The organism is Pseudomonas sp. B22(2017) (genome assembly GCF_002113105.1).
GTDB classification, from domain to species: Bacteria; Pseudomonadota; Gammaproteobacteria; order Pseudomonadales; family Pseudomonadaceae; genus Aquipseudomonas; species Aquipseudomonas asiatica.
The window spans coordinates 283,408-511,639 of record NZ_NEJN01000003.1; the positions used below are offsets into that span (position 1 = coordinate 283,408).

A 228,232-nucleotide genomic window follows, 5' to 3' on the forward strand; every position below is an offset into this window, starting at 1 on the left:
CAGGCGCGGCGCGACGATGTACTTGAGCGGGTCGACGCCGATCATTTCAAGGCTCGACAACTGCTCGGTGGACTTCATGTTGCCGATTTCTGCGGTTAGCGCCGAACCGGCACGGCCGGCGAACAGCAACGCCGTCACCACCGGGCCGAGCTCACGCAGCAGGGTCAGGGCGACCATCTGCCCCACCGCCTGCTCCGAGCCGTACTTGGTCAGGATGCTGAAGCCCTGCAGCGCCAGCACCATGCCGATGAACACCCCGGACACAACGATGATCGCCAGCGACAGCACGCCCACCGAGTACAGCTGCTTGGTCAGCAGCTGGAAGCCGCCGCCGATGCCGCCACGGCCGATCAGCGCATGGAACAGGAACAGGCAGGAGCGCCCCAGCACCGCCAATACGTCGATGGCCGAGCGCCCCAGCAGACGGACACGTTCGAGTAAGGATTTTCTGCGCATCAACGCGCTCCCAGCAGGTCGGCGCGGTAGTCAGGCGCAGGAAAATGGAAAGGCACCGGGCCGTCCGGGTCGCCCTTCATGAACTGGCGAATCCGCGGGTTGTCCGAGCCCATCAGCTCGTCAGGCGTCCCCTGGCCCAGCACCTGGCCATCACCTACGACATAGATGTAGTCGGCGATGCTGGCGGTTTCCGCCAGGTCGTGGGAAACGACGATGCTGGTGATACCCAAGGCATCGTTGAGCAGGCGGATCAGACGCACCAATACACCCATGGCGATCGGGTCCTGGCCGACGAACGGTTCGTCGTACATGAGAATCTGCGGGTCCAGGGCAATCGCACGGGCCAACGCCACACGGCGCTTCATGCCACCGGACAGCTCGTCGGGCATCAGGTCGATGGCACCGCGCAGCCCCACGGCCTGCAGCTTCATCAGCACGATATCGCGGATCATCTCGTCCGACAGCTGGGTGTGCACGCGCAGCGGAAACGCGACGTTCTCGAACACATCGAGATCGGTGAACAGCGCGCCGCTCTGGAACAGCACCCCCATTTGCTTGCGGGCGTCGAACAGGTCGCTGCGCGACAACGTCGGCAGGTTCTGCCCGGCAACCCAGACCTCACCGCTGGAGGGGCGCAACTGCGCGCCCATCAGGCGGAGCAACGTGGTCTTGCCGCAACCCGATGGCCCCATGATACCGGTGACCTTGCCGCGCGGGATGCGAATGTCGACGTTGCTGAAAATGCTGCGCGAACCACGTTTGAAGGTAACCCCCTTCAACTCGACCGCGTAGGCGCTATCCACACTCATCTAGACTCCTTGCTGGTGCAGCCTCGTCCTAATGGACGTCGGCCTCCATCTGGAAGGCACAAGCGCCCCTGGCAGGCCGAATAGCGGCGAACTATAGCACCGCTGACAGCGCCGCCCCAAGGTCGGCTAGCGAGTCGTTCAGCCCTGCGACAGGCTGGCGAGACATTCACCACGGCAATCGAAAGCGTGAGGGTTTCTTTCATTGCAGCTATAATCGCCGCCTTTTCATCAGGCATTGCTTTTTCGACATGAGCCAATCCAGCGAGCTGATCCAATCCGCCCAACGCACCCTGCGCCTGGAACTCGAGGCCGTAGAGGCCCTGCTGGCGCGCATCGACGACAATTTCGTCAAGGCCTGCGAACTGATCCTGGCCAGCAAGGGCCGGGTCGTCGTGGTCGGCATGGGCAAGTCCGGGCACATCGGCAACAAGATCGCCGCCACCCTGGCCAGCACCGGCACACCGGCATTTTTCGTGCACCCGGCCGAAGCCAGCCATGGCGACATGGGCATGATCACCCGCGATGATGTCATCCTTGCCCTGTCGAATTCCGGCAGCACCGCCGAAATCGTCACCCTGCTGCCGCTGATCAAGCGCCTGGGCATCAAGCTGATCAGTCTGACCGGTAACCCGGACTCGCCCCTGGCCCAGGCTGCCGAGGTCAACCTCGACGCCCGCGTCGAACAAGAGGCCTGCCCGCTGAACCTGGCCCCCACCTCCTCCACCACCGCATCGCTGGTGCTGGGCGACGCGCTGGCCATTGCCCTGCTCGAAGCCCGCGGCTTCACCGCCGAGGACTTTGCCTTCTCGCACCCGGGTGGTGCACTGGGCCGCCGCCTGCTGCTCAAGGTGGAGAACGTGATGCACGCCGGCGACGAACTGCCCCAGGTGCCCCGCGGCACCCTGCTCAAGGACGCACTCCTTGAAATGTCCCGCAAAGGCCTGGGCATGACCGTGATCGTCGAAGCCGACGGCAAGCTGGCCGGGATCTTCACCGACGGCGACCTGCGCCGCAGCCTGGACCGCAACATCGACGTCCACACCACCCTGATCGATCAGGTCATGACCGTGCACGGCAAGACGGCCCGCGCCGAAATGCTCGCGGCCGAGGCCCTGAAGATCATGGAAGACCACAAGATCGGCGCTCTGGTGGTGGTGGACCGCGAGGACCGCCCCACCGGCGCCCTGAACATGCACGACCTGCTGCGCGCCGGCGTGATGTAAAGGAGCGATGGAATGAACCAGGACCTCATGCAACGCGGCAAGGAAATCAAGCTGGCAGTGTTCGACGTGGACGGCGTGCTCACCGACGGGCGTCTGTACTTCCTCGAGGACGGCAGCGAGTTCAAGACCTTCAACACCCTCGACGGCCAGGGCATCAAGATGCTCATGGCCTCGGGCGTGACCACCGCGATCATCAGCGGGCGCAAGACCCCGGTGGTCGAGCGTCGGGCGAAGAACCTCGGCATCCCGCACCTGTACCAGGGCCGCGAGGACAAACTGGTGGTGCTGGACGGCCTGCTCGCCGAACTGGGCCTGAGCTATGCTCAAGTGGCCTACCTTGGCGACGACCTGCCCGACCTGCCGGTGATCCGCCGGGTCGCACTGGGCATGGCGGTGGCCAACGCCGCGCCGTTCGTTCGCCAGCACGCCCATGGCGTGACCCAGGCACGTGGCGGCGAAGGTGCGGCCCGTGAATTCTGCGAACTGATCATGCAGGCCCAGGGCACCCTGGACGCTGCCAACGCCAACTACCTGTAAGGCTGCCCATGTTCAGCAAGAAAGCCCGCAACATTGCGCTGCTCGCGGTGATCGCCGCCCTGCTGGTGGCGATCGGCTACTGGAATGTCAGCCCGGAAAGCTTCCTCGACAAGCCTGTGGCCCAGGTCGACGAAAGCGCCATCGACTACTACGCAGTCAACGCCCACAGCGTGCAGTTCCTGCCCGACGGCAAGCTGCAGTACGAAATGACCGCTGACAAGGTCGAACACCTGAAAGCCAGCGAAATCACCCTGCTGACCACGCCGGACCTGCACCTGTACCGCGGTACCGAATACCCGTGGCACGTACAGAGCACCCGCGCCGAGGTCAACCCGGACGGCAGCGAAGTCGAACTGATCGACAACGTACGGGTCGCCCGCACCGACGAAAAGCAGCGTGAAATGATCATTACCAGCTCACGCATGACCGTGTTCCCGCAGAAGCAATATGCGCAGACCGAGCAAGCCGTTAGAATCGACGGCGCCGGTGGCACAACTACGGGCAAAGGAATGAAAGCGTATTTGAAAGAAGGCAAGATGGACTTGCTCTCTAACGTAAGAGGACAGTATGAGGCTCGTTAAAACCCTCCCCCTTTTGCTCAGCCTGAGCGCAGCACTGGGAAGCGCGAGCGCCCTCGCCCTGCCGAATGACCGTGACCAGCCTATCCGCATCCAGGCCGATAACGCCCACCTGGACGACAAGCAGGGCGTGGCCACCTACACCGGCGACGTGATCATCACCCAGGGTTCGATGATGATCAAAGGCAACACCGTGACCATCACCCGTTCCGCCTCCGGCGACATCGACGTGGTGACCTCGGTGGGCAACCTGGCCTACTTCGAGCAGCAGCAGAGCGCAGCCAAGCCGGACAAGATGAAAGGCTGGGCGGTGACCATCCAGTACCAGTCGCAGAAGGACATGGTGATACTCACCGACCGCGCCAAGGTCGAGAACGAAGGCAACACCACCGAAGGCGAGAAGATCGTCTACAACACCCAGACCCAGGTGGCGACCGCCGGTCGTGGTGGCAACGTGACCTCGCCGCGTCAGCGTATCGACATGGTGATCCAGCCCAAGAAGAAGGCCGAGTAAATGGCAACCCTCAAAGCCCAGCACCTGGCCAAGAGCTACAAGGGGCGGCAGGTCGTACGTGACGTCAGCCTGTCGATCGACAGCGGCCAGATCGTCGGCCTGCTCGGCCCCAACGGCGCCGGCAAGACCACCTGCTTCTACATGATCGTCGGCCTGGTCCAGGCCGATCAGGGGCGCGTGCTGATCGACAACCTCGATGTCAGCCACCAGCCCATGCACGGTCGCGCCCGCGCCGGCATCGGCTACCTGCCGCAGGAAGCCTCGATCTTCCGCAAGCTGTCGGTGGCCGACAACATCATGGCCATCCTCGAGACCCGCAAGGAACTCGACCGCGACGGCCGGCGCAAAGAGCTGGAAAGCCTGCTGCAGGAGTTCCACATCAGCCACATTCGCGACAACCTCGGCATGAGCCTGTCCGGTGGTGAGCGCCGCCGCGTGGAAATTGCCCGCGCGCTGGCGACCGCACCCAAGTTCATCCTGCTGGACGAACCGTTTGCCGGTGTCGACCCGATTTCGGTCGGCGACATCAAGCAGATCATCCATCACCTCAAGGCCAAGGGTATCGGTGTACTGATCACCGACCACAACGTGCGTGAGACCCTGGATATCTGCGAAACCGCCTATATCGTCAATGATGGCCGGCTGATCGCCGAAGGCGACGCCGAAACCATCCTGGCCAACGACCTGGTCAAAGAAGTTTACCTGGGCCACGAGTTCCGGCTCTGAGCCCGGCACGCGCCTGGAGTACTGGCAAATCGCCCTGGAACCTGGGGTAAAGTGTTACGGTACTCTAGGCAAACGCTACAATTTAAGGCATAAAACTTGCTTGATCTGGCGCCCCGGCGCCCTCGTGTAGTGGATGGCGCATGCGCGCCGGCGAACAAGGTATTAAGCCCCAGCCATGAAACCATCGCTCGTCCTAAAAATGGGCCAGCAACTGACGATGACACCGCAGTTGCAACAGGCCATCCGCCTGCTCCAGCTCTCCACCCTGGACCTCCAACAGGAAATCCAGGAAGCGCTGGAGTCGAACCCGATGCTCGAACGTCAGGAAGACGGCGACGACTTCGACAACAGCGACCCAATGGCGGACAACGCCGAGAACAAGCCGGCCGCCGAAGTCCAGGACAACAGCTTCCAGGAAAGCACCACCAGTGCCGACACCCTGGAAGACGGTGAATGGAGCGAGCGCATCCCCAACGAACTGCCGGTCGACACCGCCTGGGAAGACATCTACCAGACCAGTGCCAGCAGCTTGCCGAGCAACGACGACGACGAGTGGGACTTCACCACCCGCACATCGGCCGGCGAAAGCCTGCAAAGCCACCTGCTGTGGCAACTGAACCTGGCTCCGATGTCCGACACCGACCGCCTGATCGCCGTCACCCTGATCGACAGCATCAACGGCCAGGGCTACCTGGAAGACACCCTCGAGGAGATCTGCGCCGGTTTCGATCCGGAGCTGGATATCGAGCTGGACGAGGTCGAAGCGGTTCTGCACCGCATCCAGCAGTTTGAGCCAGCAGGCGTTGCCGCCCGCACCCTTGGCGAATGCCTGTTGCTGCAATTGCGCCAGCTGCCCGCCAGCACCCCGTGGATGACGGAAGCCAAGCGCCTGGTCACCGACTTCATCGACCTGCTCGGCAGCCGTGATTACAGCCAGCTGATGCGTCGCATGAAAATCAAGGAAGACGAGCTGCGCCAGGTCATCGAGCTGGTACAAAGCCTCAACCCGCGCCCCGGCTCGCAGATCGAGTCCAGCGAACCCGAGTACGTGGTGCCCGACGTCATCGTGCGCAAGGACAGCGACCGCTGGCTGGTGGAGCTGAACCAGGAGGCCATTCCGCGCCTGCGCGTCAACCCGCAGTACGCCGGTTTTGTGCGCCGGGCCGACACCAGCGCCGACAACACCTTCATGCGCAACCAGCTGCAGGAAGCGCGCTGGTTCATCAAGAGCCTGCAAAGCCGCAACGAAACCCTGATGAAGGTGGCCACGCAGATCGTCGAGCACCAGCGCGGCTTCCTCGACCACGGCGACGAAGCGATGAAGCCCTTGGTACTGCATGACATTGCCGAAGCGGTGGGCATGCACGAGTCGACCATTTCGCGGGTAACCACGCAGAAGTACATGCACACCCCGCGTGGCATCTACGAACTGAAATACTTTTTCTCCAGCCACGTCAGCACCTCCGAAGGCGGAGAATGCTCGTCTACGGCGATCCGCGCGATCATCAAGAAACTGGTTGCGGCGGAAAATCAGAAAAAGCCATTGAGTGACAGCAAGATCGCTGGTTTACTGGAGGCACAAGGCATCCAGGTAGCCCGTCGCACCGTCGCCAAGTACCGCGAGTCCCTCGGCATCGCACCGTCGAGCGAGCGCAAGCGACTGATGTAGCCCCTGAGATGTGCCACAGCGTTTGTGGGGCAGGTGCAAGACCTGCCTCTTTATGCACGGGCAACAAAGGAGAAGCTGTATGCAAGTCAATATCAGTGGACAGCATGTAGAAGTCACCCAGCCACTGCGCGATTATGTGCTTGAAAAGCTCGCTCGCGTGGAAAGTCACTTCGACAAGATCACCAACGTGCAGGTCATCATGAAAGTCGAGAAGCTGCAGCAGAAGGTCGAGGCGACCTTGCAGATTCCCGGCGGCGAAGTGGTTGCCAACGCCGAACACGAAGACATGTATGCAGCGATCGACGCCTTGGCCGACAAGCTCGACCGCCAACTGAAAAAACACAAGGAAAAACAGCAAAGCCTGCTGCAAGGTGCAGCTGCCCGCTGATCCCCCTCATCCATGATCCGACTTGAAACCATCCTGACCCCCGGCCGTTCCCTCGTGAACGTGCCGGGCGGCAGCAAGAAGCGCGCCCTGGAAAAGGTCGCCACCGTCATCGCCGAACAAGTGCCCGAACTGGAGATGCAAGACGTCTTCGAAAAACTGGTCGCCCGGGAAAAACTCGGTTCGACCGGTTTCGGCAACGGCATCGCCATCCCGCACTGCCGGCTTGAAGGATGTTCCGCTCCGGTCAGCGCCCTGCTGCACCTGGAAGCGCCTATCGACTACGACGCCATCGATGGCGCGCCGGTGGACCTGCTGTTCGTCCTGCTGGTGCCAGAAGCCGCCACCGATGCCCATCTGGAATTGCTGCGCCAGATTGCCAGCATGCTCGATCGCAAGGAGGTCCGTGATCGCCTGCGTGCGGCCACCAGCAGCGAGGCCCTGTTCCAGGTTGTCCTGGACGTACAGAACGAGCACTGAACATGCGCCTGATCATCGTCAGCGGCCGGTCCGGCTCCGGCAAGAGCACCGCCCTCGATGTCCTGGAAGACAACGGTTTCTACTGCATTGACAACCTGCCCGCCGGGCTGCTGCCGCAACTGGCGGAAAATGCGCTGATCAACACCGAGTTGCAGCAACCCAAGGTCGCCGTGTCGATCGACGCGCGCAACTTGCCCAGCCACCTGACGCGTTTCCCCGAGTTGCTCGAAGAAGCCCGCGCCCGGCATATCCAGTGCGACGTGCTGTACCTGGATGCCGACGAAGACGTACTGCTCAAGCGTTTCTCGGAAACCCGCCGACGCCACCCGCTGACCAACGCCAACCGCTCGCTCGCGGAAGCGATCCGGGTGGAAAGCGAATTGCTGGGGCCGATTGCAGACCTGGCCGACCTGAAGATCGACACCACCAGCCTGAACCTGTACCAGCTGCGTGATTCGATCAAGCTGCGCCTGCTCAACCAGCCCGAGCCTGGCACCGCGTTCCTGGTCGAGTCGTTCGGTTTCAAGCGAGGAATGCCGGTCGATGCCGACCTGGTGTTCGATGTGCGCTGCCTGCCCAACCCTTACTGGAAGCCCGAGCTGCGTGAGCACTCCGGCCTCGACCAACCGGTGATCGACTACCTGGCCGCACAGCCGGATGTCGAAGAGATGTTCAACGACATTTCCAGCTACCTGCTCAAGTGGCTGCCCCGCTTCGCTGCCAGCAACCGTGCCTACGTCACCATTGCCATTGGCTGCACCGGCGGCCACCACCGCTCGGTGTACATCACCGAACGCCTTGGCCAGTTGTTGCAGCAATCCCTGAAAAACGTCCAGGTCCGCCACCGCGACCTCTAGCCCAAGGATACGCCCCACGATGCCCGCCCGTGAAATCACCATCATCAACAAGCTGGGTCTGCATGCCCGGGCGGCAGCCAAGTTCGTCGGCGTTGCCGGCCGCTTCCCCTGCCAGGTCAGGGTTGGCCGTGCGCCGGACAAGCTGGTGGATGGCAAGAGCATCATGGCGGTGATGATGCTGGCGGCCGGCAAAGGCACCCAGGTGCACCTGCATACCGAAGGCGAGCAGGACGACGATGCCATGGCAGCGCTGGTCGAACTGATCAACAATTATTTCGACGAAGGCGAATAAAGTTCGCAGGCCCGCACGGTCCGTGTGGGAACAGCTTTTTTGCACAAAAAAGCCTTTAGGAGATTGCCCAGTCCTTTTGGCTGCGCTGTCGCGTAGAGAACTGAATCCGCAAGCGGTACGCGTACCCTGTGGGAGCGGCGTTAGCCGCGAAGAATCCAACGCGGTGCATGGCACCGGCTGCGCCGATGTTCGCGGCTAAAGCCGCTCCCACAGCGAAGCCGGTGAACACCCCATCATCCGGCGCAAACCGATGCACAGCCCCAAGCGGGCCAGGCCAGGTCCAACCAGGCGAAGCCGCGCGCCAATAGCAACGCAGTGCCTGCCAGAAACAGCAAAGTCCCGAGCGCCAGGCGAAACAGGCGAAACAGGCGCACGCGGCTGACAGACATCATCTGGGAGCGCATACCGGGGAGACTCACTTCAGGGTTTCGAGGTAGCGGCGCTCCACTTCCGCCCAGTCAATGACGTTGTAGAAGGCACCGATGTATTCCGGACGACGGTTCTGGTACTTCAGGTAGTAGGCATGCTCCCACACGTCCAGGCCGAGGATTGGCGTGTTGCCGTGCATCAGCGGGCTGTCCTGGTTGCCGCTGCTTTCCACTACCAGGGTTTTCTGCGGGGTCACGCTGAGCCAGGCCCAGCCACTGCCGAAGCGGGTCAGCGCAGCCTTGGTGAAGGCCTCCTTGAAGGCATCGAAGCCGCCCAGTTGGGCGTCGATGGCCTGCGCCAGAGCGCCCTGCGGCTCTCCCCCGCCGTGCGGCGACATCACGGTCCAGAACAGGCTGTGGTTGGCGTGCCCGCCGCCATGGTTGGTCACCGCACCACGCAGGTCTTCCGGCAGTTGCCCGACCGCGCCGAGCAGTTTTTCCACCGGCCACTCAGCCCACTCGGTGCCTTCGATGGCGGCGTTGAGGCCAGTGACGTAGGTCTGGTGGTGCTTGGTGTGGTGGATTTCCATGGTCTGCGCGTCGATGTGCGGTTCCAGCGCAGCGTAAGCGTAAGGCAGTGCAGGCAAGGTATGGGGCATATCAGTGAATTCCGTAGGCATGGGTTGGGCGATGACCAACGCGGCCACCGCTGACGCTTGGGCCGTGACTCAGTGTCAGATACCACCGGCGGTGAGTTTTTCCGGGTCCAGTAGCGCTTCCAGCTGGTCACGCGACAGGTCGGTGTGTTCCAGCGCCACGTCGATGATCGGACGGCCTTGCTTGTAAGCGGTCTTGGCGATTTCGGCGGCCTTGAGGTAGCCGATGATCGGGTTCAGCGCCGTGACCAGAATCGGGTTGCGTGCCAGGGCTTCCTTGAGCTTGCTTTCGTTGACCTTGAAACTGGCGATGGCCTTGTCGGCCAGCAGGCGGCTAACGTTGGCCATCAGTTCGATGCTCTCCAGCAGGTTGCGGGCGATAACCGGCAGCATCACGTTCAGCTCGAAGTTGCCGGACTGGCCAGCGATGGCGATGGTGGCGTCATTGCCGATCACTTGGGCGGCGACCATGGCGGTGGCCTCTGGAATCACCGGGTTGACCTTGCCAGGCATGATAGAAGAGCCCGGCTGCAGGCCTTGCAGCTCGATTTCGCCCAGCCCGGCCAGCGGGCCAGAGTTCATCCAGCGCAGGTCGTTGGCAATCTTCATCAACGCCACGGCGGCAGTCTTGAGCTGGCCGGACAGGGCCACTGCGGTGTCCTGCGAGCCGATCAGGGCGAACAGGTTCTGCCCGGGGGTGAACTCGACCTGGGTCAGGCCGCTGAGCTGGCGGGCGAAACCAGCAGCGAATTGCGGGTGGGCGTTGATGCCGGTACCCACGGCCGTGCCGCCCTGGGCCAGGGCCTGCAGGCTCGGCAGGGTCGCTTCGATGTGTGCCTTGGCGCCATTGATCTGCGCCGCCCAGCCATCCAGCACCTGGCTCATGCGCACCGGCATGGCGTCCATCAGGTGGGTGCGGCCGGTCTTCACGTACTGATGCACCTGTGCCGACTTGGCCTCGATCACCTGTACCAGGTGCGCCATGGCGGGCAGTAGCTGCTCGTGCAAGGCCAGGGCGGCGCTGACGTGAATCGTGGTCGGGATGATGTCGTTGCTGCTCTGGCCGCAGTTGACGTGGTCGTTGGCGTTGACGGCCTCACCCAGCACGCGACTGGCCAGTGTGGCGATCACCTCGTTGGCGTTCATGTTCGAGCTGGTTCCAGAGCCTGTCTGGAACACATCCACCGGGAAATGCTGGATGAAGTCACCCGCCAGGAGTTGCTCGACTGCTGTTACGATGGCCTGGCCTTGCGCGGTCGACAACTGTTCCAGTTCGACGTTGGCCTTGGCCGCGGCAGCCTTGGCCAGCAGAAGTGCACGAATGAACTGGGCCGGCATGCGCTGGCCGCTGATCGGGAAATTGTCGACCGCGCGTTGGGTCTGGGCACCGTACAGGGCCTGGGCCGGCACCTGCAGTTCGCCCATGCTGTCACGCTCGATACGGGTATCACTCATCATCAAATCCTTGCATCAGTTCATCGGGAGAAATCGACGGCAGCAGGCGGCAATTGGCCAACTGCAGGGCGTAGGGCTGCCAGCGCTGGTTCTGTGCCTCGCGGTCGAGGTTGCGCAGGTCCAGCAATGGGCGCCAGGCCTGGTCCAGGCACAGGCAGCGCCAATGCCAGGGCAGCATGCGGTCGCAGGCGGTATCCAGCAGCAGGCGGAAGGAGGTCAGCGCCACCGTCCATGGCGAAGTCTCGGTGCAGCACACCAGGTAACGGCCTTCAGCCAGGTAATGCTCGATCAGGCGCGGTTCGTCGGGCTCGAGTGCACAGCGGATGCGTCGGCTGAGCCAGCGCCAGTTTTCCAGGTAGGGCAGTTCGCGGAGGACGGGTTTCATGAACATCATCGCCGGGTTACTGGATAATGATATTAATTATTAAATGATAAATAGAATCACTTCAATAGGAAGCTGATGGAACAAAAAACCCGGCGCGGGGGCCGGGTCTTTGGTTTCATTGAAAATTCTGTAGTGCCTGCACCGGCCTCTTCGCGGGTAAAACCGCTCCCACAGGAATCGCATAAGGCTCAGTCTTGTGCAGTACCTGTAGGAGCGGGTTTACCCGCGAAGAGGCCGGTAAAGGCTGTGGATCAGCTACCAGCCACAGTCATCCGCTCGATCAGCACCGAACCGGTGTGAATGTTGCTGCGGGTCTCAAGATCGCTGCCGATCGCGACAATCTGCTGGAACATGTCTTTCATGTTCCCGGCAATGGTCACTTCCTGCACCGCGTGCTGAATCTCGCCATTCTCGACCCAGAAGCCCGCCGCGCCACGGGAATAATCACCCGTCACCATGTTCAGGCCATGCCCCATCAACTCGGTCACCAGCAGCCCTCGGCCCATGCGCCGGATCAGCGCCGCCTGGTCTTCGACCCCATGGCTGACGAACAGGTTGTGCACGCCGCCGGCATTGGCCGTGCTTGGCAAACCCAGCTTGCGCCCGGAATAGGTACCCAGCAGGTACGACACCAGCTCACCCTTGTCGACGAACGGCTTGGCATAGGTAGCCAGGCCATCGCCGTCGAATGCGGCACTGCCCAGTGCCCGCGGAATGTGCGGGCGCTCGTCGAGGGTCAGCCAGGTGGGGAACAGGCGCTGGCCGATGGTCCCCTCCAGGAACGACGACTTGCGGTACAGGTTGCCACCGGAGATGGCCGACAGGAAACTGCCGAACAGGCCACCGGCCAGCTCGGCCGAGAACAGCACCGGCACCTCGCAGGTCGGCACCGGCCGCGCACCCAGACGGCTGGCTGCACGCTGGGCAGCGCGCATGCCGATGCTACGCGGGTCGGCCAGCAGGTTGCCCTGCCGGTTCACGTCGTACCAGTAGTCACGCTGCATCTGGCCGTCGCCTTCGGCGATCATCACACAGCTCAGGCTGTGCCGGGTCGAGGCGTAGCCACCGATGAAACCATGGCTGTTGCCATACACGCGGCAACCCTGGTGTGTATTGAGGGTGGTACCGTCGGCATTGAGGATACGCGGGTCGGCGTCGAACGCCGCCGCTTCGCAGGCCAGGGCCATCTCGATGGCCTTCTCTGGCTCGAGGTTCCAGTCGTGGTACAGGTCCAGGTCCGGGATATCGCGGGCCATCAACGCTGCGTCGGCCAGGCCGGAACATTCGTCCTCGGAGGTATGCCTGGCAATCGCCAAGGCCGCGGCGACGGTTTCGCGGATCGCTTCCGGGCCACTGGCCGAGGTGCTGGCCGAGCCTTTGCGCTGGCCCACATAGAGGGTGATGCCAAAGCCCTGGTCGCGGTTGAACTCGACCGTCTCGACCTCTCGCTGACGTACCGTGGTGGACAGGCCCTGCTCCAGCGACACCGCCACTTCGCAGGCGCTGGCCCCCTGGCGGCGCGCCTCGGCGATGATCGCCTCGACCTGCTCCTGCAATGCTGGCAGGTCCTTCGGACCTACGCTCTGGACTGCACTCATGGTTCTCTCCACTCAAATTCTGCGTTCGGCGAGGGTCATTCTACGACCGGGCCGGACAAGCGGCCCCCGACTGGTTATCATGGCGGCGATTTCTAGCGGACTGCCACCATGGTTGATTCAAACGACGACGCCTTCGACGGCGAAAAAAGCAAAACCCAGATCAAGCGCGAGCTGCATGCGCTGGTCGAACTCGGCGAGCGCCTTACCACGCTCAAGGCCGATACCCTGGCTCGCCTGCCGTTGACCGACGAGCTGCGCAAGGCCCTGGCCGAAGCCAGCAAGCACACCGCTCACGGTGCCCGCAAACGCCACATGTCGTTTGTCGGCAAGCTGATGCGCGTGCAGGACCTGGATGCCATCCACGCTCTGCTCGAACAGATGGACAGCTCGACCCGCCAGTACAATGAGCGCTTCCACAGCCTGGAGCGCTGGCGCGACCGGTTGATCGACGGTAACGACGAAGACCTCGAACGCTTCGTCAACGAATACCCCGACACCGACCGCCAGCAGCTGCGCTCGCTGGTACGCCATGCCCAGCACGAGAAGGCCCGGAACAAGCCGCCTGCCGCCGCGCGCAAGGTGTTCAAGTACATCCGCGATCTCGACGAGCTGCAGCGCGGATTGCGCTGATCGCCATGGGGCCGCTTTGCGGCCCATTCGCAGCACAAGGCGGCTCCTACAGAAATACGCGATCCCTGTAGGAGCAGCCTTGTGCTGCGAATGGACCGCAAAGCGGTCCCTGAAGCCATCACGCCCCTGTACCGCCCACGGTGATCGCATCCAGCTTCAAGGTCGGCTGCCCGACCCCCACCGGCACCGACTGCCCGTCCTTGCCGCAAGTCCCTACCCCGCTGTCCAGCGCCAGGTCGTTACCGACCATCGACACCCGGCTCATCGCCTCCGGCCCGTTGCCGATCAGGGTCGCCCCCTTCACCGGCGCGGTAATCTTGCCGTCTTCGATCAGGTAGGCCTCACTGGTCGAGAACACGAACTTGCCGCTGGTAATGTCCACCTGGCCACCGCCGAGGTTGGCGCAGTAGATACCCTTCTTCACCGAAGCGATGATTTCCTGCGGGTCGCTTTCGCCCGCACGCATGTAGGTGTTGGTCATGCGCGGCATCGGCAGGTGCGCGTAGGATTCGCGGCGGCCGTTGCCGGTCACCGCCATGCCCATCAGGCGCGCGTTCAGCTTGTCCTGCATGTAGCCCTTGAGCACACCGTTCTCGATCAGCGTGGTGCACTCGGTCGGGGTGCCTTCGTCATCCACGCTCAGCGAGCCACGGCGGCCTTCGAGGGTGCCGTCGTCGACAATGGTGCACAGGCTCGACGCCACCTTCTCGCCAATGCGGCCGCTGAACGCCGAACTGCCCTTGCGGTTGAAGTCACCTTCCAGGCCATGGCCGACAGCCTCGTGCAGCAGCACGCCCGACCAGCCCGAACCCAGCACCACCGGCAGGGTACCAGCCGGTGCCGGGATCGCCTCCAGGTTCACCAGGGCCTGGCGCAGCGCTTCGCGGGCATAGCCCATGACCCGTTCTTCGGTGAAGAAGCGGTAGTCGGTACGCCCGCCACCGCCCTGCCCGCCACGCTCGCGGCGGCCGTTCTGCTCGACGATTACGCTGACGTTGAAGCGCACCAGCGGGCGCACGTCGGCGGCCAGGCTGCCATCGGCCGCAGCGATCAGGATGCGTTCCCAGACCCCGGCCATGCTCACACTGACCTGCTGGATACGCGGGTCAAGGGTGCGGGTGGCGGCGTCGACACGCTTGAGCAGTTCGACCTTTTCGGCACGGCTGAGCACATCCAGCGGGTTGTCCGCCGGGTAAAGCGCGGTCACATCCTGGCTGCGGAAGGCCTGCACCTTGCCGTTCTGCCCGGCACGCGAGATCGAACGGGCGGCACGGGCGGCCGAGGTCAGCGCTTCGAGGTTGATTGCGTTGCTGTAGGCAAAGCCGGTCTTTTCACCGGACTGGGCACGCACGCCCACGCCCTGGTCGAGGTTGAAACTGCCCTCTTTGACGATGCCGTCTTCCAGCGCCCAGGTTTCCGAGATCTGGCCCTGGAAATACAGGTCGGCGGCATCGATGCCGGGGCCGGCCAACTCACCCAGCACGCTCTGCAGGCTGTCCAGGGTCAAGCCGCCTGGGGCCAGGAGCTGCTCGCTGACGGTGGATAACATCTGGCTCATAGTCACTCCGAGGTGTGCGCAGGCCGCAACGCGCCCTGCGAGAAAAAGCGCCGGTGCGATACCACCGGCATGCGCGCCCGGATGGACGCTTGTTCGTCAATGTCGCGCTCGGCGAGCAGCACCGCTTCACCTTGCGCCTGTTCCGCGACGATGCGCCCCCAGGGGTCGACGATCGCCGCATGGCCATGGGTTTCCCGTGGCCCCGGGTGGGTGCCGCCCTGTGCCGCAGCCAGCAGGTAGCACTGGGTCTCGATGGCACGGGCGCGCACAAGCACTTCCCAATGTGCCGCGCCCGTTACCGCGGTGAAGGCGGCCGGCGCAGTGATCAGTTCCGCGCCGGCGGCGCGCAGTGCGCTGTACAGTTCGGGGAAGCGCAGGTCGTAGCACACGCTCAGCCCCAGCCGCCCCACCGGCGTATCAGCCACCACTACCTGGGCGCCGTGGGCATAGTCGTCGGACTCGCGGTAACGGCCACGATTGTCGGCAACGTCCACATCGAACAGGTGCAGCTTGTCATAGCGTGCCGCTACCTCACCGTGTTCGTCGATCAGCAGCGAGCAGGCATGGGCCTTGGCTTCAGGTTGGCCGACCGGTGGCAATGGCAAGGTACCGGCGACAATCCATAACTTGAGGTCGCGGGCGGTGCGTTTCAACCATGGCAGGATCGGCCCTTCGCCCAACGCTTCGGCGCGGCCGATGGCAGCGGCGTCCTTGCGGCCCATGGCAGCGAAGTTTTCCGGCAGCACCGCCAGCCGTGCGCCGCCAGAGGCGGCCCGCTCCAACAGGGCACCGGCGCGCTGCAGGTTGGCCAGCACATCGTCCTGGCTGACCATCTGGATTACAGCTGCCTTCATGGGCACTCCTAGCGGGATTTCTCGAAAGGTTTCACAAATGTGATTCTAGGCTCTTTCACCGGACCTTCGACACGGTAGTGCACGCTGGCGAAGCGTGACACCCGGTCACCGATCAGCCGGTCCACCAGGAACAGCGCCCCGCCCACGGCCGGCGCGCCGACAATCAAGGCCGCCAGCGGCAAGTTGTTGGTCACTGGCAGGCTCACCTGCAGGTTGGCATCGACCCGGTCGCGTACCAGGTCCAGTGTGCCGTCCAGCTCGAAGTTGCTCGACGGGCCGGTCACAGCGATTGGCTCGCGGGTCACATAGACACCGTCACTGGCTACCAGCAAACCTTTGACACGGTCGTAGGCCAGGCCCTTGTCGAACAGGTCGGAGAAGTCCAGGCGCAAGCGCCGACCGATGGAGTTGAAGTTCAGCAGGCCGAACACCCGCAGCGCCTGGGCACTGCCTTCGACCTCCACGAACTGGCCGGTGCGCAGTGCTGCGTCCATGCTGCCAGAGAAGCGCTTGAGGCTCACCGAGGCCGGCGAACCCGGCCAGCGGCCATCCACATCCAGGCGGAAGTCGCGGCTGGTCACGGTCGGTGCAAAGCCCCAGGCCTTGAGCACATCCGCCAGGTTCTTGCCGTCCAGGCGCCCTTTGTACCAGCTGCTGGTGCTGCCCGGTTCGCCTTCCCAGCCACCGCCACCATCGATACGCAGGCCTTTGAAGTCGAGGTCTATATCGCTGGCGGTCACGCCACGCGCGGTCGGCCGCAGCTTGAGCGACGCACTGCCGTACAGGTCGTCACCGCGATAGAGCTTGTCAATGCTCAGGTCCAGCGCCGGAACCTTGCGCGGGTCGAACGAAGCCAGCGGGTCCGGGCCCTCCTCGGCCTGTGCCTCTGCCTGCTTTTCCGCCGCGCTGGCGGCGGGCAGGCGCAAGGTCTGCATGCGCACCACCATTGGCGCGCCCTTGGCATCCGGCACCCGGGCGTTGCCGATGACTTCCTTGCTATCGAAGCGCAGATCCCAGGCGGGGCCGCCACGGGCCAGGCGCACCACGGCCTGGTTCAGGTCCAGGCCAAAGGCTTTCAGCTGGCCGATGCTCAGGTCTACGCCTTGCAGGTTCTGCCTCGCGCTACCGCCCGGGTCATCGCCGGCCAGGCGCGCCGCCTGTTCCTGCCAGGGCCCCAGGTCCAGCGTCTCCAGGTGCCCGCGCACTCGCAGGCCCTGGCCGGCAGGTACCTGGGCGTTACCGGTGCCCAGCAGCAACTCGCCACGGCCCTGCCCCAGCTTCTCGGCCGGCGCGGCGTAGGCAAAGCGGGCAAGGTCGGTGTAGGCGACATCGAAGCGCCGCTCCGGCCCCTGGAGGGTCATGCTGAAGCGTGTGTCACGGGTATCGGCCGCTGCCTTGCCGAACGGTGCCGGCAGGTCTATGGCCAAGCCCCTGAGGCTGGAATCGACACTCAGGCGGTTGTCCCGGCTACCCAGGCTGACCTGCAACTGGTAAGGCAGGTCGCCGGACGCCGGCAAGGCCTGCTTGAACTGCAGCCAGTCGGTCAGTGCCTTGAGCGACACCTGGCCGCTGGCGTTGACGCGTGTCTGCATCTGCCCGGGCTGGCCTTCGGCGGTGATTTGCGCCGTCACCGGCTTGCCGAAGGCCTGCAGGCTGATGCCCTTGCCGCTCAGGCCCTTGTCCAAATCAAAGCTGAAGTCACCCTTCAGGCGGCTCAACTCCAGGCTCGGCGGCGCAACCTTCAATCGCGCATCGTCGGTGGCAAAGTCTACCTGCACTTTCGGCCGCTGCCCGCGAGCCAGCGGAATGTCGAGCTTGACCTTGCCCTTGAGCGGCCCCTCGCCCTCCCAGCCGGCAAATATCTCGCCGGTGCCGATTGGAGCCTCCTTGAGGATCTTCAGGCCATCGCCCAAGCTCCCGTCGAAGTCACCATCGAGGTACAGGTGGCTTTGCTGGCCCTCGTCGACATGCGGGATATCGACGCTCACATTACTGACCTTGGTGTCGAGGAGTACGCCACGCTGGGCCTTGACGCGCACACCACTGTCCTCGATGAACACATCGCCATCCACGTGCTGCACCTGCGGCCAGCCCGGCTGGAAGTCCAGGGCTGCATCACGCACCTTGAAGAACAGGCTGATGCTGCGGGCTTCCGGCGCGACACCATGGTTCAGCGAGCCTTGGTACTGGAAGTAGCCTTCGTCCACCGTGCCTTTGACGATCGCACTGCGCAGCCATTCGTCGAGTGCCGGGCTGAGCACCTCGGGCAGGTACTTGGCGGTGTAGCGGCCATCACCTTCGGTCAGGCCGACGCGCAGGTCCATGTAGTCTTCACGGCCTTCTTCGAACAACAGGCGAATGAGGAAGTCACCGGCGATCTTGCCCTCCTCGCCCAGTACCTTGAGGTAAGGCGCGACCAGGGTGAAACCCTCCTTGTCCAGGGCCCAGGTCAGGCGCGCATTGGCCTTCTGGTAATGCCAGGGTTTGGCGAAGATCGGGTACAGGTGCAGCATGAACGCATCGGTATCAAGGCGCAGTTCGCCATGACCAAGGTCTCCGCTGATGCTGCCGCTGACGTTACCGGCTGCCGGGGCATTGTGATAGGCATCGAAACCGACCTTCTCCAGGTTGGCTTCGAACTGCAGGCGCTGGTCACCCTCTGCCTTGGGCCGGGCTACCAGACGCACATTGCGCAACGCGCCGGTCACATTCAGGCCATCGACCACGGCCATGACCTTGTCCGGCAGTGGCGCCAGGGCATCGACGAGCGGTGTCAACGGCGTGAGGTCGAGGCGGTCGGCCTGCACGTTCCAGCTTTCCGCGGCAGCGTCCTCGCCTGGACGCTGCTGCAATTGCAGGTGCGACTCCCAACGGGTCTTGCCGACGTCCATGGCCAGGGAGTCGACTACCACATCGAAGCCTTGTTCCTGGCGCAGGAACCAGGCACCCAGCGCCAGGTTGTTCAGCCTGGCCGCCTTGCGCCCGGCATAGGCACCGTGCAGCTCCGGTGCATTGAGGCGTACAACGGCCTGCTGCAACTGCCCCTTGCTCCAGTCGACCCAGAACTCGCCGCCCGCCCGCAGGGCGTCGGCATGCCACTGGCCCAGCAGGCGTGGCGGCAGCCAACGCGCCCAGTCACTCTGTGGCAGGCTCAGGTAGGCTTCGACCTTGCCGTCGCGCCAGGCGCTGGGCGTGGCACGACTGCGCAGGTTCAGCGAAAGCGGTTGGCCATCGGGAAGGGTCGCGCGCAGATCCAGGGCATGGCGCGAAGCTCCGGCCTGCAGGCCAACGCTCACATAAGTGAGGGTCAACGGGTCGCGCTGCCAGGGGTGCAGGGTGACCTGACTGTCGAACACATCGATGCGGCCCAACTGGCGCAGGCGCTGCAACAACTCGGCGGGGTCGAGCGGCGCATCGTCCTTCTTCGGCAGGCCTTCGAGGTTCCAGGCGCCCTGCTCGTTCTCGCGCAGGATCAACTGCAGGCCGCCCAACTGAATGCGTGCCAGGCGTACTTCTCGGGCAGTGAGGCTGGCCCAGACATCGGGGACTACCTTGACGTCGTCCAGGCGCAGGGCCGTCGCCCCATCGCCCAGTTGCAGGTCGCGCACCCGCAGCACCGGTGCCAGGCCGCTCCAGCGGCCTTCCAGGGCACCAACGTGCACGGGCAGGCCCAAAGCCTGCTCGGCCTTGCTTTCCACATCGGCGCGATACTCGGCCACCAACGGCACCAGTTCGCGGCCGAGGCTGACATACAGTGCCACCAGCACCGCCAGCAGGGCGCAAACGCCCAGCCCCCAGCGGGTCAAGGCGACAAGAACGCGGTTCAGACGTCCCATGGCCATGGCCCTCCAGGTCGTTTATCCATGATGGCCCGTAGCCCCGGATTTTCCAGCCCGGGCCACCTGCGGCGCGTTTCAGAAGGCCTCAGAGCAGCACCACATCGTATTGTTCCTGCGAATACATCGACTCCACCTGGAAACGAATGGTTCGGCCGATAAAGGCTTCCAGCTCCGCGACGTTACCGGATTCTTCATCCAGCAACCGATCGACCACCTTCTGGTTGGCAAGCACGCGGTAGCCTTCGGCCTGATATGCACGGGCCTCGCGCAGGATCTCGCGGAAGATTTCGTAACAGATGGTCTCGGGGGTTTTCAGCTTGCCACGGCCCTGACAGGCCAGGCAGGGCTCGCACAGCACCTGTTCCAGGCTTTCGCGTGTGCGCTTGCGGGTCATCTGCACCAGGCCCAGCTCGGTGATGCCGATGATGTTGGTCTTGGCGTGATCGCGCTCCAGCTGCTTTTCCAGCGTTCGCAGCACCTGGCGCTGGTGCTCCTCGTCTTCCATGTCGATGAAGTCGATGATGATGATGCCGCCGATATTGCGCAGGCGCAGTTGCCGGGCGATGGCGGTGGCGGCCTCGAGGTTGGTCTTGAAGATGGTCTCTTCAAGGTTGCGATGGCCGACGAAGGCGCCGGTGTTCACATCGATGGTGGTCATCGCTTCAGCCGGGTCGACCACCAGGTAGCCACCGGACTTCAGCGGCACCTTGCGCTCCAGTGCACGCTGGATCTCGTCCTCGACGCCGTACAGGTCGAAAATCGGCCGTTCGCCCGGGTAGTGTTCGAGGCGGTCGGCGATTTCCGGCATCAGTTCGCCAACGAACTGCGTGGTCTTCTGGAAGGTTTCCCGCGAGTCGATGCGGATCTTCTCGATCTTGGGGTTGACCAGGTCACGCAAGGTACGCAGGGCCAGGCCCAGGTCCTCGTAGATGACCGTGGGCGCACCGCAGGTCTTGATCTGGGTGCCGATCTGCTCCCACAGGCGGCGCAGGTAGCGAATGTCCTGCAGGATCTCTTCAGCGCGTGCGCCTTCGGCGGCGGTGCGCAGGATGAAGCCACCGGCGTCCTTGATGTTCTCGCTTTCCATGCAGTCGCTGACTACCTGCTTGAGGCGCTCGCGCTCGGCTTCGTCTTCGATCTTCAGGGAAATGCCGACATGGCTGCTGCGCGGCATGTACACCAGGTAGCGTGACGGGATCGACAGCTGGGTGGTCAGGCGCGCGCCCTTGGTGCCGATCGGGTCCTTGGTCACCTGTACCACCAGGGCCTGGCCCTCGTGCACCAGGGCGGTGATGTTCTCTACCGCCGAGCCTTCGCGCTGGGATATTTCCGAGGCATGGATGAATGCCGCGCGCTCAAGGCCGATGTCGACGAAGGCCGCCTGCATGCCCGGCAGCACACGCACCACCTTGCCTTTGTAGATATTGCCGACGATGCCCCGGCGCTGGGTGCGCTCGACATGCACTTCCTGCAGCACCCCGTTTTCCACCACCGCCACGCGCGACTCCATCGGGGTGATGTTGATCAGGATCTCTTCACTCATGGCAGGCTCTCGTCAAAGGTCTTGGGTAATGATGGATGGCGTATGCAGTGCTGGCTACCGCTGGTTTGTTACCTCTGGCGTATGCGCGGGCGATTGCCAGCAGGCAATGCCGAATTGGCCAAGCAGTTCGGCCGTTTCGCTGAGGGGCAAGCCGACCACCGCCGAGTAGCTACCGGAAAGGCCGGTGACGAACACCGCGCCCAACCCCTGGATGGCATAGCCGCCGGCCTTGTCCGCGGGCTCGCCGCTGGCCCAGTAGCGTTGCGCTTCCTCGGCGCTGATTGCACGGAAGCGCACCTTGCTGGTGACGCACAGGCTGTGCACGCGCTGGCCATCGCTCAGGGCGACCGCGGTCAGAACCTGGTGCTCGCGGCCCGACAGACCGGCCAGCATGGCCAGGGCATCTTCGCGGTTTTCCGGTTTGCCGAGAATACGACCATCGAGCACCACGGCAGTGTCTGCACCCAGCACCACAGCCCGATTTTCCAGGGCTGCGGTGTGGCTATTCGCGGGCACGCCCGCTCCCACAGGGACGGCGCTGCCCTCCAGGCCATCATCGGACCTGTGGGAGCGGGCATGCCCGCGAATGGCCTGCACTGGATGTTCCAGGCTAGCCAGGCCAGCGGCAGCCTTGGCCCGGGCCAGGCGCTCGACGTAGGCCGGTGCGCTTTCATCGGGCAGTGGGGTTTCATCGATGGGGGCACTGACGACGCTGAACGGCACACCGATCTGGGTCAGCAGTTCACGACGACGGGGCGAGCCGGAGGCCAGGTATAGCGGGTTCATGCAGACATCTCCCTGTCAGTCGCGGCGGCGCCGTCAGTTGATATGCAAGCGTCGGCGCAGGTCGCGCAGGGCGAAGCTGATCCACGGCCAGAGCAAGGCACTGATCACCGCCGACCAGACCAGCGCCAGGGTGGGCAGACGGTTGCCGGTCAGCGCGCTGAGCCACAGCTGGATCAGCTGGGCAATGCCGAAGATCACCAGGATCACCAGGCTCTGCTGCCACATGGGGAACATGCGCAGGCGCTGCTGCAACGACAGCACCAGGAAGGTGATGAGGGTGAGGATCAGCGCGTTCTGCCCCAGCAGGGTGCCGTACAGCACATCCTCGGCCAGGCCCAGCACGAACGCGGTGGTCATGCCGACCTTGTTCGGGACGGCGAGGGTCCAGAACGACACCAGCAAGGCCAGCCACATGGGCCGGAACACTTCCATGAACTGCGGCATGGGCGAGACGCTGAGCAGCAGGCCGATGGCGAAAGTCAGCCAGATGACCCAGCCGTTGTTGCGGCGTGATGCAGCCATCATTGCCTCCGGGTGTGAGCGGGTGCGGCAGGCGCGGCAGCCGGCGTGGCAGGTGCCGCCGCCGGAGCTGCAGGCTGTGCAGCCGGGGCTGTCGGGGCCGCTGATGTGGCCGGCGCGGCAGGGGCGCTGCCAGCTGGTGCGCCCTGCTCACCCGTCGTGGCCGGCTGGCCTGCGGCCGAGGTGCCCTTGCGGTCAGCCTCTTCCTGCGCAATGGCGGCATCGGTGGCGCGCTGTTCCGGGCTGCGCCGGTCGCTGAACACCAGCAGCATGTAGCGGCTACGGTTGAGCGCGGCGGTGGGGATGGCACGAACGATGGCGAACGGCTGGCCGGAATCGTGGATCACTTCGTTGACCGTGGCCACCGGGTAGCCGGCCGGGAACCGTTGCCCCATGCCGGAACTGACCAGCAGGTCGCCTTCCTTGATGTCGGCGGTATCGGCCACATGGCGCAGTTCCAGGCGCTCCGGGTTGCCGGTGCCGCTGGCGATGGCGCGCAGGCCGTTGCGGTTGACCTGCACCGGGATGCTATGGGTGGTATCGGTCAGCAACAGTACGCGCGAGGTGTACGGCATCAGCTCGACCACCTGGCCCATGAGGCCACGGGCATCGAGCACCGGCTGGCCAAGGAACACGCCATCACGTTCGCCCTTGTTGATCAGGATGCGGTGGGTGAACGGGTTGGGATCGACACCGATCAGCTCTGCCACTTCGACCTTTTCGTTTACCAGCGCCGAAGAGTTGAGCAACTCGCGCAGGCGCACGTTCTGCTCGGTCAGGGCCGCCAGTTTCTGCAGGCGCCCCTGCAGCAGCAGGGCTTCGGTCTTGAGCTTTTCGTTTTCGGCGATCAGTTCGGTGCGGCTGCCGAACTGGCCGGCCACACCTTGCCACGCACGCTGCGGCAGGTCGGTGATCCAGTACGACTCCATGAGTACCAGGCCCATCTGGCTGCGCACTGGTTTGAGCACGTCGAAGCGCGCGTCGACAACCATCAACGCGACCGACATCACCACCAGGACGAGCAGGCGAACGCCCAGCGAAGGGCCCTTGGAGAAAAGCGGTTTAATGGGCCGTTCCTCGTGGACGACTCAGGAGGTCATTGGACATGGGACAACGCACCAGCCTGGTTGCGGGTTGACGGATACGGCGCCCCGAACGGGCGCCAGCCCAGCACATACAGGTAGCACTGTGCGTACTACCTGTAAACCGGGCGCTCGTGAACAGCGAGCGGAATCACTCGCTGGAGAGCAGGTCCATCGCGTGCTTGTCCATCATCTCCAGGGCGCGACCGCCGCCACGGGCGACACAGGTCAGCGGGTCTTCGGCGACGATCACCGGCAGGCCGGTTTCCTGGGCCAGCAGCTTGTCGAGGTCACGCAGCAGCGCGCCACCACCAGTCAGCACCAGGCCACGCTCGGCGATGTCCGAGGCCAGCTCGGGCGGCGATTGCTCCAGGGCACTCTTGACCGCCTGGACGATGGTCGCCAGGGATTCCTGCAGCGCTTCGAGCACTTCGTTGGAGTTCAGGGTGAAGGCACGCGGTACGCCCTCGGCCAGGTTGCGGCCGCGCACGTCGACTTCACGTACTTCGCCGCCCGGGTAGGCAGTACCGATTTCCTGCTTGATGCGCTCGGCGGTGGACTCGCCGATCAGGCTGCCGTAGTTGCGGCGCACGTAGGTGACGATGGCTTCGTCGAAGCGGTCGCCGCCAACGCGGACGGATTCGGCATAGACCACGCCGTTCAGGGAGATCAGCGCGATTTCAGTGGTACCACCACCGATATCGACGACCATCGAACCGCGGGCTTCTTCGACCGGCAGGCCGGCACCGATGGCGGCGGCCATCGGCTCTTCGATCAGGAACACTTCACGGGCACCGGCACCCAGCGCCGATTCGCGAATGGCGCGGCGCTCTACCTGGGTCGACTTGCACGGCACGCAGATCAGCACGCGCGGGCTCGGCTGCAGGAAGCTGTTCTCGTGAACCTTGTTGATAAAATATTGCAACATTTTTTCGCAGACGCTGAAGTCGGCGATGACGCCGTCCTTCATCGGACGAATGGCAGCAATGTTGCCAGGCGTACGGCCCAGCATGCGCTTGGCTTCGGTACCGACGGCGACGACGCTTTTCTGGTTGCCATGGGTACGGATGGCAACAACCGAGGGCTCATTCAGGACGATACCGCGCTCACGCACGTAAATAAGGGTGTTGGCAGTACCCAGGTCGATGGACAGATCGCTGGAAAACATGCCACGCAGTTTCTTGAACATGGGAAAGTGACCCTGGGGAAAGCGTGGGTAAAAAAGTGCGGCAAACTCTAACAATGGCAGGGATTTTGGGCAAGGAGCCAATATGTTAAATTGGCTGTTTTTCCGAGCACGCCAGCAGAATTTCGCGGCCGTTAGACCGCCAGAAAGCTGACATGTTCCTCACTGCGGACCCGAATTCCGGTCTTTGTTTCCCCTGGAGATCCCCATGGCGCTTGAACGCTGCGACGTGGAAAAGATCGCCCATCTGGCCCGTCTGGGCCTGAATGATGGCGAACTGCCACGCATTACTGACGCACTGAACAGCATTCTCGGGCTGGTCGACCAGATGCAAGCGGTCGACACTACTGGCATCGAGCCACTGGCCCACCCCCTGGAGGCCAGCCAGCGCCTGCGTCCCGACCAGGTCACCGAAAGCAACCAGCGCGACGCCTACCAGGCCATCGCGCCGTCGACCGAAAGCGGTCTGTACCTGGTTCCCAAAGTCATCGAGTAAGGGATAGTGCCTGCCATGCATCAATTGACCCTGGCCGAGATCGCCCGCGGACTCGCCGACAAGTCGTTTTCCTCCGAAGAGCTGACCGGCGCCCTGCTGGCGCGCATCAAGCAGCTCGACCCGCAGATCAACAGCTTCATCAGCGTCACCGAAGACCTGGCCCTGGGCCAGGCGCGTGCCGCCGACGCCCGTCGCGCCGCTGGCGAAACCGGCGCGCTGCTGGGTGCCCCGATCGCCCACAAGGACCTGTTCTGCACCAACGGCGTACGCACCAGCTGCGGCTCGAAGATGCTCGACAACTTCAAGGCGCCGTATGACGCCACCGTGGTTGCCAAGCTGGCCGAAGCCGGCATGGTCACCCTGGGCAAGACCAACATGGACGAATTCGCCATGGGTTCGGCCAACGAATCCAGCCACTACGGCGCGGTGAAGAACCCATGGAACCTTGAGCACGTCCCGGGCGGCTCGTCGGGCGGTTCGGCCGCGGCTGTGGCTGCACGCCTGCTGCCAGCCACCACCGGCACCGACACCGGCGGCTCCATCCGCCAACCGGCGGCACTGACCAACCTCACCGGCCTCAAGCCAACCTACGGCCGCGTGTCGCGCTGGGGCATGATCGCCTACGCCTCCAGCCTCGACCAGGGCGGCCCGCTGGCCCGTACCGCCGAAGACTGCGCCCTGTTGCTGCAAGGCATGGCCGGTTTCGACGCCAAGGACTCCACCAGCATCGAAGAGCCGGTGCCGGACTACAGCGCCAACCTGAATGCTTCGCTGCAAGGCCTGCGCATCGGCCTGCCGAAGGAGTACTTCGGTGCCGGCCTCGACCCACGCATCGCCGACCTGGTCCAGGCCAGCGTCAAGGAGCTGGAAAAGCTCGGCGCGGTGGTCAAGGAAATCAGCCTGCCGAACATGCAGCACGCCATCCCGGCCTACTACGTGATCGCCCCCGCTGAAGCCTCGTCCAACCTGTCGCGTTTCGATGGCGTGCGCTTCGGCTACCGCTGCGAGAACCCGAAAGACCTGACCGACCTGTACAAGCGTTCGCGTGGCGAAGGCTTCGGTGTCGAAGTGCAGCGCCGCATCATGGTCGGCACCTACGCCCTGTCGGCCGGCTACTACGATGCCTACTACGTGAAGGCTCAGCAGATCCGCCGCCTGATCAAGAACGACTTCATGGCCGCCTTCAACGACGTCGACCTGATCCTCGGCCCGACCACACCAAACCCGGCCTGGAAGCTCGGCGCCAAGAGCAGCGACCCGGTCGCCGCCTATCTGGAAGACGTCTACACCATCACCGCCAACCTGGCGGGCCTGCCGGGCCTGTCGATGCCGGCCGGCTTCGTCGATGGCCTGCCGGTTGGCGTGCAGCTGCTGGCGCCATACTTCCAGGAAGGCCGCCTGCTCAACGTCGCGCACCGCTACCAGCAAGTGACCGACTGGCACACCCGCGCCCCCAACGGCTTCTGAGGAATTCACACATGCAATGGGAAGTTGTGATCGGGCTGGAAATCCACACTCAGCTCGCCACCCAGTCGAAGATCTTCTCCGGCAGCGCCACCACCTTCGGTTCCGAGCCGAACACCCAGGCCAGCCTGGTTGACCTGGGCATGCCTGGCGTACTGCCGGTGCTGAACCAGGAAGCCGTGCGCATGGCGTGCATGTTCGGCCTGGCCATCGATGCCGAGATCGGCAAGCGCAACGTGTTCGCGCGCAAGAACTACTTCTACCCGGACCTGCCAAAGGGCTACCAGATCAGCCAGATGGACTTGCCGATCGTCGGCAAGGGCCACCTCGACATCGCCCTGGAAGACGGCACCATCAAGCGCATCGGGGTAACCCGCGCGCACCTGGAAGAAGATGCCGGCAAGAGCCTGCACGAAGACTTCAGCGGCTCCACCGGCATCGACCTGAACCGTGCCGGCACCCCGCTGCTGGAAATCGTCTCCGAGCCCGACATGCGCAGCGCCAAGGAAGCCGTGGCCTACGTCAAGGCAATCCACGCGCTGGTGCGTTACCTGGGCATCTGCGACGGCAACATGGCCGAAGGCTCGCTGCGTTGCGACTGCAACGTGTCGATCCGCCCGAAAGGCCAGGCCGAGTTCGGCACCCGCTGCGAGATCAAGAACGTCAACTCGTTCCGCTTCATCGAACGCGCGATCAACAGCGAGATCCAGCGCCAGATCGACCTGATCGAGGACGGCGGCAAGGTGGTACAGGAAACCCGTCTGTACGACCCGAACAAGGACGAGACCCGCTCCATGCGCAGCAAGGAGGAAGCCAACGACTACCGTTACTTCCCCGACCCGGACCTGCTGCCGGTGGTGATCGAGGACAGCTTCCTCGAGACCGTCCGCGCCGGCTTGCCGGAACTGCCGACGCAGAAGGTCGAGCGCTTCCAGAACCAGTACGGCCTGTCGGCCTACGACGCCAACGTGCTGGCTTCCAGCCGCGAGCAGGCGGACTACTTCGAGGAAGTGGTGAAGATCGGTGGCGATGCCAAGCTGGCTGCCAACTGGGTCATGGTCGAACTGGGTAGCCTGCTGAACAAGCTGGGCATCGAGATCGACCAGGCGCCGGTCAGCGCCGCACAGCTGGGCGGCATGCTGCTGCGTATTCGCGACAACACCATCAGCGGCAAGATCGCCAAGACTGTGTTCGAGGCCATGGCCGCCGGTGAAGGCGATGCCGACAGTATCATCGAAAGCAAGGGCCTGAAGCAGGTCACCGATACCGGTGCGATCGACAAGATGCTCGACGAGGTGCTGGCGGCAAACGCCGAGCAGGTCGAACAGTACCGCGCGGCCGACGAGGCCAAGCGTGGCAAGATGTTCGGCTTCTTTGTCGGCCAGGCGATGAAAGCCTCCAAGGGCAAGGCCAACCCGGGGCAAGTGAACCAATTGCTCAAGGCCAAGCTCGAAGGGTGATCTGAATATGCTGCGAGGGCTTTGCCCTCGTTCGCGGGCTTGCCCGCTCCCACAGATACTGCGCCGCTTTCACAGGCGGTGATATACCTGTGGGAGCGGGCAAGCCCGCGAATGGCTGCACTGGAGACCTCCTGACTTGCTAAAGCGATCCCTGAGCACCCTCGCCCTCTTCTCCCTGCTGGCCGGCTGCGCCAGCCAGGACATCGACCCCAACGGTTACGACAAGACCGGCACCGCCTCCTATTACGGCTCTCGCCACCATGGCAAACGCACCGCCAGCGGCGAACCGTTCAACCAGCACGGCCTCACCGCCGCCCACCGCAGCCTGCCTTTCGGCAGCCGGGTACGGGTGACCAACCTGGCCAACCAGCGCAGCGTCGTGGTGCGCATCAACGACCGTGGCCCACACACCCGCGGCCGCCTGATCGATCTTTCACGTGCCGCCGCAGAAAAAATCGGCATGATCCGTAGCGGAACCGCGCGCGTGCGAGTACAAGGGCTTAGCGACTGACGCGACAGGAGTCCGACCATTTTCGACCTGGCTACCCTTCCCACCTCCAGCCTCCTGCAACTGGGCATCGCCCTGCTGTTGCTGATCGGCGGCGCCGAACTGCTGGTACGCGCAGCCCTGCGCCTGGCCCAGCGCCTGCACGTACGCCCGCTGATCATCGGCCTGAGCCTGGTGGCCTTCGGCAGCACTGCCCCACAAATGACCGTGAGCCTGCAGGCCGCCTACCAGGGCGCGCCGGATGTGGCGGTGGGCAGCGTCATCGGCAGCAACATCTTCAACGTATTGGTCATTCTCGGCCTGGCCGCATTGATCATCCCGCTGCGCGTGTCGCGGCAACTGGTGCGCATGGACATTCCACTGATGATCGTCGCCAGCGGCCTGGTCTACGCGTTATCCGCCAACGGCCACTTGGGCCGGGTCGAAGGGGTGTTGCTGTTGATCGGCCTGGTCGGCTACCTGGCAATGCTCTGGCACCAGTCGCGCCACTACGCCCGCACCTACCCCGCACCGGCAACCGTCATCAGCAGTACCGGGCGCTTCTGGTCGGGCACGCTGCTGCAGGTGCTGGCCGGCCTGGGCCTGCTGAGCCTGGCGGGTCACTTGTTGCTGGAAGCCGCCGTGGAGGTGGCCACCGACCTGGGCCTGTCCGAGCGCATCATCGGCCTGACCGTCGTTGCCATTTGCACCTCCCTGCCGGAACTGGCCGCTGCACTGATCGCCGCCCTGCGCGGTGAACGGGAAATCGCCGTGGGCACAGTGATCGGCAGCAACCTGTTCAACCTGCTGGCCGTGCTGGGCCTGACCGCGCTGGTCACTCCCGAGCCGCTGTCGATCTCGCCCAACGCCTTGGCCTTCGATCTGCCGGTAATGCTGGGTGTTGCTGCGCTGAGCCTGCCGGTGTTCTATTCCGGCTACCGCATCACTCGCGCCGAAGGCCTGGTGTTCCTCTGCCTGTACCTGGCCTATGGGCTGCACGTGGCGGCGTTTACCATGGGCATGCCACTGGCCGGCCGCCTGGAGCGGTTGATGCTGTTCTACGTACTGCCGGTGCTCGCCATGGTGTTGCTGTACACCACCGCACGAGCCTGGCGCCGCCAACACTAAGGAAAACAACATGGCTGATAGCAAGAAAACCGGCGAACAGATTCGGCGCCAGGTGATGGGCGATGCATTCGTCGACCGCGCCCTGGGCAATGCCACCGACTTTACCCAGCCGCTGCAGGACTTCGTCAACGAACATGCCTGGGGCAGCGTGTGGGCCCGCGACGGGCTGCCGTTGAAAACCCGCAGCCTGATTACCCTGGCCACGCTCACGGCACTCAAGTGCCCGCAGGAGCTCAAGGGGCATGTGCGCGGGGCGTTGAACAATGGCTGTACGGTGGAGGAGATTCGCGAAGCGCTGCTGCATTGCGCGGTGTATGCGGGGGTGCCGGCGGCGATTGATGCGTTCCGTGCGGCACAGGAAGTGATCGACAGCTATCAAGGCTGACCCAGCCTTTTTCAGGCCCGGCCTCTTCGCGGGTAAACCCGCTCCCACAGGTACTGCACAGGTCTCAGAGCCTGTGGGATCCCTGTGGGGGCGGGTTTACCCGCGAAAAGGCTGGCACTGTGTTACCTACCTGGCCTGGCGAGCCTTCTTCATCTTGAAGGCCACCCACAGCACCAGGATCCACCCCGGAATCAGCATCACCGAGATGCGAATCGGCGGGGTCAGGTACATCACCACCAGGATCAGCACGATGAACGCCAGGCACAGGTAGTTGGTTACCGGGTGCCCCCAGCTTTTGTAGAACGGGGTAATCCCGGCCGCCAGCTTGGCCTTGCGGAACTTCAGGTGGGTGATGCTGATGCTCGCCCAGTTGATCACCAGCGCCGACACCGCCAGGGCCATCAGCAAACCAAAGGCTTCCCCCGGCATCAGGTAGTTGATCAGTACGCACAGCCCGGTGGCAAAAGCCGACACACCCAGCGCGGTCAGCGGCACTCCGCTACGGCTTACCTTCAGCAACTGACGCGGTGCATCGCCCTGGCTGGCCAGGCCGAACAGCATGCGGCTGTTGGCGTACACGCAGCTGTTGTACACCGACAGCGCCGCCGTCAGCACCACGATATTGAGGATGGTCGCCACCAGGTCACTGTCCAGTTCGTGGAAGATCATCACGAACGGGCTGCCACCCTGCACCACCTTCTGCCATGGGTACAGCGACAGCAGCACCGCCAAGGCACCGATATAGAAAATGAGGATACGGTACACCACCTGGTTGGTGGCCTTGGGGATGCTCTGACGCGGGTTGTCAGCCTCAGCGGCGGTGATGCCCACCAGCTCCAGGCCACCGAACGAGAACATGATCACTGCCAGTGCCATCACCAGGCCGGTGACGCCGTTGGGGAAGAAGCCGCCGTACTGCCAGAGGTTGGCCACGCTGGCGTCCGGGCCGCCATGGCCGCTGGTCAGCAGCCAGGCGCCGAAACCGATCATGCTGACGATGGCCACCACCTTGACCAGGGCGAACCAGAACTCCATCTCGCCGTAGACCTTAACCTGGGTGAGGTTGATCAGGTTGATCACCACGAAGAAGATCGCCGCCGTGGCCCAGGTGGGGAAGCCGGGCCACCAGTACTGCACGTAGATGCCCACCGCTGTAAGCTCGGCCATGCCGACCAGTACGTACACCACCCAGTAGTTCCAGCCCGAAACAAACCCGGCAAACTCGCTCCAGTACTGGTGGGCGAAGTGGCTGAAGCTGCCGGCCACGGGCTCTTCAACAACCATTTCACCGAGCTGGCGCATGATCAGGAAGGCCATCAGGCCGGCAATGGCGTAGCCCAGCAGGACGGAGGGGCCAGCCAGCTGGATGGTCTGGGCAATGCCCAGGAACAACCCGGTACCTATGGCCCCGCCCAGCGCGATCAGCTGGATATGGCGATTCTTCAGCCCGCGCTGTAACCGCTCGGGCGTGCTCTGGTCTTGCATGAAGTGTCCTTTAGCTCAGTGAGGCTGTGTTTTTGTGTTGTTTGCAGTCAAGGATCTAGATCCATCCGCCCCACTGCAAGATGAAAATACCAATGTTGGTGGTGATCGCCGCCATTAGCGTGGTAATCACGATGATCGATGCAGCCAGCTCATGGTTGCCGTTCGCCGCCCGCGCCATGACGTAGCTGGCAGCTGCAGTCGGGCTGCCGATGTACAGGAACAGGATGCCCAGCTCGGCGCCGCGGAAGCCGCATAGCCAGGCTCCAAGGGTACCCAGCAGCGGCAGCCAGACCATCTTCACCAGGCTGGCGTCGATGGCCAGCCTGCCACTGTCGCGCAGTGCCGCCATCGACAGCGTGCCACCGATGCAGATCAGCGCCAGCGGCAGGGTCATCTGCGCCAGGTAATCGCCCGAGGTCAGCAGCCAGTTGGGCAGCGGCACCTGGCCGTAGGCCATGGGCGTGGCCACCAGCACACTGATGATCAGCGGGTTGCTGAAGATGCTCTTGCAGATGCTCCACGGGTCGGATTTCAGGTCCGGGCTGTAAACCGCCAGCACCACCGCCGACAACGAGTTGTACATGAGGATGACCAGGCCGGCGAGTACCGCCCCCAGGGAGATGCCGTAGTCGCCGTAGAGACTGGCGGCCAGGGCCAGGCCGATCACGCCGTTGTTCCCACGGAATGCGCCCTGGGTATAGATGCCCCGGTCGGCCAGCGGGCTGCGCCAGATGGCCATGCCCCAGGCAATGGCGAAGCCGGCCAGGGTGGCGACGATGAAATAGAGAAGGACGCCGGGTTTGACCGCCGTGGCCAGGTCGGCGTGATAGATGCCGAGGAACAGCAACGCCGGCATGCACACGTTGAACACCAGTTGCGAGGCTACGCGGTTGAAATTGTCGTCGATCAGGCGGATACGCTTGAGCAGCACGCCCATGAACAGCATGGCGAAGACCGGGGCCGTGATGTTCAACGTCTGGATAAGAAGGGCAAGCATGCGCAAGCGATCCTGGAAGGGTTGCCGTTAGGGGGCTAATGATACGCCAACGGCCGGGACTTGCGGGGATCGCGGGGTGATAAAGAGAAGTTTCTGGCAGTTACGGCCCTTTCGCGGGTAAACCCGCTCCTACAGGTACTGCACAGGTCTGGAGGCTTGTGAACACCTGTAGGAGCGGGTTTACCCGCGAAGAGGCCGGCACTGCCAGTACTGAATCAGCGCCGAACCGGGCGCTTCTGCAGTTTGCGCTGCAAGGTCCGCCGGTGCATGCCCAGCGCCCGCGCGGTGGCCGAGATATTGCCCTCGTGCTCGTTCAGTACGCGCTGGATATGCTCCCACTGCAGGCGGTCGACCGACATCGGGTTTTCCGGCACCAGGCTGTCCAGGTCGGTGTGCTCTGACAGCAACGCAGCCAGCACATCATCGGCATCGGCCGGCTTGCACAGGTAGTTGCAGGCACCACGCTTGACCGCTTCCACCGCAGTGGCAATGCTCGAGTAACCGGTCAGGATCACCACGCGCATTTCCGGGTCCAGCTCCAGCAGCTTGGGCAGCAGCACCAGGCCGGAGTCGCCTTCCATCTTCAGGTCCAGTGTGGCGTAGTCCGGCAGGTCCTGCTGGGCAAGGATCAACCCTTCTTCGGCAGAGCTGGCGGTACTGACGCGGAAACCGCGGCGGCTCATGGCCCGGGCCATGACCCGGGTGAAGGTGGCATCGTCATCCACCAGCAGCAGGTGCGGCAGCTCTTCGCCTTCGACCTGGTTTTCTTCGCTCATCATTCATCTCCTCGCTTGCCATAGGGCAGGCGCAGTTCGGTCAGGGTGCCACCCTGTTCATGACTATAGAGTTTCACCGAACCGCCCGCACGGGTCACGCTGGCCTTGCTCAAGAACAGGCCCAGGCCGAAGCCTTTGCCCTTGGTGGTAATGAAGGGTTTGCCGATGGCCTCGGCGATTGCCGGCGGTACGCCGGGGCCGTGGTCACGGATGCTGATGACGATGTCATGGGTGTCCCAGTCCAGGCGCACTTCAAGGTCATCGGGGCAGGCATCGGCGGCATTGTTCAACAGGTTCAACAACGCCTGGGTCAGGTCCGGCGGCGGGGTCAGGCGCGGCACCTGGCCGTCGCGCAAGCGCTGGAAGCGGTAGCTGGCTTCCGGGCGCATCAGGTGCCAACGGTTGAGCGCCTCGTCCAGCCATGCCGTGACATCCTGCTCCACCACGGCCAGGCGGCGGTTGGCTTCGGCAGCGCGTACCAGCTGTTGCAGGGTTTCCTTACACAGCTTCACCTGGTCCTGAAGGATCTGCAGGTCTTCCTGCAGCAACGGGTCGGCGTGGTCCTGGCGCATTTCGTTCAGCAGCACGCTCATGGTCGCCAACGGTGTGCCCAGCTCATGGGCGGCACCGGCGGCCTGGGTGGCCACGGCCAGCAGCTGCTCGTCGCGCAGGCTTTCTTCACGCCGCTCGGAACGCAGTTGCTCCTGGCGGCGCAGCTCTTCGGCCATGCGTGCGGCAAAGAAGGTGATCACCGCCGCGGCCAGGGCAATACTCAGCCACATGCCATACACCTGCATCTTGTCCCGCGCCATCGGCAGGCCTTCGAGCGGGTAGAACTGCACCAGCAGCAGGCTGTAGGCGGTCAGGGCAATGCCGGACAGGATCAGCGAATACAGCCACGGCAAGGTAACTGCGGCAATCGCCAGCGGCACCAGGTAATACGAAACGAACGGGTTGGTCGAGCCGCCGGAGTAGTACAGCAAGGCACTGTGGATCAGCAGGTCGCAGGCCAGTTGCAGGGCATATTCCAGCTCGGTGACAGGCAACGACAGGCGCAGGCGCAGGGCCGTGAAGGCACACAGCAGCGAAGACAAGGCCAAGGTGCCGGCCAGCGACAGCCAGGGCAAAGGCAGCAGTTCGGTCCAGTAGGCGACGCCCACGGAGCCGGCCTGGGCAGCCAGGACCAGGACCCGAATGACGGTCAGGCGCCAGAGGTTCTGGCGGGTAGCAGACAGCGGTTGTACGGCGGCGAGCATGAGCTCTCCTGATGAGTGCTCCAGAAAAATCGGCTGGAGTATACCGAAGCCAGGCGCCTCGCTGCAGCGATGCGGCAAAGCGCCACACTTTGTCACAGGTTCATGATGGCACTTTTGAACCCACTACACTGTTGCCGGTCTGATGGGCCATGCGTGGAATGGATGGCCACAACCCACGCCTTATATTGCCAAGGAGTATCACATGCAAATCCCACGTCGCGGCACCGCCCTGATCCTGTCCTGCGGCCTGCTCGCCAGCCTGCCGGCGCTGGCTGCCGATGAGCCGCGCTACAATCAGGTCTCGCTGCGTGCCGAGGTCAGCAAGGAAGTGGCGCGCGACCTGATGGTCGTTACCCTGTACAGCGAAGCGCAGAACACCGACCCGGGCAAGCTCGCCAAGCAGATCACCGAAACCATGAACAAGGCCGTACAGCAGTCGCGCCAGGTCAAGGACGTGAAGATCAGCCAGGGTAGCCGCAACAGCTACCCGGTATATGACAGCAAGGGCCAGAAGATCACCGGCTGGCGCGAGCGCGCCGAGTTGCGCCTGGAAAGCGCCAACTTCCCTGCCCTGTCGCAGCTGACCGCCGACTTGCTGCAAGAGCTGAAGATGGGGGGCATGGACTTCTCCATCGCCCCGGCCACGCGCAAGGCCAGCGAGGATGCACTGCTCAAGGATGCGGTGGATGCCTTCAAGGCACGCGCGCAACTGGCTACCGAGGCACTGGGTGGCAAGGGCTACAAGGTGGTCAGCCTGAACCTCAACAGCAGCGGTTACCCGCGCCCTTACCTGCGCAGTGCGCCGATGGCGATGAAGGCAATGGGGGCTGATGAGTCGGCACCGGCGCCGGATATCGAGGCCGGGACCAGTGAAGTGAGCATGAATGCCGATGGCCTGATCGAAGTGCAGATGCCTTGAGTTCGCCGGGGGCGCATTGCGCCCCTATCGCCGGCAAGCCAGCTCCCACAGATACACCACAGGTTTCAGCCCTTGTGTTGTACCTGTGGGAGCTGGCTTGCCGGCGATGAGGTCAGTCGAAAAAGCGCAGATTCAGACATTTCCTACGCACCAATAAGGTGCTTCCTACGCCAACCCCGCCTCGAAATATCCCGCAAAAAGCCATCATTTTGCCTACGCAAACGTTTAACTTCTTCGAAAGTTATATCAATGCGACATCCATGTACGCTCGTACCACTTTTCTGGCGCCAACTATCCCTCCGCATATTGCATTGGGAACACCCCCTGCATAAGTATCCGCAGGTCGGCTCACGAGGCCACCTCAATCGAAAAATGACAACAATGAGGCCACCATGCTCAAACACGCAGTCATTCCGTTCCTGCTAGGCGCAGGCTTGCTCTCCGGCGCACCGTCGGCCCTCGCAGCGTCCAACCTGGTGTTCTGCTCCGAAGGCAGCCCGGCCGGCTTCGACCCGGGCCAATACACCACAGGGACTGACTTTGACGCCTCGGCCGAGACCGTGTTCAACCGCTTGACCCAGTTCGAACGTGGCGGCACGGCAGTCATCCCGGGGCTGGCGACCAAGTGGGAAGTCTCCGACGACGGAAAGACCTACACCTTCCACCTGCGCGAAGGGGTCAAGTTCCACACCACCGACTACTTCAAGCCCACCCGCAACTTCAACGCCGACGACGTGCTGTTCACCTTCAACCGCATGCTCGACAAGGACCACCCGTTCCGCAAGGCCTACCCCACCGAGTTCCCATACTTCACCGACATGGGCATGGACAAGAACATCGCCAAGCTGGAGAAGCTCGACGAACATACCGTCAGGTTCACCCTCAACGAAGTCGACGCCGCATTCATTCAGAACCTGGCCATGAGCTTCGCCTCGATCCAGTCCGCCGAATACGCCGACCAGTTGCTCAAGGACGGCAAGGCCGCCGACATCAACCAGAAGCCGATCGGCACTGGCCCGTTCGTGTTCAGCAAGTACCAGAAGGACGCGCAGATCCGCTTCAAGGGCAACAAGGACTACTGGCAACCTGATGACGTGAAGATCGACAACCTGATCTTCGCCATCACCACCGACGCCTCTGTGCGCATGCAGAAGCTGAAGAAGAACGAGTGCCAGGTCACCCTGTTCCCGCGCCCTGCCGACATCCAGCCGCTGAAACAGGACCCCAAGCTGCAGATGCCGCAGCAAGCCGGTTTCAACCTCGGCTACATCGCCTACAACGTGATGGACAAGGTCAAGGGCAGCAACGAGCCCAACCCGCTGGCCCAGCTGAAAGTCCGCGAGGCGCTGGACATGGCCGTGGACAAGAAAAAGATCATCGAGTCGGTCTACCAGGGCGCCGGCCAACTGGCGGTCAACGCCATGCCCCCGACCCAGTGGTCCTATGACGACAGCATCAAGGACGCGCCATTCGACCCTGAAAAAGCCAAGCAACTGCTCAAGGAAGCCGGCATCAAGGAAGGCACCGAAATCACCCTGTGGGCGATGCCTGTGCAACGCCCGTACAACCCCAATGCCAAGCTGATGGCCGAGATGCTGCAATCCGACTGGGCCAAGGTCGGCATCAAGGCCAAGATCGTCAGCTATGAATGGGGCGAGTACATCAAGCGCTCCAAAGGCGGCGAACAGGGCGCCATGCTGATCGGCTGGAGCGGTGACAACGGTGACCCGGACAACTGGCTGGGCACCCTGTACGGTTGCGACGCCATGAACGGCAACAACTTCTCCAAATGGTGCTACAAGCCCTACGACGACCTGATCAAGCAGGCCAAGGCCACTTCCGACCAGGCCAAGCGCACCGAGTTGTATCAGCAGGCACAGCACATCCTCAAGGAGCAGGTGCCGATCACCCCGATCGCCCACTCCACCGTGTACCAGCCCATGAGCGCCAAGGTGAAGGACTTCAAGATCAGCCCGTTCGCGCTGAACTCCTTCTACGGCGTCAGCGTGGACAAATAGGCTAGCCAAGGCACCCGCCGAGCGGCGGGTGCCCCGCCATCCTCATACCCGTTCATGTCGTCCCGCTGCCATCCGCAGCGGGGTCGGCGACCTGTTGCCGCCATTCGTACCCCGAGGCGGCGCAAACAGACGTAAAAGGACTTGCCATGCGCCATACCACCCGAGTTTCCGCCCTGCTGGCCCTGGGCCTGATCAGCCAATCGCCGGCCCTGCTGGCCAACAACCTGGTGTTCTGTTCCGAAGGCAGCCCCGCCGGCTTCGACACCGCCCAGTACACCAGCGCCACCGACAACGACGCCGCCGAACCGATCTACAACCGCCTGGTCGAGTTCGAACGCGGCGGCACTGCCGTGCACCCTGCCCTGGCGACCCGCTGGGAGGTGTCCAAAGATGGCCTGCGCTACACCTTTCACCTGCGCGAAGGGGTGAAGTTCCACAGCAACAAGGCCTTTGCACCGAGCCGCGACTTCAACGCCGACGACGTGCTGTTCACCTTCAACCGCATGCTCGACAAGAACCACCCGTTCCGCCAGGCCTACCCGACCGAGTTCCCCTATTTCATCAGCATGGGCCTGGACAAGAACATCGCCCGTGTCGAAAAGACCGGTCCACTGACCGTGGTGTTCACCCTGAACAAGGTCGATGCCGCGTTCATCCAGAACCTGGCCATGAGCTTCGCCTCGATCCTCTCTGCCGAATACGCCGAACAGTTGATGACCAGCGGGCGCCCCAGCGACATCAACCAGCAACCGATCGGCACCGGGCCGTTCGTGTTCCAGCGTTATCAGAAGGATTCGCAGATCCGCTACAAGGGCAACAAGGCCTATTGGTCACCGCAGGACGTGAAGATCGACAACCTGGTGTTCTCGATCAACATCGACCCTTCGGTGCGCATCCAGAAGCTGCGCCGCAACGAATGCCAGGTCACCCTGAACCCGCGCCCCGCAGACCTCCCGGCGCTCAAGGCCGACAGCAAACTGCAGGTGCTGCAACAGCCTGGCTTCAACCTCGGCTATATCGCCTACAACACTCAACACCCACCGTTCGACCGGTTGGAAGTGCGCCAGGCAATGGATATGGCAGTGAACAAGCAGGCGATCATCCAGGCTGTGTATCAGGATTCCGGCCAGCTGGCAGTCAACGCCATGCCGCCAACCCAGTGGTCCTATGACGACAGCATCAAGGACGCCCCCTTCGATCCGGAAAAGGCCAAACAGCTACTGCAGCAGGCCGGAGTCAAGCCGGGCACCGAGATCACCCTGTGGGCCATGCCGGTGCAGCGCCCGTACAACCCAAACGCCAAGCTGATGGCGGAAATGCTCCAGGCCGACTGGAGCAAGCTCGGCTTCAAGGTGCGCATTGTCAGCTATGAATGGGGCGAGTACCTCAAGCGCATGAAAAGCGGCGAGCACGATATCGCCCTGATCGGCTGGACCGGGGACAACGGCGACCCGGACAACTGGCTGGGCACCCTCTACAACTGCGATGCCATCGGCAGCAACAACTACTCGCTGTGGTGCGATCCGCAGTACGACAGCCTGGTCAAGCAGGCCAAGCAGGTCACCGACCGCGCGCAGCGCACCGCCCTGTACCAGCAGGCCCAGCAGCGGCTCAAGCAGCAGGTGCCGATTACCCCGGTGGCACATTCAACGGTCAACCAACCGCTGAGCATCAAGGTTTCCGAATTCAAGGTCAGCCCTTTCGGGCGCAACGATTTTTCCGGTGTGAGTGTTGATTGAGCATTAGCCGGTACCGGCCTCTTCGCGGGTACCCGCTCCCACAGGGTTGTCCTCAGGTTCACGAAACCTGTGGGAGCGGGCGCGCCCGCGAAGAGGCCGGCACAGCCAACACAACGCCCCGATTCTGCCCGGTGACCCCGGGCAACCCTGGCAACACCGCAGCAAGAAGCCCGGCCCACAAGGCCAGGCAATAACTAGAAGAACAGAAAGGGAGCTTTAACCTTGAGACTATTCACCTTGACCGCACTGGCTTTATCCATCAGTGCCTTATCCACCGTGACCCAGGCAGACCCGCAAAGCCAGGAATACGTGCCCATCACCCTCAAAGGCAGCAGCGAGCAGGAGCAGGCCAGCGGCTTCGTCGACGGCCAGAGCCTGTCCGGCAGCACCCGCAACTGGTATGCCCGCGAGCGCGCCGCACGCGCCCCGCTGTGGAAGTACTACAAGAGCGACGGCACCCGCCACGACACCCACAGCCGCGAGAACTGGGTGCAGGGCACCATCCTCAACTACAGTTCCGGTTTCACCCAGGGCACCGTCGGCTTCGCCGTCGAAGCCGCCGGTTACAATGCCATCGCCCTGCTGCAGAACCGCGAGGACGTCGCCGGCCCCAACAACCGCACCCTGACCCACAGCGACGGCGACCCGGTCGGCCAGTGGAGCAAGATGGGCCTGGCCAACGTCAAGGCGCGGGTGTCCAACACCACCCTCACCGTCGGCCGCCAATCGGTGGACACGCCGATGATCGCCTACATCGGCAACCGCGCCCTGCCCTCGAGCTTCCAGGGCGCGTTCCTGCACAGTGCCGAATTCGACAACCTGAGCTTCGACCTGGGCACCTTCGACCGCGTCTCGCCACGTACCGAACAGAGCCTCAGCAAGTTCCGCACCGAGTACAGCGCCACTGGCGTGGAGACCGACCGCGCCAGCACCGCCGGCATCAACTACCAGCCGTTCAAGAGCCTGAGCACCAGCCTGTACGCCACCAAGGTCGACGACTTCTGGAACCAGTACTACTTCGGCGCCAACCATGTGCTCGGTGATAGTGCAGTGCTAAGCCTGAGCACCGGCCTGAACTACTACAAGACCGTCGACGCCGGCAGCAAGAAGATGGGCGATATCGACAACGACACCTACAGCCTGTCGTTCGGCCTGACCCATCAGGCCCACACCCTCAGCGCCTCCTGGCAGCAGGTCAACGGCAACGAGTACTTCGACTACCTGCACGAAACCAACGGCATCTACCTGGCCAACTCGCTGCTGTCGGACTTCAACGGCCCCAACGAGAAATCGCTGCAGATTTCCTACGTGCTGAACATGGCGCCGTACGGCGTGCCGGGCCTGAAGTTCAACCTGTACAACGCCCGCGGCTGGGGCATCGATGGTACCCATTACCGCGGTACCGCCTACGACGTGAACGGCCTGGATGGCGAAACCCACTACGAGTGGGGCTTCGGCACCAGCTACGCGGTACAGAGCGGGCCATTGAAAGACACCAGCATCCGTGCCACCTACACCGCGCACCGCGCCAGCAAGGCCCAGGGCGATGGCAGCCTGGATGAGTTCCGGGTGGTTACCACCATTCCATTCAACATTCTCTGACCGCCGGCGCCACGGCCTGCTTCGCTGCGGGCCGTGGCGGCTACGCTGGAATCAATGCAAGCAGGGAGTTTCAACCCATGCAGAGAGCTTTCATGAAATCGCGGCCACTGCGCCTGGCCCTGGCCGCACTGCTTCTGGGCGGTACCACGCAACTGGCGGCCAAACCATTGGTGGTGTGCACCGAAGCCAGCCCGGAAGGGTTCGACATCGTCCAGTACACCACTGCGGTCACCGCCGATGCCTCGGCCGAGACGGTGTTCAATCGCCTGGTCGACTTCAAGCCCGGTACCACCGAAGTCCAGCCGGCCCTGGCCGAGCGTTGGGCCATTTCAGCCGATGGCCTGACCTACACCTTCCATCTGCGCCAGGGCGTGAAGTTCCACACTACCGACTACTTCAAGCCCACCCGCGACTTCAACGCCGATGACGTCCTGTGGAGCCTCAATCGCCAGCTCGATCCGAACCATCCGTGGCATGACAAGACCAGCGTCGGATACCCGTACTTCGAGAGCATGGGCTTCAAGGACCTGCTCAAGTCGGTCAGCAAGGCCGACGAGCACACCGTGGTGATTACCCTTACCCGACCGGAAGCGCCGTTCCTGCGCGACATGGCCATGGGCTTCACCTCGATCTACTCCGCCGAATACGGCGACCAGTTGCTCAAGGCTGGCAAGGCTGCCGAGTTGAACAGCAAGCCGATCGGCACCGGCCCGTTCATCTTCCAGCGTTACAACAAGGATGCCCAGGTTCGCTTCAAGCCCAACCCGGACTATTTCCGCGGCAAACCACCGGCCGATGCGCTGGTCTTCGCCATCGCTACCGACAGCAATGTGCGCCTGCAGAAACTGCGCGCCAACGAGTGCCAGGTAGCGCTCTATCCCAAGCCCGATGACGTGCCGTCGATCAAGCAGGACCCGAAACTCAAGGTCGAGGAGATCGAGGCCTTGGTCACCGGTTACATCTCGATGAACACCGAACACAAATACCTGAGCGACGTTCGCGTGCGCAAAGCCATCAACATGGCCTTCGACCGCCAGACCCATGTCGACCAGTTGTTCGGCAAAGGCAACGCATTGGTCGGCGTGAACCCGTACCCGCCGACCATGATCGGCTACAACAACGAGAACAGAAACCCACCCCGCGACCTGGCCAAGGCGCGCGATCTGCTCAAGCAGGCGGGCGTGCCCGAAGGTACGGTAATCACCCTGTTCACGCGCAACGGCGGCGGCCCGACCAACCCCAACCCGCGCTTGTCTGCCGAGATGCTGCAGGCTGACCTCAAGCAGATCGGACTGAAGCTGGACATCCGCGTGATGGAGTGGGCCGAAATGCTGCGCCGGGCCAAGAAGGGCGAGGCCGACCTGGTGTCCACCGGCTGGGCCGGCGACAACGGCGACCCGGACAATTTCCTCAGCCCGCTGCTCAGTTGCGATGCCGCCAAAAGCGGCGAGAACTATGCACGCTGGTGCAACCCCAAGTTCCAGGAGCTGATCAGCCGCGCCCGCGAAGTGATCGACAACGACGAGCGTGCAAGGCTCTATAACGAGGCATTGAAAGTGTACGATGACGAACAACCCTGGATCAGCATGGCCCATCCGAAGATGTTCACCGCCATGCGTGACAACGTGGAGGGCTACGTGATCAACCCTCTGACCAACAACAACTTCGCCACAACCAAGGTGAAGTAGAACAACAACGACCGCCGGCAACCCACACGGGAACCGGCGGCACCACCGTAGCGGGCTGATCGCCCCACGGCCTGATGAGGTAACCCCGACAATGTTGAGCTTTATTGCCCGGCGCCTTGGCCTGCTGATACCGACCTTTTTCGGCATCACCTTGCTGACCTTCGCGCTCATACGCCTGATCCCCGGCGACCCGGTGGAAGTGATGATGGGCGAGCGCAGGGTCGACCCCGAAATGCATGCCCAGGCCATGGAGCGCCTGGGGTTGAACAAGCCGCTGCCGGTCCAGTACCTGGACTACGTCGGCAAGCTGGCCCAGGGTGACCTCGGTGAATCGCTGCGCACCCGCGAGAGCGTTTGGAGCGAGTTCCTCACCCTGTTCCCGGCCACACTCGAACTGGCCTTCGCCGCCCTGTTGTTCGCCGGCATCGTCGGCCTGCTGGCCGGGGTGATCGCCGCGCTCAAGCGCGGTTCGCTGTTCGACCACGGGGTGATGGGCATTTCGCTGGCGGGTTATTCGATGCCGATCTTCTGGTGGGGCCTGATCCTGATCATGTTCTTCTCGGTAAGCCTGGGCTGGACCCCGGTGTCCGGGCGCATCGACCTGCTCTACGACATCGAGCCGAAGACCGGCTTCATGCTCATCGACACCCTGCTCAGCGACGAGGAAGGTGCGTTCAAGGACGCGGTGATGCACCTGATCCTGCCGGCCATCGTGCTCGGCACCATCCCGCTGGCGGTGATTGCCCGCATGACCCGCTCGTCGATGCTCGAAGTGCTGCGCGAGGACTACATCCGCACCGCCCGCGCCAAAGGCCTGTCGCCGGCCCGCGTGGTGTTCGTGCACGGCCTGCGCAACGCGCTGATCCCGGTACTGACCGTATTCGGCCTGCAGGTCGGTACGTTGCTGGCCGGTGCGGTGCTGACCGAAACCATCTTTTCCTGGCCGGGCATCGGCAAGTGGCTGATCGAAGCCATCGGTGCCCGTGACTACCCCGTGGTCCAGAACGGCATCCTGTTGATCGCCTGCCTGGTGATCCTGGTCAACTTCGTCGTGGATATCCTCTACGGCCTGGCCAACCCACGCATCCGTCATCAGCGCTGAGGCCTTCGCCATGACTAGCCCGATTCCGAAATCCGTCACGCCGGCCAGCCCGGTGGACCAGAGCCTGCTCTACCCCTCGCCATACAAAGAATTCTGGCAAGCCTTCGCCCGCAACAAAGGCGCGGTGATGGGCCTGGCCTTCATGTGCCTGGTAGTGTTCTGCGCGCTGTTCGCGCCGTGGGTTGCCCCGCACGACCCGAGCGAGCAGTACCGCGAATTCCTGCTGACCCCACCGGTGTGGCTCGAAGGTGGCAGCTGGCAGTTCATCCTCGGCACCGACGAACTGGGCCGCGACCTGCTTTCGCGGCTGATCCAGGGCGCGCGGCTTTCGCTGCTGATCGGCCTGTCGTCGGTGGTGATGTCGCTGATCCCTGGCATCCTGCTGGGCCTGCTGGCCGGTTTCTTCCCGCAACTGCTCGGCCCGTCGATCATGCGCCTGATGGACGTGATGCTGGCCCTGCCCTCGCTGCTGCTGGCGGTGGCCATCGTCGCCATCCTCGGCCCAGGCCTGATCAACACCGTGATCGCCATCGCCATCGTGTCGTTGCCATCCTACGTGCGCCTGACCCGCGCCGCCGTGATGGGCGAGCTGAACCGCGACTACGTCACCGCCGCACGCCTGGCTGGTGCCGGGCTGCCACGGCTGATGTTCGTCACCGTGCTGCCCAACTGCATGGCACCGCTGATCGTGCAGGCCACCCTCAGCTTCTCCTCGGCCATCCTCGACGCCGCCGCCCTGGGCTTCCTTGGCCTTGGCGTACAGCCGCCGACCCCGGAGTGGGGCACCATGCTGGCTTCGGCCCGTGACTACATCGAGCGCGCCTGGTGGGTGGTGAGCCTGCCCGGCCTGACCATTCTGCTCAGTGTGCTGGCAATCAACCTGATGGGCGACGGCCTGCGCGATGCGCTGGACCCGAAACTCAAGAACGCCGCCTGAGGAGAACGCCATGTCACTGTTGCAGATCAACAACCTGAACGTGCGCTTCGGCGACGCCAATGCGGTACCGGTAGTCGATGGCCTGGACCTGACGGTGGAGGCCGGCGAGATCCTGGCCATCGTCGGCGAATCCGGCTCGGGCAAGTCCGTGACCATGATGGCCCTGATGGGCCTGATCGACGCCCCCGGGCGCATCACCGCCGACTCGCTCACCTTCGACGGCACCGACATGCTCAAGCTCAGCGGTCGCCAGCGACGCAAGGTAGTGGGCAAGGACATCGCCATGGTTTTCCAGGACCCGATGACCGCGCTCAACCCCAGCTACACCGTGGGTTACCAGATCGAGGAAGTGCTGCGCCAGCACCTGGGCCTGAAGGGCAAGGCCGCGCGCCAGCGTGCCCTGGAGCTGCTGAAGAAGGTCGAGATCCCGGCTGCGGAAAGCCGCCTGGACGCCTACCCGCACCAGCTGTCCGGCGGCATGAGCCAGCGCGTGGCGATTGCCATGGCGATTGCCGGCGAACCCAAGCTGCTGATTGCCGACGAACCCACCACTGCGCTGGACGTGACCATCCAGGCGCAGATCATGGAGCTGCTGGTCAACCTGCAGAAGGAGCGCAACATGGCGCTCATCCTGATCACCCACGACCTCGCCGTGGTCGCCGAAACGGCCAGGCGGGTGTGCGTGATGTACGCCGGCCAGGCCGTGGAAGTGGGCCAGGTGCCGGAGCTGTTCGACGTGCCCGCCCACCCCTACAGCGAAGCGTTGCTGGCGGCGATCCCCGAGCACAGCATTGGTGCCGAACGCCTGGCCACCCTGCCCGGCATCGTCCCCGGCCGCTACGACCGCCCCGTGGGTTGCCTGCTGTCACCGCGCTGCCCGTACGTGCAGGACAACTGCCGGCGCCAGCGCCCGCCCCTCGATCCCCAGGCCCATGGCCTGGTGCGTTGCTTCTACCCGCTGAACCAGGAGGTGGCGTGATGGCCGTCGTTCTATCCGCCCGGGAGCTGACCCGGCATTACGAAGTCTCCCGTGGGCTGTTCAAGGGGCACGCCCTGGTCCGCGCGCTGAATGGCGTGTCGTTCGAACTGGAGGCCGGCAAGACCCTGGCCGTGGTCGGCGAATCCGGCTGCGGCAAGTCGACCCTGGCCCGCGCCCTGACTCTGATCGAAGAGCCGTCGTCCGGCTCGCTGCAAATTGCCGGCACCGAAGTGAAAGGCGCCAGCAAAAGCGAGCGCAAGCAACTGCGCCGCGATGTGCAGATGGTGTTCCAGAGCCCCTACGCCTCGCTCAACCCACGGCAGAAGATTGGTGACCAGCTGGCCGAGCCGCTGCTGATCAACACCTCGCTGAGCAAGGCCGAGCGGCGAGAAAAGGTGCAGAAGATGATGGAACAGGTCGGCCTGCGCCCCGAGCATTACCAGCGTTACCCGCACATGTTCTCCGGTGGCCAGCGCCAACGTATTGCCCTGGCCCGGGCAATGATGCTGCAGCCCAAGGTGCTGGTGGCGGACGAGCCGACCTCGGCACTGGACGTGTCGATCCAGGCCCAGGTGCTGAACCTGTTCATGGACTTGCAGAAGGAGTTCAACACCGCCTACGTGTTCATCTCGCACAACCTTGCGGTGGTACGGCATGTGGCCGATCAGGTGCTGGTGATGTACCTCGGCCGGCCGGCGGAGATGGGACCGAAAGAAGATATCTACGAAAGGCCGTTGCACCCGTATACCCAGGCGCTGCTGTCGGCGACCCCGACGATTCACCCGGACCCTTTGAAGCCGAAGATCCGCATTGCCGGGGAGTTGCCCAACCCGCTGAACCCGCCGGATGGGTGTGCGTTTCACAAGCGCTGCCCGTATGCGACCGAGCGGTGTGCCAAGGAGGTGCCGGCGCTCAGGCAGGTGAGTACCCGGCAGGTGGCTTGTCACTATGCCGAGCAGTTTCTTTAGCCTTTAGATAGCCGGGGCTGCTTTGCAGCCCTTTCGCGACACCAGGCCGCTCCCACAAAGGACCACGATCTCCTGTAGGAGCGGCCTTGTGTCGCGATGGGCCGCAAAGCGGCCCCAATAATTTCAATGCATAAAGAACCAGATCAGGATAATCACCGGAATCGGCACCCCAATCATCCAAAGCAGTATCGAGCGCATGGCCTTTCTCCTTGTTCGATGTTGAACAGACCGGTGCACTCGCCATGCCATCCCTGTCAAAAAAATCACTCTCAACCAAATCAACGGCTTACGCCCCAAGCCGCTTGGCAAAACCGTGCAATATGCCGGATCCGCCCCCTTGCAGCTGGGTGTTCTGCAATGCACTATCAGGCTCATGACCGCCACCACCCTCCCCGACGGCCCCGAGCAGACCCCGCTCACCGCCGACACCGTGCTGCGCTACCACCTGTGCTGGAAGCACCGCGACCTCGACGGCGTCATGTCGCTCTACCACCCCGACATTCAGTACCACGACTTCTTCCAGAACCGCGTGCTCGGCTACCAGGAACTGCGCGACTACGTGCGCGCCTGCCTGCCCCATGAAGCCGGCGAAGATATCGTGCACAGCGACCGCATCCGCGTCGACGGCTGTACCGCGTTCATCCAGTACCAGGTCACGGTCCAGGGCGGCGACGGCCTGGTGGCGTTCCAGTCCAGCGAGGCGATTACCGTCAAGGACGGCCTGATCTGGCAGGTCAACGAATATGCCACGCTGGTCCGCCGCAATGGCAGCGGCCACGCCAGCAGTGGCCCACGCCCGGCCACCAGCCGCCTGGGCCTGTCGCCGAGGCAGTTGTCGACCATGGCCCAGGACCTGGAACACTACTTCCAGCGCCAGCGCCCCTACCTGGACCCGGAGCTGGACCTGCAGCAGGTGGCCGACGCCAGCGGCTACAGCCGCAACCAGATCTCCTACCTGCTCAACCAGGTGCTCGGGCAAAGCTTCTACCGCTACGTCAACCAGGCCCGCCTGCAGCACCTGATGGCCAGCCTTGATAACGACAGCATCGAGGCCACGATCGACGAGCTGGCGTTCAATGCCGGTTTCAACTCGTTGTCGGCGTTCTACAAGTGTTTCCGCGAACACACCGGGCTTACGCCCAAGGCGTACCTGAAGCAAATTTCCCTGCGTGCACGCACGTAGGACAGCCGCCCGCCGACACCACTAGGATCGCCCACAGACCTTGACGGATGTGGAGCCGAACCCGATGCAACCCCTGCGCACGCTCAGCCTGTGGATGGACCAGCTCGACGAGCCGTTGTGCGCCCGCCCGGCCCTGCGTCAGGACCTGGACGCGGATGTGTGCATCATCGGCGCTGGCTACACCGGCCTGTGGACCGCCTACTACCTCAAGCGCCAGGCGCCACAGTTGAACATCGCGGTAATCGACGCCAACATCGCCGGCTTCGGCGCTTCGGGGCGCAACGGCGGCTGGCTGATGGGCAACCTGCTCGGCGAAGACCGGCTGCTGGCCACCCTGTCACCGCAACAGCGCCGCGCCAGCATCGACCTGCTGCATGGCATTCCCGATGAAGTACACCGCGTACTGCATCGCGAGAGCATCGACTGCGACTACCGCAAAGGCGGCGTGCTGTACTGCGCCGCGCGCTACCCGGAACAGGAGCGCAGCCTGCGCGCCTACCTCGACGACCTTTATCGCCAAGGCATGACCGAGGACGACTACCGCTGGCTGCGCCCCGAACAGCTTGACGCTCAGTTGCGGGTCAGCAACGCCTATGGCGCCATCTACAGCCCGCACACCGCAACCATCCAACCCGCCAAGCTGGCGCGTGGCCTGGCCCGGGCGGTAGAAGCGCTGGGCGTAACCATCTACGAAAACACCCCAGCCATCGACTGGCAGCCGGGTGAGGTACGCACCCCGTTGGCGCGCATCCGTTGCCAATGGACGGTACCCGCCGTGGAGGGCTATGCCGTCAGCCTACCGCCACTGGGCAAACATCAGCTGCCGGTACAGAGCCTGTTGGTGGCCACCGAACCACTGCCGGAGGCCACCTGGCAACAGATCGGCCTGAACCAGGGCCAGGCGTTCAGCGAAAGCAGCCGCCAGGTCACCTACGGCCAGCGCACCGCCGACGACCGCCTGGTATTCGGCGCCCGTGGCGGCTACCGCTTCGGTGGCCGCCTGCGCGAAAACTTCAACCTCGACGAACAGGAAATCGAGCTGCGCCGCTACCTGTTCAGCGAGTTGTTCCCACAGTTGAAGCACGCACGCATCACCCATTCCTGGGGCGGCAACCTGGGCATGGCGCGGCGCTTCCGCCCGCACATGCTCTGCGACCGTCAACGCGGCATCGCCCTGGCGGGCGGCTACGGCGGCGAAGGCGTCGGCGCCACCAACCTGGGCGGGCGCACCCTGGCCGCGCTGATCCTCAACCAGCACAACGAACTGACCACGCAACCCTGGGTGCTCGACAACCGCCCGCTTTCAAGCCTGGCCAGCTGGCCACCCGAGCCCTGCCGATGGCTGGGCTACAACGCGATCATCCAGAGCTTCGTCCACGAGGACCGGACCCTCGCCAACCCCGCCAGTGCGCCCTGGAGGCGGCGCCTTGCCAGCAATCTTGCGGACTTCATGGAAGGCTTCATGCGCTGATTTTTCCCCCTCACTGACACAGGATTTACCGGTCATGAGCATCACCCATTTCAAGAACACCGACAGCGCCGTGCTCGACAGCTCCAACCCGGTCACGGTGCCGCTTGGCGACCCCGTTGCAGTGACTTCGGTCACCTGCGTGGAACGCAGCGACGGCGTCGAAACCGGCATCTGGGAGTGCACCCCTGGGCGCTGGCGGCGGCAGATCGTGCAGCAGGAGTTCTGCCATTTCATCAAGGGCCGCTGCACCTTCACTCCCGACGGTGGCGAGCCGCTGCTCATAGAAGCCGGAGACGCACTGATGCTACCGGCCAACAGCACTGGCACCTGGGACATCCAGGAGACCGTGCGCAAAACCTACGTTCTTGTCTTCTGATCCGCTGATCGCCTGCCTTCGATAACAACACACAAAGCAAGGTAACCCCGACATGCGCACGCTCCTTCTCGCCCCCCTGATGCTGGCCGCCAGCGTGGCCGGCGCCGCCGAAACGGTGAAGATCTACAACTGGTCCAGCTACGTTGCCCCCGACACACTGAAGAACTTCCAGCAAGCCAGCGGTATCGTGCCCACCTACGACGTTTACGACAGCAACGAAACCCTCGACGGCAAGCTGATGACCGGCAACTCCGGCTACGACGTGGTGTTTCCGTCCAACCATTTCATGGCCCGGCAAATCCAGGGCAAGGCCCTCAAGCGCCTGGACAAGTCGCAATTGCCCAACTGGCACAACCTCAACCCGGTGCTGCTCAAGGCGCTCGAAGTGAACGACCCGGGTAACCAGTACGGTTTCCCATACCTGTGGGGCAGCACCGGCATCGGCTACAACATCGACAAGGTCAAGGCAGTGCTGGGCGACGATGCCCCGGTGGACTCCTGGGACCTGATCTTCAAGCCCGAGTACATGAGCAAGCTGAAAAGCTGCGGCGTCGCGGTGTTGGACAACGGCCCTGAACTGCTACCGATCGCCCTGCACTACCTGGGCCTGCCGCACCACAGCCAGGACCCGGCGGACTATGACAAGGCCAAGGCGCTGCTGATGCAGGTGCGACCGTATATCAGCTACTTCCACTCCTCGAAGTACACCGGCGACCTGGCCAATGGCGACATCTGCGTGGTGGTGGGCTTCTCGGGGGATGTGCTGCAAGCGAAGAACCGCGCCGAGGAGGCGAAGAACGGGGTGAAGGTGGGCTACTCGATACCCAGGGAAGGCGCACCGATGTGGTTCGACATGGTTGCCATGCCGGCCGATGCACCGGACGAAAAGGCCGGGTATGCCTACATGAACTACCTGCTGCAGCCAGAGGTGATGGCCAACATCAGCAACCATGTGCAATACGCCAACGGCAACCTCAAGGCGGACGGGCTGGTGGAGCCGGCGATAAAGGGTAATACGATGATTTACCCGAGCGAGGAAGTAATGGGCAAGCTGTATGCGCTGGAGGCGATGCCGGCCAAGATCGACCGCATTCGGACGAGGATCTGGACCAGTATCAAGGCAGGAAACTGAGTGCTGCCGTAACGCGGTCACTGTGGGAGCGGGTTTACCCGCGAATGCGATGTTGAATTCACCGACGCATTCGCGGGTAAACCCGCTCCCACAGGGGTCAGATGCAAGCTTTCCGAATCAGTGGTGCTCGCGGGTAGCGCGGAACTTGATGTCCGGCCAACGCTCTTCCATCAGCGACAGGTTGACGCGGGTCGGCGCCAGGTAGGTCAGGTGCCCGCCACCGTCGATGGCCAGGTTCTCCATGGCCTTGTTCTGGAATTCCTCGAGCTTCTTCTTGTCGTCACAGCCGATCCAGCGGGCCGACCACACGGTGATCGGCTCGTAGGCGCACTCGACCTTGTACTCTTCCTTCAGGCGGCTGGCGACCACGTCGAACTGCAGCACACCGACTGCACCGAGGATGATGTCGTTGCTGCGCTCAGGGAAGAACACCTGGGTCGCACCTTCTTCGGCCAGCTGTTGCAGGCCTTGGCGCAGCTGCTTGGATTTCAGCGGGTCCTTCAGGCGCACACGGCGGAACAGCTCCGGAGCGAAGTGCGGAATACCGGTGAAGCCCAGCGCCTCGCCTTCGGTGAAGGTGTCGCCGATCTGGATGGTGCCGTGGTTGTGCAGGCCAATGATATCGCCGGCATAGGCCTCTTCCAGCTGCTCACGCTCGGAGGAGAAGAAGGTCAGCGCGTCGCCGATGCGCAGGTCCTTGTTGATGCGCACGTGGCGCATCTTCATGCCCTTCTCGTACTTGCCCGAGCAGATGCGCATGAAGGCGATGCGGTCGCGGTGTTTCGGGTCCATGTTTGCCTGGATCTTGAACACGAAACCGGTGAACTTCTCTTCCACAGGCTCCACGGTGCGCTCGTGAGCCACACGGCCCAGCGGGCGCGGCGCCCAGTCGACGACGGCGTCAAGCACATGGTCGACACCGAAGTTGCCCAGCGCGGTACCGAAGAACACCGGGGTCAGCTGGCCGTTGATGAACTCTTCCTGGTTGAACTCGTGGCAGGCGCCCTGCACCAGCTCCAGCTGTTCGACGAACGAATCGTACTGGTCGCCCAGGTGGGCACGGGCTTCGTCCGAATCCAGCTTCTGGATGATCTTGGCTTCGGTGCGCTCATGGCCGTGGCCCGGGGTGTACACCACGATGTAGTCACCGGTCAGGTGGTACACGCCTTTGAAGTCGCGGTAGCAACCGATCGGCCAGGTGATCGGCGCGGCCTTGATCTTCAGCACGGCTTCGATCTCGTCGAGCAGTTCGATCGGGTCGCGGATGTCGCGGTCGAGTTTGTTGATGAAGCTGACGATCGGCGTGTCGCGCAGGCGGCACACGTCCATCAGGGCGATGGTACGTGGCTCTACACCTTTACCGCCGTCGAGCACCATCAGCGCCGAGTCCACCGCGGTCAGGGTGCGGTAGGTGTCTTCCGAGAAGTCTTCGTGGCCGGGGGTGTCGAGCAGGTTGATCATGTGCTCGCGGTACGGGAACTGCATCACCGAGGTGGTGATGGAGATGCCGCGCTGCTTCTCCATTTCCATCCAGTCGGAGGTGGCGTGGCGGTCGGACTTGCGCGACTTCACGGTACCGGCGACGGCAATGGCCTTGCCCATCAGCAGCAGCTTCTCGGTGATGGTGGTCTTACCGGCGTCGGGGTGGGAAATGATTGCGAAAGTGCGGCGCTTCGCGACTTCGGCGGCCTGGTTGGTCATGGGAAATCGCCTGACTGGGGGATTAAAAAGGGGCGATATCATACCTGAAGTTGAGCCGGGACCAAAATTTGCTGAACCGGCGGTGCCTGTTCCGGCCCTTTCGCGGGCACGCCCGCTCCCACCGGTACTGCACAGGCCTGCACAGCAGTGGAGATCCCTGTGGGAGCGGGCGTGCCCGCGAAGAGGCCGGCACTGCCATTACAAATTCAACAACCAGCCGCTTTATCACGACAAATGGCCAAAGGGCAGTTATTTCAACGCCTACAGCGCACCAACCCGTTGCTTTCTCTCGTCAATTTTCCAACCAGCCAGTGATTAACGCTGGCCAAATGCCGCCCCAGATGGGAACCTTTACGCCCACGGAGACGTCCACTCCCCTGCAACCCGCTTCGGTTGGGGAGCTTTTTTCATCAGCATTTTCGGGCCCGACGGGGTTCGGCTCATAGCCTGATCGCAGCCTTCGGCGTGCGTCACGCTGCTACTCGCGAACACACCACCCGCCGCCAGGACTGGTCGGCAACCAAGAAGTGTGCTCGCCGACTACACAAGGAGTCCGCCTGTGGCAAAACGCTACGGAAAAGGGCTGTTGGGATGGGCCTCCGTGCTCGTCATCCTGGCCCTGCTGGTCCACTGGATCGGCATCGACACGATCGCGCGGTATCGCGACGATCTTGGGTTCTACCTGCAAGCGCACCTGCTACTGGTGCTGGCTTCGATGGCGGCGGCGCTGGCCGTGGGCATCCCCGCCGGCATTGCGTTAAGTCGACCGCACCGGGTCGACAAAGCCGAGCGCTTCATGCAGTTCTTCAACGTTGGTAACACCATCCCTCCCCTGGCCGTTCTGGCCATCGCCCTGAGTATCCTGGGCATCGGCGCCGGGCCCGCGATCTTCGCGCTGTTCCTCGCCTCCCTCCTGCCTATCGTGCGCAACACCTACGAGGGCCTGAAAAACGTCCCTGCCTCGCTCAAGGAAGCCGCCACCGGCATCGGCATGACTCCGCGCCAGCAACTCTGGCAAGTGGAGCTGCCCAACGCCGTGCCGATCATCGTTGGTGGCGTGCGTGTGGCCCTGGCGCTGAACGTTGGCACCGCACCGCTGTCGTTCCTGATTGGCGCCAACAGCCTGGGCAGCCTGATCTTCCCCGGCATCGCCCTGAACAACCAGCCACAACTGCTGCTGGGGGCTGCCTGCACCGCACTACTGGCGCTGGCGCTGGACGCAGCGGTGAGTTTCTCCAGCAAGCGCTGGCTGGAACGTGGCCTGGCTGGATAACGAGAGGGAACGTATGAACAAGAGAATCGCCTTGTTGTTGGGCGCGACCCTGCTGTTAGCAGGATTTGCCCAGGCAGCGGAAAAACCACTTGTCCGTATCGGCGCGCGGGTGTTCACCGAACAGACCGTACTCGCCGAAATCACCGCGCAATACCTGCGCGCCAACGGCTTTGATGTGCGCGTCACCAGCGGCCTTGGCAGCAACATCGCACGCCAGGCCCAGGAAACCGGCCAGCTCGACCTGATGTGGGAATACACCGGCGTGTCACTGGTGTCGTACAACCATATCGACGAGCGCATGCCCAGTGCCGAGGCCACCTACGCCAAGGTCAAGGCACTGGACGCGAAGAAGGACCTGATCTGGCTGACCCCGTCGAAGTTCAGCAACACCTATGCGCTGGGCCTGCCCAGGCAGGTCGCCGAGGCTTATCCGCAGATCAACTCGATCAGCGACCTCAACCAGGTACTGCGTGACGAAAGCCACCGCAACCACCTGGTGGCGCTGGACACCGAGTTCGCCAACCGCCCGGACGGCCTGGTAGGCCTGAAAGCGATGTACGACCTGCAAGTGGGCCGCGCCAACATCCGCCAGATGGATGCCGGCCTGGTCTACACCGCCATGCACAACAACCAGGTGTTCGCCGGCCTTGTGTACACCACCGATGGTCGCTTGAACGCGTTCAATCTCAAGCTGCTGGAAGACGACAAGCACTACTTCCCCGACTACACCGCCGCCCCGGTGGTGCGCAAACAGGTGCTCGACGCCAACCCGCAACTGGCCGGCCTGCTCAAGCCTCTGGCCGAGCAACTGGATGACGAAACCATGCGCCAGCTCAATGCCAAGGTCGACGTCGAACACCAGAACCCGACCAAGGTGGCCGCCGCCTTCCTGCGTGACCACCCAATGCCTGGCGAGGTACAACCATGAGCCTGCTCGACACGTTCGCCCACCTCGACTGGGCCCAGGTACTGCAGCTGACCTGGCAACACATCATGCTGGTCGGCGTCGCCGTAGGCCTGGCGATCATCGTCGGCGTACCGCTGGGCATCCTCATGACCCGCTTCCCGGCCGTCGCCGGCCCATTGCAGGCCAGTGCCACGGTGTTGCTGACCATTCCCTCGATCGCCCTGTTCGGCCTGCTGCTGCCGTTCTACTCCAGGTTCGGCCAGGGCCTGGGGCCGCTGCCGGCGATCACTGCGGTGTTCCTCTACTCACTGCTGCCGATCATGCGCAACACCTACCTGGCTTTGACCAACGTCGAACCCGGCATCCGTGAAGCCGCGCGTGGCATCGGCATGACCTTCGGCCAGCGCCTGCGCATGGTCGAACTGCCCATCGCAGTGCCGGTGATCCTCGCCGGTGTGCGCACCGCCGTGGTGATGAACATCGGCGTGATGACCATCGCCGCCACCATCGGCGCCGGCGGCCTTGGCGTACTCATCCTCACCTCCATCAGCCGCAGCGACATGTCGATGCTGCTGGTCGGCGCCGTGCTGGTCAGCCTGCTGGCGATCATCGCCGACCTGCTCCTGCAAACCCTGCAACGTGCCCTGACTCCAGAAGGACTGCGCTCATGATCGAACTGAAGAACCTCAGCAAAACCTTCAACGTCAACGGCAAGGACGTCAAAGCCGTCGACTCGGTAAGCCTCACCGTCAACGAAGGGGAAATCTGCGTGTTCCTCGGCCCCTCCGGCTGCGGCAAGAGCACTACCCTGAAAATGATCAACCGCCTGATCACGCCTACTTCCGGCCAGGTGTTCATCAATGGCGAAGACACCACCGGGCTGGACGAAGTCACCCTGCGCCGGCATATCGGCTATGTCATCCAGCAGATCGGCCTGTTCCCCAACATGACCATCGAGGAGAACATCACCGTGGTGCCGCGCCTGCTCGGCTGGGACAAACAGAAGTGCCATGAACGCGCCCGCGAGCTGATGCACATGATCAAGCTGGAGCCCAAGCAGTACCTGCAGCGCTACCCGCGCGAGCTGTCCGGCGGGCAGCAGCAGCGTATCGGCGTGATCCGCGCCTTGGCGGCGGAAGCGCCGGTGCTGCTGATGGACGAGCCGTTCGGCGCGGTCGACCCGATCAACCGCGAGATGATCCAGAACGAGTTCTTCGAGATGCAGCGGGCCTTGAACAAGACCGTGATCATGGTCAGCCACGACATCGACGAAGCGATCAAGCTGGGCGACAAGATCGCCATCTTCCGCGCCGGCAAGCTGTTGCAGCTGGACCACCCGGACACCTTGCTGGCGCACCCGGCGGACGAGTTCGTCAGCAACTTCGTCGGCCAGGACAGCACCCTCAAGCGCCTGCTGCTGGTACGTGCGGAAGATGCGGCAGACAACGCGCCATCGGTGTGCCCGCAAACGCCGGTGAGCGATGCGCTGGAGCTGCTGGACGAGCACGACCGCCGCTACGTGGTGGTGACCGATGCGCAGAACAAGGCGCTGGGCTACGTGCGCCGGCGTGACATGCATCGCCAGCAAGGGACTTGTGGCGACTTTCTGCGGCCGTTCAATGCCACGGCGTCGCATGATGAGCATTTGCGCATCCTGCTGTCGCGGATGTACGAGTTCAACCGGGCGTGGCTGCCGGTGCTGGATGCCGAACAGGTGTTCTTGGGCGAGGTGACGCAGGAGTCGATTGCGGCGTACCTGAGTTCGGGGCGCTCGCGGGGGGCCAAGACCAGCATTGTCTCGCCGGCCGAGGCGGTGGTTTCGTAATCGCCGGGGGCGCACTGCGTCCCCGGCAATCTCGGCTCAAAACCCAAGTAATGGATTGCCTGTGCCGGCCTCTTCGCGGGTAAACCCGCTCCCACAGGGTCGGTGCAAGGCTAAAGACCTGCGCGGTACCTGTGGGAGCGGGTTCACCCGCGAAGCAGGCGACGCGATGTCAGAACCCTACACTGGCCTGCACATAGAAGGTCCGCGGCTCACCCACATAGATGCCGGCATTGTTGTCGCTGGAGCGGGTGAAGTACTGCTTGTCGAACAGGTTCTTCACCCCCGCCGCCAGCTTCAGGTTGGACATCTGAGGCCCGAACTCATACCCGCCACGGGCATGCCAGGTCACATAACCCGGAATATCGCCAAACTGCCCGTCCGCACTCGGCTCGGTGATGTAGTCGCCGTTGAAGCTGCCATCGGCATTGATCCCGGTACCCGGCGCGCGCTGCTTGGATTGGGCGTAGGCATCCAGGTTCCAGGTCCAGTGATTGACCGCGTAACGCACGCCGGCAGTGGCCACCTGGCGTGAATAGAACGGCAGGTCACGGCCCTCGAAGCCAGGAATGTCCCCTTCATAAGTAGCGCGGGTATAGGTATAGCCACCGTTCACCGACAGCCCTTCCAGGCGCGGGTCCAGCCCGTCCAGGTCATAGCGCACCGAGGCCTCGATACCCTGATGCTTGGTCGCACCGAGGTTGGTCCAGCCCACATCGTTGCTGATGTACTGCAGTTCGTCATCGAAGTCGATGTAGAAAGCCGTCAGCTCACCAGCAAAGCCGCCATTGTCATAGCGGGTACCGATTTCGTAGGTCTTGGCCTTTTCCGGCTCCAGGCCATTGGCCGTACTGTTGCCCGTACCACCCTGGCCCAGCTGGAAGTACTGCAGGCTGCCGAACGAGGTCTCGTAGTTGGCGAACACCTTCCACGCATCGGAGATGTGGTACATCACGCTCAGCGCCGGCAGCGGCTCGTTGCTGGTGATGCTGCGTTTCTTCTCCGGCACCGGCTGGCCGTTGGCACCGAGCACCGGGCGGTCGCGCCAGTCGGTGTTGATATGCTCGAAGCGGATACCTGGGGTGATGGTCCAGTTACCCACGTCGATCTTGTCGTCGATGTAGTAGGCACTGGCCTCGGTACCACCGCTGCGGTCCTGGAACACATGGCCGTCGGAGCCCGGGGCGGGCGTCGGCACGTTGTCGATCAGCGCCAGGCGGGTCGACTGCTCACGCATCGCTTCCTTCAGGTAGCGGTAGCCCACGCTGACTTCCTGGGTGGTCGGGCCCGCGAAAAAGATCCGCGACAGCCGTGGTTCGATGGCAAAGGTGTGGTAGTTGCGCGGGTACGACGACAGGGTCTTCATGTCGCGCGAGGCAATGGAGCTGCCGCGGAAGCTGTCGGTGTAGTAGGTCAGCACTTCGAACTGGGTGGCGTCGTCGAGCTGCCGCTGCCACTTGAACGACACGTCCTTGCGCCGGCCGGCGAAGTAGTCGTAGTCGCGCAGCGACTGGTACGGGTTGCTGTCGTACTGCGCCTGGGTCAGGCCGCCAGGCATGTCGGCACGGCCGTCGTAGTAGTGGAAGTTGAGCCAGAACTCGTCAACGTCGGTCGGTGCCCAGTGGGTCTTGAGGATGACGTCGTCGATGTCGTTGCCATTGTTGCTTTCACGGTAGCCGTTGCCATTCACCCCGGTGTACAGCAGCGCCACGCCCATGCCGTTGTCCGCCGTACCGCCGACGAAGGCCGACTCGGTGTGCTTCCAGCCGCCATGCTGGGAGGTTTCCAGGGTGGTGGACAGCTCGGCCGAGGGCTTCTCGGGGATTGCCCGGGTAACGAAGTTGATCACCCCACCGACGTTCTGCGGCCCATAACGCACGGAACCGGCGCCACGCACCACGTCGATGCTGTCGAGGTTGCCCGAGGAAATCGGCGCCATCGACAGCTGCGGCTGGCCATAGGGCGCGAAAGCGGCCGGAATGCCGTCGATCAGCACCGTGGAGCGTGGCGACAGGCGCGAAGTCAGGCCGCGAACGCCCACGTTCAGCGACAGGTCGCTACCGCCGGTACCGTTGGAGTCCTGCACCTGAACGCCGGGGATGCCGCGCAGCACGTCACGCACGTTCATTGCGCCCTTTTCCACCATCGCCTCGCGGCGCACCACGGTGCGCGCGCCGGGGTGGTTCTGCACCACGCTCTGCTGGGCATCGCCCAGCCAGTCACCCACCACCTTGACGTCGGTGGGTGCCAGCTCCAGGCTACCGGTGGTGAGGGTGCCATCGGCCTGGGCCGGCTTGACCACCACGGTGCCCTGGAACATCTCGTAGGTCAGGCCGCTGCCTTGCAACAACTGCTGCAGCGCCTGCTCGGGCGCCAGCTGGCCGGACACCGCCGGGGCCTGCTTGCCGGCCACCAGGTCGGGGCTGAAGAACAGCTGCAGGTTGGTCTGCTGGCCCAGTTGGTTCAGCGCCGATGCCAAGGATTGGGCCTGAATCTGGATAGTGCTGCCGGCGTCTGCGGCCTGGCTGTTGACGGCCACGGCGCTGACCGCCAAGGCCAGCGCCAGGGCGCGGAAGCGTGGGAAGGGCTTGTTGTTGTTCACGTCGTCGAAACTTCCTGGAATACGGAATAAACGCCAACCGCATGCAAATGGAAATGCTTGGCAGTTGCAGCTGGCGGGGAAGACGAACGAGCGGAAAAAAACCTGAATCTATTTCGCGATTATTTCGCGCGAGCCATCTTCGTTGGCCTTGACGACCACCGGCAGGATGCTCGGCAAGGCACGCAGCAGCGCATCGGTGTCGTCGGTGCTGAAGGTGCTGGACAGCCGCAGCTGGGCGACTTTGCCGGGGGCGACCCGCAGCGGCTGGCTGCGGTAGCGCGAGGCTTCGGCCACCACCTCGGCCAGGGTGGCGTTGTCGAACACCAGCCTGCCTTGGCGCCAGGCAGTCAGGGCGCCGGTATTCACCGCATAGGGCGCAGCCACCTGGCCTTGTTCATCTATATGCGAGCCCTGGCCCGCCGTGAGCTGCGCCAGCGAGGCGCCCTTGCCCTGCACACGCACCGAGCCCTGCTCCACCGCCACGCGGGTGCTGGCCGGGTCCAGGCGGACGTCGAAACGGGTACCGGTGACAGTCACGCTGCCCTGGGCGGTGTCGACCACGAACGGCCTGCCACTGTCGTGGGCGACGGTGAACATCACTTCACCCGCCATCAGCCGGACATGCCGCTGGCCGGCGCTGAAAGCGACCTGCACTTGCGTGCTGCCGTTGAGCTCAAGGTGCGAACCATCCGGCAGTTCGACCTGGCGGCGTTCGTTGAAGGCGGTCTGCAAGCTGCCCTGGTGATTCAGTTGCTGGTAGTGCCAGCCGCCCCAGCCCAGGCCCAACGCCAGTGCGGCCACGCTGGCGGCCAAGGCCTGGCGCACGAAGCGCCGACGTGGCAACTGGCGTACCGGTGCCGGCTGGCACAGCGCTTCCAGGCGCTGGCGCGGGATGAACTCGGCGGCCTGCCACAGGCGGGCGAGCTGCTGGTACTCATCACGGTGCCGCGCATCGCCTTCCAGCCAGGCGTGCAGCTGCGCCTGCAGCCCGGCATCGCGAGGTGCATCCTGCACCCGGGCGAACCACGCGGCCGCCTGCTCGCGGACGGTATCGGTACCGTGCTGTTTCATCGAAAAGGTCTCCTGACTCATCATGCCGACACATCCAGGTGCTCGCGCAGATGCCGGAGCGTGCGGATCATATACTTTTCGACCATGTTCTTGCTCAACCCCATGCGCTCGGCGATCTCGGCCTGGGTCAGCCCTTCGAGCTTCTGCCAGATGAACACCTGTCGGCAATTGAGCGGCAGTTCGGCCAGCGCCCGCTCGACACTGTCGGCCAGCTCCAGCGCATGCACGTAGGCCTCGGGGTCGCCACCGACGGCCATGCCTTCGTCGAAGGCTTCCAGCTCCAGTGCCTGGCGGCGGTCCTCGCGACGGAAGCCATCCACAGCAATATTGCGTGCGGTCTGGTGCAGGTAGGCGCGTGGCTGCTCGACCTGCTCGCGCGGGTTTTCCAGTACCCGGACAAAGGCATCGTGGGTGAGGTCCTCGGCCTGCTGTCGACTGCGCAACTTGCGCGTCCAGGTGCCGATCAGCTCATGGTAGTGGTCGAGGAAGCCTTTGGGTCCGGACACGGTCGGGGTCATCAGGGAGGCAGACAAGGGTGCGAATAGTAATGTTTCTCATCAATGGCGGCAATTCCGCCAGTCGGTAACAAAAAATTTATCGTCTTTTTCATGCACGGCAGTGCCAGGGAAATGTGGCCATAAATATGAACACCTGAGGCCCCTTCGCGGGCACGCCCGCTCCCACAGGAACCGCGAGATGCCTGTGGGAGCGGGCGTGCCCGCGAAGGAGCCAGCGCGTTCCATTCCACTATTTTTTACGCTTGAAACACTCCGGGGAACATCAGCCGGTCACATGGGTCGGTTATTCAAATGGCAGGTCGTCGATCCGCGCCGATCACGCCCGGATTGCCTGTTGATTCTGCATTCTTCACGCCCTAAAGTGCGCGCCGAACGTCCATGCTGGAAACGATCCATCCGGCTCAAGTACTGAGTAGGCGAACCAAAGTGGGGATACGGAGGACGTTCAGTTTGCAGCCACTTAAATTTTCAGTTTGCCCATGGAGTCCCTGAGCATGTCGATCCAGGTCGAAGACTATTTCGCGCGTGACACCTTCCAGAAAATGAAGGCGTTTGCCGACAAGCAGGAAACCCCGTTCGTACTCATCGATACCCAGATGATCAGCCAGGCCTACGACGACCTGCGCGCTGGTTTCGAATTCGCCAAGGTGTACTACGCGGTCAAGGCCAACCCGGCCGTGGAAATCATCGACCTGCTCAAAGAGAAAGGTTCGAGCTTCGACATCGCCTCGATCTACGAGCTGGACAAGGTGCTGGGTCGCGGCGTCAGCGCCGACCGTATCAGCTACGGCAACACCATCAAGAAGTCCAAGGACATCCGCTACTTCTACGAGAAGGGCGTGCGCCTGTATGCCACCGACTCGGAAGCCGACCTGCGCAACATCGCCAAGGCCGCACCGGGTTCGAAGGTGTACGTGCGTATTCTCACCGAAGGCTCGACCACCGCCGACTGGCCGCTGTCGCGTAAATTCGGCTGCCAGACCGACATGGCCATGGACCTGCTGATTCTCGCCCGCGACCTGGGCCTGGTGCCTTACGGCATTTCCTTCCATGTCGGCTCGCAACAGCGCGACATCAGCGTGTGGGACGCCGCCATCGCCAAGGTCAAGGTGATCTTCGAGCGCCTGAAGGAAGAAGACGGCATCGAGCTGAAGCTGATCAACATGGGTGGCGGCTTCCCGGCCAACTACATCACCCGGACCAACAGCCTGGAAACCTACGCCGAAGAGATCATCCGCTTCCTGAAGGAAGACTTCGGTGACGACCTGCCGGAAATCATCCTCGAGCCGGGCCGTTCGCTGATTGCCAACGCCGGTATCCTGGTCAGCGAAGTGGTACTGGTTGCACGCAAGTCGCGCACCGCCGTCGAGCGCTGGATCTACACCGACGTGGGCAAGTTCTCCGGCCTGATCGAAACCATGGACGAGTCCATCAAGTTCCCGATCTGGACCGAGAAGAAAGGCGAGACCGAAGAAGTGGTCATCGCCGGCCCGACCTGCGACAGCGCCGACATCATGTACGAGCACTACAAGTACGGCCTGCCGCTGAACCTGGCCATCGGTGACCGCCTGTACTGGCTGTCGACCGGCGCCTACACCACCAGCTACAGCGCAGTGGAATTCAACGGCTTCCCGCCGCTGAAGGCTTACTACCTGTAAAGCAAAACGGGGCCGAAAGGCCCCGTTTTCATTTGTGCTTTCCGCCCTCAGGCCTGTGCAACTCCCTGTAGGAGCAGCCTTGTGCTGCGAAGAGGCCATAACTGCCAAAGGCCATCTTTTGTCTTGCCGGCCTCTTCGCAGCACAAGGCTGCTCCTACAGGCCTTGAGGGAACCTCAAGCTTCGCGCCGTTCGATCTCCTCGGCATACCGCGCCGCAAATGCCATCAACACCGGCCCGGCCTCCTGCAAGGTCACCAGCGCACTGCGCAGAAAATTCATGTTTCCCTCGACCCGCGCCCGTTCCAGCCAAGGCCCGGCTTCCGCCACCTGCCCCCGCTCGACAAGCACCAGCGCCAGGCTGAACATGCCACGGAAATCCCCCGCCTCGGCTGAGCGCCGATACCAGCGCACCGCCCGTGTCGGATTGGGCGCCGTGGCGATGCCTTGTTCCAGGTAACGCCCGTACAGGTTCATCGACTTGGCATGCCCCATGTGCGCGGCCTTCTCGTAACACATCAGCGCCTGTGCCTGGTTGGCCGGTATGCCGCGCCCGGTGGCCAGCAAGTTGCCCAGGTTGTACAGCCCCCAGTCCAGCCCAGCATCGGCCGCACGCGCATAGTGAATGGCCGCCTGCGCCTGGCTTGGCTCACCACCCCAGCCATGCTCCAGGCAACGGCCCAGCATGTTGTGCGCCATGGCACTGCCACCCTGCGCGGCAATGCCGAACCAGCGCCTGGCGACGGCGGCATCCGACTGAATGCCGCGCCCGTCGAGCAGGATCTGCCCCAGCAACAACTGTGCCTCGACCGCGCCCTGCCCTGCCGCCGCCAGGATCGCCTGGGCGGCCTTGCCAGGGCTTTCTTCCAGCATGGCCTGCAAACCGGCCACATCCACCACTTCCTCACGTCGCAACTGATAGGACACGGCTCAGACCTCGGCCCAGCGGCGCAGCAGATTGTGGTAGGTGCCGGTCAACTGCAGCAGTGACGGATGGTCCGGCACATCGGCAGTCAGTTGCTGGATGGCATTGTCCATTTCGAAGAGCAACGCCCGCTGGCTGTCCTCGCGCACCAGGCTCTGGGTCCAGAAGAACGCGGCGTAACGCTGGCCACGGGTAACCGGGTTGACCTTGTGCAGGCTGGTGCCGGGGTACAGCACCAGGTCACCGGCAGCCAGCTTGACCTGCTGCTCGCCGTAGGTGTCCTGGATCACCAGCTCGCCGCCGTCGTAGCTGTCCGGATCGCTGAGGAACAGCGTGGAAGACAGGTCGGTACGCACCCGCTCCGGGCTGCCCTTGGGCTGGCGCAGGGCGTTGTCGATGTGAAAGCCGAAACTGCCGCCTTCGCGGTAGCAGTTGATCAGCGGCGGGAACACCTTGTGCGGCAAGGCTGCAGACATGAAGCGCGGGGTCTGCCACAGGCGGTCGATCAGCGCGCTACCGATTTCCTTGGTCAGCGGGTGGCCTTCCGGCAGTTGCAGGTTGTGCTTGGCCTTGGCCGACTGGTAGCCGGCCGTGATCTTGCCGTCGGCCCAATCGGCCTGCTCCAGCGCCTCGCGGATACGGGCCAGTTCATCGGCGTCGAACAGGCCGGGGATATGAAGCAGCATGGCGACAGCACCGTTTGGAAAATGTAAGGCGCCAATGATATTGATTCACTTTTGCGCTTCACAAGCCCAAATGGCCGCTTAAGACGTTTCAGCTTGATGAAACCGTAAAGGCAAATTGTAAAGATTGTAAATTCTTCACGAATGGTAACGACTCTCAATTGTGACTAACAATTGCTTACATTAAGATCCGCGGCCTTACCACCTTGGGGAAGGTCCTTAGCAATGCGCCAGTACGTACCATCTGCAGTGAGTTCACCACGCCTGATCGTGTCTGCCATCGGCGTAGCCCTCAGCGCTTCGTCGGCCTACGCCGCCGACCCGGTCGCCAGCAGTGCTATCACCCTCGACGCCACCAGCGTCAACGGCAAGGCTGAACAGGCCAGCACCGATTACAAGGTCGACCAGGCATCCTCGCAGAAGTACACCGCGCCGCTGGTGGATACCCCCCGCTCGGTAACCGTGATCCCGCAGCAAGTGATCAAGGACACCAACGCCCTGACCCTGCAGGATGCACTGCGCACTGTGCCGGGCATCACCTTTGGTGCCGGCGAAGGCGGCAACCCACAAGGCGACCGCCCGTTCATCCGCGGCTTCGACGCCCAAGGCGACACCTACCTGGACGGCGTGCGTGACACTGGCGCGCAAACCCGTGAAATCTTCGCCATCGAATCGGTGGAAGTGGCCAAGGGCCCGAACTCGGCCATCGGCGGCCGTGGTGCCGCCGGCGGCACCATCAACCTGGTGAGCAAGCGCGCCCACCTGGGCAACTCGCTCGATGGCGCCTGGACCTGGGGCAGCGACCAGACCCAGCGCTATACCTTCGATGGCAACTACCAGTTCAGCGACTCCGTTGCCGGGCGCCTGAACCTGATGACCCACGAAAGCAACGTCGCCGGCCGCGACAAGGTCAACTACGACCGTTGGGGTATCGCCCCATCGCTGGCCTTCGGCCTGGGTACTCCGACCCGCGTGAACCTCGACTACTACCATCTGGAAAGCGACGACCTGCCGGATTCGGGCATCCCGTACACCATCCCGACCGCTGGTAGTACTGCCCGCACCTCGGCACATCCGAGCAAGCCGTACGACGGCGGTGACAGCGACAACTTCTATGGCCTGACCGGTCGTGACTTCCGCAAAAGCCGCGTGGATATTGCCACCTTTGCCATCGAGCACGACTTGACCGACTCGCTGACCATCAAGAACACCCTGCGCCATGGCAACAGCATGCAGGACTACATCCTGACCCAGCCTGACGACAGCAAGGGTAACGTCAACAACGGCAGTGTCTGGCGCCGCGCCAACACCCGTGTGGGCAACACTGCCACCACCACCAACCAGACCGACCTGTTCGGTGAGTTCTACCTGGGTGGCATGAAGAACAGTTTCTCGACCGGTATCGAGCTGAGCCGAGAAGAGAGCAAGCGCTCGAGCTACACCGTCGATACCGACACCGTCCCAGGCGGCACCGCCAACACCAACTGCACCCCAGGCATGATCGGCGCCACCAGCGGTTACAACTGCACCTCACTGAGCAACCCGAACCCGGACGATCCTTGGAACGGCAGCATCGCACGCAACTACGCGGGCACCGATACCAAGAGCAACACCCGCGCAATTTATGTTTTTGACACACTCGAACTGACGCCCGAGTGGCTGTTGAACATGGGCCTGCGCTACGACCACTTCGACACCCAGTACCGCACCTACGACGCCACAGGCGCCACCGTGGTGAACAGCAAGGGCGTTGTCTCCAAAGGCAAGGATACAAGCGAGTTCGTTACCGGCCAGCTGGGCCTTGTATGGAAGCCGGCCGAGAATGGCAGTATCTACGTTTCCTACGCCACCTCCGCAACGCCACCCGGAGCAATGCTGGGCGAAGGTACTGAAGGCAACCCGCTGGGCAACACCACCGACCGCGCCGGCAACTTGCTGAGCAGCGATCTGGAGCCGGAGGAAACCACCAACTACGAAATCGGCACCAAGTGGGACCTGCTCGACCAGCGCCTGTCCCTGGCCGCTGCGCTGTTCCGCACCGAGAAGGAAAACGCCCGCGTCCAGGTTGACACCACTACCTACGAGAACGTCGGCGAAACTCGCGTACAGGGCATCGAACTGTCTGCCAGCGGCAAGATCACCGAAAAATGGCAGGTATTTGCCGGCTACACCTACATGGAAGCTCGCCAGATAGACGGTGGTGCCGTGAACAAGGCCAACGACGGCAACCAGCTGCCAAACACGCCGAACAACAGCGCCAGCCTGTGGACCACCTACTCCATTACGCCGAAGCTGACCGTGGGTGGCGGTGCCTTCTACGTGGATGACGTGTATGGCAGCGTGGCCAACACCACCATGGTCGACAGCTATGTACGCTACGACGCTATGGCCGCCTACAAGCTGACCAAGAACATCGACCTGCAGCTGAACGTGCAGAACCTGACCAACGAGGTGTACTACGACAAGGCCTTCTCTACCCACTTCGCCAACCAGGCGGCGGGGCGGACGGCTCTGTTGACCACCAGCGTCCACTTCTGATGCCGGGATGGGGTTGATCTGTTGAATGGGCTGCGCCTGTACCGGCCCTTTCGCGGGTGAACCCGCTCCCACAGAAATATCACTGGACCTGAGGTCAGTGCAGTACCTGTGGGAGCGGGTTCACCCGCGAAGAGGCCGGTACAGACAACACAAGCCTGACTGACTAGCCCACCCTGCCCCGTTCATTCCCGTGAGCGGGGCTTTTGCGTATCAAGGCATAATGCACGCCGCGTAGTGTGCGGCAGAAACACAAGGTGATCATGTGGTGAAGAAGACGCTGTTCCAATTGCACTGGTTCTTTGGCATCACCGCTGGCCTGGTGCTGGCCTTGATGGGTATCACCGGGGCCTTGTACTCGTTTCAGGAAGAACTGCTGCGCGCGCTGAATGCCGATGTCCTGAAGGTCCAGGTGCGCCCGGAGGGCGTGCTGCCCCCGGCCGAACTGGTCCAGCGGGTCGAGGCCCAGCAGCACGACAAGGTGGCGATGCTGTGGGTCGATGTACGCGAAGGCAACGCCGCACGCGTCTTCTTTACCCCACCGCCAGGCGAGCGCCGTGGCCAGTTGCGCTATGCCGACCCGTATACCGGCGAACTCAAGGGAGAAGTGGCCGGGCAAGGCTTCTTCAACCTCATGCTCAACCTGCACCGCTTCCTGGCCATGGGAGACAGCGGCCGGCAGATCACCGGTGCCTGCACCCTGATGCTGGTGTTCTTCTGCCTCTCCGGCCTGTACCTGCGCTGGCCGCGCAAGGCGCTGGACTGGCGCACCTGGCTGACCTTCGACTGGGCCAAGAAAGGCCGCGCCTTCAACTGGGACCTGCATGCGGTGGCCGGCACCTGGTGCCTGCTGTTCTACCTGCTGTTCGCCCTGACCGGGTTGTTCTGGTCCTACGAGTGGTACCGCGAGGGCCTGAACAAGCTGCTGGCCGACGCGCCGGCCGCCGGCCAGCAGCAAAAGCGCGGCGAAGGCCGGGGCCGCCACGGGCCGCAGAAAATCGACAAGAACGCCCCGCCGCTGGTGGTCGACTACGACGCAATCTGGGCCAACCTCAAGGACGCTGCCGGCCCGGGCCTGGCCATGTACAACCTGCGCCTGCCACCGGTAGGCGGCCAGCCGGCCAACCTGTTCTACCTGCTGGACAACGCCGACCACCCACGTGCCTTCAACACCCTGGTACTGGACCCGGCCAGCGGCCAGGTGAAAAGACATGACCGCTACACCGACAAGTCCTTCAAGGCCCAGCTGCTCCAGAGCATCTACGCCCTGCACGTGGGTGAATACTTCGGCCTGCCGGGGCGCATCATCGTCACCATCGCCAGCCTGACCATGCCGCTATTCTTCGTCACCGGCTGGCTGCTGTACCTCGACCGCCGTCGCAAGAAGCGCCAGGTACGTGCCGCCCGTGGCAACGTCACCAGCAACACTGCCAGCGGCGACAGCTGGCTGATCGGCTTTGCCAGCCAGAGCGGGCTTGCCGAACAACTGGCCTGGCAGAGCGCCGGGCAGCTTCAGGCCGCCGGCCTGCCAGTGCAGGTACGCGCCCTGGCAGAACTGGGTGAAAGCGACCTGCGCCAGGCCCGACGTGCGCTGTTCGTGGTCAGCACCTTCGGCGACGGCGAAGCCCCCGACAGCGCCCGCGCCTTCGAGCGCAAGGTGCTCGGCCAGCCTTGGGCGCTGGACAACCTCAGCTATGCCCTGCTCGCCCTCGGTGACCGCCAGTATCCGCACTTTTGCGGCTTCGCCCGCCGCCTGCAGGCATGGCTGGGCGAACGCGGGGCCTGCAGCGCATTCAGCCCGGTGGAAGTGGACAACGCCGACCAAGCCGCGCTGCAGCAGTGGCAGCAGGAACTGGCGCAACTGACCGGCGCCCAGCCAGTGGCCGCCTGGCAACCGCCGAGTTTCGGCAACTGGTCGCTGGTGCGCCGCGAACTGCTCAACCCGGGCAGCCAGGGCCAGCCGGTGTACCTGCTGGGCCTGCGACCGGAGCAGCCCGCCAGCTGGGAAGCCGGCGACCTGGTGGAGATCCTGCCGCTCAACGGCCAGCCGAGGATCGACGCCTTCCTCGATGGAATGACGCTGGACGGCGGCGCCAAGGTGCAAGTGAATGGCTTGGCCGAAACCCTCGCCCAGGCCCTGTCCGGTCGGCAGTTGCCGACCCGTCGCGATCACCTGGTCGGTTTGCAGCCGCAGGCGCTGGTCGACGCACTGGTGCCGATCGGCAGCCGCGAATACTCGATTGCCTCGATCGCCAGCGATGGCGTGCTGGAGCTGATCGTGCGCCAGGAGCGCCATGCCGATGGCAACCTGGGCCTGGGTTCCGGCTGGCTGACCGAATACCTGCCGCTTGACGGTACGCTGAGCCTGCGTTTGCGGCGCAACAGCAGCTTCCACCTGCCGGAAACGGCGGCACCGCTGGTGTTGATTGGCAACGGCACCGGCCTGGCCGGCCTGCGCAGCCTGCTCCGCGCGCGGGTGAATGCTGGCGAGCAGCGCAACTGGCTGCTGTTCGGCGAGCGTAACCGGGCGCATGACCTGCTGTGCGGCAACGAGCTGCAAGGCTGGCTGGACAACGGCGACCTGGCACGCCTGGACCTCGCATTTTCGCGGGATCAGGCCGAAAAGGTGTATGTGCAGGATGTGTTGCTGCAACAGGCTGAAGAGCTCAAGCGCTGGGTCGCGGATGGTGCCTGTGTGTATGTCTGCGGCAGCCTTCAAGGCATGGCTGCCGGGGTGGATGCGGCGCTCAACGGCATCCTCGGGGAAGCGGTAGTGCAGCAGCTGATCGATGATGGGCGGTATCGGCGGGATGTGTACTGATCTTGCATTGATATAGCCAGCACTGGCCTCTTCGCGGGCCTGCCCGCTCCCACAGGATACTCACAGATCTCGAAAGCTGTGCAATACCTGTGGGAGCGGGCAAGCCCGCGAAGAGTCCGGTACAGCTTCAGTGCAACTCGAAGGTATCGGCATCCAGGTTGGCCGGGAACTTGGCCCGGTAGGCCGCCAGTTCCGCCGCACTCAACACCGCGGTGAACACCCCGTCGGCCTCCCCGGCACTGAGCAGGCTCTCGCCCTGGAAGTCCAGCACCTGGCTGTCGCCGGAATAGGCAAAGCCCTTGCCGTCGGTACCCACCCGGTTCACCGCCGCCACATAGCACAGGTTCTCGATACCCCGCGCCGGCAACAGGCGGTTCCAGTGCTGGCGGCGCGCAGCAGGCCAGTTGGCGGTGTACAGCAACAGGTCGGTGTCCTGGGCATCGCGGCTCCACACCGGGAAGCGCAGGTCGTAGCAGATCAGCGGGCGAATCCGCCAGCCCTTGAGCTCGAACTGCACCTGGCGCTCACCCGGGGTGTAATGCTTGTGCTCACCGGCCATGCGGAACAGGTGACGCTTGTCGTAATGCAGGATCTCGCCATCAGGCCGAGCCCACAGCAGACGGTTGCGGTGGCTGCCATCGGCGGCCTGGATGATCACGCTGCCGGTAATCACCGTGTTGTACTTCTTCGCCTGGGCCTTCAGCCATTTGTAGGTCGGGCCGTTTTCCGGCTCGCACAGGCTTTCCGATTGCATGGAAAAACCGGTAGTGAACATTTCCGGCAGGATCACCAGGTCCACTTCGCCCACCTGCTCCAGCAGCACCTCGAAGTGCGCATAGTTGGCCTCGCGGTCGTGCCAGGCCAGGGTGGTCTGCACCAGGGCGACTTTCAGGTTCGGCAGTGTACTCAGATCGCGCATAGTTTTTCCGCTGCCTGACGCAGCGTCTCCTCTCGTTTGGCAAAGCACAGGCGGACCAGGCGTTGCTCGGGGATGGGTTGCTGGTAGAACACCGACACCGGGATGGTCGCCACGCCGTGCTCACGGGTCAGCCACAGCGACATGTCGACATCGTTCAGGTCCGGGCGGATCTGCGAATAGTCCACCAGCTGGAAATAGGTACCCGCCGTGCGGGTGAAGCGGAACCGCGAGCCCTCCAGCAAGCCGCAGAACAGGTCTCGCTTGGCCTGGTAAAAGGCCGGCAGTTCATCGATATGCTCGGGGTGCTCGGCCATGAAATCGGCCAAGGCGCACTGCAGCGGGGTCACACCGCAGAAGTTGACGTACTGGTGCACCTTGCGCAGCTCGGCACTCAGCGCCGGCGGGGCGACCACGTAGCCGGTCTTCCAGCCGGTGACGTGATAAGTCTTGCCGAACGAGCTGACCACGAAGGCGCGCTGGTACAGTTGCTCGTGGGCCAACACGCTGGCATGGCCTACACCGTCATAGACCAGGTGCTCGTAGACCTCGTCGCTGACCAGGTAGATATCGCGGTCAGCGATAAGCCGGGCCAGTTGGCCCAGGTCTTCTTGGGTAATCAGCGCACCGCTGGGGTTGTGCGGCGAATTGAGAATGACCATGCGCGTGCGCGGGCTGAGGGCATCGCTGAACTTCTGCCAGTCGATGCGGAAATCGCCATCGCTCAGCTGTACATGCACGCAGCGCCCACCAGCCAGTTCCACGGACGGCTCGTAGCTGTCGTAGCAAGGGTCGAAGACGATTACCTCGTCACCGGCATGCACTACTGCCTGGATGGCGCAGAAGATCGCCTCGGTGGCGCCAGGGGTGATGGTCACTTCCTGGTCGGCATCCACCTGCGCGCCATACAGCCGCGCGACCTTGGCCGCCACCTGCTGGCGCAGGGCCGGCAGGCCGGTCATCGGCGAATACTGGTTATGCCCGGCGGCCACATGCCGGCCGACTGCATCGAGCAGCGCCTGCGGGCCATTGAAGTCGGGGAAGCCTTGCGACAGGTTGAGCGCGCCCGTCTGCACGGCGAGCTGGGACATGGTGGTGAAGATGGTCGTGCCGACATTCGGCAGTTTGCTGCGGATCATGGAGCCCTCTTTCCTGGGGTGTATCCGGCACGGGGTGGAGTCCGAGCATAGCGGATCGAGCGGTCAGGAAAAAGGTTGAAACAATAGGGGGATTTGCGCTGGATCAAAGGGCCTCTTCGCGGGTAAACCCGCTCCCACAGGTCCTGCACAGATTTCGAAAACTGTGGGTCCTGTAGGAGCGGGTTTACCCGCGAAGAAGTCGACGCGGAATCAGCGCTTGTCGCGGCGCTTCTTCTCGGCCTTCTTGTGGTGCGACATCAGGCGGCGCTTCTTGTTGACCTGGCGGTCGGTGAGGGTGTTCTTCTTGCCCTCGTACGGGTTCTCACCGCCCTTGTACTCGATGCGGATCGGCGTACCGACCAGCTTCAGCACACGCCGGTAGGTGTTCTCCAGGTAACGCGAGTACGACTTCGGAATCTTGTCGGTCTGGTTGCCGTGGATCACGATCAGCGGCGGGTTGGCACCACCAAGGTGGGCATAGCGCAGCTTGATGCGGCGGCCGTTGACCAGCGGCGGCTGGTGCTCGCTCACGGCATCTTCGAGGATCTGCGTCAGGCGGCTGGTCGGCCAACGGGTTACCGCCGACTTGAACGCGGCCTGCACCGACTTGTACAGGTGGCCCACGCCGGTGCCGTGCAGGGCGGAGATGAAGTGGATGTCGGCGAAATCGACGAAGAACAGCCGGCGCTCCAGCTCGGTCTTCACGTAGTCACGCTCGCCCGGCTCCATGCCATCCCACTTGTTCAGGGCGATGACGATGGCGCGGCCAGCTTCCAGGGCGAAGCCCAGCAGGTTCAGGTCGTGATCCACCACGCCTTCGCGGGCGTCCATGACGAAAATCACCACGTTGGCGTCCTTGATCGCCTGCAGCGTCTTCACCACCGAGAACTTCTCGACTTCCTCGTGGATCTTGCCGCGCTTGCGCACGCCGGCCGTGTCGATGAAGGTGTACTTCTCGTCATCGCGCTCGAACGGGATGTAGATACTGTCGCGGGTGGTGCCCGGCTGGTCGTACACCACCACGCGCTCTTCGCCGAGCATGCGGTTGACCAGCGTCGACTTGCCGACGTTGGGGCGGCCGATGATGGCGATCTTGATGCCATCCTTTTCGCTCGGGCCCGGGATGCGCACCGCTTCCTCGCCTTCGGCGACTTCGGCGTCCAGCGCTTCCTCGACCTGGTCGCGTGGCAGGTGGCCGAGCACGGCCTCCATCAGCGCATTGATGCCGCGGCCTTGGGAGCCGGCCACCGGGATGGCGTTGCCCATGCCCAGCGGCGAGAACTCGGCGCGAGCCACATCGGCGTCGATGTTGTCGATCTTGTTGGCAACCAGGATCGCTTCCTTGTTCCGCTTGCGCAGGTGCTCGGCGATCATCTGGTCGGCAGCGGTCATGCCGGCACGGGCATCGACCAGGAACAGCACATAGTCAGCTTCTTCGATGGCCATGAGCGACTGCTCGGCCATTTTCTCATCCATGCCCACTTCGTCACCGGTGATACCGCCGGTGTCGATCAGGATGAAGGAACGACCCTGCCAGGTGGCATCACCATACTGGCGGTCACGGGTCAGGCCCGACAGGTCACCGACGATGGCATCGCGGGTCTTGGTCAGGCGGTTGAACATGGTGGATTTGCCGACGTTCGGGCGGCCCACCAGGGCGATTACGGGAACCATTCGGCTCTCCACTCTTGAATTCTTGAAAATGCAAAGGCCGCTGCAAGGCAGCGGCCGGAGTTCGGGCGGCGTGTCCTACGCCGCGGCTTGAAGCCCGCCAAGGCTTCAAGCATAGCTTCAGCGGATGGTCAGTGCCTCGAGCTTGCCGCTGTTGCCGAAGACGTAGATGGTGTCGCCGACCACAAGTGGGCGGGCGCGCAGGCCATCACTGTCGATACGCTCACGGCCGACGAAGCGGCCATCGACCTGGCTCAGCAGGTGCAGGTAACCCTCGAAGTCGCCCACCGCCACGTAGCTGGAGAACACTTCAGGCGCGGTCAGCTGGCGGCGAGCCATGGTGTCGTTGGTCCACAGGGCGCTGGACGAGCGCTCGTCGACGCTTTCGACAGTACCGGAAGCTTCGCTGACATAGACGTTACCGTAGCCCTGGGCGACACCCACGTAGCTGGAGGCATCACGCTGCCACAGCACGCGGCCGCTTTCCAGGTCCAGGCCCGCGACGCGGCCCTGGTAGGTGCTGACGTACAGGGTACCACCCGACAGCAGCAGGCCGCCGTCGATATCGACCACGCGGTCCAGCTCGGAACGGCCCTGCGGAATCGCCACACGGCTTTCCCACACCGGTACGCCGTTGTTGATGTCCACCGCCACCACCTTGCCGGTGGACAGGCCGGCGACGGCCAGGCGGTTGGTGGCGATCGGCGCGCCGGTGCCACGCAGGGTCAGCACGGCCGGGGTGTTTTCGTAGATCCAGCGACGGTCGCCAGTGGCGGCATCCAGGCCGATCAGGCGATCGTCCTGGGTCTGCACCACCACCACGTCACCGTTGTTGGCAGGTGGGGCCAGTACTTCGCTGGTCACGCGGGAGCGCCAGCGCTCCTCACCGGTGCTGGAGTCCAGGGCGATGACTTCACCCTTGAGGGTACCGATCATGACCAGGCCGTAGCCCACGCCGACAGCGCCGGAAACCGGCAGCTCGAGGTCCTTCTTCCACACCACGTCGCCGGTGATGCGGTCGAGGGCGAAGACTTCGCCGTTGACGTCGGAGGCGTAGATACGGTCGTTCTCGATGGCAGGTACGAGGGTGTTGTAGGTCTCGCCCTGGCCGTCACCGATCGAACGGCTCCACTGCTTTTTCAGCACCACTTCCTCGGTGAACTTGGTCAGCTCGGCCGGAGGCAGTTCCTTCTTGCTGTTGCTGCTGCAACCTGCGGCCAGTACGGCCAGGGTCAGCACTGCTGCATGTTTCCAACCGATCACTTACGCGTCCCCTTTGGCCAAGTCATCCAGCTTCAATTGCAGGCCACCGACCGCCGCCTCATCGGACAACGCAGCCTTGGCTTTCTCGTAAGCGCTGTGCGCGTCGTCGGCGCGACCCAGTTGCACCAGCAGGTCACCTTTCAACTCTTCGCGGCTGGCCAGGAAGGCTTTGTCGGCGTCGCCGTCGAGCAACTTGAGGGCATCCTCGGCCTTGTTCTGGGCGGCCAGCACACGAGCCAGGCGCTGACGCGAAATCTCGCCCAGGGTGGCATCGGCCGGCTTGTCCAGCACGCTCTTCAACTCGGCAGCAGCGTCGTCGAGCTTGCCGGTCTCGACCGCGACCTTGGCCACGAACAGGCTGCCGTACTGGGCGTAGGCGGTACCGCCGAACTCGCTCTTGAGCTTGCCGGCCAGTTCCGCGACCTTGGTCGCGTCAGGCTGGCCAGTCGGCGTCAGGCTGGTCTCCAGCAAGGCCTGGTACAGCTGCGAGGCACCTTGCGACTGATTGTTCTGGTACTTGTGCCAGGTATTCCAGCCCAACACCACCACGCCAGCCAGCAGGGCACCGGTCAGCAGCGGCTTGCCGTTGCGGTTCCACCAGTCCTTGACCCCTGCCAGTTCATCATCGGTACTCGACACCCCAATACTCCTTTTCGCCTATTCGCTTGTTGAACCGCGTTACGCCTGCGCGATCGCGGTTTCCAGGTGCTCAGCCAGAGCATCCCAGGCAATGTTCTGTTGTTCGCCCTGACCACGCAGGGGCTTGAAGCCGATCTCTTGCTTGACCAGTTCGTCGTCACCGAGGATCAGGGCGAACAGCGCGCCGCTCTTGTCGGCTTTCTTGAACTGGCTCTTGAAGCTGCCACCGCCGGCGTTGACTGCCAGGCGCAGGCCCGGCAAGCGGTCGCGCAAGTTTTCGGACAGGCGCAGGCCGGCAAGCTCCGCCTGTTCGCCAAAGGCGCACAGGTAGACGTCGATCTGGCGGCTGATTGACTCGGGCACCTTGCCCAGGGTTTCCAGCAGCAGGATCAGGCGCTCGATGCCCATGGCGAAACCGACGCCCGGGGTCGGCTTGCCGCCCATCTGTTCGACCAGGCCGTCATAACGGCCGCCCGCGCAGACAGTGCCCTGGGCGCCGAGCTTGTCGGTGACCCACTCGAACACGGTCTTGCTGTAGTAGTCCAGGCCACGCACCAGCTTGGTGTTGATCACGAACGGGATGCCGGCAGCGTCCAGGCGGGCCTTGAGGCCCTCGAAGTGCACGCGCGACTCTTCGTCCAGGTAGTCTTCCAGCTTCGGCGCGCCGACCAGCACCGCCTGGGTGTTCTGGTCCTTGCTGTCGAGAATGCGCAGCGGGTTGCTCTTCAGGCGGCGCTGGCTGTCTTCGTCCAGTTGCTCCAGGCGCGCCGAGAGGAACTCGACCAGCGCATCACGGTAGCGTGCACGTGCTTCGCTGGTGCCCAGGCTGTTGAGCTCCAGCTTGACCGCGTCCTGGATGCCCAGCAGGCCCCACAGGCGCCAGGTCAGCATGATCAGCTCGGCATCGATGTCCGGGCCATCCAGGTTGAACACTTCCACGCCAATCTGGTGGAACTGGCGGTAGCGGCCCTTCTGCGGGCGCTCGTGGCGGAACATCTGGCCGATGTACCACAGTTTCTGCACCTGGCCGTTGCCGGTGATGCCATGCTCGAGTACGGCACGCACGCAGGCGGCAGTGCCTTCGGGGCGCAGGGTCAGCGAGTCGCCGTTGCGGTCCTCGAAGGTGTACATCTCTTTTTCGACGATGTCGGTCACTTCACCGATGGAGCGCTTGAACAGCTCGGTGAACTCGACGATCGGCGTGCGGATCTGGCTGTACCCGTAGGTATCCAGCAGGCCGGCGACGGTGCCTTCGAAGTAGCGCCACAGTGGCGACTGTTCTGGCAGGATGTCGTTCATGCCACGGATGGCTTGCAGCGATTTGCTCACGAAAAGTCCTTACGAATTCTGTGTGTCAGCCACGGACGATCAGCGCCGCGTCGGCTTCGGCCTTTTCGGCCGCTTTCTGGCGGATGAGCTTTTCCAGTTCATCGACCAGGTTGTCGTTGGTCAGCTTCTGCGCCGGCTTGCCGTCGATGTAGACCAGGTTCGGCGTGCCGCCGGTCAGCCCCACATGGGACTCCTTGGCTTCGCCCGGGCCGTTGACCACGCAACCGATCACCGCCACGTCCAGCGGCACCAGCAGGTCTTCCAGGCGCCCTTCCAGCTCGTTCATGGTCTTGACCACATCGAAGTTCTGCCGCGAGCAGCTCGGGCAGGCGATGAAGTTGATGCCACGCGAGCGCAGGTGCAGCGACTTGAGAATGTCGTAGCCGACTTTCACTTCTTCGACCGGGTCGGCCGCCAGCGAGATACGGATGGTATCGCCAATGCCTTCGGCCAGCAGCATACCGAGGCCGACAGCGGATTTCACCGTCCCCGAACGCAGGCCACCGGCTTCGGTGATGCCCAGGTGCAGCGGCTGCACGATCTGCTTGGCCAGCAGGCGGTAGGCTTCGACGGCCATGAACACATCGGAGGCCTTGACGCTGACCTTGAAGTCCTGGAAGTCCAGGCGGTCGAGGTGCTCGACATGGCGCAGGGCCGACTCGACCAGCGCCGCCGGGGTCGGTTCGCCGTACTTCTTCTGCAGGTCCTTTTCCAGGGAGCCGGCGTTGACGCCGATACGGATCGGGATGCCCCGATCGCGGGCGGCATCGACTACCGCGCGTACACGGTCTTCACGGCCGATGTTGCCCGGGTTGATACGCAGGCAGTCGACGCCCAGTTCGGCCACGCGCAGGGCGATCTTGTAGTCGAAGTGGATGTCGGCAACCAGCGGCACGCTGACCTGCTGCTTGATGCGGCCGAACGCCTCTGCAGCGTCCATGTCCGGCACCGAGACGCGCACGATGTCCACGCCGGCATCGACCAGGCGCTGGATTTGCGCCACGGTGGCGGCCACATCGTTGGTGTCGGTGTTGGTCATGCTCTGCACCGCGATGGGGGCATCACCACCCACCGGTACATTGCCGACCCAGATTTTGCGGGATTCGCGACGTTTGATCGGAGATTCGCCGTGCATGATTACTGTCCCAACTTCAGGCGAGCGGTCTCGCCACTGGTGAACGGGGCAACATCGACGGCCTGGCCGTTGTAGCTGACCTGGGCGCCACGGGCAAAGCCCAGGCGTACCGAGAACGGCGGCTTGCCGGTCAGCTCGAGGTTGTCCCCCTTGCGCTTGATGGCGCTGAACAGCACCTTGCCGTTGCCGTCGGTGACCTGGGTCCAGCAATCGGCGACGAACTGGATGGCGACCTTGGCACTGCCAGCCGGCACTGCGGCGGCGGCAGGCTCGGCAGCGGCCACGGCCGCTACAGATGTAGCAGGTGCAACAGCCGCCGGGGCCGGGGCAACAGGTGCAACCGGCGCAGGCGCGGCAGCAGGTGCGCTGGCGATCGCTGGCACAGGCGCCTGCTGGGCCGGTGTCGGTACTACGGCAGAGGTATCGGCAGGTGCCGGGCTTGCCGGTGCCGGTACGGCGGCAGGCTGATCGGCTGCGCCCTGCTCAAGCGGCAGCGGCGCACTCTCAGGCTGCTGGCCAGCGGAAACAGCCTGGTCTTCCGGCTCATCGAGCGGGTGAATCTGGGTGGTGCCGTCGGCGCTTTCGACTTCGACGTGCTCCAGGGCAATCTTGGCCAGCTCCTTGCCACGCAGGCTGCCCTGGTCCTGCCACCAGACGAAGCCGCCGCCGACCACTGCCACCAGCAGCAGCAGGCTGACGCCACGCAGAATGTTGTGCGACAGGCGCACGGGCTCTTCGATACGGCCCAGCGAGTGCACGTCGCTGCCTTTGGCGTGGGTGCCGGTGTAACGGTCGAAGGCGTCCACCAGGGCAGCCTGGTCCAGGTCCATCAGCTTGGCATAGGCGCGGATATAACCACGGGCGAAGGTATGCCCCGGCAGCTTGTCGAAGGCGCCGGTTTCCACGTGGTTCAACGAACTGACAGTGAGGTTGAGCTTGCGGGCCACCTCGGCTTGTGACCAGTCCCGGTTCTCACGGGCCTGACGCAAAAGCTCACCGGGGTTCTGGCCAGGCGCTACTGCTACTTCGGGATGCGCGGCTTTCATCGTTGCTCCGACAGGTATTGCTGATATTCCGGCGTACCGGGATAAAGTCGTTGTAATTGCTGGCCCAGCTCGGCCAGTGTGCCTTGCTCGTCGAATACCCTGGCAAGGCGGCTGCCCAGCAGCAGGCTACGGGCATCGTGGTCGCTCAACTGGCTGAAACGATCGTAGTAGTCCCGGGCCGGCACATAATGCCTGTTTTCGTAGGACAACTCAGCCATTTCCAGCAAGGCTTTCGGCTGCCGCTGGTTGAGTTGCAGAGCTTTCTGCAGATACGCATGGGCCTGGTCGCGGCGCTCGAGCTTCAGGGCGGTCAGGCCCAGGTTCTCGTAAACGCGTGAGCGCTCAGGATACAGGGTATCGGCGCTGGCAAGGCGAAACATCTGCTCGGCCTCGGCAAATCGGCCTTGAGCATAAAGGAAACTGCCGTAATTGTTGCGAATTCGCGTGTCGCCGGTACGTGCCTTCAGCGCCTTGCGGAAGTGCGTTTCGGTCAGCGCAGGCTCGCCTTCGGCCTGAAAGACCAGCGCCAGGGCGGCGTGCGCATCGGCATCACCACCATCCAGGGCCAGGGCCTTGCCCAGCGGCGCCTTGGCCTGCTCGGTCAAACCCTGTTGCAAATAACCCAGCCCAAGCTGCACATAGGCCCGCCCCGCCTCTGCCCTGCCCTGGCGGCTGGCCAGGGGGTCGCCCGCGCCGCCCGACACGCAGCCGGCCAGCAGCGAAAGCGCAAGGATCGACAGCGCGGCGCGCAGGCTCATGGGCAAGGTCCCGGTCAGTGGCTGGCGGGGCTGTCTTGCAGCTCGGCGTCCGCGGACAGCTGGCGCACAGCGATGTAGCGCTCGCTGCGGCGGGTGCGGTCGTTGACCTGGCCGACCAGCTGACCACAGGCAGCGTCGATGTCATCACCACGGGTGGTGCGGGTGGTGACGTTGAAGCCACCATGGTGCAACAGATCCTGGAAGCGGCGAATGGCGTTGTTGCTCGGCCGCTCGTAGCCCGAGTGCGGGAACGGGTTGAACGGGATCAGGTTGATCTTGCAGGGTACGTCGCGCAGCAGCTCGATCATTTGCGCAGCATGCTCAGGCTGGTCGTTGACGTCCTTGAGCAGGGTGTACTCGATGGTCAGCACGCGCTTGCCACCCAGGGTGGACATGTAGCCCATGCACGATTCCAGCAGCATCTTCAGCGGGTACTTCTTGTTGATCGGTACCAGCTTGTTGCGCAGTTCGTCGTTCGGTGCGTGCAGCGACAGGGCCAGCGACACGTCGATGTGCTTGGCCAGCTCGTCGATCATCGGCACCACGCCCGAGGTGGACAGGGTGACGCGACGCTTGGAAATGCCATAGCCCAGATCTTCCATCATGATCTTCATGGCGGCGATGACATTGTCGAAATTCAGCAGGGGTTCGCCCATGCCCATCATGACCACGTTGGTAATGGCGCGGTCGATCTTGGCCGGAACGGTCCCGAAGGATTTGTTGGCAAGCCACACCTGGCCGATCACTTCGGCGGCGGTGAGGTTGCTGTTGAAGCCTTGCTTGCCGGTGGAGCAGAAGCTGCAGTCCAGGGCACAGCCGGCTTGCGACGACACGCACAGGGTGCCGCGATCGTCGGTGGGGATGTAGACGGTCTCGACGCAGCTGCCGGAGGCAACGCGGACCACCCACTTGCGGGTACCGTCGGCGGAAATGTCTTCACTGACCACTTCCGGGCCCCGAATCTCGGCAACGGCCTCGAGCTTTTCGCGCAAGGCCTTGCCGACATTGGTCATGGCGGCGAAATCGTCGACGCCATAGTGGTGAATCCATTTCATGACCTGACCGGCACGAAAACGCTTCTCTCCGATCGACTCGAAGAATTTTTCCATTTCCTGCAGGGTCAGGCCCAACAGGTTGATCTTGCCAGTCATGTCACTCATGGAATCACCCAAGACCTGCTTCGCTTAGCGAATGCGGTCGCACAGCTCGGTAGCGGAGAAGAAGTAAGCGATTTCGCGGGCAGCCGAAGCTTCCGAGTCGGAACCGTGAACAGCGTTTTCGTCGATGGAAACGGCGAAGTCAGCACGGATGGTGCCGGCAGCAGCTTCTTTCGGGTTGGTGGCGCCCATCAGCTCGCGGTTGGCCAGAACGGCGTTTTCGCCTTCCAGAACCTGAACGATGACCGGGCCGGAGGTCATGAAGGCAACCAGGTCACCGAAGAAGCCGCGCTCTTTGTGTTCGGCGTAGAAGCCTTCGGCTTCGGCTTTGGACAGTTGCTTCATTTTCGAAGCGACGACGCGCAGGCCGGCTTTCTCGAAACGAGTGGTGATCTCGCCGATGACGTTCTTGGCAACGGCGTCAGGCTTGATGATGGAGAAAGTACGTTGAACAGCCATGGAAAACTCCAGAAAAATGAGTGTTGCGAAAAATTAAACCCGCGAATTATACGCGGGTTCCAGGGGATTGCCTAACCTGCAGGACGCGTTCAGTCGGCTTCTTCGATCCAGGCCGCCTGGATGGCCTCGAGCACTTTCTCACCGCCGCGTGACGGATCGTCGCTGAATTCTGGCAAGGCCAGCACCCAGCGGTGCAGATCGACGAAATTCACATAACGAGGATCGACTTCCGGCTTGCTTTCTGCAAGCTGGATGGCGATCTCAAGTACATCAATCCATTTCAGGCTCATGGGGTAAACCTCAGTGCGGCGCTTCGGCGGCGTGGTTGAGCGAATACTTGGGGATCTCGATGACCAGGTCCTGGTCAGCGACAACCACCTGGCAGCCGAGGCGCGATTGAGCCTCCAAGCCCCAGGCCTTGTCCAGCATGTCCTCTTCCAGTTCGTCGGCTTCTTCGAGCGAGTCGAAGCCCTTGCGCACGATGCAGTGGCAAGTGGTGCAGGCCTTGACGCCGCCGCAGGCGCTTTCCATCTCGATGTGATGGTCGTGGGCCAGCTCCAGGATGTTGGTCCCGGTCGGCGCCTCCACGGTCAGCCCTTCGGGGCAGAACTTCTCGTGCGGCAGGAATGTCACCAGCGGCATCGGTTACTCCTCGATCTCATTCAGGTTGCGCCCGGCCAGTGCGGCTTTGACCGTCGAATCAAGGCGACGGGCGGCAAATGCGTCGGTCACCTGCGACAGACGTTTGGTCTGTTGCTCGATGGCTGCGCCATCGGTGCCGGCCAGCAAATCACGTAGTTCTTGCATCTGGAATTCGATGGCGTCGCGCTCGTCACTGCTGAGCAGGCGTTCGCCGTCGGCGTCCAGGGCGCCCTGTACCGCTTCGAGCAGGCGCTCGCCGTCCACCTGGTGCTCGCGCAGCTGGCGGGCCTGCTTGTCGGAACCTGCGTGTTCGAAGGAATCCTTGAGCATGCGGGCGATTTCGCCGTCGGTCAGGCCGTAGGACGGCTTGACCTGAATGCTGGCTTCCACGCCCGAGCCCAGCTCGCGGGCGGCGACGCTGAGCAGGCCGTCGGCGTCGACCTGGAAGGTGACGCGGATCTTTGCCGCACCGGCGACCATGGCCGGGATGCCACGCAACTCGAAGCGCGCCAGCGAGCGGCAATCGCTGATCAGCTCACGTTCGCCCTGCAGCACGTGGATCATCATGGCCGACTGGCCATCTTTATAGGTGGTGAACTCCTGGGCACGCGCCACCGGGATGGTGGTGTTGCGCGGGATCACCTTCTCCATCAGCCCGCCCATGGTCTCAAGGCCAAGCGACAGCGGGATGACATCCAACAGCAGCAGTTCGCCACCTTCGCGGCGGTTGCCGGCCAAGGTATCGGCCTGGATGGCGGCACCGATGGCCACCACCTGGTCGGGGTCGATCGAGGTCAGCGGGGTGCGGCCGAACAGTGCTCCGACGGCTTCACGCACACGCGGTACGCGGGTCGAACCACCGACCATGACCACGGCGCTGACTTCTTCCAGCTCGATACCGCTGTCACGCACGGCGCGGCGGCAGGCCTTGAGGCTGCGGGCGACCATGGGCTCGATCATGGCTTCGAAACCGGCGCGGCTCAACTCGCCCTGCCAGGTGCCATGGCTGACGCTGACCACGTCGGCGTCGGTCAGGGCTTCCTTGGCGGCGCAGGCGGTCTGCAACAGTGCGCGCTGGGTGGCCGGGTCCAGGTCGGATGACAGCCCGGCCTGCTCGATGATCCAGCCAGCGATGGCGTGGTCGAAGTCGTCACCGCCCAAGGCGGTATCGCCACCGGTGGCCAGCACTTCGAATACGCCGGCAGTCAGGCGCAGGATGGAAATGTCGAAGGTACCGCCGCCCAGGTCATAGATGGCCACCACGCCTTCGGCGTTCTGGTCCAGGCCATAGGCCACGGCAGCGGCGGTCGGCTCGTTGAGCAGGCGCAGCACGTTCAGGCCGGCCAGGCGCGCAGCGTCCTTGGTGGCCTGGCGCTGGGCATCGTCGAAATAGGCCGGCACGGTGATAACCGCGCCCACCAGCTCACCACCGAGGGTGGCTTCGGCACGCTCGCGCAGCACCTTGAGGATATCGGCGGACACTTCCACCGGGCTTTTCGGCCCCTGCACGGTGTCGATGAACGGCATGTGCGACTCACCGCCAACGAAGCGGTACGGCAGCTGCTCGCCCAGTTGCTTGACGTCGGCCAGGCCGCGCCCCATCAAGCGCTTGACCGACAGCACGGTGTTCAGCGGGTCGCTGGAAGCGGCATCGCGTGCAGCCTGCCCCACTTCGTTGCGCCCTTCGAGGTAGCGCACCGCGGACGGCAGAATGACATTGCCCTGCGCGTCGGGCAGGGGCTCGCTACGGCCGCTGCGCAGTGCGGCGACCAGGGAGTTGGTGGTACCCAGGTCGATCCCCACCGCCAGGCGGCGCTGATGCGGCTGAGGGCTTTGACCGGGTTCGGCAATCTGCAGTAGGGCCATGCTTATCTGAATACCTTAGGTGCTATCACGGGCAGCACCGGGTTAATCGTCGAGGCGCTCTTCCAGTTGGCGCACTTCTTGGGCGAGCTTGTCGAGGAACTGCATGCGGCGCATCAGGCGTTCGGCCTTGTCGCGCTCGCCCGGGGCGTCCCAGCAGGCGGCAAAGTCCTCGTTCAGCGTGTCCTGGGCGACCTTCAGGCGCTTCTTGAACACGGCCACGCCATCGAGGTCGGCTTCGTCCTGCAGTTCTTCGAGCTCTTCACGCCACTGCATCTGCTGCAACAGGAAGTCGGGGTCGTGGACCGTGACCTCCTGAGGCACTTCGTGGCCGCCGATGGCCAGCAGGTAGCGGGCGCGACGCGGCGCACTGCGCAGTGTCTGGTAGGCGTCGTTGAGGGCCGCGGACTTTTCCAGCGCCACGCGCTGCTCGCGCTCGGAGGCGTCGGCAAAGCGGTCGGGATGGACTTCGCGGGCCAGCTCGCGATAGCGAGTGGCCAGCTTGTCGAGATCCAGGCGGAAGCTTGGCTGGAGGTCAAACAATGCGAAATGACAAGGAGTACCCACAGCCAGCCTCAAACGTTGAAGCTTTCGCCGCAGCCACACTCACCGCGCACGTTGGGGTTGTTGAACTTGAAGCCTTCGTTCAACCCTTCCTTGACGAAGTCCAGTTCGGTGCCATCGAGGTAGACCAGGCTCTTGGGATCGATGATCACCTTGACGCCATGGTTCTCGAACACCTGGTCCTCGTCCGCCAGCTCGTCGACGAACTCCAGCACGTAGGCCAGGCCCGAGCAACCGGTGGTGCGCACGCCCAGGCGAATACCTTCGCCCTTGCCGCGCCCTTCCAGGGAACGCCGCACGTGGTTGGCGGCGGCTTCTGTCATGCTGATAGCCATCAGGACTCCTTACCTCGCAACAGGCGACTTAGATCAAGCCTTTCTTCTGCTTGTAATCGCGAACGGCTGCCTTGATGGCATCTTCGGCGAGTACCGAGCAGTGGATCTTGACCGGCGGCAACGCCAGTTCTTCGGCCAGCTGAGTGTTCTTGATGGTTTCGGCTTCGTCCAGGGTCTTGCCCTTCATCCACTCGGTGGCGAGGGAGCTGGAAGCGATGGCCGAACCGCAGCCGTAGGTCTTGAACTTGGCGTCTTCGATCACGCCCTGCTCGTTGACCTTGATCTGCAGGCGCATCACGTCACCGCAGGCCGGGGCGCCGACCATGCCGGTACCGACGTCCGGGTCTTCGGCATTCATCTTGCCGACGTTGCGCGGGTTTTCGTAGTGGTCGATGACCTTTTCACTGTATGCCATGGTGCAATTCCTTCCTCATCAGGGAGCCGCTCTTGCCGGCGACTGCTTAGTGGGCGGCCCACTCGATCTTGGAGATGTCAACGCCGTCTTTGTACATGTCCCACAGCGGCGACAGCTCACGCAGTTTGTTCACGGCCTCGCAGACTTTCTGCGCGGCGTAGTCGACTTCTTCTTCGGTGGTGAAGCGGCCGAAGGAGAAGCGGATCGAGCTGTGCGCCAGCTCGTCATTGCGGCCCAGGGCGCGCAATACGTAGGACGGCTCGAGCGACGCGGAGGTGCAGGCCGAACCGGACGATACGGCGATATCCTTCAGCGACATCAGCAGCGATTCGCCTTCGACGTAGTTGAAGCTCAGGTTCAGGTTGTGCGGTACGCGGGCAGTCTTGCTGCCGTTGACGTACAGCTCTTCGAGGTCCGAGACCTGCTTGAAGAAGCGGTCGCTCAGGGCCTTGATGCGTACGTTTTCCGCGGCCATTTCCTGTTTGGCGATGGCGAAGGCTTCGCCCATGCCGACAATCTGGTGGGTCGGCAGGGTGCCCGAACGCATGCCGCGCTCATGGCCACCGCCGTGAATGATGGCTTCCAGGCGTACACGAGGCTTGCGGCTGACGTACAGTGCGCCGATGCCTTTCGGGCCGTAGACCTTGTGCGCCGAGAACGACATCAGGTCGACCTTCAGCTTTTGCAGGTCGATTTCGACCTTGCCGGCCGATTGCGCGGCGTCAACGTGGAACAGCACGCCGCGCGAGCGGGTCAGTTCACCGATGGCGGCGATATCGTTGATCGAGCCAACTTCGTTGTTCACGTGCATCAGCGAAACCAGGATGGTGTCGTCGCGCAGCGCCGCCTCGACCATGGCCGGGGTGACGATGCCGTCTTCGCCTGGCTCGAGGTAGGTGACTTCGAAACCTTCACGCTCCAGCTGGCGAGCGGTATCCAGGACCGCCTTGTGCTCGATCTTGGAGGTGATGATGTGCTTGCCCTTGGTCTGATAGAAGTGCGCGACGCCCTTGAGTGCGAGGTTGTCGGACTCGGTGGCACCGCTGGTCCAGACGATTTCGCGCGGATCGGCGTTGATCAGTTCGGCAACCTGGCGGCGACCGTTCTCGACCGCTTCCTCGGCTTTCCAGCCAAAGACGTGGGAGCGCGAAGCCGGGTTACCGAAGTTCCCGTCGACCAGCAGGCAGTCGGCCATCTTCTGGGCCACGCGTGGGTCGACCGGGGTGGTCGCGGAGTAATCGAGGTAGATCGGCAACTTCATTTGTCTCTCCTATCAGGCGGTGGCGTCGCTCGTCGTCCCGGTGGGATCAATCGACGGCGGACGTCTCAATCTTGTCCAGCTGGGCGGTTCGGCCTGCGACACGACGCAGGTCCTGGCGCTGGGCGACTTCCTGCACCTCACGGCGCATGACGAGGTCGGCCAGGCTTATACCGCTGAGGAATTCATGGATCTGCTGGCTGAGGTCGCACCACAGGTGGTGGGTCAGGCAGGTATCACCGGCATGGCAGTCCCCGAGGCCCTGACAACGGGTGGCATCGACCGATTCGTTGACCGCATCGATGACCTGGGCCACCTGGATGGTTTCCATGCCCCGCGACAGCTGGTAGCCACCGCCTGGACCACGCACGCTGGAGACCAGGCTGCTGCGGCGCAGCTTGGCGAACAGCTGTTCCAGATAAGAGAGGGAAATGCCCTGGCGCTCGGAAATGTCGGCCAAAGACACCGGCCCATGCTGCGCGTGCAACGCCAGGTCGAGCATGGCGGTCACGGCGTATCGGCCTTTGGTAGTCAGTCGCATGGCTATTGGGTACCACGGGAGTTACAGGATGTGAGCGAGTATGCGATTCCCGAGCATTTAAGTCAACTATTAGACCTAGTGCTTTAGTCGGGTTTGCATCGGGGAGGCGGGCGCGATTGTAGCAGACAGGGGGCGTGAGCACACGCCCCGTATGTCACCATGATTTCAGCGCGGCGCAATCAATGTGACTGAGTGTCGCGCTGAGCCACCTGGGCAACTTCCTTGAAGTCATCTTCCGGCAGGGCTGGCAGTTCCTTGGCGCAGTAATCACTGCCCATCTTGGTCAGGGCGCCGCACATGCCCTCCAGCCGTTCGTCGACTGCCTGCAGGTGGTCGAGCATCTGGCCGATGGCACGGGCCACCGGGTCGGGCATGTCGCCACTGACGCCATAGGCATCGAAGCCGATCTTCTCAGCCATGGCCTTACGCTTGGCCTCGACCTCGTTGTCTTCGCTCTTGACGATGATTCGCCCGGGGATACCAACCGCCGTAGCCCCTGCCGGCACGGCTTTGGTCACCACCGCATTGGAACCGATCTTGGCCCCGGCGCCGACGGTGAACGGGCCCAGCACCTTGGCCCCCGCCCCTACCACCACACCGTTTTCCAGGGTGGGGTGTCGCTTGCCTTTGTTCCAGCTGGTGCCGCCCAGGGTTACGCCCTGGTAAAGGGTGACATCGTCGCCGATCTCGGCGGTTTCGCCGATGACGATGCCCATGCCGTGGTCGATGAAGAAGCGCCGTCCGATGGTGGCGCCGGGGTGGATCTCGATGCCGGTCAGCCAGCGGCCGAAGTTCGATACCAGGCGGGCCAGCCACTTGAAATCACGCTTCCACAGGGCATTGCCCAGGCGGTGCAGCCAGATGGCGTGCATGCCCGGGTAGCAGGTCAGCACCTCAAAGGCGTTGCGCGCAGCCGGGTCACGGTGGAATACGCTTTGAATATCTTCACGCAGGCGTTCGAACATCTGTCAGTCCTTCCGTTTATGCGGCTCGCCCCGGACCACTTTCTGGGTCTCGGTGAGGATGCCGCGCAAAATGCTCATTTCCGAACGCTCGACCGCCACCCGCCCATACAGCCGGCGCAGGCGCGGCATCAGGTGCTTGGGCTTTTCGGGGTCGAGAAAGCCGATACCGACCAGGGTCTTCTCCAGGTGGTCGTAGAACAGCTCCATTTCGTCCATCGTCGCCAGCTCGCTGGCGTCAACCTTCTCGACTTTGCCCGGCGCTGCACCGGCGGCAAGCCAGGCCATGCGCACCTCGTAGGAGAGCACCTGGACAGCGGCGGCCAGGTTCAGCGAGCTGAAGTCGGGGTTGGAGGGAATGTGCACGTGGAAGTGACATCGCTGCAGTTCTTCGTTGGTCAGGCCGGCATGTTCACGCCCGAAAACCAGGGCGATTTCCTCGCCACCGTTGGCATGCTCCACCGCCTTGGCCCCGCACTCGCGCGGGCCGATCAGCGGCCAGGGGATGCTCCGCTCGCGGGCGCTGGTGCCCATTACCAGGTTGCAGCCGACCAACGCCTGCTCGAGGCTGTCGACCACCTGGGCATTGTCCAGCACATCGTCGGCACCCGAGGCTCGGGCACTGGCATCCACGGCGGGGAACTCTTTCGGCTGCACCAGCACCAGACGCGACAAGCCCATGTTTTTCATGGCACGTGCAGCGCCGCCGATGTTGCCGGGGTGGCTGGTATTGACCAGAACAACACGAATATTTTGCAGCAAGGTGTTGTGCTCACAGATGCAGGAATCAGGGCCTTCGATCTTACAGAACCGACAGACGTAACGCCATGAAAGCAAATGTGACACTTCTGCCGCCAAAGTTTTCTGCTAGAATGATCGGCTTTCTTCTTTAACATCTCCAGGTGACCCGCCCATGCAGCCTATGCTGAATATCGCCCTGCGCGCCGCTCGCAGCGCCAGTGAACTGATTTTCCGCTCCATCGAACGCCTGGATAGCATCAAGGTCGATGAGAAAGAGGCCAAGGACTACGTCTCCGAAGTCGATCGCGCCGCCGAGCAGAGCATCGTCAACGCCCTGCGCAAGGCCTACCCGAACCACTCCATCCAGGGCGAGGAAACCGGCCTGCACGCGGGTAGCGGCGAAGAAGGCAAGGATTACCTGTGGATCATCGACCCGCTGGACGGCACCACCAACTTCCTGCGTGGCATCCCGCACTTCGCGGTCAGCATCGCCTGCAAATACCGTGGCCGCCTTGAGCACGCCGTGATCGTCGACCCGGTTCGCCAGGAAGAATTCACTGCCAGCCGCGGCCGTGGCGCCCAGCTCAATGGTCGCCGCCTGCGTGTCAGCTCGCGCACCAGCCTGGAAGGCGCCCTGCTGGGTACCGGCTTCCCGTTCCGTGACAGCCAGATGGCCGACTTGGACAACTACCTGGGCATGTTCCGCGCCCTGACTGGCCAGACCGCCGGTATCCGCCGCGCCGGCTCCGCCAGCCTGGACCTGGCCTACGTGGCCGCCGGCCGTTTCGACGCTTTCTGGGAGTCGGGCCTGTCCGAATGGGACATGGCGGCCGGCGTGCTGCTGATCCAGGAAGCGGGCGGCCTGGTGAGCGACTTCAACGGCGGCCATGACTTCCTCGAGAAGGGCCATATCGTTGCGGGCAACATCAAATGCTTCAAGGCCGTGCTGACCGCTATCCAGCCGCACCTGCCAGAGAACATGAAGCGCTAAGCGCGGATTGCTGGCAAAAAAAGCACCCTTCGGGGTGCTTTTTTTATGCCTGTCGAAGCCATGCGGCCTTACTGGCCGGCTTCGCTCAGGATCAGCTTGCCATTCTTGTCCAGTGGAATGGTCGAACCGGGCTCGTGATCCATCTTCACCTGCCCGACCTTGTCGCCGATGGTGTACTTCACGTTGTAGCCCACCACCTTCTCACTGATATCGTTGACCGTATTGCAGCGGGTTTGCGTGGTGGTGTAGGTGTCACGCTCCTGCATGCCCTCCTGCACCTTGTTACCGGCATAACCACCACCGACCGCACCGGCAACGGTGGCGATCTTCTTGCCGCTACCACCACCGATCTGGTTACCCAGCAGGCCACCGGCAATGGCGCCCACCACGGTACCGGCGATCTGGTGCTGGTCCTTGACCGGCGCCTGACGCGTCACGGCGACGTCCTTGCAGACCTCACGGGGGGTTTTTACCTGTTGTTTGATCGGTTGCACGTCGGTGACCTGTGCATATTCAGGCCCCTTGTTGACCAAGCTGTAGGTCGCGACAGCACCTCCGGCAGTCACACCGACAGCACCCAGTACCGCACCCACAAGCATTGATTTGTTCACATGAACCTCCTGATCATCACCCGCGGGTCCGACCCGCCTTCTCCCAGCCTTGGAGTAAAAAAAAAGGCGCGAGTTCAACACTCGCGCCTTTTTGGCCGCCAAACGGCGTGAAGCACGCCTTATGGACGGTCGTCCACACCATCGGTCTTGGCTGGCGGGATCAGGTCTTCGCTGCTCAGGTTCAGCCAGATCAGTACCACGTTGGCGATATAGATCGACGAATAGGTACCGGCCATGACGCCGATGAACAGTGCCAGCGAGAAGCCGAACAGGTTGTCACCACCAAAGAACAGCAGCGCAGCAATGGCCAGCAAGGTCGAAACCGAGGTGGCGATGGTGCGCAGCAGGGTCTGGGTGGTGGAAACGTTGATGTTCTCGATCAGCGAGGCCTTGCGCATGACGCGGAAGTTCTCGCGCACCCGGTCGAACACGACGATGGTGTCGTTCAGCGAGTAGCCGATGATCGCCAGCACCGCTGCCAGCACCGTCAGGTCGAAGGTGATCTGGAAGAACGACAGGATACCCAGGGTCACCACCACGTCGTGGATCAGCGAGACGATCGCGCCCACGGCGAACTTCCACTGGAAGCGGAAGGCCAGGTAGATGAGGATGCCGCCCAGGGCCAGAAGCATGCCCATGCCACCCTGGTCGCGCAGCTCTTCACCCACCTGCGGACCAACGAACTCGACACGCTTGACCTTGGCCGGATTGTCGCCGCCAGCCTTCTGCAGGGCTTCAGCTACCTTGTTGCCCAGCTGCGGGTCATCACCCGGCATGCGCACCAGCAGGTCGGTGGTGGCACCGAAGCTCTGCACTACTGCTTCGTGGAAGCCGGAATTGACCAGCTCGGCACGCACCGCCTTGAGGTCGGCCGGGCGCTCGTAGGTCAGCTCGATCAGCGTACCGCCGGTGAAGTCCAGGCCGAAGTTCAGGCCCTTCTGCCACCAGCTGAACAGAGCCAGCACGGTGAGGAGCACGGTAACGGCGAACGCGACATTGCGCACGCCCATGAAGTTGATGGTTTTCATCGCAGCTCCCTCAAACCCACAGCTTCTTGATGTCACGCCCGCCGCAGGTCAGGTTGACCATTGCACGGGTCACCATGACGGCGGTGAACATCGAGGTGAAAATCCCGAGGGACATGGTGACCGCAAAGCCCTTGACCGGGCCGGTACCCATGGCGAACAGGATGCCGCCGACCAGCAGGCTGGTCAGGTTGGCGTCGATGATCGCGGTGTAGGCGCGGTTGAAGCCTTCATGAATGGCGCGTTGCACCGACATGCCGGCGTTCAGCTCTTCGCGGATACGCGAGAAGATCAGCACGTTGGCGTCCACCGCCATACCCATGGTCAACACGATACCGGCAATACCCGGCAGGGTCAGGGTGGCGCCCAACAGCGACATCAGTGCCAGCAGCAGGACCATGTTGCCTGCCAGGGCGATGGTGGCGATCACACCGAAGGCGCGGTAGATGGCGATGATGAACAGCGAGACGAACAGCATGCCCCACAGCGACGCATCGATACCCTTGGTGATGTTGTCGGCACCCAGGCTTGGGCCGATGGTACGCTCTTCTGCAAAGTACATCGGCGCAGCCAGGCCACCGGCACGCAGCAGCAGGGCCAGTTCGGACGATTCGCCCTGGCCGTTCAGGCCGGTGATGCGGAACTGGCTGCCCAGCGGCGACTGGATGGTCGCCAGGCTGATGATCTTCTTCTCTTCCTGGAAGCTCTGTACGGCAACGTCCTTCTCGACGCCGTCGACGGTCTGCTTGACGTAGCGGGTGACCGGCTTCTGCTCGATGAAGATCACCGCCATGCTGCGGCCGACGTTGCTGCGGGTAGCGCGGGTCATCAGCTCGCCACCGTGGCCATCCAGGCGGATGTTCACCTGCGGGCGACCTTGTTCGTCGAAGCTGGCCTGGGCGTCGGTTACCTGGTCACCAGTGATGATCAGGCCGCGCTCGACCGCGGCGGAACGGCCGCCTTCACGGAACTCGAACACCTCGGTGGTGGCCTTGGATGCGCCTGGCTCGGCACCGAAGCGGAACTCCAGGTTGGCGGTTTTACCCAGGATACGCTTGGCTTCGGCAGTGTCCTGCACGCCTGGCAGCTCGACCACGATGCGGTTGGCGCCCTGGCGCTGTACCAGCGGCTCGGCCACACCCAGCTCGTTGACCCGGTTGCGGACGGTGGTGAGGTTCTGCTTGATCGAGTATTCGCGGATCTCGGCGACTTTCGCCTGGGTCAGCGCCAGACGCAGCACGGCGAGCTCGTTGCGCTCGGTGGTGGTCAGGTCGAAGTCATTGAAATTCTTGCGGATCAGGGCACGCGCCTGTTCGCGGGTAGCATCGTCAGCGAAGCCCAGCATGATGCCGCCATCCTGCTGAGGCAGGCTGCGGTAGCGGACGCGCTCTTTGCGCAGCAAGGTCTTGACCTCGCCTTCGTAGACTTTCATGCGGGCGTTCATGGCCTTGTCCATGTCCACTTCCAGCAGGAAGTGCACACCACCGGACAGGTCCAGGCCCAGCTTCATCGGGCTTGCGCCCAGGTTGCGCAGCCATTGCGGGGTAGTCTGGGCCAGGTTCAGGGCCACGACGTAATCATCGCCCAGTGCCTTGCGCACTACATCCTTGGCTGGTAGCTGGTCTTCCTGATTGGTCAGGCGGATCAGCCCGCTGCCCTTCTCACCCAGGCTCACGCCCTTGACGGCGATCTTGGCATCGCCCAGCGCCTTGCTGACGCGGTCGAGGTCGGCCTGGTTCACCTGCAGCGCCGAACTGGCACCACTGATCTGTACCGCCGGATCATCCGGGTAGAGGTTGGGAGCGGAATAAATAAAACCGATCGCCAGTACCAGCACGATCAGTGCGTATTTCCACAGAGGGTATTTGTTCAGCATCACGCCGCCCGTTCAAGACGCGGGGCGCTTTGCGCGCCCCGACTGGAAAAATGAAACCGGTAACTCAGATAGCCTTGAGCGTACCTTTTGGCAGGGTGGCCGCGATGGCACCCTTCTGGAACTTCAGCTCGACGTTGTCGGAAACTTCCAGGACCACGAAATCATCGGAAACCTTGACGATCTTGCCAGCGATGCCGCCGTTGGTGACAACTTCGTCACCCTTCTGCAAGTTGCTCAGCAGGTTCTTCTGCTCTTTTGCACGCTTGGCCTGCGGGCGCCAGATCATCAGGTAGAAGATGACCAGGAAACCGACCAGGAAAATCCATTCGAAGCCGGTACCGGCTGGGCCGGCGGCAGGTGCAGCGGCGTCCGCGTAAGCGGCGGGGATCAAGAAGCTCATTGGGCACTCCTAATGTAATTTTCTAATAATGGATGCAGACAGTCAGTCCAAAGGCGGCACAGGAAGCCCGCGCTTGGCGTAGAAGGCGTCGACAAAGGCGGCCAATTTACCTTGTTGAATAGCCTCGCGTAAACCGGCCATCAAGCGCTGGTAATGGCGCAAGTTGTGGATGGTATTCAGCATGCTGCTCAGCATTTCGCCGCACTTGTCCAGGTGATGGAGATAGGCGCGGGAGAAGTTGGTGCAGGTGTAGCAGTCACAGGTCGGATCCAGCGGCGAATCATCGTGGCGATGGAACGCATTGCGAATCTTGATCACCCCCGTATCGACGAACAGATGACCGTTGCGCGCGTTACGCGTCGGCATCACGCAGTCGAACATGTCGACGCCGCGGCGCACACCCTCAACGAGATCTTCCGGTTTGCCTACCCCCATAAGGTAACGAGGTTTGTCAGCAGGCATCTGGCCCGGCAGGTAATCCAGCACCTTGATCATTTCGTGCTTGGGCTCGCCCACCGACAGGCCACCGATGGCCAGGCCGTCGAAGCCGATGTTTTCCAGGCCTTCCAGCGAGCGCATGCGCAGGTCCTGGTACATGCCGCCCTGGACGATACCGAACAGCGCCGCAGTGTTGTCGGCGTGGGCGTTCTTCGAGCGCTGGGCCCAGCGCAGCGACAGCTCCATGGACGCGCGCGCCACATCGTGCTCGGCCGGGTACGGGGTGCACTCGTCGAAAATCATCACCACGTCCGAGCCCAGGTCACGCTGCACCTGCATCGACTCTTCCGGGCCCATGAACACCTTGGCGCCATCGACCGGCGAGGCGAAGGTCACGCCCTCTTCCTTGATCTTGCGCATGGCGCCCAGGCTGAACACCTGGAAGCCACCGGAGTCGGTGAGGATCGGGCCTTTCCACTGCATGAAGTCGTGCAGGCCGTTGTGCTTCTTGATCACCTCGGTGCCCGGGCGCAGCCACAGGTGGAAGGTGTTGCCCAGGATCATCTCGGCGCCGATGGCTTCGATGTCGCGCGGCAGCATGCCCTTGACCGTGCCATAGGTGCCCACCGGCATGAACGCCGGCGTTTCCACGGTGCCCCGTGGGAAGGTGATGCGGCCACGACGGGCCTTGCCGTCGGTGGCCAGCAGTTCGAAGGACATTCGACAGGTGCGACTCATGCTTGATCCTCGGGCCCGCGTGGCGCCGGATTGCGGGTGATGAACATGGCATCACCGTAACTGAAGAAGCGGTACCCCTGCTCGACCGCTGCCGCGTAGGCGGCCATGGTCTCGGGGTAGCCGGCGAAGGCCGAGACCAGCATCAGCAGCGTGGACTCCGGCAGGTGGAAATTGGTGACCAAGGCGTCGACCACATGGAACGGCCGGCCCGGGTAGATGAAGATGTCGGTATCGCCGCTGAAGGCCTTGAGCACGCCATCGCGCGCTGCGCTCTCCAGCGAACGCACGCTGGTGGTGCCGACTGCGATTACCCGGCCGCCACGGGCGCGGCAAGCCTCGATGGCATCGACCACCTCCTGGCTCACTTCAAGCCACTCTTTATGCATGTGGTGGTCTTCGATCTTGTCGACCCGCACCGGCTGGAAGGTGCCCGCGCCCACGTGCAAGGTGACGAAGGCACGCTCTACACCCTTGGCGGCAATCTTCTCCAGCAACGCCTCATCGAAGTGCAAGCCTGCGGTCGGTGCGGCGACTGCACCGGCTCGTTCGGCGTACACAGTCTGGTAGCGCTCACGGTCGGCGCCCTCGTCGGGGCGGTCGATGTACGGCGGCAGCGGCATGTGGCCGACACGGTCGAGTAGCGGCAGCACCTCTTCGGTGAAGCGCAGCTCGAACAGCGTGTCATGGCGTGCGACCATTTCGGCCTCGCCGCCGCCATCGATGAGGATGACCGCGCCTACCTTGGGCGCCTTGCTGGCGCGCACATGGGCCAGCACCCGATGGCTGTCGAGCACGCGCTCGACCAGCACTTCCAGCTTGCCGCCGGAAGCCTTCTGGCCGAACAACCGCGCCGGGATCACCCGGGTGTTGTTGAACACCATCAGGTCGCCGGGGCGCAGGTACTCGAGCAGATCGGGGAATTGCCGGTGCGCCAGCGCGCCGGTTGGCCCATCGAGCACCAGCAGACGGCTGCCATGGCGCTCGGCCAGCGGGTGGCGGGCGATCAGGGAATCGGGGAGTTCGAAGGAAAAATCGGCGACGCGCATGATGATGTTCGGTTCGGCAGGGCCGGGAAGTTTAGCCCAATGTGTGAAAATTGACCATGAAAGCCGATTGACCGACCAGCGGTGGCTCTCTATACTGCGCGCCACAAGCCCTGATGGCGGAATTGGTAGACGCGGCGGATTCAAAATCCGTTTTCGAAAGGAGTGGGAGTTCGAGTCTCCCTCGGGGCACCAAGATCCGGAAAAAACCGACCTTATGGTCGGTTTTTTTTTGCCCGTCCGGTCAGCGCCAGCGATCCAGCTGCCCCTGGGCACGGCTGCTGAAAATCGTCAGCAGCTCGCTCAATGTATGCGGTGACGGTTCGGCAGTGCGGGTGACCGCATACAAGGTAATCGGCAGCGCCGGGGCCAGCGGCCTGATCGCGGTCGCCCCAGGCGCCGCGCCAAGTGCGGTGAAGGGATCGATCACCGCCAGCCCAGCACCGGATTCGACCATCGCCCTGGCCAGTGAATAGGTTTGCACCGCAATGCTCACCCGTGGCGGCGGCTCCACCGCCTTGAGGTAGCTTTCGAGGCGCACCGACAGCGGGTCGGCGCTGGACAGCCCGATCATGGGCGCACCGGCCAGTGCCGCCAACGGCAGCGGCTTGCCTTCATCTTCCAGCGGCCAATAACCTGCCGGTGCCAATGCCACCAAAACCCCGCTGGCCAGCGCCTGAGCCTTGAGCGCAGGGTGATCTGGCTGTTGCAAGGTCAGGGCGACATCGATCTCCCGCATCAAAAGGTTCTGCACCAGTTCGCGACTGTGGGCGCTGGACAACTCGCAGGCGATATCCGGATAACGCTGGGTCCATTCATGAATGGCCGGCGGCAGCAGCGACAGGGCCAGTGCCGGGGTCGCACCGATCCGCAGGCTGTGGCCTGGCGCGCGACGCAGGCTTTGCGCCAGGCGTCGCACTCCTTGCAGACTCTCCGTTACCTTGTCGACCTCACGCTCCAGCTCCAGCGCTTCGGGCGTGGGCTGCAGCTTGCCGCGCACCCGCAGGAACAACGGGAAGCCCAGTTGCTGCTCGGCGTGCTGCAGAACCTTGGTCACGGCAGGTTGGGAAACGTGCAGCAACTGTGCGGCACCGCTGACCGAGCCGGTCTGGCGGATGGCCTGGAAAATCTCGATATGGCGAAGGCGCATGGCAAGTCCATAACCTTTGTTTATGGCTCAGCGATCTTTATTCATTTTTCGCCACCTGTCACCTGGCCCTAACCTCAGCCTCGTTCCAACAAAGAACAAGGACTGACATGGCTCAGCATGTATGCATCATCGGCGGTGGCGTCATTGGGCTGTCAACCGCTTATGCACTGGTACGCGACGGCTTTGACGTGACGCTGATCGAGGCTCGCGATTCGTTGGGCAGTGAAACCAGCTTCGCCAACGGCGGCCAGCTGTCCTATCGGTACGTGGCGCCCCTGGCCGACGCAGGTGTGCCATTGCAGGCCCTTGGCTGGATGCTGCGCGGTGAATCGCCGCTGCGATTGCGCCCGCGCTTCGATCGTGCCCAATGGCGCTGGATGGCAGCATTCCTTGGTGCTTGCCGCTCCTCGGTCAACCGTGCCAACGCAGGCCACCTGTTGCGCCTAGCGCTGTTGAGCCAATCGACCTTGCAAACCTGGCGAGAAGAGGATGGCCTGGACGGTTTCAACTGGCGGCGCAACGGCAAGCTGGTCACCTTCCGCCAGGCCAGCAGCTTCGAACATGCGCGCAAGAACCTTGCCGCGCCCCAGCAACAACAGGTGCTGTCGCACGCCGACTGCACCCGTCTGGACCCGGCACTGGCAGAGGCGCCCTTTGTCGGCGCCATCTATACCCCGGATGAAGAAGTCGGCGACTGCCACAGCTTTTGCCAGCAACTGGCGGCGCACCTGCAGGCGTCGGGACGCTGCAAATTCCGCCTGGGCCAAGCGGTGTCCGCAATTCGCCATGCGCATGGCGTAGTGAATGCAATTGAACTGGACGACGAAGTGCTGCCGGTGGAGCAATTGGTCGTTGCAGCCGGCCATCGCAGTGCGTTGCTGGCACTGCCGGGCATCGACCTGCCGCTGTATCCACTCAAGGGCTATAGCCTGACATTACCGATCGGTGCACAGCACAAGGCGCCGGACCTGAGCATCACCGACTACGATCGCAAGATCGTCTACGCCCGGATTGGTGAACAGTTGCGGGTGGCGGCGATGGTAGACATTGTCGGTTTCGATCCGTCGCTGGACCCCAAGCGCCTGGCCCTGCTAAAACGCCAGGCCCGCGAAACCTTCGCCAATGCTGGTGACTACGACTACGCCATCGAATGGGCCGGCATGCGGCCGGCGACCCCCAGCGGCGTACCGCTGCTGGGCGCAACGGCGTACCGCAATCTGTGGCTGAACCTTGGCCATGGAGCGCTGGGCTTTACCCTGGCCTGCGCCAGCGCACGTCTGCTGAGTGAACTGATCGGCCAGCGCCGCCCCTCCATCGACCTGCAGGGTTTCACCGCCCGTGCGGCTGGTGGAAATAACCGTACTGCAGCACGTCTCTGATCCCCTCACCTACAACGGAGAATAACAATGCGAAAAATCACGTTGATCGGCTGCACCCTTGGCCTGTTGCTAGGCACCCAGGCCCATGCTGACGAAGCAGCGCTGGGGCCTACCCTGAGCAAGATTGCCAGAGCCAACAGCATTACCCTGGGCTATCGCGATGCTTCAGTGCCGTTCTCCTACGTGGGAGATCATTCGGGACAACCCATGGGCTACTCAGTAGACCTGGCGAACAAGATCGTCGAGCGGGTACAGCAGAAGCTGGCATTGCCCCAGCTCAAGGTGAAGTACAACCTGGTGACATCGCAAACCCGCATTCCGCTGGTACAGAACGGTACCGTTGACCTGGAGTGCGGCTCGACCGGCGTCACCGCAGAGCGCCAGAAGCAGGTGGCGTTTTCCTATGGGTTCATCTATGTCAAAGGTCAATTACTGACGGCCAAAGACAGCGGGATCAAGAGTTTCGCCGACCTGCGCGGCAAGAATGTGGTGACCACCGCCGGCACCACCAACGAACGCTATCTGAAAAGCTACAACGTCGATAACAAGATGGACATGTACGTGATCAGCGCCAAGGACCATGGTGAAGCCTTCCAGATGTTGCAGTCCGGCCGGGCAGCGGCGTTCTACATGGACGATGCGCTGCTCTACGGAGAACGCGCCAAGGCCCGTGATCCGCACAACTGGGTGGTGGTCGGGGAAGAGCAGTCGCGGGAAATCTACAGCTGCATGGTGCGCAAGGATGACCCGCAGTTCCTCGCGCTGGTGAACGCGGCGCTGGGCGAGCTGTACAGTTCCGGGGAAATCAACGGGATCTACCAGCGCTGGTTCGAACAACCGATTCCGCCCAAAGGCTTGAACCTGGAATTCCCGATGACCAGCGAACTCAAGGCCATCTTTGCCAAGCCGGTGAGTGACCCGGTGGAGTAGCATCCAGACGACCAGCCCCTCTGGCTCACGGCCTAGCCGAGTACTGGAGGCAATGGCCTCGGCCGCTCCGGCCGCGCCCCGTTGCCAGCGCAGGAATGACCTGCCATGAAGCTGACCAACCGCCCCGTTCAGCCCTCCGAAATCCCTGTTCTGCTAGCGGGGAACCACATGGGGCTGAACGAGGAGGTCGACACCCAAGGCACGAATGACTTTCAGCACAGTGTCAAAGCGTGGTTTTGCGCCTGGACTGAGTGCCTTGTACAGACTTTCCCTTCCCAACCCACTCTCGGTGGCGATACGCGTCATTCCCCGTGCGCGAGCGATATGGCCAAGTGCCCGAATTATTTCCTCGGTATCGCCATCTGCGAGGACCTGACTAAGGTACTCAGTGATGGCCTCATCACTACTCAACAAGGCCGCCATATCAAACGGGATCAACTTTTCGCTCATTTCATCTCCTTCAGCAGTTTTCTGGCTTTGAGGATATCGGTGGCCTGGGTGGACTTGTCTCCACCGACCAACAGCAGAACCAGCCTCTGGCCCTTTTGCGCAAAATAGACACGATATCCAGCAGCTACATCGATGCGAAGCTCACCGATACCGCCTCCAAGCCATTTGACATCTCCAAGATTCCCCATTGCTGCTCGCTCCAATCTACGACCTATCGCAAGCTGGGCCCTCAAATCTCTCAAGCTGGATAGCCAAACTGCAAAGCTCTCCGTCTGTTCAACGAGATACATCAAGTGGTCACCCAATCGTATCCGTACGGATACACCCATTCAAGTGTTGAAGCGGCCCACTCTGTCGCCTTACCCCTTATATGGGAACTCAGGCATTTCCCATATAAGGGGTCAGACCTTTCTCTTCACGGTCATAAAAAACCTTGCAACATTCAACACCCGAACCTTCGCCGCGCCTCGACGTCCGATCCTGCATCACCCGCGTTTCGAGGTACCCCGCGTGAAAGACATCATCACCCGCAAGTACCGCCTGGTCGTGAAGACCGTCGGCTACATCGGCTGGTCGCTATTCTGGCTGCTGATCTGGGATGTGCTGGTCACCATCGATTTCATGCTGTTCTTCAACAGCAAGTTCACCCTGCCGTTGATCCCGCTGACCTTGCTTGGCTCGGCGCTGGTGGTGCTGGTGAGCTTTCGCAACAGCAGCGCCTACAACCGCTGGTGGGAGGCGCGCACATTGTGGGGGGCGTTGGTGAACAGTTCACGCAGCTTCGCGCGGCAGGCACTGACGCTGATCGATGACCCGGATGATGGCCTGAACCCGGTCAAGGCTACCCTGCTGCGTCGGCATATCGCCTATGTGAACTGCCTGGCGGCGCACCTGAAGGGCGAGCGCTGCCCGGATGAACTGATGGCGTTCATTCCGCCAGCGGAATTCGAGCGGCGCAACCGTTCGAACAATTTCGCCAACGACATTCTGAGTGGTTCGGCGGCGTTGCTGGCGCGGGAGTACCAGGCCGGGCGGCTGGACAGCATTCGCCTGGCAAGGCTGGAATCGACGCTGGTGGACCTGTCCAATGCCCAAGGTGGCATGGAACGGATCGCCAATACGCCACTGCCCTACCCTTACGTGTATTTTCCGCGGCTGTTCATCACCCTGTTCTGCCTGATCGTACCGGTGGGGCTGGTGGAGTCGCTGGGCTGGTTCACGCCGCTGGCTTCGACGGTGGTGGGCTTCATGCTGCTGGCCATCGAGCGGATCGGGACGGATTTGCAGAGCCCGTTCAGATTCAGTGAACACCAGATCCAGATGGACAGCATTTGCGAGACGATTGAGCGGAACCTGGAGTCGATGCAGCGGGAGGCGCAGTGTGGGGAGCTGGCTTAGTGCCAGACCTCAACGGCCCTATCGCCGGCAAGCCAGCTCCCACAGGGGCCGTGGAATCCTGTGACCTTGCACCGTACCTGTGGCTTGCCGGCGAAAGGCTATCTGTCAGGCCCGCACATAGCGCTGGCGCAACACATCACTCAACGCGTCCACCAGCAACACCAGCACCAGCATCCCCATGATCACCGTGCTGGCCTGGGCCTCCTGGAACAGGCTCAAGGTGGTGTACAGCATCTGCCCCAACCCACCCGCACCGACAAACCCCAGAACGCTGGCCATGCGGATATTGTTCTCCCACCGATACAGGCTATAAGCCAGCAACTGCGGCCACAGATTGGGCAAGGTGCCAAAGCAGAATGCCGCCACCTGGCTACCGCCCTGCAAGCGGATGGCCGCCGCCGGCTCCGGCGGTGCGTTCTCCAGCGCCTCGGCAAACAGCCGCCCCAGCACGCCAGCGGTGTGCAGCGCCAACGCCAGGGTACCGGCATTCGGCCCAAGCCCGGCAGCCAGCACCGTCAGCGCGGCCCACACCAGTTCCGGGATGGCCCGCAGGGCATTCAGCAACAACCGCGCACAGGCCTGCAGTGGCCAACCGAACCGGCCAGCGGCCGGCAGCGCCAACAGCATGCCCAGCAGCATGGCCAACAAGGTGCCCAGGCCGGACATGGCCAAGGTTTCCAGCGCCCCATGCGCTACCGCGCGCAGGTGCCCGGCAGACAGGTCCGGGTGCAGAAAACGCCCGGCATACTCGCCCATCTGCCCCAGCCCGCCGTTGCCGACCAGCGCCTGCAAGTCCAGCTCCAGGTATGCGAACGAGGCCATCACTGCAGCCACGATGGCGCCGAGCACCAGCCAGTTGATGACCCGGTTCATGCAAGCCTCCAGCGCAGGAAGCGGCTGAGCAGGTCGGCCAGCATCACCAGGACCAGGAAGGTCAGCAGCATGCTTGCCACTTCCGCTCCCGCGAACATTCGCATCGACAGGTCAATCTGCTGCCCCAGCCCGCCAGCACCGACAAAGCCCATCACCACCGAGGCGCGCACCGCGCACTCCCAGCGGTACACGGTGTAGGACACCACTTCGGAGACCGCACTGGGCAGGATGCCGTAGAAAAACGCAGCCAGGCGGCCACTACCCGCCTGCAGCAAGGCATGCGCCGGGCGCTGGTCGACCGATTCGAAGATCTCGGCATAGACCTTGCCGAGCATACCGCTGTAGGTAATGGCGATAGCCAGCACGCCCGCCGTCGGCCCCAGCCCCACGGCCCGCACGAACAGCAACGCCCAGACGATTTCCGGCACACTGCGCAGGAAAATCAGCAACCAGCGCACTGGCAGGCGTAGCAGACGCGACCACAACCCGGCGCGACCGCCATGTGAGGCGGCACGCAGCGACAAGGCACGGCTGGCCAGCAACCCGGCAGGGACCGCCAGCAGCAACGCCAACGCCATGCCGGCCGTGGCCACGGCCAGGGTCTGCAAGGTGGCCTCATAAAGCAGGGAAAGGAAGTCGGCATCGTGTGCTGGTGGCCAGAAGGCACTGGTGAAACTGGCGATCTGCTGGCGATTCTCCGCTTGCAGCAGGACCGCCGGGTTCAATTCGCTCAGCTGCACGCCAGGCCACAGCACCGCCACAGCCAGCAGGGTCAGCAGCAACCGCGGCAACAGCGCCGGGTCGCGGGCATCAAGTTTCAGCATCGCGGTATCTGCACGGTCAGGGTCGGCCCCTGGCTCGGTGGTGAAGCCAGTTGTTCATTCGCATACAACGCATCCAGCAACTGCTCGGTCACCGCTTGCGCCGGGCAGTCGAACACCACCTGCCCTTCGCGGATACCAATCACCCGCGGGAAGTGCGCCAGCGCCAGGTCCACGGCATGCAGGCTCGCCACCAGAGTGACGCCATTGGCCTGTGCGTGGCGGTTGAGCAAGGCCAGACTGTGGTCAGCCAGCACCGGGTCCATGGCCGACACCGGCTCGTCGGTCAACAACACCTGCGGCCGCTGGTACAGCGCCCGGGCAATGCCCACACGCTGCAACTGGCCACCGGACAATTGCCCGCACTGTACGAAGAGTTTGTCGGCCAACCCCAGCTCGGCCAGTGCCTGGCGCGCCCCCGGCACATCGCAGGGGTACAGCAGGTTGAACAGGCCACGCAGCATGCCCCACTGCCCCAGGCGGCCGGCCAGCACTGCCGTCACCACCCGCTGGCGCGGCGGCAAGGGCGGTGCCTGATGCACCAGGCCTACCCGCGCACGCAGGCGCTGGCGGGCTCTGGAGGACAACGCCCATGGCTGCTCGCCGAGCAGTTCCAGGCGCCCGCTGCTGGGCTGGACGGCGGTCGCCATCAGGTGCAACAAGCTGGACTTGCCCGCCCCCGACGGGCCTATGATGGCGACGCGCTCGCCCTGGCCGATGCTCAGGCACACGGCATCGAGCGCACGCACCTGGCCATGGCGCAGCCCGGCCTCGTGCAGATGGATCGCCACATTGGAAGCCACTGTCGATATCACTTGAGCAGGCCGGCCTCGCGCGCAGCCTGCTCGGTGCCCACGTAGTTCTCAGGTTTGGTCTCGATGAAGCGGCTGGCCGCCTGCAGGTCGAGGATCGCCTTGTGCTCCGGGTTGGCCGGGTCGAGGCCGAGGAAGGCTTTCTTGATCTTCTCTTTCAGCGCCGGGTCCATGTTGCCGCGCACGGTCCAGTTGTAGTCGAAGTAGGTCGGGGTGGTGGCGAACACCTTCACCTTGGCGGTATCGACCTTGCCGGCATCCACCAGCTTCTGCCAAACGCTGGCATTGAGCACGCCGCCATCGACCTTGCCGGCCTGCACCCAGGCCACGGTGGCATCGTGGGCGCCGGAGTAGGCAACGCGACCGAAGTAGTCTTCAGGCTTGATGTTGTCCTGCTTGAGCATGAAGTAACGCGGCATCAGGCTGCCCGAAGTGGAGGAAATGGAACCGAAGGCAAACGACTTGCCTTTGAGGTCGGCCAGGCTCTTCACATCAGGGTTGGCGGTGATGAATTTGGAGGTGAACTGCGCATCCTGTTCACGCTGCACCAGCGGCGTGGCGGCAGGGTCCTTCAAGTGCACCTGTACGAAGGTGAAGCCCCCCAGCCAGGCCAGGTCCAGGCGGCCGGAGGCCAGCGATTCGACTACCGCGGGGTAATCGGCCACAGGCACGAACTTCACCTCCATGCCCAACTGCTTGGCCAGGTACTCGCCCAACGGTTTGAACTTGCGCTGCAGTTCGGTCGGTGCTTCGTCAGGGATGGCGCTGACCCGCAGAGTGTCGGCGGCCTGGGCGACAACGGCACAGCAAGACAGCACAAGGCCGGCGGCGAGCGCCAGAGGGCGTTTGAGCATGAGGTGTTCTCCGGTTCAATAGCGGGGAAATGTCGGCCTATAGGCCGACGACGGGAATTATAAGAGGCGCAGGCGCAAAGGCCAGCTTTGCTACAATCGCGCATCAAATTGACCTCCTGAGGTGCACATGAGCGAGCCGATTCGCCTGACCCAGTACAGCCATGGTGCCGGCTGTGGCTGCAAGATATCCCCCAAGGTGCTGGATGTGATCCTCGCAGAAAGCGGCACCCAGGCTCTGGACCCGAAACTGTGGGTAGGCAACGCCTCGCGCGACGACGCTGCCGTGTACGCGCTGGATGACGAGCGCGGCGTGGTCTCGACCACCGACTTCTTCATGCCGATCGTCGATGACCCGTACGACTTCGGCCGTATCGCCGCCACCAACGCCATCAGCGACATCTACGCCATGGGCGGCGACCCGCTGATGGCCATTGCCATTCTCGGCTGGCCGGTCAACGTGCTGCCACCGGAAGTGGCCCGCGAAGTGATCCGCGGCGGCCGTGCGGTATGCGCCGAAGCCGGTATCCCGCTGGCCGGCGGCCACTCCATCGACGCCCCCGAGCCGATCTTCGGCCTGGCCGTCACCGGCGTGGTCAGCAAGCGTCACCTCAAGCGCAACGACACCGCCAGCGCAGGCTGCCGCTTGTACCTGACCAAGCCACTGGGTATCGGCATCCTCACCACCGCCGAGAAAAAGGCCAAGCTGCGCCCCCAGGACCAGGGCCTTGCCCGCGACTGGATGTGCACCCTCAACACGCCAGGTAGCCGCTTCGGCAAGCTTGACGGGGTCAAGGCCATGACCGACGTCACCGGTTTCGGCCTGCTCGGCCACCTGGTGGAACTGGCCGAGGGCAGTGGCCTTACCGCTCATTTGGACTATGCCGCCGTCCCGCGCCTGCCCAGCGTCGACCACTACCTGGCCGAGGGCTGCATCCCCGGCGGCACCCTGCGCAACTTCGACAGCTATGGCCACAAGATCGGCGCCCTGAGCGACGACCAGAAGCATCTGCTGTGCGACCCGCAGACCAGCGGTGGCCTGCTGGTGGCGGTTATCCCGGAGGGTGAAGCCGAGTTCCTGGCGGTGGCCGCCGAACTGGGCCTGCAACTGGCGCCGATCGGCAAGCTGGTCGAGCGACAGAGCCACGCGGTCGAGGTGATCTGATGCGCCCCGACTGCACCGACTTCCGCCAGTTGTTCCTCGACGACGTGCCGATGATGGACATGCGTGCACCTGTCGAATTTGCCAAGGGCGCCTTCCCCGGTGCCGTAAACCTGCCGCTGATGAATGACCAGGAGCGGCAAAAGGTCGGCACCTGCTACAAGCAGAAAGGCCAGGCTGAAGCCATCGTTCTGGGCCACAAGCTGGTCAGCGGCAAGATCAAGCAGGCACGTCTGGAGGCTTGGGCAAAGTTCGCCGAGGATCACCCGGAAGGCTACCTGTACTGCTTCCGTGGCGGCCTGCGCTCCCATCTTGTGCAGAAAGTGCTGCGCGATGAGAAGGGCATCCACTACCCCCTCGTCGAGGGCGGCTACAAGGCTATGCGCCACTTCCTGCTGGAGACTACCCAACAGGCGGTCGCGCAATGTGATTTCGTGCTCGTGGGCGGCCTGACCGGCACCGGCAAGACCGATGTGCTGCACCTGCTGGACAACGCGCTGGACCTGGAGGGCTACGCCAACCATCGCGGTTCCAGCTTTGGCAAGCGCGCCACTGCTCAGCCAGCGCAGATCGACTTCGAGAACAGGCTGGCCATAGAAGTGTTGAAAAAACGCGCCCGGGGCATCGAGCAGTTCGTGCTGGAAGACGAAGGCCGAATCGTGGGCAGCTGCACCGTACCGCTGGAGTTGTACCAGGGCATGCAGCAATACCCGCTGGTGTGGCTGGAAGACAGTTTGGCCAACCGCGTGGAGCGTATCCTGCGCGACTACGTGATCGACCTGAGCGCCGAGTTCGTCACCCTGCATGGTGAAGAAGATGGCCGGCGGCTATTTGCCGAGACACTTCTGCAGAGCATGGGCAGGATTCAAAAGCGCCTCGGCGGCGAGCGCCATCAGCGGCTGTCGGAAATCCTGCGCCAGGCGCTGGACGAGCAGCAGCGCAGTGGTTCGGTGGAATTGCACCGGGTCTTCATCGAAAGCTTGCTGAGCGAGTATTACGACCCGATGTATGCCTACCAGCGTGCAGCGAAAGCAGAGCGTATCGAGTTTGCCGGGGATGCGGTGGAAGTGCGCGAGTACCTCAAGGCCCGAGCGCTGCGCGAACCGCGCAAGTAAAAACGGGGCCGCTTCGCGCCCCATCGCCGGCAAGCCAGCTCCCACAGGTATTGCACTGCCTGACAGGGTATGCGCTCCCTGTGGGAGCTGGCTTGCCGGCGATAGGGCCAGTACTGGCAGCCTCACTGCCCAGGGCTGAGCACGCGCTCCAGCTCCGCCGCCCGGTCGCGGGTCATGTCCATCACACAGGTCCCACCTTCCAGCTGTGCCATTGTCCCGCCACTGGCCTGCACATGGAACCCGCAATTGCCATCGCGGTAGGCAAGCCACTTGCGCTGCACATCACGCAGGCTCTTCTGCTGCCCGGCATCCAGCTTGCCCATCAATTGCTTGTACACCCGGTTCAAACGCTGGTCCTGCAACTGCGTCTCGGCCCGAATGCACTCGCTCATGGCCACGGTACTGGACGCCTTGTCCATGCACTGCCCGTATCCCGGCGTGTAGTCATCCGCCTGGGCCAGCGGCAGCACACAGGCCACTGCCAGGCCCGTCAGGTAATGCTTGGCCATCAACCCCTCCTTGTGGGTATCACAGCGTCTGTGGCTGTTCCGGCGGCATCAGCACCTTGCCCGGCTCGAAGCGCAGCGATGGCATCTGCGTGGCCGCATACAACGCCACGCCAAGCGCCGCGATCAACACCACATCCAGCCAGCTCCAGCCCGGCATGTCGTCGGCGCTGCGTGCCCTCCAGCAATGCCAGGCCTGGCCCATGCAAAACACCACCATTGCCGCCAGCCACAGGTAGAAACCGGCACCAAAACCGGTCAGGTCATGGAACTCATAGCTCTGATTGTCCGGCAGGCGGTCAATTCCAAAGCTGCTGGCCGCCAGATACACAGCCACCAGCCCGACCAGCAATGCCAGCCGGCGAAAGCGTCGATGGGCAAGGACCGCCAGGGCCAGCAGCGGGTTGGCAAACCACTGGTACAACCCGAAGGGCATACCCCAAGGCCCGTACAACAGCATCTGCAGGGCCGGCATGTGGCGGTCACCACTCATCAGCGCGCCGTCGAAGAACAGTGCGAGCAGGTAAAGCAGCAGGCTGGCGCTCAGGTAGAAAACTGGCAAGAGATTTACTTCCTATGCAACCGGGGGCTCTAGCAGAAGGCCATAAATACCCGAATCGGACAACTCGCCGGCAACGCACCAACGCGCACGCAATGTGCCTTCCAGCACAAAGCCCTGGCGCTCCAGAGTGCGTGCCGAACCTTGGTTGCGCGGGTCGATCTCGCCTTCCAGGCGGCGCATGTGCAGGGTGTGGGCGAGGTAATCGATGAAGCAGGTCAGTGCTTCGTCCATGTAACCCCTGCCCTGCACCGCGCTGGCCAGGCAGTAGCCGATTTCACCACGGCGAGAGACATCGTCGATATTGAACAGCTGGACCATACCGATCAGTTCGCCGTTGTCACGGCGGTACATGCCAAGCTTGAGCTGGTCACCATTGGCATAGGCTTCGCGGTCGGCGGCCAGGGCGCTTTCGGCTTCGGCCAGGTCTTGCCAAGGTGCATGGTGCCAATAGCGCATGACCTCGGGGTCGGCCATGATCGCCAGCCATTGCGCGGCATCGGCATGGCGCATGGGGCGCAATTGCAGACGCGGGCTGTCGAGGCAGAGGTCACTGGGGAAACTGCGGGGTGGGGTCACGCCGGATCTCCTGTCCATTGCTGGGGAGATGACAGTTTAACGTCAAGCGATCGGTTCAAGCATCCCGGGGCTGCTGCGCAGCCCTATCGCCGGCAAGCCAGGCTCCCACAGGTACACCACAGGCCAGGAGCCTTGCACTATACCTGTGGGAGCCTGGCTTGTCGTGGCGACGAACCGCGTCGATGGGCCGCAAAGCGGCCCCAAAAATCGTTCAGGCGCCCCGATTCAAGCCCATTTCCATGTCATTGATCAGCGCCTTGGCCATGGCACTGAGAATGCGCGCCGCGCTGCCAGCGATCTTGTCGCCCTCCATCTCGGCCTCTTCGTTCAAATGCTTGATACAGCCGATCAGCACCGACAATTCATCGAATGCCAGATCAAGCGGTACACCCGGCTCTATCCGGTACAGCTCAAGGAATTTCTCCGCACCTACGGTGGTGCGGGATTTGAGGTGGTCGCTCATGCCTGGGCCTCCTGCGCCTTTATGTGGGCTAACAAGGCGTGCAACAGGGCAGTTTGCGTCGACATGTTTTCGAGAAGGGTGGAACGCAGGTCCGGGGCTTCTGCGTCGAGGTATTGGAGGATGGTGTTGGAGAGAATGTCCATGACCTGGGTAGCCTGGGACTTCGCGGCTTGGTAAGTAAGGTCTGTAACGGGTGGATCAGGTACAAGTTTTTTCATAGTCATCTCGGAAATATTTTCAGAGGCAACCACTCGCATCCTTCTCACAGATAAGGTGGCAGCCGTACGCGAGGTGAGAAGACCAGTGTCCGAGGCACCGGCCAGACCGAAGTCTGCACGCGCACGGCTGCCATAACTGGCAAGCCATCTCGAAACACCGGGCTTCTCACACCCGATCGCCAATTGTGACGACGCCGAAACGTTATCTCTGAGGTAGCTACTTGCCTATCAGACGGCATCCGACTTAGGCCGTAGGATAATTCCTAATCCCTGGCAACCTGAAGCATTTGGTTGCAGGTTCAGAATCTTCTTACAGCTGATGGCCCTTTCGCGGGTAAACCCGCTCCTACAGGGTACGGTGATACCTGTAGGAGCGGGTTTACCCGCGAAAGGGCCGGTACAGGCTAACGAAATACGATCAGGCCACCTCAGCCCCATCATCCGGCCAATGCGGCTCGTTGGCCCCGGGCGGGGTCAGTGGTGGCAGGCCATACGCCGCCCGCGCATCGTCGCAGCTGGGGTTATGCACCCCACCCTCCCACGACGCCTCGAACTCGCGGCAGGGGCTGGAACGGTTGGCGTAGATGGTGCAAGCCACTTCCTGGCCGATCTCGCCCTGCAGGCTGATGCAGCGGCAGGGTTTGGCATCGGTGCCGATCATGGCAACACGGGTGGGGTTGATCTGTACCACCAGGTCGTCCGGCACAAGGCCCCCGGCGGACTGGCATTCGCCCCAGAAAAAGGACACACGGAAGTACCCGCAGCAGGCGCCGCAGTCAAGGCAAGGGTTGTATTCGGACATGATGGCACGGAGGGAAGGTTGTTGTTATCGGGGCTGGCCCGCGGCGCCATTTTCAATCCAAGCCGGGGCGGCTGGATAGAGGGGAATGCAAAAAATATTTGCCGCTGATCCGGCAATTGAACACGGGCGACCAACGACTTCCCCGGCCGCCCGTTCAAGTCAGCGTAATGCCTTGTAGGTGCTGACATCCCAGCGCTGCAGGCCAAGGCCCTCGGTCGGCTCATAGCCATCACCACACACCTTGCTGAAGTGAATGCAGGTCTCGCCGCAATACACCAAGCGGTCGTCATCTTCGCCCTCGGTAAGTACGGTATACGACTCGCTACGCATGGCCTTGTAACGCCCTTCGGCAGCGGCCATGACCATGTGATATCGCATCAAATGCTCGTCGCTCAGGAACAGGCGCCTGTCCAGTTGCACACCCCAGCGGGTCAGGCAGACCTCGGCAAAATGACGAACGATCAATCCCGGCTCCGCCAGTACCTTGCCATCACTCGCACCGTCGATGGAGGCGTTGCCCACCAGCGTGGCGTGGCGGCCTGGTATCGGGTAGATGCATATCCGTGTACTCGGTTCGACCGAAGGGATCACGCAGGCAAAGCCTTTGGATCGCTCGTCCCGCGAATAGAAACCCACATACTCGCGGACATTGCCCGCCAAGGTTACCCGCTGGCTTTGCAGGTTACCGATGCCCGGCACCGGGTCGATGGCGAAGATATTCACAGGTATGTCCCGCAATACAGGGTTCTGAGCCATGGCGTTGGCCAGCATGTGACAACTGATCCCTCCCCTGCTCCAACCCACCAGGTTCACCCGGGTCGGCAAGCGCGGCTTGCGGAACAGGTTGATGATGCGCTCTTGCAGCTCCTGTGGCGTCGGGTGCCGTTCGCCGTAGTCATAGGTGCGCCAGAACCAGGAAGCTGTAGAGGTGGCATCCGGGATCGGAACCCCGGCCTCCTTCAGCCGCTCGTATTCTTCCTCGCTCAGCTTGGTGCGCTGCCAGCTGCTTTCGCCCTTGATCACCTTCAGCACATGGTTGACGTTCTCTTCCCAGCCGCTGCCGAACAACTGGCCGCTCCAGTTGAAATAACCACCGGGCTCGACGAACAGATTGTCATCCTGGAGGTTGCCGCTGCCGGGGCCGTCAACGGCAATCCAGTGAGCGAACTCGCGGCCCTGGTCATTGCTGGCCAGGGTCGAGACCAGCTCACCATTCCAGAAGTTGGGGTTGGCATCGTCGAAGCGGTGGGAGCCGGTGCCGCAGAAATAGGCGGTGAAGACACTCATCTTTCGGGTCTCTGAAGTGAGAAATGAGTGCAGAAAAATAGTTATCTGGGTAGCTGTAGAGCAGCAGGAAAGTGCTCCTACAGGTACGGCGCAGGCCGTGCGGCATGTGCCGTACCTGTAGACATGGGGGCTTACTTACGAGTCAGGCCATCAGCCCGGAACATCTGCCGGATCCCGCGAATCGCCTGGCGAATACGATCCTGGTTCTCGATCAGGGCAAAACGCACATGGTCATCACCATAATCACCAAAACCGATCCCCGGCGACACACACACCTTGGCCTCGGCCAGCAGTTTCTTGGAAAACTCCAGCGAGCCCAGGTGCGCATACTCCGGCGGGATCTTCGCCCATACGTACATCGAAGCCTTGGGGTTCTCGACCATCCAGCCCAGCTCGTGCAGCCCTTTCACCAGCAGGTTACGGCGCTGGCGGTACTGCTCGGCAATGTCTCGTACGCACTGCTGGTCGCCTTCCAGTGCTGCAATGGCAGCCACCTGCAGCGGGGTGAAGGTGCCGTAGTCGTGGTAGCTCTTGATCCGCGCCAAGGCACTGACCAACTCGGGGTTGCCGACCATGAAGCCGATCCGCCAGCCAGCCATGTTGTAGCTCTTGGACAGGGTGAAGAACTCCACCGCGATGTCCTTGGCCCCCGGCACCTGCATGATCGACGGGGCCTTCCAGCCATCGTAGACGATGTCGGCATAGGCCAGGTCATGGACCACCAGCACGCCATACTGCTTGGCCAGGGCCACCACGCGCTCGAAGAAGTCCAGCTCCACGCACTGAGCGGTGGGGTTGGACGGGAAGCCGAGGATCATCATCTTCGGCTTGGGGATCGACTCGCGGATGGCCCGCTCGAGTTCGTTGAAAAAGTCCACGCCCGGCACCAGCGGTACCGAACGCACCTGGGCACCGGCGATCACCGCCCCGTAGATATGGATCGGGTAGCTGGGGTTGGGCACCAGCACCGTGTCGCCCTGGTCGAGGGTAGCCAGCATCAAGTGCGCCAGGCCTTCCTTCGAGCCGATGGTGACGATGGCTTCGCTTTCAGGGTCGATGTCGACCTCGTAGCGTTCCTTGTACCAGTTGGAGATGGCCCGACGCAGGCGCGGGATGCCGCGAGAGGTGGAGTAGCCGTGGGTATCTTCACGCTGGGCGACCTGCACCAGCTTCTCGACGATGTGCGGCGGGGTGGCGCCATCGGGGTTGCCCATGCTCAGGTCGATGATGTCCTCGCCACGGCGGCGGGCGGCCATCTTGAGCTCGGCAGTGATGTTGAAGACGTAAGGGGGCAGACGATCGATGCGCGCAAAGCGGCGCGGCGAACCTGGGTTGGCCATGGCTTCCTCTGAGTACGTAAGCGCCCGGAACCGTCCGAGCGACGCTGGCCGATGTGGCGGCCTGAATCAGAAGATAGTGCCGATACAGGATACCTGTAAAGGACAATTTCCTGTTTTCATAGATCTTTTCAGATGTATTTTTTGAAAATAAGAAATTTATATTCTGCTGTGCCGTCCTTGTTCGCGGGCGAGCCCGCGAACAAGGACGGCACAGAAAAACGCCCATAAAAAACCCCGGCACAGTGGCCGGGGTTTTTCGTGAAACAGGCAGCAGTATCAGCGTGCGTATGTCATCAGCACGTCCGCAGCGGTCTGGCTGTCCACACCCATCATCACGCTCAGGGCAGTGACGGTGAGGATGGAGAAGCCGAACACCTTGCGCGCCCACTTGCTGTCGTCCTCGGCCTTGTAGCCAGCCCAGGCCATGTACAGCCAGTACAGGCCCATGGCTGCTGCCACGGCCAGATAGCCGAGGCCGGCGTAACCGCCGAGGGTAAGCATCAGGGTTGCGAGCACGAAAGCCAGCACGTACAGCACGATCTGCTTCTTCGCCGCGAGGATGCCACGTGCCACCGGCAGGACCGGAATGTTGGCAGCGCTGTAATCCTTGAAGCGGAAGATCGCGATGGCGAAGCTGTGCGGCATCTGCCACAGGCTGAACATCACCAGCAGGGTAAATGCAGCCAGGTCGAAGCTGTTGCTCACGGCGCAATAGCCGATCACCGGAGGCATGGCACCAGACAGGCTGCCGACCAAGGTGCCGTGCACCGATTTACGCTTCAGCCACAGGCTGTAGAAACCGACGTAGACGATGAAGCCGATCAGCGCACAGAACGCCGACAGCGGGTTGGCCTGGACATACAGCAGGCTGAAACCCGCCACCCCGAGCAGGGTGGCGTAGATCAGCGCGAGGGGCAGCGACATGCCGCCCTGGACCATGACGCGGTTCTTGGTGCGCTCCATCTTGTGGTCGATGTCACGGTCGATGCAGTTGTTGAACACGCATCCGGACGCAACCACCAGCGAAGTACCGATCACCACCGCCAGGAACAGGGCGAAATCCACATGGCCCTTCGAGGCAAGGAAGAAACCGCCTGCCACGGAAAGCACGTTACCGAAAATGATCCCCGGTTTGGTGATTTGGATAAAGTGCTTAACGGACATGCAGTCTTACCTCACTTGGCCAACATTTCGAAGTGGATGCTGAACATGATCCACAGCGACAGGCCGACAAGCAGAGCGATCACCAGGGTGGTGAACAGGAACGTCGAAACGTTGTTGCGTTGCTCTTTCGAGCGGTCCATGTGCAGGAAGTACACGAGGTGCACTACTACCTGGATCACGGCCATGGCAACAATGATCAGAACGGTCAGGTTCTTCGGCAGGCTTGGCGACATGGCCAGGCCGAACGGGATCGCAGTCAGGATGATCGACAGGATGAAGCCGATCATGTACGACTTGACGCTGCCGTGGTTACCTTCGTGATGAGTGTCGTGTGCGTTAGCCATTACAGAACTCCCAGCAGGTAGACGACGGTGAATACGCAGATCCAGACCACGTCCAGGAAGTGCCAGAACAGGCTCAGGCAGCTCATGCGGGTCTTGGCGGTCGGCGTGATGCCGTGCTTGTTGATCTGGTACATCATGATTGCCATCCAGATCAGGCCGGCGGTCACGTGCAGACCGTGGGTACCTACCAGGGCGAAGAAGCCCGACAGGAAACCACTGCGGTTCGGGCCGTAGCCCTCGGCGATCAGGTGATGGAATTCGTAGATTTCCATCGCGATGAAGCCTGCACCGAACAGGAAGGTCACAGCCAACCAGCCCAGTACGCCAGCTTTCTTGCCGTCGAACATCTTCAGCATGGCGAAGCCGAAGGTGATCGAGGACAGCAGCAGGAACAGCGTTTCAACAGCTACGAAATCGAGCTGGAAGATGTCATGACCCGACGGGCCGCCGGCAAAACTGCCGGACAGCACCGCGTAGGTGGCGAAGAGCGACGCAAACAGGATGCAGTCGGTCATCAGGTACAGCCAGAAACCGAGTACGGTCATCTGGCCCGAGTCGTGGTGGTGGTCGTCATGCCCATGGTCGTGACCATGAGCAGCACCGTGCATTACTTGACTGGACATTGATTACACCCGCTCAAACGATTCGACACGTGCGCCGGCAGGCAGAGCACCTGCTTTGGCCAGCGCTTTCATGCGCTCGCCTTCGATGCGCGCCACTTCTTCGGCCGGAACCATGTAGCCCTGGTCGTCACGCGCAGCGTGGCGAACGAAGACAGCGATGGTTGCAACCAGGCTCGCGCCAACCAGCCACCAGATGTGCCAGATGAAGGCGAAGCCGAAGACGGTCAGGAACAGGCCCATGAACAAACCGGTGGAGGTGTTGCTCGGCATGTGGATCGCTTCGTACTTGGCCGCAGGCTTGTAGGCAACACCGGCTTCCTTGGCTTCGTGCCAGGCGTCCAGGCCAACCTTCTCAGGCATGTGGGCGAAGTTGTAGAACGGAGGTGGCGACGAAGTCGACCATTCCAGGGTACGGCCGCCCCATGGGTCGCCGGTCACGTCCAGGTTCTGGTTGCGGTCGCGAACCGATACGTACAGCTGGATCAGCTGGCAGGCGATACCGAACAGGATCAGCACGGCGCCGACAACGGCTACGTACAGGTAGGGTTCCCACAGTGGGTTGTCGGAGTGGTTCAGACGACGAGTCATGCCCATGAAGCCCAGGGCGTACAGCGGCATGAACGCTACGTAGAAGCCCGAGATCCAGAACCAGAAGGCAGCCTTGCCCCACTTCTCGTTCAGGGTGAAACCAAAGGCTTTCGGGAACCAGTAGGCGAAGCCGGCGATGTAGCCGAATACCGCACCACCGATGATCACGTTGTGGAAGTGAGCAATTACGAACAGGCTGTTGTGCAGCACGAAGTCAGCACCTGGAACAGCCAGCAGAACACCAGTCATGCCACCGATGGAGAAGGTGATCATGAAGCCCAGGGTCCACATGATCGGCGCGGTGAAGCGCAGACGGCCCTGGTAGATGGTGAACAGCCAGTTGAACAGCTTCACACCGGTCGGAATGGAGATCAGCATCGTCGCCAGGCCGAAGAAGGTGTTGACGCTGGCGCCGGCACCCATGGTGAAGAAGTGGTGCAGCCATACAGCGAAGCCCAGCACGGCGATGGCGCCCGATGCGTAGATCATCGAGTGGTGGCCGAACAGACGCTTGCCTGCGAAGGTGGAGGTAACTTCCGAGAACACACCGAAGGCCGGCAGGATCAGGATGTAAACCTCAGGGTGACCCCACGCCCAGAACAGGTTGACGTACATCATCGGGTTCCCACCAAGCTCGTTGGTGAAGATGTGGAAGTCCAGATAACGGTCAACAGTCAGCAGAGCGAGTGCAGCGGTCAGGATCGGGAAGGAAGCCACGATCAGCACGTTGGCCCAGGTGCAGGTCCAGGTGAAGATCGGCATGTCCATCAGTTTCATGCCAGGTGCGCGCATCTTCATCACGGTGACGAGGAAGTTCACGCCGGTAAGCGTCGTACCCAGGCCTGAGAGCTGTAGCGCCCAGATGTAGTAGTCGACACCCACCCCAGGGCTGTACTGAATGCCCGCGAGCGGCGGATAGGCAACCCAGCCGGTCTTGGCGAATTCACCAACGCCCAGCGAGATGTTGACCAGCAGCACGCCTGCCAGCAGCAGGTAGAAGCTCAGGGAGTTCAGGAACGGGAAGGCAACGTCACGTGCACCGATCTGCAGAGGAACCGCCAGGTTCATCAGGCCGGTGAAGAACGGCATCGCCATGAAGATGATCATGATCACACCGTGAGCGGTGAAGATCTGGTCATAGTGTTCAGGCGGCAGGTAGCCTTCGGAGCCACCGGTAGCGGCAGCCAGCTGGGTACGCATCATGATGGCGTCGGCAAAGCCGCGCAGCAGCATGACCATCGCGACGATGATGTACATCACCCCGATTTTCTTGTGGTCGACAGTCGTCAACCACTCGCTCCACAAGTAGGTCCACTTGCGGAAGTAGGTGATAGCACCGACGACAGCGATACCACCGAGCGCGATCATGGCAAGCGTCACCATGACTATCGGCTCGTGATAGGGTATCGCCTCCAGGCTTAGTTTACCGAACATCTCTTACTCCTCTGCACCGGCAGCTGGTTGCATACTCGATTCCACACCCTTGGTAGTGGCCAGATCTTTGCTGCCTGCTTCTTCGTGGCTCGGACGACCGCGGTTCATGCCTTCGTACTTGTCGACGATCAGCTGGAACTGGTCAGGCGAAGCCTCGCTATACAGCGCGACTGGGTTGTTTTCGCTTGGTTTGGCCAAGGCGTCGTATTCGGCCTTGTCCAGCTTCTTCGGCGACTGCTTGACCTCGGCGACCCACTTGTCGAAGTCTTCCTGAGAGGTGGCAGTAGCCTTGAATTTCATGCCGGTGAAGCCAGCACCGCTGTAGTTGGCGCTGATACCGTCGAACTCGCCGTTTTCGTTGGCGATCAGGTGCAGCTTGGTGGTCATGCCGGCCATGGCGTAGATCTGGCCGCCCAGACCCGGGATGAAGAACGAGTTCATCACGGCGTCGGAAGTGACGCGGAAGTTGACCGGAGTGTTAGCCGGGAAGACGATCTTGTTGACCGTGGCAATGCCCTGCTCCGGGTAGATGAACAGCCACTTCCAGTCCAGTGCGACCACGTCGATCTGCACCGGCTTCACATCGGAATCCAGCGGACGGTACGGGTCCAGCTTGTGGGTGGAGTGGTATGTGAAGTAGCCCAGGGCGATGATGATCAGGATCGGGATGATCCACACCGCGGCTTCGATCTTGGTCGAGTGCGACCAGTCGGGGGTGTAGGTGGCAGCCTTGTTGGAAGCACGGTACTTCCAGGCGAAAACCACGGTCATGATAATGACAGGAATCACCACCAGCAGCATCAGGCCGGTAGCGATCAGGATCAGGTTCTTTTGCTCAATGCCGACCTGACCTTTCGGGTCGAGCAGGGTCCAGTTGCACCCACTGAGTAAAAGCATGCCTAAAAAGGGCAATATGCCAAACAGTCTGGGGTAACGCTTTTTACTCATCTCACGACCTCTAGATCAGCTTGCTTCAATGCAATTTGTGTTTTGGTAGCCAGCACTTCGTCCTGCCAAGTGAGGCATTTCGCGCCCGTACTCGCTCCTGCCCGGGGTCCGACTGCAGGACCTTGGCGTCAAGCGGGTTAGCGGTGCTTATGGTTTCGTAGGCAACAGGCCTGTACTTCAGACCAAGTCCATTTGGTGCGGGAAAACGCGGAGGGGGGTCCGCCCGGTATCGCCGTTGGGCGAAACTTGACGAAGTCAGCAAAAAGGAGCGCTGGGGCTTCCTTCAATCCTGCGACTTGCAAGCAGTGCCGAACGGAAATTGGGGGCGATTGTAGATAGGTCGCCAACCCTTGACTATGACTTATTGAGCAACAGTCCTTTACAGAATCTGCAACAATACTGCTCAAAAATTCAACTTCGCGACAGTTTGTCGCACCCCGCTTGATAGGCCCCAAAGCCGCATTCTGCAAGGCCTCTGGGTTGATCTGGATCAAGCGGTGAGCGAATTTTCCCTCTTCTCATGCGGCGTAAAAGACCCCATGCCATTCGGGACTTTTGTCTAAGCCTGGCGTCGGTTGCGGTAGATCCCGAGCGGAACCAGGACGGCCGTCAGGACGAACGCCACCAGCGCCCATTGCGCCAGCGACAGACCGAGGATCGGCGGGTACGGCGTGCTGCAGAAGCCGTCGACCTGGAACACCAGCGGCCAGAGCTTGGCCAGCGGCAGGTCGTCCACGATCGGCTGCAGGGTGTCGATACCGCAACTGACCATGGGGTTGGCGAGTATATACACATGGTTGCCGGCCGCAACGATTCCGCCAATGGCGCTGAGTACCACCAGTGCCTCGAAGAAGGTCAGGCTGCGGCGCCCGGGCATCGCCGCGGCGATGAAGGCGAACACGGCGATGAACAACAGTGCATAACGTTGCAGGATGCACAGCGGGCATGGTGCCTCGCCCAGGACTATCTGCATGTAGAGGGCGCCACCGATCAGCGAAAGGCAGATCAGGCCCAACAGTACCAGAAAGCGCCGTTCCCGATTCAGGCGCGATGTTTGTTCGTTCATTGCCGGTTCCTTCGATGGATAGTGACAGCGTGATCCGCCTGCCTGGCGCAAGTCTACACGCTGGGCCGGGCCTTTGAGCGTGCCGAGGAAGCGGCGTGATAGCGCTGCGCAGGGCTATCCGGTGTGGCTGAGACCGGCCGCAACGACGTCGGTTCAACGCCGGGCGGCAAAAAAACGGCTACCCGGGTGCCGCGCAGGGGCAAGCCCCTCGACACCCGGGAGTGAAGGATACCGTGATTAAAGGAGGATTAAAGATGAAAGCTGCACAGCCGCTTTCATCTCTCCTTTATATAGGCAGGAAGGTGAGGTGCGGCCCAGCCGCTGGCAAGCCAGCCCCCAGGCGGCGAATGCGATCGACCGTTTCGTTCTCGATTACCCACGGGCGGGAGCAGTGCTGCAAAGGAGCTGGCTTGCCAGCGGCTGGGATGAATACGCTGCAAGCCTGTACCGGCCTCTTCGCGGGTAAACCCGCGAAGAGGCCAGTGCAGGCGCTACATCACTCCAGCGCAGCCGCCGGCCCGAAGAACTCGTAGCGGCTCTGCTGCTCTGGCACACCCAGGCCCTTCAACTGGCGCTTGACCGCCGCCATGAAGCCCTTGGGCCCGAGGAAGTAGGCATCCACATCTCGCTCTTGCGGCAGCCACTCGGCCAGCAGGTCCTCGTTCAGCAGGCCTACGGCATCAGCCGCGGCACCACCCTGCGGTTCTGCATAGCAGTAGAAGCGCTTGAGCTGCGGGTGACGCTCGGCCAGCTCGTCGATCCAGTCGCGGAAGGCATGCACGGCGCCGTTACGGGCACAGTGAATGAAATGCACCTCACGCTGGGTTTGCAGTGCCGCCTGCAGCATTGGCAAGGTCGGGGTAATACCCACGCCACCGCTGATCAGCACCAGCGGCTTGTCGCTCGCTGCCAGGGTGAAATCGCCAGCCGGCGGGAACAGCTGCAGGGTGTCGCCCACCGCCAGCACATCGTGCAGGTAGTTGGAGACCTTGCCACCCGCCTCGCGCTTGACGCTGATGCGGTATTCCTTGCCGTCGCACAGTGCCGACAGGGAGTAGTTGCGGCGCTGCTCGGCGCCGTCGATGTCCAGCTTCAGGCCGATGTACTGGCCAGGCTCGGCCTTGAGCACCGGTTTGCCATCCACCGGGGCAAAGTAGAACGAAACGATTTCGCTGCTTTCCTGCTCACGGCGCACCAGGCGGAATTCGCGGGTGCCGCGCCAGCCGCCTTCGGCTTCTTCCTTCTGTTTATAGAGGTTCTCTTCCGCGCCGATCAGGATGTCGGCCAACTGGCCATAGGCCGCGCCCCAGGCGTCGATCACGGCGGGGGTGGCGATTTCCTTGCCCAGCACTTCTTCGATGGCGCGCAGCAGGCAGCTGCCGACGATCGGGTAGTGCTCCGGCAGAATCTGCAGGGCAACGTGCTTGTTGATGATCTGGCCGACAAGGCCGCCAAGCTGCTCCAGCTGGTCGATGTGGCGGGCATACATCAATACCCCGTTGGCCAGGGCGCGCGGTTGGTCACCGCTGGCCTGGTGGGCCTGGTTGAACAGCGGGCGCACTTGCGGGTACTCGCTGAGCATCATCTTGTAGAAGTGGGTGGTCAGCGCTTCGCCGCCGCTTTCCAGCAGGGGGACAGTGGCCTTGATGATTGCACGTTGTTCGGCATTGAGCATTGCAACAACTCCTGAGCCTGTGGCTTCAAATGACTGCCCGAGCTATTACATCAATCATGCCAACTCTTATCTCCAGCAAAATCAGGGGCTTGACGCAGGTCATGTCAAAACGACCCACCTCGACGTATAGTCATATCGACCCACAGGAGTCCATATGACCACGAAGCCCCTGCTCACCACCCTGCTGCCCTTGGTCAGCGACCTTTCCCGCGACCTGCCCGACCAGGAACGCTATCGCCGCCTGCTGCAGGCCATGCGGGGGTTGCTGCCCTGTGATGCCGCCGCGCTGCTGCGCCTGGACGGCGAGTGGCTGGTGCCGCTGGCAGTGGACGGCCTGAGCCCCGATACCTTGGGCCGGCGCTTCCGAGTCAGCGAGCACCCACGCTTCCAGATCCTGCTCAGCAGCCGGGAACCCACCCGCTTCGCCAGCGACTCCGAGCTACCCGACCCTTACGACGGCCTGGTCAACGCCCCTGATGCCAACCTGGAAGTACATGACTGCATGGGTTGCCCGTTGATGGTCGACGAGCGCCCTTGGGGCCTAGTTACCCTCGATGCCCTCACCCCCGGGCAGTTCCAGAGCCTGGAGCTGGGCGCCCTGCAGGCCTTCGCCAGCCTTGCCGCCGCCACGGTCACCGTGGCCGAGCGCATCGAGCACCTGGCCCTGCGCGCGGAAGACGAACACCATCGCGCGGAGATCTACCGCCAGGCCAGCGGCCAGGACAAAGAGCTGATTGGCCAGAGCCCCGCGCACAAGCGCCTGGTCGAGGAAATCCGCCTGGTCGGTGGCAGTGACCTGACCGTACTGATAACCGGTGAGACCGGCGTCGGCAAAGAGTTGGTGGCCCAGGCCCTGCACCAGGCCAGCAACCGCGCCGACAAGCCGTTGGTCAGCCTCAACTGCGCCGCCCTGCCTGACACCCTGGTGGAAAGCGAACTGTTCGGCCATGTACGCGGAGCCTTCACCGGCGCCCATGGCGAGCGCCGCGGCAAGTTCGAGCTCGCCAACGGCGGCACACTGTTCCTCGACGAAGTCGGTGAACTGCCACTTACGGTGCAGGCCAAGTTGTTGCGCGTACTGCAGAGCGGCCAGTTGCAACGCCTGGGCTCGGATCGCGAACACCGGGTGGATGTGCGCCTGATCGCAGCCACCAATCGCGACCTGGCAGCAGAGGTGCGTATTGGCAACTTCCGCGCCGACTTCTACCACCGCCTCAGCGTATACCCGCTGCACGTTCCGCCGTTGCGCGAACGTGGGCGTGATGTGCTGCTATTGGCTGGCTACTTCCTCGAACAGAACCGTTCGCGCCTGGGCCTGAACAGCCTGCGCCTGAGCAGCGAAGCCCAGGCCGCGCTGCAGGCCTACGACTGGCCAGGCAACGTACGTGAACTGGAACATCTGATCGGCCGCTCGGCGCTCAAGGCGCTGGGCCAACATTCCGACAGGCCACGCATCCTCACCCTGGAAGCCATCGACCTGGACCTGCGCGCAACCGCAACGCCCGGCACCCCGCCCTCCCCTGCTGTGCCCTTGCCGGCGGCACCGCTACCCGAAGGGGGCTTGCGCGAAGCCGTCGACGACTACCAGCGCCAGCTGATCGAGGCCTGCCTGCAGCGGCACCAGGAAAACTGGGCAGCGGCTGCCCGGGAACTCGGCCTGGACCGCGCCAACCTTAGTCGTCTGGCCCGTCGGCTGGGGCTGCGCTGAGTTGGAATCCTGGGGGCGCTTTGCGCCCCATCGCGACACAAGGCCGCTCCTACAAGGGACCGCGCCCCCCCTGTAGGAGCGGCCTTGTGTCGCGATGGGCTGCAAAGCAGCCCCACAATCCCCACACCCGCTAAAGCCCGACCAAACCAGGCCGATAACCGGTTATCCCCTGTTCCCCACGAAGGTCACCATGGCCACGCAAAATGCCCGCGCGGACTCGCTGTCCCTGCTGCTGTTCACCCTGCGCAGCGGCAAGTTGATGGCAATCAACCTGCTCAAGGTCAGCGAGATAATCCCCTGCCCACCGTTGACCAAGCTGCCCGAATCGCACCCCCACGTGAAGGGCGTGGCAACCCTGCGCGGCAATTCGCTGTCGGTCATCGACCTGTCCCGCGCCATTGGCGAACGGCCGCTGGCCGACCCTGACGGCGGCTGCCTGATCGTCACCGAGATCAGCCGCTCGCGCCAGGGCCTGCATGTGCAGGCGGTCAGCCGCATCGTGCATTGCCTGAGCACCGACATCAAACCACCCCCTTATGGCTCGGGCAGCCGCTCGTTCATCACCGGCGTGACCAGGGTCGACAACACTCTGGTGCAGGTGCTGGACATCGAAAAAGTCATCCACGCCATCGCCCCGCCGGTGCCCGAACCGCATCACGCCACCCTGAGCGAGGAAGACGCCAGCCTGCTGGCCGCCGCCAATATCCTGGTGGTGGACGACAGCCAGGTAGCCCTGCAACAGTCGGTGCACACCCTGCGCAACCTCGGCGTCGAATGCCATACCGCGCGCAGCGCCAAGGACGCCATCAACGTGTTGCTGGAGCTGCAGGGCACCGCGCAGGAAATCAACGTGATCGTCTCCGACATCGAAATGAGCGAAATGGACGGCTACGCGTTCACACGCACCCTGCGCGAAACCCCCGACTTCCAGCACCTGTACATACTGCTGCACACCTCGCTGGACAGCGCGATGAGCAGTGAAAAGGCGACCCAGGCCGGGGCCAATGCCATCCTCACCAAGTTTTCCTCGCCAGAGCTGACCGATTGTCTGGTGGTGGCGGCGCGCGCCGTGGTGTTCGCCGAGCGCTGATATATTCGGAGACAAACTCCCCGGCTTGCCGTCGGGGTCGAGTCGGGCATAATTCGCCCCCCTCGCAAGTAACTTGCCGGAATCCGTATGAAGTTTTTCAGCTCTATCCTGATCAGTTTCGCCCTCTTCAGCGGTATCGCCCAGGCCTCCAGCAGCCAGGCCTGGAACGAGCAGCGCCAGCAGATGCTCAAGTCTTGCCTGGCCGCCAGCCAGTTCAAGGATGCTCACGCCCGCAGCAAGCCCGCCGAGTTCGATGACCAGGTCGGCATGAGTGCCCTGCTGATCGAAGGCGTCTACCCCCAGAAGCACATGCAGCAGCGTACCGGCACCGAGCTGTGCCTGTACGACCGCCAGCACCAGCGCGCCTTCGTCAGCGAGTGGAGCCCGGAGGTCAAGTGACCGACAGCCTGCGTTTCGCCTGTACCGGCTGCGGCAAGTGCTGTACCGGCCACCACGTGCCCTTGACCCTGGCCGAAGCGCGCCGCTGGGCGGACAACGACGGCCAGGTGGTGGTGCTGATCGAAGCCTTCGTTGCGGACGGCCCTGGGATGCCAGTAGAACAGCGTGATCATGTGCTGCGTCGCTCCCATCCCGTACCCTGCGGCGACAGCGACGTACGCGTCTCGGTGACCTTTGCCGCCTTCAACCCCGGGCGCTGCCGCAACCTCGACGACAACGACCTGTGCACCATCTATGACCAGCGGCCGCTGGTCTGTCGCATCTACCCGGTGGAAATAAACCCGCATATCCCGCTGCGGCCAGGCAGCAAGGACTGCCCGCCGGAAGCCTGGCAACAGGGGCCGGAGCTGATTCACGGCAGGCAACTGGTCGATGCCGGGCTGGAGGCGCTGGTGCAGGCCTCGCGCCAGGCCGACCGCGATGACATCGCCGCCAAGGTGGCGGTGTGCCAGGCGCTGGGCATGACTACCAGTGCGCTCAAGGGCAACGGATTTACTGCCTACCTGCCTGACATGGGGGCCTTCCGCGCGTGTCTGGCGCAGGTACCGGAGGCTGGCCTGGCACAGTGGACCCTGCACGTGGAGGACGCGGCGCTGGTGGCGAGCTTGCAGGAACATGGTTTGCGCACCACCAATGAGCCCCCGGTGTATTACGCTTTCATCAGCTTCTAGCTATGCCTCGGCGGGGGCAACCGCCTTGCACAGGAACCAAAGCCTGCCGCGGTCCCTGTGGGAGATTACCCAGCCCTTTTGGGCTGCGCTGTCGCGCAGAGAACAAATATCGCTCGTCTGACGCGTCCTTTGTAGGAGCAGCCTTGTGCTGCGAAGAGGCCGGTACAAGCAACAGACAGGCTTTGTCAGTACCGGCCTCTTCGCAGCACAAGGCTGCTCCTACAGAACCTCGCCGAACCAATGAGTCATGTGTTGTTCTATGAGAGCGGGCATGCCCGCGAACACCGGCACAGCCGTTGCCATCCACCGCGTTGCATTCTTCGCGGGCATGCCCGCTCCCACAGGGGTCGCAGTTCGCATGCCAGATGTGTGATGGAGGCGCAGGCAATTCTGACAGCGCTGTCAGCCAGCGGTCACGCTGCCGACCCGGTTCGGGGGCTATAAGATTGAATACAGCCACTTCCCTCCCCTATGGCCAAGGTGCCCGCACCGATGCGACGTCCGTCCCGCCCTGTCATCCTCGCCGCCCTGGCGCTCATGGTCCTGGCGGTAGCGGGCCTCTGGTTCGGCCAGCGCCAGCCAGCACCTGCCACCCGCGCGCAAACCGCCATCCCGGTGCGCGTGGTCAGCGTCGTCCAGCAGAACGTGCCGCGCTATGCCAGCGCCATCGGCTCGGTGCTGTCGCTGCACAGCGTCGAGGTGCGCCCGCAAGTGGAGGGGGTACTGACCCAGGTGCTGGTCAAGGAAGGCCAGTGGGTGAAGGAAGGTGACCTGCTGGCCACCCTCGACGATCGCGCCATCCGCGCCAACCTCGACCAGGCCCGTGCCGAACTTGGCCAGAGCCAGGCGCAGATCCAGGTAGCCAACGTCGACCTGCAGCGCTACCGCCTGCTGAGTACCGACAACGGCGTTTCGAAGCAGACTCTCGACCAGCAGCAGGCCCTGGTCAACCGCCTGCAAGCCACGGTCAAGGGCAACCAGGCGGCCATCGCCAATGCCGAGGTGCAGCTGTCGTACACGCAGATCCGCTCGCCAGTGACCGGCCGGGTGGGCATTCGCAACGTCGACCCCGGCAACCTGGTGCGCACCAGCGATACCCGCAGCCTGTTCAGCGTCACCCAGATCGACCCGATCGCCGTCGAATTCGCCCTGCCGCAGCAAATGCTGCCAACCCTCCAAAGCCTGCTGAAGGCGCCCACCCCGGCACAGGTGCAGGCCTACATGGATGCCGACGGCGAACGCAGCCTGCTGGGTGAAGGCCACCTGGCACTGATCGACAACCAGATCTCCGCCACCACCGGTACCGTGCGGGTAAAGGCCGAGTTCGACAACAAGGACGGTCACCTGTGGCCCGGCCAGTTGGTCACCATCCGCCTACGCACCGCAGTGGAAGAAAACGCCCTGGTAGTGCCGCCCCCGGTGGTACAGAGCGGCGTCGACGGGCACTTCGTCTACCGCCTGGACGGTGACAAGGTCACCAGCGTGCCGGTCAAGGTGCTGTACCAGGACAGTGGGCTGAACATAATTGCCGGGGTCAAGCCGGGCGAGCGCCTGGTGCTCGATGGCCAGTCGCGGCTCAAGCCAGGTTCGCGGGTCGAGGTGGCCCCCGATGCCCCCGCGCCGTCGGAAATGGCCGACCGGCGGAGCCAGCCATGAACACGCGCAACGGTGTTTCGGCCTGGTGCATCGACCACCCTATCGCCACCCTGCTGCTGACCTTCGCCCTGGTGCTGCTGGGGGCCATCGCCTTCCCGCGCCTGCCGGTGGCACCACTGCCGGAAGCCGACTTCCCGACCATCCAGGTCACCGCCCAGCTGCCCGGCGCCAGCCCGGAAACCATGGCCTCGTCAGTGGCCACGCCGCTGGAAGTGCAGTTCAGCGCCATCCCCGGCATGACCCAGATGACCAGCAGCAGCGCACTGGGCTCGACCAACCTGATCCTGCAGTTCACGCTCGACAAGAACATCGACACCGCCGCCCAGGAAGTGCAGGCGGCCATCAACACCGCCACCGCGCGCCTGCCGCAAGACCTGCCCAACCCGCCGACCTGGCGCAAGGTCAACCCGGCCGACAGCCCGGTGCTGGTGCTGACGGTCAGCTCCAGCCAGATGCCTGGCAACGACCTCAGCGACTACGCCGAAACCCTGCTCGCGCGCCAGCTGAGCCAGATCGACGGGGTCGGCCTGATCAATATCACCGGGCAACTGCGCCCGGCGATCCGCGTGCAGGCGCAACCCGAGAAACTGGCCGCCATCGGCCTGACCCTGGCCGACTTGCGCCAAGCCATCCAGCAGACCAGCCTGAACCTGGCCAAGGGCGCGCTGTACGGCGAACACAGCGTTTCGACCATCGCCGCCAACGACCAGTTGTTCCATCCCGACGACTACGCCCAGCTGATCGTCTCCTACCGTGACGGTGCACCAGTGCACCTGAGGGACGTGGCAAAGGTGATCAATGGCGCCGAGAACGCCTACGTCAAAGCCTGGTCCGGCGACCAGCCCGGGTTGAACCTGGTGATTTTCCGCCAGCCTGGCGCCAACATCGTCGATACCGTGGACCGGGTACTGGCTGCCCTGCCCAAGCTGCAGGAGATGCTGCCAGCCTCGGTCGAAGTGTCGGTGCTGCAGGACCGCACCCAGACCATCCGTGCCTCGCTGCATGAAGTGGAGCTGACCCTGATGATCGCAGTGGCCCTGGTGATCGGGGTGATGGCGCTGTTCCTGCGCCAGTGGTCGGCGACCATGGTGGTGTCCAGCGTGCTTGGCGTATCGCTGATAGCCAGTTGCGCGCTGATGTACATCTTCGGCTTCAGCCTGAACAACCTGACCCTGGTGGCCATCGTCATCTCGGTGGGCTTCGTGGTCGACGATGCCATCGTCGTGGTGGAAAACATCCACCGTCACCTGGAGGCCGGCGACGACAGCCGCACGGCAGCGCTCAAGGGCGCCGGGGAAATCGGCTTCACCGTGGTGTCGATCAGTTTCTCGCTGATCGCCGCGTTCATCCCGCTGCTGTTCATGGGCGGCGTGGTCGGCCGGCTGTTCAAGGAGTTCGCCCTTACCGCCACTGCCACCATCCTGATTTCGGTGGTGGTCTCGCTGACCCTGGCGCCAACCCTGTGCGCACTGTTCATGCGCCGCCCGCCCGGAGAGCACAAGGGCGGCTTCGGCGAGCGGCTGGTCAGGTGGTACGAAAAGGGCCTGGACCGCGCCCTCGCCCACCAGCGTCTGACGCTCGGCGTGTTTGGCCTGACCCTGGCCCTGGCGGTGGCCGGTTACGTGGGTATTCCAAAGGGCTTTTTCCCGCTGCAGGACACCGGCTTCATCCTTGGCACCAGCGAGGCGGCGGCGGATGTGTCGTACCCGTCGATGATCGAGAAGCACAAGGCGCTGGCCAAAATCATCGAGGCCGACCCGGCGGTGCGCGCGTTCTCCCACTCGGTGGGTGTCACCGGCAGCAACCAGACCATCGCCAACGGCCGCTTCTGGATCGCCCTCAAGCCCCGTGGCGAACGCGATGTGTCGGCCAGCGAACTGATCGATCGGCTGCGGCCCAAGCTGGCCCAGGTGCCAGGCATCGTCCTGTACATGCGTGCAGGCCAGGACATCAACCTAAGCTCCGGCCCGTCGCGCACCCAGTACCAGTACGTGCTCAAGAGCAACGACGGCATGGCACTGAACCTGTGGACCCAGCGCCTGACCGAGCGCCTGCGGGAAAACCCGGCGTTCCGCGACCTGTCCAACGACCTGCAACTGGGCGCCAGCGTCACCCGCATCGATATCGACCGCCAGGCCGCGGCACGTTTCGGCCTGACCACCACCGACGTCGACCAGGCGTTGTACGACGCCTTCGGCCAGCGGCAGATCAGTGAATTCCAGACCGAGACCAACCAGTACAAGGTGATCCTCGAACTGGATGCCCGCCAGCGCGGCAAGGCCGAAAGCCTCAACTACTTCTACCTGCGCTCGCCGCTGACCAACGAGATGGTGCCGCTGTCGGCAGTAGCCCATGTAGCGCCGCCCAGCACCGGGCCGCTGTCGATCAGCCACGATGGCCTGTTCCCGGCGGCCAACCTGTCGTTCAACCTGGCCCCGGGCGTGGCCCTGGGCGATGCGGTGACCATCCTCGAGCGCACCCAGCGCGAGCTCGGCATGCCCGACTCCATCAGCGGCAACTTCCAGGGCGCGGCCCAGGCCTTCCAGAGTTCGCTGTCGAGCCAGCCGTGGCTGATCCTGGCAGCGCTGGTGGCGGTGTACATCATCCTCGGCGTGCTGTACGAAAGCTTCGTCCACCCGCTGACGATCATCTCCACCCTGCCCTCGGCCGGCCTCGGCGCGCTGATCCTGTTGTGGGCCTTGGGCCAGGACTTCAGCATCATGGGGCTGATCGGCGTGGTGCTTCTGATCGGTATCGTCAAGAAAAACGGCATCCTGCTGATCGACTTCGCCCTGGAGGCCCAACGCCGCCAGGGCTTGACCCCGGAGCAGGCGATCCACCAGGCCTGCCTGACGCGCTTCCGGCCGATCATCATGACCACCCTGGCCGCCTTGCTCGGCGCGGTGCCGCTGATGTTCGGCTTCGGCACCGGTTCCGAACTGCGCCAGCCACTGGGCATCGCCGTGGTTGGAGGCCTGCTGGTGAGCCAGGCGCTGACGCTGTTCACCACCCCGGTCATATACTTGGCCCTGGAGCGCCTGTTCCACCGCCGCCAGGCCGCCCGTGCGGCGGCGCCCAGTGCCAGTTAGGACAAGACCATGCGTGTGCTGATCATCGAAGACGAAGAAAAAACCGCCGACTACCTGCATCGCGGCCTCAGCGAGCAGGGGTTTACCGTGGACCTGGCGCGGGACGGCATCGAGGGCCTGCACCTGGCCCTGGAAGGTGACTACGCGGTGATCGTGCTGGACGTGATGCTGCCGGGCATGGACGGCTATGGCGTGCTGCGCGCCCTGCGCGCACGCAAGCAGACGCCGGTCATCATGCTGACCGCCCGTGAAAGGGTCGAAGACCGTATCCATGGCCTGCGCGAGGGCGCCGACGACTACTTGGGCAAGCCGTTTTCCTTCCTCGAACTGGTCGCCCGCCTGCAAGCCCTGACACGCCGTAGCAGCAATCATGAACCGCTGCAGGTGCAGGTAGGTGACCTGTGGATCGACCTGATGGCGCGCAAGGCCACCCGCGCCGGCCAACGCCTTGAGCTGACGGCCAAGGAGTTCTCGCTGCTCAGCGTGCTGGCCCGCCGGCAGGGCGAAATTCTGTCAAAGACAGCGATTGCAGAGCTGGTCTGGGACATCAATTTCGACAGCGATGCCAACGTCGTCGAAGTGGCGATCAAGCGCCTGCGCGCCAAGCTCGACGGGCCTTTCGACAACAAGTTGCTGCACACCATCCGAGGCATGGGCTATGTCCTGGAAAGCCGTGCGGGGTAATTCCATCGCGCTGCGCCTGTCGGCGCTGTTCATCCTGGTGGCGCTGGGCGTGTTCCTGCTGATCGGTTCGGCGCTGTACCGCCAGGTAGACCGCAGCCTCGACCTGCTGCCGCAAGCCGAGCTGGACGCGCGCTTCAGTGTGCTCGAGTCCACCCTCAACCGCTTCGGCACACCGGAGCACTGGGTCAAGATCAACAACAAGCTCAACCTGCTCAGTGAAGAGGACAAGCGCATTCGCTTCTGGGTGGTCAGCAGCAACCCGGCCTACGAATACGGCCACCCTAGCGAGCTGGTCCGCGCCTTCGCCGAAGGCGTGCAGGGCATGCGCGACCTGCGCCTGCCCGACCGGCCCTACCCTTACAAGGTGCTGGTCAGCGAACTGCCGGCCCTGGGCGAGCGGCCGCCGCTGCGCTTTCTGATCGGCATCGACACCGAAACATTCTGGCAGGCACAGCACAGCCTGCTGGTGGCGATTGTCGGGCTGGCGGTGCTCGGCGTGCTGCTGGCCTCGCTGCTGGGCTACTGGGTGGCGCGCATCGGCCTGCGCCCACTGTTGGCGTTGTCCGTTGAGGCCCAGGCCCTGGCCCCACCGCGCCTGGACGGGCGCCTGCAGACCCACGCCCTGGCCCCGGAGCTTGCACAGTTTGCAGGTGCCTTCAATGCCGCACTGGACCGGGTAAGCCAGGCCTACTCGCGGCTGGAGGCGTTCAATGCCGACGTCGCCCACGAACTGCGCTCGCCGCTGACCAACCTGATCGGCCAGACCCAGGTTGCACTGACCCGAGGGCGCAGCGCCGAGCATTATTTCGAAGTGCTGCAATCGAACCTTGAGGAGCTGGAGCGCCTGCGCAGCATCATCAACGACATGCTGTTCCTGGCCAGTGCCGACCAGGGCAGCAAGGCCACTGCCCTGACCCAGGCCTCGCTGGCCCAGGAAGTGGCGACCACCCTGGACTACCTGGACTACATTCTCGAAGATGCGCAAGTCAGCGTGAGTGTGAGCGGTGACGCCCAGGCGCCCATCGAAAAGGCCCAGCTGCGCCGGGCGCTGATCAACCTGCTGAACAACGCCGTGCAGCACACCGCACCGCACCAGGTGATCGAGGTGCAGATCGCTGCCGGGCCGGAGCAGGTCAGTATCGCCGTGAGCAACCCGGGGCCGGCGATCGACGATGAGCACCTGCCGTTGTTGTTCGAACGCTTCTACCGGGTGGATGCGGCACGTAGCAACAGTGGTGGGGGTAACCATGGGTTGGGGTTGGCGATCGTCAAGGCGATTGCGCTGATGCATGGTGGGGAGGTGTTCGTGCGAAGTGCCGCGGGGGCCAATACCTTTGGTATCCAGTTACCAACCTCAAGGCCTACCCCGCCCGTGTAGGAGCAGCCTTGCGCTGCGAAAGGGCCGGTAGATCCCAATATCCTCTAATGCCTTCACTGGCCCTTTCGCAGCACAAGGCTGCTCCTACAAAGAAGCGCGGAAGTGCTCTAGGCTGCGGGTTTGCGGCGAAAGTCCAATTGCTTTTCCTGCGATAATTACCTTTTACGCAACAGTGCTTATCGCGCTTCGCTCTGTTTCAAGTGCATTGAAAGGACTAACTTTACCCCCGTCCTCATTAGCACTTGCACCGCAAGAAGGTAGTTTCAAATGTCCAACAGTATGGGTATTGCCAGCGTCTTCGTCCTGTCTTCCCTGTTGTTGTCGCCCCTGGCCATGGCTGAAGAATCCAAGGCTTTCGTCACCCGTAATGCTGAGTTCGCCGCAGTCCACCAAGAGGCCCGCGAAGCCGTAGCCGCACAGCAGGTAGACACCGTAAAAGACGCTAACCAGACAGCTTCCAAGGTCTCTGTCGATGCCAATGCCGACAGCTGATCAAGTGCTGTCGCTGCTCCCGTTTTCCCTTGGCTACGCCATGGGCACTACCAGTGCCGATATGTTAGCCTTTTAAAGCCGCTGCCGATCAGCGGCTTTTTTTATGTGCTTCAACTATCAGCCAAGCTGTAACGTCCACCTATAAAAAAGACGCACATTCGAAAATAAAAAACTGCCCCACCGCCAGACCCAAGGAGCTAGTACCGGTGCCTTCCGCGTTTCGTTTTACCCCGCTGTTCATTGCGTTGACTGCAACGATCCCTTTCGCCGCCCAGGCAGATGAAGACAAGGCTGATGGCTTCATCGAAGGCTCGTCCTTCAACCTGCATTTCCGTAATGCCTACTTCAACCGCGATAACCACAACGCCGGAGTGCGCGACACCCGCGAGTGGGGCCAAGGTGCGGTTGCACGTTTCGAGTCGGGCTACACCCCGGGTGTGGTCGGCTTTGGCCTGGACGCCCATGCCATGCTGGGTCTGAAGCTCGATGGGGGCGGCGGCCATGCTGGCACCAGCATCCTGCCGACCCACCAGAAGAACGAAGACGAACTGGGTGCTGCCCCGCACTCGTTCTCCACCGCCGGTGCCGCGGTCAAGCTCAAGGCGTTCGACACCGAGCTGAAAGCAGGTGACCTGTTCCTCACCAACCCGGTGATTGCTGGCGGCGAAACCCGCATGCTGCCGCAGACCTTCCGTGGTGTGAGCCTGACCAACACCAGCATCGACGGCCTGCTGCTCGAAGGCGGCCAGGTGAGCTTCACCAAGCCGTACAACCAGAGCGGCCACCGCCGCATCGACACCTACTACGGTTCGTTGGGCGAGCATGACAAAAGCAAGCACCTGAACTGGGCCGGCGCGTCGTGGAGTGGCACCCCGAACATCACTGCCAACCTGTATGCAGCCGAACTGAAGGACATCTGGAACCAGTACTACGCCGATTTCGACTACACCTATGTGGTCAACGATCTCGTCAGCCTGAACCCGGGCGTGCACTTCTATCACACTCAGGACACCGGCCAGGCACTGCTGGGCAAGATCGACAACAACACCTACAGCGTGCATTTCACCGTCAACGCCGGGTTCCACAGCGTCACCGCCGCCTATCAGCGGGTCAATGGCAACACGCCGTTCGACTACATCAACCTGGGCGACAGCGTCTACCTGGACAACTCGCGCATGTACTCGGACTTCAACGCACCGAACGAGCGCTCGTGGAAGCTGCAGTACAACTATGACTTCGCTGGTGTGGGCATCCCTGGCCTGAGTACGGTGCTGTCGTACTCGCGCGGTGAAGCCGACCTGACCAAGGCCACCCAGGACACTACCCACTACGACTACTACCGTGCCGATGGCAAGAACGCCATGCACTGGGAACGCGACGTGGACGTGAAGTACGTGTTCCAGGAAGGAGACCTCAAGGACCTGTCGGTGCTGGTGCGCTATGCCACCCACCGTGGCAGCCAGGGTTATGCGTCGATCGACAGCAACAGCGACAACGATGAACTGCGGGTGATCGTGGATTACCCATTGAACGTGTTCTGATCCAGACCCGGGTGCGAGGACTTCGCCCTCGTTTCGCCGGCAAGCCAGCTCCCACCTTGACCGCATTGACCTCAAGCTTGTGCGGTACTTGTGGGAGCTGGCTTGCCGGCGATGGGCTGCGCAGCAGTCCCTGCGTGATTCCGTCGGACAAATCTTGTCCGACAATCCCCGCTTCCCTAGAATGTCGCCGCCGCGAATGGCCCTGCCCACGCAGTAGCGAGCATGACCTCCCGATCACCGCGTTTCGCACTCTACAGGTCACACCCCGAGCTGCTCCTCAACCTGGGCAGTTGCCTTGCCGTGCTCGCCATCGTGGCCATCGTCAGCTACCTGCTGGCGCGGGAGCGCGACAATATCGAGCTGTCGGCGATCCGCTCGTCCAACAATATTGTCCAGCTGATCGAAAGCGACATCCTGCGCAACGTCGAACTCTACGACCAGTCGCTGCAGGGCCTGATCTGGGCGGTCGGGCGCAAGGAGCTGCCGGAAATACCCGGCCCGGTGCGCCAACGCCTGCTATTCAATGAAGCCTTCGTCGACCGCAAGCGCGGTGACGTGCTGTGGCTGGACAAGCAAGGCAACGTGGTGGGCGATTCCACCAGCAGCGTGCCACGCAAGGCCAACTTCAGCGGTACAGGGGTATTCCAGGCCCATCTGCACAACGCCAACCTCGGCCTGCTGGTCGGCCCGCCGTTCAAGGCCAGGCTCGGCGACCTGGACTGGTGCATCAGTTTCAGCCGGCGCATTTCCGGGCCCAATGGCGAGTTCGTCGGCCTGGCCGCGGGGGCACTGCGCCTGTCGTACTTCAGTGACCTGTTCCAGCGCCTGGACATCGGCGACGATAGCAGCATCAACCTGCTCAACACAGACGGCCAACTGTTGGCCCGCCAGCCCAGCCGCGCGCAAGACCCGGCAATTGGCAGCAATTATGCCGAACGGCCCAATTTCAAACGCATTCTCAGCGAGCAGAACGGCAGCTTTACCGCACGCTCCAGCCGCAACGGCACCCCGCGCATGTACACCTTTGCCCGGGTCGCTCAGTTGCCGCTGATCGTGCTGGTCGTGCGTTCGGCCGATGAAGTTTTCGAGTCGTGGCGCCGCACTGCGATCGTGGTCGGCGTCGCCACAGGGGTACTGTGTGTGGGTATCCTCTGGCTGACCCTGCTGCTGGGCCGCGAGTTGCGCCGCCGGCAAGAGGCCGAACAGGGTCTGGCCAACCTGGCCGCCACCGACAGCCTGACCGGCTTGCCCAACCGCCGCCACCTGGACCAGGTACTCCGTCAGGAATGGGCCCGCGCCCAGCGCAATCGCAAGTCATTGGCAGTGCTGATGGTGGATGTGGATCACTTCAAGGCTTTCAACCAGCGCCACGGCCACGCCGGTGGCGACCATGCCTTGCGCGAAGTGGCCAGGACCATCGAGGCGTGCATCCGGCGCCCGGCCGATCTGGCGGCGCGCTATGGGGGTGAAGAATTCCAGGTGGTGTTGCCGGAAACTGACCTGGCCGGTGCGCAACTGCTGGCGGAGCGCATCCGCGCCAGCGTCGAGGCGCTGGCACCGTTTGCCGACGATGCCCACTCTGTCACGGTGAGCATCGGCATTGGCCTGTCAGGCACCCAGCACGACCTGGCGAGGGTGCTGGGTGCTGCTGATGAAGCGCTCTACCGAGCCAAGGCCAAAGGCCGCAACCGGGTAGAGGGGCCAGCGGACTAGCTGCGGGCGCGCGCGGCGTTGCGCAAGGCCCTGACCTGGTCATGGTTACGCTGCACACCTTGCAGCTGTTTTTCCACCAAGGTGTAGGTCTGGTCGCTGGCGGTGCGGCCCAGCTTGACCAGTTTCTCGCGAGCTTCCTTGTAGGCCTTGAGGGCATGGTCCTCGCCCCGCTCCACCTCGTTCAGCACCGCTTCCTCATCCTTGCCGGTGACCATCGCCTTGAGGTTTACCCAACCCCGATGCAGGTCACCGCTGATGCTGGTGGAGGTTTCCGGGTCGCCCCCCAGGCGACGCACTTCGCTCTGCAGTTCGCCGGCGGCATTGGCGCACTCACCGGCACGTTGAACGAAGAACGCTTTAAGTTCGGGGTTCTTCACATCATCGGCCGAGGCCTTGAAACCTTTCTCACCATCCTTGCTGTACTCGATCAGGTCGTTGAGCACGTCGATCACGTCTTTGTTGGGATTGCTCATGGCACAAACTCCTTGGCAGGTGATAGTCATCTGTAAAGGAGCAGCGTTCGTGCCAAGCGAGGACTATCTATAAATTCCTTGAAAATCAACAATATAAAAGCAGAAGGTCTGAGCTTGATCACGGCGTTCTGCATGATTGCCGCTTGGGCCTTCGTGCAGATTGCAGTATGGTCGGCGCTTTTCAACAGCCAGGTGCGCCGATGATGAAGCCGGAAACCCTCGAACTGCTGGTCACCCGCACCATGCCGTTTGGCAAGTACCAGGGACGAATCATTGCCGACCTGCCAGGGGATTACCTGGCCTGGTTTGCGCGCAAGGGTTTCCCGGCGGGGGAATTGGGTGGGTTGCTGGCGCTGATGCACGAGATCGATCACAACGGGCTGGGCGATCTGCTTGTGCCGTTGCGGCAGAAGCACGGGCGTTGACCTGTTCCGGCCTCTTCGCGGGCACGCCCGCTCCCACAGTTACTGCATGATCCTGAAGCTTGCAGTGACCCTGTGGGAGCGGGCGTGCCCGCGAAGAGGCCAGTAAGGCCCGCTGAAATCTCTAACCCTTCACCGGCGCTACCGCCAACTCCACCCGCTCGCTCTTCTTGATCACCGCATACACCACCGCCGTCAGCAGGCTGCCCGCCACGATCGCCAACAAGTACAGCAGCGCATGGTTGATCGCATTGGGTATCAGCAACACGAACAGGCCGCCGTGCGGCGCCATCAGCTTGCAGCCGAAGTACATCGACAATGCCCCGGTCAATGCCCCGCCGGCCACGCTGGCCGGGATCACCCGCAGCGGGTCCTTGGCGGCAAACGGGATCGCCCCTTCGGAGATGAAGCACAGCCCCAGCGCCAGGGCCGCCTTGCCCGCTTCACGCTCGCTCTGGGCAAACTTGCGTCGGGCCAGGAAGCTGGCGATACCCAGGCCAATCGGCGGCACCATGCCGGCGGCCATGGTCGCCGCCATCGGTGCATAGCTCGACGAGGCCAACAGCCCCACCGAGAAGGCATAGGCGGCCTTGTTGATCGGCCCTCCCAGATCGACGCACATCATGCCGCCCAGCAACAGGCCCAAGAGGATGGCATTGGTGGTGCCCATGCTGTCGAGAAAATGCGTGAGCCCTTCCAGCATCGCCGCCACCGGCTGGCCGACCACGTAGATCATCACCAGGCCGGTGAACAGGCTGGCCAGCAGCGGAATGATCAGGATCGGCTTGAGTGCCTCCAGGCTGCTGGGCAGGCGCGCCCAGCGGGCAATGGCCTTGGCGCTGTAGCCGGCGAGGAAGCCGGCGACGATACCACCGATGAAACCGGCGCCCAGGGTGCTGGCCAGCAGGCCGCCGATCATGCCGGGCGCCAACCCCGGGCGGTCGGCGATGGACCAGGCGATGTAGCCCGCCAGCAGCGGCACCATCAACTTGAACGCAGCCTCGCCACCGATCTGCATCAACGCCGCCGGCAAGGTGCCCGCTTCTTTGTAAGCCTCGATACCGAATACGAACGACAGGGCAATCAGCAGGCCGCCAGCCACCACCATCGGCAGCATGAACGACACGCCAGTGAGCAGGTGCTTGTATACCCCGCTCTTCTCGCCCTTGGCTGGCGTGCTCGCCGCTGCGGCATCGCCGCTGTTTTCCACCTTGGCATCAGCCAGGGCCTTGTCGAGGGTCGCGCGGGCCTGCTTGAGGGCGATACCGGTGCCACAACGGTAAATGCGCTTGCCAGCGAAACGCGCGGTGGGCACTTCGATGTCGGCGGCCAGCAGCACTACATCCGCTGCAGCGATGGCTTCGGCAGACAAGGGGTTGCGCGCACCGACCGAGCCCTGGGTCTCGACGGTGAGCTCGTAGCCCAGTTGCTGCGCAGCCTGCTGCAAGGCTTCCGCGGCCATGAATGTATGCGCGACGCCAGTCGGGCAAGCCGTGACGGCGACGATGCGTGCGCCAGCGCTGCCAGTTTCAGCCGGAAGTCCTGGCACCGTGGCCAGCAGACGGGCGTTGGAAGCCGCCTCATCGAGGAAGCCTTCGCGGTCGGCCAAAGCCTGGGATGGCGTGCTCTGGTACACGCGCTTGCCGACGAAACGCTCCAGGTCCACCGGGCCGGTGCTGACCACCAGCACCCAGTCGGCCTCGGCGATCTGCGTGGCGCTCAGTTGCCGCTCGGGGTGGCCGGCATCCTGCACTTCGACGCTGGTACTCCAGCCTCGCCGCTGGGCTGCGGCGGACAGCAAGCGCGCGCTCAGCACGCTTGATACCTGGCCGTTGGGGCAGGCAGTGACAATGGCAATGTTCATCGGCAACCCTCTTTTTGTTCTTTCAGTTGCACGGCAGCTTCCAGACGCGCCAGTTGCTCGCGGTCAAGGATGCCGAAACCAACCTGGGTAACAGCCTGTGCAGCGATGGCGGTTGCACGGGTCAAGGTCTGCGCCGGGGCTTCGCCCTGCAGCAGGCCGTGGACCATGCCGGCCACCAGCGAATCGCCTGCACCCACTGTGCTGGCAACCTGCACCTTGGGCGGGCAAGCATGTACGGCATGGCCGTGGGTGAACCAGCTGACGCCCTGCTCTCCCGCCGACACCACCACGTGTTCGACGCCACTGGCCAGCAGGCGCTCGGCAGCAGCGCGCTGCTGCGCCGGGTTATCCACAGCCAGGCCGAGCACCTCGCCCAACTCTTCGGTATTGGGCTTGACCAGCCAGGGCGAGCTCTGCAGGCCGGCACGCAGGGCTTCGCCGCTGCTGTCCAGGGCCACCTTCAGGCCTTGCGCCTTGAGCTGTTCGAGCAACTGTCGGAACCAGTCGGCGCTGATCCCACGCGGCAGGCTACCAGCCACCACCACCGCATCGTGGCCCGGGGCAACCTGCGCCAGGCAGCGCAGTAATCCACTGCGCGCCGCTTCGTCGACTTCCGGGCCTTGGCCGTTGATGTCGGTGACACGGCCATCGGCTTCGACCAGCTTGATATTACTGCGGGTTTCGCCCGGCACGCGGACAAAGCAGTCGACGAAGCCGCGCCAGTCGATCAGCGCCTCGAAAGGCTGCAGGTTGTCACGCCCGAGGAAGCCGCCAACAGTGACGGTGTGGCCCAGGTCGGCCAGTACCTGGGCAACGTTCAGCCCCTTGCCTGCGGCGTGGCTGTGCTGCTCCTGGCTGCGATTGACCTGCCCTGGGCGCAGGGTACCCAGGCCGATGGTGATATCCAGCGCAGGGTTCAGGGTGAGGGTGAGGATCTTGGCCATTCAGTAACGCTCCACCAGCGCGCGAACCGCTGCGGCGCTGTCCTGTTGCAGGGCCTCGCGCGCCAGGGCGCGGGCCGTCTGGTGATCGGCCTGGCGAACCAGGGCCTTGACTTCGGCAATGCTGCGCGCGGCGACGCTGAGTTCGTCCACGTCCAGTCCCAGCAGCACGGCCACTGCCTGCGGGTCGGCCGCCAGCTCGCCGCACACGCCCACCCACTTGCCATGGGCATGGGCGGCGCGCACGGTCATGTCGATCAGGCTGAGCACCGCCGGGTGCAGGCCGTCGGCCTGGGCCGAGAGGCTGGGGTGACCCCGGTCGATGGCCAAGGTGTACTGGGTCAGGTCGTTGGTGCCTATGCTGAAAAAGTCCACTTCGCGCGCCAATTGTGGTGCCAACAGCGCTGCCGAGGGCACTTCGACCATGATACCCAGTTGCAGGTCGGCTACCGGGATCTCGGCGCGCAGGCGCTCGACCATGGCGCGCGCCTCGCGCCATTCATGCACCTGCCCGACCATCGGGAACATGATGCGCAGCGGGCGCTGGTCGGCAGCGCGCAGCAAGGCGCGCAACTGGTCTTCCATCACCTGCGGGCGCTGCAGGGTAAGGCGTACGCCGCGCACACCGAGGAACGGGTTTTCCTCGGCAGCGATCGGCCAGTACGGCAGCGGCTTGTCGCCACCAACATCGAGGGTGCGCACCACCAGCGGGCGCCCGTCGAGGCCATCGAGCACGCGGCGGTACTCGGCTTCCTGGGTCGCCACGTCCGGGGCCTGGGTGTGGGCCATGAAAATCAACTCGGTGCGCAGCAGGCCCACGCCTTCGGCGCCCTGCTCCACTACCTTGGCGATGCCGTTGCTCTCGCCGATGTTGGCAAACACCTCGACAGCGTGACCATCGCGAGTGACCGCCGGCTCGAAGCGGTTGGCCCAGGCGGCCTGCAAGCGTTGCTCGCGCAGGTCGCGCTCGGCCAGGGCCTTTTGCAGTTCATCCGCCGGCGGCGCCACGCTGACCACGCCACGCTGGCCATCGAGCAGCAACGGCGTGCCGCTGTCCAACAGCAGTATCGACGCCCCCGCGCCCACCACCGCCGGAATACCCAAGGCACGGGCGACGATGGCACTGTGGGCGGTGGCGCCACCCTGGGCGGTGACGATACCGGCGACGCGGCTCGGGTCCAGCCGGGCGACATCGGACGGGCCGACTTCGGTCATTACCAGGACGTAGGGCTGCTCGGGTTCAGCCTGGGCCTGCACGCCACACAACTGCGCCAGCACGCGGCGGCCGATGTCACGCAGGTCGGCAGCACGTTCGGCGAGCAAGGCATCGTGCAGCGACTCCTGTTGACGCGCCGCCGCCTCGATCACTGCCATCCATGCTGCCGCGGCGCTTTCGCCCTGGCCCAGGCGCTGCTCGACATCGTCGCTCAGGGCCGGGTCTGCGAGCATTTCCTGATGGGTGACGAAGATTTCGCCAATGGCCTTGTCGCTGCGCTGGACCAAGGCCTGCAGCTCGCCATTCACGGTCGCCACAGCTTCACGCAGCTTCTGCCGCTCCTGGGCGCAGGACTCACCGCGCAGGGGGTAGTCGAACTCACGCTCGACACACACATGGGCCGGGCCACTGGCAATGCCGGGCGCAGCACCCACGCCGTGGATACGGCTACCGGCCGCGGGCGCTTGCAGCACTTCGGCCGCTGCGCCAGCTACAACCTCAGCACTCTGCGGCAGTGGCTCCACCTCTTCACCCAGGCCTTGTTCGATGGCGGCCAACAGCACCGGCAAGGCATCGGGGGCGATGCCGGGCTCAGCCACCAGTTCCAGTGTCTGGCCACGTCGGGCGCCGAGACTGAGCAGCTTGCTCAGGCTCTTCACCGACACCGCCGGCTGCGCGCTATCCGCCAGCCGCACACGGATTTCCCCATCGAAACCTTTGGCCAGTTGCGCCAATACCTTTGCCGGGCGGGCATGCAAACCGTGCGGGTTGGCCAGCACCACGCGCGCACTGGGCCAGCCTGCCGGCGCCTCACCGCCTAGCACCTCCAGCACCGCGCGGCTGCTGGTGGCCTGGTAGAGCATCTGCCCGCGGCCTTCGATCAGCACTTCGCACAGGCGTTCGAGCAAGGCCTGGTGGGCTGCACCGAGGCTGGCCAGGCAGAACAAGCCGTTGAGCGGTTGGTCGCGGTAACGCAGCGGCTGCTGCGGGGTGATGAAGGCCAGCCCCGGCTGGCGCACCTGGCGCTCGCTGTGCAGCCACCACAGGCCCTCGCCCAGCGGCAGCGGTTCGGCCTGCTGCAGGACGGCGGCAAAACCGCTATCGACGCAGTCGGCGCGCTGTAACAGGCGGGCGCCGCGCCAGGCCAGTTCATCGAAGTCTTCGGCCGGCAGGTTCAGGCCGACCAACTGCGCATCCAGCGCCAGTTCCTGCGGCGCGCCCTGCAACAGTTTCAGCAACGCTTCGGCGGAACCAGCGCGGCGCAATGCCTCCGCGAGGTCGGTCTCGCCCAGGGCACGGGTCAGCAGTTGCAACAGGCGCAGGTGCTCATCGGAACGGGCAGCGATGCCGATAGCCAGATAGACCATCTGGCCATCGCCCCAGTCCACGCCCTCGGGAAACTGCAACAGGCGCACGCCGGTGGCGTACACCAGGTCACGGGTCTGCGGCGTGCCATGGGGGATGGCAATGCCCTGCCCAAGGAAGGTGGAGCCTTGTGCCTCTCGGGCCTGCAGCCCTTGCAGGTATCCCTCGGCGACCAGGCCGTCAGCGACCAGCCGGTCGGCCAGCAGGCGCAATGCCTCGGCCTTGTCGGCGGCCTTCTGGCCCATGGCTATCTGCTCCTTGGCGAGCTCGAGCATGACCTTCTCCTTTTGCAGTTCCCGGTCGGGTACTGGAGTATTGTTGTGGAATTCACATGAACGGCCAGTTCAACAGCCTTGCACCGATGGCAGCCGAGGCAGAAAATTCGGCAGCTGAAACGATTAACCTGACCAGACGGCCACGTTACTCGATAATCTGCCGATGAAAAAGCCCCATCCTGTCGGACAATTGCGACAATGGTCGTCTGCGCGTGGCGCCCTCGCCGGGTCAAACTACCCGGTCAGGGCTCACAGCCAGCCCCGGTAATAACAAGGAAAATTCGGTGAAACTCAGCGATATCGCCCGTCTGGCCGGTGTGTCCGTGACCACTGCCAGCTACGTCATCAATGGCAAGGCCGAACAGCAGCGCATCAGCAACAGCACTGTCGAGCGGGTACGCGCGGTGGTCGAGGCCCACGGCTTCACCCCCAACCCGCAGGCCGCTGGCCTGCGCAGCCGGCATACCCGCACTCTGGGCTTCATTCTCCCGGATCTGGAGAACCCCAGCTACGCCCGCATTGCCAAGCAGCTCGAACAAGGTGCCCGCGCCCGTGGCTACCAATTGCTGATTGCCAGCAGCGACGACCAGCCCGACAGCGAGCGCCAGTTGCAACAGCTGTTCCGCGCCCGCCGTTGCGATGCACTGTTCGTCGCCAGCTGCCTGCCGCCAGAAGACGACAGCTACCGCGAGCTGCAGGACAAAGGCCTGCCGGTAATCGCCATCGACCGCCGCCTGGACCCTGCGCACTTCTGCTCGGTGATCAGCGACGACCGCGACGCCAGCCGCCAGCTGGCCGCCAGCTTGCTGAGCGCCGCCCCGCGCAGTATCGCCTTGATCGGCGCCCGCCCCGAGCTGTCGGTCAGCCAGGCACGTGCCGGTGGCTTCGACGAAGCCCTGCAAGGCTATGCCGGCGAGGTTCGCCGCTATCAGGGCGAAGCGTTCAGCCGAGAGTGCGGCCAGCGCCTGATGCAGCAACTGATCGATGACCTTGGCGGCCTGCCGGATGCCCTGGTGACAACCTCCTACGTGCTGCTGCAAGGGGTGTTCGACACCCTGCAGGCGCGCACTGCCGACTCACGCCAGCTGCAGCTGGGTACCTTTGGCGACAACCAGTTGCTCGACTTCCTGCCGCTGCCAGTCAATGCCATGGCCCAGCAGCATGGCCTGATTGCCGCCACAGCGCTGGAACTGGCACTGGCCGCGATCGAGGACAAACGCTACGAACCTGGCGTGCATGCCGTCGGTCGAACGTTCAAGCAACGTATTACAGCGGCCTGAACATGCGCCTGATCGACACCCACACCCACCTGGACTTCCCCGACTTCGACGCCGACCGCCCACAACTGTTGGCCAACGCGGCGTCGCGCGGGGTGGAGAGGATGGTGGTGCTGGGGGTGTACCAGGCAAATTTCCAGCGGGTATGGGACCTGGCCTGTGCCGATCAGCGCCTGTTCGCCGCACTCGGCCTGCATCCGGTCTACCTCGACCAGCATCATCCCGAGCACCTGGCGCAGTTGCGCGAGTGGCTGCAGCGCCTGCGCGGCGACCCACGGCTATGTGCCGTGGGCGAGTTTGGCCTGGACTATTACCTCGAAGACCTGGACAAGGCCCGCCAGCAGGCGCTGTTCGAAGCGCAACTGCAGATGGCCTGCGACTTTGAACTGCCCGCCCTGCTCCACGTGCGCCGCAGCCATGCGCAGGTGATCGCCACGCTCAAGCGCTACAAGCCGGCGCGGGCGGGGGTGATACATGCGTTTGCCGGCAGTTACGAAGAGGCCCGCGAGTACATCAAGCTGGGCTTCCGGCTTGGGCTTGGCGGTGCGGGTACCTGGCCGCAGGCCCTACGGCTGCGCAAGACCCTGGCGCGGTTGCCGCTGGACAGCGTGGTGCTGGAGACCGATGCGCCGGACATGGCGCCGGTCATGTTCCCCGGGGTAAGGAACAGCCCGGAACACCTGCCGGAGATTGCCGGGGCGCTGGCGCAGGTGATGGGTGTGGAAGTTGGCGAACTGGCTGAGGCCAGTAGTCGCAACGCTTGCGAGTTGTTTCGCTGGTAGCAGCTGTGTGCCCGTGCCGGACTCTTCGCGGGTAAACCCGCTCCCACAGGTACAGCGCTACCCTCAGGATTTGCACAGCCCCTGTAGGAGCGGCCTTGTGTCGCGAAAGGGCCGCAACGCGGCCCCGGCAATCTAAGCGGCGAAGCTGAAAACCTGGGGCTGCTACGCTCCTGCAAGGAGCCGCGCCTAGCTTCAGATCAGACTAGAACCGTCCACAGCGCAAACCCGGCATACCACAGCACCGCACAGCGCAGCAGCAGTTCCCACAGGCTGTCCAGCCGCCCCAGCCCGCGCTGGCTGTCTTCTTCGGGAATGTCATCGGCAATGCGCCCGACCCTGGCAACCAGGTGGGCGGCGCTGATGTGCCAGTTGAGCACCTCGTGCAGCATCACCCGGGTGACCGCGAGAAAGTTGCCGACCAGGGCGAAACTCAAGGCCAGCACCCGTACCGGCAGCCAGTCCATGATATGCCTGAGCTGCTCGGCACGGGCCTTCAACGTCGGTTGCTTGCTGTGTTCGCCACACAGAGCCAGCAAGCGATAGGCCAGGGCTGCACCCGGGCCCAGCACGAAGTACCAGAAGATCACCGCGAAAAAGCCCTGGTACACCTGCCACAGCAGGTTGCCCTGCACCTGCACCAACAGGCTTTGCGGCTCGTCGGCCGCCAGACCTAGGTCGCGCTCGGCCACGTGCAGCGCGGCCTGGTCATCACCGCGCCGCCAGGCATCACGGAACGGCCCCATCGATGCCTTGGCATCGCCGCGGCCCAGGCTGTAGATCAGCACCAGCAGGTGCACCGGCAACGCCAGCAAGCCATACGCCACCGGGTCCAGAACATGCAGCAGCAAAACCAGCAGCGCTACCGGTGCCAACACCAGAATGGCCAGCGTCCACCATGGGTGCACCTTGCCGCTGCGCTCCAGGCGCACCAGTTCGCCAAGGAAGAACCCATCGCGCTGCACCTGATGGCGCAGGGCCGAGAACTTCTCGACCCAAAGCGCCAGCAACAACACCAGAAAACTCATGCCTTTTCCTCGTTTTGCTGCAGCGCCTTTCGGTAGCGCGGCCAGTCGAAGGCCGGGCCGGGGTCGGTCTTGCGCAGCGGGGCAATGTCGCTATGGCCCTGGATGCGGTCCAGCCCGATGGCCGGCCAGGCACCGCGGATGTGCCGGGTAAGTTGCTCCAGCACCGCGTACTGGGCATCGGTATAGGGCAGGTCGTCGGTGCCTTCCAGTTCTATACCGATGGAGAAATCGTTACAGCCTTCACGCCCGTCGAAGCACGACACACCAGCATGCCAGGCGCGGTCGAGCAACGACACGAACTGGGTCACCGCACCGTCACGCTCGACGAACAGGTGCGCCGATACGGTCAGGTGGTTGATGCTGGCGAAGTACGAGTGCTCATTGGGGTCCAGGCGGTTCTGGAAGAATTGCTGGACCTTGCCGGTACCGAAGCAGGCCGGCGGCAGGCTGATGTTGTGAATAACCAGCAGGGAAATCGATTCGCCTTCGGGGCGAGCATTGAAGTTCGGCGAGGGGCAGTGGGTGATTCCGATTCCGTGGAACCAGCCAGTGGCACGGTCCAATTGCATGGGGCAGATCCTGAGAGCGCCGTGAACAGGTAGACAGTATGCCCTTTGGCCAACAGCGTTTGCATGTGAATGATTGTAATACCCGCTCCCACAGGGATCGCGCAAACCTGCAGATCTTGCGCTAGACAGGTACCCCTACGCGAAGCGTTTCGAGTACTGCTTCCAGCGCGCGCTCGAACAAAAGCCCGTCATCCAGCACCCGCACCTCACCTCGATGCAGTGCCCGGGCCAGGCTGGCCCCGTTCCATTCGCGTACTTTCATGCCGGTGCGGTTGGCGAACACCAGCCGGTCGCTACTGTCGACGCGCGCCACCAGTTTGCAGCGCAGCGGTTCGTCCTCGTCCAGCACTTCTACCCAGGTACCGATACGCAGGCGCTGCACCTGACGCACGGCCACAGCCTGCCCGTCGGCAAACTGCGACGGAGCACAAGCGGGTTCCTCGGCAATCGCCAGGACGATGTCCTCGGCCACCAGCACTTCGCTCAAGGGCTGGCCCTCAGTGCCGGGCTGCATCGCGGTACCCGCGCAGGCACGCAGGTGCAGCTGTTCCAGTTGCAGGAAGAATTCGCGGGTCGCTGCCGAGTCCAGGGCCACGCTGGCCAGGCCATCGCGCAGTGCCTTGAGCAGGCCCGGTACCTGCTGCAGCAAGGCATGCGGCTCATGCGGCGGAGTGATGCTGGTCAGCAGCGTGTCCATCGTCTGCAAGGCATCCCGCCAGGCCTGGGATGCTTCACCTTGCTTGAGCCAGGCCAGCAGCAGTACCTGGCTCCAGGCTTGCACCAGCATCTGTACCACCACCTGCGGCAATAACCTGCCGCGCAGCCGTTGGTTGAGAGCATGCTGCACCTGCTGCCTGGCCTGCAGTGTTCGGGCACGCCCTTCTTCGGCGTCGCGGGTGCGTTGTTCGAGCAGTTCGTTGCGCCGCCGCTCGTCCTGGTTAAAAGCGAGGAAGTCTTCGAGCAGTTCGGAGAACAGGCTGGTATCTTCGGCAAAATCATTGAGAAGGCGCTGGACGATACGCTCCACCCGCAGGTGCAGGCTGTCACGCATACCGTCGCCGCCACATTCCCAGCCGATTGCCGCGCCAGCGATCTCGTTGAGCAGCCGGCGGGCCGGGTGGCTGGCACGACTGAGCAGCCCCTTGTCCAACAGGGCCACTTTAAGCAGCGGAATGTGCAAACGCCCGATCAGCGCACGCAGGCTGGCCGGCAAGTTGTCGTCGTCCTGGATGAAGGCGAACAGCAGGCCAACCAGGTTGATCATGTCCTCGTCGGCAACATCGATACGCCGGCGTGTGCCGCTGCGCACGCTGACCCGCAACAGCAATTGTTCAAGCTGTTGGCCAAGTTCGAAATCGTCGGCCTCGTGGGTAGCGGGCACATAGTGCTGCAAATGCGAAAGCAGGCGCAGCAGGTCGGCGGTGCTGATTGGCTGGGCGGCGGCCACCGCCTGCAAACGAGGCGCGAACTTTCCACGCACCGGGGCCAGCAGTGTTTGCAACGAGGCAAAGAAAGCCTGCCCTGCCGCGTCCGAGCCCACCTCGTGACCCAGGTTCGCCGGCCCACGACCTGCGCTCATGCGCCGATCTTCGGCACGCCGACGTGGTGCCGACGGCAATTCAGGCAGTACACCGGCGGCGGCCAGCAACTGGTTGGCTTCGCCATAGATCACGTCGGCATCGCGCAACACATAGCGCTCGAACAGTTTGAGCAGGACCAGCTTGACCCGCAGGCCAACCCCCAGGTTGCGGCCAGCGTCGAGGAAGTAGCCGCACAGCGCTGCGGGCCCCAGCGGGTTGTGCTGCTCGTGCAGGGGGCGGTCGAGCAGTACCTGCAAGCGCAGGCCCAGTTGCTGCAGGGCAATACCGTCGCGTGACAGCACACGCGCGACCATGCCTTCTATCGCGCCAGCCCGTTCCACGTGGGCCTTGCTGCGCAGGTTGCCCGGCTCGACCATGTGCGCCAGCAGGTCAACCTGGCCGATACGGGCAAAGGCATCATAGAACGTGTCGAGAAAACCGCGCTCGATGCTCTTGCGCTTCAGGCGCAGGTCGCGCATGGCCTCGAAGTACAGGTTCTGGTCACCGCGGTCCAAGGCCTTGTCGGCCATCTCGAAGAGGGTGTCGTCAGCATTGTCGAACAAGCCCTGCAGGCCCTGACGCAACTGCAAGGCGGCCTTGTCGCGCACCTGCAGGAGCAATACCGGAAGGCAAGGCAGAGGCGTACGCCCGCCTCGATCGATGGCTGCCGCCAAGGGCACCACCTTGCCTTCTTTTTGCATCCTGTACTCCTTGCAGGGTGTCTCGCCCGAAGGGGCTGAAGATCGTCAAAGTCATGACGCCAAATACTGGTCACCATTATCGGTAAAAATCCACACAGCTGCCAGCGCCGTTTCACTAGCTGGCTAATGACCCTGATTTACCCCGCCTGCTCACACCGGCCGACCAAAGGTCATCGCCGAGGCGACTGTACACACCGGCCCCCTGCCCTATAATCGCCGGCATCTAGCTTGTGGAGCCGACCATGCCGAACCTACGCCTTGCCGACCTGACCGCTGAAATCGAAGCCAATGTGCGCCGTGCGCTGTTGGAGGACATCGGCAGTGGCGATATCACCGCGCAGTTGATCCCGGCCGAGCGCCTGGCCAAGGCGACCATCATTACCCGCGAAGACTGCGTGATCGCCGGCACCGCCTGGGTCGATGCCGTGTTCCGCCAACTCGACCCACGCGTGGCCGTGCACTGGCAGGTGGCCGATGGCGAGCGCGCCACGGCTAACCAGCCGCTGTTCCATCTGGAGGGCCCCGCGCGTTCGCTGCTCAGTGGTGAGCGCAGTGCATTGAACTTCCTGCAGATGCTGTCGGGTGTCGCCACTCGTGCGCGCTTCCTTGCCGACCTGGTGGAAGGCACCCAGGTACGCCTGCTGGACACCCGCAAGACCCTGCCGGGCCTGCGCCTGGCGCAGAAGTATGCAGTGACCTGCGGCGGTTGCGACAACCACCGCATCGGCCTGTACGACGCCTTCCTGATCAAGGAAAACCACATCGCAGCCAGCGGCGGCGTGGCCGCGGCCGTGGCGGCGGCGCACCGCATTGCGCCGGGCAAGCCGGTGGAAATCGAAGTGGAAAGCCTGGATGAGCTGCGCCAGGCACTGGCCGCTGGTGCCGACATCATCATGCTCGACGAGCTGACCCTGGAAGAGATGCGCGAAGCAGTGCGCATTACTGCGGGCAAGGCCAAGCTGGAAGCCAGTGGCGGGGTCAACGAGACGACCTTGCGGGTGATTGCCGAGACTGGGGTGGACTACATCTCGATTGGTGCCATGACCAAGGATGTGAAGGCGGTGGACCTGTCGATGCGTTTGAGCCTGTAAGCTGATTGCAGGCATGAAAAAACCGGCCTCAGGGCCGGTTTTTTCATTGGGGGCGCTCTCGGATCAGAACGAAGCGTTGGCCAGCCCATCCAGGTAACGCTCGACATCCAGCGCCGCCATGCAGCCGGCACCGGCCGAGGTAATGGCCTGGCGATAAACGTGGTCGGCCACGTCACCGGCGGCGAACACGCCCTCGATGTTGGTGGCGGTGGCATTGCCCTCACGGCCGCCGTTGACCACCAGGTAGCCGTCCTTGAGGGTCAGCTGGCCTTCGAACAGCGAGGTGTTCGGGGTGTGGCCAATGGCGATGAACACGCCGTCGACCTTGATTTCGTCGCTGCTGCCATCGTTGTTCTTCAGGCGCGCACCAGTCACGCCCATGTTGTCACCCAGCACTTCGTCCAGGGTGGCGTTGAGCTTGAGCTCGATCTTGCCTTCGGCCACACGGGCGTGCAGCTTGTCGACCAGGATCTTCTCGGCGCGGAAGGTATCGCGACGGTGTACCAGAGTCACCTTGCTGGCGATGTTGGCCAGGTACAGCGCCTCTTCCACGGCAGTGTTGCCGCCACCCACCACGGCGACCGGCTTGTTGCGGTAGAAGAAGCCGTCGCAGGTGGCACAGGCCGAAACACCCTTGCCCATGAAGGTTTCTTCCGACGGCAGGCCCAGGTAGCGGGCGCTGGCGCCAGTGGCGATGATCAACGCGTCACAGGTGTACTTGCCGCTGTCACCCTGCAGGGTGAAGGGTTTGTTGGCCAGGTCGACGGCGTTGATGTGGTCGAAGACGATTTCGGTTTCGAAACGCTCGGCGTGTTCCTGCATGCGCTGCATCAGCGCAGGCCCGGTCAGGCCGTGGGGGTCGCCCGGCCAGTTGTCGACTTCGGTGGTAGTGGTCAGCTGGCCACCGGCCTGCATGCCGGTGATCAGCAGCGGGTTGAGGTTGGCACGGGCGGCATACACCGCGGCGCTGTAACCGGCAGGGCCGGAACCGAGAATGATGACGCGCGAATGACGTACTTCAGACATGTCGAACTCCTGTCGAGCGGGCCGCAGGGCCGGCATCGGTGTACCGGCTGCGCCTGCCTGGAAATTAAAAAGGACCCACGCAGCACTTGGGGAAGGCTACAACGCGCAGGCCCATAAAGCGGAAAGTGAGCGCACTGTAGCGAGGTCGCAAAGATTAAGGAAATATCCTTCGACAATCCACCTCATAGCCATCGTCTATTCAGCGATTTGATCGATAGCCAAGCCCTGCTGCTTTTGTTACAGCCCGTTTCCCGCCCGCTGCCCGCCTTTCGTCGGCGCGGCAAACTCGGTAAGGTCAGCGCGTTTTCCTTCTCTGCGGAGTCTCTCGATGCAAGCCCCTGTACTCTCTGGCCCCCAGTACCTGCGCGAAGGCCTGAAACTGGTGCTGAGCCCCAATCTGCGGTTGTTCGTGCTGCTGCCGCTGGCGGTCAACCTGCTGCTGTTTGGCGGTCTGATCTACTTCGCCGGCCACCAATTCAGCCTGTGGGTGGACGCCCTGATGCCGAGCTTGCCGAGCTGGCTGAGCTTTCTCACCTACATCCTCTGGCCGCTGTTCGTCGCCCTGGTGGTGCTGATGGTGTTCTTCACCTTCACCCTGGTGGCCAACATCATCGCCGCGCCGTTCAATGGCTTTCTGGCGGAAAAGGTCGAGGTTGTGGTGCGTGGCGAGGACAATTTCCCCGCGTTCAGCTGGGGCGAACTGGTGGCCATGGTGCCACGTACCTTCGGCCGTGAAATGCGCAAGCTGGGCTACTTCCTGCCGCGGGCCATCGGCCTGTTCATCCTGTCGCTGATCCCGGTGGTCAACGTGGTGGCGGCGCCGCTTTGGCTGATCTTCGGGGTGTGGATGATGGCTATCCAGTACATCGACTACCCGGCGGACAACAACAAAATGAGCTGGCAGGACATGCTCGCCTGGCTGCGCCAGAAACGCTGGCAGAGTCTGGGCTTTGGCGGCATTACCTACCTGGCGTTGATGATCCCGCTGGTGAACGTGCTGATGATGCCGGCGGCGGTGGCCGGGGCTACGTTGTTCTGGGTGCGGGAGCGGAACTGAAGGGGCGAGGGGCTGCAGGGCAGCCCCTTTTTGTGGATTGCATTTTCAAAAGTCGGAGAAACTGTAGGGCTCGAGGGTGGCAATCTGAGAAAGCAGTATTAGATGCTCCACTGCCTTAACCTTCTCAAGGTTAGCAAGGTCGCTTGAGCCGCCGAACGCCAGGGCTGGAACGAACCCATACATTTCATCATGCTTTAGCATGCCCAGTTTTTTCTTTGCTGGCTCGAACATGCCATCAAAGTCAACAGACGCCTTCTCTTTCCCAAGGAAGAAACCTTGCACTTCCCTGTCCATATCCGCCGCCGTCAACTCATATTCACTTCCCCTATATCGTGAAATATGAGCCAAAATCTTTACTGAGAAACCCGTTTGCTCCCCAAAGAGATACAGGTCACCAAATGCACCGCGAGCGATCAGGTGGTATCTATCCCGCCTCTCCAATATTGTGCCTTCGATAAGCGAGGCAGTTACCTCTTCATATTCCTGGGGATTGACAGTCCAAAATATCCCGTCACCATATCCGCACCAACCGTGCTCACACCAATACTCTAACAATTTGTTCGGCAAGATCCCTCTGTATCGATCCAGACTTGAGAGAGGAACCTCCTGTCGAAAAAACGGCTCACCAACTTGCTCTACAAACAGGGAAAAAATCTCATCCACGGCGAAACCCTCAAGCAACTAGCATTTATGCAGTTTTACATTTAACAGGCCTGACCCCACACCCGATCTTGAAGCTTTCTCGGCAGCAGCTTTCAAACCATAAACTCTGCTTTTCCATTGTGGGCCTATGCTCGAGTTAACTTGCCTGTCGCCAAAGTCAGAAATAGTATCCCGTCCACCGGCGATCAAGTCAGGATTATGCAAAGCTGCGAGAGATGACATGGTTTCCTTTGCTTGCTTCACCGAGAGCTTTCTAGCTTCAATGGCACTCATAGTTTTCATCAGATCCCTCTGAATCCTCTCCTGCAACTTATCATAAAGTTCCTTTCTCGCTATTTTTGCAATGTGCGGATCTCGCTTGGCCGGATTAGCGATATTTTCGAGAAACTCTTCAACCGTCAGCCGATTCAACCCATCCTGCTGCCCCTTCAGCTGCCGTTCAAACTCGCCATGCTTGGCGGGTGGCAATTTGTCTGCCTTGAAGCACGCCACGGTATGCAGCGGGATGCTACCGGGCTTCCCTGTCGAGGGCTCCTTGTCTTTCCCTGCCGGCCGATCAGGCTGCATCGGCTGCGGCTCACCCACCGCCCCCTTGCGCCGCTCCGGTACCTGCAGGTCTGGCCGTTTCTTCAAGCCCTCTTCATGCTTGAGCATCCATTGCCCCAGCCGCGCACCTTTGCGGCTGGCCGCCATTTCCTGGGCCAGCACCCGGGCATCGCCGCGGCCGCGGGTGAGGTACGACACGATCGCCCCCAACAACAGCAGCACGACTTCCACATGGCCTTGGGCAATTTGATGCGTGGCCCGGGATATCGCATAGGGGTCGTCCCGGCAGAACGGGCCCGTGCCTTCATTGCCGCAGGAGCCTTCCCAGGCGAAGCGAATGCCATCGACGTAGTACTCGCCGATACGCGGCAAGCCCTCGATGAAGAACTCGGCGATGGAGGCCAGCCCCAGCGCGCCGAGGATCCAGCCACTGACCTTGAGGCCCATGGCCGCGCCCGCGCCGGCGAACGGAATGGTTCCGGCGCCGCCGGCGAATGCGCCAACCCCCGCGCCAAGCAGGCCACCGGTAATGGTGCTGCCGGCGACGATCATCGCCATCTGCCGCACGACCATCAGCAGTTCGTCGACGATGCTGTTGATGTCGAGGTCGGCGAAGCGCTGGCGCAGCATGTGCGCCGCCTGCCATTCGGCGTGGTAGAAGGCGGTGCGGACAGCTTCGATCCGGCGCAGGTTGAGGCCTAGCGAGGCGACCTCTTCATTGAGGCTGGTGCGGAACTGGCCACCGCTTTGGTAGCCCACCAGGGCGATGACACGTGACTCGATCTCGTGCCAGGAGGGCACGAGGTAATCCAGGTACATGAGGTGTCTCCCTGACAGCGTGGGCAGGGGGAAATCCCATCATGGATTCGGATCGGAGGTTTCTGAGTCAGTTGTAGGAAAATGCGACTTCTTTTACAGCAGGTTCAGCGAAGTTGAGCTGTTCAGCCGGCACCATGGACAAGGTTGGGGATCTTTGTCGTGCCTGAGATCGAGCCCCATCTGGGCGGGGGCTCGACTGCATAGGCGCTACAAACCTCAGGCCATATCAAAGACTCAACTGGCTGGAAAACTGCCCCACCACATCCACCACCCGCTTCGCACCATCCTGAATCTCGACGATCACGCTCCCTGTCTCGTCCGCCAGTGCCAGGCCCTGCTCGGCCTGGCGCTTGCTGGTGTCGATGATCGCCACTGCCGCTTGGGCCAGTTGCTCGTTCTGCTGTACCACGCGGGCGATTTCCTCGGTGGCGGTGCTGGTGCGCGAGGCCAGTTGGCGCACTTCATCGGCAACCACGGCAAACCCACGCCCTTGTTCGCCAGCGCGGGCCGCTTCGATGGCCGCGTTCAGCGCCAGCAGGTTGGTCTGCCCGGCAATGTCGCTGATGGTCTTGATGATCGAGCCGATCACCCGCGACTGGGTATCCAGTGCCTGGATACCCTCTGCCGCCTCTTGCATCGATGCTTCCAGCCCGCGCATCACGCTGACGCTCTGGGTGACCACATCGGTGGCCTTGCGGGCACTGGAATCGGTACCCAGCGAGGTGTTGTAGGCGACATCCGCCGCCTCGGCCACCGCCTGCTCCTGGTTGACCTGATCGGTGATGACGGTGGCGAACTTCACCACCTTGTACAGCACGTCATGGGCATCGAAAATCGGGTTGTATGAAGCTTCCAGCCAGACCACCCGGCCGTGGGCATCGATACGCTTGAAGCGGTCGGCAACGTACTCGCCACGGCGCAGCTTGTCCCAGAACGCCTGGTAGCCGGCCGAGTTGGCCTCCTCCGGCTCGCAGAAGATGCGGTGATGCTTGCCCCGGATCTGCTCCAGGCGGTAACCGACAGCGCCCAGGAACCGGTCGTTGGCAGTGAGGATGGTGCCATCGAGATCGAACTCGATCACCGCGGTGGAGCGCATCAGGGCCTTGATCAGGCTTTCGTGCTCGCGGGAGGTCTCGATGGTGCGGGTAAGGTCGCTGGAATGCAGCGTGAAATACTTGATGCGCCCCTCGCTGTTCTTGACCGGCTGCAGGATGGACCGTAACCAGGCTTCCTGGCCATTGCCACGCAGCAGGCGGAATGCACCGTTCAGGTGTTCACCGCGGCTGATTGCGCCCTTCATGCGCTGGTAGAAATCCAGCGTCTTCACATGGGCGGGGACGATGTCCTCGATGTTGCGCCCAAGCAATTGTTCGGCACGGTAGAGCATCTCGCTCTCGAAGTTGCCGTTGACCATCTCGATCCGCCCCTGTGGGTCGAGTTGCAGTACCAGCATCTCGCTGTCGAGGCTACTCTTGACCTGTTCGATGGACATCAGGTCTTCGCGCAGCTGCCGTATTTCTTGCTTGAGCTTGTTGTTGAACATCACCGCTCTCCTGGAGCGCATTGTCGAATGCATCTTCATCGGCTGCCGATGCCCCCTCTTGAGCACCCATGCAAGGAAAAATTCACAAGGCGAAAAGCGTCGGCGATCAGGCGTCATCTGTACGTCACATGACAGTCACATTGGCGCAATCCAGCAGGCGGACACTTTTTGTCATGAATACACCCGCCCTACGCATTTCCCTGGTCAGCGAAACCTTCCCACCCGAGATCAACGGCGTGGCCAACACCCTTGGCCGCCTCAGCGAGGGGTTGCGCCAACGCGGCCATGAGATCGAAGTGGTGCGCCCACGCCAGGCCGGAGAAGCACCGCGGCACAGCGACCCGAACCTGATGCTGTGCCGTGGCTGGCCACTGCCTGGCTACCCGGGCTTGCAGTGGGGCGAGGTATCGATGCACAAGCTGTTGCGCCGCTGGCGTCGACAGCGCCCGGATGTGCTGTACATCGCCACCGAGGGGCCGCTTGGGCTCAGTGCACTGCGCGCGGCCCGGCGCCTCGGGGTTGCGGTGGTCAGTGGCTTCCACACCAACTTCCCGCAGTATTCCGGCCAGTACGGGCTGGGCCTGCTGACGCGCCTGCTCACCAACTACCTGCGCTGGTTCCATCGGCGCACGGCGATCACCCTGGTACCCAGCCTCAGCCAGCGCCTGGAGCTCGAACGCCGTGGCTTCGAACGCCTGGAGCTACTGGCCCGGGGGGTCGATGCCTGCCTGTTCAACCCGGCCCGGCGCAACCCCGCATTACGGGAAAGCTGGGGGCTCGGCCCGGATGATATCGCCGTGCTGCATGTGGGGCGGCTGGCGGCAGAAAAGAACCTGGGCTTGCTGCGCCCAAGCCTGGAGGCCCTGCAGAAAGCTTATCCACACAAACGTCTGCGCCTGATCATGGTCGGTGACGGCCCGCAGCGTGCCGCCCTCGAACAGCAGGTACCGGATGCCATGTTCTGCGGCGCCCAGCGTGGCGAGGTGCTGGCCGAACACTATGCCAGCGGTGACCTGTTCCTGTTTCCGAGCCTGACCGAAACCTTTGGCAATGTGGTGCTCGAAGCCATGGCCTCCGGGTTGGCGGTGGTCGCCTATGACGAGGCGGCCGCCGCGCAGCATATTCGCCATGGCCATAGCGGTGCGCTGGCCATGCCGGGGGATCAGGCGGCGTTCATCGATGCAGCCTGCTGGCTGCTGGAGGAAGAAGAGACGTTACGGCGGGTGCGCCTGAATGCGCGAAAGCATGCCAGCCACCAAGGATGGCCAGGGATTGTCGAGCAGTTTGAGGGGTATCTGCATGCAGCCCGGAACCAGGCTGCGACCTCGCCAGCTTCGAGGCTGGGTGCTACGCGATCTGTGTAGGAGCGGCCTTGTGCCGCGAATGGGCCGCGAAGCGGCCCCAGGCATTCGGCATCATGGCAGCCATCGTGGGCCGCGCTGCGGCCCATTCGCGGCACTAGGCCGCTCCTACAGGGACCGCGTCAGGCGCTTCAGGCCAAGGCTTTCTCGATAGCCTGCACCACCGCAGGATCATCCGGCGCAGTGCGCGGCGAAAAACGCGCCAGCACCCGCCCGTCCTTGCCCACCAGGAACTTCTCGAAGTTCCAGGTAATGTCGCCCGGGAACTCTGCCCCCTCACCCGCCAGCAGGCGGTACAGCGAATGGCGCTGCGGCCCGTTGACCTCCAGCTTGGCACCCAGCGGGAAGCTCACCCCGTAGTTGAGGCTGCAGAACTCCTGGATTTCCTTTTCGCTGCCAGGCTCCTGCCCGGCAAACTGGTTGCACGGCAGGCCAAGCACGTTGAAGCCCTTGTCCTTGTAATTCTGGTAGAGGTTCTCCAGGGCCTTGTATTGCGGCGTGAGACCACACTTGGAGGCAACGTTGACCACCAGCACCACTTGGCCCTTGAACGGTGCGAGGGGCAGCTCCCCGCCGTTCAACGCGTCCAGTTTCAGGTCGTGAAATGCACTCATGATGAATCCCCTCTCAGGTTCCCGGTTGCCGCGCAGGCGAATTACGCCCACTAAAAAGGCGCTCGTCCAAACCGTCCACCTCCCGTAGGAAGGCAAATCGACTTGCCCGAGCGCCTGGCGACTTTCTGAGCTTAGCGCAGAAAATCAGTGGTGATGGCCACCTTCACCGTGGATGTGGCGGTGAGCGATTTCTTCGTCGCTGGCATCACGAACGTTGACCACCTTGACCTGGAAGGTCAGACGCTGGCCGGCCAGCGGGTGGTTGCCGTCGACAGTTACGTCGTCGCCGTCGATGTCGCGGATGGTGACGATCTGCATCTGGCCATCCGGCGCCGAAGCGTGGAACTGCATGCCCACTTCCAGTTCGTCGACACCTTCGAACAGGCTGCGGTTCAGGGTGCTGACCAGCTCGGCCAGGTATTCGCCGTAGGCATCTTCCGGCTCGATGGAAACGTTCAGCTCGTCACCGGCCTGCTTGCCTTCCAGGGCTTTTTCCAGGCCCGGGATGATGTTGCCGGCACCGTGCAGGTAAACCAGCGGTGCACCGCCGGCGGAGCTGTCGATGGTCTCCCCGGCGTCGTTGGTCAGGGTATAGTCGATGGAGACAGCCTTGTTGGCGGCGATCAGCATGGGGCAAGACCTTTTGCAAAAGTATGTAGAGCGGACAAGTGTAACCAAGCCATCGCCCGATTGCGAACGCACCGCGGACGAGCAACGGCCCATCAGTCGGATCACCGGCTTCCACCAGGACGAAGAGGGCCACTGGGTGGCCGAGCTGTCCTGCGGCCACACCCAGCACCTGCGCCACCAGCCGCCGTGGCAGGCGCGCCCCTGGGTGCTCGACCCGGCCCAACGCGCGCAGCGCATCGGCCAGCCTTTCGCTTGCGGCTGGTGCGCACAAGGGGCCGATAGCGCTACCCTTGGCCGTTAATTTCTTGCACCGCTTATTTCGAGAAGCACGCATGCAGACATTTTTCATTGCGCCGACCGATTTCGGTGTCGGCCTGACTTCCATCAGCCTGGGTCTGGTGCGCACCCTGGAGCGGGCCGGCCTGAAGGTCGGCTTCTTCAAGCCGATCGCCCAGCCTCACCCGGGTGACACCGGCCCCGAGCGCTCCACCGAGCTGGTTGCCCGTACCCACGGCATCAAGCCCCCTGTGCCGCTGAGCCTGTCCCATGTCGAGCGCATGCTGGGCGATGGCCAGCTGGACGAGTTGCTCGAAGAAATCATCCGCCTTTACCAGCAAGCCTGCATCGGCAACGACGTGGTGGTGGTCGAAGGCATGGTGCCCACGCGCCACGCCAGCTATGCGGCGCGGGTCAACCTGCACCTGGCCAAGAGCCTGGATGCCGAGGTGATACTGGTATCGGCGCCGGAAAACGAAGTGCTCAGCGAGTTGTCCGGCCGGGTCGAACTGCAGGCCCAGCTGTTCGGCGGCCCGCGCGACCCGAAGGTGCTCGGGGTAATCCTCAACAAGGTGCGCACCGACGAAAGCATGGCGGACTTTTCCACCCGCCTGCGCGAGCACTCGCCACTACTGCGCGGTAACGACTTCCGCCTGCTGGGCTGCATCCCCTACCAGCCTGAACTGAACGCCCCGCGCACCCGCGATGTGGCCGACCTGCTCGGTGCCCAGGTGCTCAATGCCGGCGACTATGAACAGCGGCGCATGAGCAAGATCATCATCTGCGCGCGTACCGTTGCCAACACGGTGCCACTGCTCACCTCGGGTACCCTGGTGGTGACCCCGGGCGACCGCGACGACATCATCCTCGCCGTCAGCCTGGCGGCGATCAACGGCGTCCCGCTGGCCGGCCTGCTGCTGACCAGCGACAGCAAACCTGACGCGCGTATCCTTGGTCTGTGCCGTGGTGCCCTGCAGGCCGGCCTGCCGATCCTCTCGGTCAGTACCGGCTCGTACGACACTGCCAACCAGCTCAACTCGCTGAACCGCGAAATCCCGGTGGACGACCGCGAGCGCGCCGAATTCATCACCGACTTCGTCGCCAGCCATCTCGACGCCGCTTGGCTGCACCAGCGTTGCGGCACCCCGCGTGAATTGCGCCTGTCGCCAGCCGTGTTCCGCTACCAGTTGATCCAGCGGGCACAGCAGGCGAACAAGCGCATCGTCCTGCCGGAGGGTGCCGAGCCTCTGCTCGTTCAGGCAGCAGCCATCTGTCAGGCTCGCGGCATTGCCCGCTGCGTGCTGCTGGCCAAGCCTGAGGATGTCGACGCGGTGGCCCGAGCCCAGGGCATCACCTTGCCACCGGGCCTGGAGATTCTCGACCCAGAGCTGATTCGCGGGCGCTATGTGGAACCGATGGTCGAGCTGCGCAAGAGCAAGAACCTCAATGCACCAATGGCCGAGCAGCAACTGGAGGATCCGGTGGTGATCGGTACCATGATGCTGGCTCTGGACGAAGTGGACGGCCTGGTCTCGGGCCTGGTGCACTCCACCGCCAACACCATCCGCCCGGCACTGCAACTGATCAAGACCGCACCGGGCTCGAGCCTGGTGTCGTCGGTGTTCTTCATGCTGTTCCCCGAGCAGGTGCTGGTGTACGGCGACTGCGTGATGAACCCACACCCGAGTGCTGTCGAACTGGCCGAGATCGCCCGGCAGAGTGCCGAATCGGCGCAGGCCTTCGGCATCGCGCCACGGGTGGCGATGATCAGTTATTCAAGCGATTCGGCCAGCGACGAGGAAGTCGAGAAAGTACGCGAAGCGACCCGCCTGGCACAAGGCGCGGCGCAAGAGCTGCTGATCGACGGGCCGTTGCAGTATGACGCGGCGGCCAACCCGGCGATTGCACGGGACCTGGCGCCGGGCAGCCCGGTAGCCGGGCGGGCGACGGTATTCGTGTTCCCTGACCTGAATACCGGCAACACGACCCACAAGGCGGTGCAACGCAGCACCGACGGGGTCAGCCTGGGACCGATGCTGCAAGGGTTGCGCAAACCGGTGAACGACTTGCCGCGCGGGGCTCAGGTTGACGATATCGTGCATACCATTGCCCTGACGGCGATCCAGGCCAGCGTGGGGGGTTAAAAGCTGGGGCTGCTTTGCAGCCCATCGCCGGCAAGCCAGCTCCCACAGGTACTGCACAAGGCTCAAGGGCTATGCAAATCCTGTGGGAGCTGGCTTGCCGGCGATGGGCCGCAAAGCGGCCCCAGGATTGATGCCTTACTGCTGAACCTGCCCCTGGTCATACTGCTGACCCGGAATCGGCTTCAGGTTCACTTCCACACGGCGGTTCTGCGCACGGCCATTGGCGTCGGCGTTGCTGGCGATCGGCTGGTCCGGGCCCATGCCACGTACAGTGATACGCGAGGCATCCACACCCTGCGAGGTCAGGTAGGTGCTGACCGCCTGCGCACGGCGCTGGGACAGGTCCATGTTGTGCTGGCGGCTGCCAGTGCTGTCGGTGAAGCCGACCACTTCGATGGTGTTCTGGTTGAACTGCTTGAACGAACCAGCCAGGTTGTTCAGCGGCGAGTAGAAGCTTGGCGCGATGTTGGCCGAGTCGGTTGCGAAGGTGATGTTGCCCGGCATGATCAGCTTGATCTGGTCACCCTGGCGCTGCACTTCCACACCGGTATTGGCCATTTGCGCGCGCAATTCGGCTTCCTGCTTGTCGGCGTAGTAGCCATAACCGGCTGCAGCGGCACCCACGGCAGCAGCGCCGATCAGTGCGCCCTTGCCACGGTTGTTGTGGTCGATGGCGGCACCGGCGATAGCACCGGCCAGCGCGCCCAGGCCGCCGTATTTGGCAGTTTTGCTCATCCCGGTGGAGCCCTGCGCCTGCCCTTGGCTGTCATAAGGGTTCTGGCCGGCACAGCCGGTCATCAGGGCAGCGGCGGTTGCGACGATAATCAGACGACGCATGGTGAACATGGACAAGCTCCTACTGAATTCATGAATGCGACAGATCATAAAGGGATCTATGCCAGCCTTGGATTGCATCGGCGCCGAAAAATTCCGTGAAAGTGCCTTCATGTGCCATCAGGCACGCACAAAGGGGTTCTCGCGCATTTCGTCGCCCAGGCGGGTATCAGGCCCGTGGCCGGTCACCACGATGGCCTCTTCGTCCAGCCGGTACAGCCGCTCCCTGATGGAACGGACGATGGCCCGCTGGTCGCCACCCCACAAATCGGTACGGCCAATGCCCCGGCGGAACAGGGTATCGCCGGCGATCAGCAGCTTGGCGTCGGCAAACCAGAAGCTCATCGAGCCTGGCGTGTGGCCTGGCGTATGCAAGGCCACTCCACATCCACAGGCCAGCTCCTCGTCATCCCCCAGCCAGCGGTCTGGCGCGGGTACCGGAGTGTAGGGCACGCCGAACATCTGGCACTGCATTTCCAGGTTGTCCCACAGCGACTGGTCGTCCTTGTGCAGGTGCAGCGTGGCGCCGGTCAGCTCCTTGAGCTTGCCCGAGGCGAGGAAGTGATCGAAGTGCGCGTGGGTGTGGATGATGCTCACCAGCGTCAGCCCGTGGGTCTGCAGGCGGGCCAGGATCTTGTCCGGGTCACCGCCCGGGTCGACGACGATGGCCTTTTTGGTCAGCGGGTCGCCGATCAGGGTGCAGTTGCACTGCAGGGGGCCTACGGGGAAGGTTTCGCGGATGAGCGCTGACGATGGATTCTGCATAGGGAATACGGGAACCGGTTAATCGAAGAGGGTCTGTACGCGAGCCAGTGCATCAAGGATGACGACCTCGGGTACCGACTCTATGCGTTTGGCAAATCTGGCTTCAAGGTCGACTGTGCGCACCTGATTGCAGAGCATCACGCCCTGAGTCTTCGTACCCGCACCGCTGAGCGTGACGGCGAAACCCGCATGCCTGGCAAAATCGCCACCTTGGGTGATCGGCACTACCACAGCCAGGCCTGACGCATTGAACGCAGCGGGAGTGAGCACCAGCGCAGGTCGCCCAGCACCCTGCTGCTCCCGTCCAACAGTCGGATCGAGATTGATGCGGACGATATCGCCCCTGGCGAACTTCACCCGTTTCACACTTCACGCCCTACTGGTGGCATCGCGTTCCAGTCGGCCATGTCCTCTGGCTCCGGTGCATCCAGGTCGCACTGAGCCATCAGCTCTTCAAGGGTGTATTTGGGTTTCGACCTGACGGGTTTGAGCACCATGGTCTCACCCGCGGTGTCCAGGCTCAAGGTAGAGCCGACTCCGAGACGCATCTGCTTGAGCACTGCAGCCGGCAAGCGAATCGCGGCGCTGTTACCCCACTGTTGAATCTTGATCTGCATGAGTATCTCCCAAGGTAGATACATAGTAGAAACCCTCCAAATGATTGCAAGCGAAATGTAGAGACGTCGTATCTACACTGTCATTTGCCCGGTATGGACAAAAGCCCTGCAACCTCAAGAAGGAAATGCCCTACATCACCTTGGGAACCTACTTTCCAGCTGCAAAAATTTGAAACGCAATCCTTGTCAGTTTCAAGGCAAAAACAACCTGAACAACCCACCCCCAAGCGCGCCGCCATTGGAGATCTCGATCCGCCCGCGCACCCCGCCGCTTTCATGCAGTGCCGCGATCCGCGCCGCAAAATACAGGCCAAGGCCGGTACTACCGCTGGTCGAGTCGATACCCTGGATGAATTCTTCCTGGCGTTCGAGCATCCGCTGTGGATAACCCGGGCCGTCATCGTTGACGCAGATGACCAGCTGGTTGTCTGCCTCTTCGATGGTGATCAGCAAGGCATGCGCGGCAAAGCGGGTGGCGTTGGTGATCACGTTGGCGATCACCGAGGCCACCAGCTCGCGGTCGAAGAAGCCCAGCGGGTTGTCGGTGTCGATGCGCCAGGTGGCTAGGATGTCCTTGTGCTTGAGCACTTCCTCGTGTGCCGCCAGCTGGGCTTCGATGAAATCGTCCAGTTCGTGGTAGTCCGGGCACACCGGCAACTGGTTCACGCCCAGTTTGTACAACCCCAGCAACTGCACCAGCATGCCGTTGAGGTGACGAAACTCATGCTCCATCACCCCTTGCTCGGCACCACCGCGCAGCTCCTCGGGCAAGCGCTGCATCCACTGGTTGTGGGACTGGATCAGCGCCGACAGGGAGTTCTTCAGGTCGTGCACGGTGGAGGCGATCACCGTGGAAAAATCCAGCCCCTGGTTGTCTTGATTCATGCGCCGAACACTCGGATGTGCAGTTTGCGGTAGCGGTCGTAGCGGTTGTCGCTGGCGGGGATGCCGGCCACGCTGGTCAGGGCGTCGCGGCACTCCTGCATGATCGCGGGCTGAGGGTTGTCTCCGCCGATGCGCAGCAGCGCCTGGGCAGTGTTGAGGGCGATGCTGATGTTCTTCGGCTGCAAACCCAGCGCCTTGCGGAACAGCTGCAACGCCTCGCCGAGCTGCCCTCCCTGGTAACTGCGCACACCCTGGCGATTGAGGGTGACAGCTTCGGTAATGGCGTTGAGCACGCTGGGGTCGTCCGTCAGCTTGCCGACCCTCTCCATGACCTTGGGGTCGTCGCCATAACTTTCCACACAGCTCTTCAGCACGCCGATGGCAGCAGCTTCCTGCCCCATGGCCTGCAACTGCACGGCAACGGTCAGAGCCGAATCGACCGAGAAGAACTGGTTCATCTTGTCCAGACGCTGGATCGCCTGTTCGGTCAGCTTTGCAGCCGTTTCAGGGTCGCCGGCCTGCTGCAGGCTGGCGGCCTTCATCATGCGGGCACGCACCTGCAGGCCTTGGTCCTCGGGGTTTTCCTTGGCCACTTCGCTGAGTGTGCTGTTGATCTCGACCCGTGTGCGCGCATCCAGGCCAAAACCGGCATTCCTGCTCATCAGCGCCTGCACCAGGCCCAGGTTGTTCTCGGCGTCCTTGTAGCGCGAGCTCTGGCCCTGATTCACCGCATGGCGAAATGCCTTCGAGGCACTCTCGAAGTCTTCGTTTTCCAATGCCAGCTTGCCCAGCGTCGACTGCCGGCGCACCGATAGCGGCGACAGGCGCACGGCTTCTTCAAGCATGTTCTGCGCACGCCTGGTTTCGCCTTGGGCCACCAGCACCTCGGCCATGCCATCGTACAGGCCCGGCATGATCGGGAAGGCCTTGAGCGCCTGCTCGTACACGCCCTGGGCCTGGGCATTCTGGCCACGCTTGTGCATCAGGCTGCCCAACGCCGAGTAGGCCCATGGCTGCGGGCGGCTGGCCAGGATGGCCTTGAGGAACTTCTCCAGTTCCTCGAAGCGGTTGAGGTTGCGCAAGGCATCTGCCCGATAGCGCAGGCACAGCGGGGCCAGGCGTGGGTCGCGCTTGCACAGCTCGGCGCAGGCAGCCAGCACTTCGGCCGGGCGATTGCGGTCCAGGGCCTGCAGGATCGGCTTGAGCAGGGTCTTGCGCTGGTACAATTTCTCGACACGCTGGGCCAGGCCAACTCGGTTGAACGGCTTGGTCAGATAGGCATCAGGCTCGTGCTCGATGGCGCTGAGGACAATGGCCTGGCTGCTCTCGGCCGTGACCATGATGAATATGCACTCATGGCTGATGTGCTTGTCGAGGATCAGGTCTTCGAGCACCTGCTGGCCGTTCTTCTTGCCGTCGCCCAGGTGGAAGTCCTGCAGGATGACGTCATAGCGCTTTTGCGCGCACATGCGCAGCGCCTGCTCGCCGCTGTCGGCGGTGTCCACATCACGCACGCCCAGTTCGCGCAGCATGGAACGGGTCGACGTACGAAAGTCGGTAAAGTCGTCGACGATCAGAAAGCTCTTTTGCCCGTACTGCAGCATCAACACGACCTGCCTTGGAATGATTGAAAAATCGCGCGAGGCGATGCCACCGATAGCTGTATCGGCAGCTGGTCGGGAAAGATGAGGGTAGAGCACTGGCGGCCACGAGCCACGGCCTCGAGCCATCACTTCAACGAGCAAGACCTTGCTGGGCCAATATCACACCAGCAGCCCCAGGGACTTGGCCTTCGCCACCGCCTGGGTACGCCGTTCCACCCCCAGCTTGCTGTTGATATGGCTGGCGTGGGTTTTCACCGTGTGCAGGGAAATGAACAACCGCTCGCTGATCTGCTGGTTGGAACAACCCTGGGCAATCAGCTCGAGCACGGCCAACTCGCGGCTACTCAGGGCTTCGCCGCTGCCGATGCTGGCGCTTGGTATCTGCGGCAGGCGCTTGAGCAACTCGGCCTGCACCGGGCAGGCAGCAACTGCCTGGAGCTGTTCGAGAAGCCACTGCGGGTGCTGCTCCAGCAAAGGCTGGAACGGTTGCAACACGCCGCCCTGGGCTGCCACCAGCAACCGTGGCAACAACTGGGCGGCCTGCTCTTCCCGACCTTCGCCCAGCAACAAGCCAAGCCACTGGCACATGGCACTGACGCTGAGCATCATGCCGCCACTGGCCTGGCCGCGCTCGACCAGGCTGGCCAGGCGTTGCGCCGCGTCGTCGCTACGCGACTGGATACGCTCGAGCGATGCCTGCTGCAAGGCGATGTGCAACGGCAGCAACGGGTGGAACTCCGGGGCCGCCGCCGGTTGCTCGCCGCCATAGGTCTGACCCAGGCGCAGCAGCCAGGACTCGGCCAGGTCGATGCGCCCCTGGGCCAGCCACAACTCGCATTTGACCAGGGTGATCATGGCCAGGTAGTAGACCGGCGGCACATCCCAGATGTGCATCAGCCGCTCGGCCTCGGCCAGTTCGGCAAAAGCCTCGGCAAAGTGCCCTTCCCGGCCATCGAGCGTAGCGATCACGCAATGGCCGATGAGCACACTGATATCACGGCAGGCCCGCGCCTCGCCCAGCCCCGCACGCAAGCGGGCACGGCCCTGGGACGGCTGCAGGCGCGATACCAGCAGGTAGCCTTCGTAAAGCGTCAAGCGGGCGCGCACGGCATACAGCCGCTGTGCCGACAGCCCTTGCAGGCGTTGCAGCCCCTCGCGCACTTCGTCCAGTGCGCGCAACACCTCGCCACGGGCATGCAGCACCCGCGCCCGGTCGTAATGGGCCAGGGCCTCGAACAACGGGTTGCCGACACGCTGGGCCAACTCCAGCGCCTCGCGGTTCCAGCCGCGGGCCCGCCAGAAATCGCCATCGGCTATCGCCAGGTTGGACAGCGTCGACAGGCATACCAGGCGTTGGCCATAACGCTTGCTCGGCAAGCTCTGCAGCGCTTCACCGCAATAGGCCAGGGTGCGCTCGCGATCACCACGGCCACGGGCGATCACACCACTCAGCGCCAGCCACTGGGCCAGCATGGACTTTTGCGCGGTTGCCGAAGGCGCGGGCAGGAAGCGGCTGAGATACCCCGCCAGGTCCTCGGCCGCGTCCAACTGGCACGCCAGGCCCAACGCCCAGCTGTACAGCACGATCAGCCGCGGCGTGCTGATCAGCAGGCTGTCGGGCAGGTCCATCTTCCAGCGCAGCAACATGCCGACGTTCTGTTCGGCCAGCAGTTGCTCCTCGGACAGGCTCTGCACCAGGTCGGCGGCGACATCGAGGTAACCGGCGCGCAGGGCCTGTTCTACCGCTTCGTCCAGCAGTCCCTGGCTTTCGAACCAGCGGCAGGCACGCAACTGCAGGTCGGCCAGCGGCTCGCTGGCCTGGCGGCTGCGCAACAGGTCGGAGAACAGGTGGTGATAGCGGAACCAGTGGCCATGCTCGTCCAGCGGCACCAGGAACACCTGGTGCGCCTGCAAGAAACGCAGGATCGCGGCACTGTCGTGGCGGCCGCGTACGGCATCGCACAGCGGGGCGCAGAAACGTTCCTGGCAGGCCGTTTCGTACAGGAAGGCCTGTACATCGGCGGGCAGCATGTCGATGACTTCTTCCAGCAGATAGTCACGGATCAGGCCCTCGCCGCCATGCAAGGCCTGGGGCAAGGCCTGCTCGTCAGCGGACTCGCTTGCCGCCAGCTGCCAGAAACGCAACCCGGCCACCCAACCGTCGCTGCGCTGGATCAGGTTGTCCAGGGCCTGGCCACGCAGGCCGGTGGGTTGACGGCCGATCACCGCCAGTGATTCTTCGGTAGTCAGGCGCAAGTCCTGCTCGTTGAGTTCGACCAGTTGCCGCGACAGGCGCAGGCGCGCCAGGTGCCAATCCGGGCGTTGGCGGCTGGTGACCAGCAGCACCAGGCCGGGGGGCAGGTGATTGAGGAAGAACTGCAGGCAGCGGTCGAGCACCGGCCCCTGGGCCAGGTGATAGTCGTCCAGCACCAGCAACAAGGGAGTATCGGCTTGCAGGTACAGCGCCAACTCGTCTAGCAGGCCGTCGAGCCATTCCTCGAAGGCGAACGGCTGGTGGCGCTGGCGCATTTTCAGCAGGCCCATGGCCTGGCCGCCCAGCGCCGGGCAGTACTGCTGCAGGCCTTCGAGCAGGCGTTCGAGGAATCGGCCAGGGTCGGCATCCCGTTGGCTCAGGCCCAGCCACAGGCTACGCCAGTGCTCGGGCAGCGCTTCGCAAAATTCGATGGCAAGGGAGCTTTTGCCGAACCCCGCCGGGGCGTTGACCAGTAACAACCGCCCGCCGAGACCGGCTTGCAGCCGCTGACACAGGCGCAGGCGCGGCACATGGCCGTCCGGCAAGGGCGGCCGGAAGAAACGCCCGTCCAGCAGGCCCAGGGCCTGGCTGGTGAATCCATGCGTACGGGACAGATCTGTCATGGCCGGCTCGTTCTGGTTGGAAGACTACGGCGGTATGGATGCTTGCGAGACTAGCGGGTAACGCTACGCATTTGAAGATGATGGGCGCAATTCCACTGGAAAAGACTGCGACAAAAAGCAACATGACTAATGGACAGCGGCTGGGGCGGGGGTTTGGGGAGGTATTCACCAGCTTTATTGCCTGTTCCGGCCTCTTCGCGGGTGAACCCGCTCCTACAGGGATTGCGCAGGCTTCAAGCCCAGTGCAGTACCTGCGGGAGCGGGCGCGCCCGCGAAGGGGCCGGTACAGGAAATAAAAACGCCCCGGGCTAGCCGGGGCGCTCTGAGATGACACGGCGTGACGCGTTTTCAGATCAGCGAATACCCGACTGGCGCAGTGCCGCTGGCTGGAAGTCAGCCTTGCTGGCACTGAAGCCGAAGTCGTAGGCGCGCTTCTCTTCGTTCTTCATGCCCAAGGCCAGGTAACGGCCCGACTGCAGGTCATAGATGGCTTCCAGGGTGTACCACGGGACTTCCACGTTGTAGTACGGCTGGGCATGTGCCTCGGACACGCGCCACAGTTGGCCACGGCCGTCGTACTGGTCAATCACCGCCGCCTGCCAGGTGTCCTCGTCGATGTAGAAGTCACGCTTGGCATAGATGTGCCGCTGGCCCGGCTTGAGGGTGGCGACCACGTGCCATACACGGCGCAGCTCGTAACGGGCCAGGTCCTGATTGATGTGCCCGGCCTTGATGATGTCGGTGTACTTGAGCTTGGGGTCGTCGAGTTTGAAGGCGTTGGACGCGATGTACATCTCCTTCTTGCCTTCCAGCTTCCAGTCATAGCGGTCTGGCGCACCGTTGAACATGTCCAGGTTGTCGGAGGTGCGCAAACCGTCGGCGGCGGTACCCGGGCCGTCGTACGACACTTGTGGTGCCTGGCGTACGCGGCGCTGACCGGCGTTGTAGATCCACGCCTTGCGTGGTTCCTTCACCTGGTCGAGGGTTTCGTGCACCAGCAGCACGGTACCGGCCAGGCGCGCAGGCGCGGTCACTTCCTGCTTGAAGTAGAACAGGATGTTGCCCGGGTTGTTCGGGTCGTAATCCTTCATTCTTTCGCGGAAGACGAACTGGTCGGAGAAGTATACCGGGTTGAAAGAGCCGTTCTGCTGCGGCGTTGCCTGGGTCACCAGACGGCTGACGCTACCGCCCCGGTAGCGGGTGATGTGGTTCCAGATCACCTCCAGGCCGCTTTTCGGGATCGGGAACGGTACAGCCGTGCGGAAGTTGTTCAGACCGTTGCCGCCTTCGACAAGCGTGGTCTTGGTAGCGTTTTCCTTGATGGCAGCGAACACATCGGCCGGCACCGTGGAACCGCGATGGGTCTTGAATACCGGGATCTTGAAGGTGTCCGGATAGCGCTTGAGCATGGCCAGCTGGCCCGGCGAGAGCTTGTCCTTGTACTGGTCGGCGTTCTGCGCGGTGATGGTGAACAGCGGCTTGTCACTGCCGTACGGGTCGGACAGGAAGCCCTTGCCGTCGACGCTGCCCGCGCTCTTGGACAGCGGTTCCCACGGGCCGATCGAGCCATCGGCGTTGCCAGCCTTTTCGGCACCCATCGGAGTCAAGGTACTGCCCAGCTTGGCCGCCTCGTCGGCGGATACTGCTGCCATGACGCTGGTCGCCAGCAGGGACAGGCCCAGCACACCGGCTTGCAGCAGACTTCTGGTCTTGTTCATGTCGTGTCGTCCTGGATCTGAATGCTTAGAAGTTCACGCCGAAGCTGAGCGCGACGAAGTCGCGGTCATCCACGGTGGTGTACTTGCCATCGAAGAAGTTGGTGTACGACAGGCTTGCCGTGTAGGTGTTCTGGTACTCGGCGTCGAGGCCCAGGCTGACGGCCTTGCGGCCTTCCTCGAAGTTGGCGCCAGGGCCCGGCGAATAGCCGGAGACGTCATGCGACCAGGCCACGCTGGGTTTCAGGTTGACCCCGGCAAAGACATCGTTGTAGTCCCAGATGACTCGGGCGCGGTAACCCCAGGAAGTGCTGGTGGTAAAGCCATCGTTCTCGCAGTTGCGGCTCAGGTTGGCGGTGGAGGCACCGGCACCAGCGCCTGCGATGGTGCTGGCATTCAGGGCCTGACAGGTGTTTGCCCCACCGGTGGATGGCAGCGGGCCTGGACCAAACACCGGATCGCGACCGTAGCGGGTATCGTGGGCGCTCTCCAGGCCGCCCACATGGGTGACACCCAGCTCGCCCACCACGGTCATGCGGCTGGCGCCCATTACCTGGTCGAAGAAATGCGTGAGGGTGGTCTGGAACTGAGTGATCTCCTTGCGGCGATACCCGTGCAAGTCCTGCCCCGGCGTACCGGTCAGCAGCGAAGCGTTGCTCAAGGCACCGCCAATGGGGCGGACCCCGGCGAACAGGATATCCGTGGTATTCAGTTGCACCGGTGCGTTGGGGCGGTAGCTGAGTTCGCCGCTCCAGGCGGTCCCGGTGGGCAACGTGGTAGAGAAGCTCAAGCCATAAAGGCGGATGTCCTCGGGGTATTCGACGAAGTACTCGGAGTTACCTGCCACGATCAGCGGTGCCAATGCGCGCAGCTGTGCAGGCAATGCGCTCAGGCCGGCGAACACTGAAGGCGCGGCCCCGGTAGCACTGAAGATTGGCGCACGGCTGTGGTAGTTCATGAAGTAGGCGCCAAACTCGGTGTCCAGCGGCTCGAACATGTAGCGCATTGCCACGCCAAACTGGCCGCTGTCACGCGCATCGCGGTCGGCGCCGCGGCGCACCATTACCCCTTCCTCATTGATGTCCACGCCACGGGTGGCAAGGAATTGCTGCGCCGCCCCCGGCACTGTGCGACTGCTGTTGAGCACGCGCAGGTTGTCGGTACAGCCGTCGGCAATGATGTCTGGCTGGGAGAAGAAGGTGCCGCAGTTGTCGACGACCGTCTGGTCCCATTCGATCTGGTAGAAAGCCTCCGCCGACAGGTTGTCGGTCAGGCTCTGCGAAATGTAGAACATGTTGACCGGAATCAGGCCTTCCTTGATCTCGGCCCCCGGGCGGCGGAACGCCGACACGTCGATCGGGTTGATCGAGTTGATGCCGCCACCGATGAAGGTACTTTCACCCCAGCTCACCACCTGCTTGCCCAAGCGCACCGAGCCTGGCTGATCGCCGATGGAGTAGTTGTGGTAGACGAATGCGTCGAGCAGTTCGGCACCGGACGATTTGGCGCCTTCCTTGCGGTTGGAGTCGCTGATGTCCTTGAACTCGCGGCCTTCGTCCTTCAGTTCGAAGTCGTACCAGTACTTGCCGCGGACGAACACACCGGTGTCGCCGTACTTGAGCTCCAGGTCATGGATACCCTTGAAGATCTTGGAGAAGGTTTCGCCCTTCTTGAAGTTCAGGTGGCCATCGTCGGATGTCTGCGACAGGCCCTTGCCGCCGTTGTTCACCCCGATCAGGTTCTTGTTCGGGTTGGCCGTCGACCAGCTGGCGCCGATGGAGAGCGACGAGTCGAACTGGCCTTCGATTTCACCAATGTTGAAACTGACAGCGAAAGCAGGACTTGCGAGCGTGGAAGCAAGGCTGACGGCCAGGGGCAACTTGGCCCGGCGCCAGAACAGGTTTGCAGATTTCATCGACGCTACTCCATGTACTTTTTTTGTTATGGCAGTGAGTCCTTTCAAGAACGGCCCGAGCGACCGGCTTGCAGGCTTGCGCCCGCGGCGACACGGCTTGCGCATGTCGCCTCCCCCATTCCTGAAAATCCCCTGGCCCCGACTATAGCCAGCAAGGCACAGGCGCTTGATCCCTCTAAAGTGTGATTTGCGCTCCGTGCGACCAACTCGCTGCCATGTTGCCCCGGCTGCGCGCTGGCAGTGCTAAAGGATGGCGTATTTCTGCCGTTTGGCAAGGTTCCACCTCTCTAGCATGCGGGTCGCGCGCTGCACTGCGCGACCCGCATGGCGGTTACAGCGTGGAGAGGAACGCGCTGTTGCTGGCCTGCCACTGGACGATGTCCTGGCGGATGCGTTTCTTGTCGAGCTTGCCGACACTGGTCTTGGGAATTTCGGTAACAACGGCGATCTGGCTTGGAATCGCCCACTTGTTGATGTGCCCTTGTTCGACGAACGGCTTGAGGTGTTCCTTCAGCGCCTTGGCGTCGATGACCTGGTCTTCGCGCACCACCAGCAGGGCAAACGGGCGTTCACCCCACTGCGGGTCGGCCACCCCTACCACCGCCACTTCGCGCACGGCCGGGTGACGGCTGATCAGGTCTTCGAGGTCGAGCGAGGAAATCCACTCGCCACCGGTCTTGATCACATCCTTGATACGGTCGCGGATGTCGATATAGCCCATGCCGTCGAGCGTGGCGACATCACCGGTGTGCAACCACCCGCCCTGCCACAGCTCTTCGCTCTTTTCCGGTTCCTTGAAGTAGCCCATGGTCAGCCATGGCGCACGCAGTACCAGCTCGCCCTGGGTTTCACCGTCGGCGGGCAGGAAGTTGCCGTCGCCGTCGACGATGGCCGCCTCCACCAGCGGCACCGGCACGCCGGCCTTGATGCGGTAAGTGACGCGCTCATCCTCGCTGCCGGCCTGCAGTTCGTCGTTAAGGTGGGCGGCGGAAATCAGCGGGCAGGTCTCGGACATGCCATATGCGGCGGTCAGCTGGATGCCGCGTGCCAGGGCGACCTGGTACAACGAGCGGTTGAGTGCGCTGCCGCCGATGATGATCTTCCAGCCGCCGAAGTCCTGACCTTGGGAGGTCGGGCAGTTGAGCAGCATCTGCAGGATGGTCGGCACGCAATGGGAGAAGGTGACCTTCTCTTCGCGCCACAGTTTGACCAGCATGTCCGGCTCGTAGCGCCCCGGATACACCTGCTTCATGCCGAGCATGGTGGCGGCGTAGGGAATGCCCCAGGCGTGCACGTGGAACATCGGCGTGATGGGCATGTACACGTCGTTGCTACCCAGCAGGCGCACGCTGTCGATGCTGCCAGTCACTGAAGCTTCGGCCAGGGTGTGCAGCACCAGTTGCCGATGAGTGAAGTACACACCCTTGGGGTTGCCGGTGGTGCCAGTGGTGTAGAAGGTGGTGGCCACCGAGTTCTCGTCGAAGTCCGGGAAATCGTAGCGCGGGCTGGCAGCGGCCAGCAGTTGCTCGTACTCGCCCACCAGGTTGGGCAGCTCGGCTGACTTGTCCGGGCCGTCGGTCAGCAGCACGGTCTTGTCGACGGTGGTCAGTTGCCCGGCGATGGCCTGGTACAGGCCGACGAAGTCACTGTTGACCAGCACCACGCGGTCTTCGGCGTGGTTCATGGTGTATAGAATCTGCTCGGGCGACAGGCGCACGTTGATGGTGTGCACCACCGCACCGATCATCGGGATGGCGAACATGCATTCCAGGTAGCGGTGGCTGTCCCAGTCCATCACCGCCACGGTGTCACCGGCCTTTACCCCGGCTTCGGTCAGCACGTTGGCCAGGCGCGCGATGCGCTCGTTGAGCTGGGGGTAGGTCAGCCGCATCTGGTCTCGGTAGACGATTTCGCGGGTCTTTTCATAGCGGCTGCCAGACATCAGCAGTCGCTTGATCAGCAGGGGGTAGGCGTAGGCGCCCTCGGCGGGCTTGATGATGCGGGTCTGCAACATGGGTATCCCTTTTCTGGAAAGCGGGCCGGACAAGTCTGAGAACTACTGTAGTTCGCCAATGTGACGGCTAAATCAGCCGAAGGAATGATTTGCGTGATGAAGGTATGAGTGGCGGGCGTTGACGGGCGGCAAGGTTGAACTAGACACTGCGGCGGCAGCTTCAGGTTATGTGGTGAAGCTGATGGCCTATTCGCGGGTCAACCCGCGAATGGCCGCGACACCGAAATCCCGCCCAGCCTCGGAGAACTTCATGCCCAGCCCGCGTCGCGCCGTGTTTCTCGATCACCAGTCCCTGGACCTGGGCGATCTCGACCTCTCGCCCCTGAAGCAGCAGTTCGACGAGTTCGAACTGTTCGCCGCCACCCGTCCTGAGCAAGTCGCCGAACGCCTTCAGGGCGCGGTAGCGGTGGTCAGCAACAAGGTCATGCTCGACGCCGCGACCCTGGCCGCCAGCCCGCAACTGAAGCTGATCCTGGTGGCCGCCACCGGCACCAACAACGTCGACCTGGCGGCCGCCCGCGCCCAGGGCATCACCGTGTGCAACTGCCAGGGCTACGGCACACCGTCCGTCGCCCAGCACACCCTCGCCCTGCTACTGGCACTGGCCACCCGCCTGTGCGACTACAACCAGGCGGTAGCCGACGGCCAGTGGGCCAAGGCCAGCCAGTTCTGCCTGCTGGACTTCCCCATCGTCGAGCTGGAGGGCAAGACCCTTGGCTTGCTCGGCCACGGTGAACTGGGCGGCGCGGTGGCGCGACTGGCCGAAGCCTTCGGCATGCGCGTGCTCAGCGGGCAGATCCCCGGCCGCCCGGAACGCGCCGACCGGTTGCCGCTGGACGAGTTGCTGCCGCAAGTCGACGCCCTGACCCTGCACTGCCCGCTGAACGAACACACCCGACACATGCTCGGGGCCCGCGAACTGGCGCTGCTCAAGCCAAACGCGCTGGTGGTCAACACCGCCCGCGGCGGCCTTATCGACGAGCAGGCGCTGGCCGACGCCCTGCGCAGTGGCCACCTGGGCGGTGCCGCTACCGACGTGCTGAGCGTGGAGCCACCGATCAACGGCAACCCGCTGCTCGAGCCCGGCATCCCGCGCCTGATCATCACCCCGCACAGCGCCTGGGGCGCGGTAGAGTCGCGCCAGCGCATCGTCGGCCAGCTCAGCGAGAACGCCCAGGCTTTCTTCGCCGGGCAGCCACGCCGCGTGGTTAGCTGAGCCCGACGCCCGCCTCTGCTAAACTGCGCCACTTTTTTCCAGGAGGCGTCGTCCATGGACCCGCGCAGTGAAGTGTTGCTCCGCCAGGCAGAGCTTTTCCAGAGCCCGCTGCTGCTCGCCGGCGCCCCCGCCGACAGCCTGCTAGGCCAGTTGCCCAATGCCCAGGCCTGGACCTGGCATGCGGGCGACCAGGCCATGCTCGAAAGCCGCTTCGCCGGGCGCAGCCACTATGCGGTGGAGCCCCCTGAAGTGACTTTCGACAGCGCCGTGCTGTTCCTGCCCAAGTCCCGCGAACTGGCCGCCTACCTGCTCAACGCCCTGGCCTCGCGCCTGGCGGGCCGCGAGCTGTACCTGGTCGGCGAGAAACGTGGTGGCATCGAGGGTGCGGCCAAGCAGCTGCAGGCCTTTGGCAAGCCGCGCAAGCTCGACAGCGCCCGCCATTGCCAGCTGTGGCAGGTGACCATCGAGCACGCGCCAGAGGCCAAGCCCCTGGAAAGCCTGGCCGAACGCTTCGAGCTCAGCCTGGAAGACGGCCCGCTGCAAGTGGTCAGTCTGCCCGGTGTGTTCAGCCATGGCCGCCTCGATCGCGGTACCGCCCTGCTGCTCAAGCACCTCGACGGCCTGCCGAGCGGGCATGTGCTGGACTTCGGCTGCGGTGCCGGGGTGCTGGGCGCCACGGTCAAACGCCGTTATCCACAAAACCGGGTGACCCTGCTGGATGTGGATGCCTTCGCCGTGGCCGCCAGCCGCCTGACCTTGGCCGCCAATGGTCTGGAGGGCGAAGTCATCAGCGGCGACGGCATCGACGCGGCGCCGACCGAGCTGAGCCTGATCCTGAGCAACCCGCCGTTCCACACCGGGGTGCACACCAACTACCAGGCATCGGAAAACTTGCTGAAAAAATCAGCCGTTCATCTGCGAAAAGGTGGCGAAATGCGCCTGGTTGCCAACAGCTTCCTGCGCTACCAGCCACTGATCGAAGGGGCGCTGGGCAACTGCCAGGTACGCGACGAGGCGGACGGTTTCCGCATCTACCAGGCAACACACGGATAAAAACAGCGCTTGCCGAAAGCGTTTAGTCTAGGCAGAATCCGCACCGTCCTAGGGGAGTAGTCTCCCGCGAGCGCCCAGCTCGCCCGGTACGCGTCAACATACTTGGTCCACAGACCATGGCGCGTGCGACCCACCATGCCAGCCTGCATGGCGAGATCCGCATAGACGGATCCAGGGTTTGACAAGACCTATGACACGCACACCTTACCCGGGGCGGGGAGGCTGTACGTGTCATAGCCGTGTCGACCCGCCCCCGTAGGAATCCTGATGCTGGAATCTTTGCTGGTCCCCACCGCCATCGTTGCCCTAGCCGAAATCGGCGACAAGACGCAATTGCTCGCGCTCATACTCGCTGCCCGCTTCCGCAAGCCCTGGCCGATCATCGCCGGCATCATCGCCGCCACCCTGGCCAACCATGCCGCGGCTGGTGCCGTGGGCGCCTGGGTAGGCAGCTTCTTCAGCGACTCGGCACTGCACTGGATCCTGGCTGCGAGCTTCACCGCCACTGCCCTGTGGACCCTGGTTCCGGACAAGATGGATGACGACGAGAACCCGGCGCGCCGCTTCGGGCCGTTCCTGACCACGCTGATCGCGTTCTTCCTGGCTGAAATCGGTGACAAGACCCAGGTCGCCACGGTAATGCTGGCAGCACAGTACCCGTACCTGATCATGGTCATTATCGGTACCACCCTGGGCATGCTGATTGCCAACGTGCCGGTGGTTTTGGCGGGTAACTTCGCGGCGGACAAACTGCCGCTGACGCTGATCCGTCGCCTGGCGGCTACGGCGTTCTTCGTGCTGGCGATCGTGGCCGTGTACTCGGCGATGCAAGCCAGTGGCTGGGTGAGCTAACCCGAAAGGCGACAGGCTGACGCCAAACCTGTAGGAGCAGCCTTGCGCTGCGAAGAGGCCGGTACAGGCACCAGGAAATGTGGTGCTCTTACCGGCCCTTTCGCAGCACAAGGCTGCTCCTACAAGGGGTAAGCATCTGGAAGTCGGGGCTTACTTCTTGGCCGCCTGATACAGCGGCATCACCTTCGGAATCGCCGCCTGCAACGAAGCAATGCGGCTCTGGGAAGCCGGGTGAGTGCTCATGAACTCAGGCGGCGCGCCCTCGGAAGCCTGGCTCATCTTGTTCCACAAGGTGATCGCGGCATTCGGGTCGTAACCGGCACGCGCCGAGAGCTCCAGGCCGATCAGGTCGGCTTCGTTCTCGTTGGCCCGGCTGTTGGGCAGGGTCATGGCATAGTTCACCACGGTATCGGCCATGGCCATGCTGCCCTGGCCGAGGCCAAACAGGGCACCGGCGCCCTGGCGCGCCATTTCCACGCCATACGCCTTGGACATCGCCTCGCGGCTGTGCTCACGCAAAGCGTGGGCGATCTCGTGGCCCACCACCGCAGCAATTTCCGCATCGGTGAGCTTGAGCTGATCGATCAGGCCGGTGTAGACGATGATCTTGCCGCCCGGGCCGCAGTTGGCGTTGAGCTCGTCGCTCTTGATCACGTTGACTTCCCAGTTCCATTGCGCGGCATCCGGTCGGAACTTGGGGGTCTGGGCGATCAGTCGGTTGGCAATTACCTGCACACGCTTGGCATCTGCGCTGGACTTGTCGAGCACGCCTTTGTTCGATGCTTCACCCAGGGTCTGCTGGTACGACTGGGCGTACATCTGGTTGACCTCATCGGTCGAGAGCATGCTGAACATGTACTGCTGGCGCTCGACGCCGACAGCACCGCCGCTGGTGGTATTAACCGCCTGGCAGCCGGCCAGCAGGATGCCAGCACTCAACAGGCTGACGACAAAAGACTTACGCATGAAAACACTCCCTTTTTACATGCGCCGTATCGTAGGCCGAGTCGCTTGGGGCCGCCATAGCCGCAGGGAAGATTTTCGTCGCCTGTGCCGGCCCCTTCGCGGGTGAACCCGCTCCTAAAGGGGTAATGCGATCGTTGTAGGAGCAGCTTCAGCCGCGAAGAGGCCGACACAGCCATACATCAGGCCGGGGTCAGGCACTCCGGCGCATCCAGCTTCGGATCATTGACGAAATGCGCCAGGGCCCGTTCGCGCAACGTCGCCGGCGGGCTGGCCAGCAATTCATGCAGGCGGGCCAGCGGCGTGTCCGGGTCAAGCCAGGCGGCCTGCCCTGCCTCGTCGAGTATCAGCGGCCGACGCTGGTTCATCGCCGCCTGGGTCACCACCGCACAACTCAGCCAAACCTGGTCCTGCACCGGGTAGGCCTCCCACACGGCGGCGAAGTACAGTGATGCACCCTCCCCCGGGGTCAGCCAGTACGGGCGCTTGCGCACGCTGCCGCGCCATTCGTAAAAGCCGTTGGCCGGCATCAGGCAGCGGCGCAGGCGAAACGCGTCGCGAAACATCGGCTGCTCGGCCAGGGTTTCGGCGCGGGCATGGGCGGGGGTGCGGGACAGGTCGGTGAGCCAGGCCGGGGTCAGCCCCCAGCGCGCCTTGGCCAGTTGCAACTGGCCGTCAAGCTGGCGCTGGATCAGCACCGAAGCCCCAGGCGAGATGTTCCATTGGGCTGGCTGGCCAACGGGAAAGTCCGGCAGACTGGCAAGAGCCTGGGGCCAGCGAAACAGGGCGTAACGTCCACACATGGGCGAATTCAGAACCTAGCAGATCAAGGTACCGGGGAAACTCTCCGGTTCGTCGCCAACCAGTGGCTGGGCATCATTGTACGCATCGATCAGCTGCCGTGCGTACTCGGCCTGTTCATCAGCCACGGCAAGCCCAAGCAAGCCCTGCATCGGCAGTTCACCGGCAGCACCGATCAGGTCACGACCAACCAGATGCGCATCGATCCCCTCGCTGGCGAGCATGCCCGCCAGCATTTCAGCCTCGAGCAGGTTTTCCGGTTCGTAAATACGCTGCATCAGTCATTCTCACCGAATACATCCAGCATCCACTCCTCGCCATGAACTTGCAGCACGAAGCGGATAGGTTTGCAGCATACCTGACAGTCCTCGATGTACTCCTGATCGCCACCGGACAGGTCCACCGTGGTTTCGACTTCTTCGCCACAATAAGGGCAATCGTAGATAGCAGTTTGCAGCATCGCGGCCTCCGGGGTGACTTATGCGTATAATTGCCGGTCTGTTTACAGGGCCTGTGTGTGTCCGAGCCGTTTTTCGGAGCCCGCCCCTACCTAATTACCCTAGCCGTTTCCAACAAGAGAGCATGATGGGCGAATTCGATGCCATCCGACCGTACGACGACGCTGAGGTCCCTGCCGTTCTGGCACGCCTGCTCAGCGACCCGGCATTCCTCGATATCCTCACCCACTTCCGCTTCCCGCGTGCGGCCGGTGCTCTCGGCTGGTTGCTCAAACCGCTGATCGCCCGCCGCCTGCGCAAGGAATTCGCCGGTGTCACCTGTGTCTCGACCTTGCAGGACAAAGTCGAGTACTACGTCGACCAGACCATCGACCGCGCCACCGACGGCGTCACCTATTCGGGTGTGGAGCAGCTCAAGGCCGGCACCGCCTACCTGTTTCTGGCCAACCACCGTGACATCGTCATGGACCCGGCCTTCGTCAACTACGCGGTGTACCACGCCGGCCTGCCCACGCCGCGTATCGCCATTGGCGACAACCTGCTGCAAAAGCCGTTTGTCAGCGACATGATGCGCCTGAACAAGAGCTTCATCGTGCACCGCTCGATCAGTGGGCGCCGCGAGAAGCTGGCGGCCTACCAGTTGCTCTCAGCCTACATCAACCACTCGATCCGCAACGACGCCACGTCGATCTGGATCGCCCAGGCAGAAGGCCGGGCCAAGGATGGTGACGACCGCACCGATTCGGCGATCCTCAAGATGTTCCACATGAGCCGCAAGGACGAGCCGTTCGGCGCGGTGATCCAGAGCCTGAACCTGACACCGGTTTCGATCAGCTACGAATATGACCCGTGCGACCAGGCCAAGGCCCGCGAGTTGTACATCCGCGCCACCACCGGCACCTACAAGAAGGCGCCGGGCGAGGACGACAACAGCATCGCCAAGGGCATTACCGGCTACAAAGGCCGGGTGCACATCAACTTCGCCCCGCCGGTGACCGAGTATCACGAGGATACCAAGCAACTGGCAGCGGAAATCGACCGGCAGATCCTCGGTGGCTACCGACTGTTCCCGGTGCACTACCTGGCCTATGCGATGTGGGATGGCAAGGATGAGGCGCTGCAGGTGCCGAGCGCCGAGAAGGTGTTCCCGGCTGATGAGCTGGCCCGGGCCAAGGAAGAATGGCAACGCCGCCTGGATGCCTGCCCTGAGGAGCAGCGGCCGTACCTTGTGCTGCAGTATGCGACGCCGGTGCGCAACCAGTACCAGGTCAGGCAGCAGGCACCTGTTGCCTGATCGATCCTAGGGCTGCTTTGCAGCCCATCGCGACACAAGGCCGCTCCTACAGGGGATCGCACATACCTGTAGGAGCGGCCTTGTGTCGCGATGGGCCGCAAAGCGGCCCTAAAATCTCAAATCCAGGTACTGAACCAGGACAGCAGCAACGCCATCGCCAGGCACGAAAAACCGAGAATGTAGAAGTACCGCGGCACCCGAAGGTCGAACGCGTCCACCACCCCCTCGTCCACCGCCATGTATTCGCGGGTCTCGGCCTCGCGCCGCCGCGCACTGTGCAGTAGCAACCCGCCCGGGCAGGTCAGCAGCAGCGCCAGCAGATTGATCAGCTTGGTCGGGTGGGCGGCCAGGAACCCCCAGAGCACTTGCAAGGACATCACGCAACCTCGGTATGAGCGACGGCAAAGGCCGGCATTCTACCCAAGTCATGCCCAGACGCCCGGTTCAGGCGACAAAGTGTCATCAAATTTCATCTGGCATGGCATGAAGATTTGCCGGCCTCTTCGCGGGCACAGACAACAAAAAACCCGCTGCCTGGAACACAGGCAGCGGGTTTTGTTTTATAGCTGAAGGCTTACTGCCCCAGCACCTGACCGATGGTCGGGTCCTTGAACATGCGGGTCAGGGCATCGCTCAGCACATCGCCCACCAGCTGGGTGTTGGTTTCCTGGTTCGGCGCCATGCCGAAACGCTGGTCCAGCGAAGCGCCGTAACGGCCACTGTAGCGGCGGCCGCCATTGGACACGTCGGCACGGAAGGTGGCGCCGATGGTAGCCTCGGTCACGTACAGGTTGTCTTTCGGCGACTGGTACTTCAGTTCGGCCAGGGTCACGGTCAGCTGCGGCGCGTTGTAGGCGTTCGGCGTCGGGGTGAAGCCGAGCAGGCGTACGGCGGCTTCGGCCTGGGCCTGCAGCTTGGGCACGATGTCGTTGCCACTCACGCTGATGGTGCTGGTCTCGGGATACATGCCACCGCGAGTGCCCAGGGACTGCGAGGCCCGGCCGTCAACAACCCGGACCACTACCGGCTGGCCATGGCCGACCGGCGCGAGCTGGGCCTTGAGCGTGGGTTGCGGATTGAGTTGTTGCGGGCTGTGGGCACAACCGACCAGGCTGAGGCTGGCCACGGCGATCAAACCGAACAACAGACGTTGCAACATGCGCGTTACTCCAGAAAAAGCGGCGAAGGCCCACAGTATACCTAGCCACGCATCGACCAGTCATCGGTCCGGCCCGCTTGTCACAATCGTTTCATCGCCGCGCCCTTATCCTTGCGCCAAGCCCTAACGCACAGGACTCGCTGCCATGGCCTCGCTCTGGACCCTGCTCTTCCAACGCCCGCGCCACAACACCTATGCCCGCCTCGATGCCGACGGCAAATGCCTGGCCTTCAAGCAATGCAGCCAGGCGCCCAGCGGCAGCGGCTGGGTCCAGATCGGCGAAATCCGGCTCGCCTGGCTGGGCCGCGAGCTGCCCACCAGTGCCCGGGTTTGCGCCCGCGCAAGCCGCCGCTGGCACCAGCGCATCCTCGCGGCCTGACAAACGCTGCAATAAAAACCACGAATGGCGACATTTCTGCCCGCGACATCGCTATAATCTCCCCCCGATTATAAGGACGTCTCCTGATCGGGCCCCGCACTCGCCGATTGACCCCGGCAACTTCAATGCTTCGCCCACAGAGAGCCTTCCACTCAGGTCTTGCATCGGCTGTCGTGCCTGCTTTTCCGGCCCTTCACACTGCATGAACCTGCGGGTTGCCATCGCGCAGACCCCTTTTGAGGTTCACGTCTCCAAAAGAGCGTGAAAAAACGGTTTTCACAACTTCACAAGAGTGTGGCGAGCAAATGAACAGTCTGGCATGTGCAAAAGCGGCAGATGTGTCCCGAACAGCCCTGAACAGGCGGCAAGTGCGCTCATCCCGTATGAGTGTCTGAGCCGTTCCATAACGCACGCACGACACCTTGACCATAAGTCGAATTGCCGCACCCGTGGCAAACCGCGTTCAATACGCGAACCCGAAGACTGATTGGCGGTGTCCGCGGAAGTTGCAAGAACTGCGAAAAGTCGGACATGGCGACCCTGGCGAACCCAGGTCCTATGCTGTCAATTAGGTAGCTGTAGATTGTGGAGACGCGTTAAATGGCGCAGAACGAATCGGTTGATGTGGTACTGGTAGGCGCAGGCATCATGAGTGCCACCCTGGCCGTACTGCTCAAGGAGCTCGACCCGACCCTGAAGCTTGAGGTCGTGGAGGCGATGGACTCCGGAGCCGCGGAAAGCTCCAACCCCTGGAACAACGCAGGCACCGGCCACGCCGGCCTGTGCGAGCTTAACTACACGCCCCAGGCCGCCGATGGCAGCATCGACATCAAGAAGGCCGTGCACATCAACACCCAGTTCGAGGTTTCGCGCCAGTTCTGGGCCTACCTGAGCAAGAAGGGCAACTTCGGCTCGGCACGTGCCTTCATCAACCCTGTCCCGCACCTGAGCTACGTCGAGGGTGACAAGGGTGTTTCCTTCCTCAAGAAGCGCTATGAGCTACTCAAGCAGCACCATGCCTTTGCGGACATGGAATACACCGAAGACAAGGCCGTGATGAAGGACTGGATGCCGCTGATGATGCCAGGCCGCCCAGCCGACCAGCACATCGCCGCCACCCGCGTGCTCAAGGGCACCGACGTCAACTTCGGCGCCCTGACCAACAAGCTGCTGAAGCTGCTGGGCGACTCGCAGGACGCCCAGGTCAAGTACAGCAAGAAGGTCGTTGGCCTGCGCCGTAACGGCAAGGGCTGGACCGTGAGCATAAAGGACGTCAACAGCGGCGGTAGCCGTGAAGTGGACGCCCGCTTCGTCTTCCTCGGCGCCGGTGGCGCGGCCCTGCCGCTGCTGCAGCTGTCGGGCATTCCGGAAAGCAAAGGCTTCGGCGGCTTCCCGGTCAGCGGCCAGTGGCTGCGTTGCGACAACCCGGAAATCGTCAAGCAGCACCAGGCCAAGGTCTACAGCCAGGCTGCGGTCGGCGCCCCGCCGATGTCGGTACCGCACCTGGATACCCGTGTGGTCGATGGCAAGAAATCGCTGCTGTTCGGTCCATATGCCGGCTTCACTACCAAGTTCCTGAAGCACGGTTCGCTGATGGACCTGCCGCTGTCGGTGCGCATGGGCAACATCGGCCCGATGCTCGCCGTGGCCCGTGACAACATGGACCTGACCAAGTACCTGGTCAGCGAAGTGATGCAGTCGATGGAGCAGCGCCTGGAAGCCCTGCGTCGCTTCTACCCGCAGGCCAAGGCCGAAGACTGGCGCCTGGAAGTGGCCGGTCAGCGCGTGCAGATCATCAAGAAAGACCCGAAGAAAGGCGGCGTGCTGCAGTTCGGTACCGAGCTGGTCTCGGCCCAGGACGGCAGCCTGGCTGCACTGCTCGGCGCATCGCCGGGTGCTTCGGTGACCGTTTCGATCATGCTGGAACTGATCGAGCGCTGCTTCCCCGAGCAGGCCAAAGGTGCCTGGGCTGCCAAGCTCAGGGAAATCTTCCCGGCTCGCGAGAAGACCCTGGCGACCGATGCTGCGCTGTACCACAAGATCAGTGCCGACAACGACGTGGCGCTGGACCTGGTGGAAAGCAGCCCGGCGGCCAAGCATTACGCCTGATTCGGCCGGTAACGAAAAAACGCCCCTCGGGGCGTTTTTTCGTTCCTGGTTACTCATTGACCTGTGCCGGCCTCTTCGCGGGCATGCCCGCTCCCACAGGTTTCGGCGTCGCCCTCAGGCTCTGCACCATCCCTGTGGGAGCGGGCGTGCCCGCGAAAGGGCCGGAGCAGGTTCACAAATCAGCCACGGGCCTTGGCGATGATCTCGATGTAATCCGACGCATTGCGCTGGTCGGCAATCTGCTCGACAAAGGTCTTGCCGTGCTCGTCTTTGCCATCCAGGTCCAGCCCAGCCTCGACGAAGAAGCCGACAAAACGCTCGAAATCGTCGATGCGCAGGCCGCGGTAGGCCTTGACCAGCTTGTGCAGCGACGGCGAGGTCACGCCATCGGCCGGCTCGAACTGAAGGAACGACTTGATGTAGTCGTCGCTGATCTCGTCACCGATTACCTGTTTCTTGTCTTTACGCATTGCCGACTCCAACTGGACCATCACGAAATTTCGAAGGCCGGCAGTGTACCCCCCGCAGGCCGGGCGCCTCAACGCGTACGTACGGTACCGGTGTGCAGGTCGGCCCAGACGTGGCCGTTGCCGTAGGTGAGGAACTGCACATACAGCGTCTCGTTGCGCAGCAGGTCCATGATCACGCGGTAGTCGCTGAGCGGATAATTCAGGCTCAGGGTGCGGGTTTTCTCATCGTATACGGGCTTCTTCAGGCTCTTGGCCGCTTCACCGTCAAAGGTCAGCAGCACCTGGGCGATGGTCGCGCCCTTGCTCAGCGGCTTGCCCTTGAGGCGCACCTGCAACGACGAGGTGATCGGGATCGGCTGCTGGTCGGATTGGCGCTGGGTACCCACTACCACCGAGTAGTCGGTCACTTGCAGCAATTGCTGGCCAGTCGGCGCTTCCTGGCGCAGGGACTGGTCGTCAGGTGGCAGGAACTGGCTGTGCAGCGGTGCGGCGGCGAGTGGCAGGCTGACCGCCAGCAGGAGGGGAAGAAACGCACGCATGTGAGGCTCCTTGAATGAAGGAGCACTCTAGCACGGCCTGCACAGGCTCTTGTAGGAGCGGCCTTGTGTCGCGATGGGCCGCAAAGCGGCCCCGGCCATGTTGGTGGCGAAGCTTCAATCGAGGGGCTGCTGCGCAGCCCGATCGCGACACAAGGCCGCTCCTACAGTTGAGTGCGCCGGCCCGACATCAATCGAACTGCGCGCGCATCCAGGCCTGGTACTCGTCCACGCCCTCTTCTCCTTCGCGCGGCGCCCAGTGCGCATGTTCGCCTTCACCCACCGGCCGATACGGTCCGGCCTTGCACTCGAACAGGATGCTGTCCGGCTCCAGCACCACAAGCCCATGGTAAATACCAGGCGCCAGGTCCACACCCAGGCAATCGCCGCCCGCCTGCAGCACTCGCTTGTCGGTCACCGCCCCCTGCTCGTTGAAGAGCAGCAGGCCAAGGCAACCCTTGAGCACGACCAGCGTTTCGGCTTTGTCATCGCTCAGGTGCCGATGCGGCGGGATATAGGTGCTCGGTTGCAGCCCGACTGCCATGCGGTGGCAAGGCTCTTCCATCTCATGGAAATTGTGATGTTGCCGCCCGCGCGGGTTGGCTGCAGCCTTTGCGGCCAGCCCGGCGAACAGCGATTGGTCGATGAACGCAGGCTGGCGCATGATCACAGCCCCTTTACGGCGAAGATGCCGTTGGCGTTGCGCCAGTAGCCTTTGTAGTCCATGCCGTAACCGAAGATATAGCGGTCGACGCAGGGCAAGCCCACGTAGTTGGCCTTGAGTTCCGGGCTGGCCTTGCGGTCATGGTCCTTGTCGATCAGTACTGCGGTGTGCACCGAGCGCGCACCGGCGTGCTTGCAGAACTCGATGATGGCGCTGAGGGTGTGCCCTTCGTCGAGGATGTCATCGACGATCAGTACGTCACGGTCGATGAACGATACTTCGGGCTTGGCCTTCCAGAACAGCTCGCCGCCGCTGGTCTGGTTGCGGTAGCGGGTAGCGTGCAGGTAGCTGGCTTCCAGTGGGAACTGCAGGTGGGTCAGCAGTTTGCCCGAGAAGATCAGGCCGCCGTTCATCACACAGAACACCACCGGGTTCTTGTCGTGCAGGTCCTTGCAGATCTGCTCGCCGACTTTGGCGATGGCCGCTTCGACTTCGGCTTCGGTGTACAGGCAGTCAGCTTCACGCATGACTTGACGGATATGCTCGAGATCGGCGGACATGGCGCTCTCCGGGGGTGCATTTTGGAAAAGCGGGCAAAGGTACGCATCCGCTCGTCACAGATCAAGCATTTATGGACTAACGTCCAGAATGACCAGACGACAGCACAGGCTGAATAGATTAATCTAGCGCGGTTTTTTTGCCCGCCTTTCGGAGCCCCCCTATGCCCACTCGTGAGATCCGCCATCCGCTGATCCGCCACAAGCTCGGCCTGATGCGCCGTGCCGATATCAGCACCAAGAATTTTCGCGAACTTGCCCAGGAAGTCGGCGCGCTCCTGACCTACGAAGCCACCCAGGACCTGCCGCTCGAAACCTACGAGATCGATGGCTGGTGCGGCAAGGTGCAAGTTGAAAAAATCGCCGGCAAGAAGATTACCGTGGTACCGATCCTGCGAGCCGGCATCGGCATGCTCGACGGCGTGCTCAGCCTGATCCCGGGCGCCAAGGTCAGCGCCGTCGGCGTTGCCCGCAACGAGGAAACCCTCGAAGCCCACACCTACCTGGAAAAGCTCGCGCCGGACATCAACCAGCGCCTGGCCCTGATCATCGACCCGATGCTGGCCACCGGCGGTTCGATGGTCGCCACCATCGACCTGCTGAAAAAGGCCGGCTGCAAAGAGATCCGAGCCATGGTCCTGGTCGCTGCGCCAGAAGGCATCGAAGTGGTTGAAAAAGCCCACCCGGACGTGCAGATCTACACCGCCTCGATCGACCAGCGCCTGAACGAACACGGCTACATCGTGCCGGGCCTGGGCGATGCCGGTGACAAGATCTTCGGCACCAAGCAAAAGGACGCCTGACCATGCAGGACGGCTTCAACGACCCGCTCTGGCGCCAGGTCGTTTCGGGCGCGCAGATGCTCTTCGTGGCATTTGGCGCGCTGGTGCTGATGCCACTGATCACCGGCCTCGATCCGAACGTAGCGCTGTTCACTGCCGGCATCGGCACCCTGCTGTTCCAGCTGGTCACCGGCCGCCAGGTACCCGTGTTCCTGGCCTCGAGCTTTGCTTTCATCACCCCGATCATCCTCGCCAAGGGCCAGTTCGGCCTGGCCGAGACCATGGGTGGTGTGATGGCCGCAGGTTTCGTGTACACCTTCATGGGCCTGATGGTAAAAATCAAAGGCACTGGCTTCATCGACCGCATGCTGCCGCCGGTGGTGATCGGCCCGGTGATCATCTCCATCGGCCTGGCCATGGCGCCGATCGCCGCCAACATGGCGATGGGCAAGGCCGGTGACGGCAGCGTGCTGCTGCCGTACAAGACCGCCATGATGATCTCGATGCCGGCCCTGCTGACAACGCTGATCGTTGCCGTGTTCGGCAAGGGCATCTTCCGTCTGGTGCCGATCATTGCCGGCGTGTTCGTAGGCTTTGCCCTGTCGTTCGCCTTTGGCGTGGTCGACACTGCCAAGATCGCCGCCGCGCCGTGGCTGGAGCTGCCCAACTTCACCGCGCCAGCATTCAACTGGCAGGCCATCCTGTTCATCGTCCCGGTTGCCCTGGCACCGGCGATCGAGCACATCGGCGGGGTGATCGCAGTCGGCAGCGTGACCGGCCGCGACTACCTGAAGAAGCCCGGCCTGCACCGCACCCTGCTGGGCGACGGCCTGGCCACCACCGCAGCCGGCCTGTTCGGCGGCCCGCCCAACACCACCTATGCCGAAGTCACCGGCGCGGTGATGCTGACCAAGAACTACAACCCGAAGATCATGACCTGGGCGGCGATTTTCGCTATCACCCTCGCCTTCATCGGCAAGTTCGGCGCACTACTGCAAAGCATCCCGGTACCGGTGATGGGTGGCATCCTGTGCCTGCTGTTCGGCTCGATCGCGGCGGTGGGCATGAACACCATGATCCGCCACAAGATCGACTTGGCTGAAGCGCGCAACCTGGTGATCGTGTCGGTGACACTGGTGTTCGGTATCGGCGGCGTACTGATCGGCAGTGGTGATGGCCCGGATGACTGGGGCCTGAAGGGCATCGCCCTGTGCGCGATCGTGGCTATCGCCCTGAACCTGATCTTGCCGGGCAATGATGGCTGGAAGCACAAGAAGCTGGATGATCAGTTGCCTTGATTCGGCTTTAGCCTGACCTGGCCCTATCGCCGGCAAGCCAGCTCCCACAGGTATCCCACAGATTTCGAGAACTGTGGAATACCTGTGGGAGCTGGCTTGCCGGCGATAGGGCCAGTACAGGCAACCTGAAAGTCAGGCCTTTTCGCACATCCCCGCCAGCGCCTTCACCCACTCCGGGTGATCATTCAGGCAAGGCACCAGCACCAGCTCCTGCCCGCCGGCCTCGACAAACTGCTCGCTCCCGCGCATGCCGATCTCTTCCAGGGTCTCGATGCAATCGGCCACGAACGCCGGGCACATTACCAGCAGCTTCTTCACCCCAGCCTTGGCCAGCTCGTCCAGCCGCGCCTCGGTATAGGGTTCGATCCACTTGGCCCGCCCCAGTCGTGACTGGAACGACACCGACCATTTGCCATCGGGTATGCCCATCTTCTGAGCAAAGGCCCTGGCCGTTGCCAGGCACTGCCCGCGGTAGCAGACCGCGCGCATGTCGGCACTGGCATCCTTGCAGCAATCGGCCGCCTGGAAGTCATGCTTGCCGGTAGGGTCCAGCTTCTTCAAGTGGCGCTCCGGCAAGCCATGGAAGCTCAGCAACAGGTGATCGTAATCCTGCTCCAGGTAAGGCCGGGCGCTGGCGACCAGTGCCTCGATGTAGTCCGGGTGCTCGTAGAATGGCTGCAGCACGCGAAGTTGCAACGGCAACTGGCGTTCACTGACCGTCTGCCTGGCCAGTTCCACCACAGTGGTCACCGTGCTGTCAGCGAACTGTGGATACAGCGGCGCCAGGGTCACCTTGCGCACACCCTGGGCCACCAGGCGCTCCAGCACCTCAGGCAAGGCCGGCTGGCCATAGCGCATGGCAATCTCCACCGGGCCATGGGGCCAGTGCTCGACCATCGCCGCCTGCAGGCGACGGGTCAGCACTACCAGCGGCGAGCCCTCCTCCCACCAGATCGAGCCATAGGCATGCGCCGACTGCTCCGGGCGCTTGATCAGGATCAGCGACACCAGCAGGCGCCGTACCGGCCAGGGCAGGTCGATCACATACGGGTCCATGAGGAACTGGTTGAGGTAGCGGCGCACATCGGCCACCGAGGTGGAAGCCGGGGAGCCCAGGTTGACCAGCAGCAGGGCGTGATCGGTCATGCAGCGTCCTATGTCAGAGGCGGCTGGACAGGTTGTCCAGAGCCGATTGCAAATCGTTGAAGCGGAAGGTGAAGCCTGCCGCCAGCAAGCGTGCCGGGCGGGCGCGCTGGCCGCCGAGTAGCAGGGTCGACAGCTCACCCAGCCCCGCCTTGAGCAGCAGTGCCGGCACTGGCAGCAGCGCCGGCCGGTGCAAGGTGCGGCCCAGGCGCCTGGCGAACTCGCGGTTGCGCACCGGCTCCGGGGCGCAGGCATTATAAGGACCGCTGGCATCCTTGTGCTGCAAGAGAAAATCAATCAGGGCGACCTGGTCGTCTATATGGACCCAAGGCATCCACTGCCGCCCGTCGCCCAAAGGCCCGCCCAGCCCCAGTTTGAAGGGCAGGCGCAGGCGCGACAAAAAGCCGCCATCACTGGCCAGAACCAACCCGGTACGCACCAGCACCACGCGAATGCCCTGGGCCTGGGAACGCAGCGCCGTCTCTTCCCAGGCGATGCACAGCTGGCTGGCGAAATCTTCGCGCACCGGCGGTGAAGCCTCGGTCAGCTCGCGTTCGCCACCGTCTCCATACCAGCCCACCGCCGAGCCGGAAATCAACACTTCCGGGCGCTGTTCGCGGCTGCCCAGCCAGGCCAGCAACTGCTCGGTGAGGGTGACGCGGCTGGCCCACAGCAGGTTGCGCCGGGTCGCCGTCCAGGGCCGGTCGGCAATCGGGGCGCCGGCGAGGTTGATCACCGCGTCCAGCTGATCGTCCGCCTCCAGTTGCTCCAGGCGGGCGATGCCACGCACGCCGGTCCCACAAATTTTCGGCACCTGTTCAGGCCGCCGACTCCACACCGTCAGGCGATGACCCTGGCCGAGCCAGTACTGGCACAGGTGCTTGCCAATCAACCCGGTGCCGCCTGTCAGCAATATATGCATGGCTGTGTCCTCGCAGAATGCGGCGGTGGTCTATTTTTAACATCAAGGCACTTTTTTGACCCGACGCTCTCGGATAAACATAGGCCAACCTGCCTGCCAACACGGAATAACCTTATACAACATTTGAGCATTGTACAGGTTTGCCTGACAGCGTAGTCTGCTTACAGCAAGGTTTGAAGAGGCCATCATGACAGTACCTATCGCCATCATCGGGGCCGGTATCGCCGGTCTGTCAGCCGCCCAGGCCTTGCAGAAGGCCGGGCAATCCGTGCATTTGTTCGACAAGGGCCACGGCAGTGGCGGGCGCATGGCCAGCAAGCGCAGCGAAGCTGGCGCGCTGGACCTCGGCGCCCAATACTTCACGGCCCGTGACCGCCGCTTCGTCGAGCAGGTACAGCAATGGGTTGCCGCCGGTTGGGCCGCGCAATGGAAGCCACAGCTGTACAACTACCGGGATGGTGAACTCAGCCCCTCCCCCGACGAGCAGACGCGCTGGGTGGGCGTGCCGCGCATGAGTGCAATCACCCGCGGCCTGCTCAAGGACGTGACGGTCAACTTCGGCTGCCGCATCGCCGAAGTGTTCCGCGGCAAGCAGTACTGGCACCTGCAGGACACCGAAGGCTGCAGCCACGGCCCCTACAGCCGCGTGGTGATCGCCGTGCCGGCACCGCAGGCCACGCCGCTGCTTGCCGCTACCCCGAAGCTCGCGGCCGTGGCCGCCGGTGTGCAGATGGAGCCCACCTGGGCCGTCGCCCTGGCCTTCCAGACCCCGCTGGACACCCCGATGCAAGGCTGCTTCGTGCAGGACAACCCGCTCGACTGGCTGGCGCGCAACCGCAGCAAGCCCGAGCGTGACGAGCAGCTCGACACCTGGGTACTGCACGCCACCTCGGACTGGAGCCGGCAACACATCGACCTGCCCAAGGAGGAAGTGATCGAACAGCTGTGGGGCGAATTCGCCGAGCTGGTTGGCTGTGTGGTGCCCGCACCTACTTTTGCCTTGGCCCACCGCTGGCTGTATGCCCGTCCGAGCAGCAACCATGAATGGGGCGCGCTGGCCGATGCTGACCAAGGCTTGTATGCCTGCGGCGACTGGTGCCTGTCCGGCCGTGTCGAAGGCGCCTGGCTCAGTGGCCAGGAAGCGGCGCGTCGGCTGCTCGAACATCTCGAGTGATGTAGGGTTATACAAAAAAAACTGTTTGCATAACTTCCGGGCTGTGCTGGAATGAACCTGTACAACTATTTTGTCTCGTACAGGTTTTTGGAGGCAGCCCATGCACGACTCATCCGCCCACAGCAAGCCGCGTATCGCCATCAGCGCCTGCCTGACCGGGCACAGCGTGCGCTATAACGGCGGCCACAAGGCCTCCGACCTGTGCCGTATGCAACTCGAGGAACATTTCGACTGGTTGCCGGTATGCCCGGAGGTGGCCATCGGCCTGGGCGTGCCGCGCGACCCGATCCGCCTGGTCGGCGACCCCGAGCAGCCGGAAGTGGTAGGCACCCGCAACCCCGGAATGGACCTGACCGGGCCGCTGCGCAGCTATGGCGAGCAAATGGCGGCGGAACTCGATGATATCTGCGGCTACATCTTCATGCAGAAATCGCCTTCCTGTGGCCTGGAGCGGGTCAAGGTATACCAGGACAATGGCCACCCTGCCTTTCACGGTGGGCGGGGAGTGTATGCCCAGGCGTTCTGCGCACGGCGGCCGGACCTGCCGGTAGAAGAAGAAGGCCGCCTGCACGACCCCGTACTGCGCGAGAACTTCATCAGCCGCGTGTACGCCTACGCCGACTGGCAGCGCCTGCTGGCCGAAGGCCTGAGCCGTGGCGCTCTGGTGCGATTCCACTCACGCTACAAGTACCTGTTGATGGCCAACAACCCGCAGGCCTATCGCAGCCTCGGGCGCCTGCTCGGCAGCATGAGCAAGGACGATGACCCGCAAAGCATCGGCCCGCGCTACTTCAGCCAGCTGATGCAGGCTCTGCGCCGCTGTGCCAGCCGCGGCACTCATTGCAACGTGCTGCAGCATCTGAGCGGCTACTTCAAGGACATCCTCACACGGCAGGACAAAGCCGAGCTGCAGGCCATCATCGGCCAATACCAGCAAGGCGTGGTGCCGCTGGTAGTGCCGCTGACCCTGCTCAAGCACCATTTGCGCAAGCATCCCGATCCGTATCTGCAGCAACAGGCCTACCTTCAGCCGCACCCCGAGAGCCTGGGCCTGCGCAATGCCGTCTGAGATCCTGTTGCCCATCGGCGAACTGGCTCGCCGCACGGGCGTCAATCCCGTCACCCTGCGAGCCTGGGAGCGCCGCTACGGCCTGCTCAAGCCCCAACGTACCGCCAAGGGCCATCGCCTGTATCGGCTGGAGCAGGTCAAACGAGTAGAAGCGATCCTTGCCTGGCTGCAGCGCGGCGCCTCCGTCGGCCAGGTACGAGAGCTGCTCGACAAACCGGCCAGCACGCCGCCGAAAGGCGACTGGCAAGCCCGGCAGTTCCAACTGATCGAGGCCATCGCCACGCTGTCGCAGCGCGCCCTCGACCAGCAGCTCAACCAGGCGATGGCCCTGTACCCGGCCGTCACTCTGTGCGAGCAATTGCTGTTGCCGCTGCTCGACCTCCTCGACCTGCGCTGGCGCAACTATTTCAACGCACGGCTGGAACAGGTGTTTTTCCACAGCTGGTTGCGCAGCAAGCTGGGCGCCAGGGTCTACCACGACAACCAGTTACTGCATGGGCCTGCCATCTTGCTGGCCGAAGACAGCGAACACACTTTCAGCCCCGGTTTGTGGTTGTGCGCCTGGCTGTTCACCAGCAACGGCCTGCCGGTTGAAGTGCTGGAGCACACCATTGCTGGCGCGCACCTGCAACGCGCAGCCACCATGCTCAAGCCACGCGCCGTGCTCCTGCACCTGGGGCCACGTATCGATGACAAGGCGTTGCACCGTACCCTGTCCAACCTGCCCGTGCCGACCCTAGCTGGCGGGCCGACGCTGGCGCTGCATGAAACCCGGCTGCGCGCCCTGGGGCTGCCCAATCTTGCTCTGTTCGATACCCCGCAGGCGGCATTGCGTTTGCTGCAAGCCCATGACCGCCAGCCTGGAGAGATGACCGCACCATGCACCTGACCTGGCTGCGCAGCGACCTGCGCATCGATGACAACACCGCGCTAGCCGCCGCCAGCGAACGCGGCCCGACCCTCGCACTGTGGCTGGTCAGCCCCGGGCAATGGCTGGCCCACGACGACGCCGCCTGCAAAGTCGACTTCTGGCTGCGCAACCTGCGCGACCTGCGCCAGTCGCTGGAGCGCTTGAACATCCCCCTGCTGATCCGCAGGATCGACACCTGGGACCAGGCGCCACAGGCCGTACTCGATGTCTGCCGCCAACATCAGGTGCAAAGCGTGCACTGGAACGAGGAGTACGGCATCAACGAGCAATGTCGCGACGACGCCACCCGCGCGCTGCTGGAAAAGTCGGCCATCCAGGCCCACAGCCACCTCGACCAGCTGTTGTTCCGCCCGGGCACCATCCTTACCCGCGGCGGCGACTACTTCCAGGTGTTCAGCCAGTTCAAGAAGAGCTGCCTGGAGCACCTGCACCGCAGCCTCCCTGCCCTGGCCCGCCAGATAAAACGCCAGGCACCGCTGCAGGTCAGCAGCGACCCGATCCCACAGCACGTGGACGGCTTCGAAAAACCCGCGCAGGCGCTGCGCGACCACTGGCCGGCCGGCGAAGCCGAAGCGCAGGCGCGGCTGACCCGTTTTCTCGATGAAACCATCGACGATTACCAACAGCTGCGTGACTTGCCTGCAAAGCCCGGTACCAGCCAGCTCTCCGCCTATCTGGCCGCCGGCGTGATCTCGCCACGCCAGTGCCTGCACGGTGCCCTGGCCAGCAACCGCGGCGAGTTCGACAGCGGCAGCAGCGGCGTGCAAACCTGGATCAACGAGCTGCTCTGGCGCGAATTCTACAAACACATCCTGACCGGTTATCCACAGGTCTCGCGTCACCGCGCCTTCCGCGCCCAGACCGAAGCCCTGCCCTGGCGCGATGCACCGGCCGACCTCGAAGCATGGGAACAGGGCCGAACCGGCTTCCCGATCATCGACGCCGCCATGCGCCAACTGCTGCACACCGGGTGGATGCACAACCGCCTGCGCATGATCGTGGCCATGTTCCTCAGCAAGAACCTGCTGATCGACTGGCGCAAGGGCGAGCGGCATTTCATGCGCCACTTGATAGACGGCGACCTGGCCGCCAACAACGGCGGTTGGCAGTGGAGCGCGTCCACTGGCACCGACGCAGTGCCCTATTTCCGCATCTTCAACCCGGTTTCACAGTCGCAGCGATTCGACCCGCAAGGGCGTTTCATTCGGCACTGGCTGCCGGAATTGCAGGGGGTGGATGAAAAAGCCATTCATTTCCCCGTGAAGTCGGCCGATCTTTTTGCTAGATATTCCTACCACAGTCCAATTGTCGATCTCGACAGCAGTCGTCAGCGCGCACTGGAGGCATTCAAGAACCTCCCGCGCCGGCAGGATCAGAGGGCAGCATCTTGAACAACGCACGCAGTATCTGGGTGACGGGAGCAGGCAATGGACTTGGCCTGGCTTTAGTGGAGGGGCTGCTCGGGCAAGGACACCGGGTAGCTGCAAGCGCGAAGCATGGCGAGGCACTGGATGCCTTGGGTGCACGCTATGGCAGCCAGCTGTTGCGCTTGCCGTGGCAGTTGCACGAAGAACATCAGGCGGCCCAGGCCAGCCAGCAGATCTGCCATGCCTGGTGCGCGCTGGATGGCTTGATCATCAACGCCGGTACCAGCGATTACCTGGCGGACGATGTGGCTGACAGCGAGTTGTTCGAGGCGATCGTCACGGACAACCAGTTGGCCGGCGAGCATTGCCTGGCCAGTGCGCTGCCGTTGTTGGCGAAGGGTGACTCGCCGCAGGTGATGGCGGTGTTCAACCGTTATTCAGCGCTGCAGTTGCATGCACCGACGCAGGTGCCTGCGGGCTGGAACAACATGCCGCAATGGATGCGCGAGCAGCGTCAGGCGTTGAAGGCGCAGGGGGTTGAGCTGACCGTGGTGGGGCCGCAGTCGCTGAAGACACCCGTGACACCGGCGCAGGCGATACCGGAGGCGTGGACGCCGCAGAATGCGGCGGAAGAGTTGCTGCGGCGGTGGCCGCAGAGGGAGCCCGAGCTTGTGCTGGAGGCTTTGGATCTCAATGGCCTGTGGCCTTTGTCACACAAGCAATCGATGTAGTGACCGTACCGGCTTCCACCTAGACCACATCGACTTGAAGCCATGCGCAGGGCCTGTAGGAGCAGCCTTGTGCTGCGAAGAGACCATTACTGCAGAAGAACATCTGCTGCCCTACCGCCCCCTTCGCAGCACAAGGCTGCTCCTACAGGGTAATGAGGTAGCCTGAGTAATGGGGCAAGACAGTTGCTCCTCAGGTACCTCAGGCAATGCGAGCCCTCGTGGAAGGAGAGCTCAGAGCGTCATGCGGTAATGCAGGCTATAGCTCTCCACCCCATCGTTGGGCTGCTTGATGCCCGCGTTGGAATAGTGAATCGCCCGCACGCCAATCTCATGCCCACCGGCAAAGCGCAATCCAAAGCCGATGCGATCCTCGAACTGGAATGCCGAGCCCAGCTCGTTGTCTTCCAGCTCGGTGCTGGAGAATGCCGCCACGCCAATCCCAGCCTCTATATAAGGCTTCACCGACTCCCCGGCAAACTCGTAGACGAACACCGGCGCGAACGACAGGCTATGGTTGCTCGCGGTCTCGTCACCATCCCAATAGCTGTAGGCCCCATCCCAATACCCCGTCAGGCGCCCGACGCTGGTCTGCCACCAACTCGCTTCCCAATTCGATTGCAGCCCCAACCGGTAGACCATGGTCGAGTCACCGGTCTGCCCCACCGAAAACGAAACGTCGGCAGCCTGCGCCGACAGTGAGTGCCCCAGGGTGAAGACGGCAGCCGCCGCCAAGCCGAGCAGCTTCTTCATGAGCAACATCCTTCTTTGCTGTTATTGGTATCCGCCTCATTTCAGGCAAGGCGGTAGAAAACGGCAGCGGTACAATAGTTCAGCTTCTTTTCACGTTTTTTTCACAATGAAAAGCTTTGCACACTGTCCGACTTATGCCACAGCAAAGGCAGGATCTTCCTGAGAGATTGCGGATCGGCACTGGTCCAGAAGCGGGTATCCCTGGCCGGCCCATCGGCCAACAGGTCATCCGCGCCCAGCAGCCGCTGCAGTTGGCGCGCCACTGCAGCACCGGTATCGATGATGGCGACGTCGGCTGGCACCATGCCGGCCAGCAACGGGCGCAGGAAGGGGTAATGGGTGCAACCGAGAATCAACGTGTCACAGCCAGCGGCCAGCAACGGCTGCACATAACCTTGCAGCAACTGGCGCAGCGCCGGGCTGGCCAGGTCACCGGTCTCGATCAGATCGACCAGGCCCGGGCAAGGTTGGGTGATGACCTGTACGTCATTGGCAAAACGATCGAGCAAGGCAGCGAACTTGGCACTCTGCAGGGTACCGGTAGTGGCCAGCACACCGACCACGCCAGAGCGCGTAGCGGCGGCAGCGGGCTTCACCGCCGGCTCCATGCCCACCAGCGGCCAGTTCGGGTACAACTCGCGCAGGTCGGCCACCGCCGCCACCGTGGCGGTATTGCAGGCCAGTACCATGGCCTTGGCGCCCTGTTCATGGAAGAACGCAGCAATGCGCCGGAGACGCTCACGGATATAGTCCGGCGACTTCTCTCCGTAGGGTATGTGGCCGCAATCGCCCACGTACAGCAGCGTCTCGTTGGGCAGCAGGCGCTGGATCTCGGCGAGTACCGACAAGCCGCCAACCCCGGAGTCCATCACGCCGACCGGCGCCGATCGCTCAGCCATCGCGCTTACCACAGACCGCACAAGCCGGGTCGCGCTTGACCCGCAATTCGCGGATACGAGTGCCGAGAGCATCGATCAACAGCAGGCGGCCGACCAGCGGCTCGCCGAACCCGGCCAGCAGCTTCATCGCCTCCAGCGCCTGCAGGCTGCCTACCAGGCCCACCAATGGGCCGATCACGCCGGCTTCGCTGCAGGTCAGTTCGGCTTCGCTGCCATGGCCGTACAGGCAATGGTAGCAAGGGCTGTAGTCACGCCGTGGGTCGAACACCGACAACTGCCCTTCCAGGCGGATCGCCGCACCGCTGACCAGCGGCTTGCCAGCCGCGACGCAGGCAGCGTTGACCGCCTCGCGGGTACCGAAATTGTCAGAGCAGTCCAGCACCAGGTCGACCGCTGCCACAGCGGCCGCCAGCGAGTCCTCGTCCAGAGCCTGGCGATGGGCAACCAGGCTGATTTCCGGGTTGATTGCCTGCAGGCGCTGCAGGGCCGAATCGACCTTGCTCATGCCCACGCTCGCACTGTCGTGGATCACCTGGCGTTGCAGGTTGGTCAGGTCGACGGTGTCAAAGTCCGCCAGGTGCAGCTCACCGACCCCGGCGGCGGCCAGGTACAAGGCGACGGGCGAGCCAAGGCCGCCAAGCCCGACGATCAGCGCCTTGCTCTGCTTGAGCCGCAACTGGCCGTCGATGTCGATCTGGGCCAGCAAAACCTGCCGGCTGTAACGCAGCAGTTCCTGATCACTCAGCATGGCAGGCGCCCCAGGGTAATGCGTTCATGGCCGCCCAGGTCCGTGCGGCTGGCGACCTCGATGAAGCCTTGTTCAGCCAGCAAGGCGCGCACCGCCGCTGCCTGATCGTAGCCGTGTTCCAGCAGTAACCAGCCACCCGGCACCAGGTGCGCGGGCGCCTGGGCAACTATCACGCGCAGATCGTCCAGGCCATCAGCACCGGCCACCAGCGCACTGCTGGGCTCGAAGCGTACATCACCGGCGACCAAATGCGGGTCTGCGGCAGCGATGTAGGGCGGGTTGCTGACAATCAGGTCGAAACGCTCGGCGGCCAGACTGTCGAACCAGTGGCTGAGCCGTACCTGGGCGTTTGCCAGGCCCAGCCGCTGGCGGTTGCGCTCAGCCAGGGCTGCAGCCTCCTCCACGCGGTCCACTGCGGTCACCTGCCAGGCCGGGCGATCGCTGGCCAGGGCCAAGGCAATCGCGCCGGTGCCGGTGCCCAGGTCAAGGACCTTGGCCGGCGTGGCGGGTTGCAGTTCAAGGGCAGCTTCGACCAGCAGCTCGGTATCCGGCCGCGGGATCAGGGTATGCGGTGCCACTTCCAGGTCGATCTTCCAGAAGCCCTGCAGCCCGAGAATGTAGGCGACCGGTTCGCCGCCACGGCGGCGCTGCAGGTAGCCAGCATAGGTCTCGGCATCTTCGCTGCTGACGATTCGCTCGGGCCAGGTGTGCAGGTAGCTGCGCGATTTGCCGATGGCCGCGGCCAACAGCAACTCGGCATCCAGCCGCTCGGTAGGCGACTCTGGCAACTGCGCGTTGCGCAGCAGGCTGGCGATGATGGTCATCAGTCCCCCAGAGCGGCCAGTTGATCGGCCTGGTATTCGGCCAGCAGCGGTTCGATCACCGCCTCCACCCCGCCGGCGAGGATATCGTCCAGCGAGTACAGGGTCAGGTTGATACGGTGGTCGGTCACCCGCCCCTGTGGATAATTGTACGTACGGATGCGCTCGGAACGGTCGCCAGAGCCGACCAGCAGCTTGCGCTCGGTGGCGATGGCGTTCTGCGCGGCGCTGGTCTGCATGTCGTTGAGCTTGGCCGACAGCCAGGACATGGCGCGGGCACGGTTCTTGTGCTGCGAGCGCTCTTCCTGGCACTCGACCACGATACCGGTGGGCAAGTGGGTGATCCGGATCGCCGAGTCGGTCTTGTTGACGTGCTGGCCGCCGGCACCGGATGCGCGATAGGTATCCACCCGCAGGTCGGCCGGGTTGATCTCGATAGCCGCCTGCTCGTCCGGCTCGGGCAGTACCGCCACGGTGCACGCGGAGGTGTGGATACGGCCCTGGGATTCGGTCTCGGGCACGCGCTGCACGCGGTGCGCGCCAGACTCGAACTTGAGCTTGCCGTACACGCTCTCGCCTTCGACGCGGGCGATGATTTCCTTGTAGCCGCCGTGCTCGCCTTCGTTCTCGGAGAGGATTTCCAGGCGCCAGCCACGCTTTTCGGCGTAGCGCGAATACATGCGGAACAGGTCGCCGGAGAAGATCGCCGCCTCGTCGCCACCGGTGCCGGCGCGGATTTCGAGGAACACGTTACGGCCATCGTTGGGGTCCTTGGGCAACAGCATGCGTTGCAGCTGCGACTCCAGCGTCAGCAGTTGTTCCTTGGCTTCACGCACTTCTTCCACGGCCATTTCGCGCAGGTCCGGGTCACTGTCCTTGAGCAGCGCCTGGGCACCTTCGAGGTCGTCCTGGACTTTGCGCCACTCTTTATAAGCAGCGTAGACCGGCTCGACTTCGGCGTATTCACGGGAATAGGCGCGAAAGCGCGTCTGGTCGGAAATGACCTCGGCATCACCAAGCAGAGCGGTGAGTTCTTCGAAGCGGTCCTGGAGGATTTCCAGTTTGTTCAGCAGCGACGCTTTCATTGCGGGGATTTGTCCGTCGAGCCCTCGTTGAGGGCAAAGAGTTCCTGGGCCATGGCCAGCGCATCGAGGCGGCCCTCGGCCGAGAGCCTTTTCAATTGCACGCTGGGCGCGTGCAGGAGTTTGTTGGTCAGCCCCCGGGCCAGTTGGGCCAGTACGTCTTCGGGGTTGCCGCCGTTGGCCAGCAGCCGCTGGGCCTTTTGCAGTTCTTCGTCGCGCAGGCGCTCGCATTGCTGGCGATAGGCCTTGAGCACATCCACCGCGGCCAGCTCGCGCAGGCGCAGCATGAAGTCCTCTGCCCCCACCGACACCAGCTCTTCGGCGGCCTGGGCCGCGCCCTGGCGACTTTTGAGGTTTTCTGCCACAACGTCGTGCAGGTCATCGACAGTGTACAGGTAGACGTCATCCAGTTCGCCGACTTCGGTTTCGATATCGCGCGGTACGGCAATGTCGACCATGAAAATCGGCTTGTGCCGGCGCTGCTTCAGCGCGCTCTCGACAGCACCCTTGCCAAGGATCGGCAACTGGCTGGCAGTGGAACTGATGACGATATCGCTGTTGGCCAGTTCCTGTGGGATGTCGGCCAGCAGAACCGCGTGCGCACCGAACTGCTCGGCCAGGATGCTGGCCCGCTCGAGGGTACGGTTGGCCACGACGATACGGCGCACGCCCTGCTCATGCAGGTGGCGGGCGACCAGGGTGATGGTTTCGCCAGCACCGATCAGCAGGGCCTGGCTGCGGCCCAGGTCGCTGAAGATCTGCTTGGCCAGGCTGACCGCGGCAAACGCCACCGACACCGGGTTTTCGCCGATGGCAGTGTCGGTGCGCACCTGCTTGGCGGCACTGAAGGTGGCCTGGAACAGGCGCCCGAGCAACGGGCCGACGGTGCCAGCCTCACGCGCCACGGCGTAGGCGGACTTCATCTGGCCGAGGATCTGCGGTTCGCCGAGCACCAGCGAGTCCAGGCCGGAGGCCACCCGCATCATGTGCTTTACCGCCTCGTGCTCTTCGTGCACGTAGGCGCTGGCGCGCAGCTCGTCCAGGCTGAGGCGGTGGTAGTCGGCGAGCCATTGCAGCACGGCATCGGCGGACAGGTGGTCCTGCTCGATATAGAGCTCGCTACGGTTGCAGGTCGACAGAATCGCCGCTTCGCGGCTGGATGTCAGTCGGCAGAGCTGCTGCAGGGCGTCTACCAGCTGCTCTGGGGTAAACGCCACGCGCTCGCGTACGTCTACCGAGGCAGTCTTATGGTTGATACCAAGTGCAAGAAAGGCCATGCAAGGTCGCTGGTTGTGACGGGAAGCCGATAATTGTCCTCTTTCGCAGGTTTCAGGACAACCACCGTTCGCTATTGCGCTGATAGCGCTGCGGCTATCGCCGGCTCCAGGCCAGCATCAGCGGCAACTTCAGCTCACACCCCCGCTTTTGATCTGGCTTTTGATCTGGCTTTTGATCTGGCTTTTGATCTGGCTTTTGATCTGGCTTTTGATCTTGATCTTCGCGACTTCAGGAGGCCGAACGCAGGCCTTGCGGAGGGAGGTGACGGGCATGGATGCCCGTCAAGCGCTGAGGCCCCATGGATGGGGCCTGCAGCGCGTACTCCCGGGAGCAAGGCCGGAGTGAGGGAACCCCGGAGCGCAGCGTAGGGGCCGGATGATGGGGCGCAGCGTTTTTTGGTTACTTTTTGCCGCGTTTGGCAAAAAGTGACTCGCCGTAAGGGCGAAAAGGTGAGTCAGCGTCGCCATCGCAAACGGACTGTTCGACATATCAAAACCGTCGCTTAAGCTTTTTGGCTTTTTGGCTTTTTGGCTTTTTGGCTTTTTGGCTTTTTGAAGGTGGGCATTCACATCGAGCAGGCATTCATTCGCGACGGCGGCGCAAAGTCACCTTTCCGCCCTTACGGCGGGTCCCTTTTTGTCGTGGCAAAAAGGAACCAAAAACCGTCGGCTCCCATCATCCGGCCCCTACGCTTCGCTCCGGGGTCCCCTCGCTACGGGCCTGCTCCCGGGAGTACGCGCTGCAGGCCCCATCCATGGGGCCTCAGCGCTTGACGGGCATCCATGCCCGTCACCTCCCTCCGCAGTCCCTTCGCTCGGCCTCCTGAAGTCGCAATCGGCGGCGCCTGAACTATCGCGCGCTTAGAAGCAAGAGCAAGAGCAAGAATTCTGTGTTCTGAGCGCCGTGGCAGGCTCTGCGGCGAACCCCGCAGGCACAGCGCGGTCTGCATAAGCGAAGCGCAGCTTCATACCTTCGCAGGTGGGTTTGCCACCGCGCTTGTGTCATCATGCTCCGACCGCCGGTGAGTCCTTTTTAAAGCCTTCTATGAACAAACCATACGCATTGCTGCTTGCCTTCGCCCTGCTCCAGGGCTGCCAGAGCCTGGCCCCGCAAAAGGCCGAGCCTCCCGTCGCCGAGGCCGACAAGAGCGAGGCGGAAAAACCCGTGGTGTATGGCTCGTTCAAGCAGGACACGCTCTACAGCCTGCTGGTGGCCGAACTGGCCGGCCAGCGCAACCGCTTCGACATCGCCCTGGCCAACTACACCGACCAGGCCGCGAAAACCCAGGACCCGGGGGTTTCCGAGCGCGCCTACCGCATTGCCGAATACCTCGGCGCCGACGAACCGGCACTGGACAACGCCCTGGTCTGGGCCCGCAACGACCCGCAGAACCTCGACGCCCAGCGCGCCGCCGCCATCCAGCTGGCCCGCGCCGGCCGCTATGACGACTCCATGACTTACATGGAAAAGGTCCTGCAGGGCCAAGGCGACACCCATTTCGATTTCCTCGCCCTGTCCGCCGCCGAAACCGACCAGAGCACCCGCGACGGCTTGCTGCAAAGCTTCGAACGCCTGCTGGTGAAGTACCCGGACAACAGCCAGCTGGTGTTCGGCAAGGCCCTGCTGCTGAACCAGGACGGCAAGGCCGAAGAAGCCTTGGAGTTGCTCGAGTCGCACCCGCCGCAAAACGGCGAAGTCGCCCCGGTCCTGCTGCGCGCTCGCCTGCTGCAAGCCCTGGACCGCGGCCCGGAGGCTCTGCCACTGCTGCGCGGGGCGATTCGCGACAACCCGGACGACAAGCGCCTGCGCCTGACCTACGCGCGCACCCTGGTCGAACAGGACCGCATCGCCGATGCCAAGGGCGAGTTCCTCAGCCTGGTCCAGCAATACCCCGAGGACGACGAGCTGCGCTATTCGCTGGCGCTGGTGTGCCTGGAAAACAAGGACTGGGATGAAGCCGAGGGCTACCTGCAGGAGCTGATCGAACGCGACAGCAACGTCGACGCCGCGCACCTGAACCTGGGCCGCATCCGCGAAGAGCGCCACGACCCTGCAGGCGCCCTGCGTGAATACGCCCTGGTCGGCCCGGGCCCCGACTACCTGCCGGCGCAGCTGCGCCAGGCCGACATCCTGATTGCCAACGGCCGTGGTACCGAAGCCTCGCGCCTGCTCGCCGATGCCCGCGAATCCCAGCCGGACTACGCCATACAGCTGTTCCTGATCGAATCGGAAAGCTACAGCAACAACAACAAGGACGCCCAGGCCAGCCAGGTGCTGCAGCAAGCCATCCAGCGCTACCCGGACGACCTCAACCTGCTGTACACCCGTGCCATGCTGGCGGAAAAGCGTGACGACCTGCCGCAGATGGAAAAAGACCTGCGCGCCATCATCGCCCGCGAGCCGGAAAACGCCATGGCCCTGAACGCCCTCGGCTACACCCTGGCCGACCGCACCACCCGCTACAGCGAAGCCAAGGCGCTGATCGACAAGGCCCATCAGCTGACCCCGGATGACCCGGCGGTGCTCGACAGCCTGGGTTGGGTCAATTACCGCCTGGGCAACCTCGACGAGGCTGAAACCTACCTGCGCAAGGCTTTTGCCAGCTTCCCAGACCACGAAGTGGCCGCCCACCTGGGCGAAGTGCTATGGGCCAACGGCAAGCGCCGCGAAGCCCGCCAGGTCTGGGCCAAGGGCTTCGAAGCCCAGGCCGACAGCCCCATCCTGCGCAAGACCATCCTGCGCCTGACCGGATCCGAGACTCTCTAACGCCATGTTCCTGCGCCATTGCATTACCTTCACCCTGATCGCCCTGCTGGCCGGCTGTGCCGGCTTCGGTAGTCGCGAGGCCCTGCAGGGCCGCGGCGACCCGCAGCAGTGGCGCGCCCATAAAGAGCAACTGAGCAGCCTCGATGGCTGGCAGATCAACGGCAAGGTCGGCATCCGTGCCCCGCGCGACTCCGGCAGCGGCACGCTGTTCTGGCTGCAACGCCAGGACTACTACGACATTCGCCTGGCCGGCCCGCTGGGCCGTGGCGCCGCTCGCCTGACCGGCCGCCCCGGCGGCGTGGTACTGGAAGTGGCCAACCAGGGCCGCTACGAGGCTCTCAGCCCCGAAGCCCTGCTGGAAGAACAACTGGGCTGGCAGTTGCCGGTCTCACACCTGGTCTGGTGGGTCCGCGGCCTGCCGGCCCCCGACAGCAAGAGCAAGCTGACCCTGGACGGCGACAGCCGCCTGGCCAGCCTCGACCAGGACGGCTGGCAGGTGCAATACCTGAGCTACACGGAACAGAACGGCTACTGGCTGCCCGAGCGTATGAAGCTGCACGGCAAGGACCTCGACGTGACACTGGTGGTCAAGGACTGGCAACCCCGCCAGCTGGGGCACTGATACATGCAGACCCTCACCCTGCCCGCTCCGGCCAAGCTCAACCTGTGGCTGCACATCATCGGCCGCCGTGCGGACGGCTATCACGAGCTGGAAACCGTGTTCCAGTTTCTCGATCACGGCGACGAACTGAGCTTTGCCGTGCGTGACGACGGCGTGATCCGCCTGCACACCGAGATCGAAGCAGTGCCGCATGACAGCAACCTGATCGTGCGTGCTGCGCGCAAGCTGCAGGAACAATCCGGCACGACGTTGGGCGCCGATATCTGGCTGACCAAGGTGCTGCCCATGGGCGGCGGCATCGGCGGCGGCAGCTCGGATGCCGCCACTACCCTGTTGGCCCTCGCCCACCTGTGGCAACTGGACTGGGACGAAGACCGCCTGGCCGCACTGGGCCTGAGCCTGGGCGCCGACGTACCGGTATTCGTGCGCGGCCACGCGGCATTCGCCCAGGGCGTGGGTGAACAATTGACCCCGGTTGACCCGGAAGAGCCCTGGTATGTCGTGCTTGTGCCGCAAGTGTCTGTCAGCACAGTAGAAATTTTTTCACATCCACAGTTGACACGTGATTCGCTCCCCCTTAAGATGCGCCCCGTTCCCGAGGGAAACAGTCGAAATGACTGCCAACCGGTGGTAGAGCAGAGTTACCCGGAAGTTCGCAATGCGTTGAATTCACTGGGTAAATTCACTGAGGCTCGACTGACCGGTACTGGAAGTTGTGTGTTTGGGGCCTTCCCAAGCAAAGCCGAAGCTGATAAAGTTCTGGCCCTTCTTTCAGCGACCCAAACAGGGTTTGTGGCGAAAGGAAGCAACGTTTCGATGTTGCATCGCAAGCTGCAAAGTCTGGTCAAGAAGTCGAGCGCATAAGCGTTCGCAGCAACAGATACAGGGGCGTCGCCAAGCGGTAAGGCAGCAGGTTTTGATCCTGCCATGCGTTGGTTCGAATCCAGCCGCCCCTGCCATTTTCCTTATACTCATCCAGGTTACCCTCAGCCTTCAGGTACTGCGCGTGTCCAAGATGATGGTCTTTACGGGGAACGCCAACCCCGATCTGGCTCGGCGTGTCGTACGTCAGCTGCATATCCCTCTCGGTGACGTTTCTGTCGGTAAGTTCTCCGACGGCGAGATCAGCACTGAGATCAATGAGAATGTCCGCGGTAAAGACGTCTTCATTATTCAGCCGACCTGTGCCCCGACCAACGATAACCTGATGGAACTGGTAGTGATGGCCGACGCCTTCCGCCGCTCCTCAGCATCCCGAATCACCGCCGTGATTCCTTACTTCGGATACGCCCGCCAGGACCGCCGTCCGCGTTCGGCACGTGTAGCCATCAGCGCCAAAGTCGTCGCTGACATGCTCACTGTCGTAGGTATCGACCGTGTACTCACCGTCGACCTGCACGCTGACCAGATCCAGGGTTTCTTCGATATCCCGGTCGACAACATCTACGGCTCGCCCGTACTGGTCGACGATATCGAGGACCAGCGTTTCGAGAACCTGATGATCGTCTCCCCGGACATCGGTGGTGTCGTGCGCGCACGTGCCGTCGCCAAGTCCCTGGGCGTCGACCTGGGTATCATCGACAAACGCCGCGAGAAGGCTAACCACTCCGAGGTCATGCACATCATCGGCGACGTCGAAGGGCGCACCTGCATCCTGGTAGACGACATGGTCGACACCGCCGGCACCCTGTGCCACGCGGCCAAAGCCCTGAAAGAACACGGCGCTGCCAAGGTTTACGCCTACTGCACGCACCCTGTCCTGTCGGGCCGCGCGATCGAGAACATCGAGAAGTCGGTACTGGACGAGCTGGTGGTGACCAACACCGTTCCGCTGTCCGCCGCTGCTCAAGCCTGTGACCGTATCCGCCAACTGGATATCGCACCGGTTGTCGCTGAAGCGGTCCGCCGCATCAGCAACGAAGAATCGATCAGCGCGATGTTCCGCTAAGCGGAACACACGCTGACGAAAAGCGCCCCGCCCCAACACTGGTTGTTGGGGCGGGGCTTTTTTGCCATCCCCGTTGGCGCTGGTCGCAAACGCCCTCGGGGGGCTACTTTGGAGAAACAAAATGACCGAATTCACTCTGAACGCCCAAGCGCGTACTGACCTGGGGAAAGGTGCGAGCCGCCGCCTGCGTCACTCCGCGAACATCCCAGCCGTTGTCTACGGTGGTAACCAGGACGCTCAGTCCCTGACCATCCTGGCCAAGGAAATCACCAAGCTGTTCGAAAACGAGGCTGCCTTCAGCCACGTTCTGGAACTGAACGTCGACGGCGCCAAGCAAAACGTCGTGGTCAAGGCTCTGCAGCGCCACCCGGCCAAAGGCTTCATCATGCACGCCGACTTCGTTCGCGTCGTTGCTGGCCAGAAACTGACCGCCAAGGTACCGGTTCACTTCATCAATGAAGAAGCCCCGGTCAAGAAAGGCGGCGAGATCTCCCACGTAGAAGCCGAGATCGAAGTTTCCTGCGAAGCCAAAGACCTGCCTGAGTTCATCGAAGTCGACCTGGCCAACGCTGAAATCGGCACCATCATCCACCTGTCGGACCTGAAAGCTCCGAAAGGCGTAGAGTTCGTAGCTCTGGCCCACGGTGATGACAAAGCTGTTGCCAACGTTCACGCTCCACGCGTTGCTCCAGAAGCAGAAGGCGCTGCCGAGTAATCCACTCGCGCGCCGGCGTTGATCGGGTTACAGTGCCGCGCGCCCTGTAACCCACCAACTCCAAGGAAGAGCCCCTGACGTGACCGCCATCCAGTTGATCGTCGGCCTGGGTAACCCCGGCCCCGAATACGAACAGACCCGGCATAACGCAGGGGCTCTTTTCGTTGAACGCATTGCCAGCGCCCAGCGCGTCTCGTTGACCGCTGACCGCAAATATTTCGGCCTGACGGCTAAGTTCAGCCATCAGGGCAACGACGTTCGTCTGCTCATCCCCACCACCTACATGAACCGTAGCGGCCAGTCCGTGGCGGCCTTGGCCAATTTCTTCCGCATCAAGCCGGAAGCGATCCTGGTGGCGCATGACGAACTCGACCTGCCCCCGGGCGTCGCCAAGCTCAAGCGCGGCGGTGGCCATGGTGGGCACAACGGCCTGCGCGACATCATCGCGCAGCTCGGCAACCAGAACGACTTCCACCGCCTGCGGCTTGGCATCGGCCACCCGGGCGACGCCAAACTGGTCTCCAACTTCGTCCTGGGCCGCGCGCCGCGCGCCGAGCAGGAGAAGCTCGACGCCAGCATCGATTTTGCCCTCGGCGTGCTGCCGGACGTGCTTGCCGGCGACTTCGCCAAGGCGATGCGCGAGCTGCACAGCCAGAAGGCCTGATTTCCTTTAGAGAGGGGAATACCCATGGGTTTCAATTGCGGCATCGTCGGCCTGCCCAACGTCGGCAAGTCCACCCTGTTCAACGCCCTGACCAAGTCTGGCATCGCGGCGGAGAACTTCCCCTTCTGCACCATCGAGCCTAACAGCGGCATCGTGCCGATGCCCGATGCGCGCTTGAATGCACTGGCTGAAATCGTCAAGCCAAACCGCATCCTGCCGACCACCATGGAGTTCGTCGACATCGCCGGCCTGGTGGCTGGTGCCTCGAAAGGCGAAGGCCTGGGCAACAAGTTCCTCGCCAACATCCGCGAGACCGACGCCATTGCCCACGTGGTGCGCTGCTTCGAAGACGAGAACGTGATCCACGTTTCCAACAGCGTCGACCCCAAGCGTGACATCGAGATCATCGACCTCGAGCTGATCTTCGCCGACCTCGACAGCTGCGAGAAGCAGCTGCAGAAGGTTGCCCGCAACGCCAAGGGCGGCGACAAGGAAGCCCTGGCGCAGAAGGCCATCCTCGAACAGCTGATCCCGCACTTCACCGAAGGCAAGCCAGCGCGCAGCCTGATGAAGAACATGAGCGCCGAAGACAAGGCGGTCATCCGCGGCTTCCACCTGCTGACCAGCAAGCCGGTCATGTACATCGCCAACGTGGCCGAAGACGGCTTCGACAACAACCCGCACCTGGACGTGGTCAAGGCCATCGCCGAGGAAGAAGGCGCGGTAGTGGTGCCGGTGTGCAACAAGATCGAAGCGGAAATCGCCGAACTGGAAGACGGTGAAGAGAAGGATATGTTCCTCGAGGCCCTGGGCCTGGAAGAGCCTGGCCTGAACCGCGTTATCCGCGCCGGTTATGAGCTGCTGAACCTGCAGACCTACTTCACTGCCGGCGTGCAGGAAGTACGCGCCTGGACCGTACGCGTCGGTGCTACCGCACCACAGGCCGCTGGCGTGATCCACACCGACTTCGAAAAAGGTTTCATCCGCGCTGAAGTGGTGGCCTATGACGACTTCATCCAGTTCAAGGGTGAGAGCGGTGCCAAGGAAGCCGGCAAATGGCGTTTGGAAGGCAAGGACTACATCGTCAAGGACGGTGACGTGATGCACTTCCGCTTCAACGTCTAAGCGCCAGACCGCAGTACCCACGAACCCCTTGAGGCCAACGCCTCAAGGGGTTTTGTTTTTTCTGATCATGCACACGCCCTTCAGGAGCAGCCCCAACAGTATTTGCAACGCCGCTGAAATCAGGGGCTGCTTTGCAGCCCTTTCGCGACACAAGGCCGCTCCTACAACGGAACGCGTCGCCTGAACCAACGCATTCCCCTGTGGGAGATTAGCCAGCCCTTTTGGGCTGCGCTGTCGCGCAGAGAACAAATATCGCTCGTCTGACGCGGCCTTTGTAGGAGCAGCCTTGTGCTGCGAAGAGGCCAATACAAGCAACAGACAGGCTTTGTCAGTACCGGCCTCTTCGCAGCACAAGGCTGCTCCTACAGAACCTCGCCGAACCAATGAGTCATGTGTTGTTCTATGAGAGCGGCCTTGTGTCGCGAAAGGGCCGCAGAGCGGCCCCGGAATTCAGCATCTAAGCTGTGATTCAGCACCCTCCCCTGGACGCACGCACCATGCCCGAAAAAACCCGCCTCGACTGGCAACGCTGGTTACCCGGCCTGGTCACCCTGCTCCACTACCAACCCGCCTGGCTGCCCAAAGACATCGCCGCAGGCCTGGTGCTCACCACCATGCTGGTGCCGGTGGGTATCGCTTATGCCGAAGCTTCCGGCGTACCTGGCATCTACGGCCTGTACGCCACCATCATCCCGCTGCTGGCCTACGCCCTGTTCGGCCCCAGCCGCATCCTGGTGCTGGGCCCGGACTCGGCGCTGGCCGCGCCGATACTGGCAGTGGTGGTGCAATACGCCGCCAGCGACCCGCAACGGGCAATCGCCATCGCCAGCATGATGGCCCTGGTCGCCGGGGCGTTCTGTGTGATCGCCGGTTTGCTGCGCCTGGGCTTCATCACCGAACTGCTGTCCAAGCCGATCCGCTATGGCTACATGAACGGCATCGCCCTCACGGTGCTGATCAGCCAGTTGCCCAAACTGTTCGGCCTGTCGGTCGACAGCCAGGGCCCGCTGCGGGATACCTGGAACCTGATCCAGGCATTGCTCGCCGGCCATGGCCATTGGCCAAGCTTCGTGGTCGGTGGCGGTAGCCTGGCGCTGATCCTGCTGCTCAAGCCGTTCAAGCGTTTGCCGGGCATTCTCATTGCTGTGGTGCTGGCCACGCTGGCGGTGAGCCTGCTGGGGCTCGACCAGCAAGGCGTGAAAGTGCTCGGCGAACTGCCCCAGGGGCTACCCAGCTTCGTGTTCCCCTGGGTCAGCGGTATCGACCTGGTGGAGGTGCTGCTCGGCGGCATCGCAGTAGCGTTGGTGTCGTTCGCCGATACCAGTGTGCTGTCACGTTCATACGCCGCGCGCATGAAGGCCCCGGTCAACCCCAACCAGGAAATGTTCGGCCTGGGTGTGGCCAACCTGGCCTCGGGGCTGTTCCAGGGCATCCCCATCAGCAGCAGCTCGTCACGCACCCCCGTGGCCGAAGCGGCCGGCTCGCAGACCCAGCTCACCGGCATCATCGGCGCGCTGGCGGTGACCCTGTTGCTGCTGGTGGCGCCCAACCTGATGCAACACCTGCCCAACAGCGCCCTGGCGGCAGTGGTGATTGCCGCAGCATTGGGCCTGTTCGAGTTCGCCGACCTCAAGCGCATCTTCCGCATGCAGCAATGGGAATTCTGGCTGTCGTTCACCTGTTTCGTCGGTGTGGCGGTGTTCGGGGCGATTCCCGGTATCGGCATTGCCGTGGCGATATCAGTGATCGAATTCCTGTGGGACGGCTGGCGGCCGCATCATGCGGTGCTGGGACGGGTGGATGGCACCCGCGGTTACCATGATGTGCAGCGTTATCCACAGGCCCGACGCATTCCGGGGCTGGTGCTGCTGCGTTGGGATGCCCCGCTGTTCTTTGCCAATGCCGAACAGTTCCAGAGCACAGTGATGGCGGCGGTGGATGCATCACCTACCTCGGTACAACGGCTGGTGATCGCGGCAGAGCCGGTGACCAGCATAGATATCACCTCGGCGGACATGCTGGCCGAACTGGACCGGGCGCTGGAGGCGCGGGGGGTGGAGTTGCAGTTTGCCGAGATGAAGGACCCGGTAAAGGACAAGATGCGGCAGTTCGAGTTGTTCGAGCATATGGGGGAGTCGGCATTTCATCCCACTGTTGGGGCAGCGGTGGATGCCTACCTGGAAGAGAGTGGGGTTGACTGGAAGCCCTAGGTTTTCCTGGGCTGGCCTCTTCGCGGGTAAACCCGCTCCCACAAGAATTGCGTGATCCCATGGGCAACGCGATTCCTGTGGGAGCGGGTTCACCCGCGAAGAAGCCCACGCCGCATCCGAAGCCGGTCGATCCAGATCAGCATGGCACTGGCATACACCGACACCGCCAGAAACAGCGCCATGCGTACGGCAAAGGCGCGGTACACATCCTGCCCGCCCGCGCTGTCCTGCACCGACTGCCCCAGCAAGATCAGCATGGTCGTCAGGCAACTCACCCAGTACGCCGGGCTTTGCCTGGTATCCACCGCACGGTAGAGCCTGCGCCCCTGCCAGAGAACGAACAGCAGCACCCACAGGAAAAACATCCACAGGTGCACGAACAGGCTCAACGCGCCCCACATCAATATCGCCAGCAACCCGGCCAGCAAGGTCGAGCCGATCAGTTCGCGGCTGGCATGCCGTGCGCGGGTCTCACCAGCCTGCTGCCCCAGGCTCACTGCCTTCATGATCAGCGGCATGTACTGGTCCGGGGCGATCAGCGCCAGCAAGAAGGCCGGCATGACGATCAACGTAGCACGCAAGGCAACCCAGCTCACCTGGTCACTGTCGAGCAGAGGCGGTGCCGGTTGCGCCGGCGCATCGGCCGGCTCGGGAAACAGCACATGCGCCGCTGCCGTGCCCAGCACCGCCAGCAGCATGCCTTTGGCCAGCGCTTCGACCACCGACAGCGCCAGGCTGAAGTCGCTGGTGCCGGCGGCAGCGATCATGGTCAGGCCGATAACCAGCAAATTGGCCAACAGGCCATTGCCGCCTTTCAGTGCATAACGCAAGGTAAGGAAAACCCCCACACTCACCAGCAACACCCCGCTTACCGGGGCATGGCGCAGCAGCGGAATCAGCAGCAGCCCGCTGCCGCAGGCAAGCAGCACCAGCACCGCCAAGGCCGGTGCCGCACGCAGGGGCAAGGGCTGGCTGCGCATGGCCAGCAACAACACCGCGAACACCGGCGCCAGGATCGGTACCGGCAAGCCGACGCCGAAACTCACCGCCAGGCAAAGCGCCACGCCCCAGGCCAGGCGCAGGGCACGCAGGCGGCGTAGTTCAATAGGCATACGACAGCCAGCTCATCAGCCACATGAACAGCCGGCCCAGCAGGTTCAATGGGTTGCCCTCGCTTGGCAGGGCCATGACTTCGGCCTGGCCACCGACCCGCAATACGGTCTTGTCCTGCAACTGGTCACGCTCCAGTTCGACGATAACCGGGAAGCGCTGTGCGGAGCGCAGCCACTCGCGGCTGTTCTGTACGGTCGGCAACGTACCTGGCGGGGCACTCTGGCCTACGCTCACACCGTAGCCGATGCTGCGAATGCGCCCCTTCAACACCGTGCCGGGCAGCGCATCGAGCACTACCAGCACCGGGGTTTCAGGGCGCAGCCGACCTAGGTTGTTCTCGGTCATGTCGGCACTTATCCACACGTCATGGATAGCGATCAGGGTCATCATCGGGCTGCCGGCGCCAACATAGTGGCCAACGTCGGTGCGCAGGTCGGTGATCAACCCGTCTGCATCGGCGCGTACCATGGTGCGCGCCAGGTCCAGCCGGGCTTTTTCCACATTGGCCGCCGCGCTGCGCAGTTGGGCGTTGTCGTCCTGCGCTCCGCCCTGCTGCTCACGGGCCCGCTCAACTTCGGCACGGGCTGCCGCCACCTGGCTGATGGCCTGGTCGCGGCTGGCCTGGGCGCCCTCCAGGCGGCGCACCGACACCGTGCCCGGGTCTTCATCGATCAGGCGCTTGAGCCGCTCGGCGTCCTGCCGGGCCTTGCGCTCGTTGGCCTGGGCTGCCACCAGCGCCGCCTGGGCCGAGTCGATGCCAGCGGTGTGGGCGCCGATCTGCCGGCGTACCGTGTCCAGGTCGGCTTCGGCGCGAGCCAGGGCAATGCGATATTGCTCCTGGTCCAGTTCGAACAACACATCGCCCTTGCGCACTTCCTGGTTGTTGCCCACCGCCACACGCTTCACCTGCCCAGCCACCTCGGCACTCACCGGCACCACGTAGGCCTGGAGGCGGGCTTGCTGGGTATAGGGCGTGAAGCGATCGGCCAGCAGGTACCACAGCAGGCTCACGACAATCAGCAGCAGCACCCAGCGCATGCCGCGATCGGGGGCTGGCGGGGATGGCGTCGGCGTGGTGTCGCTCATTTCGTTTCACCTTGTGCATGTGCCCTGGGGCCTGGCTCGTCAAGCAGTTCACCCCAGTCGGTGCGTTGCTGCATCTGCTGGCGGGTCGCCGGGTCGATCGGTGCGCGGCTGGCGTCCCAGCCACCGCCCAGGGCCTTGTACAGTGTCACCAGGCTGCTGACCGCATTGCCGCGACTGACCAGATAGCCGTCCTGTTGCTGCAGCAGCAGTTGCTGGGCGTCGAGCACGCGCTGGAAGTCGGCAAAGCCTTCGCGGTACTGCGAGCTGGCCAGGTTCAGGGAGCGCTGCGCGGCCTGCGAGGCCTGGTCGCGGATACTTGCGCTCTGCAGCGAGCGCACCAGCCCGCTGGCGGCATCGTCGGCCTCACGGGCGGCTTCGCGCACATCCTGGTGATACAGCTCGATCAGTTGCTGCAAGCGGGCATCTTCCACGCGCACAGCGTTCTTGCGTCGGCCGTAGTCGAACGGGTTCCAGATCAGGCTGGGCCCGGCGGCGATGTCGAAGGTATCGGGCAAATGATTGGCCGTGACGAAACTCCAGCCGATGCTGCCCAACAGGCTCAGTTGTGGATAAAGGTCGGCCTCGGCCACCCCGACCAGCGCCGACTGCGCCGCTACCGCCTGCTCGGCGGCACGGATGTCCGGGCGGCGCTGCAGCAGGCGGGCGGGCACATCCTGCAGCACGGCACGGTTCGGCAACGGCAACTGGCCGTGACCGGCATCCAGCTGTGGCAGCGGCCCGGGCGCGCGGCCCAGCAGCGAGCACAGCACGTTGCGCAGGGCATTGAGCTGGTTCTGGAACTCGGGGATGGTGGCCTGGGTAGCCAGATACTGGGTGCGCGCCTGTTGCCAGTCGAGTTCGTCGTTTTCGCCATGACGGAACAGCCGCTCGGTTATCTCCAGGCTGCGCTCCTGGCGGCGGGCGTTTTCTTCGGCGATATCCAGCCGCGCCTCGGCGGTGCGCAGGGCAAAGTAGGTGTCGGCCACCTGCGCACGCAACAGCAGCATGGCATCGGCATAATTGGCCTGGGAGGCGAAGTAGACGGCGTCGGCGCTTTCGATTGCGCGACTGAAGCGCCCCCAGAAGTCGATTTCCCAGCCGATGTCGAAGCCCGCGCTGGATTGCCAGAACACCGAATCGCGAGCGGTGGCGGTACCGGACTGATCCTGTTTCAGGTAAAGGCTCTGTGCGCGCAGTTGCTGCAGCTGTGGATAACGCCCGGTCTGCACGATGGCCAACTGGGCGCGGGCTTCGGCAACGCGCAAACCAGCCATGCGCAGGTTGCTGTTATTGGCATCGGCCTCGGCGATCAAGGCATCCAGGGCAGGGTCGGCGAACACGGCCCACCACTGGCGCAGGTCGGGCGCCGCGGCCTGCTGCCCGGCCTGCTCCAGCAGCGGGGTGTTCCAGGTGCCCAGCCACGGGTCCTGCGGCGGCTGGAAATCCGGGCCGACCTGGGTACAGCCCACCAACGCGGCAGCCAGGCTCAGTGCACAACCACAGAAGCGTCCGGGCATGGCAGGCCTTGGCTTACGCCGACGGTTCGACGGGATTTTCCGGCACCTGCAGCGCCACCCACTGCCAGAACAGTACATAAGTGACGCCCAGGATCACCGGCCCGATGAACAGGCCGATGATGCCTTTGACCACCATGCCGCCCAGTGCCCCGATCAGCACCACCGGCATCGGCACGTCCACCCCGCGCCCCAGCAGCAGCGGCTTGAGCACGTTGTCGGCAAGCCCGGCGACGAAGGTGTAGATGGCGAAAATAATGGTCGCCACGGTAAAGCCTTCGACGTTGAAGATGTAGATGATCACCGGCACCGTTATCAACGTGGCCGGTGCCTGGGCAATCCCCAGCATGAGGATGACGATTGCCAGCATCCCCGCCCCCGGTACCCCTTTGATGACGAAGCCGACACCGATCAGCAGCATCTGGATGAAGGCAATGCCGATCACGCCCTGGGCCACCGCGCGAATGGTGGCGGTGCACAGCTTGGCCAATGGCTTGCCGCGCTCCTCCCCCGACACCCGCATGGCGATGCGCTGCGCCGCGATTTCGCCGCGTTCACCGAACGCCATGATGATGCCCGAGACGATGATCGCCGCGATGAACAGCAGGAACGCGCCGCCTGCGCTGGCTGCTGCCCCCAGCACCGTGCGCCCGGCACCCTTGAGCTGGGGCATCCACTGGTTCAGCACACCGGCCATGTTTTCCGAGGCGGCCAGCCACAAGGCATGCACCTTCGGCCCGATCAGCGGCCAGGCCGCCACCGAGTCGGGAGGGGCCGGCACGCTCCAGGTACCGCTCTTGAGCAGCGTCACCAGGCTGTCCACCGACTCGCCGATGGACATCACCACCAGGTAGATCGGCACCAGCAGCACGACCAGTACCAGCAGAACGACCAGCGTCGCCGAAAGCCCGTCCTTGAGCCCTGTGCGGCGCTGGATGCGGCAATACAACGGGTACAAGGTCACCGCCAGGATCACCGACCACAGCATCAGCTCCAGGAACGGCTGGAACGTCTGGAAGGCGAATATCACCAGCGCAGCCACCAGGCCGGCCTTGATGAGCACATCGAGCAAGCCCCGCGACAGGCGGCTGTCCATCTTGATACCCGGTTGCATGCTTCACCTCCAAACTCCAGGTGCGCCATGTGGCGCGATTCAGTGGCCCGCTTCAGGGGCTGCCGGTGTGGGGTTGTCGTCACGCAACTGCCGCGCCAGGGCCATCATTACCAACGGCACTACCGCCATCGACAAGGTGATGGCCAGCACCAGCAGGTCATGCACCTGCTGCCCCAGCACCTGATGATCCAACGCCAGCTTGAACACCACGAAGGCAAACTCGCCGCCAGACGCCAGCACCACGCCCAGGCACAGCGCCTGGGCCTGGGTGAGCCCACCTGCGGTGCGGCCCAGGCCATAAAGCAGCGGCAATTTGATCATCACCAGCAGCAGGGTCAGCCCCAGCACCATTAACGGCATGCCGAACAGCAGGCGCAGGTCGGCGCTCATCCCCACGCCAACGAAGAACAGCCCCAGCAGCAAACCCTTGATGGGCTCGATCTGGGTTTCCAGTTCGTGACGGAAAGGCGACTCGGCCATCAATACGCCCGCCAGAAATGCCCCCAGCGCCATCGACACGCCCACGTGCTCCATCACCCAGGCGGTGCCCAGCACCACCAGCAAGGCGGTAGCGGTAGACAGCTCGGGCAGGCCCGAACCGACTGTCCACTTGAAAACAGGGGTCAACAGGTAGCGGCCAAAGATGATCAGCACACCTATGCCAACCACCACCGCCAACACCGGCCAGGCGCCTTCGTCGGCGGTACTGACATCACCACCGAGCAGCGGCACCACGGCAATCAGCGGGATCGCGGCAATGTCCTGGAACAGCAGGATCGCCACGGCCAGGCGGCCGTGCGGCTTGCCCAGGTCCTTGCGCTCGGCCAGTACCTGCAGGCCAAACGCGGTGGACGACAGCGCCAGGCCCAGGCCCAGCACGATGGCAGCCGGCTTCGACTGGCCGAACAGCCAGTACGCCAGCAGGCCAAGCACTACAGCACTCAGGCCCACTTGTAGCGAGCCGACGCCAAACAGCGCCCGGCGCATGCTCCACAAACGTCGCGGCGACAGCTCCAGGCCGATGACGAACAGCAGCATCACCACACCCATCTCCGACAGGCGTGCCACGTTATCCGGGTTGTTCAGCAAGCCAAATACCGATGGCCCTATGAGGATGCCCGCCAGCAGATAGCCGGGCACCGCCCCCATTTTCAAACGCTGCGCCAGCGGTACCAGAAGCACCACGGCCAGCAGGAACACCACCGTCGCCTGCAACAGGCTGCCATCATGTGGCATAGGCTCGCACCCTCGCTGCTCCCCGTGGGGAGAGATCAGAAACGCTCTTCGACGACCTTGAACGGGTAGTTGACGGCCTTGTATTTGCCGATCTTGCCGCGCTTGGGCAATTTCACCAGCCCGTCGCGGGTGATGTCCTTGTAGGGAATGCGCGTCAGCAGATGGCTGATGATGTTCAGCCGGGCACGGCGCTTGTCGTTGGAATGGGCCATGAACCACGGTGCCCAGGACGAATCAGAGGCGGCGAACATGTCGTCGCGGGCCCGGGTGTATTCATCCCAGCGTGTGTATGACTTGAGGTCCATCGGCGACAGCTTCCACAGCTTGCGGCCATCGTTGATACGGTCCTGCAGGCGGCGGGTCTGCTCTTCGGCGCTGACCTCCAGCCAGTACTTGATGAGGATGATCCCCGACTCGACCATCATCTTTTCGAACAGCGGCACCACGGTGAGAAACTTGCTGCTCTGCTCTTCACTGCAGAAGCCCATCACTCGCTCGACACCGGCGCGGTTGTACCAGCTGCGGTCGAAGATCACTACCTCGCCCGCGGCAGGCAGGTGGCCCAGGTAGCGTTGCACATACATCTGGCTCTTTTCCCGCTCGGTTGGCGCCGGCAGCGCCACCACGCGGAATACTCGCGGGCTGACGCGCTCGGTAATGGCCTTGATGGTACCGCCCTTGCCGGCGCCATCGCGGCCCTCGAAGACAATGCACACCTTCAGGCCCTTGGCCACCACCCATTCCTGCAGCTTCACCAGCTCCACATGCAGCTGCTTGAGTTCCTTCTCGTACGCCTTGCCGCCCAGTTTCTCTGGATGGTCCTTGGGGTCTCTCTTCCTGGACGACTTCGACATGGCGCTCTCCTGAGGGCGAATGAAGAGTCAGTATGGTCGATCCATGGCAGTTTGCCGCTTCGCTTGTGGTGAGTGTTCCGGGGAGGGTGTGGGAGCGGGTTTACCCGCGAATGCGTCATTGAAGCTACCGACGCATTCGCGGGTGAACCCGCTCCCACAGGGTACTCGGTGCCTCCAAGGCCGGACTACTTGGCCATCTTGTTATAGCTGGTCATCAGGTTGCGGTAGTCCGGAATATGGTTGGAGAACAGGGTCCCCAGCCCTTCAATGTCATTGCGCCAGTCACGGTGCAGCTCGCAGGCCACGCCGAACCAGGTCATCAGTTGCGCCCCGGCGGCCTCCATGCGCCGCCAGGCCGAGTCACGGGTCAGTTCGTTGAAGGTGCCGGAGGCATCGGTGACGACAAATACCTCGAAGCCCTCCTCCAGCGCCGACAGAGCCGGGAAGGCCACGCACACTTCGGTCACCACGCCGGCGATCAGCAGCTGCTTCTTGCCGGTAGCCTTGACGGCCTTGACGAAGTCCTCGTTGTCCCAGGCGTTGATGTTGCCAGGCCGGGCGATGTACGGGGCGTCGGGGAACTGCTCTTTCAGTTCGGGCACCAGCGGGCCGTTGGGGCCGGTCTCGAAACTGGTGGTGAGAATGGTCGGCAGCTTGAAGTACTTGGCCAGGTCCGACAGGGCCAGGACGTTGTTCTTGAAGCGGTCGGGGTCGATGTCCCTTACCAGCGAGAGCAGGCCGGTCTGGTGGTCGACCAGCAGCACGGCGGCGTTGTTCTTGTCCAGACGCTTGTATTGGAAGGCCATGACGGGTTTCCTTGCGTTAGCGGGTTGGGAATATCAGCGTAGGCAAGGATGAAAGGTGGATGGAACCGTCAGTCGGTTCGCCTGCCAAGGCCGGCGATGGGGCCGCATGGCGGCCCCTGCAATGCTCAGCCGAGCACCTTGCCAGCTACCTCATCGACCGCCACCTTGGTGATGGCGACGATCTTTTCGGCATCCTCCTGGTTCAGCACCAACGGCGGTGCGAAACCGAGAATGTCACCATGCGGCATGGCCCGGGCGATCATCCCGCGCTCAAGGCACGCTGCCGACACCTGTGGCCCGACTTTCAACGCCGGGTCGAACGCCGTACGCGCCTCGCGATCGGCCATGAACTCGATTGCGCAAAGCATGCCGTCACCCCGTACTTCACCTACCAGCGGGTGGCCTTCGAAGGTTTCGCGCATGCGCCGGTTCAGGTATGCCCCCACCACTTCGGCATTCTCGGTCAGGTTCTCGCGCTCGAGAATATCCAGGTTGGCCAGCGCCGCCGCCGCGCAGATCGGGTGCCCGGAGTAGGTCCAGCCGTGGCCCATCGGGCCGGCCTTCTGCGAGCCTTCTTCGATCACGTTCCACACCTTCTCACCAACGATCACTGCCGACAGAGGCGCATAGGCGCTGGTCAGGCCCTTGGCCGTGGTGATCAGGTCCGGGCGGATGTCGTAGCGCTGGCTGCCCATCTTCGAGCCCAGGCGGCCGAAGGCGCACACCACTTCGTCGGCGATCAGCAGCACGTCGTAGCGATCGAGCACGGCCTGGATCGCCTTCCAGTAGCCCTTGGGCGGCACGATGATGCCACCGGTGCCCATCAGCGGCTCGCCAATGAACGCGGCGACGGTATCGGGGCCTTCGGCCAGGATCAGCTGCTCCAGCTCGTCGGCGCAATAGCGCACGAAGGCCTGCTCGTCCATGTCGGCCGGTGCCTTGCGGTACCAGTGCGGGCAGACCGTATGCTTGACGCCCTCCACCGGCAGGTCGAAATGCTGGTGGAAGCTGGGCAGGCCGGTAAGGCTGCCAGTCATGATGCCCGAGCCGTGATAGCCGCGGTCGCGAGAGATGATCTTTTTCTTGAGTGGACGACCGAGGATGTTGTTGTAGTAGCGCACCAGCTTGACCTGGGTCTCGTTGGCATCGGAACCCGACAGGCCGTAATAGACCTTTTTCATCCCGGCCGGCGCCCAGTCGATGATGCGGCTGGAAAGCTCGATGATCGCTTCGGTCGAGTGGCCGACGTAGGTGTGGTAATACGCCAGCTCCTTGGCCTGGCGATGGATGGCGTCAGCGACCTCGGTACGCCCGTAACCGATGTTCACGCAGTACAGGCCGGCGAAGGCGTCTATCAGTTCGCGGCCTTCATGGTCACGCAGGCGGATGCCCTCGGCACCGGTGATGATCCGGCCCTTGAGCGCGCCGCTGGCGTGGTCATGGGCGTGGGTCGAAGGGTGCATGAAGTGGGCGCGGTCCTGTTCGAACAGCTGGCTGAAATCTTGGCTCATGGCAAACACTCCTTAGAACTGACCGTGGTGGTGCAAGCAAACGTATTTGGTTTCGACGAAGGGTTCGAAGCCCTCGCTGCCGCCTTCGCGGCCCAGGCCCGAGGCCTTCATGCCGCCGAACGGGATGGGGTGGCCGGTGAACTTGACGCCGTTGATCGCCACCATCGCGTGGTCGAGCCGGCGCACCAGCGGGTGCACGACATCGAGGCGGTTGCCGACGATGTAGGCAGCCAGGCCGTACTCGGTGTCATTGGCCATGGTGATGGCCTGCTCCAGCGTGTCGAACGGCATGACCCCGGCAATAGGCGCGAAGTTTTCTTCCTGGTAGATGCGCATCGCCGGCGTGACATCGGCGAGCACCGTCGGCTGGAAGAACCAGCCACCCAGCGCATGGCCCTCGCCTCCGACCAGGCGCCGGGCGCCACGCTGCAGGGCGTCCTCGACCCGGGCCTGGGTGGCATCGAAGGCGGCCTGGTGCATCAACGGGCCGACCTCTGCCGCCGTCTCCTCGCCATCGACCATCGCCGGGCCAACTTTCAGCGCCCGCACCGCTTCGGCGAAACGCATCAGGAATGCTTCGTACAACGGCCGCTGCACCATGATCCGGTTGGCCGCGCAGCAGTCCTGGCCAGACGTCTGGAACTTGGCGGCCACGGCCACCCGCACGGCCAGCTCCAGGTCGGCATCGGCGCAGACGATGAACGGCGCGTTGCCGCCCAGCTCCAGCGCCACTTTCTTCACATCCTGAGCCGCGGCTTGCAGCACCAGCTTGCCGACACGGGTCGAGCCGGTGAAGCTGACCGCCCGCACGCGGCTGTCGCGCACCAGGGTTTCCATGGCCATCTGCGGCTCGCCGATTACCACGTTGAACACCCCCGGCGGGAAGCCGGCGTCCTCTGCCAGCTGGGCCAGGGCCAGCGCCGAAAACGGTGTTTCGTGGGCCGGCTTGACCACCACCGTGCAGCCGGCCGCCAACGCCGCAGCCGCCTTGCGGGTGATCATGGCACTGGGGAAGTTCCACGGGGTGAGCAGCGCGCAGACCCCGACGGGCTCCTTCAGCGTACTCAGCTGGGCACCCGGAATATGGCTGGGGATAGTCTGCCCGTTGAGGCGCCGGGCCTCCTCGGCAAACCAGGGGATGAAGCTTGCCGCATAGGCTATTTCACCGCGTGCTTCGGCCAGCGGCTTACCCTGTTCCTCGCTGAGAATGCGCGCCAGAGCCTCCTGGTGCTCGAGCATCAATTCAGCCCAGCGCCGCAACAGCGCGGCGCGGCTGTCCAGACTCTGCTGGCGCCAGGCCGGGAAAGCCCGCTGGGCGGCATCCACCGCGGCGACGATCTGCTCGTGGTCGAGCAGCGGCACATGGCCGATGACCTGGCGGTTGGCCGGGTCATGCACGGCGATGCTGTTGCCGCTGTGGCTGTGCAGCCATTGGCCATCGACGTGGCACAGGCTGTTGAATGGGTAGTGGTGTGACATGACTGTTCTCCATACCTCGTTGTCGTGGCGCCAGGTTCAGGCCAGTACGTCGGCGATCACCGCCAGGGTGTCGCCGCACTGCACCAGGCCGGGAAAGTGCCGGGCTGCGAGCAAGCCATTGCGTCGGGCGCGGTACTCGACCGGGGCGCTGCCGGTGCGGCGGATGTCATGGATACGGGCGATCACCTCACCCTGGCTGACCGTTCCGCCCAGGTCGCGGCACATCTCCAGCAAGCCGTCGTGCTCGCTGGCGATGAAGCAATCGCCATCGGGCATGTCCAGCAGGGTTGTCTCGCCCTGCTCCACTTCGCCGGCGAGGATGCCGGCGTGAATCAGCACATTGCGCACGCCGCGCTCCGCCAGGGCCACGCTTTTCGCCGTGGAGGTGCCACCACCGCCCAGTTCGGTGGTGATGAACACCTTGCCCTGCTCTTCTGCCGCGGTGTCGTACATCGCCTGCGCATCCAGCTCGAGCATGCGCATGCTGTAGGGCGCGGCGAAGGCCTGCATGCCGGCTTCACAACGGGCCTGCTGGGCCTTGTCGGGCAGCACATGGCATGCAGCGAACGGCAGGAAATCGAGGGTGCGACCACCGGAGTGGATGTCCAGGACGATATCGGCCAACGGCAGCAAGGTGCGCCGGAAATAATCGGCGATCTTTTCCGTCACGCTGCCATCAGGCCGGCCAGGGAAGCTGCGGTTGAGGTTGCCCCGGTCGATCGGCGAAGTACGGGTGCCCGCCTGGAACGCCGGTGTGTTCATGAACGGCACGATGATCACCCGCCCGTTTACCTGCTCGGGCTGCAGCTGCTGAGCCAGCTTGCTCAGCGCCACCGGTCCTTCGTATTCATCACCGTGATTGCCACCAGTGAGCAAGGCAGTAGGGCCATTGCCATTCCTGACCACCGTCAGCGGAATCATCACTGCCCCCCAGGCCGAGTCGTCACGCGAGTACGGCAGCTTGAGGAAGCCGTGCTGCAAACCGTCCTGCTCGAAATCCAAGGTACAGGTGATCGGGTTGGCCACCGTGGCGGCGGCCTGTGCGATTGCATTCATGGGTCAGTCCTTCACGAACAGCTGGCGCGGCACGTTGCACAGGGTCTCGACCCCGGTCTCGGTGATGAGGATGCTTTCGGTGATCTCCAGGCCCCAGTCGTCCATCCACAGCCCCGGCATGAAGTGGAAGGTCATGCCCGGTTGCAGCACGCTGGTGTCGCTCGGGCGCAGGCTCATGGTGCGCTCGCCCCAATCTGGCGGGTAACTGATACCGATCGGGTAACCACAGCGGCTGTCCTTGTGTATGCCGAACTTCTCCAGCACACGGAAGAACGCCCTGGCGATGTCACCGGTGGTGTTGCCTGGCCGCGCGGCATCGAGGCCGGCCGCGATACCTTCGACCACCGCCTTTTCGCCATCAAGAAAGTGTTGCGGCGGCTTGCCCAGGTACACGGTACGCGACAGCGGGCAGTGGTAGCGCTTGTAGCAGCCGGCAATCTCGAAGAACGTGCCGGCGCCGCGGGTGAACGGGGAATCGTCCCAGGTAAGGTGCGGCGCGCTGGCATCTGCGCCAGTCGGCAGCAACGGCACGATGGCCGGGTAGTCGCCGCCATGGCCATCGACACCGAGAATGCCGCTGCGGTAGATCTCGGCCACCAGCTCGTTCTTGCGCATGCCGGGCTCGATGCGTTCGAGGATGCACCCGTGCATCTGTTCGACGATGCGCGCGGCGATACGCATGTATTCGATTTCCTGCGGCGACTTGACCGCCCGCTGCCAGTTGACCAGCCCGGCGGCATCGCTGAAGCGCGCCTGCGGCAAGTGCTTGCACAGGGCCTGGTAGGCCGCCGCGCTGAAGTAGTAGTTGTCCATCTCCACGCCGATGCTCAGGCCGCCCCAGCCCTTGGCCAGAATCACCTCCTGGCACAGGTAGTCCATCGGGTGGCGCTCGCGTGACTGCACATAGATATCCGGGTAGCCGACGATGTTGTCGTGCCGCATGAACACCGTGCGCCTTGCGCCATTGGCGTCCTGGCCGCGGCCAAACCAGATCGGCTCGCCATCGAGCGCCAGCAGCACGCACTGGTGCACGTAGAACGACCAGCCGTCATAGCCGGTGAGCCAGGCCATGTTCGATGGATCGGTAACCAGCAAAAGCTCCAGGCCCTGTGCCTGCATGGCAGCGCGGGTCTTGGCCAGGCGCTGGGCGTACTCCTGCCGGCTGAACGGCAGGTTGACCACTGTCTGTGACATACGGATGCCCTTCTTGTGAGTGGGTTGCGAAAACTGTCAGCTGTGAAACGCCAGGCCTTTGTGGGCGGCGATTGCGCGTTCGAAGGCAAGGTTGGCGATGGCGGTGTCCTGGGCCCCGGTGCCTGTCAGGTCGCACAGGGTGACCTCTTCGGCCTGCGCACGGCCCGGGTGCAGGCCGGCGATGATCTGGCCCAGCTCGGAATGAACGGCCTGTTCGCTGACCGCGCCAGTGCGCAAGGCGTGGTGCAGTTCGCCCAGCACGCGGGTCTGGCTCAGGCGGTCGGCCACATAACGGTCGAGCCGGGCCAGGGCCGTGGGCGCGATCTCGTTCTTGTGCTCGGCATCCGAGCCCATGGCAGTGATGTGCAGCCCCGGTTGCAGGTGATGCGGCAGGATCAGCGGCTCGCGGCTGGGGGTGCAGGTGATGGCGATATCGACCGCCTGCATGGCCTGGTCGACACTGTCGCAGGCCTGTACCTGCAGTTGCCCATCGCGCCCCAGGTCATCACATAACGCTGCGGTTCTCTGCGCATCGCGCCCCCACACCTTGACCTTCTCGATCGGCCGCACCAGGCGCAGTGCCTGCAGCTGCAGGCGTGCCTGTTCGCCACTGCCGATCAAGGCCACGCTGCGGCTGTCCTGCCGCGACAGCCAGCGGGCAGCCACCGCACCGGCTGCAGCGGTGCGCACGGCGGTGAGGTAGCCATTGTCGAGGAGCAAGGCATCGAGCAGGCCAGTGCGGGCCGACAGCAGCATCATCATGCCGTTGAGGCTGGGCAGGCCAAGCTTGGGGTTGTCGAAAAAGCCTGGGCTGACCTTGATCGCGAAACGCTCCAGACCAGGCAGGTAGGCGGTTTTCACGTCCACCTCGCCGTTGTGCTCGGGCACATCCAGGCGCAGGATCGGCGGCATCGCCACATTGGCCGTGGCAAGCAGGGCAAAGGCCTGCTCGATGGCATTGATCGCGTCGCGGTCGAGGGTAATGCAGCTACGCAGGTCGGCTTCGCTGAGCAAGGTGATGGCCGGCATTCGAATACCTCCAGTGAAGGAACGTGAATTTCAGGCGTCGCCGCCATTGATGACGCGCTGATGTTGTGCGCTGTCGACGTTGCGCCCGCTGACCACCACCACCACCGGGCCGCGGGCCGTCACCAAGCCGTCGAGCAGCGCTGCGATGCCGACTGCACCGGCACCTTCGAGTACCAACCGTTCGTGCTGGTAGGCGTGGCGCATGCCATTGGCGATCGACGCTTCCGGCAGCAGGTGGAGTTGGTCGAGCAGACGCTGGGTCATGTTCAGGGTGTGCTGGTTGCCCAGGCCGATGCCGCCGCCGAGCGAGTCAGCGAGTGTCGGCAGCTCCTCAACCTCGACCGGCCTGCCGGCCTGCAGGCTGGCGTACATCGCCGCGCCGCGCTGCATGCTGATGCCATGGGTGGTGATCGCCGGCTTGATGCTTTTCATGGCCAACGCCACACCTGCGAACAGGCCACCACCGGAGAGCGGAATCAGCACCTGCTCCACCTCGGGCAACTGCTCGATGATTTCCAGGCCCAACGTGCCCTGGCCGGCGATGACCTGAGGGTGATCGAAAGGTGGGATCAGGGTTGCGCCCTGTTGGTCGGCATGTTGTTGCGCGGCCTGCTGGGCATCGTCCTGGGAGTGGCCGACGATGCACACTTCGGCGCCCAGATCGCGGATGGCCTGGACTTTGTTGGCTGGCACCAGTTGCGAAAGAAACACGGTTGCCTTCACGCCCAGTTGCGCAGCAGCGTGGGCCACCGCCCGGCCGTGATTACCGGTGGAGGCGGTAACCACGCCGCATGTGCGTTGGTCAGCGCCAAGTGCGGCGATGGCATTGCTGGCGCCGCGCAGCTTGAAGCTGCCGGTAGTCTGCAGGGCCTCGAGCTTCAGGTAGACCGGCGTGCCCAGGTGCCGTGACAGGCTGGGGGAAAGTTCCAGCGGCGTGCTGCGCACCAGGCCGTGGATAAGCTGGCGGGCGAGGTAGAGATCGTGAAGCGAGAGCGCTGACATGACCGGGACCCAACAAGTGAGCTGATGTTGGGCGGAGTGTATGAGGCGAAAATTGTCGTGATGAATGTACTAGGGCAATTTGCCGGGGAATTTGTTTTTGCCTGTACCGGCCTCTTCGCGGGTAAACCCGCTCCCACAGGAATCGCGCATTTCCTGAACCTCGCACGGAACCTGTGGGAGCGGGTTTACCCGCGAAGAGGCCGGTACAGGCCGCTCAAAGCTCGTGGATCTGCGGATACTGCCCGAACAACTCCCGCATATCGCCAAAGGCCTGGCGCAGCTTTGCCTCGGAACACTCGGCGCCCACGCACAAGCGCACGGCCCGTGGCCGCGGTGTACCGCGCACCAGGAACGGCTCCGGCGGCGTCACCGCAATCTGCCGGCGGCGCAAGGCACGCACCAGGCTGTCCACTTCCCAGCGCTCGGGAATGTTCAGCCACGCCCCTAGGGCATGGGCGTGCTGACCACGCACATAATCCCCCAGATACTCACGCAACAACGCCTGACGCTCGCCCAGCAAGGTGCGCTGCAGCGCCACCAGCTGCGCCGCGCGCCCATCGTTGATCCAGCGCGATGCAATTTCCGCCACCAAGGGCGTGGCCATCCAGCTGTTGACCCGCAAGATGCTCTCGGTGCGCAGCGCCAGGCGCTTGGGCATGGCCAGGTAGCCCACGCGCAGGCCGGTAAGCACCGACTTGGTCATGCTGGTGCAGTAGAACGACAGCTCCGGCGCATAGGAACTGAGTGGCCTGGCATGGCTGCCACCCAGTAGCGGCCCGTAAACGTCATCTTCGATGATATGCACACCAAAGCGCCGGGCAATTTCGGCAATCTCCTGGCGGCGGCTGTCGGGCATCAGGCTGACGGTCGGGTTGTTGAGGTTGGGTGTGCACACCAGCGCGGTCACCCGCTCGTTGCTGCAGATGTCCTCGAAATGTTCCGGGTTGATGCCCTCGCGGTCCATCTCCAGGCCTTTGAGGGTAAAACCGAGCACCTGTGAATTGCCGATCACGCCATGGTCGGTCAACCCCTCGCACAGCACCACATCATCCGGCCCGGCCAGCGAGGCCAGGGCCAGGAAGATGGCGTGGGCGGCGCCGTTGGTGACCAGCACATCGTCACGCTCGACCTGCATGCCCAGGCCGGCAAGCCAGCGCACCGCCGCCTCGCGGTGGCTCTCGAAACCGGCGATGGGCCGGTAGGCATGGATCCACGGCTGCTCCTCTTCCACGGCCAGCTCGGCGCAGGTGTCGCGCCAGATGCGCTCATGCACCTGGGTGTGCAGGATGCGGGTGATGGAGAAGTCGACCAGGGTACGCTCGGGCAGGTCGATGATGTCATCCGACACACGGTCGCTCATGCGCCGGCTGACGAAACTGCCACGGCCGATCTCGCAACGCACCAGGCCTTGCCGCTCCAGTTCCTTGTAGGCATTGGTCACGGTCTGCACGCTGATGCCCAGGGCATCGGCTACCTGGCGCTGCGGTGGCAGGCGCTGGTCATGTACCAATACGCCGCGCTCGATCTCGCCGGTGACGGCCTGGACCAGGATCTTGTATTTGGACTCGCCGATGCGGGCGGCGTCCAGGGCTGCCTTCCAACTGTGCATCATGATGTTCGCTTCACTTGCCAGGGCCAGGGCCACAGCATCCCCCGTACAAGTGCTTCGGGCAATTGTCCTAGTGCAATGCAATGGCCGTTTCAGCTTTTGTATGCTCGGCCCAAGGTCGAACTCCCGCTGCCCGGCAGCTTCGAACAAAAGACCGACCTGCTTTCGCTGTTTTGCTCCACTGCCTCCTAACACAGAGCCGTCGACGACGGTTTTTATAACAAACAGGAGCTTCATTGATGAGCCAGCCTTTCAACGTTCCACGCCCCTTCCAGCGCCTGCTGATGGCCTGTGCCACCTTCGGTGTGCTTGCCAGCGCCCAGGCCGCCAGCCTGGACGAAATCAAGGAAACCAGCCACATCCGCATCGGCTACGCCAACGAAACTCCGTTCGCCTTCACCGAGACCGATGGCCGGGTAACCGGGGAGTCACCGGAAATCGCCAAGATCATCTTCGAGAAGATGGGCATCAAACAGGTCGATGGCGTGCTCACCGAGTGGGGTTCGTTGATCCCGGGCTTGCGCGCCGGGCGCTTCGATGTGATTGCCGCCGGCATGTACATCACCCCGGCACGCTGCAAGCAGGTGATCTTCACCGACCCGCAGTACGCCCTGCCCGACACCCTGCTGGTGGCACAGGGCAATCCGAAGAACCTGCACAGCTACGCCGACATCGCCAGGAACCCGGACGTGAAGCTGGCGATCATGGCCGGCACGGTCAACCTCGCCTATGCCCGCGACTCCGGCATCACGGATGCGCAGATCCTTCAGGTGCCGGACACCACCGCCCAGTTGCAGGCCGTGCGCGCCGGCCGCGCCGATGCTGCCGTGGGCACCCAGCTGACCATGAAGGGCCTGGCGAAAAAGGGTGGCGACAAGGTCGAGGCGATCAGCGACTTCACCGATGACCCGGCCCACACCGGCTACGGTGCCCTGGCCTTCCGCCCCGAGGACAAAGCCCTGCGCGACGCGGTCAACGCCGAGATGAAGAAGTGGCTGGGCAGCGAGGAGCATCTGAAGACCGTCGCGCCGTTCGGCTTCGACCGCAGCAACGTGACTGACAAGACCGCCGCCGAGCTCTGTGCCCAGCAGTGAATCGAGGTGGCATGGCGCTTGCCGTGCCATTCCCTGTGTAATCCGATTATTCAGGTCGAACCATGGGTGAATTGATACCGTTGTTACTGCAAGGCGCCTGGATCACCATCCAGGTCACCTTCTTCGGCTCGCTGCTGGCCATCGTCGCCGCGATCCTCGCCGCCCTTGGCCGGCGTTCGTCATGGCGGCCATTGAGCTGGTTGTGCGTGGCCTACATCGAGCTGTTCCGCGGCACCTCGTTGCTGGTGCAGTTGTTCTGGCTGTTCTTCGTATTGCCGCTGCCACCGTTCAACCTCGAACTCAGCGCCTACACCGTGGCCATCGTCGGCCTCGGGCTGCATATCGGTGCCTACGGTGCCGAAGTGATGCGCGGGGCGATCAGCTCGGTGGCCAAGGGGCAGTACGAAGCCTGCACCGCGCTGAACATGCCCGCCACCACCCGCTTCCGGCGGATCATCCTGCCGCAGGCATTGCTGGCGGCCATCGCACCTGGCACCAACCTGCTGATCGAACTGCTGAAGAACACCTCGCTGGTGTCGCTGATCACCCTGTCGGACCTTAGCTTCCGCGCCCGTCAACTGGACCAGGCGACCTTCCAGACCCTGGAAATCTTCAGCCTCACCCTGCTGCTCTACTTCGTCCTGGCGCAGGTCATCAACTTCCTCATGCGTCGGGTCGAACGGCGCCTGAGCCGCGGTCGCCTGCGGGGGAGCCTGTCATGAATTTCTGGGACTGGAACTACGTCGCGCAAATCCTGCCCGACTTGCTGCAGGCGTCGCTGAAAACCCTGGGCATCACCTTGGTTGGCTTCCTGATCGCAGTGGTGCTGGGCCTGTTCCTGGCCATCGCCCGACGCAGCCGCCAGGCCTGGCTGTCGTGGCCGGTGGCATTGCTGATCGAGTTCATCCGCAGTACGCCGCTGCTGATCCAGGTGTATTTCCTCTACTACGTGCTGCCCAACTACGGGGTCAACA

Annotated in this window: 215 protein-coding genes, 2 tRNA genes, 1 pseudogene and 1 riboswitch (2 of these 219 running past the window's edge); of the genes and pseudogenes, 88 read left to right on the forward strand and 130 right to left on the reverse strand. The window is 63.2% G+C overall.

Annotated features, from left to right (window positions below):
* Together mlaE and CAG18_RS08880 are read right to left on the reverse strand one after the other, a co-directional pair.
* Window positions 1–456 carry the 5' portion of a lipid asymmetry maintenance ABC transporter permease subunit MlaE gene (gene mlaE, locus CAG18_RS08875; protein WP_013971083.1) on the reverse strand. The gene continues 342 nt to the left of window position 1, outside the view, so 456 of the gene's 798 nt are visible here — the first part of the coding sequence; its start codon is at window positions 454–456; its stop codon lies off the left edge, out of view.
* Window positions 456–1,265 carry an ATP-binding cassette domain-containing protein gene (locus CAG18_RS08880; RefSeq protein WP_012270662.1) on the reverse strand — a complete coding sequence of 270 codons (810 nt, stop codon included), beginning with the start codon at window positions 1,263–1,265 and terminating at the stop codon, window positions 456–458. The genes mlaE and CAG18_RS08880 overlap by 1 nt, the downstream gene beginning before the upstream one ends.
* 248 nt (window positions 1,266–1,513) lie before the next feature.
* On the opposite strand from CAG18_RS08880, the gene CAG18_RS08885 reads away from it, so the two are divergent.
* The 10 genes from CAG18_RS08885 (at window position 1,514) to CAG18_RS08930 (ending at window position 8,526) form a co-directional block, all read left to right on the forward strand.
* Complete coding sequence (locus CAG18_RS08885) at window positions 1,514–2,488, forward strand: SIS domain-containing protein (RefSeq protein ID WP_003257920.1); 975 nt, start codon at window positions 1,514–1,516, stop codon at window positions 2,486–2,488.
* 12 nt (window positions 2,489–2,500) lie between these two features.
* Entirely contained in the window at window positions 2,501–3,025 is a 525-nt protein-coding gene (locus tag CAG18_RS08890; protein WP_015269064.1) for an HAD family hydrolase, read from the forward strand.
* A gap of 8 nt (window positions 3,026–3,033) precedes the next feature.
* Window positions 3,034–3,606 (forward strand): LPS export ABC transporter periplasmic protein LptC, encoded by a 573-nt coding sequence (gene lptC, locus CAG18_RS08895; RefSeq protein ID WP_003257918.1) that lies wholly within the window; start codon window positions 3,034–3,036, stop codon window positions 3,604–3,606.
* The gene (gene lptA, locus CAG18_RS08900) at window positions 3,593–4,117 is read left to right on the forward strand and encodes a lipopolysaccharide transport periplasmic protein LptA (protein ID WP_015269063.1); all 525 of its coding nucleotides are present in this window, start codon (window positions 3,593–3,595) and stop codon (window positions 4,115–4,117) included. Before lptC ends, lptA begins: the two co-directional genes overlap by 14 nt.
* Window positions 4,118–4,843, forward strand: a complete 726-nt coding sequence (lptB, locus tag CAG18_RS08905) for an LPS export ABC transporter ATP-binding protein (protein ID WP_015269062.1) — start codon at window positions 4,118–4,120, stop codon at window positions 4,841–4,843.
* 175 nt (window positions 4,844–5,018) lie between these two features.
* Window positions 5,019–6,512 (forward strand): RNA polymerase factor sigma-54, encoded by a 1,494-nt coding sequence (locus CAG18_RS08910; protein ID WP_054573146.1) that lies wholly within the window; start codon window positions 5,019–5,021, stop codon window positions 6,510–6,512.
* Between the two features lie 79 nt (window positions 6,513–6,591).
* Window positions 6,592–6,900 (forward strand): ribosome hibernation-promoting factor, HPF/YfiA family, encoded by a 309-nt coding sequence (gene hpf / locus CAG18_RS08915; RefSeq protein ID WP_003255135.1) that lies wholly within the window; start codon window positions 6,592–6,594, stop codon window positions 6,898–6,900.
* A 12-nt stretch (window positions 6,901–6,912) separates the two neighbouring features.
* Window positions 6,913–7,377: a PTS IIA-like nitrogen regulatory protein PtsN gene (gene ptsN / locus CAG18_RS08920; protein ID WP_015269060.1), complete on the forward strand. Its 465-nt coding sequence runs from the start codon at window positions 6,913–6,915 to the stop codon at window positions 7,375–7,377.
* 2 nt (window positions 7,378–7,379) lie between these two features.
* Entirely contained in the window at window positions 7,380–8,234 is an 855-nt protein-coding gene (gene rapZ, locus CAG18_RS08925) for an RNase adapter RapZ (protein ID WP_013971076.1), read from the forward strand.
* A 19-nt stretch (window positions 8,235–8,253) separates the two neighbouring features.
* Complete coding sequence (locus CAG18_RS08930) at window positions 8,254–8,526, forward strand: HPr family phosphocarrier protein (RefSeq protein WP_013971075.1); 273 nt, start codon at window positions 8,254–8,256, stop codon at window positions 8,524–8,526.
* Window positions 8,527–8,941: 415 nt separating this feature from the next.
* On the opposite strand, the gene CAG18_RS08935 is transcribed toward CAG18_RS08930, so the two are convergent.
* The 4 genes from CAG18_RS08935 to pmbA form a co-directional block, all read right to left on the reverse strand.
* Complete coding sequence (locus tag CAG18_RS08935; RefSeq protein ID WP_054573147.1) at window positions 8,942–9,553, reverse strand: superoxide dismutase; 612 nt, start codon at window positions 9,551–9,553, stop codon at window positions 8,942–8,944.
* Between the two features lie 75 nt (window positions 9,554–9,628).
* Window positions 9,629–11,005 carry a lyase family protein gene (locus CAG18_RS08940; protein WP_085720760.1) on the reverse strand — a complete coding sequence of 459 codons (1,377 nt, stop codon included), beginning with the start codon at window positions 11,003–11,005 and terminating at the stop codon, window positions 9,629–9,631.
* On the reverse strand, window positions 10,998–11,399 hold the full coding sequence (locus tag CAG18_RS08945; RefSeq protein ID WP_025337819.1) for a hypothetical protein: 402 nt from the start codon (window positions 11,397–11,399) through the stop codon (window positions 10,998–11,000). Before CAG18_RS08945 ends, CAG18_RS08940 begins: the two co-directional genes overlap by 8 nt.
* 242 nt (window positions 11,400–11,641) lie before the next feature.
* On the reverse strand, window positions 11,642–12,988 hold the full coding sequence (gene pmbA, locus CAG18_RS08950) for a metalloprotease PmbA (protein ID WP_085720761.1): 1,347 nt from the start codon (window positions 12,986–12,988) through the stop codon (window positions 11,642–11,644).
* Window positions 12,989–13,096: 108 nt separating this feature from the next.
* On the opposite strand from pmbA, the gene yjgA reads away from it, so the two are divergent.
* Window positions 13,097–13,618 carry a ribosome biogenesis factor YjgA gene (yjgA, locus tag CAG18_RS08955; protein WP_003255152.1) on the forward strand — a complete coding sequence of 174 codons (522 nt, stop codon included), beginning with the start codon at window positions 13,097–13,099 and terminating at the stop codon, window positions 13,616–13,618.
* 118 nt (window positions 13,619–13,736) lie between these two features.
* On the opposite strand, the gene tldD is transcribed toward yjgA, so the two are convergent.
* The 8 genes from tldD to mreB form a co-directional block, all read right to left on the reverse strand.
* Window positions 13,737–15,176 carry a metalloprotease TldD gene (gene tldD, locus CAG18_RS08960; protein ID WP_054573148.1) on the reverse strand — a complete coding sequence of 480 codons (1,440 nt, stop codon included), beginning with the start codon at window positions 15,174–15,176 and terminating at the stop codon, window positions 13,737–13,739.
* A gap of 2 nt (window positions 15,177–15,178) precedes the next feature.
* A complete protein-coding gene (locus tag CAG18_RS08965; protein WP_085720762.1) occupies window positions 15,179–16,030 on the reverse strand; it encodes a carbon-nitrogen hydrolase family protein in 852 nt (283 codons plus the stop codon).
* Between the two features lie 8 nt (window positions 16,031–16,038).
* The gene (locus tag CAG18_RS08970) at window positions 16,039–19,872 is read right to left on the reverse strand and encodes a YhdP family protein (RefSeq protein WP_054573149.1); all 3,834 of its coding nucleotides are present in this window, start codon (window positions 19,870–19,872) and stop codon (window positions 16,039–16,041) included.
* A gap of 82 nt (window positions 19,873–19,954) precedes the next feature.
* Window positions 19,955–21,412, reverse strand: coding sequence for a ribonuclease G (gene rng / locus CAG18_RS08975; protein WP_013971067.1), 1,458 nt, complete (start codon window positions 21,410–21,412; stop codon window positions 19,955–19,957).
* 54 nt (window positions 21,413–21,466) lie between these two features.
* Window positions 21,467–22,198 carry a nucleoside triphosphate pyrophosphatase gene (locus CAG18_RS08980; RefSeq protein ID WP_085720763.1) on the reverse strand — a complete coding sequence of 244 codons (732 nt, stop codon included), beginning with the start codon at window positions 22,196–22,198 and terminating at the stop codon, window positions 21,467–21,469.
* Window positions 22,199–22,231: 33 nt separating this feature from the next.
* On the reverse strand, window positions 22,232–22,720 hold the full coding sequence (gene mreD / locus CAG18_RS08985; RefSeq protein ID WP_015269051.1) for a rod shape-determining protein MreD: 489 nt from the start codon (window positions 22,718–22,720) through the stop codon (window positions 22,232–22,234).
* Window positions 22,720–23,724, reverse strand: coding sequence for a rod shape-determining protein MreC (gene mreC, locus CAG18_RS08990; protein WP_371807311.1), 1,005 nt, complete (start codon window positions 23,722–23,724; stop codon window positions 22,720–22,722). The genes mreD and mreC overlap by 1 nt, the downstream gene beginning before the upstream one ends.
* Before the next feature lie 226 nt (window positions 23,725–23,950).
* A complete protein-coding gene (mreB, locus tag CAG18_RS08995; protein ID WP_003255163.1) occupies window positions 23,951–24,988 on the reverse strand; it encodes a rod shape-determining protein MreB in 1,038 nt (345 codons plus the stop codon).
* 205 nt (window positions 24,989–25,193) lie between these two features.
* On the opposite strand from mreB, the gene gatC reads away from it, so the two are divergent.
* The 6 genes from gatC (at window position 25,194) to CAG18_RS09025 (ending at window position 30,405) form a co-directional block, all read left to right on the forward strand.
* Window positions 25,194–25,481, forward strand: coding sequence for an Asp-tRNA(Asn)/Glu-tRNA(Gln) amidotransferase subunit GatC (gene gatC, locus CAG18_RS09000; RefSeq protein ID WP_003255165.1), 288 nt, complete (start codon window positions 25,194–25,196; stop codon window positions 25,479–25,481).
* Window positions 25,482–25,496: 15 nt separating this feature from the next.
* Complete coding sequence (gatA, locus tag CAG18_RS09005) at window positions 25,497–26,948, forward strand: Asp-tRNA(Asn)/Glu-tRNA(Gln) amidotransferase subunit GatA (RefSeq protein ID WP_024086328.1); 1,452 nt, start codon at window positions 25,497–25,499, stop codon at window positions 26,946–26,948.
* An 11-nt stretch (window positions 26,949–26,959) separates the two neighbouring features.
* Window positions 26,960–28,405: an Asp-tRNA(Asn)/Glu-tRNA(Gln) amidotransferase subunit GatB gene (gatB, locus tag CAG18_RS09010; protein WP_013971062.1), complete on the forward strand. Its 1,446-nt coding sequence runs from the start codon at window positions 26,960–26,962 to the stop codon at window positions 28,403–28,405.
* A gap of 136 nt (window positions 28,406–28,541) precedes the next feature.
* The gene (locus tag CAG18_RS09015; protein ID WP_015269048.1) at window positions 28,542–28,916 is read left to right on the forward strand and encodes a septal ring lytic transglycosylase RlpA family protein; all 375 of its coding nucleotides are present in this window, start codon (window positions 28,542–28,544) and stop codon (window positions 28,914–28,916) included.
* A gap of 60 nt (window positions 28,917–28,976) precedes the next feature.
* Window positions 28,977–30,020, forward strand: coding sequence for a calcium/sodium antiporter (locus CAG18_RS09020; protein ID WP_085720765.1), 1,044 nt, complete (start codon window positions 28,977–28,979; stop codon window positions 30,018–30,020).
* Window positions 30,021–30,030: 10 nt separating this feature from the next.
* Window positions 30,031–30,405: a carboxymuconolactone decarboxylase family protein gene (locus CAG18_RS09025; RefSeq protein ID WP_013971059.1), complete on the forward strand. Its 375-nt coding sequence runs from the start codon at window positions 30,031–30,033 to the stop codon at window positions 30,403–30,405.
* Window positions 30,406–30,531: 126 nt separating this feature from the next.
* Here the strand turns inward: CAG18_RS09025 and CAG18_RS09030 are convergent, their stop codons facing one another.
* The 4 genes from CAG18_RS09030 to CAG18_RS09045 all read right to left on the reverse strand — a co-directional run bounded on the left by CAG18_RS09030 (window position 30,532) and on the right by CAG18_RS09045 (window position 34,919).
* On the reverse strand, window positions 30,532–31,890 hold the full coding sequence (locus CAG18_RS09030; RefSeq protein WP_013971058.1) for an amino acid permease: 1,359 nt from the start codon (window positions 31,888–31,890) through the stop codon (window positions 30,532–30,534).
* A 55-nt stretch (window positions 31,891–31,945) separates the two neighbouring features.
* Window positions 31,946–32,887 (reverse strand): AEC family transporter, encoded by a 942-nt coding sequence (locus tag CAG18_RS09035; RefSeq protein ID WP_015269046.1) that lies wholly within the window; start codon window positions 32,885–32,887, stop codon window positions 31,946–31,948.
* A 215-nt stretch (window positions 32,888–33,102) separates the two neighbouring features.
* Complete coding sequence (locus CAG18_RS09040; protein ID WP_015269045.1) at window positions 33,103–33,663, reverse strand: response regulator transcription factor; 561 nt, start codon at window positions 33,661–33,663, stop codon at window positions 33,103–33,105.
* The gene (locus CAG18_RS09045) at window positions 33,663–34,919 is read right to left on the reverse strand and encodes an ATP-binding protein (RefSeq protein ID WP_003257889.1); all 1,257 of its coding nucleotides are present in this window, start codon (window positions 34,917–34,919) and stop codon (window positions 33,663–33,665) included. Before CAG18_RS09045 ends, CAG18_RS09040 begins: the two co-directional genes overlap by 1 nt.
* Window positions 34,920–35,121: 202 nt before the next feature.
* Here CAG18_RS09045 and CAG18_RS09050 point away from each other — a divergent pair, with 202 nt between their 5' ends.
* The 13 genes from CAG18_RS09050 to CAG18_RS09115 all read left to right on the forward strand — a co-directional run bounded on the left by CAG18_RS09050 (window position 35,122) and on the right by CAG18_RS09115 (window position 51,033).
* Window positions 35,122–35,838, forward strand: a complete 717-nt coding sequence (locus CAG18_RS09050) for an SIMPL domain-containing protein (protein ID WP_015269044.1) — start codon at window positions 35,122–35,124, stop codon at window positions 35,836–35,838.
* Between the two features lie 392 nt (window positions 35,839–36,230).
* Window positions 36,231–37,856 carry an ABC transporter substrate-binding protein gene (locus CAG18_RS09055; RefSeq protein WP_013971054.1) on the forward strand — a complete coding sequence of 542 codons (1,626 nt, stop codon included), beginning with the start codon at window positions 36,231–36,233 and terminating at the stop codon, window positions 37,854–37,856.
* 146 nt (window positions 37,857–38,002) lie between these two features.
* Complete coding sequence (locus CAG18_RS09060; protein ID WP_085720766.1) at window positions 38,003–39,595, forward strand: ABC transporter substrate-binding protein; 1,593 nt, start codon at window positions 38,003–38,005, stop codon at window positions 39,593–39,595.
* Window positions 39,596–39,817: 222 nt separating this feature from the next.
* Window positions 39,818–41,197 carry an OprD family porin gene (locus tag CAG18_RS09065; RefSeq protein WP_041506249.1) on the forward strand — a complete coding sequence of 460 codons (1,380 nt, stop codon included), beginning with the start codon at window positions 39,818–39,820 and terminating at the stop codon, window positions 41,195–41,197.
* 77 nt (window positions 41,198–41,274) lie between these two features.
* A complete protein-coding gene (locus tag CAG18_RS09070) occupies window positions 41,275–42,885 on the forward strand; it encodes an ABC transporter substrate-binding protein (protein WP_178075701.1) in 1,611 nt (536 codons plus the stop codon).
* A gap of 91 nt (window positions 42,886–42,976) precedes the next feature.
* On the forward strand, window positions 42,977–43,987 hold the full coding sequence (locus CAG18_RS09075; protein WP_012316108.1) for an ABC transporter permease subunit: 1,011 nt from the start codon (window positions 42,977–42,979) through the stop codon (window positions 43,985–43,987).
* A 10-nt stretch (window positions 43,988–43,997) separates the two neighbouring features.
* Window positions 43,998–44,924, forward strand: a complete 927-nt coding sequence (locus tag CAG18_RS09080) for an ABC transporter permease subunit (RefSeq protein WP_015269040.1) — start codon at window positions 43,998–44,000, stop codon at window positions 44,922–44,924.
* Between the two features lie 10 nt (window positions 44,925–44,934).
* A complete protein-coding gene (locus CAG18_RS09085; protein ID WP_003257886.1) occupies window positions 44,935–45,903 on the forward strand; it encodes an ABC transporter ATP-binding protein in 969 nt (322 codons plus the stop codon).
* Entirely contained in the window at window positions 45,903–46,871 is a 969-nt protein-coding gene (locus CAG18_RS09090; protein ID WP_085720768.1) for a peptide ABC transporter ATP-binding protein, read from the forward strand. The genes CAG18_RS09085 and CAG18_RS09090 overlap by 1 nt, the downstream gene beginning before the upstream one ends.
* A 373-nt stretch (window positions 46,872–47,244) precedes the next feature.
* Window positions 47,245–48,054 carry a nuclear transport factor 2 family protein gene (locus tag CAG18_RS09100; protein WP_085720770.1) on the forward strand — a complete coding sequence of 270 codons (810 nt, stop codon included), beginning with the start codon at window positions 47,245–47,247 and terminating at the stop codon, window positions 48,052–48,054.
* A gap of 64 nt (window positions 48,055–48,118) precedes the next feature.
* The gene (locus CAG18_RS09105; protein WP_085720771.1) at window positions 48,119–49,525 is read left to right on the forward strand and encodes an FAD-binding oxidoreductase; all 1,407 of its coding nucleotides are present in this window, start codon (window positions 48,119–48,121) and stop codon (window positions 49,523–49,525) included.
* Between the two features lie 34 nt (window positions 49,526–49,559).
* Complete coding sequence (locus CAG18_RS09110) at window positions 49,560–49,901, forward strand: cupin domain-containing protein (protein WP_015269035.1); 342 nt, start codon at window positions 49,560–49,562, stop codon at window positions 49,899–49,901.
* Between the two features lie 52 nt (window positions 49,902–49,953).
* Window positions 49,954–51,033: a polyamine ABC transporter substrate-binding protein gene (locus CAG18_RS09115; protein WP_085720772.1), complete on the forward strand. Its 1,080-nt coding sequence runs from the start codon at window positions 49,954–49,956 to the stop codon at window positions 51,031–51,033.
* Between the two features lie 117 nt (window positions 51,034–51,150).
* Here CAG18_RS09115 and CAG18_RS09120 read toward each other — a convergent pair whose 3' ends face one another.
* Window positions 51,151–52,734, reverse strand: coding sequence for a peptide chain release factor 3 (locus CAG18_RS09120; protein WP_003257876.1), 1,584 nt, complete (start codon window positions 52,732–52,734; stop codon window positions 51,151–51,153).
* A gap of 559 nt (window positions 52,735–53,293) precedes the next feature.
* Here CAG18_RS09120 and CAG18_RS09125 point away from each other — a divergent pair.
* From CAG18_RS09125 to CAG18_RS09140, 4 genes are read left to right on the forward strand one after another with little or no spacing between them, the layout of a single operon-like run.
* On the forward strand, window positions 53,294–54,007 hold the full coding sequence (locus CAG18_RS09125; RefSeq protein WP_085720773.1) for an ABC transporter permease: 714 nt from the start codon (window positions 53,294–53,296) through the stop codon (window positions 54,005–54,007).
* 13 nt (window positions 54,008–54,020) lie between these two features.
* Window positions 54,021–54,935: a glycine betaine ABC transporter substrate-binding protein gene (locus CAG18_RS09130; RefSeq protein ID WP_085720774.1), complete on the forward strand. Its 915-nt coding sequence runs from the start codon at window positions 54,021–54,023 to the stop codon at window positions 54,933–54,935.
* A complete protein-coding gene (locus CAG18_RS09135; RefSeq protein WP_013971042.1) occupies window positions 54,932–55,585 on the forward strand; it encodes an ABC transporter permease in 654 nt (217 codons plus the stop codon). Before CAG18_RS09130 ends, CAG18_RS09135 begins: the two co-directional genes overlap by 4 nt.
* Entirely contained in the window at window positions 55,582–56,739 is a 1,158-nt protein-coding gene (locus CAG18_RS09140) for a betaine/proline/choline family ABC transporter ATP-binding protein (protein ID WP_085720775.1), read from the forward strand. The genes CAG18_RS09135 and CAG18_RS09140 overlap by 4 nt, the downstream gene beginning before the upstream one ends.
* A 169-nt stretch (window positions 56,740–56,908) precedes the next feature.
* Here the strand turns inward: CAG18_RS09140 and CAG18_RS09145 are convergent, their stop codons facing one another.
* The 3 genes from CAG18_RS09145 to CAG18_RS09155 all read right to left on the reverse strand — a co-directional run bounded on the left by CAG18_RS09145 (window position 56,909) and on the right by CAG18_RS09155 (window position 60,927).
* Window positions 56,909–59,338 carry a TonB-dependent receptor gene (locus CAG18_RS09145; protein ID WP_015269030.1) on the reverse strand — a complete coding sequence of 810 codons (2,430 nt, stop codon included), beginning with the start codon at window positions 59,336–59,338 and terminating at the stop codon, window positions 56,909–56,911.
* 108 nt (window positions 59,339–59,446) lie between these two features.
* The gene (locus CAG18_RS09150; protein WP_061303280.1) at window positions 59,447–60,409 is read right to left on the reverse strand and encodes a FecR family protein; all 963 of its coding nucleotides are present in this window, start codon (window positions 60,407–60,409) and stop codon (window positions 59,447–59,449) included.
* Between the two features lie 20 nt (window positions 60,410–60,429).
* Window positions 60,430–60,927, reverse strand: coding sequence for a sigma-70 family RNA polymerase sigma factor (locus tag CAG18_RS09155; RefSeq protein WP_015269028.1), 498 nt, complete (start codon window positions 60,925–60,927; stop codon window positions 60,430–60,432).
* 494 nt (window positions 60,928–61,421) lie between these two features.
* Here CAG18_RS09155 and CAG18_RS09160 point away from each other — a divergent pair, with 494 nt between their 5' ends.
* Complete coding sequence (locus CAG18_RS09160) at window positions 61,422–62,585, forward strand: type III PLP-dependent enzyme (protein ID WP_015269027.1); 1,164 nt, start codon at window positions 61,422–61,424, stop codon at window positions 62,583–62,585.
* A gap of 174 nt (window positions 62,586–62,759) precedes the next feature.
* Here CAG18_RS09160 and CAG18_RS09165 read toward each other — a convergent pair whose 3' ends face one another.
* Together CAG18_RS09165 and CAG18_RS09170 are read right to left on the reverse strand one after the other, a co-directional pair.
* Complete coding sequence (locus tag CAG18_RS09165) at window positions 62,760–63,509, reverse strand: tetratricopeptide repeat protein (protein ID WP_085720776.1); 750 nt, start codon at window positions 63,507–63,509, stop codon at window positions 62,760–62,762.
* A 3-nt stretch (window positions 63,510–63,512) separates the two neighbouring features.
* Window positions 63,513–64,193 (reverse strand): Fe2+-dependent dioxygenase, encoded by a 681-nt coding sequence (locus CAG18_RS09170; protein ID WP_085720777.1) that lies wholly within the window; start codon window positions 64,191–64,193, stop codon window positions 63,513–63,515.
* A 222-nt stretch (window positions 64,194–64,415) separates the two neighbouring features.
* Here CAG18_RS09170 and CAG18_RS09175 point away from each other — a divergent pair, with 222 nt between their 5' ends.
* Both CAG18_RS09175 and CAG18_RS09180 read left to right on the forward strand, forming a co-directional pair.
* Window positions 64,416–66,728: a TonB-dependent siderophore receptor gene (locus tag CAG18_RS09175; RefSeq protein ID WP_015269024.1), complete on the forward strand. Its 2,313-nt coding sequence runs from the start codon at window positions 64,416–64,418 to the stop codon at window positions 66,726–66,728.
* Between the two features lie 262 nt (window positions 66,729–66,990).
* Entirely contained in the window at window positions 66,991–69,546 is a 2,556-nt protein-coding gene (locus CAG18_RS09180; protein WP_085720778.1) for a sulfite reductase flavoprotein subunit alpha, read from the forward strand.
* A gap of 127 nt (window positions 69,547–69,673) precedes the next feature.
* On the opposite strand, the gene CAG18_RS09185 is transcribed toward CAG18_RS09180, so the two are convergent.
* From CAG18_RS09185 to trmJ, 21 genes are all read right to left on the reverse strand, one after another.
* Window positions 69,674–70,465: an amidohydrolase gene (locus CAG18_RS09185; RefSeq protein ID WP_015269022.1), complete on the reverse strand. Its 792-nt coding sequence runs from the start codon at window positions 70,463–70,465 to the stop codon at window positions 69,674–69,676.
* Entirely contained in the window at window positions 70,453–71,601 is a 1,149-nt protein-coding gene (locus CAG18_RS09190) for a pyridoxal phosphate-dependent aminotransferase (RefSeq protein WP_085720779.1), read from the reverse strand. Before CAG18_RS09190 ends, CAG18_RS09185 begins: the two co-directional genes overlap by 13 nt.
* A gap of 210 nt (window positions 71,602–71,811) precedes the next feature.
* Entirely contained in the window at window positions 71,812–73,275 is a 1,464-nt protein-coding gene (gene der / locus CAG18_RS09195; RefSeq protein WP_013971029.1) for a ribosome biogenesis GTPase Der, read from the reverse strand.
* A 117-nt stretch (window positions 73,276–73,392) separates the two neighbouring features.
* Window positions 73,393–74,535, reverse strand: a complete 1,143-nt coding sequence (gene bamB / locus CAG18_RS09200) for an outer membrane protein assembly factor BamB (RefSeq protein ID WP_013971028.1) — start codon at window positions 74,533–74,535, stop codon at window positions 73,393–73,395.
* Window positions 74,536–75,174 (reverse strand): tetratricopeptide repeat protein, encoded by a 639-nt coding sequence (locus tag CAG18_RS09205; protein WP_015269019.1) that lies wholly within the window; start codon window positions 75,172–75,174, stop codon window positions 74,536–74,538.
* A gap of 39 nt (window positions 75,175–75,213) precedes the next feature.
* Window positions 75,214–76,503, reverse strand: coding sequence for a histidine--tRNA ligase (hisS, locus tag CAG18_RS09210; RefSeq protein ID WP_015269018.1), 1,290 nt, complete (start codon window positions 76,501–76,503; stop codon window positions 75,214–75,216).
* Window positions 76,504–76,528: 25 nt separating this feature from the next.
* A complete protein-coding gene (gene ispG / locus CAG18_RS09215; protein ID WP_038408727.1) occupies window positions 76,529–77,638 on the reverse strand; it encodes a flavodoxin-dependent (E)-4-hydroxy-3-methylbut-2-enyl-diphosphate synthase in 1,110 nt (369 codons plus the stop codon).
* Window positions 77,639–77,640: 2 nt separating this feature from the next.
* Window positions 77,641–78,684 carry a RodZ family helix-turn-helix domain-containing protein gene (locus tag CAG18_RS09220; RefSeq protein WP_054573164.1) on the reverse strand — a complete coding sequence of 348 codons (1,044 nt, stop codon included), beginning with the start codon at window positions 78,682–78,684 and terminating at the stop codon, window positions 77,641–77,643.
* Complete coding sequence (gene pilW, locus CAG18_RS09225; protein WP_085720780.1) at window positions 78,681–79,442, reverse strand: type IV pilus biogenesis/stability protein PilW; 762 nt, start codon at window positions 79,440–79,442, stop codon at window positions 78,681–78,683. The genes CAG18_RS09220 and pilW overlap by 4 nt, the downstream gene beginning before the upstream one ends.
* 14 nt (window positions 79,443–79,456) lie before the next feature.
* Window positions 79,457–80,602, reverse strand: a complete 1,146-nt coding sequence (rlmN, locus tag CAG18_RS09230) for a 23S rRNA (adenine(2503)-C(2))-methyltransferase RlmN (RefSeq protein WP_013971022.1) — start codon at window positions 80,600–80,602, stop codon at window positions 79,457–79,459.
* A gap of 24 nt (window positions 80,603–80,626) precedes the next feature.
* The gene (gene ndk, locus CAG18_RS09235) at window positions 80,627–81,058 is read right to left on the reverse strand and encodes a nucleoside-diphosphate kinase (protein WP_013971021.1); all 432 of its coding nucleotides are present in this window, start codon (window positions 81,056–81,058) and stop codon (window positions 80,627–80,629) included.
* Window positions 81,059–81,147: 89 nt separating this feature from the next.
* On the reverse strand, window positions 81,148–81,348 hold the full coding sequence (gene iscX, locus CAG18_RS09240; RefSeq protein WP_003257859.1) for a Fe-S cluster assembly protein IscX: 201 nt from the start codon (window positions 81,346–81,348) through the stop codon (window positions 81,148–81,150).
* A 10-nt stretch (window positions 81,349–81,358) separates the two neighbouring features.
* The gene (gene fdx / locus CAG18_RS09245) at window positions 81,359–81,700 is read right to left on the reverse strand and encodes an ISC system 2Fe-2S type ferredoxin (RefSeq protein WP_085665011.1); all 342 of its coding nucleotides are present in this window, start codon (window positions 81,698–81,700) and stop codon (window positions 81,359–81,361) included.
* A gap of 3 nt (window positions 81,701–81,703) precedes the next feature.
* The gene (hscA, locus tag CAG18_RS09250) at window positions 81,704–83,566 is read right to left on the reverse strand and encodes a Fe-S protein assembly chaperone HscA (RefSeq protein WP_015269013.1); all 1,863 of its coding nucleotides are present in this window, start codon (window positions 83,564–83,566) and stop codon (window positions 81,704–81,706) included.
* A 42-nt stretch (window positions 83,567–83,608) separates the two neighbouring features.
* On the reverse strand, window positions 83,609–84,130 hold the full coding sequence (gene hscB / locus CAG18_RS09255; protein ID WP_015269012.1) for a co-chaperone HscB: 522 nt from the start codon (window positions 84,128–84,130) through the stop codon (window positions 83,609–83,611).
* An 8-nt stretch (window positions 84,131–84,138) separates the two neighbouring features.
* The gene (gene iscA, locus CAG18_RS09260; RefSeq protein ID WP_003257854.1) at window positions 84,139–84,462 is read right to left on the reverse strand and encodes an iron-sulfur cluster assembly protein IscA; all 324 of its coding nucleotides are present in this window, start codon (window positions 84,460–84,462) and stop codon (window positions 84,139–84,141) included.
* Between the two features lie 28 nt (window positions 84,463–84,490).
* Window positions 84,491–84,877, reverse strand: a complete 387-nt coding sequence (gene iscU, locus CAG18_RS09265) for a Fe-S cluster assembly scaffold IscU (protein ID WP_003248539.1) — start codon at window positions 84,875–84,877, stop codon at window positions 84,491–84,493.
* Window positions 84,878–84,923: 46 nt separating this feature from the next.
* Entirely contained in the window at window positions 84,924–86,138 is a 1,215-nt protein-coding gene (locus tag CAG18_RS09270; protein ID WP_013971017.1) for an IscS subfamily cysteine desulfurase, read from the reverse strand.
* A 46-nt stretch (window positions 86,139–86,184) separates the two neighbouring features.
* Window positions 86,185–86,676, reverse strand: coding sequence for a Fe-S cluster assembly transcriptional regulator IscR (gene iscR, locus CAG18_RS09275; protein WP_008092572.1), 492 nt, complete (start codon window positions 86,674–86,676; stop codon window positions 86,185–86,187).
* Between the two features lie 179 nt (window positions 86,677–86,855).
* Entirely contained in the window at window positions 86,856–87,641 is a 786-nt protein-coding gene (cysE, locus tag CAG18_RS09280; RefSeq protein WP_013971015.1) for a serine O-acetyltransferase, read from the reverse strand.
* 3 nt (window positions 87,642–87,644) lie between these two features.
* On the reverse strand, window positions 87,645–88,400 hold the full coding sequence (gene trmJ / locus CAG18_RS09285; protein WP_031325634.1) for a tRNA (cytosine(32)/uridine(32)-2'-O)-methyltransferase TrmJ: 756 nt from the start codon (window positions 88,398–88,400) through the stop codon (window positions 87,645–87,647).
* Window positions 88,401–88,551: 151 nt separating this feature from the next.
* On the opposite strand from trmJ, the gene suhB reads away from it, so the two are divergent.
* Window positions 88,552–89,370 (forward strand): inositol-phosphate phosphatase, encoded by an 819-nt coding sequence (suhB, locus tag CAG18_RS09290; RefSeq protein WP_003257850.1) that lies wholly within the window; start codon window positions 88,552–88,554, stop codon window positions 89,368–89,370.
* A 68-nt stretch (window positions 89,371–89,438) separates the two neighbouring features.
* Here the strand turns inward: suhB and CAG18_RS09295 are convergent, their stop codons facing one another.
* From CAG18_RS09295 to queA, 6 genes are all read right to left on the reverse strand, one after another.
* On the reverse strand, window positions 89,439–89,981 hold the full coding sequence (locus CAG18_RS09295; protein WP_013971012.1) for a glycine zipper 2TM domain-containing protein: 543 nt from the start codon (window positions 89,979–89,981) through the stop codon (window positions 89,439–89,441).
* A gap of 119 nt (window positions 89,982–90,100) precedes the next feature.
* Window positions 90,101–91,009: a protein translocase subunit SecF gene (gene secF, locus CAG18_RS09300; protein WP_013971011.1), complete on the reverse strand. Its 909-nt coding sequence runs from the start codon at window positions 91,007–91,009 to the stop codon at window positions 90,101–90,103.
* Window positions 91,010–91,019: 10 nt separating this feature from the next.
* Window positions 91,020–92,882 carry a protein translocase subunit SecD gene (gene secD / locus CAG18_RS09305; RefSeq protein ID WP_085720781.1) on the reverse strand — a complete coding sequence of 621 codons (1,863 nt, stop codon included), beginning with the start codon at window positions 92,880–92,882 and terminating at the stop codon, window positions 91,020–91,022.
* Window positions 92,883–92,946: 64 nt separating this feature from the next.
* Window positions 92,947–93,282 (reverse strand): preprotein translocase subunit YajC, encoded by a 336-nt coding sequence (yajC, locus tag CAG18_RS09310; protein WP_003259111.1) that lies wholly within the window; start codon window positions 93,280–93,282, stop codon window positions 92,947–92,949.
* Window positions 93,283–93,324: 42 nt separating this feature from the next.
* Window positions 93,325–94,440, reverse strand: coding sequence for a tRNA guanosine(34) transglycosylase Tgt (gene tgt, locus CAG18_RS09315; RefSeq protein WP_013971009.1), 1,116 nt, complete (start codon window positions 94,438–94,440; stop codon window positions 93,325–93,327).
* Window positions 94,441–94,454: 14 nt separating this feature from the next.
* The gene (gene queA, locus CAG18_RS09320; protein ID WP_013971008.1) at window positions 94,455–95,504 is read right to left on the reverse strand and encodes a tRNA preQ1(34) S-adenosylmethionine ribosyltransferase-isomerase QueA; all 1,050 of its coding nucleotides are present in this window, start codon (window positions 95,502–95,504) and stop codon (window positions 94,455–94,457) included.
* A gap of 107 nt (window positions 95,505–95,611) precedes the next feature.
* On the opposite strand from queA, the gene CAG18_RS09325 reads away from it, so the two are divergent.
* Window positions 95,612–95,696, forward strand: a tRNA-Leu gene (locus tag CAG18_RS09325).
* A 49-nt stretch (window positions 95,697–95,745) separates the two neighbouring features.
* Here the strand turns inward: CAG18_RS09325 and CAG18_RS09330 are convergent.
* A complete protein-coding gene (locus CAG18_RS09330) occupies window positions 95,746–96,651 on the reverse strand; it encodes a LysR family transcriptional regulator (protein ID WP_013971007.1) in 906 nt (301 codons plus the stop codon).
* A 107-nt stretch (window positions 96,652–96,758) separates the two neighbouring features.
* Between CAG18_RS09330 and CAG18_RS09335 the strand changes: the two genes are divergently transcribed.
* Window positions 96,759–98,030, forward strand: a complete 1,272-nt coding sequence (locus CAG18_RS09335; RefSeq protein ID WP_015269008.1) for a D-amino acid dehydrogenase — start codon at window positions 96,759–96,761, stop codon at window positions 98,028–98,030.
* A 27-nt stretch (window positions 98,031–98,057) separates the two neighbouring features.
* Window positions 98,058–98,960 (forward strand): transporter substrate-binding domain-containing protein, encoded by a 903-nt coding sequence (locus CAG18_RS09340; protein WP_015269007.1) that lies wholly within the window; start codon window positions 98,058–98,060, stop codon window positions 98,958–98,960.
* A 153-nt stretch (window positions 98,961–99,113) separates the two neighbouring features.
* Here CAG18_RS09340 and CAG18_RS09345 read toward each other — a convergent pair whose 3' ends face one another.
* Complete coding sequence (locus CAG18_RS09345) at window positions 99,114–99,410, reverse strand: addiction module antidote protein (protein ID WP_061303299.1); 297 nt, start codon at window positions 99,408–99,410, stop codon at window positions 99,114–99,116.
* The gene (locus CAG18_RS09350) at window positions 99,407–99,700 is read right to left on the reverse strand and encodes a type II toxin-antitoxin system RelE/ParE family toxin (protein WP_080604915.1); all 294 of its coding nucleotides are present in this window, start codon (window positions 99,698–99,700) and stop codon (window positions 99,407–99,409) included. Before CAG18_RS09350 ends, CAG18_RS09345 begins: the two co-directional genes overlap by 4 nt.
* A 220-nt stretch (window positions 99,701–99,920) precedes the next feature.
* Here CAG18_RS09350 and CAG18_RS09355 point away from each other — a divergent pair, with 220 nt between their 5' ends.
* On the forward strand, window positions 99,921–100,808 hold the full coding sequence (locus CAG18_RS09355) for a bestrophin family protein (RefSeq protein ID WP_085720782.1): 888 nt from the start codon (window positions 99,921–99,923) through the stop codon (window positions 100,806–100,808).
* Window positions 100,809–100,913: 105 nt separating this feature from the next.
* Here the strand turns inward: CAG18_RS09355 and phnE are convergent, their stop codons facing one another.
* Genes phnE through CAG18_RS09375 form a run of 4 tightly spaced genes read right to left on the reverse strand, consistent with a single transcriptional unit; the run spans window position 100,914 to window position 104,168 of the window.
* Entirely contained in the window at window positions 100,914–101,681 is a 768-nt protein-coding gene (phnE, locus tag CAG18_RS09360) for a phosphonate ABC transporter, permease protein PhnE (RefSeq protein ID WP_015269003.1), read from the reverse strand.
* Window positions 101,678–102,505: an ABC transporter permease gene (locus CAG18_RS09365; protein WP_085720783.1), complete on the reverse strand. Its 828-nt coding sequence runs from the start codon at window positions 102,503–102,505 to the stop codon at window positions 101,678–101,680. The genes phnE and CAG18_RS09365 overlap by 4 nt, the downstream gene beginning before the upstream one ends.
* Window positions 102,499–103,293, reverse strand: a complete 795-nt coding sequence (locus tag CAG18_RS09370) for a phosphonate ABC transporter ATP-binding protein (protein WP_061303320.1) — start codon at window positions 103,291–103,293, stop codon at window positions 102,499–102,501. Before CAG18_RS09370 ends, CAG18_RS09365 begins: the two co-directional genes overlap by 7 nt.
* Window positions 103,294–103,313: 20 nt before the next feature.
* A complete protein-coding gene (locus tag CAG18_RS09375; RefSeq protein ID WP_085720784.1) occupies window positions 103,314–104,168 on the reverse strand; it encodes a putative selenate ABC transporter substrate-binding protein in 855 nt (284 codons plus the stop codon).
* A gap of 127 nt (window positions 104,169–104,295) precedes the next feature.
* Between CAG18_RS09375 and selD the strand changes: the two genes are divergently transcribed.
* Together selD and mnmH are read left to right on the forward strand one after the other, a co-directional pair.
* Entirely contained in the window at window positions 104,296–105,330 is a 1,035-nt protein-coding gene (gene selD / locus CAG18_RS09380; RefSeq protein WP_085720785.1) for a selenide, water dikinase SelD, read from the forward strand.
* Entirely contained in the window at window positions 105,330–106,442 is a 1,113-nt protein-coding gene (gene mnmH / locus CAG18_RS09385; RefSeq protein WP_085720786.1) for a tRNA 2-selenouridine(34) synthase MnmH, read from the forward strand. The genes selD and mnmH overlap by 1 nt, the downstream gene beginning before the upstream one ends.
* 122 nt (window positions 106,443–106,564) lie before the next feature.
* Here the strand turns inward: mnmH and CAG18_RS09390 are convergent, their stop codons facing one another.
* The 15 genes from CAG18_RS09390 to hmpA form a co-directional block, all read right to left on the reverse strand.
* Window positions 106,565–106,951 (reverse strand): lysozyme inhibitor LprI family protein, encoded by a 387-nt coding sequence (locus CAG18_RS09390; protein ID WP_015268997.1) that lies wholly within the window; start codon window positions 106,949–106,951, stop codon window positions 106,565–106,567.
* Between the two features lie 19 nt (window positions 106,952–106,970).
* Window positions 106,971–107,510, reverse strand: a complete 540-nt coding sequence (locus CAG18_RS09395) for a hypothetical protein (protein ID WP_015268996.1) — start codon at window positions 107,508–107,510, stop codon at window positions 106,971–106,973.
* Between the two features lie 12 nt (window positions 107,511–107,522).
* Window positions 107,523–108,086 carry a GNAT family N-acetyltransferase gene (locus CAG18_RS09400; RefSeq protein WP_012270565.1) on the reverse strand — a complete coding sequence of 188 codons (564 nt, stop codon included), beginning with the start codon at window positions 108,084–108,086 and terminating at the stop codon, window positions 107,523–107,525.
* A gap of 211 nt (window positions 108,087–108,297) precedes the next feature.
* On the reverse strand, window positions 108,298–108,549 hold the full coding sequence (locus tag CAG18_RS09405) for a DUF3077 domain-containing protein (protein ID WP_015268995.1): 252 nt from the start codon (window positions 108,547–108,549) through the stop codon (window positions 108,298–108,300).
* Window positions 108,546–108,692 (reverse strand): hypothetical protein, encoded by a 147-nt coding sequence (locus CAG18_RS27070; RefSeq protein ID WP_169774995.1) that lies wholly within the window; start codon window positions 108,690–108,692, stop codon window positions 108,546–108,548. The genes CAG18_RS09405 and CAG18_RS27070 overlap by 4 nt, the downstream gene beginning before the upstream one ends.
* 493 nt (window positions 108,693–109,185) lie before the next feature.
* On the reverse strand, window positions 109,186–109,569 hold the full coding sequence (locus CAG18_RS09415) for a YkgJ family cysteine cluster protein (protein ID WP_003259127.1): 384 nt from the start codon (window positions 109,567–109,569) through the stop codon (window positions 109,186–109,188).
* Window positions 109,570–109,728: 159 nt separating this feature from the next.
* Window positions 109,729–110,856: a hypothetical protein gene (locus tag CAG18_RS09420; RefSeq protein WP_085720787.1), complete on the reverse strand. Its 1,128-nt coding sequence runs from the start codon at window positions 110,854–110,856 to the stop codon at window positions 109,729–109,731.
* 131 nt (window positions 110,857–110,987) lie between these two features.
* Window positions 110,988–112,196, reverse strand: coding sequence for an alanine transaminase (alaC, locus tag CAG18_RS09425; RefSeq protein WP_013970982.1), 1,209 nt, complete (start codon window positions 112,194–112,196; stop codon window positions 110,988–110,990).
* Window positions 112,197–112,472: 276 nt separating this feature from the next.
* Window positions 112,473–113,360, reverse strand: coding sequence for a heme o synthase (cyoE, locus tag CAG18_RS09430; protein WP_013970981.1), 888 nt, complete (start codon window positions 113,358–113,360; stop codon window positions 112,473–112,475).
* Window positions 113,361–113,371: 11 nt separating this feature from the next.
* A complete protein-coding gene (cyoD, locus tag CAG18_RS09435; protein WP_003259128.1) occupies window positions 113,372–113,704 on the reverse strand; it encodes a cytochrome o ubiquinol oxidase subunit IV in 333 nt (110 codons plus the stop codon).
* Entirely contained in the window at window positions 113,704–114,327 is a 624-nt protein-coding gene (cyoC, locus tag CAG18_RS09440) for a cytochrome o ubiquinol oxidase subunit III (RefSeq protein ID WP_023661242.1), read from the reverse strand. The genes cyoD and cyoC overlap by 1 nt, the downstream gene beginning before the upstream one ends.
* A gap of 3 nt (window positions 114,328–114,330) precedes the next feature.
* On the reverse strand, window positions 114,331–116,349 hold the full coding sequence (cyoB, locus tag CAG18_RS09445) for a cytochrome o ubiquinol oxidase subunit I (protein ID WP_013970980.1): 2,019 nt from the start codon (window positions 116,347–116,349) through the stop codon (window positions 114,331–114,333).
* 3 nt (window positions 116,350–116,352) lie between these two features.
* Window positions 116,353–117,297, reverse strand: a complete 945-nt coding sequence (gene cyoA, locus CAG18_RS09450; RefSeq protein WP_015268993.1) for a ubiquinol oxidase subunit II — start codon at window positions 117,295–117,297, stop codon at window positions 116,353–116,355.
* A 559-nt stretch (window positions 117,298–117,856) separates the two neighbouring features.
* Window positions 117,857–118,363, reverse strand: a complete 507-nt coding sequence (locus CAG18_RS09460) for a disulfide bond formation protein B (RefSeq protein WP_025337743.1) — start codon at window positions 118,361–118,363, stop codon at window positions 117,857–117,859.
* A gap of 496 nt (window positions 118,364–118,859) precedes the next feature.
* Entirely contained in the window at window positions 118,860–120,038 is a 1,179-nt protein-coding gene (hmpA, locus tag CAG18_RS09465; RefSeq protein WP_085720788.1) for an NO-inducible flavohemoprotein, read from the reverse strand.
* Between the two features lie 154 nt (window positions 120,039–120,192).
* On the opposite strand from hmpA, the gene norR reads away from it, so the two are divergent.
* From norR to CAG18_RS09520, 11 genes are all read left to right on the forward strand, one after another.
* The gene (gene norR, locus CAG18_RS09470) at window positions 120,193–121,746 is read left to right on the forward strand and encodes a nitric oxide reductase transcriptional regulator NorR (RefSeq protein WP_085720789.1); all 1,554 of its coding nucleotides are present in this window, start codon (window positions 120,193–120,195) and stop codon (window positions 121,744–121,746) included.
* 190 nt (window positions 121,747–121,936) lie between these two features.
* Entirely contained in the window at window positions 121,937–122,836 is a 900-nt protein-coding gene (locus CAG18_RS09475) for a chemotaxis protein (RefSeq protein WP_015268990.1), read from the forward strand.
* An 87-nt stretch (window positions 122,837–122,923) separates the two neighbouring features.
* The gene (locus CAG18_RS09480) at window positions 122,924–123,235 is read left to right on the forward strand and encodes a hypothetical protein (protein WP_015268989.1); all 312 of its coding nucleotides are present in this window, start codon (window positions 122,924–122,926) and stop codon (window positions 123,233–123,235) included.
* The gene (locus tag CAG18_RS09485) at window positions 123,232–123,966 is read left to right on the forward strand and encodes a YkgJ family cysteine cluster protein (RefSeq protein ID WP_085720790.1); all 735 of its coding nucleotides are present in this window, start codon (window positions 123,232–123,234) and stop codon (window positions 123,964–123,966) included. Before CAG18_RS09480 ends, CAG18_RS09485 begins: the two co-directional genes overlap by 4 nt.
* A gap of 492 nt (window positions 123,967–124,458) precedes the next feature.
* Entirely contained in the window at window positions 124,459–125,622 is a 1,164-nt protein-coding gene (locus tag CAG18_RS09490) for an efflux RND transporter periplasmic adaptor subunit (RefSeq protein WP_054572348.1), read from the forward strand.
* Window positions 125,619–128,711 (forward strand): multidrug efflux RND transporter permease subunit, encoded by a 3,093-nt coding sequence (locus tag CAG18_RS09495; protein WP_085720791.1) that lies wholly within the window; start codon window positions 125,619–125,621, stop codon window positions 128,709–128,711. Before CAG18_RS09490 ends, CAG18_RS09495 begins: the two co-directional genes overlap by 4 nt.
* A 9-nt stretch (window positions 128,712–128,720) precedes the next feature.
* Window positions 128,721–129,395: a heavy metal response regulator transcription factor gene (locus CAG18_RS09500; protein ID WP_015268985.1), complete on the forward strand. Its 675-nt coding sequence runs from the start codon at window positions 128,721–128,723 to the stop codon at window positions 129,393–129,395.
* The gene (locus CAG18_RS09505) at window positions 129,370–130,773 is read left to right on the forward strand and encodes a heavy metal sensor histidine kinase (RefSeq protein WP_085720792.1); all 1,404 of its coding nucleotides are present in this window, start codon (window positions 129,370–129,372) and stop codon (window positions 130,771–130,773) included. The genes CAG18_RS09500 and CAG18_RS09505 overlap by 26 nt, the downstream gene beginning before the upstream one ends.
* Window positions 130,774–131,040: 267 nt before the next feature.
* Window positions 131,041–131,265, forward strand: coding sequence for a hypothetical protein (locus CAG18_RS09510; protein WP_054572341.1), 225 nt, complete (start codon window positions 131,041–131,043; stop codon window positions 131,263–131,265).
* 206 nt (window positions 131,266–131,471) lie between these two features.
* Window positions 131,472–132,806 (forward strand): OprD family porin, encoded by a 1,335-nt coding sequence (locus tag CAG18_RS09515; protein WP_054572342.1) that lies wholly within the window; start codon window positions 131,472–131,474, stop codon window positions 132,804–132,806.
* A gap of 222 nt (window positions 132,807–133,028) precedes the next feature.
* Window positions 133,029–134,519: a sensor domain-containing diguanylate cyclase gene (locus tag CAG18_RS09520; protein WP_015268981.1), complete on the forward strand. Its 1,491-nt coding sequence runs from the start codon at window positions 133,029–133,031 to the stop codon at window positions 134,517–134,519.
* On the opposite strand, the gene CAG18_RS09525 is transcribed toward CAG18_RS09520, so the two are convergent.
* Entirely contained in the window at window positions 134,516–134,992 is a 477-nt protein-coding gene (locus CAG18_RS09525) for a PA2169 family four-helix-bundle protein (protein ID WP_013970965.1), read from the reverse strand. The genes CAG18_RS09520 and CAG18_RS09525 overlap by 4 nt on opposite strands.
* 203 nt (window positions 134,993–135,195) lie before the next feature.
* On the opposite strand from CAG18_RS09525, the gene CAG18_RS09530 reads away from it, so the two are divergent.
* Window positions 135,196–135,417 (forward strand): DUF3820 family protein, encoded by a 222-nt coding sequence (locus tag CAG18_RS09530; RefSeq protein ID WP_015268980.1) that lies wholly within the window; start codon window positions 135,196–135,198, stop codon window positions 135,415–135,417.
* 121 nt (window positions 135,418–135,538) lie between these two features.
* On the opposite strand, the gene CAG18_RS09535 is transcribed toward CAG18_RS09530, so the two are convergent.
* From CAG18_RS09535 to ptsP, 3 genes are read right to left on the reverse strand one after another with little or no spacing between them, the layout of a single operon-like run.
* A complete protein-coding gene (locus CAG18_RS09535; protein WP_015268979.1) occupies window positions 135,539–137,278 on the reverse strand; it encodes a PTS fructose-like transporter subunit IIB in 1,740 nt (579 codons plus the stop codon).
* Window positions 137,275–138,222 carry a 1-phosphofructokinase gene (gene pfkB / locus CAG18_RS09540; RefSeq protein WP_085720793.1) on the reverse strand — a complete coding sequence of 316 codons (948 nt, stop codon included), beginning with the start codon at window positions 138,220–138,222 and terminating at the stop codon, window positions 137,275–137,277. The genes CAG18_RS09535 and pfkB overlap by 4 nt, the downstream gene beginning before the upstream one ends.
* Window positions 138,223–141,075, reverse strand: coding sequence for a phosphoenolpyruvate--protein phosphotransferase (gene ptsP / locus CAG18_RS09545; protein WP_085720794.1), 2,853 nt, complete (start codon window positions 141,073–141,075; stop codon window positions 138,223–138,225).
* Between the two features lie 284 nt (window positions 141,076–141,359).
* Here ptsP and cra point away from each other — a divergent pair, with 284 nt between their 5' ends.
* Together cra and CAG18_RS09555 are read left to right on the forward strand one after the other, a co-directional pair.
* A complete protein-coding gene (cra, locus tag CAG18_RS09550) occupies window positions 141,360–142,355 on the forward strand; it encodes a catabolite repressor/activator (protein ID WP_004376064.1) in 996 nt (331 codons plus the stop codon).
* Window positions 142,356–142,357: 2 nt separating this feature from the next.
* Window positions 142,358–143,134, forward strand: a complete 777-nt coding sequence (locus CAG18_RS09555) for a TatD family hydrolase (RefSeq protein WP_085720795.1) — start codon at window positions 142,358–142,360, stop codon at window positions 143,132–143,134.
* A gap of 197 nt (window positions 143,135–143,331) precedes the next feature.
* On the opposite strand, the gene ampE is transcribed toward CAG18_RS09555, so the two are convergent.
* From ampE to CAG18_RS09570, 3 genes are all read right to left on the reverse strand, one after another.
* Window positions 143,332–144,159: a regulatory signaling modulator protein AmpE gene (ampE, locus tag CAG18_RS09560; RefSeq protein ID WP_085720796.1), complete on the reverse strand. Its 828-nt coding sequence runs from the start codon at window positions 144,157–144,159 to the stop codon at window positions 143,332–143,334.
* Window positions 144,156–144,728 (reverse strand): 1,6-anhydro-N-acetylmuramyl-L-alanine amidase AmpD, encoded by a 573-nt coding sequence (gene ampD, locus CAG18_RS09565; protein WP_085720797.1) that lies wholly within the window; start codon window positions 144,726–144,728, stop codon window positions 144,156–144,158. The genes ampE and ampD overlap by 4 nt, the downstream gene beginning before the upstream one ends.
* A gap of 121 nt (window positions 144,729–144,849) precedes the next feature.
* The gene (locus CAG18_RS09570) at window positions 144,850–147,009 is read right to left on the reverse strand and encodes a DUF1631 domain-containing protein (protein WP_085720798.1); all 2,160 of its coding nucleotides are present in this window, start codon (window positions 147,007–147,009) and stop codon (window positions 144,850–144,852) included.
* 242 nt (window positions 147,010–147,251) lie between these two features.
* On the opposite strand from CAG18_RS09570, the gene nadC reads away from it, so the two are divergent.
* Window positions 147,252–148,100 (forward strand): carboxylating nicotinate-nucleotide diphosphorylase, encoded by an 849-nt coding sequence (gene nadC / locus CAG18_RS09575; protein ID WP_004376060.1) that lies wholly within the window; start codon window positions 147,252–147,254, stop codon window positions 148,098–148,100.
* 63 nt (window positions 148,101–148,163) lie between these two features.
* On the opposite strand, the gene trxB is transcribed toward nadC, so the two are convergent.
* Complete coding sequence (gene trxB, locus CAG18_RS09580) at window positions 148,164–149,126, reverse strand: thioredoxin-disulfide reductase (protein ID WP_085720799.1); 963 nt, start codon at window positions 149,124–149,126, stop codon at window positions 148,164–148,166.
* A 328-nt stretch (window positions 149,127–149,454) separates the two neighbouring features.
* On the opposite strand from trxB, the gene cysZ reads away from it, so the two are divergent.
* The gene (gene cysZ, locus CAG18_RS09585) at window positions 149,455–150,183 is read left to right on the forward strand and encodes a sulfate transporter CysZ (RefSeq protein ID WP_015268971.1); all 729 of its coding nucleotides are present in this window, start codon (window positions 149,455–149,457) and stop codon (window positions 150,181–150,183) included.
* Window positions 150,184–150,228: 45 nt separating this feature from the next.
* Here cysZ and CAG18_RS09590 read toward each other — a convergent pair whose 3' ends face one another.
* From CAG18_RS09590 to CAG18_RS27470, 4 genes and pseudogenes are all read right to left on the reverse strand, one after another.
* A complete protein-coding gene (locus CAG18_RS09590; RefSeq protein ID WP_015268970.1) occupies window positions 150,229–150,846 on the reverse strand; it encodes a GAD-like domain-containing protein in 618 nt (205 codons plus the stop codon).
* An 18-nt stretch (window positions 150,847–150,864) separates the two neighbouring features.
* Window positions 150,865–152,211, reverse strand: a complete 1,347-nt coding sequence (locus CAG18_RS09595; RefSeq protein WP_085720800.1) for a DUF6861 domain-containing protein — start codon at window positions 152,209–152,211, stop codon at window positions 150,865–150,867.
* Between the two features lie 226 nt (window positions 152,212–152,437).
* Window positions 152,438–152,869 (reverse strand): methyl-accepting chemotaxis protein, encoded by a 432-nt coding sequence (locus tag CAG18_RS27465; RefSeq protein ID WP_371034491.1) that lies wholly within the window; start codon window positions 152,867–152,869, stop codon window positions 152,438–152,440.
* A gap of 156 nt (window positions 152,870–153,025) precedes the next feature.
* A pseudogene (locus tag CAG18_RS27470) lies at window positions 153,026–153,871 on the reverse strand (PAS domain-containing protein); the annotation flags it as partial.
* 56 nt (window positions 153,872–153,927) lie between these two features.
* On the opposite strand from CAG18_RS27470, the gene CAG18_RS09605 reads away from it, so the two are divergent.
* The gene (locus tag CAG18_RS09605) at window positions 153,928–155,118 is read left to right on the forward strand and encodes a glycosyltransferase family 1 protein (protein WP_015268967.1); all 1,191 of its coding nucleotides are present in this window, start codon (window positions 153,928–153,930) and stop codon (window positions 155,116–155,118) included.
* Window positions 155,119–155,246: 128 nt separating this feature from the next.
* Here CAG18_RS09605 and CAG18_RS09610 read toward each other — a convergent pair whose 3' ends face one another.
* Window positions 155,247–155,729 (reverse strand): glutathione peroxidase, encoded by a 483-nt coding sequence (locus CAG18_RS09610; RefSeq protein WP_015268966.1) that lies wholly within the window; start codon window positions 155,727–155,729, stop codon window positions 155,247–155,249.
* 144 nt (window positions 155,730–155,873) lie between these two features.
* A complete protein-coding gene (locus CAG18_RS09615) occupies window positions 155,874–156,359 on the reverse strand; it encodes a peptidylprolyl isomerase (protein ID WP_003259610.1) in 486 nt (161 codons plus the stop codon).
* Here CAG18_RS09615 and CAG18_RS09620 point away from each other — a divergent pair.
* On the forward strand, window positions 156,358–156,660 hold the full coding sequence (locus tag CAG18_RS09620) for a DUF3565 domain-containing protein (protein ID WP_015268965.1): 303 nt from the start codon (window positions 156,358–156,360) through the stop codon (window positions 156,658–156,660). The two genes, CAG18_RS09615 and CAG18_RS09620, sit on opposite strands and share 2 nt — an antisense overlap.
* A gap of 31 nt (window positions 156,661–156,691) precedes the next feature.
* Window positions 156,692–158,779, forward strand: a complete 2,088-nt coding sequence (gene pta / locus CAG18_RS09625) for a phosphate acetyltransferase (protein ID WP_085720802.1) — start codon at window positions 156,692–156,694, stop codon at window positions 158,777–158,779.
* A 135-nt stretch (window positions 158,780–158,914) separates the two neighbouring features.
* On the opposite strand, the gene CAG18_RS09630 is transcribed toward pta, so the two are convergent.
* The 10 genes from CAG18_RS09630 to CAG18_RS09680 form a co-directional block, all read right to left on the reverse strand.
* A complete protein-coding gene (locus CAG18_RS09630) occupies window positions 158,915–159,625 on the reverse strand; it encodes an OmpA family protein (RefSeq protein ID WP_015268963.1) in 711 nt (236 codons plus the stop codon).
* A gap of 108 nt (window positions 159,626–159,733) precedes the next feature.
* Window positions 159,734–160,378, reverse strand: coding sequence for an MBL fold metallo-hydrolase (locus CAG18_RS09635; RefSeq protein ID WP_085720803.1), 645 nt, complete (start codon window positions 160,376–160,378; stop codon window positions 159,734–159,736).
* A gap of 18 nt (window positions 160,379–160,396) precedes the next feature.
* Window positions 160,397–160,744 carry a type II toxin-antitoxin system ChpB family toxin gene (locus CAG18_RS09640; protein WP_085720804.1) on the reverse strand — a complete coding sequence of 116 codons (348 nt, stop codon included), beginning with the start codon at window positions 160,742–160,744 and terminating at the stop codon, window positions 160,397–160,399.
* Window positions 160,741–161,019: an AbrB/MazE/SpoVT family DNA-binding domain-containing protein gene (locus CAG18_RS09645; RefSeq protein WP_003259615.1), complete on the reverse strand. Its 279-nt coding sequence runs from the start codon at window positions 161,017–161,019 to the stop codon at window positions 160,741–160,743. The genes CAG18_RS09640 and CAG18_RS09645 overlap by 4 nt, the downstream gene beginning before the upstream one ends.
* 168 nt (window positions 161,020–161,187) lie before the next feature.
* The gene (locus tag CAG18_RS09650; RefSeq protein WP_015268961.1) at window positions 161,188–161,880 is read right to left on the reverse strand and encodes a sensor histidine kinase KdpD; all 693 of its coding nucleotides are present in this window, start codon (window positions 161,878–161,880) and stop codon (window positions 161,188–161,190) included.
* Window positions 161,877–163,484: a tetratricopeptide repeat-containing response regulator gene (locus tag CAG18_RS09655; RefSeq protein WP_015268960.1), complete on the reverse strand. Its 1,608-nt coding sequence runs from the start codon at window positions 163,482–163,484 to the stop codon at window positions 161,877–161,879. Before CAG18_RS09655 ends, CAG18_RS09650 begins: the two co-directional genes overlap by 4 nt.
* A 159-nt stretch (window positions 163,485–163,643) precedes the next feature.
* Complete coding sequence (locus CAG18_RS09660; RefSeq protein ID WP_085720805.1) at window positions 163,644–166,361, reverse strand: LuxR C-terminal-related transcriptional regulator; 2,718 nt, start codon at window positions 166,359–166,361, stop codon at window positions 163,644–163,646.
* Window positions 166,362–166,714: 353 nt separating this feature from the next.
* Window positions 166,715–168,079 carry a DUF1329 domain-containing protein gene (locus tag CAG18_RS09670; RefSeq protein ID WP_013970939.1) on the reverse strand — a complete coding sequence of 455 codons (1,365 nt, stop codon included), beginning with the start codon at window positions 168,077–168,079 and terminating at the stop codon, window positions 166,715–166,717.
* 25 nt (window positions 168,080–168,104) lie between these two features.
* Window positions 168,105–169,991 carry a DUF1302 domain-containing protein gene (locus CAG18_RS09675; RefSeq protein ID WP_039613806.1) on the reverse strand — a complete coding sequence of 629 codons (1,887 nt, stop codon included), beginning with the start codon at window positions 169,989–169,991 and terminating at the stop codon, window positions 168,105–168,107.
* Window positions 169,992–170,322: 331 nt separating this feature from the next.
* Window positions 170,323–172,005: a fatty acid--CoA ligase gene (locus tag CAG18_RS09680; RefSeq protein ID WP_085720806.1), complete on the reverse strand. Its 1,683-nt coding sequence runs from the start codon at window positions 172,003–172,005 to the stop codon at window positions 170,323–170,325.
* 250 nt (window positions 172,006–172,255) lie between these two features.
* Between CAG18_RS09680 and CAG18_RS09685 the strand changes: the two genes are divergently transcribed.
* The 3 genes from CAG18_RS09685 (at window position 172,256) to CAG18_RS09695 (ending at window position 175,126) form a co-directional block, all read left to right on the forward strand.
* Entirely contained in the window at window positions 172,256–173,221 is a 966-nt protein-coding gene (locus CAG18_RS09685; protein WP_085720807.1) for a 2-hydroxyacid dehydrogenase, read from the forward strand.
* A gap of 54 nt (window positions 173,222–173,275) precedes the next feature.
* A complete protein-coding gene (locus CAG18_RS09690; RefSeq protein WP_015268955.1) occupies window positions 173,276–174,274 on the forward strand; it encodes a class I SAM-dependent methyltransferase in 999 nt (332 codons plus the stop codon).
* 39 nt (window positions 174,275–174,313) lie between these two features.
* Window positions 174,314–174,453: riboswitch (yybP-ykoY riboswitch) on the forward strand.
* Between the two features lie 88 nt (window positions 174,454–174,541).
* Window positions 174,542–175,126, forward strand: coding sequence for a TMEM165/GDT1 family protein (locus tag CAG18_RS09695; protein ID WP_085720808.1), 585 nt, complete (start codon window positions 174,542–174,544; stop codon window positions 175,124–175,126).
* A gap of 150 nt (window positions 175,127–175,276) precedes the next feature.
* Here the strand turns inward: CAG18_RS09695 and CAG18_RS09700 are convergent, their stop codons facing one another.
* The 4 genes from CAG18_RS09700 to CAG18_RS09715 form a co-directional block, all read right to left on the reverse strand.
* Window positions 175,277–176,092 (reverse strand): M48 family metallopeptidase, encoded by an 816-nt coding sequence (locus CAG18_RS09700; protein ID WP_013970933.1) that lies wholly within the window; start codon window positions 176,090–176,092, stop codon window positions 175,277–175,279.
* 179 nt (window positions 176,093–176,271) lie between these two features.
* Window positions 176,272–176,892: an SOS response-associated peptidase gene (locus tag CAG18_RS09705; protein WP_085720809.1), complete on the reverse strand. Its 621-nt coding sequence runs from the start codon at window positions 176,890–176,892 to the stop codon at window positions 176,272–176,274.
* Window positions 176,893–176,907: 15 nt separating this feature from the next.
* Window positions 176,908–177,168, reverse strand: coding sequence for a putative signal transducing protein (locus CAG18_RS09710; protein ID WP_003260668.1), 261 nt, complete (start codon window positions 177,166–177,168; stop codon window positions 176,908–176,910).
* On the reverse strand, window positions 177,168–177,350 hold the full coding sequence (locus CAG18_RS09715; protein WP_003260667.1) for a CPXCG motif-containing cysteine-rich protein: 183 nt from the start codon (window positions 177,348–177,350) through the stop codon (window positions 177,168–177,170). The genes CAG18_RS09710 and CAG18_RS09715 overlap by 1 nt, the downstream gene beginning before the upstream one ends.
* A gap of 125 nt (window positions 177,351–177,475) precedes the next feature.
* Between CAG18_RS09715 and CAG18_RS09720 the strand changes: the two genes are divergently transcribed.
* On the forward strand, window positions 177,476–178,642 hold the full coding sequence (locus CAG18_RS09720; protein ID WP_024086266.1) for a 1-acyl-sn-glycerol-3-phosphate acyltransferase: 1,167 nt from the start codon (window positions 177,476–177,478) through the stop codon (window positions 178,640–178,642).
* 116 nt (window positions 178,643–178,758) lie between these two features.
* On the opposite strand, the gene CAG18_RS09725 is transcribed toward CAG18_RS09720, so the two are convergent.
* Complete coding sequence (locus CAG18_RS09725; protein WP_013970930.1) at window positions 178,759–179,019, reverse strand: hypothetical protein; 261 nt, start codon at window positions 179,017–179,019, stop codon at window positions 178,759–178,761.
* Between the two features lie 197 nt (window positions 179,020–179,216).
* On the reverse strand, window positions 179,217–179,801 hold the full coding sequence (locus tag CAG18_RS09730) for a YajG family lipoprotein (protein ID WP_013970929.1): 585 nt from the start codon (window positions 179,799–179,801) through the stop codon (window positions 179,217–179,219).
* A 145-nt stretch (window positions 179,802–179,946) separates the two neighbouring features.
* Between CAG18_RS09730 and CAG18_RS09735 the strand changes: the two genes are divergently transcribed.
* Complete coding sequence (locus tag CAG18_RS09735) at window positions 179,947–180,180, forward strand: hypothetical protein (protein ID WP_085720810.1); 234 nt, start codon at window positions 179,947–179,949, stop codon at window positions 180,178–180,180.
* Between the two features lie 600 nt (window positions 180,181–180,780).
* On the forward strand, window positions 180,781–182,289 hold the full coding sequence (gene mqo / locus CAG18_RS09740; RefSeq protein ID WP_085720811.1) for a malate dehydrogenase (quinone): 1,509 nt from the start codon (window positions 180,781–180,783) through the stop codon (window positions 182,287–182,289).
* A 179-nt stretch (window positions 182,290–182,468) separates the two neighbouring features.
* On the opposite strand, the gene CAG18_RS09745 is transcribed toward mqo, so the two are convergent.
* The 4 genes from CAG18_RS09745 to CAG18_RS09760 all read right to left on the reverse strand — a co-directional run bounded on the left by CAG18_RS09745 (window position 182,469) and on the right by CAG18_RS09760 (window position 184,519).
* A complete protein-coding gene (locus tag CAG18_RS09745) occupies window positions 182,469–182,759 on the reverse strand; it encodes a PA4642 family protein (protein WP_015268954.1) in 291 nt (96 codons plus the stop codon).
* A gap of 68 nt (window positions 182,760–182,827) precedes the next feature.
* Window positions 182,828–183,298, reverse strand: a complete 471-nt coding sequence (locus CAG18_RS09750; protein WP_013970925.1) for a hypothetical protein — start codon at window positions 183,296–183,298, stop codon at window positions 182,828–182,830.
* 187 nt (window positions 183,299–183,485) lie between these two features.
* Window positions 183,486–183,959: a WbuC family cupin fold metalloprotein gene (locus CAG18_RS09755; protein WP_015268953.1), complete on the reverse strand. Its 474-nt coding sequence runs from the start codon at window positions 183,957–183,959 to the stop codon at window positions 183,486–183,488.
* A gap of 2 nt (window positions 183,960–183,961) precedes the next feature.
* Window positions 183,962–184,519, reverse strand: a complete 558-nt coding sequence (locus CAG18_RS09760; protein ID WP_003256346.1) for a hypoxanthine-guanine phosphoribosyltransferase — start codon at window positions 184,517–184,519, stop codon at window positions 183,962–183,964.
* 161 nt (window positions 184,520–184,680) lie between these two features.
* On the opposite strand from CAG18_RS09760, the gene upp reads away from it, so the two are divergent.
* Window positions 184,681–185,319 (forward strand): uracil phosphoribosyltransferase, encoded by a 639-nt coding sequence (gene upp, locus CAG18_RS09765; protein WP_011532223.1) that lies wholly within the window; start codon window positions 184,681–184,683, stop codon window positions 185,317–185,319.
* A 2-nt stretch (window positions 185,320–185,321) separates the two neighbouring features.
* On the forward strand, window positions 185,322–186,596 hold the full coding sequence (locus CAG18_RS09770; protein WP_013970921.1) for a uracil-xanthine permease family protein: 1,275 nt from the start codon (window positions 185,322–185,324) through the stop codon (window positions 186,594–186,596).
* Between the two features lie 132 nt (window positions 186,597–186,728).
* Here the strand turns inward: CAG18_RS09770 and hemH are convergent, their stop codons facing one another.
* On the reverse strand, window positions 186,729–187,742 hold the full coding sequence (gene hemH, locus CAG18_RS09775) for a ferrochelatase (RefSeq protein WP_038408702.1): 1,014 nt from the start codon (window positions 187,740–187,742) through the stop codon (window positions 186,729–186,731).
* A 13-nt stretch (window positions 187,743–187,755) separates the two neighbouring features.
* Entirely contained in the window at window positions 187,756–188,661 is a 906-nt protein-coding gene (locus tag CAG18_RS09780; protein WP_015268951.1) for a TIGR01777 family oxidoreductase, read from the reverse strand.
* Window positions 188,662–188,848: 187 nt separating this feature from the next.
* Between CAG18_RS09780 and CAG18_RS09785 the strand changes: the two genes are divergently transcribed.
* The 5 genes from CAG18_RS09785 to CAG18_RS09805 all read left to right on the forward strand — a co-directional run bounded on the left by CAG18_RS09785 (window position 188,849) and on the right by CAG18_RS09805 (window position 193,933).
* Window positions 188,849–189,835, forward strand: coding sequence for an NAD(P)/FAD-dependent oxidoreductase (locus tag CAG18_RS09785; RefSeq protein WP_015268950.1), 987 nt, complete (start codon window positions 188,849–188,851; stop codon window positions 189,833–189,835).
* A 100-nt stretch (window positions 189,836–189,935) separates the two neighbouring features.
* Window positions 189,936–190,904 carry a DUF523 and DUF1722 domain-containing protein gene (locus CAG18_RS09790; protein ID WP_038408696.1) on the forward strand — a complete coding sequence of 323 codons (969 nt, stop codon included), beginning with the start codon at window positions 189,936–189,938 and terminating at the stop codon, window positions 190,902–190,904.
* Window positions 190,894–191,793 carry a MerR family transcriptional regulator gene (locus tag CAG18_RS09795; protein WP_085720812.1) on the forward strand — a complete coding sequence of 300 codons (900 nt, stop codon included), beginning with the start codon at window positions 190,894–190,896 and terminating at the stop codon, window positions 191,791–191,793. Before CAG18_RS09790 ends, CAG18_RS09795 begins: the two co-directional genes overlap by 11 nt.
* Window positions 191,784–193,226: a deoxyribodipyrimidine photo-lyase gene (gene phrB, locus CAG18_RS09800; RefSeq protein ID WP_015268947.1), complete on the forward strand. Its 1,443-nt coding sequence runs from the start codon at window positions 191,784–191,786 to the stop codon at window positions 193,224–193,226. Before CAG18_RS09795 ends, phrB begins: the two co-directional genes overlap by 10 nt.
* A complete protein-coding gene (locus tag CAG18_RS09805; RefSeq protein WP_043935321.1) occupies window positions 193,223–193,933 on the forward strand; it encodes an SDR family oxidoreductase in 711 nt (236 codons plus the stop codon). The genes phrB and CAG18_RS09805 overlap by 4 nt, the downstream gene beginning before the upstream one ends.
* 231 nt (window positions 193,934–194,164) lie before the next feature.
* Here the strand turns inward: CAG18_RS09805 and CAG18_RS09810 are convergent, their stop codons facing one another.
* The 7 genes from CAG18_RS09810 to CAG18_RS27075 all read right to left on the reverse strand — a co-directional run bounded on the left by CAG18_RS09810 (window position 194,165) and on the right by CAG18_RS27075 (window position 199,783).
* A complete protein-coding gene (locus tag CAG18_RS09810) occupies window positions 194,165–194,683 on the reverse strand; it encodes an acyloxyacyl hydrolase (protein ID WP_015268945.1) in 519 nt (172 codons plus the stop codon).
* A 101-nt stretch (window positions 194,684–194,784) separates the two neighbouring features.
* Window positions 194,785–195,582, reverse strand: coding sequence for a glutamate racemase (murI, locus tag CAG18_RS09815; RefSeq protein WP_015268944.1), 798 nt, complete (start codon window positions 195,580–195,582; stop codon window positions 194,785–194,787).
* A complete protein-coding gene (locus CAG18_RS09820; protein WP_013970911.1) occupies window positions 195,575–196,330 on the reverse strand; it encodes a molybdopterin-synthase adenylyltransferase MoeB in 756 nt (251 codons plus the stop codon). Before CAG18_RS09820 ends, murI begins: the two co-directional genes overlap by 8 nt.
* Window positions 196,324–197,154, reverse strand: coding sequence for a peptide chain release factor N(5)-glutamine methyltransferase (gene prmC / locus CAG18_RS09825; protein WP_085720813.1), 831 nt, complete (start codon window positions 197,152–197,154; stop codon window positions 196,324–196,326). Before prmC ends, CAG18_RS09820 begins: the two co-directional genes overlap by 7 nt.
* Window positions 197,154–198,236 carry a peptide chain release factor 1 gene (gene prfA / locus CAG18_RS09830; RefSeq protein WP_013970909.1) on the reverse strand — a complete coding sequence of 361 codons (1,083 nt, stop codon included), beginning with the start codon at window positions 198,234–198,236 and terminating at the stop codon, window positions 197,154–197,156. Before prfA ends, prmC begins: the two co-directional genes overlap by 1 nt.
* Window positions 198,233–199,510, reverse strand: coding sequence for a glutamyl-tRNA reductase (gene hemA, locus CAG18_RS09835; protein WP_013970908.1), 1,278 nt, complete (start codon window positions 199,508–199,510; stop codon window positions 198,233–198,235). Before hemA ends, prfA begins: the two co-directional genes overlap by 4 nt.
* A 129-nt stretch (window positions 199,511–199,639) precedes the next feature.
* On the reverse strand, window positions 199,640–199,783 hold the full coding sequence (locus CAG18_RS27075; protein ID WP_178075703.1) for a hypothetical protein: 144 nt from the start codon (window positions 199,781–199,783) through the stop codon (window positions 199,640–199,642).
* A 772-nt stretch (window positions 199,784–200,555) separates the two neighbouring features.
* On the opposite strand from CAG18_RS27075, the gene CAG18_RS09845 reads away from it, so the two are divergent.
* From CAG18_RS09845 to CAG18_RS09885, 9 genes are all read left to right on the forward strand, one after another.
* Entirely contained in the window at window positions 200,556–202,277 is a 1,722-nt protein-coding gene (locus tag CAG18_RS09845) for a tetratricopeptide repeat protein (protein ID WP_015268937.1), read from the forward strand.
* Between the two features lie 4 nt (window positions 202,278–202,281).
* Window positions 202,282–202,899: a lipoprotein insertase outer membrane protein LolB gene (gene lolB, locus CAG18_RS09850; RefSeq protein ID WP_085720815.1), complete on the forward strand. Its 618-nt coding sequence runs from the start codon at window positions 202,282–202,284 to the stop codon at window positions 202,897–202,899.
* Between the two features lie 3 nt (window positions 202,900–202,902).
* Entirely contained in the window at window positions 202,903–203,763 is an 861-nt protein-coding gene (gene ispE, locus CAG18_RS09855; protein WP_013970897.1) for a 4-(cytidine 5'-diphospho)-2-C-methyl-D-erythritol kinase, read from the forward strand.
* 20 nt (window positions 203,764–203,783) lie between these two features.
* Window positions 203,784–203,858: transfer RNA gene (locus CAG18_RS09860), tRNA-Gln, on the forward strand.
* A gap of 47 nt (window positions 203,859–203,905) precedes the next feature.
* Entirely contained in the window at window positions 203,906–204,847 is a 942-nt protein-coding gene (locus CAG18_RS09865; RefSeq protein ID WP_003247410.1) for a ribose-phosphate pyrophosphokinase, read from the forward strand.
* A 121-nt stretch (window positions 204,848–204,968) separates the two neighbouring features.
* Entirely contained in the window at window positions 204,969–205,562 is a 594-nt protein-coding gene (locus CAG18_RS09870) for a 50S ribosomal protein L25/general stress protein Ctc (protein ID WP_013970896.1), read from the forward strand.
* 79 nt (window positions 205,563–205,641) lie between these two features.
* Window positions 205,642–206,226, forward strand: coding sequence for an aminoacyl-tRNA hydrolase (gene pth / locus CAG18_RS09875; RefSeq protein ID WP_008099045.1), 585 nt, complete (start codon window positions 205,642–205,644; stop codon window positions 206,224–206,226).
* A gap of 24 nt (window positions 206,227–206,250) precedes the next feature.
* Entirely contained in the window at window positions 206,251–207,351 is a 1,101-nt protein-coding gene (gene ychF / locus CAG18_RS09880) for a redox-regulated ATPase YchF (protein WP_013970895.1), read from the forward strand.
* Window positions 207,352–207,848: 497 nt separating this feature from the next.
* Window positions 207,849–209,561, forward strand: a complete 1,713-nt coding sequence (locus CAG18_RS09885; RefSeq protein ID WP_015268936.1) for a SulP family inorganic anion transporter — start codon at window positions 207,849–207,851, stop codon at window positions 209,559–209,561.
* Window positions 209,562–209,650: 89 nt separating this feature from the next.
* Here CAG18_RS09885 and CAG18_RS09890 read toward each other — a convergent pair whose 3' ends face one another.
* The 14 genes from CAG18_RS09890 to CAG18_RS09955 form a co-directional block, all read right to left on the reverse strand.
* Window positions 209,651–210,673 carry a DUF2955 domain-containing protein gene (locus CAG18_RS09890; RefSeq protein ID WP_085720816.1) on the reverse strand — a complete coding sequence of 341 codons (1,023 nt, stop codon included), beginning with the start codon at window positions 210,671–210,673 and terminating at the stop codon, window positions 209,651–209,653.
* Window positions 210,663–211,760: an HlyD family secretion protein gene (locus CAG18_RS09895; protein ID WP_015268934.1), complete on the reverse strand. Its 1,098-nt coding sequence runs from the start codon at window positions 211,758–211,760 to the stop codon at window positions 210,663–210,665. The genes CAG18_RS09890 and CAG18_RS09895 overlap by 11 nt, the downstream gene beginning before the upstream one ends.
* Complete coding sequence (locus CAG18_RS09900; protein ID WP_085720817.1) at window positions 211,757–213,277, reverse strand: efflux transporter outer membrane subunit; 1,521 nt, start codon at window positions 213,275–213,277, stop codon at window positions 211,757–211,759. The genes CAG18_RS09895 and CAG18_RS09900 overlap by 4 nt, the downstream gene beginning before the upstream one ends.
* Before the next feature lie 13 nt (window positions 213,278–213,290).
* Entirely contained in the window at window positions 213,291–214,388 is a 1,098-nt protein-coding gene (locus CAG18_RS09905) for an AI-2E family transporter (RefSeq protein WP_015268932.1), read from the reverse strand.
* A 39-nt stretch (window positions 214,389–214,427) separates the two neighbouring features.
* Window positions 214,428–215,624: a monovalent cation:proton antiporter-2 (CPA2) family protein gene (locus CAG18_RS09910; RefSeq protein WP_015268931.1), complete on the reverse strand. Its 1,197-nt coding sequence runs from the start codon at window positions 215,622–215,624 to the stop codon at window positions 214,428–214,430.
* A 35-nt stretch (window positions 215,625–215,659) separates the two neighbouring features.
* Window positions 215,660–216,478, reverse strand: a complete 819-nt coding sequence (ppk2, locus tag CAG18_RS09915; RefSeq protein ID WP_015268930.1) for a polyphosphate kinase 2 — start codon at window positions 216,476–216,478, stop codon at window positions 215,660–215,662.
* A gap of 185 nt (window positions 216,479–216,663) precedes the next feature.
* Window positions 216,664–217,284: an isochorismate family cysteine hydrolase YcaC gene (gene ycaC, locus CAG18_RS09920; protein WP_013970853.1), complete on the reverse strand. Its 621-nt coding sequence runs from the start codon at window positions 217,282–217,284 to the stop codon at window positions 216,664–216,666.
* Window positions 217,285–217,409: 125 nt separating this feature from the next.
* Window positions 217,410–218,795 (reverse strand): aspartate aminotransferase family protein, encoded by a 1,386-nt coding sequence (locus CAG18_RS09925; RefSeq protein ID WP_015268929.1) that lies wholly within the window; start codon window positions 218,793–218,795, stop codon window positions 217,410–217,412.
* A 12-nt stretch (window positions 218,796–218,807) separates the two neighbouring features.
* On the reverse strand, window positions 218,808–220,274 hold the full coding sequence (locus tag CAG18_RS09930) for an NAD-dependent succinate-semialdehyde dehydrogenase (protein ID WP_015268928.1): 1,467 nt from the start codon (window positions 220,272–220,274) through the stop codon (window positions 218,808–218,810).
* A 36-nt stretch (window positions 220,275–220,310) separates the two neighbouring features.
* The gene (gene doeB / locus CAG18_RS09935) at window positions 220,311–221,330 is read right to left on the reverse strand and encodes a N(2)-acetyl-L-2,4-diaminobutanoate deacetylase DoeB (RefSeq protein WP_015268927.1); all 1,020 of its coding nucleotides are present in this window, start codon (window positions 221,328–221,330) and stop codon (window positions 220,311–220,313) included.
* Window positions 221,331–221,333: 3 nt separating this feature from the next.
* Entirely contained in the window at window positions 221,334–222,524 is a 1,191-nt protein-coding gene (gene doeA / locus CAG18_RS09940) for an ectoine hydrolase DoeA (protein ID WP_015268926.1), read from the reverse strand.
* A gap of 36 nt (window positions 222,525–222,560) precedes the next feature.
* Window positions 222,561–223,553, reverse strand: a complete 993-nt coding sequence (locus tag CAG18_RS09945) for a cyclodeaminase (protein WP_015268925.1) — start codon at window positions 223,551–223,553, stop codon at window positions 222,561–222,563.
* A gap of 30 nt (window positions 223,554–223,583) precedes the next feature.
* Window positions 223,584–224,555, reverse strand: coding sequence for a hydroxyectoine utilization dehydratase EutB (eutB, locus tag CAG18_RS09950; protein ID WP_085720818.1), 972 nt, complete (start codon window positions 224,553–224,555; stop codon window positions 223,584–223,586).
* Between the two features lie 214 nt (window positions 224,556–224,769).
* Window positions 224,770–226,164: a PLP-dependent aminotransferase family protein gene (locus CAG18_RS09955; protein ID WP_025337665.1), complete on the reverse strand. Its 1,395-nt coding sequence runs from the start codon at window positions 226,162–226,164 to the stop codon at window positions 224,770–224,772.
* 239 nt (window positions 226,165–226,403) lie between these two features.
* Here CAG18_RS09955 and ehuB point away from each other — a divergent pair, with 239 nt between their 5' ends.
* The 3 genes from ehuB to ehuD all read left to right on the forward strand — a co-directional run.
* On the forward strand, window positions 226,404–227,258 hold the full coding sequence (ehuB, locus tag CAG18_RS09960; RefSeq protein WP_015268922.1) for an ectoine/hydroxyectoine ABC transporter substrate-binding protein EhuB: 855 nt from the start codon (window positions 226,404–226,406) through the stop codon (window positions 227,256–227,258).
* A gap of 62 nt (window positions 227,259–227,320) precedes the next feature.
* Complete coding sequence (gene ehuC / locus CAG18_RS09965; protein ID WP_015268921.1) at window positions 227,321–227,980, forward strand: ectoine/hydroxyectoine ABC transporter permease subunit EhuC; 660 nt, start codon at window positions 227,321–227,323, stop codon at window positions 227,978–227,980.
* A protein-coding gene (gene ehuD / locus CAG18_RS09970; protein WP_003256382.1) for an ectoine/hydroxyectoine ABC transporter permease subunit EhuD crosses the window boundary here: on the forward strand, window positions 227,977–228,232 show its beginning. It continues 401 nt past the right edge of the window; 256 of the gene's 657 nt are visible here — the first part of the coding sequence; its start codon is at window positions 227,977–227,979; the stop codon falls past the right edge of the window. The genes ehuC and ehuD overlap by 4 nt, the downstream gene beginning before the upstream one ends.

Bases quoted from the DNA above. Each gene is read 5' to 3' on its own strand.
- CAG18_RS08880 (WP_012270662.1), bottom strand. From the start codon at position 1,265: ATGAGTGTGGATAGCGCCTACGCGGTCGAGTTGAAGGGGGTTACCTTC.
- CAG18_RS08885 (WP_003257920.1), top strand. From the start codon at position 1,514: ATGAGCCAATCCAGCGAGCTGATCCAATCCGCCCAACGCACCCTGCGC.
- CAG18_RS08890 (WP_015269064.1), top strand. From the start codon at position 2,501: ATGAACCAGGACCTCATGCAACGCGGCAAGGAAATCAAGCTGGCAGTG.
- lptC (WP_003257918.1), top strand. From the start codon at position 3,034: ATGTTCAGCAAGAAAGCCCGCAACATTGCGCTGCTCGCGGTGATCGCC.
- lptA (WP_015269063.1), top strand. From the start codon at position 3,593: ATGAGGCTCGTTAAAACCCTCCCCCTTTTGCTCAGCCTGAGCGCAGCA.
- lptB (WP_015269062.1), top strand. From the start codon at position 4,118: ATGGCAACCCTCAAAGCCCAGCACCTGGCCAAGAGCTACAAGGGGCGG.
- CAG18_RS08910 (WP_054573146.1), top strand. From the start codon at position 5,019: ATGAAACCATCGCTCGTCCTAAAAATGGGCCAGCAACTGACGATGACA.
- hpf (WP_003255135.1), top strand. From the start codon at position 6,592: ATGCAAGTCAATATCAGTGGACAGCATGTAGAAGTCACCCAGCCACTG.
- ptsN (WP_015269060.1), top strand. From the start codon at position 6,913: ATGATCCGACTTGAAACCATCCTGACCCCCGGCCGTTCCCTCGTGAAC.
- rapZ (WP_013971076.1), top strand. From the start codon at position 7,380: ATGCGCCTGATCATCGTCAGCGGCCGGTCCGGCTCCGGCAAGAGCACC.
- CAG18_RS08930 (WP_013971075.1), top strand. From the start codon at position 8,254: ATGCCCGCCCGTGAAATCACCATCATCAACAAGCTGGGTCTGCATGCC.
- CAG18_RS08935 (WP_054573147.1), bottom strand. From the start codon at position 9,553: ATGCCCCATACCTTGCCTGCACTGCCTTACGCTTACGCTGCGCTGGAA.
- CAG18_RS08940 (WP_085720760.1), bottom strand. From the start codon at position 11,005: ATGAGTGATACCCGTATCGAGCGTGACAGCATGGGCGAACTGCAGGTG.
- CAG18_RS08945 (WP_025337819.1), bottom strand. From the start codon at position 11,399: ATGATGTTCATGAAACCCGTCCTCCGCGAACTGCCCTACCTGGAAAAC.
- pmbA (WP_085720761.1), bottom strand. From the start codon at position 12,988: ATGAGTGCAGTCCAGAGCGTAGGTCCGAAGGACCTGCCAGCATTGCAG.
- yjgA (WP_003255152.1), top strand. From the start codon at position 13,097: ATGGTTGATTCAAACGACGACGCCTTCGACGGCGAAAAAAGCAAAACC.
- tldD (WP_054573148.1), bottom strand. From the start codon at position 15,176: ATGAGCCAGATGTTATCCACCGTCAGCGAGCAGCTCCTGGCCCCAGGC.
- CAG18_RS08965 (WP_085720762.1), bottom strand. From the start codon at position 16,030: ATGAAGGCAGCTGTAATCCAGATGGTCAGCCAGGACGATGTGCTGGCC.
- CAG18_RS08970 (WP_054573149.1), bottom strand. From the start codon at position 19,872: ATGGCCATGGGACGTCTGAACCGCGTTCTTGTCGCCTTGACCCGCTGG.
- rng (WP_013971067.1), bottom strand. From the start codon at position 21,412: ATGAGTGAAGAGATCCTGATCAACATCACCCCGATGGAGTCGCGCGTG.
- CAG18_RS08980 (WP_085720763.1), bottom strand. From the start codon at position 22,198: ATGAACCCGCTATACCTGGCCTCCGGCTCGCCCCGTCGTCGTGAACTG.
- mreD (WP_015269051.1), bottom strand. From the start codon at position 22,720: ATGGCTGCATCACGCCGCAACAACGGCTGGGTCATCTGGCTGACTTTC.
- mreC (WP_371807311.1), bottom strand. From the start codon at position 23,724: ATGTCGGTCGCGTTGATGGTTGTCGACGCGCGCTTCGACGTGCTCAAA.
- mreB (WP_003255163.1), bottom strand. From the start codon at position 24,988: ATGTTCAAGAAACTGCGTGGCATGTTTTCCAGCGATCTGTCCATCGAC.
- gatC (WP_003255165.1), top strand. From the start codon at position 25,194: ATGGCGCTTGAACGCTGCGACGTGGAAAAGATCGCCCATCTGGCCCGT.
- gatA (WP_024086328.1), top strand. From the start codon at position 25,497: ATGCATCAATTGACCCTGGCCGAGATCGCCCGCGGACTCGCCGACAAG.
- gatB (WP_013971062.1), top strand. From the start codon at position 26,960: ATGCAATGGGAAGTTGTGATCGGGCTGGAAATCCACACTCAGCTCGCC.
- CAG18_RS09025 (WP_013971059.1), top strand. From the start codon at position 30,031: ATGGCTGATAGCAAGAAAACCGGCGAACAGATTCGGCGCCAGGTGATG.
- CAG18_RS09030 (WP_013971058.1), bottom strand. From the start codon at position 31,890: ATGCAAGACCAGAGCACGCCCGAGCGGTTACAGCGCGGGCTGAAGAAT.
- CAG18_RS09035 (WP_015269046.1), bottom strand. From the start codon at position 32,887: ATGCTTGCCCTTCTTATCCAGACGTTGAACATCACGGCCCCGGTCTTC.
- CAG18_RS09040 (WP_015269045.1), bottom strand. From the start codon at position 33,663: ATGAGCGAAGAAAACCAGGTCGAAGGCGAAGAGCTGCCGCACCTGCTG.
- CAG18_RS09045 (WP_003257889.1), bottom strand. From the start codon at position 34,919: ATGCTCGCCGCCGTACAACCGCTGTCTGCTACCCGCCAGAACCTCTGG.
- CAG18_RS09050 (WP_015269044.1), top strand. From the start codon at position 35,122: ATGCAAATCCCACGTCGCGGCACCGCCCTGATCCTGTCCTGCGGCCTG.
- CAG18_RS09055 (WP_013971054.1), top strand. From the start codon at position 36,231: ATGCTCAAACACGCAGTCATTCCGTTCCTGCTAGGCGCAGGCTTGCTC.
- CAG18_RS09060 (WP_085720766.1), top strand. From the start codon at position 38,003: ATGCGCCATACCACCCGAGTTTCCGCCCTGCTGGCCCTGGGCCTGATC.
- CAG18_RS09070 (WP_178075701.1), top strand. From the start codon at position 41,275: ATGCAGAGAGCTTTCATGAAATCGCGGCCACTGCGCCTGGCCCTGGCC.
- CAG18_RS09075 (WP_012316108.1), top strand. From the start codon at position 42,977: ATGTTGAGCTTTATTGCCCGGCGCCTTGGCCTGCTGATACCGACCTTT.
- CAG18_RS09080 (WP_015269040.1), top strand. From the start codon at position 43,998: ATGACTAGCCCGATTCCGAAATCCGTCACGCCGGCCAGCCCGGTGGAC.
- CAG18_RS09085 (WP_003257886.1), top strand. From the start codon at position 44,935: ATGTCACTGTTGCAGATCAACAACCTGAACGTGCGCTTCGGCGACGCC.
- CAG18_RS09090 (WP_085720768.1), top strand. From the start codon at position 45,903: ATGGCCGTCGTTCTATCCGCCCGGGAGCTGACCCGGCATTACGAAGTC.
- CAG18_RS09100 (WP_085720770.1), top strand. From the start codon at position 47,245: ATGACCGCCACCACCCTCCCCGACGGCCCCGAGCAGACCCCGCTCACC.
- CAG18_RS09105 (WP_085720771.1), top strand. From the start codon at position 48,119: ATGCAACCCCTGCGCACGCTCAGCCTGTGGATGGACCAGCTCGACGAG.
- CAG18_RS09110 (WP_015269035.1), top strand. From the start codon at position 49,560: ATGAGCATCACCCATTTCAAGAACACCGACAGCGCCGTGCTCGACAGC.
- CAG18_RS09115 (WP_085720772.1), top strand. From the start codon at position 49,954: ATGCGCACGCTCCTTCTCGCCCCCCTGATGCTGGCCGCCAGCGTGGCC.
- CAG18_RS09120 (WP_003257876.1), bottom strand. From the start codon at position 52,734: ATGACCAACCAGGCCGCCGAAGTCGCGAAGCGCCGCACTTTCGCAATC.
- CAG18_RS09130 (WP_085720774.1), top strand. From the start codon at position 54,021: ATGAACAAGAGAATCGCCTTGTTGTTGGGCGCGACCCTGCTGTTAGCA.
- CAG18_RS09135 (WP_013971042.1), top strand. From the start codon at position 54,932: ATGAGCCTGCTCGACACGTTCGCCCACCTCGACTGGGCCCAGGTACTG.
- CAG18_RS09140 (WP_085720775.1), top strand. From the start codon at position 55,582: ATGATCGAACTGAAGAACCTCAGCAAAACCTTCAACGTCAACGGCAAG.
- CAG18_RS09150 (WP_061303280.1), bottom strand. From the start codon at position 60,409: ATGAAACAGCACGGTACCGATACCGTCCGCGAGCAGGCGGCCGCGTGG.
- CAG18_RS09155 (WP_015269028.1), bottom strand. From the start codon at position 60,927: ATGACCCCGACCGTGTCCGGACCCAAAGGCTTCCTCGACCACTACCAT.
- CAG18_RS09160 (WP_015269027.1), top strand. From the start codon at position 61,422: ATGTCGATCCAGGTCGAAGACTATTTCGCGCGTGACACCTTCCAGAAA.
- CAG18_RS09170 (WP_085720777.1), bottom strand. From the start codon at position 64,193: ATGCTGCTTCATATCCCCGGCCTGTTCGACGCCGATGAACTGGCCCGT.
- CAG18_RS09175 (WP_015269024.1), top strand. From the start codon at position 64,416: ATGCGCCAGTACGTACCATCTGCAGTGAGTTCACCACGCCTGATCGTG.
- CAG18_RS09185 (WP_015269022.1), bottom strand. From the start codon at position 70,465: ATGCGCGATCTGAGTACACTGCCGAACCTGAAAGTCGCCCTGGTGCAG.
- CAG18_RS09190 (WP_085720779.1), bottom strand. From the start codon at position 71,601: ATGATCCGCAGCAAACTGCCGAATGTCGGCACGACCATCTTCACCACC.
- der (WP_013971029.1), bottom strand. From the start codon at position 73,275: ATGGTTCCCGTAATCGCCCTGGTGGGCCGCCCGAACGTCGGCAAATCC.
- ispG (WP_038408727.1), bottom strand. From the start codon at position 77,638: ATGCACGGCGAATCTCCGATCAAACGTCGCGAATCCCGCAAAATCTGG.
- CAG18_RS09220 (WP_054573164.1), bottom strand. From the start codon at position 78,684: ATGAAAGCCGCGCATCCCGAAGTAGCAGTAGCGCCTGGCCAGAACCCC.
- pilW (WP_085720780.1), bottom strand. From the start codon at position 79,442: ATGAGCCTGCGCGCCGCGCTGTCGATCCTTGCGCTTTCGCTGCTGGCC.
- rlmN (WP_013971022.1), bottom strand. From the start codon at position 80,602: ATGAGTGACATGACTGGCAAGATCAACCTGTTGGGCCTGACCCTGCAG.
- ndk (WP_013971021.1), bottom strand. From the start codon at position 81,058: ATGGCTGTTCAACGTACTTTCTCCATCATCAAGCCTGACGCCGTTGCC.
- iscX (WP_003257859.1), bottom strand. From the start codon at position 81,348: ATGAGCCTGAAATGGATTGATGTACTTGAGATCGCCATCCAGCTTGCA.
- fdx (WP_085665011.1), bottom strand. From the start codon at position 81,700: ATGCCGCTGGTGACATTCCTGCCGCACGAGAAGTTCTGCCCCGAAGGG.
- hscA (WP_015269013.1), bottom strand. From the start codon at position 83,566: ATGGCCCTACTGCAGATTGCCGAACCCGGTCAAAGCCCTCAGCCGCAT.
- iscA (WP_003257854.1), bottom strand. From the start codon at position 84,462: ATGGCTATCAGCATGACAGAAGCCGCCGCCAACCACGTGCGGCGTTCC.
- iscU (WP_003248539.1), bottom strand. From the start codon at position 84,877: ATGGCATACAGTGAAAAGGTCATCGACCACTACGAAAACCCGCGCAAC.
- CAG18_RS09270 (WP_013971017.1), bottom strand. From the start codon at position 86,138: ATGAAGTTGCCGATCTACCTCGATTACTCCGCGACCACCCCGGTCGAC.
- iscR (WP_008092572.1), bottom strand. From the start codon at position 86,676: ATGCGACTGACTACCAAAGGCCGATACGCCGTGACCGCCATGCTCGAC.
- cysE (WP_013971015.1), bottom strand. From the start codon at position 87,641: ATGTTCGAACGCCTGCGTGAAGATATTCAAAGCGTATTCCACCGTGAC.
- suhB (WP_003257850.1), top strand. From the start codon at position 88,552: ATGCAGCCTATGCTGAATATCGCCCTGCGCGCCGCTCGCAGCGCCAGT.
- secF (WP_013971011.1), bottom strand. From the start codon at position 91,009: ATGAAAACCATCAACTTCATGGGCGTGCGCAATGTCGCGTTCGCCGTT.
- secD (WP_085720781.1), bottom strand. From the start codon at position 92,882: ATGCTGAACAAATACCCTCTGTGGAAATACGCACTGATCGTGCTGGTA.
- yajC (WP_003259111.1), bottom strand. From the start codon at position 93,282: ATGAGCTTCTTGATCCCCGCCGCTTACGCGGACGCCGCTGCACCTGCC.
- tgt (WP_013971009.1), bottom strand. From the start codon at position 94,440: ATGTCCTTCGAACTGCTGGCCACCGACGGCAAGGCCCGTCGTGGCCGC.
- queA (WP_013971008.1), bottom strand. From the start codon at position 95,504: ATGCGCGTCGCCGATTTTTCCTTCGAACTCCCCGATTCCCTGATCGCC.
- CAG18_RS09330 (WP_013971007.1), bottom strand. From the start codon at position 96,651: ATGCGCCTTCGCCATATCGAGATTTTCCAGGCCATCCGCCAGACCGGC.
- CAG18_RS09335 (WP_015269008.1), top strand. From the start codon at position 96,759: ATGGCTCAGCATGTATGCATCATCGGCGGTGGCGTCATTGGGCTGTCA.
- CAG18_RS09340 (WP_015269007.1), top strand. From the start codon at position 98,058: ATGCGAAAAATCACGTTGATCGGCTGCACCCTTGGCCTGTTGCTAGGC.
- CAG18_RS09345 (WP_061303299.1), bottom strand. From the start codon at position 99,410: ATGAGCGAAAAGTTGATCCCGTTTGATATGGCGGCCTTGTTGAGTAGT.
- CAG18_RS09350 (WP_080604915.1), bottom strand. From the start codon at position 99,700: ATGTATCTCGTTGAACAGACGGAGAGCTTTGCAGTTTGGCTATCCAGC.
- phnE (WP_015269003.1), bottom strand. From the start codon at position 101,681: ATGAACCGGGTCATCAACTGGCTGGTGCTCGGCGCCATCGTGGCTGCA.
- CAG18_RS09365 (WP_085720783.1), bottom strand. From the start codon at position 102,505: ATGCTGAAACTTGATGCCCGCGACCCGGCGCTGTTGCCGCGGTTGCTG.
- CAG18_RS09375 (WP_085720784.1), bottom strand. From the start codon at position 104,168: ATGCTCAAACGCCCTCTGGCGCTCGCCGCCGGCCTTGTGCTGTCTTGC.
- selD (WP_085720785.1), top strand. From the start codon at position 104,296: ATGAGCGAGCCGATTCGCCTGACCCAGTACAGCCATGGTGCCGGCTGT.
- mnmH (WP_085720786.1), top strand. From the start codon at position 105,330: ATGCGCCCCGACTGCACCGACTTCCGCCAGTTGTTCCTCGACGACGTG.
- CAG18_RS09390 (WP_015268997.1), bottom strand. From the start codon at position 106,951: ATGGCCAAGCATTACCTGACGGGCCTGGCAGTGGCCTGTGTGCTGCCG.
- CAG18_RS09405 (WP_015268995.1), bottom strand. From the start codon at position 108,549: ATGAGCGACCACCTCAAATCCCGCACCACCGTAGGTGCGGAGAAATTC.
- CAG18_RS27070 (WP_169774995.1), bottom strand. From the start codon at position 108,692: ATGGACATTCTCTCCAACACCATCCTCCAATACCTCGACGCAGAAGCC.
- CAG18_RS09415 (WP_003259127.1), bottom strand. From the start codon at position 109,569: ATGTCCGAATACAACCCTTGCCTTGACTGCGGCGCCTGCTGCGGGTAC.
- CAG18_RS09420 (WP_085720787.1), bottom strand. From the start codon at position 110,856: ATGAGTGTCTTCACCGCCTATTTCTGCGGCACCGGCTCCCACCGCTTC.
- alaC (WP_013970982.1), bottom strand. From the start codon at position 112,196: ATGGCCAACCCAGGTTCGCCGCGCCGCTTTGCGCGCATCGATCGTCTG.
- cyoE (WP_013970981.1), bottom strand. From the start codon at position 113,360: ATGTCCGTTAAGCACTTTATCCAAATCACCAAACCGGGGATCATTTTC.
- cyoD (WP_003259128.1), bottom strand. From the start codon at position 113,704: ATGGCTAACGCACACGACACTCATCACGAAGGTAACCACGGCAGCGTC.
- cyoC (WP_023661242.1), bottom strand. From the start codon at position 114,327: ATGTCCAGTCAAGTAATGCACGGTGCTGCTCATGGTCACGACCATGGG.
- cyoB (WP_013970980.1), bottom strand. From the start codon at position 116,349: ATGTTCGGTAAACTAAGCCTGGAGGCGATACCCTATCACGAGCCGATA.
- cyoA (WP_015268993.1), bottom strand. From the start codon at position 117,297: ATGAGTAAAAAGCGTTACCCCAGACTGTTTGGCATATTGCCCTTTTTA.
- CAG18_RS09460 (WP_025337743.1), bottom strand. From the start codon at position 118,363: ATGAACGAACAAACATCGCGCCTGAATCGGGAACGGCGCTTTCTGGTA.
- hmpA (WP_085720788.1), bottom strand. From the start codon at position 120,038: ATGCTCAATGCCGAACAACGTGCAATCATCAAGGCCACTGTCCCCCTG.
- norR (WP_085720789.1), top strand. From the start codon at position 120,193: ATGACCACGAAGCCCCTGCTCACCACCCTGCTGCCCTTGGTCAGCGAC.
- CAG18_RS09475 (WP_015268990.1), top strand. From the start codon at position 121,937: ATGGCCACGCAAAATGCCCGCGCGGACTCGCTGTCCCTGCTGCTGTTC.
- CAG18_RS09480 (WP_015268989.1), top strand. From the start codon at position 122,924: ATGAAGTTTTTCAGCTCTATCCTGATCAGTTTCGCCCTCTTCAGCGGT.
- CAG18_RS09490 (WP_054572348.1), top strand. From the start codon at position 124,459: ATGCGACGTCCGTCCCGCCCTGTCATCCTCGCCGCCCTGGCGCTCATG.
- CAG18_RS09495 (WP_085720791.1), top strand. From the start codon at position 125,619: ATGAACACGCGCAACGGTGTTTCGGCCTGGTGCATCGACCACCCTATC.
- CAG18_RS09500 (WP_015268985.1), top strand. From the start codon at position 128,721: ATGCGTGTGCTGATCATCGAAGACGAAGAAAAAACCGCCGACTACCTG.
- CAG18_RS09505 (WP_085720792.1), top strand. From the start codon at position 129,370: ATGTCCTGGAAAGCCGTGCGGGGTAATTCCATCGCGCTGCGCCTGTCG.
- CAG18_RS09510 (WP_054572341.1), top strand. From the start codon at position 131,041: ATGTCCAACAGTATGGGTATTGCCAGCGTCTTCGTCCTGTCTTCCCTG.
- CAG18_RS09520 (WP_015268981.1), top strand. From the start codon at position 133,029: ATGACCTCCCGATCACCGCGTTTCGCACTCTACAGGTCACACCCCGAG.
- CAG18_RS09525 (WP_013970965.1), bottom strand. From the start codon at position 134,992: ATGAGCAATCCCAACAAAGACGTGATCGACGTGCTCAACGACCTGATC.
- CAG18_RS09530 (WP_015268980.1), top strand. From the start codon at position 135,196: ATGAAGCCGGAAACCCTCGAACTGCTGGTCACCCGCACCATGCCGTTT.
- CAG18_RS09535 (WP_015268979.1), bottom strand. From the start codon at position 137,278: ATGAACATTGCCATTGTCACTGCCTGCCCCAACGGCCAGGTATCAAGC.
- pfkB (WP_085720793.1), bottom strand. From the start codon at position 138,222: ATGGCCAAGATCCTCACCCTCACCCTGAACCCTGCGCTGGATATCACC.
- ptsP (WP_085720794.1), bottom strand. From the start codon at position 141,075: ATGCTCGAGCTCGCCAAGGAGCAGATAGCCATGGGCCAGAAGGCCGCC.
- CAG18_RS09555 (WP_085720795.1), top strand. From the start codon at position 142,358: ATGCGCCTGATCGACACCCACACCCACCTGGACTTCCCCGACTTCGAC.
- ampE (WP_085720796.1), bottom strand. From the start codon at position 144,159: ATGAGTTTTCTGGTGTTGTTGCTGGCGCTTTGGGTCGAGAAGTTCTCG.
- ampD (WP_085720797.1), bottom strand. From the start codon at position 144,728: ATGCAATTGGACCGTGCCACTGGCTGGTTCCACGGAATCGGAATCACC.
- CAG18_RS09570 (WP_085720798.1), bottom strand. From the start codon at position 147,009: ATGCAAAAAGAAGGCAAGGTGGTGCCCTTGGCGGCAGCCATCGATCGA.
- nadC (WP_004376060.1), top strand. From the start codon at position 147,252: ATGCCGAACCTACGCCTTGCCGACCTGACCGCTGAAATCGAAGCCAAT.
- trxB (WP_085720799.1), bottom strand. From the start codon at position 149,126: ATGTCTGAAGTACGTCATTCGCGCGTCATCATTCTCGGTTCCGGCCCT.
- cysZ (WP_015268971.1), top strand. From the start codon at position 149,455: ATGCAAGCCCCTGTACTCTCTGGCCCCCAGTACCTGCGCGAAGGCCTG.
- CAG18_RS09595 (WP_085720800.1), bottom strand. From the start codon at position 152,211: ATGTACCTGGATTACCTCGTGCCCTCCTGGCACGAGATCGAGTCACGT.
- CAG18_RS27465 (WP_371034491.1), bottom strand. From the start codon at position 152,869: ATGCGCGGGCTGGAAGCATCGATGCAAGAGGCGGCAGAGGGTATCCAG.
- CAG18_RS09605 (WP_015268967.1), top strand. From the start codon at position 153,928: ATGAATACACCCGCCCTACGCATTTCCCTGGTCAGCGAAACCTTCCCA.
- CAG18_RS09610 (WP_015268966.1), bottom strand. From the start codon at position 155,729: ATGAGTGCATTTCACGACCTGAAACTGGACGCGTTGAACGGCGGGGAG.
- CAG18_RS09620 (WP_015268965.1), top strand. From the start codon at position 156,358: ATGGGGCAAGACCTTTTGCAAAAGTATGTAGAGCGGACAAGTGTAACC.
- CAG18_RS09615 (WP_003259610.1), bottom strand. From the start codon at position 156,359: ATGCTGATCGCCGCCAACAAGGCTGTCTCCATCGACTATACCCTGACC.
- pta (WP_085720802.1), top strand. From the start codon at position 156,692: ATGCAGACATTTTTCATTGCGCCGACCGATTTCGGTGTCGGCCTGACT.
- CAG18_RS09630 (WP_015268963.1), bottom strand. From the start codon at position 159,625: ATGTTCACCATGCGTCGTCTGATTATCGTCGCAACCGCCGCTGCCCTG.
- CAG18_RS09635 (WP_085720803.1), bottom strand. From the start codon at position 160,378: ATGCAGAATCCATCGTCAGCGCTCATCCGCGAAACCTTCCCCGTAGGC.
- CAG18_RS09645 (WP_003259615.1), bottom strand. From the start codon at position 161,019: ATGTATCTACCTTGGGAGATACTCATGCAGATCAAGATTCAACAGTGG.
- CAG18_RS09650 (WP_015268961.1), bottom strand. From the start codon at position 161,880: ATGAATCAAGACAACCAGGGGCTGGATTTTTCCACGGTGATCGCCTCC.
- CAG18_RS09655 (WP_015268960.1), bottom strand. From the start codon at position 163,484: ATGCTGCAGTACGGGCAAAAGAGCTTTCTGATCGTCGACGACTTTACC.
- CAG18_RS09660 (WP_085720805.1), bottom strand. From the start codon at position 166,361: ATGACAGATCTGTCCCGTACGCATGGATTCACCAGCCAGGCCCTGGGC.
- CAG18_RS09670 (WP_013970939.1), bottom strand. From the start codon at position 168,079: ATGAACAAGACCAGAAGTCTGCTGCAAGCCGGTGTGCTGGGCCTGTCC.
- CAG18_RS09675 (WP_039613806.1), bottom strand. From the start codon at position 169,991: ATGAAATCTGCAAACCTGTTCTGGCGCCGGGCCAAGTTGCCCCTGGCC.
- CAG18_RS09680 (WP_085720806.1), bottom strand. From the start codon at position 172,005: ATGTTGCAGACCCGCATCATCAAGCCCGCCGAGGGCGCCTACGCCTAC.
- CAG18_RS09685 (WP_085720807.1), top strand. From the start codon at position 172,256: ATGCCCAGCCCGCGTCGCGCCGTGTTTCTCGATCACCAGTCCCTGGAC.
- CAG18_RS09690 (WP_015268955.1), top strand. From the start codon at position 173,276: ATGGACCCGCGCAGTGAAGTGTTGCTCCGCCAGGCAGAGCTTTTCCAG.
- CAG18_RS09695 (WP_085720808.1), top strand. From the start codon at position 174,542: ATGCTGGAATCTTTGCTGGTCCCCACCGCCATCGTTGCCCTAGCCGAA.
- CAG18_RS09700 (WP_013970933.1), bottom strand. From the start codon at position 176,092: ATGCGTAAGTCTTTTGTCGTCAGCCTGTTGAGTGCTGGCATCCTGCTG.
- CAG18_RS09705 (WP_085720809.1), bottom strand. From the start codon at position 176,892: ATGTGTGGACGTTACGCCCTGTTTCGCTGGCCCCAGGCTCTTGCCAGT.
- CAG18_RS09710 (WP_003260668.1), bottom strand. From the start codon at position 177,168: ATGCAGCGTATTTACGAACCGGAAAACCTGCTCGAGGCTGAAATGCTG.
- CAG18_RS09715 (WP_003260667.1), bottom strand. From the start codon at position 177,350: ATGCTGCAAACTGCTATCTACGATTGCCCTTATTGTGGCGAAGAAGTC.
- CAG18_RS09720 (WP_024086266.1), top strand. From the start codon at position 177,476: ATGGGCGAATTCGATGCCATCCGACCGTACGACGACGCTGAGGTCCCT.
- CAG18_RS09725 (WP_013970930.1), bottom strand. From the start codon at position 179,019: ATGTCCTTGCAAGTGCTCTGGGGGTTCCTGGCCGCCCACCCGACCAAG.
- CAG18_RS09730 (WP_013970929.1), bottom strand. From the start codon at position 179,801: ATGTTGCAACGTCTGTTGTTCGGTTTGATCGCCGTGGCCAGCCTCAGC.
- CAG18_RS09735 (WP_085720810.1), top strand. From the start codon at position 179,947: ATGGCCTCGCTCTGGACCCTGCTCTTCCAACGCCCGCGCCACAACACC.
- mqo (WP_085720811.1), top strand. From the start codon at position 180,781: ATGGCGCAGAACGAATCGGTTGATGTGGTACTGGTAGGCGCAGGCATC.
- CAG18_RS09745 (WP_015268954.1), bottom strand. From the start codon at position 182,759: ATGCGTAAAGACAAGAAACAGGTAATCGGTGACGAGATCAGCGACGAC.
- CAG18_RS09750 (WP_013970925.1), bottom strand. From the start codon at position 183,298: ATGCGTGCGTTTCTTCCCCTCCTGCTGGCGGTCAGCCTGCCACTCGCC.
- CAG18_RS09755 (WP_015268953.1), bottom strand. From the start codon at position 183,959: ATGCGCCAGCCTGCGTTCATCGACCAATCGCTGTTCGCCGGGCTGGCC.
- CAG18_RS09760 (WP_003256346.1), bottom strand. From the start codon at position 184,519: ATGTCCGCCGATCTCGAGCATATCCGTCAAGTCATGCGTGAAGCTGAC.
- upp (WP_011532223.1), top strand. From the start codon at position 184,681: ATGCCCACTCGTGAGATCCGCCATCCGCTGATCCGCCACAAGCTCGGC.
- CAG18_RS09770 (WP_013970921.1), top strand. From the start codon at position 185,322: ATGCAGGACGGCTTCAACGACCCGCTCTGGCGCCAGGTCGTTTCGGGC.
- hemH (WP_038408702.1), bottom strand. From the start codon at position 187,742: ATGACCGATCACGCCCTGCTGCTGGTCAACCTGGGCTCCCCGGCTTCC.
- CAG18_RS09780 (WP_015268951.1), bottom strand. From the start codon at position 188,661: ATGCATATATTGCTGACAGGCGGCACCGGGTTGATTGGCAAGCACCTG.
- CAG18_RS09785 (WP_015268950.1), top strand. From the start codon at position 188,849: ATGACAGTACCTATCGCCATCATCGGGGCCGGTATCGCCGGTCTGTCA.
- CAG18_RS09790 (WP_038408696.1), top strand. From the start codon at position 189,936: ATGCACGACTCATCCGCCCACAGCAAGCCGCGTATCGCCATCAGCGCC.
- CAG18_RS09795 (WP_085720812.1), top strand. From the start codon at position 190,894: ATGCCGTCTGAGATCCTGTTGCCCATCGGCGAACTGGCTCGCCGCACG.
- phrB (WP_015268947.1), top strand. From the start codon at position 191,784: ATGCACCTGACCTGGCTGCGCAGCGACCTGCGCATCGATGACAACACC.
- CAG18_RS09810 (WP_015268945.1), bottom strand. From the start codon at position 194,683: ATGAAGAAGCTGCTCGGCTTGGCGGCGGCTGCCGTCTTCACCCTGGGG.
- murI (WP_015268944.1), bottom strand. From the start codon at position 195,582: ATGGCTGAGCGATCGGCGCCGGTCGGCGTGATGGACTCCGGGGTTGGC.
- CAG18_RS09820 (WP_013970911.1), bottom strand. From the start codon at position 196,330: ATGCTGAGTGATCAGGAACTGCTGCGTTACAGCCGGCAGGTTTTGCTG.
- prmC (WP_085720813.1), bottom strand. From the start codon at position 197,154: ATGACCATCATCGCCAGCCTGCTGCGCAACGCGCAGTTGCCAGAGTCG.
- prfA (WP_013970909.1), bottom strand. From the start codon at position 198,236: ATGAAAGCGTCGCTGCTGAACAAACTGGAAATCCTCCAGGACCGCTTC.
- hemA (WP_013970908.1), bottom strand. From the start codon at position 199,510: ATGGCCTTTCTTGCACTTGGTATCAACCATAAGACTGCCTCGGTAGAC.
- CAG18_RS27075 (WP_178075703.1), bottom strand. From the start codon at position 199,783: ATGCCCGTCACCTCCCTCCGCAAGGCCTGCGTTCGGCCTCCTGAAGTC.
- CAG18_RS09845 (WP_015268937.1), top strand. From the start codon at position 200,556: ATGAACAAACCATACGCATTGCTGCTTGCCTTCGCCCTGCTCCAGGGC.
- lolB (WP_085720815.1), top strand. From the start codon at position 202,282: ATGTTCCTGCGCCATTGCATTACCTTCACCCTGATCGCCCTGCTGGCC.
- ispE (WP_013970897.1), top strand. From the start codon at position 202,903: ATGCAGACCCTCACCCTGCCCGCTCCGGCCAAGCTCAACCTGTGGCTG.
- CAG18_RS09870 (WP_013970896.1), top strand. From the start codon at position 204,969: ATGACCGAATTCACTCTGAACGCCCAAGCGCGTACTGACCTGGGGAAA.
- ychF (WP_013970895.1), top strand. From the start codon at position 206,251: ATGGGTTTCAATTGCGGCATCGTCGGCCTGCCCAACGTCGGCAAGTCC.
- CAG18_RS09885 (WP_015268936.1), top strand. From the start codon at position 207,849: ATGCCCGAAAAAACCCGCCTCGACTGGCAACGCTGGTTACCCGGCCTG.
- CAG18_RS09890 (WP_085720816.1), bottom strand. From the start codon at position 210,673: ATGCCTATTGAACTACGCCGCCTGCGTGCCCTGCGCCTGGCCTGGGGC.
- CAG18_RS09895 (WP_015268934.1), bottom strand. From the start codon at position 211,760: ATGAGCGACACCACGCCGACGCCATCCCCGCCAGCCCCCGATCGCGGC.
- CAG18_RS09900 (WP_085720817.1), bottom strand. From the start codon at position 213,277: ATGCCCGGACGCTTCTGTGGTTGTGCACTGAGCCTGGCTGCCGCGTTG.
- CAG18_RS09905 (WP_015268932.1), bottom strand. From the start codon at position 214,388: ATGCAACCGGGTATCAAGATGGACAGCCGCCTGTCGCGGGGCTTGCTC.
- CAG18_RS09910 (WP_015268931.1), bottom strand. From the start codon at position 215,624: ATGCCACATGATGGCAGCCTGTTGCAGGCGACGGTGGTGTTCCTGCTG.
- ppk2 (WP_015268930.1), bottom strand. From the start codon at position 216,478: ATGTCGAAGTCGTCCAGGAAGAGAGACCCCAAGGACCATCCAGAGAAA.
- ycaC (WP_013970853.1), bottom strand. From the start codon at position 217,284: ATGGCCTTCCAATACAAGCGTCTGGACAAGAACAACGCCGCCGTGCTG.
- CAG18_RS09925 (WP_015268929.1), bottom strand. From the start codon at position 218,795: ATGAGCCAAGATTTCAGCCAGCTGTTCGAACAGGACCGCGCCCACTTC.
- CAG18_RS09930 (WP_015268928.1), bottom strand. From the start codon at position 220,274: ATGTCACACCACTACCCATTCAACAGCCTGTGCCACGTCGATGGCCAA.
- doeB (WP_015268927.1), bottom strand. From the start codon at position 221,330: ATGAATGCAATCGCACAGGCCGCCGCCACGGTGGCCAACCCGATCACC.
- doeA (WP_015268926.1), bottom strand. From the start codon at position 222,524: ATGTCACAGACAGTGGTCAACCTGCCGTTCAGCCGGCAGGAGTACGCC.
- CAG18_RS09945 (WP_015268925.1), bottom strand. From the start codon at position 223,553: ATGCCGGCCATCACCTTGCTCAGCGAAGCCGACCTGCGTAGCTGCATT.
- eutB (WP_085720818.1), bottom strand. From the start codon at position 224,555: ATGTCAGCGCTCTCGCTTCACGATCTCTACCTCGCCCGCCAGCTTATC.
- CAG18_RS09955 (WP_025337665.1), bottom strand. From the start codon at position 226,164: ATGCACAGTTGGAAGGCAGCCCTGGACGCCGCCCGCATCGGCGAGTCC.
- ehuB (WP_015268922.1), top strand. From the start codon at position 226,404: ATGAGCCAGCCTTTCAACGTTCCACGCCCCTTCCAGCGCCTGCTGATG.
- ehuC (WP_015268921.1), top strand. From the start codon at position 227,321: ATGGGTGAATTGATACCGTTGTTACTGCAAGGCGCCTGGATCACCATC.